Origin of the sequence: Polaromonas sp. CG_9.5, from assembly GCF_035984465.1 — a bacterium.
In the GTDB taxonomy this organism is placed as follows: Bacteria; Pseudomonadota; Gammaproteobacteria; order Burkholderiales; family Burkholderiaceae_C; genus Polaromonas.
The window spans coordinates 57,389-276,453 of the sequence record NZ_JAXCHR010000002.1; the positions used below are offsets into that span (position 1 = coordinate 57,389).

Here is a 219,065-nt window from a genome sequence, read left to right on the forward strand (position 1 = left end):
TGGAGATCAGCTCGCGCAGGAAAATTTCAGGGTTGGAGTACAGCGAATGCGTGACCAGCTTGAGCAGTTGGGCGACTTCGGCTTGAAAGGGACGGGTTTGTTTTTGCATGGGTTTGGGTCAGTCAAGATGAGTAAAAGACAGCGCAACAGATGCGCCCGCAACCGGCTATTTTCAACCCTGTGCCAGCCAGTGGATCTGCTGGCGAGTCAGCCAACTTGTTTTTTATGCGAAACATGCCGCTTGCGCAATGCCAGCGGGCGCATTCAGCTATTTTTTTAGTAGCATCTTTGGCGAACCTTCACACCAGCGGGCATGCCTCAAGCCAGCATTCGGTGCTGCCGTGGCCGACTGGTGATGCAAGCGCGCAGACGCCGTCGCTGCCCTGCTTGACAAGTTGCGCCCGTCTGCCTGCGTTACCCAGCTGCAGAAAACAGGCAGGCTCCAGCGTGGTGGTTGCCCGCCGTTTCACAGGCTTTTTCAGACGGGTATTTACCCGATGGGTGTTTACCCGAGACCGTATGGCATCCAAGCGCCGAGCTCTTGATTTTTTGGAAATGATGGCGGTTAATAAGGTGCCATGCTGTGTGGCTTCATGCATTGACAAAACTATTTAAGGAGGAGACTTCATGAAAGTTGCGAAACTGTTGCTTGCGCTGGCGGCGGGTGGACTGGGGCTGGGGGCTGCGGCCCAGGCGCCCAAGGACAACATGTCCAACCTCAAGCAAATGAAGGTGTCGGGCACCGACCTGACGATTCCGCCGGTGCCGCAGGAGGGCAAAAACGCCGATGCGATTCGCAACAACCTCAAGCGTGTCAAGCTGCCGCCGGGCTTCAAGATCGAGCTGTTTGCGGTAGTGCCTGACGCCCGTCACATGGCCGTGGCCCCATCGACCAACATGGTGTTTGTCGGCACCCGCAAGACCACCGTGTGGGCCGTGACCGACCGCAACAGCGACGGCGTGGCCGACGAGGTCAAGGCGTTTGCGCCATCGCTGAACTTCAAGGTGCCCAACGGCGTCTGCTGGACCAAAGATGGCGTTCTGGTCGTGGTCGAACACAACCGCGTGCTCAGCTTTCCGGCGGCCGAGTTTTTCTATGAAGGCCCGGATGTGGCCGTGGGCGAGATCGTGCCGCAGGGCCAGCTGATTCCGGTCGAGGAAGAGTCGTACAACCACGGGGCGCGCGTTTGCCGGGTGGCCGACGACGGCAAGCTCTACATCGCCGTGGGCCAGCCGCACAATGTGCCGCCCGCCGCCAAGGTGGACCTGTACAGCCAGTTGGGCATTGGCGGCATCATGCGCATGAAGATGGACGGCAGCCAGCGCGAGGTATTTGCCCGGGGCGTGCGCAATTCGGTCGGCATGGACTTCAACCCCAAGGACAAGACGCTGTGGTTCACCGACAACCAGACCGACGGCCTGGGCGATGAGATTCCGCCGGGCGAGCTGAACCACGTGACCGCCGCCGGCCAGCATTTTGGCTACCCTTACTGGAACGGTCATTACAAGGTGGCTGGCTCGCCTGCCGCGCTTGACCTGAAGGACATGAAGGAGCCCGCCAATGCGGTGTATCCGCAGGTCGAGTTTCCAGCGCATCAGGCGCAGCTCGGCATGACCTTCTACAGCGGCAAGCAGTTCCCGGCCAAGTACCAGGGCGGCATGTTCGTGGCGGCGCACGGTTCCTGGAACCGCAGCAAGGCCACCGGCGCGCTGATCAACTTCATTCCGCTCAACGCCAACGGCAGCGCCGGCAAGTCCGAGGTGTTTGCCGACGGTTGGCTCGACAGTGAAACCGGCATCTACCGGGGCCGGCCCGTGGATGTGGCACCCATGAAGGATGGCTCGCTGCTGATCTCGGACGACTATGCCGGCGCGATTTACCGCGTCAGCTACAGCAATTGAGCCGGCTGCGAACACAGCCAGCCGACACCGGCCATCCCCTGACAGACCGCGAAGGATTGAAACCATGCGATTGTTGACAACCCTGTGCTTCGTGGTGATGGCCGGCGCGTTCGCCCTGCCGGCGGCGGCTGACATCGCCGCCGGCAAGGCCAAGGCCAATGCCGTCTGCGCGGTCTGCCACGGCGCGCAAGGCATCGCCACCCTGCCCAATGCGCCCAATCTGGCAGGCCAGCCGCAAATTTACCTGGTCGAGCAACTCAAAAACTACCGCAGCGGCAAGCGCACGCACGAGGTGATGGCCGTGATTGCCAAACCACTGAGCGATCAGGAAATCGATGACCTGTCGGCTTGGTATGCCTCACTGCGCATGGAACTGAGCGCAGGCCAATAGCCGGCTCGAACTGCTCACTGGGCGGTGGCTGCCTGCCTTAAAACTGCTCATGCGGCATCAAATAGCGCCACTGGCCGATGGGCAGGTGGCCCAGGTTGACGTGGCCAATGCGCACGCGTTTGAGACCGGTCACGAACAGCCCGACCTGCTCGCACATGCGTCGGATCTGGCGCTTTTTGCCTTGGCGCAGCACAAAGCGCAGTTGCTCGGGGTTTTGCCAATCGACCTGCGCGGTCAGCAATTCCTGGCCGTCCAGGCTCAGGCCGTGGCGCAGCAAAGCGAGTTTTTCAGGCGGAAACACCGACTGCACATTGAGCGTTTCGGGGCCGTAGCTGACGCGCACCAGGTATTCTTTTTCAATCCCTGAGTCTTCGCCAATGATCTGGCGCGCCACGCGGCCGTCTTGTGTCAGCACCAACAGACCAATCGAGTCGATGTCGAGCCGGCCCGCCGGGGCCAGGCCGCGCAGTTGCTCAAAGCCCCAGCGCATGCGGCTGTTGCATTCGCGCCAGCGGTTTTGCGGCTGCACCAGCGCCACGGCGGGCTCGTGGCCGTCTTCGGCCTGGCCGCTGACGTAGCCGACGGGCTTGTTGATCAGGATGGTGACCTGCTGGCGCTGCTGCTGCTCGGCTTCGCGGGCCACGTCGATGCGCGCGTTGGCAGCCACGGGCTGGCCCATCACGGCGGGCGCGCCATTGACGCGCACCCAGCCCTGGGCAATCCAGGCATCGGCCTCGCGGCGCGAGCACAGGCCGAGGTCGGCCATGCGTTTGTTCAGGCGGATGGTCGGCGCGGGCGCGCCGTCAGCGGCGGGCGTGGCGCGAATACGCACCGCACCGGAGGCAGGAGGTTTGGGGGGAGTGTGTTCAGACATGGGCGGGGCTATTTTAGGACGCGGCGGCATTCAGCGGCGTGGAATAGCGGGCGCGGAGCGGCTTTGACGCTGCAGGGCGGAACACTATTTGCTCTTTAATTCATAGCTGCCAGCGCACGTCCAGTATGCACAAGCAGCCTTTTTGGCTTGAAAAATCAAAAAATGCGACGTTTTAAGGCGCGACCAGCCGGTAGCCGACGGCGGTTTCGGTCAGCAGGTGCTGCGGCTGGGCCGGGTCGCGCTCCAGCTTTTGCCGCAGGTGGCCCATGTAGATGCGCAAATAGTGGCTTTGCCCGGCGTGCGACGGCCCCCACACTTCGCGCAGCAACTGGCGGTGCGTCAGCACGCGGCCCACGTGGGTAATCAGCACCGTGAGCAGCCGGTACTCAATCGGGGTGAGGTGAACTTCGACCCCATTGCGGCGTACCAGCCGCGCCTGCCGGTCAACCACCACGTCGCCAAAGCTGAACAACGGGTCTTCTGCGTTGCCGTCCGGATGGGCCGAGCGCGGCCGGCGCAGGTTGGCGCGCACGCGGGCCAGCAACTCGCCCACGCCAAACGGCTTGGTCAGGTAGTCGTCGGCCCCGGCGTCCAGCGCGGCGATTTTGTCGGCCTCGTGGGCTCTGGCCGACAGCACCACGATGGGCACCGCCGACCAGCTGCGCACGTCGCGAATCACCTGCAGGCCGTCGGCGTCGGGCAGCCCCAGGTCAAGCACCAGCAAATCGGGCTTGCGGGTGCCGGCTTCGCTCAGGCCGCGACGGGCGGTGTCGGCTTCAAACACCTGCCAGCCTTCGGCTTCGAGTGCGGCGCGCACAAAGCGGCGAATTTGCGGCTCGTCTTCAATCACGACAGCGACAGGGTTGGATTGGGACATGGTTTCCAGACTCAAGGGAAGCAACAGGGTTCAGGCCGTCTCTGGCAACTCCTGCGGCGGCGTACGGCGCGGCAGGCTCAGGGTGAATTCTGCCCCACCGCCGGGCGCATTGCCCGCGCTGATCTGGCCCCGGTGCGCATCAACCACTGCCTTGCAAATCGCCAGCCCCAGGCCGACACCCGGCGTGGACGACTCGGCGGCGCCGCGTGTGAACTTGTCAAACAGCGTGTGTTCACGGCCCGCCAGCGCCAGCGGCAGGCCCGGCCCGTGGTCGCGCACGCTCAGCATCAGGCGCTGCGCGGTGACGTGGGCGCTGACCTCAATCGGTGCGTCAGCCGGGCCGCCGTATTTGGCCGCATTTTCCAGCAGGTTGACCAGCACGCGCTCCATCAGCACGGCGTCAAACTCCACCAGCGGCAGATCGGCGGGCAAGGCGGTTTTTACCGGTTTTCCGGCCAGCGCGTGCTGCGCCTGGCGAATCGCCGAGCCGACAATTTCCTCGACCGACTGCCACTCGCTTTTGAGGTTGACCGCGCCGCTTTGCAGCCGCGCCATGTCCAGCAGGTTGTTGACCAGCGCACTGAGCTGGCGCGCTTCGCTGCAAATGGCGCGCACGGATTGGGCTTGTGCGTCGCTCAGCGGCGGGCTGCTGCGCTCAAGCGTGTCGGCCAGCCCGATCAGCGCCGTCAGCGGGGTGCGCACATCGTGCGAAATGGCCGCCAGCAGCATGTTGCGCAGCTTTTCAGACTCGATCTGCACCACGGCCTGCTGCGCGACTTCGACGTAATGCACACGCTCCAGCGCAATGGCGATTTGCCGGGCCAGCGTGTCGAGCTGCTGCTGTTGCTCAGGAATCAGCAGCCAGTGCGGCTGGGCCGGCTTGAGGGCCAGCACGCCGCGCACCCGCATCGGCGCTTTGAGCGGCACGTAATGCCACGGCTGGGCCGACAGCGTGGCAGTCGCCAACCCGGCCGCCTGTTCGTTGCGAAACGCCCAGTCAGCGACGTTGGCATCGAAGTCCGGCAAGGCGGTGTGGGCGGGCACGACCAGCTGGTCACTGCCGTCGGTCATCAGCACGCACGCCTGGCCGCCAAAGTTGCGCTGCACCGCCGCCTCGCCCAGTTCGGCCACTTGCGAGCTTTGCAGCGCAGCAGACAGGTCGCGCGTCAGCTCGAACAGCGACTGCGCGCGGCGTTCGCGGCTGGACGAAATGCGCGCCTGAAACCGCAGGCCGGCGGTGAGTTGTCCGGTCAGCAAACCGACCACCAGCATGACGACAAAAGTCACCAGGTACTGCACGTCACTGACGGAAAACGACAGCTTCGGCGCGACAAAAAAATAGTCAAACGCCGCCACATTCAAAAAAGCCGCCAGTCCTGCCGGGCCGCGCCCAAACTTGAGCGCCACCAGCACCGTGCCCAGCAAAAACAGCATCACGATGTTGGCCAGATCAAAAAAGCGGATCGTCGGCAACAGCAGCAAAGTAATGCCGACGCTGCCCGCCACCGTCCAGGCGTAGGCGGCCACCCTGCCCGCCCAGGCCCTGGCGTTTGCCGCATCGGGCGTGCGTTGAACGGCCCGCGCCAGCCGCCGCGTGCTGTCGGCCTGGCCAATTTCCACAATGTCCAGCGTGGGGGCCAGCCTGGCGAGCTGGCGCGTCATGGTGCGGCCCGTCCCTAGCGCCAGCCAGCCGGCCTGCTGCGGGCGTCCGACCACCAGCGTGGCGCAATTGAATTGCTGCGCCTGCGCGACCAGTTCGGCGGCGGCGTCGCTGCCGGCCAGCACGGCGGTGGTGGCGCCCATTTCTTCGGCCAGCTTGATGACCGCCAGCGTCTGGTCGCGCCTAGCCGCATTCAGCCGCTGCAGGCGCGGCGTTTCAACATACACCGCATGCCAGCGCACATTGAGCTGGCCGGCCAGACGCGCTGCCATGCGCACGGTTTGCTCGGCCCCTTCGTGCGGCCCGATGCAGGCCAGAATCGCGCCTTCGGTGTTCCAGACCGGCACGATGGACTTTTCGATGCGGTAACTGCGCACGTCGTCTTCCACGTGCTCGGCGGTGCGCCGCAAGGCAATCTCGCGCAGGGCGATCAGGTTGCCCTTGCGAAAAAAGTTCTGCGACGCCCGCTCGGCCTGCTGCGGCAAATACACCTTGCCGGCTTTCAGGCGGCTGAGCAGTTCGTCGGGCGTCACATCGACCAGGATGATTTCCTCGGCCGCGTCAATCACCGTGTCGGGCACGGTTTCCTGCACGCGAATGCCGGTGATGGCACCGATGGTGCCGTTGAGGCTTTCCAGGTGCTGCACATTGACCGCTGACCAGACATCAATGCCCGCGTCCAGCAGCTCCTGCACGTCTTGCCAGCGCTTGGCGTGGCGCGAACCTTCGACGTTGCTGTGCGCCAGTTCATCGACCAGCAGCACGTCCGGCTTGCGCACCAGCGCCGCGTCCAGGTCAAACTCCTTGAGGCTGCGGCCCCGGTAGGGAATATCGCGCAGTGGCAGCTGTTCAAGCCCGGCCAGCAGCTCGGCTGTTTCGCTGCGCCCATGCGTTTCCACCACGCCCAACACCACTTCTCGCCCGGCCTTGTGCGCGCTCTGGGCGGCGCTGAGCATGGCGTAGGTTTTGCCGACACCGGCGCTGGCACCAAAGTAAATGCGCAGCTTGCCGCGACGCGCACGGTTTTCGTCGTCGCGCAGTTGCTCCAGCAACTGGTCGGGGTCGGGGCGATTGTCTAGGCTGGAAACCATGAAGATGAGGCTTGCGGGTTAAAGGGTATGGGCCAAAGCGTAGCCCAAGCGCCCTGACCGGACGCCGGCGTGAGGTTGCACTGCTTGCATCGATTGCATTGCCTGCATCGCGCGGTCAGTCGTTGTGGGGGTCATGCGCTGCCGGCGTGCTGCACGCCACAATCAGCCAGGCGACACCCAGCGGCAGACAAACTGCCAGCAGCGCGCAAAGGGCGCGTAACAGGTCAGAGTCCATCGACCAGCCCATGCCGGCGCAAATGACAGCGCCATGAAATCAACGGCCCCAGCTGCCCGCAGGGCACGCACGCCATGACGCGCTGCATCACCTCGTCGACGCGGTGCGGAGCCAGCCTGATTTCCAGCCGCACACGGTTTTCATCCAGCCCCGGCACACAGCGCAAGATGCCTGCGTCAGGACACTGAATCAGCGCGCGGCGCACCGACAGGGCATCGCGGCTGGGGACAATGACATCCATCACCAGCCATTGCGGCCGGTCAGGGGCTGACGACTTGACAAGATGGAGCCCTGGCGATTCAAGATAAGCGGCATAAGCCATGATGACCTCTTTTAACGAAGCGCCTCCAGCGCCAGATTGAGCCTGAGCACATGAACGCGCGGCTCGCCCAGAAAGCCCATCAGCGGCTTTTCGGTTTGCTGGTCTACCAGCGCTTGCACCGACGCAAGCGCCAGGCGGCGCGCACTGGCGACACGCGCCACCTGATAGCGCGCGGCTGCGGGGCTGATGTGCGGGTCAAGTCCGCTCGAAGACGCGGTGACCAGATCAACCGGAACCGGTGACGTGTTGCCCGGATCGGCAGCGCGCAAGGCAGCGATGCGGGCCTTGACGGCATCCGTCAGCGCCGGGTTCAGCGGCCCCTGGTTGGCACCGCTGGAAGCTGCGGCGTTGTAAGGCATGGGGCCGGTGGCCGAAGGACGGCCCCAGAAATGCTTGGGGTCGGCAAAGTTCTGCCCGATCAGCTCAGAGCCCACCGGCTTGCCGTCCCGCAGGATCAGGCTGCCTGCGGCCTGCGCCGGAAACAGCGCATTGGCCGCGCCCGTCACTACCAGCGGATACGCCACGCCGGTCAGCAGCGTCAGCAGGGCAAACAGCACCAAGGCCGGGCGAAGAATGTTTTTCATGGTTTTATTTCCTTAAACGAGGTGCATGGCGACCAGCAGCAGGTCAATCGCCTTGATGCCGATGAAGGGCACGATCAGGCCGCCCAGGCCGTAAATCAACAGGTTGCGGCGCAGCAAAGCCGCTGCACCCACGGCACGGTATTTCACGCCCTTGAGCGCCAGCGGAATCAAAAACATGATGATCAGCGCGTTGAAGATCACCGCCGACAAAATCGCCGACGACGGGCTACCCAGCTGCATCACGTTGAGCGCGCCCAGCTGCGGGTAAGTCGTCACGAAAATCGCCGGAATGATGGCGAAGTACTTGGCCACGTCGTTGGCAATCGAAAACGTCGTCAGCGAGCCGCGCGTCATCAAGAGCGCCTTGCCGGTTTCGACAATTTCCAGCAGCTTGGTCGGGTTCGAGTCCAGGTCAACCATGTTGCCGGCTTCCTTGGCCGCCTGCGTGCCGCTGTTCATGGCCACCGCCACGTCGGCCTGCGCCAGCGCCGGGGCGTCGTTGGTACCGTCGCCGGTCATCGCCACCAGCCGGCCTTCGGCCTGGTATTGGCGAATCAGCGCGAGCTTTTGTTCCGGCGTGGCTTCGGCCAGGAAGTCATCGACACCGGCCTCTGCCGCAATGGCCGCCGCCGTGAGTTTGTTGTCGCCGGTGATCATCACCGTCTTGATGCCCATGCGGCGCAGCTCGCCGAAACGTTCCTTGATACCGGCCTTGACAATGTCTTTCAGCTCGACGATGCCCAGCACACGGTTGCCGTCGGCCACGGCCAGCGGCGTGCTGCCACGGCGCGCCACCTCGTCGGCGGCGCGCATGACATCAGCCGGCACGCTGCCGCCATGCGCTTCAACGTATTTGCGCACCGCATCCACCGCGCCCTTGCGCAACTGGCGGGTCGTGCCGTCGGCTTTTTGCACATCGACGCCGCTCATGCGGGTCTGGGCGGTGAAAGGCACTTCATGCACGTCGCCCACCAGCGGCTCGGCGTTGCCTGCGCGCTGCGCCAGCGTCACGATGCTGCGGCCTTCGGGGGTTTCATCGGCCATCGAAGCCTGCATGGCACACAGGGCCAGCGTGGCTTCCTGCACGCCCGGTGCCGGCACAAAGCTGGACGCCTGGCGGTTGCCGTGGGTGATGGTGCCGGTCTTGTCGAGCAGCAGCACATCCACATCGCCGGCGGCTTCCACCGCGCGGCCCGAGGTGGCAATCACGTTGGCCTGCATCATGCGGCTCATGCCAGCCACGCCTACGGCCGACAGCAGTCCGCCGATGGTGGTCGGAATCAGGCAGACCAGCAAGGCCACCAGTGCGGTCAGGCTGACCACCGTGCCGGTGCCTGCGGCGGCAACGCTGAAGATCGAGAACGGCAGCAAGGTCACCGTCACCACCAAAAACACAATGGTCAGCGCCACCAGCAAAATGGTCAGCGCAATTTCATTGGGCGTCTTCTGGCGTTTGGCGCCTTCAACCATGCTGATCATGCGGTCCAGGAACGATTCGCCCGGGTTGACGGTGATACGCACCACCAGCCAGTCCGACAGCACGCGCGTGCCGCCGGTGACGGATGAAAAGTCGCCGCCGGATTCACGCACCACAGGCGCAGATTCGCCGGTAATGGCGCTTTCATCGACCGACGCGACGCCTTCAATCACTTCGCCGTCGAGCGGAACCATGTCGTTGGCTTCGACCAGCACCACGTCGCCCTTGCGCAGGTTTTCGGCCTGCTCGGGCAAGAAGGTAGCGCCATGTTTGGGTTCCTTGAGCTTTTTCGCCCAGGTGCTTTTTTTGAGCCCGCGCAGGGACGCCGCCTGCGCCTTGCTGCGGCCTTCAGCCAGGCTTTCGGCAAAGTTGGCGAACAGCACGGTGAACCAGAGCCACACCGACACGGCAAAAATGAAACTGGCTGGCGTGTCGCTGTTGCCCTGCAAGGCTTGAAGGCCCAGCAAGGTCGTCAGGATGCTGCCGATATAGACAACAAACATCACCGGGTTGCGCCACTGCACACGCGGGCTGAGCTTTACAAACGACGACACGATGGCTGGCTTGAGCAGCGCCGGGTCGAGCAGGACAAACGGTTTTTTGACAGTTGTATTCATGGTCTTTTCTCTTTACTTTCCGGCCCAGAGCATCAGGTGCTCGACCAGCGGGCCCAGCGCCAGCGCAGGCACGTAATTGAGCAGGCCGACCATCAGCACGGTGCCCACCAGCAGCAGCACAAACAGCGGCCCGTGCGTCGGCATGGTGCCGGCCGTAACAGGCAGGCGCTGCTTGCGCGCCAGCGCCCCGGCCACGGCCAGCACCGGCACGATCACGCCAAAGCGGCCCAGCCACATCGCTATGCCGAGTGCGGTGTTGTAGAACGGCGTGTTGGCAGACAGTCCGGCAAATGCGCTGCCGTTGTTGTTGGCAGCCGAGGTAAAGGCGTAAAGAATTTCAGAAAAACCGTGCGCGCCGGGGTTGGCCACGCCGAGCTTTCCGGCACCCGTCATCACCGCGATAGCCGTGCCGGCCAGCACCACAATCGGCGTCACCAAAATAGCGATGGAGGTCAGCTTCATCTCATGCGCCTCGATCTTTTTGCCCAGGTATTCAGGCGTGCGGCCAATCATCAGCCCCGCAATGAACACCGCCAAAATGGCAAAAATCAGCATGCCGTACAGGCCGGTGCCCACGCCGCCAAACACCACTTCGCCGAGCTGCATCATCACCATCGGCACCATGCCGCCCAGCGGCGTGTAGGAGTCGTGCATCGAGTTGACGGCACCGCACGAAGCGCCGGTCGTCACCACCGCAAACAAAGTAGAGCCGTTGATGCCAAAGCGCGTTTCCTTGCCTTCCATGTTGCCGCCGGACTGCATCACGCTGGCGGTCTGGTCGACACCCAGCGCTGGCAGCAAGGGGTTGCCGGCTTGTTCGGCTGGCGTAATGGCGATAACGGCTACGACAAACATCACGGTCATGGCAGCCAGCACGGCCCAGCCTTGGCGCTGGTCACCCACCACGCGGCCAAAGGCAAAGCACAGCGCCGCCGGAATCAGGAAAATCGACAGCATCTGCAACAAGTTGGACAGCGCGGTCGGGTTTTCGTAAGGATGGGACGAGTTGGCGTTGAAGAAACCACCGCCGTTGGTGCCCAGCAGCTTGATGGCTTCTTGCGACGCGACCGGGCCCATGGCCAGCGTTTGCGTGCCGGTTTTGGCGTCTTCCATGACGGCGTCGCCTTTGGCGTCCTTCAAGGGCTGCCCGTCCGGGCCATTTTTGGCGACCTGGTAGCTGGTCGTTTCCAGCGTGTTGACATCCTTGTAGGCGTCAAAATTCTGGATCACGCCCTGACCGACAAACAGCAGCGCCACCACCAGCGACAGCGGCACCAGCAGCCACGCCGTAATACGCGTCACATCCACCCAGAAGTTGCCAATCACGCGGGTTGAACGGGCGATAAAGCCGCGAAACAATGCAAACACCACGGCAATGCCGGTTGCGGCCGACAAAAAGTTTTGCACCGCCAGCCCCAGCATCTGCGTGAGGTAGCTCATGCTGGACTCGCCGCCGTAGCCCTGCCAGTTGGTGTTGGTGACAAAACTGATGGCGGTGTTGAACGCCGAGTCCGGCGAAATAGTACCCATGCCGGCCGGGTTCAGCGGCAGCGCAACCTGCAAACGCTGCAGCGCGTAAACCGCCGCCACGCCGATCAGGTTGAAAGCCAGCACCGCCAGTGCGTACTGGCCCCACGGCATCGATTTGTCGGCGGAGGTGCCGGCGAGTTTGTACAGCGGCGCTTCGACTTTGTTCATCCAGGCCGGCAACTGGCCCGAGGCCAGGCGTGACAGCCAGATGCCCAGCGGCCACGAAAGCACCAGCAGCAACCCCAGGAAAAGAGCCAGCAGGCCCGCGCTTGAAGAAGTCATCAAAACTCCTCCGCGCAGATCAGCGCATAGACCAGATAGGCCAGCAGCAAGATGGCGCAAAAGCCGCCAAAACCATAAATCACGGCAAGGCTGATCATGGCCGGCCTCCTACGGGAACTTCGAGCTTTTCAAACCCCCGCACCAACAACACCATCACGCCCCACAGCGCGCCGGCTGCGGCCAAAAATACCATGTCCATACACCACTCCTGATTCAAATGAATGGAGCAAAGTATCCAGAAAGGCGTGTAAAAACAGGGATGAGATTGCGCGAAAGGCTGTAAAAAAAGCGTAAACGCCGCCCTGCGCCAATGATCTTCAAGACGAAGTAATAGCTACTTTTTTAATAGCTGAATGCGCCCGTCCAACGTGCGCTAGCGCATGTTTTTATCATTAAATATACTGGAACGAAGCGCTGCAATGTCGAGCACGCGCAGGCCGCCATATTCGACGCGAATCGTGCCTTGTGCCTCCAGCGTTCGCAGCGCTTCGTTGACGCGCTGGCGCGACAGGCCCACCAGGTAGGCCAGTTCCTGCTGGGTGATGCGCAACACCTCCCCCACGCCCGGGTAGAGCACCGGATTGAACAGCGCGGCCAGGCTGCGCGCCACCCGCAGGTCGGGGTTGTTCATGCGGTCTATCTCGCGCGCGGCAATGAACTGGCCCAGGCGCTCGTTGAGCTGGTTCATCACAAAACGGTTAAAGCCGATGGAGTGGTCGAGCAGCCAGTGAAAACTGTCGATGGGCAAGCCAGCCACCACGCTTTTGCGCAGCGCCTGGATGTTGTAGCGGTAAGGCTCGCGCTTGAGCGCCGTGCCTTCGCCGAACCAGCCGCCGGGCGGCATGCCGGCAAACGTCATGGTGATGCCCTGGGCATTGTCGGAACTCATCTTGAGCAGCCCTTCGACCACGCCAAACCAGTAGGTCACGGGTTTGCCCACACGGCAGACATAGTCGCCCGCCGCCGCGTCGCCCACCTGCAGGCTTGCCACGGCGCGCGCCCGCTCATCGGGAAGCAGCAAGGGCAGCCAGGGAATGCCCCGCGACTCGTCCGGCGTGGGAGTTCTTCGGCGCTGGTGAAGGGTCAGATCAGTTGACATGGCTCTTGATAAAAACACCTCGGCGTCATGCAGGCGTCAAGTTAAACCCTTAAATTGTCGGGCCATTGACAATTTATTGTCAACTGCAAACCTACCATCGTCGCGGCTTCAGTTAACCCTCCCCGCAATCCCACCCGGAACAAGAGCGCATGACCCACTTCCCATCGTCCCTGAACACCGATTCCCGCACCACTGCCTGGGGCGCATTGTCCCGGCGCGGGGTGTTGGGTGCCCTCGCATCCCTGCCCCTGGCCATTCACGTCCCCGTGCGGGCGCAAGACACTGGCGCGCTGAAAATCTTCCAGTCAACCGCGCTGACCGGACCGCTGGCCGACCTGGGCATAGCCGTCAACCAGGGTGCGAAAGTGTACTTTTCGGCGCTCAATGCCAAGGGTGGCGTCAATGGCCGCGCCATTGAACTGAACGCTCTGGACGATGGCTACGACACACAGCGCGCCTTGAGCAATGCCAAGGGTTTTATCGCCGACCGCAACTGCTTTGCGATTTTCAACTGCCTGGGCACTCCCATGGTCGAAGCCATGCTGGCGCCGGTGATGGCGTCGGGCATTCCATTTTTTGCGCCATTTACCGGGGCTTCGTCGGCCCGGCCCAAAAATGCCCGCAATGTGTTCAATATCCGCGCCAGTTATGCCGATGAAACAGAACACCTGGTGCGGCATCTGGCGACCATCGGCATCAAGCGCATTGCCATCGTCCACCAGAACAACGGCTTCGGCAAGGAAGTTGCCAGCGTGGCCCGGCAATTCATGGCCAGCAGCAAATTGACCGAAACCGCCGTCGCCACGGTCGAAAACAACTCGTCAGATGCTGCCGCAGCGGCCACGAAAATTGCGGCCTCCCAGCCTGAAGCCGTGCTGATGGGCCTGGCAGGCCAGCCGACGGTCGAATTTGTCAAGGCCATCCGCAAGGAGCGCAAGGGACTGCCGCTGTATGCCCTGTCGGTCATGGGCGCCGCAGCCACGCTGAAAGCCATGGGCGCTGACGCCACCGGCATCACCGTGTCGCAGGTCATGCCGCTGCCCACCAACAACGTATTGCCGCTGGTGCGTGAATTTCAGCTGGCCTGGAAAGCCGCCGGTCTGACGCAGGAGCCTTCGCACCTGGCACTGGAAGGCTACGTCAATGCCAAGGTGTTTGCCGAAGCGCTGCGCCGGGCTGGCCGCAACCCGACGCAAGCGAGCTTCATCGACAGCGTCTGGGCGATGAAGAATTACGACCTGGGCGGCTACGAGGTCAGTTTTACCGATTCATCCAGAAGTGCCTCGCGCTTCGTGGAACTGAACATGGTTGCGCGTGATGGCCGCTTTATTCGATAAAAGTGGCTAACTCCGGGCTGTCCCCAGTAGGACTTACCCCTAAATTGTCTTTGTAACGACATCTGGGCGTCAAAGGCAGCTCTACTATGGGACACACAACAGCCGCCTTGCCATAAAAAGCGCCCACACGGAGACAAAGACCGGATGCAGACCACGTTCCCCCAATTGCTGCTCAAACATGCTGCCGAGCGCCCTGCCGCGCCGGCCATGCGCGAAAAAGAATATGGCATCTGGCAGGCCCACAGCTGGTCCGCCCTGGCAGCGCTGGTGGAGCAGCTGGCTGCCGGACTGCACCAGGCCGGCCTCAGGCGCGGCGAGCACATGGTGGTGATTGGCGCCAACCGCCCGCGCCTGTATGCCACCATGCTGGCGGTGCAGTCGCTGGGGGCGATTCCGGTGCCGCTGTACCAGGACGCAGTGGGCGCTGAATGCGTCTTTCCGCTGAACAACGCCGAAGTGCGCTTTGCCATGGTCGAAGACCAGGAGCAAGTCGACAAGCTGATCGAAATCCGTGACCGCTGCCCGCAAATCTCGAACATTTATTACGACGACCCGCGCGGCTTGCGCAAGTACAGCGAACCCGGCCTGGAACCGCTTGATGCGCTGATCGAAGCCGGTGAAGCGTTTGCGCGCCAGAACCCGCAGTGGTTTCGCAGCGAAGTCGCCAAACTCCAGACCAGCGACGTGGCCGCCATGTTTTTCACCTCGGGCACCACCGGCAACCCCAAGGGCGTGGTCCACACCCACAGCACGCTGCTCGACCGCGCCACCGCCGGTGCCGAGTTCGACAAGCTGACCAGCGCCGAGGAAGTGCTGGCCTATCTGCCGCCGGCCTGGATTGGCCAGAACATCTTCAGCTACGCCCAGTGGCTGGCCTGCGGCTACGTGGTGAACTGCCCCGAGTCGGCCAGCACCGTGACCATCGACCTGAAGGAAATCGGCCCGACCTATTACTTTGCACCACCGCGTGTGTTTGAAGGCCTGCTGACCAGCGTGATGATCCGCATGGAAGACGCCGGCAGCCTCAAGCGCAAGATGTTTGAAGCCTGCATGAACGTCGCGCGGCGCGTCGGCCCGGCACTGATGAACGACGAATCGGTCGGCGCACTGGATCGGCTGAAATACGCCATCGGCAATGTGCTGGTCTATGGCCCGCTGCGCAACAACCTGGGCTTCAACCGGGTGCGCGTGGCCTACACCGCCGGCGAAGCCATTGGCCCTGACCTGTTCAGCTTTTACCGCTCCATCGGCATCAACCTCAAGCAGCTTTACGGATCAACCGAAACCGCCGTGTTCGTCTGCCTGCAGCCCGACAACCAGGCGCGCGCCGACACCGTGGGCGTGCCGATTCGCGGCGTCGACATCAAGGTGGCCGACAACGGCGAAATCATGGTCAAGTCGGCCGGCCTGCTCAAGGAATACTACAAAAACCCGGCAGCCACCGCTGAGGTGCTGACCGCCGACGGCTGGTACCACACCAGCGACGCCGGCTTTCTGGATGCAAACGGCCACCTGAAAATCATCGACCGCGTCAAGGATGTAGGCCGCATCAAGGGCGGCCCGAACGACGGCGCCATGTTCGCGCCCAAGTACGTCGAGAACAAGCTCAAGTTCTTCCCGTTCATCAAGGAAGTCGTGGCGTTGGGCGATGGCCGCGACCGTGTCTGCGTGATGATCAACATCGACTTCGATGCAGTCGGCAACTGGGCCGAGCGGCGCAACCTGCCCTACGCCGGCTACACCGACCTGGCACAAAAGCCCGAGGTCTACCAGCTGATGCAGGAATGCATTGAAAAGGTCAATGCCGACCTGGCCAGCGACGCGCTGCTGGCCGGCAGCCAGGTCAGCCGTTTCCTGATTCTGCACAAAGAACTCGATGCCGATGACGGCGAACTGACGCGCACCAACAAGGTCAAGCGCGGCTTCATTGCCGACAAATACGGCGTACTGGTCGAGGCGATGTACGCCGGCAAAACCGAGCAGTACATCGAAACCGTCGTCAAGTTCGAGGACGGCCGCACCGGCAGCGTCAGCGCCACGCTCAAGCTCTCGGACGCCAAAACCTTTTCCCCGGTCAAAGCTGCGGCCTGAACACAAAAACCATGACAAAAAAGAAGACCGGCGACGTCATCCTCGACGTCAACAACATCAGCCTGCGGTTTGGCGGCGTCAAAGCACTGACCGACATTTCCTTCAATGTGAAGGAGCATGAGATCCGCTCCATCATCGGCCCCAACGGCGCCGGCAAAAGCTCGATGCTCAACTGCATCAACGGCGTCTACACGCCGCAGGAAGGCTCTATCACCTTTCGGGGCAAGAAGTTTTCACACATGTCCTCGCGCCAGGTGGCCGAAATGGGAGTGGCCCGCACTTTCCAGAACCTGGCGCTGTTCAAGGGAATGAGCGTCATCGACAACATCATGACCGGGCGTAACCTGAAGATCAAAAGCAACATCTTCATGCAGGCGCTGCGCATCGGCCCGGCCGAACGCGAGGAAATCCGCCACCGTGAATATGTCGAAGGCATTATTGATTTCCTGGAAATTCAGGCCTTTCGCAAAACGCCGGTTGGCCAGCTTCCCTACGGCCTGCAAAAGCGCGTCGACCTCGGCCGGGCGCTGGCGATGGAGCCGCAAGTGCTGCTGCTGGACGAGCCGATGGCCGGCATGAACGTCGAGGAAAAGCAGGACATGTGCCGCTTCATCCTGGACGTGAACGAGGAATTCGGCACCACCATCGTGCTGATCGAGCACGACATGGGCGTGGTGATGGACATTTCCGACCGCGTCGTAGTGCTCGACTACGGCAAGAAAATCGGTGACGGCGAGCCTGAAGAAGTCCGCAACAACCCGGACGTGATCAGCGCCTATCTCGGCACCAGCCACTAAGCAGCGGAAGAAAACAAGATGGCATTCTTTTTAGAAACACTGATTGGCGGCCTGATGGCCGGCATGCTGTATTCGCTGGTCGCCCTCGGCTTCGTGCTGATCTACAAGGCGTCGGGCGTGTTCAACTTTGCGCAGGGCGCGATGGTGCTGTTCGCGGCGCTGGCGATGGCGCGCTTTTCGGAGTGGGTTCCGGTCTGGACCGGCATCAACAACCTGTTCGTCGCCAACCTGATCGCGTTTGGAATTGCCGGTGTGCTGATGTTCGTCGTCGCCTGGCTGATCGAGCGTCTGGTGCTGCGCCACTTGGTCAACCAGGAAGGCGCGACGCTGCTGATGGCCACGCTGGGCATTGCGTATTTCCTCGAAGGCCTGGGCCAGACGCTGTTTGGCAGCGACATCTACAAGATCGATATCGGCATGCCCAAAGACCCGATCTTCATGCTGGACTCGGTGTTTCCGGGCGGCATCCTGGTCAACAAGGAAGACGTGATTGCCGCCGCCATCGCGGCCGCGCTGGTCATTTTGCTGAGTATCTTTTTCCAGAAAACCACCACTGGCCGCGCCCTGCGCGCCGTGGCCGATGACCATCAGGCGGCGCAGTCGATCGGCATTCCGCTGAACCGCATCTGGGTCATCGTCTGGTGCGTGGCGGGCCTGGTTGCGCTGGTGTCCGGAATGATCTGGGGCTCCAAGCTGGGTGTGCAGTTTTCCTTGACCACCATCGCCCTGCGCGCCTTGCCGGTCGTGATTCTGGGTGGCCTGACTTCAGTGCCCGGCGCCATCATCGGCGGCCTGATCATCGGCGTGGGCGAGAAGCTGTCCGAGGTTTATCTGGGCCCGTATGTGGGCGGCGGCATTGAAATCTGGTTTGCCTATGTGCTGGCGCTGGTGTTTTTGCTGTTCCGTCCGCAAGGGCTGTTCGGCGAAAAGATCATTGACCGCGTCTAAGCATGAAAGCCCCCACGCTTTTCACTTCGTGTAATGCGCTGCCCCCCGAGGGGGTCGCTGCGCCTGCAGCCCGGCAAAGCCGGTTCTGCGGCCCCGGCTGGTTTAAGAAGGCAGCGGTCAGCTCCGCCCTCCCTGGGCCTGCTTTCTATATTTCACATCGTTAACCGAAGACTCCTATGCTCTACCGCGAAAACGGCCAGTTCAAGACGACTTACCGGGCAGACCAGCAAATCTTCCCGATCACGCAAGACCGCATTGCCATCGGACTGCTGATTGCCTTTGCCTTCATTGGCGTGCCGCTGCTGGCCAGCGACTACCTCTATGCTTCGATTTTCATTCCGCTGGTCATCATGTCGCTGGCGGCCATCGGGGTGAACATCCTGGTCGGTTACTGCGGCCAGATTTCGCTCGGCTCGGGCGCGTTCATGGCGGTCGGGGCTTACGGCGCCTACAACTTTTTTGTCCGCCTTCCAGGTCTGCCGCTGATTCCGGCGCTGATTTTGGGCGGCTTGTGCGCCATGTCGTTCGGCATTCTGTTCGGCCTGCCCAGCCTGCGCGTCAAGGGCCTGTATCTGGCCGTGGCCACGCTGGCCGCACAGTTTTTCAGCGACTGGATGTTTTTGCGCATCAAGTGGCTGACCAATGACTCGGCATCGGGCTCGGTATCGGTCAGCCAGTTGCAGGTGTTTGGCCTGCCGCTGGACAACCCGACCGCCAAATACCTGTTTTGCCTGAGCATTCTGGTCGTCGTCGCCTTGCTGGCCAAAAACCTGGTGCGCGGCGCCATTGGCCGCGAATGGATGGCAATTCGCGACATGGACGTGGCTGCTTCCGTCATCGGCATTCGCCCGATGTACGCCAAGCTCAGCGCCTTTGCGGTCAGCTCCTTCATCATCGGCATGGCCGGCGCGCTCTGGGCCTTCGTGCACCTGGGTTCGTGGGAGCCGGCCGCGTTCTCGGTTGAAATCTCGTTTCGCCTGCTGTTCATGGTGATCATCGGCGGCCTGGGCTCCATCATGGGCGGCTTTTTTGGCGCGGCTTTTATCGTTGTGCTGCCGATTGCGCTGAACCGCTTTTTACCGGCTTTCATGGGGCTCTTTGGCATCGATATTTCAACCGCTGGCGTATCGCATGCCGAGCTGATGATTTTCGGCGGCCTGATTGTCTGGTTCCTGATCGTCGAGCCGCACGGCCTGGCTAGGCTGTGGTCGATGGGCAAACAGAAGATGCGCCTCTGGCCATTTCCCCACTAAAGCATTCCTGCAAGACCTTCGTTTTCTCACCGTGCTTCCCTATTTTTATACCAAGGAGACATCCATGAAGCTTTCCAAACTCGTGATTGCTGCGACCGTGCTCGCCGCTGGGGCGGCATCGCTGTCGACCAGCGCCCTGGCGCAGGACAAAGAGCAGTTTTTCCCGCTGCTGTCTTACCGCACCGGCCCTTACGCGCCCAACGGCACGCCTTGGGCCAACGGCAAGCAGGACTACATCAAGATGGTCAACGCGCGCGACGGCGGCATCAACGGCGTGAAGATCACCTACGAAGAATGCGAAACCGGCTACGCCACCGACCGGGGCGTGGAATGCTATGAGCGCCTGAAAAATCGCCCGGGAGTGGCCCTAATCGACCCGCAGGCCACCGGCATCACCTTTGCGCTGACCGAAAAAGCCCCGGTGGACAAAATTCCGCTGATCACGCTGGGCTACGGCCTGTCGGTGGCGCAAGACGGCATGGCCTTCAAGTGGAACTTCCCGCTGATGGGCAGCTACTGGACCGCCGCCGACATCCTGATCCAGCACATCGGCAAGAGCGCCGGTGGCATGGACAAGCTCAAGGGCAAGAAAATTGCGCTGGTTTACCATGACAGCCCGTTCGGCAAGGAGCCGATTCCGCTGCTGCAGGAACGCGCCAAGATGCACGGTTTTGACTTGCAACTGTTGCCCGTGACGGCGCCCGGCGTCGAGCAAAAAGCCGCCTGGCTGCAGGTGCGTCAGGCCCGCCCTGACTATGTGCTGCTGTGGGGCTGGGGCGTGATGAACTCCACCGCCCTGAAAGAAGCCCAGGCCACCGGCTTCCCGCGCGAGAAACTGTATGGCGTGTGGTGGGCTGGTGCCGAGCCTGATGTGCGCGACGTGGGTGAAGGCGCCAAGGGCTACCAGGCGCTGGCACTCAACGGATCGGGCACCCAGTCCAAGGTCATGCAGGACATCCTGAAACTGGTGCATGACAAAGGCCAGGGCACGGGTCCGAAGGACGAAGTCGGCTCGGTGCTGTACACCCGTGGCGCGATCATCCAGATGCTGAGCATCGAGGCCGTGCGCCGCGCGCAGGAGCGCTTCGGCAAGGGCAAGGTCATGACCGGCGAGCAAGTGCGCTGGGGCCTTGAAAACCTGTCGCTTGACCAGAAAAAACTCGACGCACTGGGCTTCAAGGACGTGATGCGTCCCCTGTCCACCAGTTGCGCCGACCACATGGGCTCGACCTGGGCACGCGTGCAAACCTGGGACGGCAAGAAGTGGAACATGACCTCTGACTGGTACCAGTCAGACGACCAGATCATGAAACCCCTGGTCAAGGCCGGTGCCGACAAGTACCTGGCCGACAAGAAGATGACCCGCCGCACCCCGGCGGACTGCCAGTCTTAAGGGCATGAACCCTTGCGCCGGCCTGAGCGCCGGCGCAAGGAAAAGCAGCTCCTCGCGGGAGCTGCCAGGCGAGAGGTTTGCGCGCCAAGCCTCCCGCCTGGCAAAGACACTGGCACCGACTCCGATTACAGAGAAACCTTATGGAACCCAAAAAAATCGTTCTGAACGTCAACGGCATCGAGGTCATCTATAACCATGTGATTCTTGTCCTGAAGGGCGTTTCGCTGCAGGTGCCTGAAGGCAGCATCGTGGCCATTCTGGGCGGTAACGGCGCCGGCAAGACCACGACGCTGCGCGCCATCTCGAACCTGCTGCAGGGCGAGCGCGGCGCCGTCACCAAGGGCTCGATCGAGCTGCGCGGCGAGCGCATCGAGAACCTCTCGCCGGCCGACCTGGTGCAGCGCGGCGTGGTGCAGGTGATGGAAGGACGGCACTGCTTTGCCCACCTGACCATCGAGGAAAACCTGATGACCGGCGCCTACACCCGCAGCAACAAGGGCGAGATTGCCGCCAACCTGGAAAAGGTCTACAACTACTTTCCGCGCCTGAAAACCCGGCGCACCTCGCAGGCCGCCTACACCTCGGGCGGCGAGCAGCAGATGTGCGCGATTGGCCGCGCCATCATGACCAACCCGAGCATGGTGCTGCTTGACGAGCCGTCGATGGGACTGGCGCCGCAAATCGTTGAAGAAGTGTTCAACATCGTGAAAGACCTGAACACCAAGGAAAAAGTCACCTTCTTGCTGGCCGAGCAGAACACCAACATGGCGCTGAAGTATTCCGACTACGGCTACATCATGGAGTCAGGCCGGGTGGTGATGGACGGCATTGCCAGCGACCTGGCCAACAACGAGGACGTGAAAGAGTTCTACCTCGGCGTTGGCGGCGGTGAACGCAAGAGCTTCAAGGACGCGAAAAGCTACAAGCGTCGCAAGCGCTGGTTGGCTTGATGGCCCCAAGTGGAAGACCCCCACGGTCGCCCACTGCGTGTGGCTTCCTGCCCCCCGAGGGGGCCGCTGCGCCTGCGGTCTGGCGAAGCCAGTCCCGCGGCCCTGGCTGGATGGGGAAAACGGCCTTCAAGCTTGTCGCTTTTCGGACTGCGCTGCCCTCTGTACGCTCCGTTTCGCCTGCGGCCTTGCAAAGCCGATTCGGTGTCTCTGGCTGGCTGAGGGTTGCTGCATGCGCCCATAACTTCAACCCGTATTCCCGCCTGCTTTAACCCTTAACCCAACACCCTTTCATGACATCACTCCACATGGATGCGCTGGAAACCCGCACCCCTGCCGAACGCGAAGCCGCGCTGCTGGCCGCCCTGCCGGTGCAGATCGCCCATGCGCGCAGCGCTTCGCCCGCGTTTGCTGAAATCCTGGCAGGCATTGATCCGGCCACGATCACCAGCCGCGCCGCGCTGGCCACGCTGCCGGTGACGCGCAAGTCCGAGTTGCTCGAACGCCAGCAGGCCCAGCGCGCGCACAACGTGTTTGGCGGCTTCAGCACGATTGGGTTTGGCGCTGCCATGCCGCGCGTCTTTTCCAGCCCCGGCCCGATCTACGAGCCCGAAGGCACGCGGCGCGACTACTGGCGCATGGCCCGTGCCCTGTATGCGGCGGGTTTCAGGCCCGGCGAACTGGTCCACAACTGCTTTTCCTACCATTTCGTGCCGGCCGGCTCCATGATGGAAAGCGGCGCACATGCGCTGGGTTGCACCGTGTTTCCGGGCGGCACCGGCCAGACCGAGCAGCAGGTGCAGGCCATGGCCGAGCTCAAACCCGCAGGTTACATCGGCACGCCAAGCTTCCTGAAAATCATTGTCGAAAAAGCCGCCGACATGAAGGTGGCACTGCCCAGCGTGACCAAGGCGCTGCTGTCGGGCGAAGCGTTTCCGCCTTCATTGCGCGACTGGCTGGCCGAGCGCGGCATTGCCGGCTACCAGTGCTATGCCACCGCTGACCTCGGGCTGATTGCCTATGAAACCGAAGCGCGCGAAGGCCTGGTGCTCGATGAAGGCGTGATCGTCGAGATTGTCCGGCCCGGCACCGGCGACCCGGTGCTCGAGGGCGAAGTCGGCGAGCTGGTCGTGACCACGCTGAACCCCGCCTATCCGCTGATCCGCTTTGGCACCGGCGACCTGTCGGCCGTGCTGCCCGGCCCCTGCCCGACCGGCCGTACCAATACCCGCATCAAGGGCTGGATGGGCCGGGCCGACCAAACCACCAAGGTGCGCGGCATGTTCGTGCATCCGGCGCAAATTGCCGAGATTGCCCGGCGTTTTCCCGAAGTCATCAAGGCCAGGCTGGTCGTCAGCGGCGAGATGGCCAACGACCGCATGACGCTGAAGGTCGAAACCACGTCGGCGCCCGAGGGGCTGGAGCAGCGCATCAGCGAAGCCATCCGCGACGTGACCAAACTGCGCGGCGCGGTCGAGCTGGTCGCCCCGGCAAGCCTGGCCAACGACGGCAAGGTGATCGAGGACGCCCGAAGCTACCAATGACCCGCCGACAAAGGGACTTCCCCTAAGTAGTTCCCGCGTTGTGCACCATAGACCCAGCACTTAGACTAGCGCATTCATTTCAAAGGAACAGTTCATGAAACGCCTGTTAGTTCTTGTCGCCGCTGCTGCCACCCTTTTTTCGGTCAACGCGCAAACCTTTCCCGGCTCCAAGCCCGTCAGCATCGTGGTGCCGTTCGCAGCGGGCGGCCCGACTGACCGCGTGGCGCGCGACCTGGCCGAAGCCCTGCGCAAGTCCATGGGCGGCGGCGCCAATTTCGTCGTTGAAAACGTGAACGGTGCCGGCGGCACCATCGGCGCCAACAAGGTCGCCAAGGCCGCGCCCGATGGCCACACGCTGCTGCTGCACCACATCGGCATGGCCGCCGCGCCCGGCCTGTACCGCAAGCTGCAGTACAAGCCGCTCGAAGACTTCGAATACCTCGGCATGATCAACGAAGTGCCGATGACGCTGATCGGCAAGCCACAACTCGAAGCCAACACCTACCGCGACCTGGAAAACTACATTCGCGCCAATGCCGGCAAGCTCAATATCGCCCACGCCGGGCTGGGATCAGCCTCGCACCTGTGCGGCCTGATGTGGCAAACCGCCATCAACGCCAAGGAGGCCATGACCACGATTCCGTTTGGCGGCACGGCGCCGGCCATGAATGCGCTGGTCGGCGGCCAGGTCGACATGATGTGCGACCAGACCACCAACACCACCGGCCAGATTGAAGCCGGCCGCGTCAAGGCCTATGCGGTCACGACAGCCAAACCCCTGAAAAACAACAAACTGCTCAAGGATTTGCCAACCCTGCAGGAAATGGGCCTGAAAGGCTTTGACCTGACCATCTGGCACGGCCTGTATGCACCCAAGGGCACACCACCGGCGGTGCTGGCCCAGCTCAATACCGCCCTGAAACTGGCCCTCAAAGACCCTGAATTCATCAAGAAGCAAGAAGGCCTGGGCGCTGTCGTGGTGATAGACAAACGTGTCGAGCCTGCCGCGCACAAGGCTTTTGTGGCCGCCGAGATGGCCAAGCTCAAACCCGTGATTGAAGCTGCCGGCAAATTCGCCGACTGATCCACCCCGCATTCTCTAAAAAGTCGTCCGGTGATTGCCAGGCGGCTTTTTTCATGCCCGGATTAACCCTGTTGAAACTGCAGCCGCTCACGGCTATGGTGATAGCCAGAATACCCACGGAGACTATGTTCATGCCTTATTTCAAGCCAAATCGACGCCATGTGCTTGCCTGGTCGGCGGCAGCAGCAGCTACTATTTTCATAGCGAATCCGGTTTTTTCCCAAGGCACATGGCCGACACGTCCGGTCAAGATCGTCGTGCCGTTTGCCCCCGGCGGCACGACCGACATCCTGGCCCGCGCGATGGCCCCCGAATTGTCCAGGGCCTTTGGCCAGCCTTTTGTCGTCGAAAACCGCTCCGGAGCGGGCGGCAACATCGGCGCCGATGTGGTGGCCAAGTCAGCACCCGACGGCTACACCCTGCTGATGGGAACCGTCGGCACGCACGGCATCAACAAGGCGCTCTACAGTAAGCTGGCCTTTGATCCGCAAAAGGACTTTGCGCCCATCACGCTAGTCGCCGGCGTGCCCAATGTGATGGTGGTGAACGCCGAAAAAGCCAAAGCCGCCGGCATCAACAACGTGACCGACTTCATCCGCGCGACCAAGGCCACGCCCGGCAAGTTCAACATGGCGTCCAGCGGCAACGGCACCTCGATCCACATGGCCGGCGAGCTGTTCAAGAGCATGAGCGGCACCCACATGGTGCATTTCCCCTACGGCGGCTCAGGCCCGGCACTGATGGCGATGGTGGGCGGCGACATGGACGTGATGTTTGACAACCTGCCCTCGTCGATGCAGCTGATCAAGTCAGGCAAGCTCAAGGCGCTGGCCGTGACCAGTGCGCAGCGCTCGCCCGCGCTGCCCGACGTGCCGACAATCGAGGAAGCCGGCGGCCCGGCGTTCAAGGGGTTTGAGGCCAGTTCCTGGTTTGGCCTGCTGGCGCCTGCCGGCACGCCGCCTGACATCATCAGCCGCATCCAGCAAGAAGCCGCCAAGTCACTGAACACGCCCGCCATCAAGGAAAAGCTGCTGGCGCAGGGCGCTATTGCGGGCGGCGACACGCCGCAGCAGTTCACCGCCTTCATCAACGCCGAGCACAAGAAATGGGCTCAGATCGTGAAGATTTCGGGCGCCAAGGTCGATTGAAAAAGCGTTTGTGCTAGATGCAAAAAAGCCCCGTTTCCGGGGCTTTTTTGCATCTGGCAGGCAGATAAAGCTCAAACGCCCCAGACCACTTCTTCGCCCTTTTGAAGGTTAAAGCGCAGCATGTCGATAAAGGGTTTGGCGCGCTGGTGCAGGCCGATGCCATCGGGCAACAGGTCGTCCTCTTCGTGATCGTTTGATTCTTCCAGCGCGATGGCCGCTTCAAGCGCCTGAATGGCGGCGGGCATCTGGTCTACCAGCAAGATGCCTTTGAAAGCAGGCGGCTTGCCAATGATCTCCAGGATTTGGCGGCCAACGACCTCGGTCATGATCACATCGCCCATATTTTTTGATTTGAATCTGTACAGCATTGAATGCTCCTCTGGTTAAAACAACGGCTTCATTATCGGCAGCTTTGGTGGCCGGCTGTGTAGGCCAGACGCACTTCCTGCAGCCGCCAGCCCCAGGCCACAAAAATCGGTTCGCCGGGCCCGGCGGCGTCAAGCAAAATAACGCCTATGTTTAATATCGCCACTGTTCAAAAACCCGCCGACCAGTCCCTTCGCCAGGACGGCCTGAGCCTGCTGATGCCTGCCGAATTCACCAGCAGCCTGCAACTTCCAGTCCCCAATTGGACGCAGCAATGGCAGGCGCTGGCCGAGTCCTGGAATCGACTGCCGCCCGACGCCCACCTCAAGGATGGCGGGCGTTACCGCCGTCGCCGCCATGCGTGTTTCATCCAGGACTTGACGGCCAACACACTGACGCAAACCCCGCACCGGGCGCACTGGCAACCCACCAGCTACAACGCGCTGCATGGCGGTTTTGAGCGCTGGTTTGAACCGGTGGAGCCCGCCGTGGCCCAAGCACCGGCCTGGACTGAACTGCTGAGCCAACTGGGCCAGCTGTTTGCCCAGGTCAAGCCGGTGCCGCGCTGGTACATCGAAGCGCACCAGTTCCGCATCGACACCGCTGAAGGCGTGGGCCGGCCGACGCCCGAAGGCGCGCACCGCGATGGCGTGGATTTTGTGGTGGTGTTGCTGGTCGCCCGGCGCGGCGTCAAGGGCGGCGAAACCCGCGTGTTCGATGCGCATGGCCCGAACGGCATGCGCTTTTTGATGCAGGAGCCGCTGACGGCGCTGCTGCTGGACGACGAACGCGTGATTCACGAAACCACGCCCCTGTTTCCGGCCGATGACGAAGCGCCCGACGCTGGCCTGCGCGACACGCTGGTGCTGACCTTCCGGGCCGACGGCTTTCAGGCACCCTGAAAACCCCGCTATCAGCCCGATGCAGCGGGGGCTGAAAATTTATGCGCCCAAGGGAAAATCTGCTTGACGAAAATACTTTAACCCTAAACAATTAAGGCAAGATTAATCTATAGGTTACGCATTCCATGCACATCCTTTGCCTTGGCGGCGGCCCCGCCGGTTTGTATTTCGGCGTTCTGATGAAGCTGCAAAACCCCGCCCATCGCATCACGATCGTCGAGCGTAACCGCCCGTTCGACACCTTTGGCTGGGGCGTGGTGCTGTCGGATCAGACGCTGGGCAACCTGCAGGTGGCCGACCCGGTCAGCGCCCAGCTGATCGGTGACGCGTTCAACCACTGGGACGACGTCGAGATGTTTTTCAAGGGCCGCATTGTGCGCTCGGGCGGCCACGGTTTTTGCGGCATTGGCCGCAAGAGGCTGCTCAACATCCTGCAAGACCGCTGCATTGAACTCGGCGTCGAGTTGGTGTTTGAAACCGACGTGCAGGACGACCAGGCCATTGCCGCGCAATACAACGCCGACCTGGTGATTGCCAGCGACGGCCTGAACAGCCGCATCCGCACCCGTTACGCCGCTACCTATCAGCCTGATGTGGAATTGCGCAATTGCCGCTTTGTCTGGCTCGGCACGCACAAGAAATTTGACGCGTTCACCTTCGCTTTCGAGCAGACCGAACACGGCTGGTTTGCCGCCCATGCCTATCAGTTCGATGCCACTACGTCGACCTTCATCGTCGAAACGCCCGAAGCGGTCTGGAAAGCGCACGGCCTGGACCAGATGAGCCAGCAAGACGGCATTGCGTTTTGCGAACGGCTGTTTGCCAAGTACCTGGACGGCAACCCGCTCATGAACAACGCCACGCATGTACGCGGCTCGGCCATCTGGATCCGCTTTCCGCGCGTGGTCTGCGGTCATTGGGTTCACCATGAAACCATCGAAGGCAAGCGCGTCCCCATCGTGCTGATGGGCGACGCCGCCCACACTGCCCACTTTTCGATTGGCAGCGGCACCAAGCTGGCGCTGGAAGACGCGATTGAGCTGGCGCGCTGCTTTGCAGCCAATCCCGAAACCGATGCGGCGCTGCAGGCGTATGAAGCCGTGCGCTCCGTCGAAGTGCTGAAAATCCAGAACGCGGCGCGCAATTCGACCGAATGGTTTGAGAACGTCAACCGCTACAGCGCCATGGAAGCCGAGCAGTTTTTCTATTCGATGATGACGCGCTCCCAGCGCATCAGCCACGAAAACCTGCGCGTGCGCGATGCCAAATGGTTGCAGGGTTATGAACAATGGTTGGCCAAAAGCACTGAAAAAGCACCGCCACCGCCGATGCTGCTGCCGTTGAAAGTACGCGGCCTGGAACTCAAAAACCGCATCGTCGTCTCGCCGATGGCGATGTACAACGCGGTCGATGGCGTGGCGCAGGATTTCCACTTGGTGCATCTGGGCGCGCGGGCGCTGGGCGGTGCGGCGCTGGTGTTCGTCGAAATGACCTCGCCTGATGCCGAAGGGCGCATCACGCCGGGCTGCACCGGGCTGTGGAACGACACGCAAATGCTGGCGTTCAAGCGGATTGCCGATTTTGTCCACGCCTCGGGCACGAGCGCCAAGCTCGGTTTGCAGCTCGGCCACAGCGGCCCCAAGGGTTCCACGCAAGTCGGCTGGGAATCGCCCGACGAACCGCTGCCCGAGGGCAACTGGCCGCTGCTGGCGGCCAGTGCCGTGGCCTACGGCCCGAGCAATCAAGTGCCGCACGCCATGAAGCGCGCCGACATGGACCGCATCAAGGCCGAGTTTTTGCAGTCCACCCGTTATGCCGTTGAAGCCGGTTTTGACTGGCTGGAACTGCACTGTGCGCACGGCTACTTGCTGTCAAGCTTCATCACGCCACTGACCAACTTGCGCAACGACGAGTACGGCGGTTCTGTTGAAAGCCGCTGCCGCTTCCCGCTTGAAGTGTTCAGCGCCATGCGCGAAGTCTGGCCTGCGCAGTTGCCGATGAGCGTGCGCATTTCGGCACACGACTGGACACCCGACGGCAACACCGCCGACGATGCTGTAGAAATTGCCAAACTGTTCAAGGCCGCCGGCTGCGACGTGATCGACGTGTCGTCGGGCCAGACCACGCGCGACGCCCAGCCGGTCTATGGCCGCATGTACCAGACGCCGTTTGCCGACCGCATCCGCAACGAAGTCGGCATCCAGACGATTGCCGTCGGTGCGATTTCCGAAGCCGATCACGTCAACAGCATCATTGCCGCTGGTCGCGCCGACCTGTGCGCGCTGGCCCGGCCGCACCTGGCCGATCCGGCCTGGACGCTGCATGAAGCCGCCAAACTGCAAAGCCAGCAAGTGAGCTGGCCCCAGCCGTACCTGAGCGGCCGCGACCAGCTCTACCGCGAGCTTTTCAAGCAAAAAGAGCTGGTGGCGCAAGCGCAGCGGGCGCAACCAGCTATCAAATAAGGAGTAAACAGACCGCCTGACTGTCTGCATCAGCCCGGTTTGCACTTATTCAAGACAAAACAGGCGCTGGCGCACAGCAGACGTGCGCTGGCAGCTATTAAAAGCATAGTAATACGGGTACAAGGAACATTCAATGGATATGGAAGCAAGAGGCCACAGCGAGCATCCACAAGCCCTGCGGCTCTGGCTGCGCATGCTGACGCTGACGCAACTGGTCGAAAAGCAGGTGCGCACCGAGTTGCGCGCGCAGTTTGAAACCACCCTGCCCCGCTTCGATCTGATGGCGCAGCTGGAGCGCAACCCCGACGGGCTGAAGATGAACGAGCTGTCGCGCCGCATGATGGTGACCGGCGGCAACGTGACCGGCATCACCGACCAGCTGGTCAACGAAGGGCTGGTCGAGCGGGTTGAAGTTGCAGGCGACCGCCGCGCCTACCGGGTGCGCCTGACGCCCCGTGGCCGCAGCCTGTTTGGCGACATGGCACGCCAGCATGAAAACTGGATCGTGGCCGCATTTGACGGCTTGAGCTCGTCTGAAGTGGACGCCCTGCACCGGCTGCTGGGCAAGGTCAAAGCGCATTACAAAGACACCGCACTGGAAACGACATGAAACATTACATCGGCCCGGCCAACCCCATGCACGCGCAGTTTGACGCGCTGGCTTCTTACCAGGCGCAGCATTTCGCCTATGCGTTTGAGGGCGGCGTCGCTACCCTGACGCTGAACCGCCCTGAGCGTAAAAACCCGCTGACTTTTGCCTCGTACGCCGAATTGCGCGACCTGTTTCGCGCGCTGAATTACGCGACCGACGTGAAAGCCGTGGTGCTGACGGGTTCGGGCGGCAATTTCTGCTCGGGGGGCGACGTGCATGAAATCATCGGCCCGCTGACGCAAATGAGCATGCCCGAGCTGCTGGAATTCACCCGCATGACGGGCGATTTGATCAAGGCGATGCGCGCCTGTCCGCAGCCCATCGTGGCGGCAATTGACGGCATTTGCGCTGGTGCAGGCGCGATGATGGCGCTGGCCGCCGACTTGCGGCTGGGAACGGCGCAGGCCAAAACGGCTTTTCTGTTCACCCGCGTCGGACTGGCCGGTGCCGACATGGGCGCGTGCGCGCTACTGCCGCGCCTGATTGGTCAGGGCCGCGCGTCAGAGTTGTTGTTCACTGGCCGCGCCATGAGCGCCGAAGAAGGCTTGCAGTGGGGATTTTTCAACGCCCTGCATGCGCCCGATGCACTGCTGGACGCCGCCCACAAGCTGGCGCACCAGCTGGCCAGTGGCCCGACCTTTGCCCACGGCATGACCAAAACCATGCTGCACCAGGAATGGGCCATGACGCTGGACCAGGCGATAGAAGCCGAAGCGCAGGCGCAAGCCATCTGCATGCAAACGCAGGACTTCACGCGCGCCTACGAAGCCTTTGCCGCCAAACAAAAGCCCGTGTTTCAGGGCGACTGACCGCTTAACCCCCCGCACAGAAAGCTTACGCATGCAATCAAGCACGACCCATCTGGCACTGCCTTTTTTTGACGACGTTCACCGCGAACTCGGGCCCCGGCTGTCCGAGTGGATTTGCGCCCAGCAGGTAGACGAAAGCGACGACCGAAAAGCCTGCCGGGAATGGGTCAAGCGGTTGGGCGACAGCGGCTGGCTGCGCTACTGCGTGCCTGCCGGCAGCGACGGCGCGCTGGGCGGCGCATTGGACAAGCTCGACTCGCGCGCACTGGTCATCCTGCGCGAAACGCTGGCCTTTCATTCTCCGTTGGCTGATTTTGCGTTTGCCATGCAGGGTTTGGGCAGCGGCGCGATCACGCTGGCTGGCACGCCCGCCCAGCAAGCCGCTTATCTGCCGCAGGTTGCCAGCGGTGAAAAGATAGCCGCGTTTGCGCTCAGCGAAGCCGACGCCGGTTCGGACGCCGGCGCAATGACGACACAAGCCGTGCAAACGGCAGACGGCTGGAGTATCAACGGCAGCAAGACCTGGATCAGCAACGGCGGCATCGCCGATTTCTACGTCACCTTTGTCAAGACCGACCTGGACGCGGGCACGCGCGGCATCACCGCCTTCATCATTGACGCCACGACGCCCGGACTGGACAGCAGCGAGCACATCGCCGTGATGGCACCGCATCCGCTGGCCACGCTGCGCTTTGACGATTGCCAACTCGCCGAAACCGCCCAACTCGGCGCGCTGAACGGCGGCTTCAAGCTGGCGATGCAGACGCTGGATATCTTTCGCGCCTCGGTCGCTGGCGCGGCCCTGGGCATGGCACGGCGCGCACTGCTTGAGGCCGTGCAGCACGCCAAAACCCGCAAGATGTTCGGCCAGACGCTGGGCGACTTTCAGCTGACGCAGGCCAAACTCGGCGAAATGGCGGCGATGGTCGATGCGGCGGCGCTGCTGACCTACCGCGCCGCCTGGCTGCGCGACGAAGGCGAACGCCGAGGCAGCCCGGTGCGGGTGACAGCAGAAGCGGCGATGGCAAAAATGCTAGCGACCGAAAACGCCCAGCGCGTCATCGACATGGCACTGCAGATGCACGGCGGCCTGGGCGTCAAGGTCGGTACCAAGGTCGAAAGCCTGTATCGCGACATCCGCTCGCTGCGCATTTATGAAGGTGCGACCGAAGTGCAACAACTGATCATTGGAAAGGCGGTATTGCAATCATGACCTCTCTTGTCCACACCGCCTCCGCGCAAACCGACCGCTTCGTACAGGAGCGCCTGCCGCCGCTAGAACAATGGCCGACGCTGGACTATTCACGCCTGCCCGAGCTGAACATTGCGGCGCAGGCCAATCTGGTCGAGACGCTGTTCGCACGCGCTTTCAAGGCCGGTCATGCCGACCGGCCGATGCTGCGCTCGGACCGGATCACGCTGACTTACGCCGATGCGCTGGACCGCGTCAACCGCATTGCGCAGGTGTTGACGCAAGACTTCAAGCTGGTGCCGGGTAACCGCGTGCTGCTGCGCGGCGGTAACTCCATCGGCATGGCGCTGGGCTGGCTGGCCGTGGTGCAGGCCGGGCTGGTGGCCGTGGCGACGATGCCGCTGCTGCGCGCCAAGGAACTGGGCGAGATCATTGAAAAAGCCCGGCCCGCGCTGGCGCTGTGCGATGCAACCCTGCTGGAAGAATTGCAGATTGCCCAGTCGCAAAGCGGCACGCTGCAAGCCATCATCCCGTTCAACCTGATGCGCGAGTCCGGCTGCATGGCCGTGCTAGCCGCGCAAAAAGACGGCCATTTCACGCCCTGCCCGGTCGCCGCCGACGACATTGCCATGATGGCCTTCACCTCAGGCACCACCGGCAAACCCAAGTCGGCGGTTCACAGCCACCGCGACGTGCTGGCCGCCTGCGAAGCCTGGCCGCGCCAGGTGCTTCAGGCACGGCCCGACGACATCGTCATGGGCTCGCCGCCGCTGGCTTTCACCTTCGGGCTGGGCGGCATGCTGATCTTTCCGATGTGGGCCGGCGCGTCGGTCTATTACCCGTCGATTGCCTACACCCCCGAGGCGATGGTGCAACTCATCAAGCATGTGGGCGCAACCATCTGTTACACCGCACCGACGTTTTACCGCCAGATGGCCGCTTTTGCCCGGCTGCACAGCGTGCCAGCATTGCGGCTGTGCGTCAGCGCCGGCGAAAGCCTGCCTGACGCCACCCGCCAGCTCTGGAAAAACGCGACTGGCATCGAGATCATTGACGGCATCGGCGCGACCGAGATGTTTCACATCTTCATTTCCTCGACGCCCGACGACGTGCGGCCGGGCGCCATCGGCAAGGTCGTTCCCGGTTACACCGCCAAAGTGGTCGATGACAACGGCGCGGAAGTGCCGCGCGGCAGCATTGGCCGGCTGGCGGTGATCGGCCCGACCGGCTGCCGCTATCTGGATGACGAGCGCCAGCGCAATTACGTGAAGGACGGCTGGAACTATCCCGGCGACGCCTTCATGCAAGACGCGGACGATTACTTTTTCTACCAGGCGCGCGATGACGACATGATCATCACGGCGGGCTACAACGTGGCCGGGCCGGAAGTTGAAGACGCGCTGCTCAAGCACCCGGCGGTGGCCGAATGTGGCGTGGTCGGCATGCCCGATGAAGACCGGGGCATGGTCGTCAAGGCCTTCGTGGTGCTTAAACCCGGCCAGACCGGCGATACGGTCATGATCAAAACCCTCCAAGACCACGTCAAGGCCATGCTCGCGCCCTTCAAGTACCCGCGCCAGATCGAATTTTTGCCCAAACTGCCGCGTACCGAAACCGGCAAGCTGCAGCGTTTCAAGTTACGCAAGCCATGAACTTCACGACGCAAAAGTTGGTGCGCTTTCACCATTGCGACCCGGCGGGCATTGTTTTTTACCCGCAGTTTTATGTGCTGCTGCATGAAGTGCAGGAAGACTTTTTGGCGCACATCGGCCATCCCGAGCATGAAATGATTGCCAGCGGCTACGGCGTCCCCATCGTCGACATGAAAACCGAGTTTCTCGGCATGTGCCGCAACGGCAACCTGCTGGACATCACGCTGTCGCTAACCAAGATCGGCGGCGCCAGTCTGGGCATTTACTATGAAATTCGGGCTTCTGTGCAAGCAGGGAAAGCGCCAGCAGCTATTAAATTAAGAGCGACCGGTGTGGTCGTCTATTCCGAAATCCCGCACGGCAAGCCGGTGCGAATTCCCGACGACCTGCGTTACGCCTTGCAACCTTATCTTCAAAACCTACCGGAAACACCATGATCACCAAACTCCAGCCGCCCGACTGGGCTGAACCTAAAGGCTATGCCAACGGCATCCTGGCGCGTGGCGCCCTGCTTTTCGTCGGCGGCCAGATAGGCTGGAATGCCGCCCAACAGTTCGAAACCGATGATTTCGTCGCCCAGACCCGCCAGACGCTGCAAAATATTGCCGCCATCCTCAAAGCCGGCGGTGCCGGTCCCGAGCACATGGTGCGTATGACGTGGTACGTCGTTGACAGCGTCGAATACAACGCCCGGCTGAAGGAAATCGGCGGCGTGTACCGCGAGGTAATGGGCCGCAACTTCCCGGCCATGACATGCGTTCAAGTGGCGGCGCTGATGGAGTCGCGCGCAAAAATCGAGATTGAGGTGACAGCGGTGTTACCGGACTGAATCGCAGTTGCTCTGACCCGAAAGCGACATTTTCTGCATTAAAAAGGCTGTCAGCACATGCTCTTTATGCGTTGGCAGCCATCAATAAATGATAAAAAAGCGTTGCGATTTCAAAATTATTCAAGAAACTAAGAGGCACACTCTCAACTGCTGAGCAAGTACAGTGAGTATCTCAGCAGCCTTTAATTCCTAACCATCACTCGTTAATAATTGAATTAGCTGATCCAAAATAACCAATTATGCTCAGCATGGAGACTCAAATATAAACAAGATCAGAAACAAAAAATCCCACTTTAAGTGGGATTTTTTGTTTCTGATCTTACAATCTAGATTTTGGTTGCGCGGGCAAGATTTGAACTTACGACCTTTGGGTTATGAGCCCAACGAGCTACCAGGCTGCTCCACCGCGCGGTATGTAATTATTATAGCTTACTTTGAAGTAACTTCGTTTTTAATTTCGTCAGAAACATCTGGACGATCAACCAATTCAACCAAAGCCATAGGCGCATTGTCGCCAACACGGAAACCCATTTTCAAAATACGTGTGTAGCCGCCTGGACGCTCTTTGTAGCGCGGGCCCAGTTCAGCAAACAGCTTGACGACCATATCGCGGTCACGTAGGCGGTCAAATGCCAAACGTTTATTGGCCAGTGTTGGCTCTTTTGCCAAGGTAATCATCGGCTCAACCACGCGGCGAAGCTCTTTTGCTTTTGGCAACGTGGTTTTGATGGCTTCGTGTTGAAGCAAAGAGTTCATCATGTTACGCAACATCGCCAGGCGGTGCGAGCTTGTGCGGTTTAATTTACGTAGTCCGTGTCCGTGTCGCATAGTGCTTCCTTTATTTAATATCGAAGCAGCCGTATTAGGTACTGCCCGTGCACTTCCTCATTCGAAAATGAGAGTTTTTTGAATCAATTAACGCTTGTCGAGGCCCGCAGGAGGCCAGCTTTCAAGACGCATTCCCAATGTCAGGCCACGAGAGGCAAGAACTTCCTTGATCTCATTCAGAGATTTTCGACCCAGATTTGGGGTCTTCAGCAGTTCATTTTCGGTGCGCTGGATCAGATCACCGATGTAGTAGATATTTTCTGCTTTCAGGCAGTTGGCTGAACGAACCGTGAGTTCAAGTTCATCCACAGGACGCAACAGGATGGGATCAAATTGTTGCGAACTGCGCTGCGCAGGTGGATCGAACGCAGCCAATTCGCTACCTTCCAACTGAGCGAATACAGCCAACTGCTCAACCAAAATCTTGGCTGATGCACGAACTGCATCTTCTGCGGTCACTGCACCATTGGTTTCTATTTCCAGAACCAATTTATCCAGATCGGTACGCTGCTCAACACGCGCACTTTCAACGGTATAGCTGACTCGCTTCACCGGAGAAAATGAGGCATCCAATACGATACGGCCAATCGATTTCGGCGACTCATCCCCATAACGGCGAACGTTACCGGGCACGTAACCGCGACCATTTTCAACCTTGATTTGCATATCAATTTTGCCGCCGTGCGACAAATTCATGATCACATGCTCAGGATTGACGATTTCTACATCATGCGGCGTCTGGATATCGGCAGCCGTTACAGGGCCTTCGCCATCCTTGCGCAGGCTTAAGGTCACTTCATCGCGGTTGTGAAGTTTGAAGACCACGCCCTTAAGATTCAACAAAATGTTGACGACGTCTTCCTGAACACCGTCGATCGAAGAGTATTCATGCAAGACACCGGCGATGGTCACTTCTGTCGCGGCGTGACCCACCATGGATGACAGCAGCACACGACGCAGCGCATTGCCCAGCGTATGTCCGTAACCACGCTCAAAAGGTTCCAGTGTCACCTTCGCACGGTTAGTGCCAAGTTGCTCAACATTGATAGTTTTTGGTTTTAACAAATTTGTCTGCATGCAGTCTTCCTCTCAATACCCTCGGCTCGTTACACCGATAAGGCTGGCGAAGCACACCTGACGGCACGGCAAGCGTGTCGCCAGGAACGGAAAATTAACGTGAATACAGCTCGACAATCAACGACTCGTTGACATCGGCGGCAAATTCATCACGATCGGGCACTTTCTTGAATGTACCTTCACCCTTGTCAGCATTGACATCAACCCAAGCGGGCAAACCAACCTGCTTGGCGAGTTCGAGCGCTTCAGCAATACGCGTCTGCTTTTTGGACTTGTCGCGCACGGCAATCACGTCACCGGCCTTGACCATGTACGACGGAATATTGACCGACTGGCCATTGACCGTCATGGCTTTGTGGGAAACCAACTGGCGCGCTTCAGCACGGGTTGAGCCGAAGCCCATTCGGTAAACCACATTGTCCAGACGCGATTCCAGTACTGACAGCAAGTTAGCACCTGTATTGCCACGGCGGCGTTCAGCTTCTTCGAAGTAACGGCGGAACTGCTTTTCGAGGACGCCGTACATTCGCTTAACCTTCTGCTTTTCACGCAGTTGCAGACCGTAGTCGGAAGTACGGGTGCCCGAAGTGCGGCCATGCTGACCGGGCTTGGAGTCAAATTTGGCCTTGTCGCTGATGGAGCGACGGGCGCTCTTCAGGAAAAGGTCAGTGCCTTCGCGGCGGGAAAGTTTGGCCTTGGGGCCGAGGTAACGTGCCACTTGAATATCCTTTTGTCATCTACTGCAATTTCTGCAGGAGCTACAGGCAATAACCTGATAGCGGTGGGCTTGGTGAAAATGCTGACGCCCGACCGTTTGCCAAGCAAGCGGTCGGGCGGAACAACACGAATTAAATGCGGCGGCGCTTTTGTGGACGGCAGCCGTTATGCGGAACAGGTGTCACATCAGCAATCGAATTGATTCGAATGCCAAGCGCACCCAGCGCACGAACAGAAGATTCGCGTCCAGGGCCAGGTCCCTTGATTTCTACATCAAGGTTCTTGATACCTTGTTCGATGGCAGCACGGCCAGCGACTTCCGAAGCAACCTGAGCAGCAAAAGGTGTCGATTTACGCGAACCCTTGAAACCCTGGCCACCCGAAGATGCCCACGACAAGGCGTTACCTTGACGATCGGTAATCGTGATGATGGTGTTGTTGAAAGAAGCGTGGACATGAGCGATGCCATCGGCCACGTTCTTGCGGACTTTCTTGCGAACGCGCTGTGAAGCGCTGTTATTGGGTGATTTTGCCATAACGATCTCTCAATTATTTCTTCAACGACTGGGCGGCCTTGCGCGGACCCTTGCGGGTACGGGCGTTTGTCCGGGTACGCTGGCCACGCATGGGCAAGCCACGACGATGACGGAAACCACGGTAGCAGCCAATATCCATCAGGCGTTTGATGTTCATCGTGGTTTCACGACGCAAATCACCTTCGATGGTGAACTGAGCGATTTGATCCCGAATTTTTTCCAGATCACCGTCAGTCAAGTCTTTGATTTTCTTGGCGTAATCAATCTCGCAAGCTTCGCAAATTTTGCGAGCGCGTGTGCGACCAATGCCAAAGATTGCAGTCAAACCGATTTCGGCGTGTTTCTGCGGCGGAATGTTGATACCAGCGATACGTGCCATGTGCGTCCTCTAAATCTCTTAAAAATCAGCCTTGGCGCTGCTTGTGGCGTGGATCTGTACAGATCACACGGACAACGCCCTTGCGACGGATGACCTTGCAGTTGCGGCAAATTTTCTTGACCGAAGCTGAAACTCTCATTTTCTTCTCCTAAACTTTTACTCTGTGCTTGCTTGGAACGAAACACACTATGTGCTCGCGATAAATCGTCAAGGCCACCTGGGACATTACGTCTTGAAATTAGCCTTTTTCAGCAACGACTCATACTGCTGCGACATCATGTAGTTCTGAACCTGAGCCATGAAATCCATGGTGACCACAACAATAATCATCAACGACGTCCCACCGAAATAAAATGGCACGTTGTACTTCAAAATCAAAAACTCGGGCAGCAAACACACAAATGTGATGTAAACCGCACCCGCCAACGTTAGCCGCACCAATATCTTGTCAATGTACCGAGCAGTCTGGTCACCAGGACGGATACCGGGGATGAAAGCACCGCTCTTCTTCAGGTTGTCTGCAGTCTCACGGCTGTTGAATACCAAGGCCGTGTAAAAGAAACAGAAAAAGATAATTGCACTGGCATACAGCAATACGTAGATAGGTTGGCCTGGGGTCAGTGTGCTGGCAATGTCTTTCAACCAGCGCATGCTTTCGCCGGTACTAAACCAGCCTACTACCGTTGCTGGCAGCAAAATGATTGAAGAAGCAAAAATCGGAGGAATAACACCCGCCATATTTAACTTCAACGGAAGATGCGACGACTGTCCACCATATACCTTGTTGCCAACCTGTCTGCGGGCATAGTTCACAAGAATCTTGCGCTGTCCCCGCTCGACAAACACGACAAAGTAGGTGACTGCCACCACAACTGCCACAATCACTATTGCAATCAGGATGCTCATTGCACCGGTACGCACCAGTTCAAGCAGTCCACCCAACGCACTAGGTAAACCAGCAGCAATACCTGCGAAAATCAGTATCGAAATACCGTTGCCTAAGCCGCGCTCTGTAATTTGCTCACCCAGCCACATCAGAAACATGGTTCCAGCGGTCAAGCTGAACACCGCTGTCATCCGAAACCCGAAACCCGGAGCAAGCACCAAGCCAGGCGAGCTTTCCAAGGCTACTGCAATACCCATCGACTGGAACAGGGCAAGCCCGAGCGTTCCGTAGCGCGTGTATTGCGTAATCTTGCGCCTGCCAGCTTCACCTTCTTTTTTCATCTGCTCGAACGTGGGAACCACATAGGTGAGCAGTTGCATGATGATGGAAGCCGAGATATACGGCATGATGCCTAGGGCAAACACCGTGAATCGTGACAGAGCGCCGCCGGAGAACATATTGAACAAGTTCAATATTCCGCCTTGTTGGCCCTTGAACAGCTCCTTCAATTGACCTGGGTCAATTCCCGGAACCGGAATGTGCGCACCGACACGGTATACGACGAGTGCCAGCAGCAAAAACACAAGCCTGTTGCGCAAGTCGCCGAACTTGCCGGTTTTTGCAATTTGAGCTGAGTTGGTTGCCACTGATTGGTTCCGTCAAGTATTAAGCGATCGAGCCGCCAGCGGCTTCGATAAGGGTCTTGGCACTTACCGAGGCAGAAATGCCCGTGAGCTTGACAGCCAGCGACAGCGAACCGGTATTGATAACCTTGACGTTCTTGGCGATCTGGCCAACGAGACCCGACTGCTTCAACGTCAACAGATCAACTTCGGCCAGGCCGAGTTGCTCCAAGGCCGTGAGGGTGACCTCAGCATTAAATTTCAGCAGATGCGATTTGAAGCCGCGCTTTGGCAAGCGACGCTGCATCGGCATTTGACCGCCTTCAAAGCCAACTTTGTGGTAGCCGCCCGAACGGGACTTTTGTCCCTTGTGGCCACGACCAGCTGTCTTGCCCAAGCCAGAGCCGATGCCGCGACCAACGCGCCGTTTGGCATGCTTGGCGCCTTCGCTAGGCTTGATTGTGTTCAATTCCATGATGAGTCCTTAAGCCATTGGAGAAAGACTTGGCTGCCAGGCAACCAGATATTTCCCGCAAAGCCTCAAATAATTTTGACCAGATAACTGATCTTGTTGATCATGCCGCGCACTGCGGGCGTGTCTTGCAATTCGCTGACGCTGTTGACACCGCGCAGGCCCAGACCGCGCACAGTGGCGCGATGCGATTCCTGGGTGCCAATCGGGCTGCGAACCAGTTTGACTTTTACTTTGGTTTCTTGGGTCATTTCACTGTCCGCCTTAGCCGAAGATTTCTTCGACTGATTTGCCACGCTTGGCCGCGATATCGGAGGCCGTGGTGGAATTTTTCAGTGCGTCCATGGTGGCGCGCACCATGTTGTAAGGATTGCTCGAACCATGGCTTTTGGCCACGATGTCGGTGATACCCATGACTTCAAACACTGCGCGCATTGGGCCGCCGGCGATGATACCGGTACCCTTGGGAGCCGGCGCCATCATGACGTTGGCGGCACCGTGGTGACCAAACACATTGTGGTGCAGCGTGCCGTTTTTCAATGACACTTTGGTCATGTTGCGACGCGCTTCTTCCATTGCTTTTTGCACGGCTGCAGGCACTTCTTTCGACTTGCCCTTACCCATGCCTACGCGACCATCACCGTCACCGACCACAGTGAGTGCGGCAAAACCGAGAATACGGCCACCCTTCACCACTTTGGTCACGCGGTTGATCGCGATCATTTTTTCCTTCAGACCATCGTCTGGAGCGTCGTTTTGCGATTTAGCTTGAAACTTAGCCATACTTGATTCCAGTCTGCTTAGAACTGCAAACCAGCTTCGCGAGCCGCATCAGCCAGCGCTTTGACGCGGCCATGGTACGCAAAACCGGCGCGATCGAACGCCACTTTTTCTACACCTGCTGCTTTTGCCTTTTCGGCAATACGCTTGCCAATGGCTTGCGCAGCAGCAACATTTCCACCCTTGCCAGAGCCGCCAATTTCATTACGCACTTCCACTTCAGCCGTGGAAGCAGACGCCAGAACCTGGGTGCCGTCGCCAGAAATAACACTGGCGTAAATATGCAAATTGGTGCGATTGACGGACAGACGGGCAACGCCTTGATTGGCAATGCGAATACGCGTCTGGCGTGAACGACGAAGGCGCTGCGCTTTTTTGGTCAACATAATGCAGCTCCTTATTTCTTCTTGGTTTCTTTGATCGTGATTTTCTCATCCGAATAGCGGATGCCCTTGCCCTTGTAAGGCTCAGGGGGACGAACTGCGCGCACTTCAGCGGCAATCTGACCTACACGTTGGCGATCTGAACCCTTGATGACCACTTCAGTGGGCGTCGGGGTGGTGACCGTGATGCCAGCAGGCATTGCCATAACCACAGGATGGGAATAGCCCACCGTGAGGTTCAGCTTGTCGCCCTGCGCTTGGGCCTTAAAGCCCACGCCGACCAGGTTCAGCTTTTTCTGGAAACCTGTCGTGACACCGACGACCATGTTGTTCACGAGCTGACGCATCGTGCCGCTCATGGCATTGGCTTCACGGGAATCATTGGCTGGCGCAAAAGTCAACTTGCCGTCTTCACTCTTGACGACGACATGAGCGTTCTGCGTCAGCGCCAGGGTGCCTAGGGCACCTTTGACATTGATTTGGTCTTCTTTGATTGCGATATCCACACCCTGTGGGATGGAAACCGGCATTTTTGCTACACGAGACATTTCAGTTACTCCTCAATGCCGCCGTTAGGCCACGTAGCACAACACTTCGCCACCGGTACCGGTAGCGCGTGCTTTGCGATCAGTCATGACACCCTGGGGCGTCGTGACAATTGCCACACCAAGGCCGTTCATGACCTGGGGAATGGCGCCGTGGCCTTTGTACACACGAAGGCCGGGGCGGCTGACGCGCTCAATGCGCTCAATCACCGGCTTGCCTGCGTAATACTTAAGGGCGATTTCCAGCTGGGGCTTGCCGTCGTTGGCCTTGACGGAGAAGCCATCAATGTAGCCCTCATCCTTCAAAACTTGTGCAATGGCGACTTTGACTTTTGACGAAGGCACCAGCACAACGGCTTTTTCAACCATTTGTGCATTGCGGATGCGTGTCAACATGTCGGCGATAGGATCACTCATACTCATCTGGGGTTCTCCTATTGCTTACCAGCTTGCCTTGGTGATACCAGGGATATCACCAGCAAAAGCCAACTCGCGGATCTTGGCGCGAGCCAAGCCGAATTGACGGAACGTACCACGCGGGCGACCGGTGATGGCGCAGCGGTTGCGCTGACGCGTCGGGTTCGCGTTACGCGGCAACTTTTGCAATTCTTGACGGGCCAGATGGCGCTCGTCGTCGGTGCGCTTGAAATCATTGGCAATTGCCTTGAGTTCAGCATGCTTCTTGGCAAACTTGGCGACGAGCTTGTCGCGCTTCAGTTCACGTTGCAGTAGGGCTTGTTTTGCCATCTTGCGCCTTCAGTTCTTGAACGGAAAACGGAAGGCGGTGAGGAGGGCTTTGCACTCTTCATCGGTCTTGGCCGTTGTGGTGATGCTGATATTGAGTCCGCGCAAGGCGTCAACCTTGTCGTATTCAATTTCAGGAAAAATAATCTGCTCTTTCACGCCGATGTTGTAGTTGCCGCGGCCATCGAAGGCACGGCCAGAAATACCACGGAAGTCACGGACGCGGGGCAGAGCCACGGTCACGAAACGGTCGAGGAATTCATACATCTGCACGCCGCGCAACGTGACCATACAGCCAATTGGCAAGTCTTCGCGGATCTTGAATCCGGCGATAGCTTTCTTGGCCTTGGTCACCACAGGCTTCTGGCCTGCAATTTTGGCCATATCAGACACGGCGTTGTCCATGACCTTCTTGTCGGCAACCGCCTCGCTCACACCCATGTTGAGCGTGATCTTGGTGATGCGCGGCACCTGCATCGGCGTGGTGTAGCCAAATTTTTCAATCAGGGCCGGCGAGATTTTTTCGCGGAATTGATCTTGTAAGCGTGCCATGTTTATGCAGCCTTAATTTCTTCGCCGCTGGACTTGAAGACGCGCGATTTTTTGCCGTCAGCCAACAACTTGATACCAACACGATCCGCCTTGCCCGAAACCGCATTGAAAATAGCGACGTTGGACTGGTGAATCGGCATGCTTTTTTCAACAATGCCACCCGTGGTGCCTTTGAGCGGATTGGGCTTGGTGTGTTTTTTCACCAAGTTGATCCCACCCACCAGCACGTAGCTGTCATCGACGCGCTGTGTGATGGTGCCGCGTTTACCCTTGTCGCGACCGGTGATCACGATGATCTCGTCGCCTTTGCGAATTTTGTTCATTGCCTTTGGTCCTTACAGAACTTCAGGAGCCAGTGACACGATCTTCATGAACTTTTCAGTGCGCAATTCGCGCGTCACTGGTCCAAAGATACGGGTGCCGATAGGCTCCAGCTTGGCATTGAGCAGCACTGCTGCATTGCCGTCGAATTTGACGAGCGAGCCATCACCGCGGCGGATACCCTTGGCGGTGCGAACGACCACAGCACTGTAAACCTCGCCTTTTTTGACGCGGCCACGTGGAGCGGCTTCTTTGATGCTCACCTTGATGACATCACCAACGCTGGCGTACCGGCGCTTGGATCCGCCCAGCACCTTGATGCACATCACGGATTTGGCACCCGTGTTGTCAGCAACATCGAGTTTGGATTGCGTTTGAATCATTTAAATTGGTTCCCAACTTGCACCGGCATTGGCAGCTTGCTTGATGCAAACCACCTGCCAATCAGTCTTGGGCCCGTCGTCCACATTGCAAACCACTTGCAATGCTTCCGCTGGGCAGAAGTTCCTCGCCTATTAGAGCGAAGCCCACGATTATCACCAAAGTAAAAGCCAGTGTCAACTGTGCTTGTAAAAATATTTACAGCAATTGGGCGTGATGCGCAACCAATCTACGCCGTTGATCTCCCGGGTGACAAAACAACCATGCCAGCATCAGGACCAACATGAATAATATTAAGCAAATTAGCTATTTCCGCAATGCCAGCAAGGAAAGACAGCTATTTAAAATATAGCAATGACACACAATAACGCCATTCAAAGTTCAGGGCTTACTGTCGCATTTAACCAACTCCGGAGACCCTCAAACAGCAGGCACCGTCAAATACTGATCGCACAGCGTTAAAAAAGAGGGCAATTGTGCGTCGATTCCATTCTCTTGCTGGAGCAGCGCAGCCACTGCCGGCGCCACAGTGCGCGCCAGTGCCGCATCCAGGAACAGCAGGCGGGAACGCCGTGCCAGCACATCTTCCACAGTCCGGGCGTATTCGTAGCGCGCGGCAAAGCGCACCATGGCTTCACTCAGGCCGCCGCCCAGGTCGTGGTCAGCGCCGCGCATGGTTTGGACCACGCCCGCCTCGCTGCCGTACAGGTGCAGCCCGGGGGCGCTGCTGATCGGGACGCTGGAGGCTTGCGCCCCGACCAGCCTCAGATGGTCGGTCGACAGTCCGGCGCGGGTTGGCAGCAGTCCCGCGGCAAAGCATTTTTCCAGCACATCGCCGGCCATGGCGCGGTAGGTTGTCCATTTGCCGCCAGTGACGGTGACCAGGCCGCTTTTGCTGACCAATACGGTGTGCTCACGCGACAGGGACTTGGTGCGCTCGGCATCGTCATCGGCCGGCTTGACCAGCGGTCGCAGGCCGACCCAGATGCTCTTGATGTCAGACAGGCTTGGCGCGCGGCTCAGGTAACGGGCTGACTCGCGCAGGATGAAGTCGATCTCTTCACGAAACGGCAGGGGTTCGCGCGCCAAGTCGCGGCGCGGTGTGTCAGTGGTGCCCAAGATGGTCTTGCCCAGCCAGGGCACGGCAAACAACACACGGCCATCAGCGGTCTTGGGAATCAACAAAGCGTGGTCGGTCGGAAGGAACTCGCGGTCAACCACAATGTGCACCCCCTGGCTGGGGGCGACTATTGGCTTGGCATCCCGGCCCGTCGCCTGACCATCTTGCAAGCGCAAGCGGTCCACCCATACACCGGTGGCATTGACCACGCAGCCTGCATGCAGTTCATGGACGTGGCCTGTTTCACGGTCTTTCACCCACAAGCCGGTGACCTTGCCGTCTTCGTGGATCAATCGGGTGACGGCGCAGTAGTTGACAAGCAGAGCGCCCTGCCGGGCCGCCGTGCGGGCCAATGCCAGCGCCAGTCGCGCGTCGTCAAACTGGCCGTCCCAATACTGCACGCCGCCCTTCAGCCCTCGGGATTCAAGCGTGGGCAGGCTTTCCAGGGTTTCGCGCCGGTTAAGAAAGGCAGTCGGACCCAGCCCCGCCTTGCCGGCCAGCGCGTCATAGATCTTCAATCCGATGCCGTAGAAGGGCGCTTCCCATACCTTGTAGGAAGGCATCACGAACGGCAGCGGCTGCGCCAGGTGGGGCGCATTGGCCAGCAGCGTGGTGCGCTCCCGCAAGGCTTCGCGCACCAGCGTGATATTGCCCTGCGCCAGATAGCGCACCCCGCCGTGCACCAGCTTGGTAGATCGCGAGGACGTGCCTTTGGCAAAATCATTTGACTCGACGAGCACCACGCTGAAGCCCCTTGCCGCTGCATCCAGCGCCACACCCAACCCGGTTGCGCCACCTCCCACGATGGCGATGTCGTAGTGATGCGGCTTCGCGAGCCGGGACAGAAGCTCCCTCCGTACGGTCGGTAATGGCGGTGTATCAGTTGACATAGTTAAAGACATTCGATTTGAAGTTCAAAGAGCTACCGGCCAGAGGCGCAGACATGCCCTCAGTCGCTGGTGAAAAAGGCCGTGGAAGTCACACTTGCACGGCCTTTTTGCTCAGTTTTTCGCCAAACGGCGTGCTAGCGGACTTTGCCGTTTTTCCAGGCCGTCAACAGGGTGTCGTAGGCGATGGTTTCACCCTTTGGCTTCTCGTTGGCGAGCTTTTTCCAAGGTGCGTTTTTGTCGCTCAGCCATTTATTGGCATCGCTCTTGGGATTTAGCTTGGGTGGGCAGTTTGCCATGCCCGCCCGCTCTAGGCGCGCCATCACGGAATCCATTTCTTCCGCAAGGTTGTCCATCGCCGCTTGTGGGGTTTTTTCACCTGTTACGGCCACAGCCACATTTTTCCACCACAACTGAGCCAGTTTTGGATAGTCAGGAACGTTCGTGCCGGTAGGCGTCCATGCCACGCGGGCCGGGCTGCGGTAGAACTCAACCAGGCCGCCCAATTTCGGCGCCATGTCGGTCATCGCCTGCGACCGGATGTCGGACTCGCGAATTGGTGTCAAGCCGACCACCGTCTTTTTCAACGAGGTTGTCTTTGCGGTCACGAACTGAGCGTACAACCACGCTGCAGCGACTTTGTTGGCGTCATGGTTCTTGAAAAACGTCCAGGAGCCGACGTCCTGGTAGCCGTTTTGCATGCCCTGCTTCCAATAAGGACCATTCGGGCCCGGCGCCATACGCCACTTCGGCGTGCCGTCCGCATTGACCACCGGCAATCCGGGTTTGATCATGTCTGCCGTGAAGGCGGTGTACCAAAAAATCTGCTGGGCGATTTCACCCTGCGCCGGTACCGGACCTGACTCGCCAAAAGTCATGCCCATGGCTTCTTTGGGCGCATATTGCTTCATCCAGTCGACGTACTTGGTCAGTGCAAAGACCGCAGCCGGCGAGTTGGTTGCGCCACCACGCGAGACAGAGGCACCCTGCGGCGTACAGCCGTCGGCCGAAGCGCGGATGCCCCATTCATCGACCGGTTTGCCGTTTGGAATGCCGATGTCAGCAGCACCGGCCATAGACAGCCACGCATCGGTAAAGCGCCAACCCAATGAAGGGTCTTTCTTGCCGTAATCCATATGGCCATAAATGGCTTTTCCACCGATGTTCTTCACGTCGTTGGTGAAGAACGCAGCGATGTCTTCGTAGGCGCTCCAGTTCAACGGCACCCCCAGGTCATAGCCATACTTCGCTTTGAACTTGGCCTTCAACTCGGGTTTTTCAAACAAATCGGCGCGGAACCAGTACAAATTGGCGAACTGCTGATCAGGCAATTGGTATAACTTGCCATCAGGGCCTGTTGTGAAGCTGGTGCCGATGAAATCCTTCAGGTCCAGTCCCGGATTCGTCCACTCTTTGCCGCTGCCCGCCATGTAGTCGGTCAAATTCATGATTTTGCCGTAGCGGTAGTGTGTGCCGATCAAGTCAGAGTCCGTAATCCATCCGTCGTAAATCGATTTGCCCGATTGCATTGAGGTTTGCAGTTTCTCAACCACATCGCCCTCGCCGATCAGGTCATGAGTGACTTTGATACCGGTAATTTCTTCAAACGCCTTTGCGAGTGTTTTTGACTCATATTCATGCGTTGTCAGCGTTTCGGAAACAACAGAAATCTCCTTGATGCCTTTAGCCTGCAACTTTTTAGCAGCCTCAATGAACCACTTCATTTCGGCTGCTTGTTGGGTTTTGGAGAGGGTTGACGGCTGGAATTCACTGTCAATCCATTTTTTGGCCGCCGCTTCGTCAGCCCAACCCGGGCCCGATGCGGCGCATGCCATCGCTACAGCCAACACGGAATATTTCAATTTCATTGCCAGTCTCCTCAGATCAAAGAACCCCTGTTTAGAAGGCAGCAACGGCTCCAGGGGCTAAACAAACCGTCGCTTTACTTGTTGAGGTGCCCAGGGCTACCCCTTGCGCATGATGAGTGCCAGCAGGCCCATTGAAATAACAAAGCTGATCCAAATGGACGGATCAGCCTCCAAGCGCAACCACTCCGCCATCCAGCCGCTCAGACCGACAAAAGCCAGATTGGTATAGGCTGCGGCCAACAAACCGATGAACAAGCGGTCGCCGCGTGTGGTTTGGATGGGCAAAAAGCCCTTGCGCAATATCGTTGGGGATTTAATTTCCCAAACCGTCATGCCCACCAGCATCAGCCCGATGCAGGTAAAAAATACAGCCACTGGTGTGGTCCATGCCATCCATTGGTACATAGAGACCTCCTGTTAGACGCGGCCCATCGCGAAACCCTTCGCGATGTAATTCCGAACAAACCAAATCACAATCGCGCCCGGCACGATGGTGAGAACCCCGGCGGCAGCCAGGGTGGCCCAGTCCATGCCCGACGCCGAAATGGTTCGCGTCATCGTGGCGGCAATGGGTTTTGCATTGACACTGGTCAAGGTGCGCGCCAGCAGCAATTCCACCCAGCTGAACATGAAGCAGAAGAACGCAGCGACGCCCACACCGGCCTTGATCAAAGGCAGAAAAATCTGGACGAAAAAGCGGGGAAAGGAGTAACCGTCGATGTAGGCCGTTTCATCGATTTCTCTTGGAATGCCACTCATGAAGCCCTCAAGAATCCACACAGCCAGAGGCACGTTGAACAACAGGTGCGCCAGCGCGACAGCCAAATGGGTGTCCATCAGACCGACTGAACTGTAGAGTTGGAAAAATGGCAACAAAAACACGGCGGGCGGGGTCATGCGATTGGTCAGCAACCAGAAAAAAACGTGCTTGTCGCCCAGAAAACTGTATCGGGAAAACGCATAGGCCGCAGGCAGCGCCACAGTCAGCGAAATCACCGTGTTGATCGCCACGTAGATCATGCTGTTGATGTACCCCGAGTACCAGGCAGGATCGGTCAGGATGGTTTTGTAGTTATCCCATGTGAAATGACTTGGAAACAGGGAGAAGCCGGCGACGATCTCGTTGTTGGTCTTGAAAGACATGTTGACCATCCAGTAAATGGGCAGCAAGGCAAACACGAGATAGGCGATAAGGAACAACGTCCTTTTCTGAAACTTTGGCTTATTCATGACCGCCTTCCTTTTCCTGGGTGCCAACGCGTTGCATCCAGTTGTACAAAATAAAACACAGCAGCAAGATGATCAGGAAATAGATCAACGAAAAAGCGGCAGCGGGTCCAAGGTCAAACTGACCCACTGCTTTTTGCGTCAAAAATTGCGACAGGAAGGTCGTTGAGTTGCCAGGGCCCCCACCCGTCAGCACAAAGGGCTCGGTGTAGATCATGAAACTGTCCATGAAGCGCAGCAGCACTGCAATCATCAACACACCGCGCATTTTTGGCAGTTGCACATAGCGAAAGACATCCAGCTTGCTTGCACCGTCAATGCTGGCCGCCTGGTAATACGCGTCGGGAATTGAGCGCAAACCCGCATAGCCTAACAAAGCCACCAGCGGCGTCCAATGCCAGACATCCATCAACAGCACCGTGAGCCAGGCATGTGTGGCGTTGCCTGTGTAGCTGTAATCAATCCCCATGCCCTGCAAGGCGGCGCCCATGAGGCCAATATCGGTGCGACCAAAAATCTGCCAAATCGTGCCCACCACATTCCATGGAATCAGCAAGGACAGTGAAACGATGACCAGAACCGCAGAAGACTTCCAGCCCGTGGCAGGCATCGACAAAGCCAGCAAAATGCCCAATGGCAGCTCGACGGCCAAGACCGAGAACGAGTAAATCAACTGCCGCAACAGCGCGCCATGCAACTCTTTATCGCGCATGATCGCGGCAAACCACTCCGTGCCCACAAAAACCCGTCGGTCCAGTGAAATGATGTCTTGCACCGAGTAGTTGACGACGACCATCAACGGCAGGATGGCCGAAAAGGCAACGCAAATCAGGACGGGCAGAACCAGAAACCACGCTTTCTGGTTCACCGGCTTGATGGTGGTGCTCATTGCACAATCTCCTCATTCTTGTAAAAGCAAGTGTGTTCGTCCATCACCTTCAACCAGATGGGTGCCCCAATCGTCAATTGTTCGGTGTCTGACGACAGGCGCGCTTTGACGGTGCGGCCAGCGCAGGTGGCACTCAACATCACGTGTGTTCCGACGTCTTGCACATGGGCCACTTTCATTTCCAGCGCGCCGGGCGCATGAGCAGGGGCCAATGACACGTATTCCGGCCGAATACCGACCTTGATGTCGCCTGCAGGCAAAGTCCGCCCTGGGGGCAATGCCAGCGTTTGATCCGCCAGATCAATGCCATTCGGGCCTGACACACCCGGCAGAAAATTCATGCCTGGTGAGCCAATGAAATGCCCAACAAAGGTGTGACTCGGACGCTCGAACAGGTCAGCCGGCGATCCCACCTGAACCGCTTTGCCTCGCGTCATGACCACCACCTGCTCCGCGAAGGTCAGTGCTTCCACCTGATCGTGCGTGACGTAGATCAACGTCAACTTCAGCTCATGGTGAATTTGCTTGAGTTTGCGACGCAGCTGCCATTTGAGGTGCGGATCAATCACCGTCAGCGGCTCATCGAACAGGACCGCTGATACGTCAGGACGCACCAGTCCGCGTCCCAGCGAAATCTTCTGTTTGGCATCAGCCGACAGGCCGGACGCTCGCTGGTTGAGTTGTCCGCTCATTTCCAGCATTTCTGCAATTTCACCGACGCGCTTGCTGATTTGATCTGTCGGCATTTTGCGGTTGCGCAAAGGAAAAGCCAGGTTCTGTGCGACTGTCATGGTGTCGTAGATCACCGGAAACTGGAACACCTGCGCGATGTTGCGCTGCTGAGGCGTGGCGCTGGTCACATCCCGGCCATCAAAGTTCACCTTTCCCTGGGAAGGGGTGACCAGGCCGGACATGATGTTGAGCAATGTGGTCTTGCCGCACCCTGAAGGACCTAGCAAGGCGTAGGCGCCACCATCCTCAAACGTCATCTTCAACGGCAGCAGCGCGTAATCGCTGTCCTGCTGGGGATCGGGTTTGTAGGCGTGCGCCAGATCGAGTTCTATGCGGGCCATATCAGCGTCCTCCACCGCGCACCGGAGACAGCAGCAGCATCCCCTGGGCGTCAAACACATAGACTTGTGCCGGATTGAAATAAAGGGGCACTTGCGCACCCCAATCGAAATAATGAACCCCCGTGAGCTGCGCCACAAGCTCGCCCACCGATGTTTTCAGATAGACAAAGGTGTCCGAGCCCGATATTTCAGCCAGTTCCACCTTGCCCATGAGTGTGACATCACCTTCTCCCGCCTTTACCCGCAGGGAGCCAGCGCGCATACCAACGGTCAACTGCTGCGATTGGGTTGCCGGCAGGGTCAATTGCATCAGTGGTCCAGCGTCCAGTTGAACGCCGCCAGAGGCCGCTGCCTTGGCGGATATCAAGTTCATGGGGGGATCACTGAAGGCTCGCGCTACGCGAAGTGACTTGGGTTGGTGGAATACCTCTGACGTCGGGCCGTACTGCAACAACTCACCCGCATCCAGAACAGCGGTATAGCCCCCCAGCAACAGCGCTTCGCCCGGCTCGGTGGTGGCATAAATCACAGTAGAGTCGCCTGCCGAGAAAAGGTCTGTCAACTCGTCACGCAACTCCTCTCGCAATTTGTAGTCCAAATTCACCAGGGGCTCATCGAGCAACATCAGCGGCGCGCCCTTTGCCAGCGCACGCGCCAAGGCGACGCGCTGCTGCTGTCCTCCTGACAATTCGGCGGGCAGGCGATCAAGAAACATTTCGATATGGAGTTTTTCGGCCAGCTCTTGGACCCGCTGGTCAATGTTCTTGTCGCCGCGCAGTTTCAGAGGCGAGGCGATGTTGTCGCGCACTTTCATCGACGGGTAATTGATGAACTGCTGGTAGACCATGGCGACATTGCGATCACGCACTGGCACGCCCACCACACTCTTTCCGTCTACCTTCACCTGACCGCTGGAAGGCACATCGAGTCCCGCCATGATGCGCATCAGGCTGGTCTTGCCAGACTGCGTTGCCCCCAGCAACACGGTCACCGCCCCGCTTAAGGGAGCCAGACTCATGTCGTACAACCACGTTTGCGGCCCGACCTTTTTGCTGATGCTCTCAAGAGTCAATTGCATCGCGCCACCTTTACTGAAGAGAATGAAAAATCCGAATTAAATATTCGCTTCAACAAATTATTATTCGTTTTGATTCGTTTTTACTCAGTAATTACCCCATACAAATTCCTTTTGTTTCGTTTTAAAGTGGATTAACTGCTCATGGATCCCTCTTTGACATAAAACACAAGAATGAATCCCAACCCCAGACAACTCAAACTGCTTGCCGTGGTTCAGGCCCACGGCTCTGTCAAGGTGGAATTTTTGGCCGATACCCTGGGCGTGACGCTGCAAACCGTACGCCGCGACATTCAGCGCATGGCTGACGAGGGATTGCTGACGCGTTTTCACGGCGGGGTTCGTGTTCCAAGCTCCACGATTGAGAACATCGCCCATCCACAACGGGAAAGCCTGAACGTGAATGGCAAGAAACGCATTGCCAAAGCGATTGCGTCGGCAGTGCCCAACGACTGCTCGCTGATTTTGAACATTGGCACCACCACGGAAGCCGTGGCGCGTGCCCTTTTGCACCACACCGGGCTGCGGGTGATTACCAACAACCTCAATGTGGCCATCATCCTGAGCGCCAATCCCCAATGCGAAGTCATTGTGGTGGGTGGCGTGGTTAGGGGCCGCGACCAGGGCATCATCGGCGAAGCCGCTGCCGATTTCATTTCCCAGTTCAAGGTCGATATCGCCATCATTGGCATTTCCGGCATTGAAGACGACGGCTCCCTGCGCGATTTTGACTATCGGGAAGTCAAGGTGTCACAAACCATCATCTCCCACGCGCGCGAAGTCTGGCTGGCCGCTGACTTCAGCAAATTCAACCGACCCGCCATGGTTGCCGTCGGGCATTTGTCCCAGATTGACCGGCTGTTCACCGACGCGCTGCCGCCCGATCCCTTTTCCGCCTTGCTGGAGGAGGCGCAGGTGCGTTGCGAATTTGTCACCTCCTGAAAAACATCGCCTTTTTGGCCCATTTACCGATCGATCACCATGACTTACCTACTTGCACTGGACCAGGGCACCTCCAGTTCGCGCAGCATCGTATTTGACGCCGCTGGCCACATCGTGGCCCAGGCCCAACGCGAACTGAACCAGATCTATCCCCAGCCTGGCTGGGTTGAACACGACCCGCAGGAAATCTGGCACACCCAACTGGCCACTGCCCGTGAAGTACTGCTCAAAGCCGGCATCGAAGCGAAAGACGTCCGCGCCATTGGCATCACCAACCAGCGTGAAACCACCGTGGTCTGGAATCGTCGAACCGGGCAGCCCATTCACCATGCCATCGTCTGGCAAGACCGTCGCGCAGAACCCACCTGCATTGCGCTGCGTGAAAGCGGCCTGGCAGAAACCATCCGGCAAAAGACGGGCCTGCTGGTGGATGCCTATTTTTCGGGCACCAAGCTCAAATGGCTGCTGGACAACGTGCGTGGTGCACGGCAACTGGCCGAAAACGGAGAGCTGGCGTTTGGCACGGTGGACAGTTGGTTGATCTGGTGCCTGACCAAGGGCACGGTGCATGCGACTGATGTGAGCAACGCCGCGCGCACCATGCTGTTCAATATCCATAGCAATCAGTGGGATCCGGAGTTGCTCAAAGCCCTGGACATTCCGGCTTCCATGATGCCTGTCGTTCATCCCTCCAGCGCGCACTTTGGCGAGGTCAGCCCTGACCTGTTGGGTGATGCCATTCCCATTGGCGGCGTCGCCGGAGACCAGCAAAGCGCCTCGTTCGGCCAGGCCTGCTTCAAGGCCGGCATGGCCAAGAACACCTACGGCACCGGCTGCTTTTTGCTGATGCACACCGGCACCCAGTTCCAGCTGTCGGACAACGGCCTGCTGACCACCAGCGCAGCGCAAATCAGCACGCAAACCGAATTCGCGATGGAAGGCAGCGTATTTGTCGGTGGCGCAGTGGTGCAATGGCTGCGTGACGGCTTGAACGCCATCAAGAGCAGCGCCGAAGTCGAGGCGTTGGCGCAAAGCGTTCCCGACTCGGGCGGCGTGATGATGGTGCCGGCCTTCACCGGACTGGGCGCGCCCTACTGGAAGCCCGACGCACGCGGCACCATCACCGGCCTGACACGCGGCACCACGGCGGCGCACATTGCCCGCGCCGCGCTGGAGAGCATCGCCTTTCAAAGCGCAGCGCTGCTGCAGGCCATGGGGCGCGATGCGGTCAGCGCCGGAGCAGCGCCGGTGTCTGAATTGCGCGTGGACGGCGGCGCCTGCATCAACGACCTGCTGATGCAGTTCCAGGCCGACCTACTGGGCATTCCGGTGGTGCGCCCCGTCGTGACCGAAACCACGGCCCTGGGCGCCGCCTGGCTGGCAGGGCTGTCCAGCGGCGTTTACAGCAACACCGACGAGCTGGCCAGCCTGTGGCGGGCCGAGCGCACCTTCTGGCCCACGCTCAGCAGCACGCGTGCGGCCGAGCTGATGGGCCAATGGGAGCATGCGGTTCGGCAGACAGTGCTGCAGTAAGGCGACGCTGCACGACAATCAGGAACCCGGCCAGGCCATTCCCTCTCATTTCAAAGCCGCCCTCATTTTTTAGCGAGACCATGCGCATGCAGCCCCACGCCTCCGACAGCAGCACCGACCCCATCGCCTTTATCGGTGGCGGCAACATGGCCAGCGCCATCATCGGCGGCCTGCTCAAACGCGGCCTGGCCACCAGCCAGATCCAGGTGATCGAGCCTTTTGCCGAGCAGCGGGCCAAATTGGTCCAGCAGTTCCAGGTTGAAGCCAGCGAAACCCCTGGCGCATCGCTGAACCGTGCGACGCTGGTCGTCTGGGCCGTCAAGCCGCAAACCTTTCGTGAAGCGGCAGAACAAAGCCGTGCGCATACCGCATCCGCGCTGCACCTGAGCGTGGCCGCCGGCATCCGCTCCGACACCATTGCCAACTGGCTGGGCACCGAGCGCGTGGTGCGCGCCATGCCCAACACGCCGGCGCTGATCGGTCAGGGCATGACCGCCCTTTTCGCCCGCCCCGCCGCCAGCGCTGAAGACCGATTGACTATCGAACACGTGGTGCAAACCACAGGTGCGTTTTTGTGGCTGGACCAGGAAGCGCAGCTCGATGCCGTCACCGCGCTGTCCGGATCCGGCCCGGCCTACGTTTTTTACTTCATCGAAGCGATGATCCAGGCCGGCACCGACATGGGCCTGAGCCGCGAGCAGGCGCACCAGCTGGCGGTCGGCACGTTTGTCGGCGCTTCGGCATTGGCCCGCGAGGCCACCGAGCCGCCTGAGGTGCTGCGCGCCCGCGTGACCTCCAAAGGCGGCACGACCTACGCGGCGCTGAGCGTCATGGAGCAGGACGGCATCAAGGAAAAATTCATGCACGCCATGCAGGCGGCACGGCTGCGCGCTATGGAGATGGGCGATGAATTCGGCGCGGCCTGAAGCAGGCCACGCATGAAAAAAGGCGCTTGCGCAGTCAGTGCGTGTACATACAGCTATATTTTTAATAGCATTTTACGACGCTGACATGCAGCGCCAGGCATCTCAAAAACAATTGCAAAAATCGTAAAAATCCCGTCAACCGGCTTGCGCAAGACTACGTTAAACATTCACGAACGTGCAGCTTTTGTCGCCAGCCTGCCGTAAAGGCGACCCGGCTCTACGAACGTAATGACTTTCCAAATACCTTGGAGTACCCCATGAAAAAATTCCTGTCCATCCTTGCCAGCGCCGCTGTCCTTGCCATGCCTTTGTCGGTGATTTCCACCCCAGCCTCAGCCCAGACGGCTGCAGCGCCTGTCGTTGCGCCTGCTGCCCCCATGGCTGCGCCTGCCGCCAAGGCCAAGCACACCAAGGCGGTGGTCAAACACAAGGCCAAGCACGCCAAGGCTGTGGTCAAACACAAGGCCAAGCACGCCAAGGTCAAGGCAAAAGCCAAAATGGCCCCGAAAGCCGCCTGATCTGCAAAAGTACGCATCGCTGGCTGCACCGGCCAGTTGATGTCTTGCAAAAGCCCGCACTGCGCGGGCTTTTTTACGGGCGAAATTGATGCAACAGGCAGACCAGTCCAGCCCCACAGCCTCAGTGACCCCAGTACGACAGCGCAATGCCGGCAAACACCGTAAACCCGAGCCAGTGGTTCAAGCGAAACGCCTTGAAGCAATCGTCGCGTTCACGCTTGCGGATCAGCCAGCCGTGCCACATGGCTTGTAACAACGCCAGGCCAATCGCTATGCTAAAGATAGCTGACTGCGCATACGTATAAAGCGCAACAGCCCATATTGATATAAAAATCAGATAACTTAGCATGACGCCGGCCACATCAAACCGGCCCAGCGTGATGGCCGAGGTTTTCATACCGATTTTGAGGTCATCGTCCCGATCGACCATGGCGTATTCGGTGTCGTAGGCAATCACCCAGAACAGGTTGCCCAGCAGCAACACCCAGGCCAAAGCCGGCACGCGCGACTGCACGGCGGCAAACGCCATCGGAATGCCGAAGCTGAACGCCACGCCCAGCACCGCCTGCGGCATCGCCACATAGCGCTTGGCATACGGGTAGGCCAGCGTGACGGCCAGCGCGGCGAATGACCACGCAATCGCAGCGGCATTGGTGGTGAGCACCAGGCCAAACGCCAGCAGCGCCAGCACCGCGCCCAGCGCCAGCGCTTCCTTTACAGACAGCGCACCCGTCGTGACTGGCCGCTGCGCCGTGCGCTTGACATGCCGGTCAAACTCGCGGTCAGCCACGTCGTTGATGCAGCAGCCCGCGCTGCGCATCAAAAACGTTCCCAGCGTGAACACAGTGACCAGGTGCCAGCCCGGAAAGCCGTGCGACGCCACCCACAGCGCCGACAGCGTCGGCCACAGCAACAGCAGCCAGCCCGCCGGCCGGTTCCAGCGAATAAGCTGCAAATACAGCGACAGCTTGCCGGGCTTGCCGCCAGCCGTCGCTGGAAAGGAAGCCGACAACTTTTTACTCTTCCAGCAGCGAGCGCAGCATCCACGCGGTTTGCTCATGCACCGTCATGCGCTGGGTCAGCAGGTCGGCGGTCGGCTCGTCGCTGGCCTTGTCGGCCATCGGGAACAACTCGCGCGCGGTGCGGGCCACGGCTTCATGGCCCTGCACCAGAATGCGCACCATTTCCATCGCCTTGGGCTGCGTGACCGGGGCATCGGGCACCGTGGCCAGCTTGCTGAACTGCGCATACGAGCCCGGTGCCGGATGGCCCAGCGAGCGGATACGTTCGGCCACCGGGTCCACCGCATTCCACAGTTCGGTGTACTGCGTCATGAACATGGTGTGCAGCGTGTTGAACATCGGCCCGGTCACGTTCCAGTGGAAATTGTGCGTCGTCAGGTACAGCGTGTAGGTGTCGGCCAGCAAGCGGCTCAGGCCCTGCGCGATGGCGGCGCGGTCTTTGTCGCTGATGCCGATGTTGATCGCCGGCGCGCCTCGAACGGCTGTGCTGGCAATGGTTTTAGCGGGAGATTTGGCCATAATTTTTTCCTTTAAAAATCAATGAAAGACCGATAACCATACGCAATCGACATCAACTTGGCAACAGTCAGTGTCTATGCGCGCAATAGCTTGTGCGCAGGCGCGCCCTTCAAGACAGGCGGATCACGCCCGGCAACTCACACGCATAAATCGCATTGCGCAATGCGGCAATCGCTTCGTAGCGGGTAAAACTGCGGCGCCAGGCCAGCACCACACGCCGCGTCGGTACATGGCCTTCAAACGGCAAATAGCGGATATACGAAGGCTGGTTTGCGGACATGTCCTGGCCGCTGAGCGCCAGCGCTTCCTTGGGTACACCCAGGCGCGGCACCAAGGTGATGCCCATGCCGGCAGCCACCATGTGCTTGATGGTTTCCAGCGACGAGCCTTCAAAGCTCTTGTTGATGCCCTCGGCGCTGCTGGAAAACCGCGCAAATTCCGGGCACACCTCCAGCACATGGTCGCGAAAGCAGTGGCCGGTGCCCAGCAGCAGCAGCGTTTCCTTTTTCAATTCCTCGGCCGTCACGCTGGTGCGCGCCGCCAGCGCATGGCTGCTCGGCACGGCGGCCATGAAAGGCTCGTCGTACAGCGGCGCAATCGCCAGGTTGCTGTCGGGAAACGGCTCGGCCAGAATCGCGCAATCAATCTCGCCAGTGCGCAGTTCTTCCAGCAGCTTGACGGTGAAATTTTCCTGCAACACCAAAGGCATCTGCGGCGTTTTTTCGATGTTCTGGCGCACCAGGTCGGGCAGCAAATAGGGGCCAATGGTGTAGATCACGCCCAGCCGCAGGCTGCCGGCCAGCGGGTCCTTGCCGCGCCGCGCAATCTCGCGGATGCTTTCGGCCTGCTCCAGCACGCTTTGCGCCTGCCGAACGATTTCCTCGCCCAGCGGCGTGATGGTGATTTCGTTGGCATTGCGCTCGAACAGCTTGACCTGGAGTTCTTCTTCCAGCTTCTTGACCGCCACGCTGAGCGTCGGCTGCGAGACATGGCAGGCTTCAGCGCCCCGGCCGAAATGCTTTTCGCGGGCCACGGCCACGATATATTTTAGTTCAGTCAGCGTCATGGGGGGATTGTGCGGGTTTTCGGGCTGGGCCAAGCATATCGATCCGTGATAGTCTTCCCCATGAATTCACAAGCGTCGAAAGAAAAGGGACTGGATTATCTGCTTGGCCTGGATGGCAATATTGAATTTCAAAACGACGAAGGTTACTGGGTCAAGATGGATATTGCCCGTGTCCCCATGACAGCCGAAAGACCGCATGGCATCAAATACAGTTTGACCTTGCATGCGCCAGGCGGTGAACGCCTTATGGGATTTGACAACGCTCACGGCGGAATCAAGCCGGCCGGGTCACGCTTTTTGCATGTCGGCAAACAGTATCCCTACGATCACCGGCACCGCAGCGTCGCAGACAGCGGCGTCGCTTACGAGTTCAACACGGCCTACCAGTTGATCAGTGACTTTTATGCCGAGGTTGATCGGGTTTTGAAAGAGGTATCACCATGAACAAGGTATTGAAAGTGGGTATTGCCACCGTGCAAGAACAGCGGGCACGGTCTTTGGCGATTGCCGCCGGGACGCGCCAGCGCGGCGACGATGAACCGCATGTCTGGTTCCCCTCGGTGGCCGCCATGGCGCGGGTTTTGTCGGACGAAAACATGGCCTTGCTGAAAGCGGTTCGCGAGCAGCGGCCAGACTCCATGGATGCGCTGGCCCAAGTGGTCGGCAAGCACGCCCCCGATGTGTCGCGTTCGCTGCACACGATGGCGGCCTATGGCCTGGTGGAATTTATCAAGAATGGCCGCACCGTTATGCCGCAGGCGACGTTTGAGCATTTGTCGGTGGAGTTTTGCTGAGGGTTGACTTGAGCGGTTGCCGTTCGGTAGAGAAATGACGCAGATGATCAATAAAAAACCAACTTCAGTACATATACGCCGCCACTGTCTTCGCGAACCAATTCCCGAGATTGATCAAGCCGCACTCATGCTGGCAGAGGCTGTTTCAGCACATCAACGTGGCGATGGCATGCGTGCTGAGCACCTAATCCGCTTGGCAAACATGGAGAAAATCAGAGAGTGGTCCAATTCGCTATGGGGCAAAAGCAGCCCATATATCCAGTACCGTGGAACTCCCAGCGCCGAGCCTTATGTATCAAGAAGCGAACGTAAGATTGTTCGCGTGCCGACGTTAGCCCAAAGACGTCAGTTGCACCAAAGAGACGGCTATCACTGCAGATTTTGCGGCATACCCGTCATGCGAAAAGAAGTCCGCCAGTGGTTTGTGTCTGCGTACCCTGACTTGGCGATATGGGGCAGAACACACGATACGCAACATGCAGCCTTTCAAACAATTTGGGCTCAGTACGACCATGTCATACCGCACGCCAGAGGAGGCGATAACGATCTGAGCAATCTCATCGTCACTTGTGCGCCTTGCAACTATGGCCGCATGAGCTATACCCTTGAAGAAGTCAACGTACTGGATCCTCGCACCAGAGAGCCCATTCATTCCGATTGGGATGGCCTTTAGCATGTCTTTCACTCTGGAATAGCAGCCCGTTAATTCTCAGGTAAGCGTCACACCTCAAGCCTTCAAAAACTCAGCCTTGCTGCCCATCCAGCGCAGCACATGCCGCTCAGCCAGCTCGGGATACTGGTTCAGTATCAGCGGCGCCACTTCCCGCGCCCAGGCCAGCAGTGCGGCATCGGTTTCCAGATCGGCAAAGCGCAGCATCGCCGCCCCTGATTGCCGTGCCCCCAAAAATTCACCCGGTCCGCGAATCTCCAGGTCGCGCCGGGCAATTTCAAAGCCATCGTTGGTTTCGACCATTGCTTTGAGCCGCGCCCGCGCCACCTCGCCCAGCCGGGGCGCGTCGCCGGTCGAATACAGCAGCACGCAGGCCGATGCCGCTGCGCCGCGCCCGACCCGGCCGCGCAGCTGGTGCAATTGCGAAAGGCCGAACCGCTCGGCATGCTCGATCACCATCAGCGACGCATTCGGCACATCGACGCCGACTTCAATCACCGTGGTGCTGACCAGCACGGCCATCACGCCGTCAGTAAACAGGCTCATCACGGCCTTTTTCTCGGCCACCGGCATGCGCGAATGCAGCAAGCCGACGCCCACGCCGGGCAATGCTGCGCTCAAGTCTTCATGCGTCTGGGTGGCGTTGACCAGGTCGATGGACTCGCTTTCCTCAATCAGCGGGCAGACCCAGTAAATCTGCCGGCCTTCGGCAATCTGCGCCTGAATGCGCGCGACGACCTCGTCGCGCCGCGCATCGTTGACGACCTTGGTGACGATGGGCGTGCGGCCGGGCGGCAGCTCGTCGAGCGTGGACACGTCCAAGTCGGCGTAGTAGCTCATCGCCAGCGTGCGCGGAATCGGCGTGGCGGTCATCATGAGCAGATGCGGCTCCTGGCCGTCGTCGGTCATCTTGCTGCGCAGCGCCAGCCGCTGAGCGACGCCGAAACGGTGCTGCTCGTCGATGATGGTGAGCGCCAGATTCTTGAATTTCACCTTGTCCTGGATCACGGCGTGCGTGCCAATCACCAGCCCGGCTTCGCCGCTTTCAATCAGCGCCAGCATTTCGCGCCGCATCTTGGGTTTTTGGCTGCCGGTCAGCCAGGCCGTCTTGATGCCCAGCGGTTCCAGCCAGCTCAGCAGCTTGCGAAAATGCTGATCGGCCAGGATTTCGGTCGGCGCCATCAGCGCGCATTGCCAGCCCGCGTCAATGCAGCGGCTTGCTGCCAGCGCCGCCACCACGGTTTTGCCCGCGCCGACATCGCCCTGCAGCAAGCGGTGCATGGGCACGTTTTTGACCAGGTCGGCGTCAATTTCCGTGCCGACGCGCTGCTGGGCCGCAGTCAACTTGAAAGGCAGGCTTTCCAGCAGTTGTGCATGCAGCGAGGGCTGCTGCGCACCCCGCAACACCGACCCCTTCAGCGCCGGCGCACGCATGGCCGCCCGCACGCGCCGGGCCTGCAGCTGCGAGATTTGCTGCGCCAGCAATTCCTCGGCCTTCAGGCGCTGCCAGGCCGGATGGCTGCGGTCTTCCAGCGTTTGCAGCGCCACATCGGGCGTGGGATGGTGCAAAAACTGTAGCGCCTCGCGCAGGCTGGACATGCGCTGCGGCATGTTTTGGCTTAAAAACGGTGCTGGAATGGTCTCACTGAGGTCAGCACGCGCCAGGCCGCTCAGCACCGCCTTGCGCAAATACACCTGCGGCAAGCCGGCGGAAGTCGGATAGACCGGCGTCAAGGCACCGGGCAATTCGCCACCGGCCAGCTTGAAATGCGGATGCATCATCTCGCGGCCCAGAAAGCCGCCGCGCAACTCGCCGCGCACCCGCACCCGCGCGCCGACACTGAGCGTTTTCTGGTGTGATGGGTAGAAGTTGAGAAAGCGCAGCACGCAGGTGTCGCTGCCGTCATCGACCGTGACCAGCAACTGACGCCGTGAGCGAATCGATATTTCGCTGTACACGACCTCGCCTTCAAACTGCACCACTTCGCCATCACGCGCGTTCACCAGCCGCACGATGCGGGTTTCGTCCTCGTAGCGCAGCGGCAGGTGCAGGGCCAGGTCGATGTCGCGGTCAAGCCCGAGCTTGCGCATGGCTTTGGCGGGGACGCTTAAAGGCTTGTTCGGAGGTGGCGCGCTCGGGGTGGTCATGCGCTGATTTTGCCCGCTGTGTGCGGCTGGCGAAATCACTGCGACTGAACCACTCCAGCCGCTGCCCGCGCCACCCATCACGCAGCGTTTCGGGCGCTTTCAGCGGCAGCCTCATAGAACGCGCCAGCCAGCGGCCAGCCGGGCTACGGCTGCAAACCTGAAAAATATCGCCAAGGGCTGCGACAATCCTGAACTTTTACTTCACTTGGTACGGGGCAAGTCCGCCCCTCAAGCCCTATGCCCACGTCTTTATCTGGCGACTCGCGCGCCTTTACCCTGAGCGACTTCGACTTTGAGCTGCCCGAAGCGCTGATTGCCCAACACCCGGCTGCCGAGCGCAGCGCGTCCCGTCTGCTCGATGGCCGGGTCAGTACGCTGGTCGACCGTCGCTTTGCCGACCTGCCCGATTTGCTTGAGCCGGGCGACCTGCTGGTGTTCAATGACACCAAAGTCGTCAAGGCGCGGCTGTTCGGTCAAAAAGCCAGCGGCGGCAAGCTGGATTTGCTGATTGAGCGCGTGTTGTCGCCCCATTCAGACGCCGGCCACGAAGTCGCTGCACACATGAAAGTCAGCAAAAAGCCGCTGCCCGGCGCGGTGCTGCAAATGGACGGCGGCTTTACCGCCACGCTGCTGGGCCGCTGGCCTGAAGCGCACGGCCCGCTCTACCAATTCAGGCTCAGCAGCGACCCGTATGCGCTGATGGCGCAGCACGGCCATGTGCCGCTGCCGCCTTACATCACCCACACCGATTCGGCGGACGACGAACAGCGCTACCAGACGGTCTTCGCCAAAAACCCCGGTGCCGTGGCCGCACCGACCGCCGCGCTGCATTTTGATGAAGCCATTCTGGAGAAACTGGCAGCACGCGGCATTGCGCGCGCCAGCGTCACGCTGCATGTCGGCGCGGGCACGTTCCAGCCGGTCAAGACCGAACAGATTGCCGATCACGTCATGCATTTCGAGCGTTTTGACGTACCGCAAGCCACGCACGAAGCCATTGCCGCCTGCAAGGCCCGTGGCGGGCGCGTAGTGGCGGTGGGCACAACCACCGTGCGGGCGCTGGAGTCAAGCGCCCAATTCGGACCCGGCTGCGATGACACCAACATCTTCATTACGCCGGGCTTTGAGTTCCAGGTGGTCGATTTGCTGCTGACCAACTTCCACCTGCCCAAAAGCACGCTGATGATGCTGGTCAGCGCGTTTTCCGGCTATGAACACATCATGGCGCTCTACCAGCATGCGATTGACCAGCAATACCGCTTTTTCAGCTATGGCGACGCCATGTTGCTCCAGCGCACCGCCACACCGCCCAGCGCATGACCAGCGGATTTTTTGTTCGCCTGCTGCTGGGCATGGCCTGCGGATTCGCAGGGCTGGCGCAGGCAGCGGGCTACAAAACCGGCGGCCTGTGTGAAGGGTTTCCCAAAGTACAGGTCAAAGCGCCTGCAGGGTATTGCACCGGACTGGTGGCCGACGAGCGGCAAGGGCTGAAATTACCGCGCCGCATGCTGGAAGTCGCGCCCGGCCGGTTCTGGCTGGTGGACATGGGCGGCTGGGATGCGGGCCGGGGGCGGCTGCTCGAACTGCACATCGCGCCGGGAGCAGTCACCGTCAAGGTGCTGGCCAGCAAGCTGGACCGCCCGCTGGGCCTGGCCATCGGCCCTGACAAAAAAGTCTATATCGGCGAAGCCACGCGCATCTGGCGCACTGCCGTTGACCGCTTTGCCCCCGAGAACGTGGTCACCGGCTTGCCGGGCGACGGCGCCCATCCGCTCAAGGAGCTGGCTTTTGGCAGCGGGGGCCGGCTGTACATCAATGTGGGCTCCTTTTCGGACAGCTGCCGCAACGAGGCCCAGCAGCAACCCTTTCCCTGCCCCGAAGTGGTCGGGCCGCAGCCCCGCGCTGCGGTTTACGAAGCCGTTCTGGGCGGGCCTGACTGGCAGCTTCAATCGCTCAAGCCGTTTGCCACCGGACTGCGCAACTCGCTGGCGCTGACGGTATACCGACCGCCCGGTCTGCCTGAGGTGGTGCTGCAAGGCGAAAACTCGGTGGACTACCCGCAAGCCAATACGCCGCGCGAAGAATTCAACCGGCTGCAGGCGGGCGGCAACTACGGCTGGCCGTATTGCCTGGAAAACCGCCAGGCCGCACGCGGCTATGAAAAACGCGTTGACTGCCAGCGCACCCGCGCCCCCGCCCTGCTCTGGCCGGCGCACATCGCACCGCTGCAGATGCTGGTGGCCCCCGGCGCTTTGCCACAGCCCTGGGCCGGGCAATTGCTGGTGGCCTGGCACGGCCACCGCGCGGGCGCGCAGCGCGTGATGGCCTTTGCGCTTGACACAACTGGCAAAATCAAGGGCAAAGGTACGCAAATTCTGGGAAACTGGTCGGCCCAACCCGGCATTCGCCCGCAAGGCGCACCCACCGGCTTGACGCTGGACAGCACCGGACGCCTGTTTGTACTGGAAGACCGCAACCACACCCTACTGGTACTGGGCCGCGACAAATGAATGTCGCGCGCCAGTGCCCTACTCCCAACACCGCAAGCGCATGCTAAATTTTGAAGTTCTGAAAACCGATCCGGCCACTGCTGACGAAGGCGGCGCTTACCTCGGCTCGTATGCCCGACGCGGCACCCTGACCCTGAACCACGGCGTGGTGCAGACGCCAATCTTCATGCCCGTCGGCACCTATGGCACCGTCAAGGGCGTCACCCCGCAGTCCCTCCATGACATGCACGCGCAGATCATTCTGGGCAACACCTTTCACCTCTGGATGCGTCCGGGGCTGGACGTGGTGAAGCAGTTTGGCGGCCTGCACAAGTTTGAAAGCTGGCACAAACCCATCCTGACCGACAGCGGCGGTTTCCAGGTCTGGTCACTCGGCGAGATGCGCAAGATTTCAGAAGAAGGCGTGAAGTTTGCGTCGCCCGTCAACGGCGACAAGCTGTTTTTGACACCCGAAATCTCGATGCAGATCCAGACCCTGCTCAACAGCGACATCGTGATGCAGTTCGACGAATGCACGCCCTACGACACTAAGGGCCACATCACCACCGAAAGCGAAGCGCGTTTGTCGATGGAACTGAGCCGGCGTTGGGCCAAGCGCTGCGAGACTGAATTCGACAAGCTGGAGAACCCCAACGCGCTGTTTGGCATCGTGCAGGGCGGCATGTTCGAAAACCTGCGCCAGGAGTCGCTCGATGCGCTGGTCGATATGGATTTCCCCGGTTATGCCGTCGGCGGCGTCAGCGTGGGCGAGCCCAAGGAAGAAATGCTGCGCATCATGGCGCACACGCCGCACCGCCTGCCGGCCGACAAGCCGCGCTATTTGATGGGCGTCGGCACGCCGGAAGACCTGGTTGACGGGGTGGCGGCTGGCGTTGACATGTTCGACTGCGTGATGCCGACCCGCAACGCGCGCAACGGCCACATGTTCACCCGCTTTGGCGACCTGAAAATCCGCAACGCCCGCTACAAAAACGAAGAAGCCCCGGTCGACAGCACCTGCACTTGCTACACCTGCCGCAACTTCTCGCGTGCCTACATGCACCACCTGGACCGCTGCGGCGAAATGCTCGGCCCCATGCTGTCGAGCATCCACAACCTGCATTACTACCTGAACCTGATGCAGGAAGTGCGCGACGCACTGGACGCGGGCCGCTTTGGCGAATTCGTGGTGCAGTTCAAGGCCGACCGGCAGCGCGGGGTCTGACGCGTGAACATTGACCTGCAGCGCTTCATCGACCGCTGGGCCGGCATTCCGCTGTGCGCGGCGGTTTCGGCAGTCGATGCGGTCATGCGCCGCTTGCGTCCGGCAGAGGCCAGCGACAAAGTGCCGCGCGCCATCGTCGTGATTTTGCTGTCCGAAATGGGCAGCCTAGTGCTGGCGAATGACATGTTCGCGCGGCTGAAAGCGCGCTACCCCGACGCACCGCTGCACGCGCTGCTGTTTCGCAAAAACCGTGAAATCCTCGACCTGATGCAGGTCATGGATCCGGCCAACGTGCACACGGTCGATGACCGCTCCTTGACTTCGCTGCTGTCCAGCCTAGCGAAAGCGATTGGCGAATTGCGACGTGCGAATGTCGATGTGGCGATTGACTGCGAACTGTTCTCGCGCATCAGCAGCCTGCTGTCGTATGCCAGCGGCGCGGCGGTGCGGGTGGGGTTTCACCGGCACACGCAAGAAGGCCTGTACCGGGGTTCGCACATCAACCGGCCCGTGCCTTACAACCCGTATCACCACATCAGCGCGCAGTTTTTGACGCTGGCGCGGGCCATTGATTCGACCGCCGTGCCCAAGTCGAAACTGGCCGTCGTGGCCAGCCCCAAGCCGCCGCCGCATGTGCAGCTTGACGGCGCGCTGATCCAGGGCATTCAAACCCGGCTGGTGCAGGATTTCCCGGCCATCGCCGGCAAGCCGCTGGTGCTGGTCTACCCCGGCGGCGGCATCTTGCCGATTCGTGCCTGGCCGCTGGCGTCGTACACCGCGCTGTGCGAAGGTCTGGTCGCCGACGGCTGCGCCGTGGCGGTGATTGGCCTGAAGGACGACCAGGCGCTGGCCCGGCAACTGGTGGCCAATGTGCAGGCGGCGTTCCCGCAAAGCCCGGTGATTGACCTGACGGGCTACACGCGCTCGATTTCCGAACTGCTGGCGCTGTTCCATGTGGCGCGGCTGCTGGTCACCAACGACGGCGGCCCCGGCCAGTTCGCCGCGCTGACGCCCATCTGGACGCTGATGCTGTTTGGCCCCGAAACGCCGGGCCTGTACGCGCCGCTCACGCCCAAATGCCACTCGTTTTACAGCCAGTGGCCGTGCTCGCCCTGCCTGACGGCTTACAACCACCGCACCTCATATTGCGATGGCGACAACCAGTGTCTGAAGGTCATCGCACCTGCCGACGTGCTGGCCAAGGCGCGTGAATGCCTGGCCGCGCCCTGAACACAGCCGCCTGATGTCAACCCTCCGAAATTTTGCCGAGGCCTTGATCAGCCTGCTACCGCCGCGCTTTCAGTCCATGCTGCGCTGGCGCTTCATCAAGTTCGGCCTGGTCGGCGCCAGTGGCACGGTCATCAACATCGTTGTGCTCTACCTGGCGCAAGAGCATCTGCTGAAAAACATTGCCGACTTCCATACGCGGCTGAATTATTCGATTGCACTGGCCATCACCCTGGCGACGATCAGCAATTTCTATTGGAACCGCCGCCTGACGTGGCGCGACCGCACGCGCAGCGCGCCCCAGCCGGCGCTGCGGCTGTTTGCCAAGTATGTGATGGCGGCCGCGCTGTCCATCGTCATCCAGTCGCTGCTGACCAAATGGCTGGCGCTGTACCTGCATTACCTCTTTGCCAACGTGATTGCCATCGTGCTGTCCAGCGTGGTGAATTTTGTTGCCAATGACAAGCTGACCTTTCGCCGCAAGCGCGAGAAAATTCCGGCTGACGGCAACCCGAACCCCGGCGCACCGCCGCCCGCCCATGCCCATGACAAGCCCTGAAAAACCGCCCGCTTCCCGTATTCCCTTTCACCTCGTCTGGGTCGGCCTGGCAATTGCCGTAGCGCTGGCCTATTTGTTTGGCCTGGGCGGCGACCATATTCCGCGCAACGGCGACGAGCTGGTGTATGCCAACATCGCCCGCCTGACCGCCGCCAGCGGCCACTGGCTGCCGCTGCTCAGCGCCTGGGACTTCATGCGCAACACCAAGCCGCCGCTGCTGTTCTGGCAGGCCATCGTGGCCGGCGGCTGGGGCGAGCACTGGACGCTGCTCAACCTGCGCCTGCCCAGCCTGTTCTACACCTGGGGCATTACCCTGATGGTCGGGCTGCTGACGTGGAAGACGGTTCGCGACTCCACCGAAACGCCCTTCACCGACGCCACTACGCCAGCGCAGCGCAGCCGCCACGCCATCACGCTGGGGGCCATTGCGGCGCTGGTTTACCTGTCTTTTTTCACCACCTACCGCTATGGCCGGCCTTTCCTGACCAGCGCGGCTGAAACCTTCTGGCTGTTCGGTGTATTTTTCGCCATCGCCTGGTCGCCGGCCCAACTGCTGGCGTCACGCTGGAAGTTCCCGCTGATCGCCGGCGTGGCGCTGGGTATCGGCTGCCTGTACAAATCATTCGTGATGGTGGTGCCGGTCGGTTTTGGACTGGTGCTGTGCTACCAGACCGTGGGCGCGCACAGGGCACCGTGGAAGCTTTTCCGGCCCGGCATCGTGTCTGACGGCGTCAAGGTCGCCGTCATCTGCGCACTGGGTCTGGCGATTTTTGGCCTGTGGTTTGCCCTCGACCCGCAGCCGGGCGAAGTCTGGCGCGAGTTTGTCGTTGGCGAGAACGCCGGCAAGATGAACTCATCCAAAGGCTACTTCAAGAGCGCTTTTGGCGGCGGCGGGATTGTGGTGATCCTGACCGGCTACTTTTCCAATGCGCTGTTCCTGCTGCCGCTGTCCATCGGCTGCTTTGTGGCCGCCTGGCGTGGCTATCGGCAGCGCCGGGGCACGGCGCAAACCATTAGCGATGCCGAAAAAATCATGTGGCTGTGGTTGCTGGCGCTGGCGCTGGTGTTTATGCTGCCGACCCAGCGCTCAACGCGCTATTTGATTCCGGCCATGCCGGCGCTGGCGGTGCTGATGGCGCTGTACTGGCACCGCATTGGCCGCATCTGGTTCAGCCTGACGCTGGCGGTCTGCATGATCGGTGTGCTGTCGATGGGCCTTATTGGCTACGGCGCAGTGCGGGCAACGCAAGACCCGTGGATTTTGTCGCCGCTGTTCTGGGTGTTCGTGGCGGCCTCAGCCCTGGCCTGCCTGGCTGGCATCTTCAAGAAAAGCTGGACTCGTCCGGTGGCCGCGCTGGCCGGTTTCAGCGTGCTGCTGGCGCTGGCGTGGGTGACGAATCCCTTCAATGGCGAACTGGGACGCTTCAAGCCTGAAACCAACGCGCTGCTTCAAGGCCAGACGGTGCAGGTGCCAAGCAACTTCAACGGCCACTTCGAGCGCTATACCTTCATCATTCCGGGCGCAAAAATCGTCGATTATTTTGCCGCCCAGCCGGTCGATTTTGCCGATGTCGAAGGCCTGTTCAAGACCAGCCGCTATGTGCTGGTGCAGCGGCGCATCGGGCAAAAACCGTGCACCGCCTGCCGCATCATTGACGAGCGCTGGGACTTGCGTTCGCGCCAGGACGAAAACGACGGCTTCATGGCCGCCCTGAAAACGCCTGAAACCTACTGGTACGCCAAGGAATACCTGGTCGAGCCGCTGGCCCCCTGACAGGGTTTGCTGCTCAACACCGCAGGCCGGGCCTCTCCGTTTTTTAACAAGGAACTGAACCCATGCACTACCGCCGTCTCGGAAAAAGCAACCTGAAGGTGTCCGCCCTGTGCCTGGGCACCATGATGTTTGGCAAGCAAACCCCGTCGGCAGAAGCGGCCAATATCGTGGCGTCGGCCAAGGCGCACGGGCTCAATTTCATCGACACGGCCGACGTCTACAACCACGGCCAGTCCGAGCGCGATGTCGGCGAGCTGCTCAAGGGCCAGCGCCATGACTGGGTGCTGGCCAGCAAGCTGGGCAATCCGGTCAGCGATGCGCCGAACGAAAGCCACTATTCGCGCCGCTGGCTGATTCAGCAGACCGACGCCATTTTGGAGCGGCTGCAAACCGACTTTCTCGACATTCTTTACCTGCACCGCGACTACGCCGGCGAAAACCTGGAAGAAGCCGTGCAGGCGCTCGGCGACCTGATCCGTGCGGGCAAGATTCGCAGCTTCGGCCTGTCCAACTTTCGCGGCTGGCGTATCGCCGAAGTGGTGCGTTTGTGCGAAAAAGCCGGCGTGCCGCCGCCCGTGGTTTGCCAGCCGTATTACAACTTGCTCAACCGCGAGCCGGAAATTGAAATCCTGCCGGCTTGCGGCCACTATGGCCTGGGCGTGGTCCCGTACAGTCCGCTGGCGCGTGGCGTACTGACCGGCAAATATCCACCCGGCCAGCCGCCCGCCGAAGGCACCCGGGCCGGCAGCGGCGACAAGCGCATTCTGGAAACCGAATTCCGGGAAGAGTCGCTGGTAATTGCACAGCAGATCAAGGCGCGTTGCGAAGACAAAGGCTGGGTGCCCGGACAGTTTGCCGCCGCCTGGGTGCTGGCCAATCCGCTGGTCAGCGCGGTCATCGTCGGGCCGCGCACGCTCTCGCATCTGGAAGACGTGTATGGCGCGCTGGATTTGGTGCTGGATGCCGAGGACGAAACCTTCATCAACAGCCTGGTGGTGCCCGGCCATTCGTCCACACCGGGTTTCAACGACCCGAGCTATCCGTTTTTTGGCCGCCCGGTCTGAGCCGGCTTTCAAAACAGAACCTCGCAAGGCCCGCCTGATGTGTTCGCCGCAGCAGGATTGACCCCGGAGCGATGGTGTGAGCGGGCTGGTTTTCAACGCTGAGCTCACTATCAAATAAATAGCGCTTTGCGCCCGCCCCCATTGCGCAAGGGGCCTGTTTCATCAACAAACAGGCATCAGCCCTGCTTCTGGAACAGCACCAGCCGGGTCTCGGCCTTCAGGTTGGCCTTGTGCGACACCAGCGTCACTTCGTAGCGCGCGCCCGGCAACGGGAGCTGCGGCGCGATGCTAAAGGAGAAGTCGCCATTGGCGTCGGCCTGGACTTTTTCTGTCAGCACATCCTGGGTCACACCGAACAGGCCCGCCAGCGCCGCCACGGCGGTGACCTGCACGTCCACCACTGCGCCCGGCGCTGTCCGGCCACGCACCAGCGTTGTGCGGCCGTCAACCACGGCGTTGTTGGCATGGCTGGTCACCTGCAGCGGCACCGTCGTTGGTGCGGCGCCCACGGGAATCACCACATCAAAACCCCAGGTCTTGCGCACGGCATTGCCGGCCAGGTCACGGGCGCTGACATCGACGGTATAGCGGCCGGTCTGCATCACCGCCCGGTAAGTAAAAAACTGCGCCGTGATTTCACTGTCGGCCGTCACATTTCGACCCGACAGCAAGATGCGCACGCTCTTCGGGTCAACGCCCACGCCGCCCGCATCGTCAAAGGTTCCCGAGACTGAAATGGCGGTGCGGTCCACGATGGCCTCGCCATCGCGCGGCGAGATATTGCGGATGACCGGCGGCTTGGCATCTGCCGTCAGCGGCTGGCTCAAGGTTGTCTTGACGGACCGGTCGCCGACCCGCAGCGTGGCTACGGCGGGCCGCGACGGCGTCAGGTTGTCGAGCCGGCGCAGCGTGTAGGCGCCTTCGTAAACACCGGGGCGTACTTCCCGCATCGGCACATGCTCCACAACGCCGGGAATGTCGAATTCAGCCGTGCCGCCGGGCATGCCGTTCAGCGAAAACCGCAACTCGGCGCCCGGTTCGATCCTGTCAATCGGCGCTACCGTGAAGCGCTCGATCTTCAACGCAGGCGCCGGCGGCACGGGCGCACCGGCCTGCGCGTTGGCCATGCCGGCGGGGAAGCTGTAATTGGACGCAACTGTGCGGTTACGCACCTTGAGCGTGGCGCGAATCGGGTTGGTCGGCGAGATCCGGTCCTGGCGCCGGATGGTGTAGCGGCCGGTGTATTCGCCGCGTTCTGTTTCCTTCAGCACGATGTTGCGTGGAACGCCGGGAATGCGGAGCTGGGCTTGCCCTCTGGGCGTGCCTTCGACCGTGAATTCCAGTTCGGCACCGGCTCTCAGGCCGTCGTCGGACGTCACCTGGAGCGACCGCAGTTCGGCCGCAGGCTGTGCCATGACCGTGCCGGGCAGGACCAGCATGGCCGATGCAACAGGCATAAGGATGAAGAGTGCAGCCACCTGGTTGCGCAAATAGGCTTTCATGATGGGAACCTTTGTAAATTAGATATCCCAATGTAAGTCTGCTTTATGCAGCCGCTGTAGGTCGTTGGGGCCGCGCCGGGTAGGCGCCAAACGGCAATGGCTGAGGCGCGCCGTTCCCGGTGCGGTAGCGCACTCGCGCGGCCGGCGCAAACCTGCTGGCAAGCCTCAAGGGTCAGGCCGGGGCGGCGACGGTCTCGGGCAGCAGCCTGCGCCGCTCCCCCGTTGCGCCGCAGGCATGGCAGAACTTGGCAAACGCGCTTTTGCGGGTCGTGCAAACGGTGCAGTGGTCAAACAGGCCAATGCCGCAATGCGGGCAAAAGTCGATTTCCGGGTTTTTCAAATCGACCGGGCGTTCGCAGCCGGGGCACACGCCCTTGGACAGCCGCGTCAGCGCGGTGTCGTAGCTCAGCTCTTCGCGGCGCTGCGCGTCGGGCATTTGTTCGGCGATTTTTTGCTTTTCCAGGTAGCGGTTCAGCGCCAGAATCGCCTGCCTGCCGACCAGGGCGGTGACCACGATGCCGACGATATAGCGCACATAGCCGCCGTAGCTTGGCAGGTACGGCACCAGTTCGACGAAAAAGGCGAACAGCGCAAAGAAAATGAAGCCCCAGACAAACGGCCAGTAAGTGCTTTTGCGCTTCTTGGCAAACAACCATCCGGCCACCACCAACAGGGGCAGCGTCAGCGCCAGCCGGTACAAAAACACCCGCAGTTCGACGCGGCGGTATTCGGCATCGAGCAATTGCTGCGCAGATTGCTCCATTTCAGCCAGCTTGCGCCGTTCGCGCTGGGTGCTTTGGCGCGCATCGAGGGCGGCTTGCTGCTGCGCTTCAATCGCCACGCCGGCGGCGCGTTCCTTGGCTTTCAGGCCGTCCAGTGCGCGGGTGCGTGCGACCAGTTCCGGGTCTTGCTCTGACAGTTGCGTGGCGCGGCGGGTGGCCAGCCAATTGGTGAAGGTCTCGCGGGCGGCAGCGGAATCGGATTGGGCGGCGCTGCGCTTGAGCTGCGCTTGTTCCAGCGCCGCATCGGCGTCTTCCTCGGCGCGTTCGGTGGTTTTGATGCTGATGCGCAGTGCCTCGGCAGCAGCGTTGTCCATGAAATCTTCGACCGTCTGCTGCTTTTCCACCTGCGGCAAGTCGCCGACCAGCGTGCCGCCCAGACCAATCAAAAAGCTGGCGAACACCAGCGCCACCCCCCACAGGCCGCGCTGCATCCATTTTTCAGTCAATCGCAAACTTTTGCTCATGGGGAACTCCGTGTGTGGCCAAAAATAAATCCAGCCCTGTCATTTCGAGAAAAATAGGATCAAACAGGCCGCTTGCGCAGGTCACGCTTGCGCAAGCAGCTATTGATTCAATAGCGCATTCAAACACACAATGGCGCGTCACCGCACCTGCTGCTGTATCAAAACCTGCATCCTGCCGTCAGCGCAAGCAGGCGGCGACGCGGCCATCCTTCACGGCCCGACGCTTTCAATTTCATAATCCACTCCTTGAACCGAACCCGACCCACGCCACGCCATGCCCGAACCCAAACCCGATGCCCGACGCGCCTACGCCAGCGCGCCCGTCAACCAGCGTACCGCGCCCAGGCAAGCGGACAAGCCGGTGCCGGTGCATGCGTCGCTCAAGGCACGGGCGCAAAAAGCCCGGCAGCGCCAGTTGCTCGGCCCGTCGGTCAGCGACCTGCTGGCGCGCGGCACCTCTGGCGTCGCGCCGGCGCAGGCCAAGCTCCACCCGGGCGTGATTGCCGCCACGGTGTGCAGCGTAGCCGCCGCCTGCGCGCTGATTTTGCTGCGCTCCGGCACCGGACTGGCCTTGGCGACCGCGCTGGCGGCGTTGGGCGGCGCTGGCTGGCTGTGGCAGCACCGCAGCCAGCGTGCCGCCCACGAAACGATGCTGCCATCCGCCGGCCCGTCGCCGTTCGAGCCCGAAGCGCTGCGCCGCATTGACGACGCCTTTGATGCCACCGCCGCCGCCGTGCCCGAGTCGGCGCTGGCGGCGCTGGTGTCGCTCAAGGCGGCTGCCGTGCAAGTGGCGCTGGCGCTCGATGGTGCGCCGCTCGATGGCGAGTTCACGCTGGACGACCGGCTGTACGTGATCGAATCCCTGCGACGCTACATTCCCGACACGCTCAGCGCCTACCTGCAGGTGCCCGCAGCGCAGCGCACGCTGCCGGGGGCTGGCGAAACCCCGTCGGCTAACGACCTGCTGCAAAGCCAGCTGGCGCTGCTGCAGTCGGGGCTGGAACAGCGCGCACAGCGCTTGAGCGCCAGCGCGGTCGAAGCGATGCGGCGTCAGCAGCGTTTTTTGCAAGCCAAGGCAACGCGCCGCTAAATTCGGGTTCAACGCCTGCTCAGACTGGCCGCGTCTCAATGGCGGTTTCGCTGCTGCGCGCCATCAGGTCGGCCTCGTAACGGTCGCGGATCATCTTGGCCAGCGTGAAGGTGCTGCTGATCAAGAACAGCCAGGACACCACCACATAGCCCTTTTGCCAGTCGCCGATGCTCATGCGCCACAGGCCCCAGCCCGTCAGGCACACCGCCGCCGCAAAGGCAATCCAGACGGTGATGATCCAGCCGTTGGTGTCGACCCGCCCGTCGCGGTTGTCGCGCACCGTCTTGGCGGCTGCAAACGAGGCGAACAGGCAAAAGAAAAACCCGATGGCCAGAAAAGCCCGGTCCAGCTCCTGACTGGGCAGCTGCATCACGCCGCCGCCACTGGCAAGCACGGCCAGAATGAACGAAGCCCAGACCTGCATGCGCCAGCCGCTGGTGTCGCGCTGCATTACGTAGTGAGTTGCCATTTTCAAAGTCTCCTTGTGTTAAAAAAATACCCGCTCACAAAGCCACTGGCCCGCTGAGGCTGTGCCGCGTCACTTCGCGCGCTTTTTGCTGGCGCACCCGGTCGATGTACTGGTCAGCCCGCGCCAATTGCGCTTGCAAGATGGTGTTGTTCTGCCCCATCACCTCGACCATCTTGCTGCGAAACGTGTCCATCGCGTCCATCGCCTTGAAGGTCTGGTCAAACATTTCCTTCATTTTCTCGATACCGATCAGCGGGTTGCTGGCGAACTGGGTGGTTTTCTCGACATGCGTGTTGAGCTGGCGGCCCGTCTCGGCAATCAGGTTTTCAATCGTGCTGTTCACGCCGGTCAGCATCTCCATCACCTTGACCTGGTTGCCGGTGGCGCGTGCCACGGTTTGCGCCACGGCCAGCGCGCTCATGCCGGTGGTGGCCACGCGTGAGCAGCCGTTCATCATCTCGCGGCCGGTTTTTTTCAGCACATCGAGCGCCAGGTAGCCGTTGGTGCAGACCGATTGCTGCGTCAGGATGTCCAGCAGATTCTGGCGCACATAAAACAGCACTTCCTGCTCCAGCGCCCGGGCGCGCTCGGGGTCGGTGGCCTTGAGCCCTTCGACGCGCGTGGCCAGTTGGCGATCCAGGCTTTGGGCAAACAGCGCCGCCGCCGCCGCCAGCTTTTGCATGCCGTCCCACATTTTTCCGCGCGTCGCTTCAATCTCGACCCCATCGCGCTGCATGTCGTCTCTGGCGGCGTACAGCTTTTGCATGCTTTTTTGCATCTGCTCGCCGGCATTTTGAAACTTGCGAAAGTAGCCCTGCAGCCGGTTGCCAAACGGAATGATGCCGAGCAGCTTTTGCGGCTGCAGCAAGTCGCCGTCCTTGCCGGGGTTGAGCGCGTCCAGATGGCCGCGCATTTCCTGCACCGCCTTGAAGGCCGAACTGTCTTCCAGACCCACAAAATTGCGCTGCATGAACCGCCCCTGCATCAAGCTGGCAGCCAGCGAGATTTCTTCGCGGCCCAGCGCAAAAGCACTGTCCAGCTTGGCCTTGAAGGCATCGCCTTGCAGGTCTTCGGACAGCAGGCCGTCCATGAAACGCTGCACCTGGTCTTCGACGGCGGCTTGGGTGGCGGCCGGCAGCGGCACCGCCGTGCGGGCCACATCGTCACTGAGCGGGCGCAGCACTTCGGGCGGCGTCAGCGCAAAGCTGTCAGGCGGCGTCAGCGTCGTGCGGCTTGTGTCATTGGTCGGTGCGGACATGGCGGCTCCTGGGAAGGGTGGATGAATGATACGAGTTGTAATCAAGTCAAGTGAATGCAGGCGTCAGGCACGAATCGGCAGGCTGGCTTTCGCCAAAGCGCTGACAAATGGGGCTGTAGACGGTAATTGAGTGCCAAACAGGCCGCTGGCGCACGTTCTGCCTGCGCAGTCAGCTATCAAAAAATGAGTAGTCAAGGTTTTCAAGATTTTTCTCCGTGGCAACGTTTCGGCTGAAACTGATCCGAATGTGCCCCAGTGGCGCAGAAACCTGGCCCGATAAGGCTGGAGTTTCATGGAAAGCCGCTAAAAGTACCGAAAAACGATACCCTCAAGCCTTCATCAGCGCTTCCACGCGCGTCTGCAATACCGCAGGGCTGACCTCGGCGCTCGACAGGGCGGTGCCAGCGTTCAGCCCCACGCGGCTGAACATGCCGCGCCGGAAAGGCCGCACCATCGCCACGTTCTTGCCATCGACGCGTTCAACCCGGCTGAAGAACGAGCCCCACAAATTGGTCAGCGCCATCGGAATCACCGGCACTTGCAGGCCGTCGCGCTGCGCGTTGTCGAGGATTTTCATGATGCCGCCCTTGAAGGTCTGGACTTCGCCGTTCTGGGTGATACCGCCCTCAGGGAAAATAGCCAGCAAATCGCCATCGCGCAACACTTGGGCGGCGGCTTCAAAAGCCGCTTCGTAGGCCGCCGGGTCTTCGGCGCGCGGTGCCACCGGAATCGCCTTGGCGAGCCGGAACAGCCAGCCCAGCACCGGCATCTTGAAAATCCGGTGATCCATCAAAAAGTAAATGGGCCGCGAGCTGGCCGCCATCAGCAGCACCGGGTCAATGAAGCTGACGTGGTTGCAGGTCAGCACCGCCGCGCCCTGCGCCGGAATGTTCTCGTCGCCCGTGACCCTGAAGCGGTAAATGCAGCGCGACAGCATCAGCGCCACGAAGCGCAGCAAATACTCGGGCACCAGCATGAAGATATAAAACGCCACCACCGCATTGGCCAGCCCGACCAGCAGGAAAATCTGCGGAATGCTGAACTCGGCTTTCAGCAGCGCGCCAGCCAGGATGGCGCTGACGATCATGAACAGCGCATTCAAAATGTTGTTGGCGGCAATGATGCGGGCGCGGTGCGTGGGCTGGCTACGCAGCTGGATCAAGGCATACATCGGCACGCTGTACAAACCGGCAAACAGGCTGAGCAGCGCCAGGTCAATCATCACGCGCCAGTGCGCCGGCTGGGCCATGAAAACACCCACGCTCATGAGGTCAGCCGGCGGCAAGCCGCGCGCGGCAAAGTACAAGTCCACCGCAAACACGCTCATGCCAATCGCGCCCAGCGGCACCAGGCCAATCTCGACATGGCGCCGGCTCAGCACCTCGCACAGCAGCGAGCCGGTGGCAATGCCGATGGAAAACACCACCAGCAGCAACGAAGCGACATGCTCGTCGCCATGGAGCACTTCCTTGGCAAAGCTCGGGAACTGGCTCAAAAACACCGCACCAAAAAACCACATCCAGCTGATGCCCAGCATGGAGCGAAACACCACGATGTTGCCGTGCGCCAGTTTCAGGTTGCGCCAGGTTTCCGTGACCGGGTTCCAGTTGATTTGCAAGTCCGGGTCGGTCGCCGGTGCTTGCGGAATGAACTGCGCTACAGCCCGGCCCACCAGTGCCAGCGCCACGCACGCCAGCGCGACGTAATGCGGCCCCACAGCGGGCACGGCGACCATCAGGCCGCCGACGATGTTGCCCAGCAAGATGGCGACAAACGTGCCCATCTCGACCATGCCGTTGCCGCCGGTCAACTCACGCTCGCTTAGCGCCTGCGGCAAATAAGCAAACTTGACCGGGCCGAACAGCGTTGAATGCAGCCCCATCAAAAACGTGCAGCCCAGCAACACCGGCACCTGGACATTGATGTTGCCGCTGGTAAAGCCCACGGCGGCAATCAGCATGATCACCACTTCGAGGTTCTTGACGAAGCGGATCATCCGGGTTTTTTCAAACTTGTCGGTGAGCTGCCCGCTGGTGGCTGAAAACAGCAGAAAGGGCAGGATAAACAGCGCGCCAATCACCAGTCCGGCCAGCGAAGGCGGCAGCCAGCTGACGCTGAGCTGGTAGGTGACCATCACGGTGAAGGCGAACTTGAACAGGTTGTCGTTCGCCGCACCGGCAAACTGCGTCCAGAAAAAAGGCGCAAAGCGGCGCTGCCCGAGCAGGGCGAACTGGTTGGGATGCGCAGACGCGGGCGGCGGGGACATCTCAACGCTCATTTAGGGCTCCTGGGGGGTGTTAGCGGCGCGCGGGGACAGGGCGGCGGGCGCGGGCTTTCAAAGCTGATGCGGATTCTGCCCTGAATTTTCGGCCGCTCTGGCGCTGCCCCGCACAGTCGCGCCATTTCAAACGCCGGGTATTGATAATCGATACCCATGAGCACCACCGCCGACCTTGTCACCCTGTTGAAGCAGGAGCTGAAAACAGCCCGCATGACGTATGCCGACCTGGCCGTGGCCCTGGGTATGGCCGAGTCAAGCGTCAAACGCATGCTGACCAAGGGCGACATGCCGCTGTCGCGCATTGACGCGATTTGCCGCGCGCTGAAAATGGACTTTGCCGAGTTGGCCCGGCGCGTCGCCGACGCGCAGCCGCTGCTGGCCCAACTGACCGAAGCGCAGGAAAAAGCCGTAGTGGCCGACAAAAAACTCATGCTGGCCGCCATCTGCGTGCTGTCGCAGTGGACGCTGGAGCAAATCACCGGCAGCTACCGCTTGAGCGAAGCCGAATGCATCGGCTACCTGGTGCAGCTGGACCGCATCGGCATCATCGAGCTCAAGCCGCTGAACCGCTACCGGCTCAAGCTGGCCAAGACGTTTCGCTGGCGCGCGCACGGCCCGGTGATGGATTACTTTCGTGAAAACGCCCTGCTCGACTATTTTTCAGGCGGATTCGACGGCGCGGGCGAAGGCCTGCTGCTGGTCCACGGCGCGATCAGCCGCAGCCTGGCACCGTCTTTCATGGAACGCATGCAGCGCGTGGCACAAGACTTTGCCCAGCAGCACCAGGCCGACCAGAAGCTGGCCAACAAAGACCGCGAAGGCTACACCTTGCTGCTGGCGATGCGAGGCTGGGAGTTTGAGGCGTTTGCGGCCTTGCGGCGCTGAGCTATTGCACAGCCCGTGTTGCAGCTCATCAATCCAGCGCCGTGAACACCGTCAACACGCCGGTATAGCCATAGAGCTGGTTGCGGGCGATCTCGCCGCCGGCAAAAAAACCGACCAGCGGTACGTCGCCCAAGGCGCGCCGGATGATCTGCATTTCTGCGCTGGGCGCGCCAAAATGCGGCCCGCCGCGTCCGGAACAGCTGACGTAAACGGCGCCGGCAATGCGCCGTGCCGGGTGCGGCGCGGACTGTTCCTCGGGCAGGTTCAGGGCGCTGGCCACTTCCAGCGTGAGCGATTCGGGCTCCAGCTCTTCGCGGATTTCGGCGCAAATGCGCACCAGGTCGGCGCGCGCGGCTTCGGCGTTGCGTTCGCAAAAAGCCAGCTTCATGCCGACGCTGGGCACTTCGGCAATCGCGATGCCCTGGCGCGCAGGGTCCAGCCCGATCAGGTGGCGCACCCGGACTTCGCCGCCGAACTGGCCCGCACGCCGTATGGGCCGGTCATTGAGCGCGTCGTCCTCGGGGCTCAGCCCGACCAGCGTGGCGCGTACTTTGGCCAGCGCCTCGCGCGGTTGCTCCAGCGACACGCCCAGGTCGGCCAGCATCACCTTCAGCGCTGGCTGGCCATTGAGTTCGGTGACGACATTGGCGTCGCAGGCGGTGATTTCATAGGCCTTTGAAACCGGCCTGCAACCCTGCGTGACGCGCGACATCAGGCCCATGCTGCCGGTGGCGTCGCGCGCAAACGCCACGCCGCTCAGGCCGCCGCTGAAGACGCCGCAAGCCGCGCCCTGCCCCTTCAAGTTGCCGTGGCCGCTGAGCGAAAACTGCACGGTTTTGCGCCGGCTCGACGCCAGGCCGCCAAAGACATAGCCGCTGTCGGTGCGCGCGGCCATTTCGCTGATCAGCTCGGCCACGTCAGGGGTTGAGGCATCGGCATGAACGAGTGCGGTATGCGCCTTGAACACACCGCTGCGGGCCGGCGGCAACGGCGAAACACCAGAAAACACGCGGTAATGGTCATGCGGCAGTTCGCACAGCATGACGGCCAGCGCCGGCTCGTCAAAATATTCAACGTTGTTGGAGGCGATGCCCACGCCGACCGTGCCGCTCCAGTCGGTGATGAAGGGCAATTCGGCGCTCAGGTGGTCTAGGATTTCCTGGGCGTCGTCGGCATAGTGGTCGGTGATGTAGAGGAGCGCCAGCGTCGGCGCGCCGGCATACGCTGGCAAGGCCAGGTAGCCGCGCAGCTGCGCCAGCACCAGGCCAGCGGCCATCTGCCATTGCGGATGGGTGGCGTGGCCGTAGGGGAAAAGTTTCATAAAGAATGCCGGTGAGTCATGAACCCGACAAGGCTAAACGATTGGTTTGGCGCGGGGGTAAGCCCCGGCTTGATCGCGCAGCTCAGCGTGTGGTTTTTCGGGCCGCAGCTTTGGGCTTGGCAGCGGCCTTGGGCGCTGACTTGACAGCGGCTTTTTTGGCCGCAGGCGCTTTGGGCGCAGCCCGCGATGACGGTTTGGCGGCTTCAGGCTTGGCCCAGCTGCTGGCTGCGCGGGCGCCGTCGGTCATGGTTTTGGTGGCGCTTTCAGCCATGCCTTTGGCCATGTCGGTGACGGTTTTCACGGCGTCCTTGGCCATGTCGCTGGCGACGTTCTTGGTGGCGTCCAGCGCGCTGGTCTTGGCCACTTCCTTCATGGCTTCGGCGGCAATGGTCTGGAACTGCTGGGTCAGCGCGCCCCACCACTGCATCGGGTCAGCCAGGCCGGTGGCGGCGGGCGCTTCATCGGCATCGGCATCGGCCTTGGCAGGAGCAGGTTCAGGGGCGGCTTTGGCTTTTTCGGCCTGGAAAGTTGATGCGGGAATTTCGAGACCGGCAAAAGTCTTGGCCTGGTCGGCGAACTGCTGCATGCCGGCCATGCTGTCGCCGATCTTGAGCTTGAAGGCATTGGCGACATCGCCCATGTTGAAGTTCATGCCCTTGAGCGTGGCGAGCGTCATTTTCTGCACTTCCAGCGCCTGGATGGTGGCCTTGAGCGCGGCGGCGTTCTGGTCGAGCCAGAACTGCACGGCCTTCAATTCCTGTACCCGCTTGTCGAGTTCTTCGACGTTGAGCGTGGGCGCAATCCAGTTGGCCAGGTTGGGCAACTGCGGAATGGCTTGCGCGGTGCTGCCAGCCTGCTTGGTCAGGTTTTGCAAAAAGTCAAAGCCGGGCACCAATTTGCCAAAGTCGGGGAAGGACGGAATGTTCGGATTGCTCATGGGGTTTGTCTCCTGGCGGGTTGTGCAATATTGCATCGGGCGGAACGGGCTTTGGCAGCCGTTTGCCGGTGGCACAAAAGGCGCGAAAGCCCCCTGCGCACGGTTTCAATTGTGCAGTGTGACCGCAGCGCGTCAACTGGTTTTTTTGCCGGCAACCTGGCTTGTGTGTCCGAGCCGATGCGTCAGGCAGGCCAGCACCCGGTTTTTAACGTCAAACAAGGCTCAAGCGCTTGCTGTCACTTCGCAACCAGCTACTATTTAAATAGCAATTAGTTCAATTCTGTCCACAAAGAAAAGCAGGCGGTTGACGCACTGGCGCTAGTTGCAGGCACACCCGCGAGGCCGCGCACACGGTGTGCCGGGGCTGATAAGCTGGCGGCATGAAAAGCTTGTTTCACTTTGCCTTTAACGTGACCGACCTCGACCAGGCGCGCCGCTTTTATGCCGGCGTGCTGGGCTGCACCGAAGGCCGCAGCACCGACAGCTGGGTTGATTTTGATTTTTTCGGCCATCAGCTGTCGCTGCATCTGGGCACGCCGTTCAAGACCGAAGCGACCGGCCATGTCGGCAGCCAGTTGGTGCCCATGCCGCACTTTGGACTGGTGCTGGAACTGCCCGACTGGCAGGCGATGGCGGCGCGCCTGCAGGCAGCCGACACGCGTTTTGTGCTGGCGCCGCAAGTGCGCTTTGAAGGCCTGCCGGGCGAGCAGTGGACGATGTTTTTTTACGATCCGTTCGGCAATCCGATTGAAATCAAGGGCTTGCGCTCGTTTGAAACGCTCTACGCGGCTTGACAGGCACGCAGTGTCTATTCCGGCGAAGCGATTTTCTGGTCAATAGCGCCAAACACCGACTGCCCGTTTTTCCCCTTGGCTTCGACGCACAAGCTGTCGCCAAACTTCATGAAACGCGTGCTGGCCTTGCCGTTGTCCAGGGTTTCGACGGCGCGCTTTTCAGCAATCGAGTTGTAGCCACGGCTCCAGTCGGCGTTGCTGACTGCGCCCGAACCGACGATGCTGCCGGCGCCCAGTGGCCGGTTTTTGCACAGCTGCGCCAGCAGCTGTCCAAAATGAAACGTCATGTCGCTGCCAGCATCGCACAGGCCGACCTTGCGGCCGTTCCAGCTGGTGTGCAGGGTCAAGTCAAGCCGGCCTTCGCGCCAGGCCCCGCCGGTTTCGTCAAGCGTGACCGCCACCGGGCTGAAGGCGGCCAGGGGCCGGCTCTGCAGACAACCTGCGCCTCTGGCCAGTTCATCAGGCATCAGCTGGCGGAGCACCACCTGGTTGGCCAGCATCAACAGCCGGATGCCGTCAAGCGCGGCTTCGGGCTTGGTGCCCATCGGCAGGTCGCCGGTGATGACGGCGATCTGGGCTTCAAAGTCGGTGCCGAAGGCTTCGCTGGCGACTTCCACCTCGTCGCACGGGCCGAGCAGATGGCCGCCGGCGCTTTGGTGCATCAGCGGCTCGGCATAAAAATTCCTGGGCAATTTGGCTTCAGCGGCCTGGTTCAGGCGCTCTAGGTGGCTGATGAATGCGCCGCCGCTGGCCCACTGGTAGGCGCGTGGCAGCGGGGCCATGCAGCGCGCCGGCTCAAAGGGAAAAGCATGGCGCGCCTTGCCGCTGTTGAGCTGCTCGGACAGGTCGGCCAGTTGCGGCGACATGAAGCGCCAGTCGTCCAGCACCTGCTGCAGTGTGTTGGCAATGCCCGTCGCATAATGAGCGCTCGAAAGATCGCGCGACACCACCAGCAGCTGGCCGTCGCGCGAGGCGTCTTTGTAAGTGGCAAGTTTCATCAAAATCCTGGGTAAATGGCCGGGCCAGGCGTGCAACGCTCCACGCGCCGGGTGACAGGCACAGATTGTGCCGTGGCGCGCAGCGTCAATCGACCGGGCGTCCGGGCGGTTGCGGCCAGCGGGCCAGGTGTTTAGCTTTCATGAAAACCAACGTCCTCATCAACACTCCAGCCCTCCCCGTCCCGCCAGCGCCAGCGTCCCGCATGCGTCAGTTCACGCCGGACTGAGCCCGGATGCCGTTACCTGTCTTAAATTCTTCCGCCATGCCACGCGCTGCGCCGCCCTGGCGCATTTTGGCCGTGCTGGCGCTGGGGGTGCTGGGGGTGCATGCCGTGCTGCTGCAAACGCAACCGGCCCACATCGGCCCGCAGACCGCGCCGGTTTCACCACGCGTTGCGGCGTTTGAGACGCGCAGCATTGCCGTGCCGCCGATGACGACGCCACCAGAAACCGCTGCGCCGCCTGCCGCGCCCACGCCACGCGCTGCGCCGACCCGAAAAAAGCCTGTTTTCAAGAAAAAAGTGGCTCCTGTGCAGGCTGCACGGGCGCAACCAGCTATTGAATCCATAGCAGAAGCCGTGCCGGAAAATCGTACTGACGAAGCGCCAGCCGCCGCGCCAGACTCGTCCTCAGACCTGGACAGCGCACCAGCCACGCCCGCCGGCGACCCCGAAACCCCCGCCGTTTCAGAAGCAGAACCACCGGCCAATCCCGCCGCCAGTACCGTAGTCGCCGCCACCGCCCCGGCCAGCGCTGCGGCTGCCCCGCCGCCCGGCGCCAGCCAAACGCCCGTCACGGCCATGGCGTTGCCCGCCAGCGTCCAGCTCGACTACAAGATGACCGGCAGCGCCAAGGGGCTGACCTATCACGCCAATGGCGAGCTGGCCTGGCAAAACACCGGCAGCGTCTACAACGCCAGCATGACGGTCAAGGCGCTGTTCATCGGTTCACGCACCCTGAGCAGCACCGGCCAGGTCAGCGACCAGGGCCTGGCGCCCAGCCGGTTTACCGACAAGTCACGCACCGAAGTGGCGGCCCATTTCGAGCCTGACAAGGGCCAGATCAGCTTCAGCGCCAACACGCCTACCTTGCCGTGGACGCAGGGCGCGCAAGACCGGGTGAGCGTGTTCATGCAGCTGGGCGGCATGCTGGCGGGCAACCCGGCGGCATTTCCCGTGGGCAGCCAGATTTCGCTGCGCACGGTCGGGCCGCGCGATGCTGACACCTGGATGTTTCTGGTGGAAGCCGAAGAGCGCCTGAGCCTGCCGTTTGGCGAGCTGGCGACGCTGAAGCTTTCGCGCAAGCCCCGGCATGAATACGACCAGAAGCTTGAAATCTGGTATGCCCCGGCGCTGGGATATTTGCCGGTGCGCAACAAAATCACTCAGGCCAATGGCGATTTTGTGGACCAGGAACTGAAAACGCTGACCCGGCCCTGAACGCCGCCCGCCGTGGCGGCTGCAGGCTTGCCCGCTCTTGAAGTTGACGCCATCGTGGCCATCTACCCTGTCAAAGGACACATCCATGCAACTGCTTTACGACTCGGAATCTTTTGTGGTGGTGCAGATTCACGCGAATGCACCTGAAGAATCCGCCCCGGTGCCGGCCATTCCCCAACTGGCCCGCAACGGCTTTGAAATTGTCGACAAACGCTCGGGCAAAGAGGTGTATCTGGATGGCTCGTGGGCAGAAATGTTCCAGCTGCGCCTGAGCGCCTGGGCCAAAGACACGCCGACGCAAGAGGAAGTTGAAGACACGCTGGAGAGCTACAGCGGCCTGGCCACAACGCCGATTTCGCTGCACTGAGCAAGGCGCGCTTCTGTGCGCCAACGGGACTTGACGGGCAGCCGCAGGCGTTGCCGCTAAAAAGTCTGAAAACGGCCCGCCGCAGGGCAGGCTTTACTTTAGTATCCAGCCATGCTGTTCATTTCCCGCCCCCCTCTTTCCTTCCGTTTGGCCTTGCTTGTGACGGCCTTTTCTGCGCTGATGACAGCGGGTTGCGCGGGCCGGCCCCAGCTGCCCATCCTTGAGCAAACTGGCAGCCGCGCATCCGTCCAGACCACGACCCGGCTCGAAGCGCTGCTGCCCGCCGATGTGTTGCTGGTGGGCGAACAACATGACGCCGCCGCGCACCAGGAAATCGAGCAACAAATCGTCTCCAGCCTGGCCAACCAGGGCTTGCTGGCGGCCGTGGCGCTGGAAATGGCAGAAGTCGGCGTCAGCACCGCCAAGCTCCAGCCCAACGCGACCGAAGTGCAGACCCGCAACGCCTTGAAATGGGACAACAAAGCCTGGCCCTGGAAGGCTTACGGGCCGGCCGTGATGACGGCAGTGCGCGCCGGCGTGCCGGTGCTGGGTGCCAACCTGCCGCGCGAGCAGATGCCGGCCAGCATGAGCGACGCCAAGCTTGACGGGAAACTTCCCGGCCCGGCGCTGAAGGCGCAGCAGCAAGGCATCCGCATCGGCCACTGCAACTTGCTGCCCGAAAGCCAGATCACGCCGATGACACGCATCCAGATCGCCAAGGACATCACGATGGCCGACACCCTTCACCAGTTGCTGCTGCCCGGTAAAACCGTGGTGCTGCTGACCGGCAACGGCCATGCCGACCGCACGCTGGGCGTGCCGCAACACCTGCGGGCCGACGTGAAGGCCAAATCCCTGCAACTGCGCGCTGGCGATGGTGCGACCACCGACAGGCCTGACGCTTTTGACGGCGTCTGGCCGACCCCGGCCTTGCCGGACAAAGACTACTGCGCGGGGCTGAAAGCGGAGTTGCTGCCCGCCGCCAAATAAGCCGGCGGGCAGCGCGCCCGCTCAGGCGTGCTTGCGAATCGCGTCAGCGACTACGTTGACGATGCGGTCGATGTGTTCTTTTTCCACGATAAACGGCGGGCAAACCACCACGTTCTCGCCGGCAGGCCGCACCATGACGCCGTTGTGGAAGCATTCCATGAAGATGTCGTAGGCGCGCTTGCCCGGCGCGCCCGCCACCGACGCCAGCTCGACCGCTCCGGCCAGCCCCAGCGTGCGGATGCCGATGACGTTGGGCAGCCCCTTCAGGCCGCTGTGCATCGCATCGCCCAGCACCTTGCCCATTTGCCCGGCGCGCTCGAACAGGTTTTCCTGCTGGAACAATTCCAGCGTGGCAATGGCCGCAGCGCAGGACACCGGGTGGCCTGAATAGGTGTAGCCGTGGAAAAACTCCACTGCGTACTCGGGGCTGTTGGCGCTGCCCTTCATCATGGCGTCGTAAATGCGGTCGGTGCAGATCACGCCGCCCAGCGGAATCACGCCGTTGGTCACGCCTTTGGCAAAGTTCAGCATGTCCGGCACGACGCCGTAGTAATCGGCACCAAAATTGCAACCCAGGCGGCCAAAGCCTGTAATCACTTCGTCAAAAATCAGCAAGATACCGTGCTTGTCGCAAATCTCGCGCAGCCGCTTCAGGTAGCCCTTGGGCGGCAGATACCAGCCGGCGCTGCCGGATATCGGCTCAACGATCACGGCGGCCACGTTGCTCGGGTCATGCAACGGCAAGATGCGGTTTTCCAGCTCCAGCAGCAGGTCTTCAGTCCACTCAGGCTCGACGCCGTTAATGTAGGCATGGTTGACCGGGTCATGGATGAAGCGCAGGTGGTCCACGCGCGGCAGCAGGGCCGCGCCGTACACCTTGCGGTTGGCCGGAATGCCGCCCACGCTCATGCCGCCAAAGCCCACGCCGTGGTAACCCCTCTCGCGGCCAATGAACACATTGCGGTGGCCTTCGCCGCGCGCCCGGTGGTAGGCCAGCGCCACTTTCAGCGAGGTGTCGGCGGCTTCCGAGCCGGAGTTGCAAAACAGCACCTTGTTCAGGTCGCCCGGTGCCATGTCGGCGATCATTTCGGCGGCCTTGAAGGCCTGGTCGTTACTGGCCTGGAAAGTGGTGGCGTAGTCCAGCGTGTCGAGCTGCTTTTTGATGGCTTCGTTGATGGGTTTGCGGTTATGGCCGGCGGTGACGCACCACAGGCTGGAAATACCGTCAATCACCTGCCGGCCATCATGCGTTGTGAAATGCATGCCGTCGGCAGCGACGAAGATGCGCGGGTCTTTCATGAAGCTGCGGTTGGGCGTGAACGGCAGCCACTGGTGGTCCATGTTGAAGTTCTGATAAGCCATGTCGGTCTCCTGAATGCAAAAAGGTGAAGCGGGCGAATGCAAGACGAATCTGCATTCTGGCACCCCAGGCGCCGGGCGCGGCAACAAGCCCGCCAAAAGCCCAACCGCCGCGCGCCACCTGCGACAATTCACCCCCTATGAATCACGCTTATGTTCTGACCCTCTCTTGCCCCGACCGCCGGGGCATCGTGCATGCCGTATCGGGCTTTCTGTTCGAGCATGGCGGCAATATTGAAGAAGCTGCGCAATACAACGACCAGGGCACGGGCCTGTTTTTCATGCGCGTGCAGTTTGCCTGCGACACGCTGACGCACGCAGAGCTGTCAAGCCGTCTGGCCACGTTTGCCGAGACGTTCCAGATGAACTGGAAACTGCACGATAGCAGCCAGCCGATGCGCACGGTGATTCTGGTCAGCAAGGAAGGCCACTGCCTGAACGACCTGCTGTTTCGCTGGAAGTCGGGCCTGCTGCCAGTCGACGTGCGCGCCATCATTTCCAACCACCGCGAGTTTTACCAGCTGGCGGCGAGCTACAACATCCCGTTTCATCACCTGCCCGTCACCACCGCCACCAAGGCGCAGGTCGAGGCCAAACAGCTGGAAATCATCGAATCTGAAGGGGCCGAGCTGGTCGTGCTGGCGCGCTATATGCAGATTTTGTCGAACGACCTGTGCAAGCAGCTGGCGGGCCGGGCCATCAATATCCACCACTCTTTCCTGCCGAGTTTCAAGGGGGCAAAACCCTACTACCAGGCGCACGACCGGGGCGTCAAACTGATCGGCGCCACCGCGCATTACGTGACGGCTGACCTGGACGAAGGCCCGATCATCGAACAAGACGTGGCGCGCGCCGACCACGGCAAGACGGTGGAAGACCTGACGGCGATGGGCCGCGACACCGAAAGCCAGGTGCTGGCACGCGCCGTCAAATGGCACAGCGAACACCGGGTGGTGCTGAACGGCCACAAAACCGTGATTTTCAAATAGGCGCACCGCATGGCAACTGCTGAAACTCCTTCCACCCAGACCGGCGTGCCGCCCTTTGTGCGCGGCCCTGTGCCGATGGAGGCCTACGCAGTGCCCAGCGCAGCCGCCAAGCGCATTCCGCCCATCCAGTGCCTGCTGACGTTTGAAGCGCTGGCGCGGCTGCGCAGCGTTACGTTGTCAGCGGAAGAGTTGTGCGTCACGCCCAGCGCGGTCAGCCACCGCGTCAAGCAGCTGGAGCAGATCATCGGCACCAAGCTGTTTGGCCGGGCCGATTTTTCATTGACGACCGAAGGCAGCGAATACCTGGCGCATGTGCGCGAAGGCCTGGCCACGCTGCAAAAGTTTCCGGGCACTGCCGGCCAGAGCGCCACGCCGGGCAAGCGCAAGCTGCGCCTAGCGGTCACGCCGACCTTTGCACGCTCGATTTTGATTCCGCGCCTGCGCCAGTTCACCGAAGCCTATCCCGAGATTGACCTGACGCTGCAGGTGTCGATTCCGCTGCTCGACGTGGTGGCTGAAGATTCGGACTTGATCGTGCGTTTTGGCACCGGGCGCTATGCCGACCTGGAGCATGTCTGCCTGCTTGATGACGAAGTGACGCCGCTGGCTTCGCCGACCTTTTTACGGGAACACGGGCCGTTTGACACGGCCGAAGACCTGCTCGGCGAAAACCTGCTGCGCTCGCCGCTGGAGCCGTGGCGCACCTGGTTTGCCGCCAACAAGCTGGACTGGCCCGAGCCGGTCGAAGGTTCGCAGTTCAACGACGTGGGCCTGATGTGCGACTGCGCGGCCGCCGGCATGGGCATTGCGCTGGTGCGCCTCAAACTCGGCGCGCCGTGGCTGGAAAACGGCTCTTTGGTGCGGCTGGACACCAACGAAGTTTTCAGCCGCAAGGTGCCCAGCCCGCATGCGCACTATTTGTGCTGGCGCACCGGCACGATGGATCGCTGGGAATGCGCAGCATTTGCCGACTGGCTGCGCAAAAGCCTGGTCTAGCGCCTGATGGGCCCGCTACCGCGACGCGGGCGGCCTGCAAAGCGTCTCGGGAACGCTTTTATGCATCAAATAAACCTCTTGTGCAATATGGTCGAGCGCAAGCAGCTATTAATAAAATAGCAAGTTGATTTCTGGCAATGCCGGTCAATACGCCGCCAATTTCCGCTCCAGCCCCACGCCGCATTTCACGCCGGCCTTTAAAAATCTTCACTCCGGCGCGGGCGGCTTGGACTAAAGTCTGGTTTCACTGATGGAACACGACCATGAACGCACCCGCCTCTTCCCAGCATCTCTCTTCGCTTGAACGCACTGAGCGCCAAAGGCAAGTCGTGCGCGCCCTGGAGGCCGTGCTGCCTGGCCACGCATTGCTCTGGAACAGCGAAGACACCACGCCCTACGAATGCGACGGGCTGACGGCTTACCGCGAGCGGCCGCTGGTGGTCGTCCTGCCCGAAACCTATGCCGAGGTGCAGGCAGTGCTCAAGGCCTGCCATGCGCTTGATGTGCCAGTGGTGGCGCGCGGCGCGGGCACCGGGCTGTCGGGCGGCGCGATGCCGCACCGGCTGGGTGTGACGCTGTCGCTGGCCAAGTTCAACAAGATTTTAAAAGTCGATGCGACGAGCCGCACGGCGCTGGTGCAAGGCGGGGTGCGCAACCTGGCAATTTCCGAGGCCGCCGCGCCGTACGGCCTGTATTACGCACCCGACCCGTCCAGCCAGATCGCCTGCACCATCGGCGGCAACGTGGCCGAGAACTCGGGCGGCGTACATTGCCTGAAATACGGCCTGACAGTACACAACGTGCTGAAGGTCAAAGGCTTCACCATTGAAGGCGACGAGGTCGAATTCGGCAGCGATGCGCTGGACACGCCCGGTTACGACCTGCTGGCGATCGTCATCGGCAGTGAAGGCATGCTGGCCGTGACCACCGAAGTCACCGTCAAGCTGATTCCCAAGCCGCAACTGGCGCGCTGCATCATGGCCAGCTTCGACGACCTACGCAAGGCCGGCGACGCGGTGGCCGGCGTGATTGCCGCCGGCATCATTCCGGCCGGGCTGGAAATGATGGACAAACCCATGACAGCTGCGGTCGAGGACTTTGTGCATGCCGGCTACGACCTGAACGCCGCCGCCATCCTGCTGTGCGAAAGCGACGGCACGCCGGAAGAAGTCGAGGAAGAAATCGGCCGCATGAGCGCGGTCTTGGCGCGCTACGGCGCCACGGCCATCACCGTCAGCCAGAACGAAGCCGAGCGGCTGCGCTTCTGGAGCGGCCGCAAGAATGCCTTTCCGGCGTCGGGCCGCATCAGCCCCGACTACATGTGCATGGACTCGACGATTCCGCGCAAACGACTGGCCGACATTTTGCTGGCGATTGCCGGGATGGAAATCAAGTACGGCCTGCGCTGCGCCAACGTGTTCCATGCGGGCGACGGCAACCTGCATCCGCTGATCATGTTTGACGCCAACGACGCCGACCAGTTGCACCGCTGCGAATTGTTCGGTGCCGACATCCTGGAAACCAGCGTGGCGATGGGCGGCACGGTGACGGGCGAACACGGCGTGGGCGTGGAAAAGCTCAACTCGATGTGCGTGCAGTTCTCCGCCGAAGAAAACGAGCAGATGTTTGGCGTCAAGCGGGCGTTTGACCCGAAAGGCCTGCTCAATCCGGGCAAGGTGATCCCGACGCTGAACCGCTGCGCGGAGTACGGAAAAATGCTGGTGCGCGGTGGCAAAATCTCGCATCCTGATTTGCCGCGTTTTTGAAACCTGCTGCGCCGTTGACCCGGAAAAAATGCAGTCAGCCATCACCTCCCTGCGTCATGCCAGCGAAGAGCCTGCCCTCGACCTGATCGGGGGCGGGTGTCCAGACTTGCTAGAACTTTTCAGTCCGTGTTGCTGGATTCCCGCCTTCGCGGGAATGACGAACGTGAATTTAATATTTACCAAGGAATCGGTGCGATGAATGCCTTGCGCGGAATGGCGTGGCTGCTTGTCTTTCAGTCGGCGGGTGAATTGATGGCGCGCGGGCTGGGTTTGCCGTTGCCCGGCCCGGTCATTGGCATGGTGCTGCTGCTGTTGGCGCTGCGCTGGCCTGCGGTGCAAACGCCAGTGTCGCAGTGCGCTGATTTTTTGCTGTCGCACCTTTCGCTGCTGTTTGTGCCGGTGGGCGTGGGCGTGATGACGCATCTTTCGCTCGTCAGCCAGTACGGCGTTCGCATGCTGGCCGTGGTGGTGCTGTCTACCCTGGCCGGATTGGCGGTCACGGCGCTGAGTCTTCATCTGCTGAGGGACAAAAACCTGGTTCAAGCGCCGCCCCATATGCAGGGAAAAGATGCCGATGTCTGATTTTGTCCAACTCTGGGTCTACCTTTCGGCAACGCCGCTGTTTGGCCTGACGGCGACGCTGGTGGTGTATGTGCTGGCGCATGCGGCCTACCTGCGGGCCGGCCATGCGCCGTGGGCCAATCCGGTGCTGTGGTCGGTCATTACGCTGGCCTGTGCGCTGCTGGCCACCGGCGTGCCCTACCCGACTTATTTTGCCGGCGCGCAGTTCATTCATTTCCTGCTCGGCCCGGCGGTGGTGGCGCTGGGCTGGCCGCTGTGGCTGCGCCGCGCCGAATTGCGCCAGCGCTGGGGCCGGCTGCTGATAGCGGCCCTCGCCGGCGGCAGCGTAGCGGCAGGCTCGTCGCTGCTGCTGGGCAAGTGGTTCGGCCTGCCGCCGGAGCTGATTCTTTCGCTGGTGCCCAAATCAGTCACCGCCCCGGTGGCGATGGGCATTGCCGAGCAGATCGGCGGCATTCCGGCGCTGGCAGCCGTGTTTGCGGTGATTACCGGGCTGGTCGGCGCGCTCTGTGGCAAGTACCTGTTTGCGCTCTTGCGCATCCCCAAAGATACGCAAGGCTGGGCAGCGCGCGGGTTTGCGCTGGGAACGGCATCGCACGGCATTGGTGCCGCCCGCGCCATGCAGGTGAATGCGGACGCCGGCGCGTATGCCGGACTGGCGCTGGGCCTGCAGGTGGTGCTGGCGTCGCTGCTGATTCCGCTGGTTTACCGGCTGTTTTAAGCACGGCTCAATGGCCCGATGCGCTTGCCATGAATGAAGCCGCGCAACACACAACGCCTGCGTGGATTCTTCTTGATCACAATGCTATTTAATTAATAGCTTTCAGCACACGCCGGATATGCGCAAAAGCCTGTTTTAGTGCATAACCTGGCGCGCTTTGCGCAGGGAGGGCCGGTATCATGCGTGCAGGCCATTTCCGTGCCTGTTCTTCACGCTGCTGCTCCATGAAAAAATCGCCGGGTTTTACTGTTCACGATATTGCCCGGCTGGCCGGGGTGTCGGCCATGACCGTCTCGCGCACGCTCAACCACCCGGAAAAAGTCTCGCCCGAAGCACTGGCCAAAGTGCGCGAAGTCATCGCCCGCACCGGCTTTGTGCCCAACGGCATGGCGCGCGGCCTGCGCTCGTCCAAAGCCAAGCTGGTGGCGGCGGTGCTGCCCACGCTGGTCGGCCCGGTGTTTCAGGAAACCGTGCGCGCCTTGAGTCAGGCGCTGGAAGAACGCGGCTACCAGCTGATGATTGGCCAAAGCGGCTACGACACCTCGCGCGAAGACGCCCTGCTTGACGCCATCATCCGGCGCCGGCCCGACGGCATCGTGCTGACCGGCATCATGCATTCGCCCGAGGGCCGGCGGCAACTGCTGGCGTCAAGCATTCCGGTGGTCGAGACCTGGGACTTGACGCCCACGCCGATTGACATGCTGGTCGGTTTTTCGCATGAGCGGATCGGCCAGTCCGTCTGCCACTACCTGTACAGCCGGGGCTACCGGCATCCGGTGCTGCTCAGCGCCAACGACGACCGGGCGCGCCGCCGCATTGAAGGTTTCCAACGCATGAGCCGCACGCTGGGCCAGGAGCCAGCGCCGACACACCTGGTCGAGGCACCGACCACCCTGAACTCGGGCCGCACCGGGCTGGCGGCCATCCTGAGCGCGTATCCGCAAACCGATGCGGTGTTCTGCAGCTCTGACCTGCAAGCGCTGGGCGTGCTGATTGAGGCGCAGGCGCGCGGCATCACGGTGCCGGGGCAGTTGGGCGTGGTGGGGCTGGGTGACCTGGAGCTGGCCGCCAGCCTGGAGCCGGCGCTGACCACGGTGCGCATCGACGGCACGCGCATCGGCCGCACCGCTGCGCAGTACATCGTCGATCGCACCGAAGGCCGCAGCGTGAAGGAGCCGATTCTCGATATCGGCTTTGAAATCATCGAGCGCGCCAGCGCCTGAAAATCCGCAGGCGCGCTGGGCTGCCTCAAGCAAGGTCAGTCCCTCGGGGGACAGCGCAGCACACGCAGTGGCCAGCGTGGGGGCGCAACGACCTACCGGCCGCCAAAAATCGCCGTTCCCACCCGCACCATCGTGCTGCCGGCACGAATGGCGGCCTCCAGGTCTGCCGTCATGCCCAGCGACAGCGTGTCCATCGGCACGGCCAACTCACCCGAAGCGTTTATCTGATCAAACAAGGCTCTTGCGCACGTGTGCAGGGCGCAAGCAGCTACAAAATCAATAGCAGGCTCCGGGATCGCCATCAGGCCGCGCAGCACAAGGCGCGGCAAGCGGGCGACTTCTGCGGCCAGCGCCAGCGCATCGCCGGGTGCGACGCCGGACTTGTTGACGCCGCCGTCGATATTGACCTGCAGGCACACTTGCAATGGCGCCAGCGCCGGCGGGCGTTGCTCGCTCAGGCGCTGGGCAATTTTCAGGCGGTCCACCGATTGCGCCCAGTCGAAATGCTCAGCCACCAGCCGCGTCTTGTTGCTCTGGATGGGGCCGATGCAGTGCCATTCCAGCGTCCCGGTCGCGACACCGGTGCGCGGGGTTTCATCAGCCTGCCAGCGGCGCAAGGCGTCGATTTTTTCGACGCCCTCGGCAATGTAGTTTTCGCCGAAAGCACGCTGCCCGGCCTGGACGGCGTCGATCACCGCATCGGCCCCAAAGGTTTTGGAAACTGCCAGCAAGCGCACGCTTGAGGGGTCGCGCCCGGCGGCCAGACTGGCGGCGTTAATGCGGTCATGGACAAGGCGGAGATGATGCGAAATCGTGGTCATAATCCGACTGTAAGCTCAGATTCAATTTGCAAGGAATGCCCGCAATGGATATTACGCAACTGCTGGCGTTTAGCGTCAAAAGCAAGGCATCGGACTTGCATTTATCGGCAGGGTTGCCGCCCATGATCCGGGTTCACGGCGACGTGCGGCGCATCAACATTGACCCGCTGGACCACAAGCAGGTTCATGCCATGGTGTACGACATCATGAATGACACCCAGCGCAAGCACTATGAAGAGTTTCTGGAGGTCGATTTCTCCTTCGAGATTGACGGCTTGGCGCGCTTTCGCGTCAACGCCTTCAACCACAACCGGGGCGCCGGCGCGGTGCTGCGAACCATTCCCTCGAAAATCCTGACGCTGGAGCAGCTGGGCGCACCGAAGATTTTTGGCGAACTGGCCATGAAGCCGCGCGGCATGGTGCTGGTGACCGGCCCGACCGGTTCGGGCAAATCAACCACGCTGGCCGCTATGGTCAATTACCTGAACGAAAACGAATACGGCCACATCCTGACGGTCGAAGACCCGATCGAGTTTGTCCACGAGTCCAAGAAATGCCTGATCAACCAGCGCGAAGTCGGCCCGCACACGCTGAGCTTTGCCGCCGCGCTGAAATCGGCGCTGCGCGAAGACCCGGATGCGATTCTGGTGGGCGAAATGCGTGACTTAGAGACCATTCGCCTGGCCATGACGGCGGCTGAAACCGGCCACCTGGTGTTTGGCACGCTGCACACGTCCAGCGCGGCCAAGACGATTGACCGGATCATTGACGTGTTTCCAGCCGAAGAAAAGGAAATGATCCGCTCGATGCTGTCCGAATCGCTACAGGCGGTGATCTCGCAAACGCTGTGCAAGACCAAGGACGGCCAGGGCCGGGTGGCGGCGCATGAAATCATGCTGGGCACGAGCGCCATCCGCAACCTGATCCGCGAGGCCAAGGTGGCGCAGATGTATTCATCGATCCAGACCGGCAACAGCGTAGGCATGCAGACGCTCGATCAAAACCTGACCGATTTGGTCAAGCGCAACCTTATTTCGCCCGCAGAAGCGCGCGGCAAAGCCAAGATTCCCGACAACTTCCCCGGCTAAAAACCCCCAGCGCACAAGCAGGAACGAAAACCATGAAGGGCTTGACCGGGTTTCTCAAGCAGTCCACGCCGACTGCCGCAGACACGCACAGCCCCGACACGTTCCGTTTTTTTGAGCGTGTTTGTTGGACAGGGCCTGGCGGGCCCGCAAGCTCTCACGGCGCTTGCGCGTCGTGAGCAAGAGACTCAGTGACAACCAGTCCGGTACGGCAGCCGGACTGACAACAGACAGGACATCTCATGGAACGCGATCAGGCCAGTAAATTCATCAACGATCTGCTCCGGCTGATGATCAGCCGTGGCGGCAGCGACCTGTTCATCACCGGCGATTTTCCGCCGGCCATCAAGGTCGACGGCAAGCTGACCAAGGTGTCTTCGCAGCCGCTCAATGCCAACCACACGCTGACGCTGGCGCGCGCCATCATGAACGACAAGCAGGCGGCCGAGTTCGAGCGCACCAAGGAATGCAATTTCGCCATCTCGCCACCCAGCATCGGGCGCTTTCGCGTCAATGCCTTCATGCAGCAGGGCAAGGTCGGCATGGTGATGCGGGTTATTCCGGCGGTACTGCCCACGCTGGACGGCCTGGGCATGCCGCAGGTCATGAAAGACGTGGTGCTGTCCAAACGCGGCCTGGTCATTTTGGTCGGCTCCACCGGGTCAGGCAAATCAACCACCATGGCCGCCATGCTGGACTGGCGCAACGAACAATCGTTTGGCCACATCATCACGGTCGAAGACCCGGTAGAGTTTGTGCATGCCCACAAGAACTGCGTCGTCACCCAACGCGAAGTCGGCCTGGACACCGACAGCTGGGAAGCAGCCCTGAAAAACTCTTTGCGCCAAGCGCCCGATGTGATTTTGATGGGCGAAATCCGCGACCGCGACACCATGGAGCATGCACTGGCTTTTGCCGAAACCGGCCACCTGTGCCTGGCGACGCTGCATGCCAGCAGCGCCAATCAGGCGCTGGACCGGATCATCAACTTTTTCCCGGAAGAGCGCCGGACGCAGCTTTTGATGGATTTGTCGCTCAACCTCAAAGCGGTGGTCTCGCAGCGACTCGTTCCCAAGCAAGACAGCAAAGGCCGCTTTGCAGCGGTCGAGATCATGCTCAACTCGCCCCTGATTTCAGACCTGATCTTCAAGGGCGATGTCAGCGAGATCAAGGAGATCATGAAGAAAAGCCGCAACATGGGCATGCAGACTTTCGACCAGGCGCTGTTTGATGCCTTTGAAGGCAACCATATCCTCTACGAAGACGCCTTGCGCAACGCCGACTCTGTCAACGACTTGCGGCTGCAGATCAAGCTTTACTCACAGCGCGCCAAATCCACCGACCTGTCGGCAGGCACCGAACACTTTTCCATCGTGTAACGCCGTGGTGAACGCCAGCAGCCCGGCGCGCTTGCGTTCAGTTCATTGAACCCCTTTTGTGCATCCGATCACCATGCCCAGCACCCAACCCAAAACCTACGAATCTTCAACCCCTGTCCCGGTGGCCTTTCTGGGTCTTGGCGTCATGGGGGCACCGATGGCCGGCCACTTGGCGCTGGCGGGGCATCAGGTTACGGTCTACAACCGCAGCCAAGCCAAAGCTCACAGCTGGAAAGCCGAATTCAAGGGCGCGTGGGCCGCCACGCCGCGCGAAGCCGCCGCCCAGGCCGACATCGTTTTTTGCTGTGTCGGCAACGACGATGATCTGCGCTCGGTCACGCTGGGAGCAAACGGCGCATTTGCAGGCATGAAGCCGGGTGCGGTTTTTGTCGATCACACCACCGCCTCGGCCAACGTCGCCAGAGAACTCTACGCCGCAGCAAAAAGCCTGGGCCTGCAGTTCATCGATGCGCCGGTGTCGGGCGGCCAGGCTGGTGCGCAAAACGGTGCGCTCACAGTCATGTGCGGCGGCGAAGCGGCGGCGTTCGAGCGCATCAAGCCGGTCGGCATGGCGTTTTCAAAAGCCTTCACGCTGATGGGCGAAGCCGGTGCCGGCCAGATCACCAAGATGGTCAACCAGATCTGCATCGCTGGCCTGGTCCAGGGTTTGAGCGAAGCGGTCGCCTTTGGGCAAAAGGCCGGACTGGACATGAACCAGGTGCTTGAGGTGATCGGCAAAGGCGCAGCGCAAAGCTGGCAACTGGACAACCGGGGCAAAACCATGGTCGCCAACCAGTTTGATTTTGGCTTTGCCGTTGACTGGATGCGCAAGGACTTGGGGCTGGTACTGGACGAAGCCAGGCGCAATGGCGCGCGTTTGCCCGTGACGGCGCTGGTAGACCAGTTTTACGGCGATGTGCAAGCGATGGGCGGGCAGCGCTGGGATACGTCCAGCTTGGTCAAGCGCTTGACATAAGCAGCGCCCGCCTAAAGCAACGGGCCTGTTCAGGCCTGTTGCCAAAAATCTGCCCCAAATTCAGATACCCACAGGTTTGTCGGCAGCCTGTTGCTTAACTCCCTCAGGCACGGTGTTCAGGCGATTGAGTTCCTGCTCGCTGATGAGCTCGAAAATCCGGACGACCTTTTGTACGCCCGGCGTTGCACGCGCCACTTCTGTGGCCCGGTCAGCCTCGCGCTGGGTGACACGCCCCATCAGATAGGTCGTGCTTCGCTCGGTGACCACCTTGAAGGCATTGGACTGCAAGTCTCCGGCGTTCAGCAGCATGGCCTTGATGCGGCCGGTGAGCAGCGCATCGGCAGACCGGTCCATCAATGACGGCGTGTCGATCACGGACAGTTCATTGACCACCGATGCTACGTTGTTTATCTGCTTGACGACTTGCTCAACCGCCTGCTGGTCTTTCAGGTTGGGCACTTCGCCAGTCAACAGCACCTGGCGGTTATAGCTGGTGACGCTGACCCGGACGCGCGTGCCGAAATTGGAGCGGATCTGGTTCGCTGCGCGCAACTCGATGCCCTCGTCGTCAAGCTGGGCGCCCGAGGTTCGGCGGTCAACCGCCAACAAGGAACCGCCCACCATGGCGCCTCCGACAATCAGCGGGCCCACGCAGGCGGTCAGCGCCCCCGAGAGCAACACCGCTGCACCGACCGTGCAGGCCAATCGTTTCAATACACCATGGTTCATACCGAAGACTCCTGATCGCCAAGTAACTGGGTATCCACGCCGTCGCAAATGCAGTGAATCACGAGTGAATGCACTTCCTGGATTCGGGCGGTACGTTCATGCGGCACACAAATATGCACATCGGTTTCGCGCAGGGCTTGCTGGATCTTGCCGCCGCCCCGGCCGGTCAGCGCGACGACGGTCATGTCGCGCTCATGCGCCGCTTCAATGGCAGCCAGCACATTGACCGAATTGCCACTGGTGCTCAGCGCCAGCAACACGTCGCCGGCAACGCCCAGCGCACGCACCTGCTTGGAGAAGATCACGCTGAAATCGTAATCGTTGGCAATCGCCGTGATGATGGAGCTGTCCGTCGTCAATGCGATGGCACCGAGTTCAGGCCGCTCGCGTTCGTAGCGGCCGACAAACTCAGCCGCGAAGTGCTGGGCATCGGCCGCCGAGCCGCCATTGCCGCAGGCCAGCACCTTGTTGCCACTGGTGACGCTGGCCAAAATGGCATGCACTGCTGCAGCGATGGGTTTGGAAAGGACTTGCGCCGACTGGTATTTCAGGTCGGCGCTGTCGATAAATTGCTGTTCGATTCGTTGTTCAAGCATGGGCTTGATGATAGCGGGTCACCGCGCGCCACTGTACGGCTGAACCGCTTGAGTGAGGTGGCCGGAAAACCTGGTTACAAATTTGCCGCCTGAAGCACCGGACTTTTAAGGCTGGCCGTGGCTCAAGAGGCATCAAACGCTGCTGTCAGCCATTCGATGCTGGCCGGCGGCTGACTGCCTTCAGACAGCGCACCATTGACCAGCACCACATCAAAACGGCAAGGCGGCAAGCTGGAAAAGCGCATCAGGTAATGGCGAGCGGCAAAAATGATGCGCCGCTGCTTGGCACTGCTGATGCTGGCCCCCGCGCCGCCATGCGACGCCTTTGTCCGCTGACGCACTTCAACAAATACGAGCGTGCCGTCGGGCGTGCGCATGATGAGGTCAATCTCGCCGCCGCCGCGTCCGGGCGTCCGATAATTGGACTCCACCCATCGCAGGCCGGCGCGAACCAAATGGGCCCGTGCGGCCGACTCGGCAGCATCACCTTGCGACTTGGTGGTAACCTTCTTCGGCCATGTTGTCGCGCTGCCTGCAACACTTTTCGGCGGCACCGCCACCGCCTGTTTTCTGGAAAACCACATTGAACGCTTCTTTCGAATTGGCACTTGACACCGCACGCGCCGCAGCCGGCATGCAGCATTATCCGGAAGCCACGCTGTACGTCGTGGCCACCCCCATTGGTAACCTGGCCGACATCACCCTGCGCGCCCTGCACGTACTGCAACTGGTGCATGCCATCGCCTGCGAAGACAAGCGCCACACCCAGCCGCTGCTGCGCCAGTATGGCATTGACAAACCCTTGCTGGCCGTCCACCAGCACAACGAAGCCGAAGCCGCCGCAGGCGTCGTGGAGCGCTTGCAGCGCGGCGAGCGCGTGGCCTATGTCAGCGACGCCGGAACCCCCGCCGTCAGCGACCCCGGCGCGCGCCTGGTGGCAGCCGTGCGGGCCGCCGGTTTCAAGGTCATGCCCTTGCCCGGTGCCAGCAGCGTGACCGCCGTCCTCAGCGCCGCCGGCGTGACCCGCGCTGAAGGCAGCGACGGCAATGGCAGCAGTTTTGTGTTTGCCGGTTTTTTACCCAGCAAGGCTGGCGAGCGCGACCAGGCGATTGCCTTGCTGCAAGCCGACCCCCGGGCCACGGTGATTCTGGAAGCGCCGCACCGCATCGAGGCACTGGCCCGCGCGCTGGCCGTATTGCAGGGCCGGCTCATCACCGTCGGGCGCGAGCTGACCAAGCAGTTCGAGGAAATTGCCACCCTGCCCGCGCAGGATTTCGCAGACTGGCTCGAAGCCGGCCCGCAGCGCACGCGGGGTGAATTTGCCTTGGTGCTGCACGCATCGGCCCCGCATGAAGGCCCCGACGACAGCCTGCGGGTGCTCAAACTGCTGCTCGCCGAATTGCCGCTGAAAACCGCCGTGAAGCTGGCTGCCGACATTACTGGTGCGGCGCGCAACGAGCTGTACGAAAGCGCATTGAGACTCAAAACAGAATGAACCCGAACGCTGACCAACTCTGGCGCGGCCCCCGCTGGGCATTGGCCGCCCTGCTGGCCGTGCTTGGCATGCTGGGGCCGTTTTCCATCGACACCTACATTCCGGCTTTTTCGGGCATGGCCCGGTCACTGGGCGCCAGCCCGGTGGAAATGCAGCAAACCCTGTCGGCCTACCTGTTCGGCTTCGCTTTCATGAACCTGTTTCATGGCGCGCTGGCGGACAGTTTTGGCCGGCGGCCGGTGGTGCTGTGGGGCATTGCCATGTTCACGCTGGCGTCGGCTGGCTGCGCGCTGTCGCAAAACGTGGAGGAGCTGGTGTTTTTCAGGGCCATGCAGGGCCTGTCCACCGGGGCGGGCATTGTCGTGTCGCGCGCAGTGATACGCGACATGTTTCCACCGGCGCAGGCACAGCAGGTGATGAGCCAGGTGACGATTTATTTTGGCGTCGCGCCCGCGCTGGCGCCCATCGTCGGCGGCTGGTTGTTTGTGCATCTGGGCTGGCACAGCATTTTCTGGTTTCTGACCGGGGTCGGCATCGTGCTCTGGGTGACCAACTACAGGTTTTTGCCTGAAACCCTGGAGCCTGAAGCCCGCCAGCCTTTCAAGGTGCGCCACCTGATGCAGGGCTACTGGCAACTGGGTTCGAGCCTGCGCTTTTTGCTGCTGGCGCTGGCCAGCGGCGTTCCCTTCAATGGCATGTTTTTGTATGTGCTCGCAGCGCCGGCTTTTCTGGGTGACCACCTGGCGTTGCAGCCCACGCAGTTTTTCTGGTTTTTCATGCTGACCATCTCCGGCATCATGTCCGGCGCTTGGTTGAGCGGCCGCCTGGCCGGAAAAATCCCGCCCAAAAAACAAATTCGGCACGGGTTCGCCATCATGCTGACAGCGGCCGTGTTCAACCTGGTAGCCAATCTGTTTTTTACCGCGCATGTGTCGTGGGCGCTGTTTCCGATTGCAATCTTTGCCTTTGGCTGGGCGCTGATGGTGCCGGTCGTTACGCTGCTGGTGCTTGACCTGTACCCTGAGCGGCGCGGCATGGCGTCATCGCTGCAGGCCTTCATCGGCTCCACGGCCAATGGGCTGGTGGCCGGGGTGATCGCGCCGCTGGTGATGCATTCCACGCCCGCGCTGGCCGCCGTGTCGCTGGGCATGCTGTGCATTGGCCTGGTCGCCTGGGTGTATCTGCACCACCGCTGGCCGGAAATTGGCCGCGCAGTGCAATAAAGCCCCCCCTGCAATCAGTCCCTGTTGAACAGCCTCATGGGTATTTCCATGCCCTGCCCGGTGCGCTGAACCCGGTTGTCGGCGTCCAGATAGACCCAGTAATACATGTCCTGCAAAGCATCGCGCCAGCGATAGGTCATGATGTCGCCAGACCAGGAAGCCACGCGGTCTATGGTTGCGGGCCGGCCAAACTCGCGTTCCACGTCCTCGCGCGTCCACTTGCCCGGCTCGATTTTTGAAAATTCCTTGAGCGTCATGACCTGCCGCACCGAAACCACCCTGCCGGCAGCGTCCAGATCGACCATCACCACGCTCTGTCCGGCCGGCTGGGCGGAGTATTGCAGCCGCGTGCCCGCGCTGACGGCCACCACCCGCGTCGGTGTGCCGTAACTGGCCATCACTTCATCTTGCGACATGCCCGGCGTCACCGGCGTGAAAGCACAGCCCGCCAGCAGCAGCGCAGCCACAGTCAGGCTAAAAAATGTTTTGCCGAGTTTCATGAATCACTCCTGATTGCGGGGCATTGTTCGAGCAGCGCGCATTGAAAATGTTCAGCTGCGGCGAACTCTGGCAACGCCCGTCAAACCGCATGACCGTGTCTTTTCAAGCGTGAAAAATGCGCTCTAGCGCCGACTTTAAATCCTGGCGGCAAAGTGCGTACCCCCCGGTTACAGCCTATTGACAGGCCGACCGATTGCAGCCTCAATAGGCAAGGAATAAAGGCTTGATTCCCGACCCATATTCCAGTTTTTCCAGTGCCCAAAACAGGGTCAAGCGCGGCCATCCTTCCTCTCATGACAACGCCAGGAGACTCATCACATGACCCCTTTTTCGCCTGACATGCTGGCGCTGCAACGCCTGTACCACTGGGAGAGAACAACGCCCGGCCAGATCACCCTGACGCAGCCTATGGGCAGCAGTGTGATTCATGAATTCACCTGGCGCGAGGTCGCTGACCAGGTGCGCCGCATGGCCGCTTACCTGCAGTCGCAAGGGTGGCCGCCCGGCTCGAACGTGGCCATCCTGTCGAAGAACTGCGCCTGGTGGCTGATGAGCGATCTGGCGATCTGGATGGCCGGGCATGTCTCGGTGCCGCTTTACCCCACGCTGGCGCCCGACACCATCACCCACATCCTCAAACACAGCGAAGCCAAAGCCTGCTTTGTCGGCAAGCTCGATGCCTGGGAAAACATGAAACCCGGCATCCCCGCCGGTCTGCCCTGCATCAGCTACCCGCTGTCTCCGCCCGATGTCATCAAAAGCTGCGAAGGCTGGGACGCCCTTTGCGCCCGCCAGTCGCCCCTGCAGGGCGAGGTGCATCGCGGCGCGCAAGAGCTGGCAACACTGATTTACACCTCGGGCACCACGGGCCAGCCCAAGGGCGTGATGCAAAGCTTTGGCAGTTTTGCGTGGGCACTTGAAGCCGGCATCACACGCATCACCATGACGTCCGAAGACCGCATGCTGTCTTACCTGCCGCTGGCCCACGTCGTCGAGCGCGTACTGGTCGAGCATGGCTGGCTGCGCACCGGCATGCACCTGTACTTTGCCGATTCGATTGACACTTTTTCAGCCGATTTGCAGCGCGCGCGCCCGACGATCTTTTTCTCGGTGCCCCGACTCTGGGTCAAGTTCCAGCAGGGTGTTCACCACAAGATGCCGCCGGCCAAGCTCCAGTTTCTGCTGTCAATTCCCGTTATTGGCGGCCTGGTGCGGCGCAAGATTCTCAAGGCGATGGGGCTGGACCAGTGCCGCATTGCAGCGGGCGGCGCAGCGCCCATGCCGATGGCGCTGCTGAACTGGTATCGCAAGCTCGGCCTGCCCATCAACGAAGGGTACGGCCTGACGGAAAACCTTGCGGTTTCACACCTGACGATACCGGGCATCAATCAGCAAGGCTCGGTGGGGCCGGCTTACAAAGGCGTGGAAGACCGCATTGACCCGGAAACCGGCGAAATCCACATGCGCAGCCCGGCCCTGATGATGGGCTACTACAAAGACCCGGTGCAAAGCCGTGCCGCCTTGACCGATGACGGCTGGCTGCGCACCGGCGACAAAGGCAAGATCGATGCACAGGGCAATCTGCATATCACCGGGCGTGTCAAGGACTTGTTCAAGACCAGCAAGGGCAAGTACGTAGCACCCGCGCCGATTGAAGACAAGCTGGTGATGCACGAAGCCGTCGAGGCCTGCGTGGTGACCGGTGCCAACCTGGGCCAGCCGCTGGGCATTGTGATGCTGAACGAGCCAGCCGTAGCCCGTATACGGGATGCGGCCGCACGCGCGGAGCTGGAAACATCGCTGGCCGCACACCTGCAAAGCGTTAATGCCACGCTGGACCCGCATGAGCAGCTGAAATGCCTGGTGGTGGTGACCACGGCCTGGACGGTAGACAATGACATCATCACGCCCACCTTCAAGGTCAAGCGCAACCGCATTGAGGACATTTATTCCGCCAACTACGAACGCTGGGAGGCGTCTGGCAAGAAGGTGATCTGGCAAACCGACTGAGCACGGGTGCTGCAGACGACCAGAGCGCATGCGTTCTGAGCCGAAAACCACTGTTTTTTCATTAAAAAGACCGATTGCGCACGCTGTGTATGCACAATCAGCTATTAATACAGTAGCGAAAAATCCCTGTTTACTCGTATTTTTTGCTTGCCCGTCAAACGGCTGGCGTTCTAGACAATCAGTTCAGGCAGGATTTCGCGCACCCGGTGATCGACGTAGTAGCCGCCGTATTCGGTGTACCTCAGCAGTGTGCGGCCACACCGGTTGCAGGCGTAGGCATCGCACCGGTTACACGGAAAAAATTCCACCGCCACCGGCGCATCGGGCGAGCCGTAGCGCGTACCGTTCGGATGAAATTCCTCCAGCGTCGGCTCGTCAATCGCAGGATCACGCAGGGTGCCGACAGGCCGGAGCAGCTCGCCCGGCCAGCGGTCTTCGGTAAAGCTTTCCCAGCTGCGGCAGCCGCCCAGCGCGCAGGCGCAGGGACTGGTCACACTGTCCACACAGGCTTGTCTTAGCGCCTTGGCATCAAGCAATTGAGTCATGCGTAACGCACCGTATTGCCTGGGTCAGTCCACCGTGGCGCCGGACGCTTTCACCACGGCCGACCATTTTTTGGTGTCTGCCGCGATGAAATTCTTGAACTGCACCGTCGACATGTCCATCGGTTCTGCACCCAGGGCAAACAGGCGCGCCTTGACATCCGTGGACGCCAGAATGATGCGAATTTCCTTGTTCATGCGCTCGGCAATTTCAGTAGGGACACCGGCCGGGCCGAGCACGCCGTACCAAGGCTGTGCATCAAAGCCTTTCAGCCCCAGTTCCGAGACGGTCGGAATGTCGGGAAACGCCGCCGAGCGCTTGGCGCTGGTCACGGCCAGCACCTTGAGCTTGCCGGCCTTGACCTGCGGCATGATGGGCACCGGGTTCTCGAACGTCATGGGCACCTGACCCCCGACCAGGTCGTTCATGGCCGGCCCCGAGCCTTTGTAGGGAATGTGCTGGATCTTGACGCCGGCCTGCACGTTGAACATTTCACCAATGATGTGCTGCGGCGTGCCCGAGCCGGCAGACGCAAAGGCCAGATCGCCGGTCTTTGCCTTGGCAATGATGTCCTTGACGCTGGTCAGCCCGGACTTGGGATTGACGGCAATCACGAAAGCCGCATTGGCAATCGGCGCGACCGCCGTGAAGTCGGTGTTGGGCTGGTAAGGCAGTTTCGGGTAAAGCGAAGGCGCAATCACCAGCGGGCCACTGGAGGCGACCAAAAACGTATAGCCGTCGGGCTTGGCCTTGGCCACATAGTCGGTGCCAATATTGCCGCCTGCGCCGCCCTTGTTTTCGACGATGACGGTCTGGCCCAGAACGCCCTGCAGCTTCGATGCGAGCAAGCGCGCCAGCAAGTCGGTCGTGCCGCCAGGTGCATAAGGCGACACCAGCGTGATGGGCTTGGCCGGCCAGGCGGCCTGGGCCGCCGCAAACAATGGCAAAACCGACAGGGCAACCAGTGCCGGAATAGTGCGAAGGAAATGTCGCTTCATGATGGAAACCTCGTGAGTTTGAAAGAATGAACAAAAGCCCTGAGCCTGACGGGAAAGATGATGAACCTCCCTTTGGCTAAACCGGCCCCGGACAGGGCGGCGCGGCAAGCATAACCGCGCCTGGAAATCCGCATGATGGCGCTGCGGCTATTCCCCTTTAAGAATCAATTTCACGAACCCCGCAGTGCGCGGACGCCGGATTGCCACAGTGTCGGGGCGTGCATGCCTGCAACTGCCAATTTCAAGACAAATAGGCCGCTCGCGCACACCCTGCATGCGATATTAGCTCCTTTTTTAATAGCATTCAGACAGTAGCCGCAAGCCATTTTTATTCACGCAGTTTGCGATATGTCACCGGGATTGCGCGCACGAACTGGCGAGAGTCAGCGCTTGGCAGTAAACTGTTTATGCCTATATTGGCTTGAAAGTCAGGACATGGCCAGGTCTTGATGTGGCGCTCCGTTTTCAGGGACGCCATGACTTGTCGATACGACCATTTACTTGCTGTCGTATCTGGCCAGGTCCCGTTTTAATAAAAGAGAACCCACATGAAATCGAACCGCAGAACCTTTGTCATTCAGTCCGTCATGAGCGCGGGTATTCTGGCTACGACGCGTCTGGCGCAAGCGCAGGCTCCAGCACCGCTAGTGCAGGAAACCGATCCACAAGCCGTTGCACTGGGCTACAAAAACGACGCCACCAAGGCCGACAAGGTCAAGTACCCCAAGTACGCGGCAGGCCAGCATTGCGCCAATTGCGCGCTTTACCAAGGCAAGGCGACTGACGCTGCTGCCGGCTGCCCGCTGTTTGCCGGCAAGCAAGTGGCGGCCAAAGCCTGGTGCAGCGCCTGGGCAAAAAAGGCGTAATGCCATTCGCGGCCTGACAGCAGTCGGGCCGCCTGCCAAACCCTGCAGCCCAATGGACGCGAGTCCAAGGCTGCAGCTCAGCAGAACATCAAGGCCATCAGCGCAGCATCCTCACCCAGGTTGAGCAGCGCATATCCCGCCAGCCTGAAAGCCCAATAAGCGGCTGAATCAGTCAAGGAATAAAAAGTCATCTCAGACCAAATCGCGTGTTGTGGTTTTGCCCGTTCGTGCCAATTTTCGGCGGCAGCCTACTTGAAACCCGGTATCTGCAACCCATTCAGACTCAAACGGCCCGCAAGGCAACATTCAACTGGTCAACCATTTCGGCCCAGTCGGCATCTTCAAGCAGTTCTTCCCTCAGGAAAGCAGCTTGGGCCGCACTCCAGAAAGGCGCATCGGCCAGCGCAATCCCGTCAGCCAGGGGTCTGTGCGCCTCAAGAAACTGCACGATCGCCTGATCGTCTGAAGCCAGCCCCAGTTGTGCAAACAGTTCGCTGAAATGGTGAATAGGTTGGTCCACGATGGCTCTCCGGTTGATTTCAATTGATGCAGCGCCCACGGCTTCAGCGAGGCTTAGCCTGCCAGCCCGACATAGACATTTTGCACATCGTCATGCGCATCGATGGCGGCCAGAAAGGCTTCGACTTCTTCCAGATCGGCAGCGCTCAGGCTGGCCGGATTGACCGGATTCTTCGGCTTGTAGCCCAGCTTGGCAGACAACACATTGAAGCCGTAGGCCGGCAGAGCGCGGCTGACCAGGTCCAGATCGGCGTGCTCAGTCAGGAACAGGCTGGTGCCCTCTTCCTCGCCGGGCTCGAGGTCTTGCGCACCGGCCTCAATGGCGGCCAGTTCCGGGTCAGCATCCGGCGTCAGCGGCGCGGCCTCGATCATGCCCACATGGTCAAAATCCCAGGCCACCGAACCCGAGCTGCCGAGTTGGCCCTTGCGGAACAGCACCCGCATTTCAGGCGCGGTGCGCTTGACGTTGTCGGTCAGGCATTCGACCATCAACGGCACTTGGTGCGGCGCGAACCCCTCATAGATGACATGCTCGAAATGAACGTGCTCATCAGTCAGGCCGGCGCCCTTCTTGAGCGCCCGGTCCAGCGTGTCCTTGGGCATTGAAGCCTTGCGGGCTTGCTCAACCACCAGTCGCAAGCGCGGGTTCATGGCAGGATCAGCGCCATTGCGCGCAGCCACCATGATTTCCTTCACCAGCTTGCCGAATACACGGCCCCTGGCATTGGCTGCCAGATCTTTGCCTTTAGCTTTCCATTGCGCGCCCATGAAGGATGCTCCTTGATTTTTGCGCGTGAATGCGCTTTGATGTGACCGAAATTATGGGGGAGAGTGCGGACTAGCAAGAAGCTCGGCGCACGATCCATCGAAGGGAAGTTTATACACCCGGCCAATTGGTGGCTGAGCAATATTCATGCAGGCTGGCGAGCAAACGCTTGAGCAGTAGCTGTGATTAACGAGGAGGCGGGTCGCTGGCAGGTAGCAGGTGGCACGGTTGGCGCAGGCGGTTCAACTTTTGTCACACTGGAAAGCTCAACGCATGCAGACAGGGCAGCGTCCGTTCGGCACCAACAACAACGCCAACCAGCGAGGTTGGCGTGATGACAAAAAACACAAGGGTTTCAGTGTGTCGTGAATGGTGCGGCTGGCGGGGATCGAACCCACGACCCTTGGCTTCGGAGGCCAATACTCTATCCACTGAGCTACAGCCGCAACGCTGAAAATCATTTGCGCCAAAGTAAGAGGGTGCGAACTTCAGGCTTTTTGATCTTTGCGCAGTGATGACCACTGCACACAGCGCATGATTCTATCAGCCGTCCCTGCCTTCCAGAATTTTCGTACCCGCCGCTATAATGCGCCGATGCTGTAGCAGCCCGCAACAGTCCCCGATTTTTTGTTTTTTTGAGGACGCCATGAGCGCTAACGATCACACCACAGCCCACGAAGAAGCCCACACCGGCCCGATCAAATCTCCCCAGCAACTGCTGGCGGCTGTTTTTTTCTCATTCGTGGTTCCAATTTTCGCCATTATTGGCCTGGTTTATTACGTCACCTCGGCCAATAAACCGCTGGCGGGCGCTGATGACGCTGACCGGGCAGTGGCCCATCGGATCCAGAAAGTCGGCATGGTTGAAATCCGTGACGCCAACCGCCCTCTGCGCGCTGGCGAAGAAGTCTACAAAGGCCAGTGCATTGCCTGCCACGGAACAGGCGCAGCTGGAGCCCCCAAATTCGGCGATGCCGCTGCCTGGGCGCCTCGCATTGCGACCGGCTATGAAGCTTTGCTCAATTCAGCACTCAAAGGCAAGGGTGCCATGGCTGCGCAGGGCGGCGGCGATTTTCAGGATATCGAGATTGGCCGTGCGGTGGTCTACATGACGGCGGCCGCTGGCGGCAAATTTGCAGAACCTGCAGCACCAGCAGGCGCCGCACCTGCGGCAGACGCGGCGGCTGCTCCAGCTGCTGCACCCGCTTCGGCCGCTGCACCGGTTGCTGCCGCTGCCCCGGCAGAAACACCTGCCGCACCTGCTGCACCGGCCCCAACCACGCAGGTTGCCGCCGCAGACTCGGGCGCGGGTGAAGCCCTTTACAAACAAGCTTGCGTTGCCTGCCATGCTGCAGGCGTGGCCGGTGCACCCAAGTTTGGCGACAAGGCAGCGTGGGCGCCCCGTATCCAGACCGGTCTCGACGCGCTGACCGCCAGCGCCATTAAAGGCAAAGGCGCCATGCCACCCAAAGGCGGTTCTGCCGCCTCTGATGCAGACATCCATTCAGCCGTTGTCTACATGGTGAACGCTGCCAAATAAGGCACAAAAGCCCTCAAGACAAAAAGCCGATCACTGACCGGCTTTTTTAATGGCTAAATTGCTTTTTTGAATAGAAATAAGCCGATGCGCAAGTAAGGCGTGCGCAGTCAGCTATGTTTTTTGTAGCAAGCTTGGACTGCGCACATAGACAAATCGACCCGGCAGTTGAGCAGCCTGCAGCGTTTGCGGCACCCACAAGCCCTGTTCAATGGCATCCGCCGCATGCGTCATGTCTTGCGTGTGGACCAAGCCAAAACCCAGATCGGTTTCGAGGTAAAGCCGGCCCTGTTCGTCCAGCAGGCAGCGCTGGACGCGTGCCGTCTGGCCGGTATGCGCTGTCACGCCAAAACCGGGCGCTGGATCGACGCGCCAGATAAACGGCGTGGCTTCGAGCTCAACATACACGCGCTGGGGACCATTCTGGAAAAACCACTGGCCGCTGGCATCGCTCTCGTAATTGCGCTGAATGAAATCAATCAGCTTGTCGTGCAGCAGCAGCGATCCCTTGCTGGGCGCTTGGCCGTCGTCGCCCTCTGCACGCGCGAAAGGCCCGGCGGCTTGCGCCTGGTCGTCGCGCATGTACCAGTTTCCGCGTGCATCCAGACCGAGCCAGCCGTAGCAGTCGGGAACGTTGGGCCACTTAGCAATCGCTTGTCGAACAATGTCATCCATCTGCCTATTTTGCGCTGCTTTGAGCCGCCCTGTGGTTTGTAGGTGCGTTGGCTCAAAGCTGTGCGGCCAGGAAGCTGCAAACTGCCTCCGGCATGGCGCGCACATGCGCCGGGAAGCTTGATGAAGGAAAGCCGACGTGGCCGCCCTGCGCCGGCTGCCACAAGGTGACTTGAGGGCTGACATCGGCAGGCCGGGGCAGGCTTGTGTCCGGAATGAAGGGGTCATTCAAGGCATTCAGCGCCAGCGCAGGCACGCCAATCTGGCTCATATAAGGCTTGGCCGAGGCGCGCGACCAATAATCATCCACGCCTTTGAAGCCGTGCACCGGGCCGGTAAAGATATTGTCAAATTCATAAAGATCGCGCGCCGCCAGCAGCGCGTCGCGGTCGAACAGGCCGGGGTGCTGGGCCAGCTTTTGCAGCGCCTTGGGCCGCATGGACTTGAGAAACATGCGGGTGTACACCTGCCGGTTAAAGCCCTGGCCAATCGCCCGGCCACTGGCCGCCAGATCCAGCGGTGCGCAAACCGATGCCACAGCCGCGACCACCTGCCCGGCCTGCACGCCCATTTCGCCCGCCCAGCGCATCAGGGCGTTGCCGCCCAAAGAAACACCCACGGCCATGACCGGCCCGTTGTGCTGGGCAGCAAAGCGCCTGAGCAACCAGTCGATTTCAGCAAAATCACCGGAATGATAGGCACGCGGTGCCAGATTGAGTTCGCCCGAGCAACCGCGAAAGTGCGGCACGGCGCAAGCCCAGCCCCGGCGACTGGCAACGCTGGCAAAGGCTTGGGCATAGTGGCTGGCCGATGAGCCTTCAAGCCCATGAAAAACCACCAACAGCGGCTGTTTGGACGCAATTGGCGGCAGTCCCTGCTGCGGGGGCGTCTCCTCGAGCCAGTCCACATCCACAAAATCGCTGTCAGGCGTTGTCCACCGCTCGCGGCGAAACACGGGCGCCTGACCGATGAAGCGACGGGCACGCAAAGCGGCCCAGATCGTCTGCGTATTGCCATCAGGCAGCCACCAGGGCGCTCCGTAATTCATAGCTGCCAACGCCCGTCATTAATGCACAAAGGGCATTTTTTACACTTGCTGCAACGCATGCAAGGAGCGGGGTTTGACAAGGGGTGCTTTGGGGTGTCGCATGGGGCCAATCGGGGTCAGTCGGGAAAAGACATTGAATAAAGATGCTGCGGGCTGTTTTTTTGGAGGATGTTCAGCACTGTGCTTGCACTCAGGCACGCCCGCATAGCTTCAATTATGGTAGTGTTGCGGCTTGAATTTTGGAGGCTTTTACATGTCATTTCGTCTATTAAGTTTATCTTTCGTCGCCTTGCTCAGCTTGCTGCTGTCGGGCTGTGGTTACAACCAGTTCCAGACCCTGGACGAGCAAACCAAATCCGCCTGGGCTGAAGTGCTGAACCAATACCAGCGCCGTGCCGACCTGGTGCCCAACATCGTGGCCACGGTCAAGGGCGAAGCGGCTTTCGAGCAAGACACGCTGACCAAGGTAATTGAGGCGCGCGCCAAGGCCACTTCGATTCAGGTCACGCCTGAAACGCTGAACGATCCGGCCGCCTTCAGCAAGTTTCAGGCAGCGCAGGGCGAGCTGGGCAGTGCCCTGAGCCGCCTGATGGTGGTCAGCGAACGTTATCCCGATCTGAAAGCGAACAAAGGCTTCAGCGATCTGCGGGTGCAGCTCGAAGGCACTGAAAACCGCATCACCGTGGCACGCAACCGCTACATCCAGACGGTGCAGGAATACAACGTGCTGGCACGCAGCTTCCCGAACAACCTGACTGCGATGATTTTTGGCTACAAGGTCAAGCCCAGCTTTGCAGTCGCCAACGAAGCCCAGATTTCGACCCCGCCGGTGGTTGATTTCAACAAGAAATAAGCGGCTCGATGCAAATCCCGCTTCGCCTCCTGTTATCTGCGCTGTTTGGCAAACTGGCGCCGTCGCCCGGCCGGCTGGTTTCGGGCCTGCTGCTGACGCTCTGCCTGTCATTCGCCAGCTTTACGGCCTGGGCGCAAGGCGTTCAACCCGTCCCTACCCTGACGGCGCATGTCATGGACAGTACGGGCACCCTCAGCGCCGCGCAACGCGAAGCGCTGGAGGCCAAGCTGACCGCTTTTGAAAAGGCGCGCGGCGCGCAGGTGGTGGTGCTGATGGTGTCCACCACCCAGCCCGAAGACATTGCGGCCTATGCCCAGCGGATCGGCGACAGCTGGAAAATCGGGCGTAAAAGCATTGGCGACGGCTTGCTGCTGGTGGTGGCCAAAAATGACCGCACCGTGCGCATCGAAACGACCAAGACGCTCGAAGGCCCCATTCCCGACTTGATGGCCAGCAGAATCATCGAAAACGCCATCACGCCACGGTTCAAACAGGGCGATTTTGCCGGTGGACTGAATGCTGGCACCGACCAGATCATTGCGCTCATCAGCGGCGAAAACTTGCCCACACCTCCCCAAGGCAGCGCCAATACCCGCAATCTAAACGGCGGCTTTGACTGGACCACGCTGGCCGTATTCCTGTTTGTTGCAGTGCCCATCGGTGGCCGTGTGCTGTCGAGTGTGCTGGGGCGCAAGCTGGGTTCGGTTGCTACGGGCGGTGCAGTGGGTGTGCTGGCGTGGCTTTTCAGCAGCAGCCTGGTGATTGGCGCCATTGCAGCTTTGGCAGGCATGGTGTTCGCGCTGATGAGCGGCTTGGCCGGCATGACGCGTGGCGGCGGCTCTTCGGGCTGGAGTGGCGGTGGCGGCTTTGGCGGTGGCGGTTTCGGGGGTGGCAGAGGCGGTGGTGGCGGTGGTTTTAGCAGTGGCGGCGGCGGAAATTTCGGCGGCGGCGGCGCGTCAGGTAGTTGGTAAGCACGATGAGCAAATTCGCCCTTTTGCTTAAACACCTGTGGCTGGACGAAGCCGACACCCGGCGCGCCATCCCGCCCGACATGGTGCAGCGGCTGGCCGAACGGGTCGCAGCCAGCGAACAGCGTCACACGGGGCAAATCCGGATCTGCGTCGAGTCTTCATTGCCTGCCAGTTACCTGTGGCGGCTGGACCGTGACACCACGCTGGGCGAGCTGATCCGGCAACGCGCTCTGACAATGTTTGGCAAACTGCGCGTCTGGGACACCGAGCACAACAACGGCGTGCTGATTTATGTGTTGCTGGCAGAGCATGCGATTGAAATCATCGCTGACAGGGGCTTGATGCACCCTGTTGAAGCTACGCATTGGCAGTCTGTCGTAGCCAATATGAGCGGTGCCTTCCAGGAAAATCGCTATGAAGACGGGCTGACGCAGGCGCTGGAAGAAACTTCGGGCGTGCTGGTGGCACATTTTCCGCGTATCGATGCGTCATCGCCTTATCCCAACGAACTGCCTGACACGCCGCTGCTGCAGTGACGCAAGACGGCGGCCTGTGCTGACCGCTACTATTTTTATAGCTGATAGCGCATATTGGACAAGCGCCTGAGCCATTTTTCGTATATAAACTCAGAAAAATTTCTGAACTCTATCGAGTTTTTTCAAATTTACTCAGCATTCAGGGATTTGGTCATGCAGGCATGAAAAAGCCCCTGGCTTGCGGCAGGGGCTGGATGCAGATTCCTTTGACAGAACGCTGCAGTTACAGACCGAAGTCTGCGTTGTATTGAGCTTATTTTTTCTGGCGGTATTTGCGCAACGCGGCAATCTGGGCAGCCATGACGGCGAGCTCTGACTGGGCCATTGCGATATCAATATCGGTTTTCGCGTTCTTCAGCGCTTCTTCAGCCAGGGCCTTGGACGCCGTTGCTTTGGCTTCGTCCAGATCCTTGCCGCGAATGGCCGTGTCGCTCAAAACGGTCACGCAGTTGGGCTGCACTTCCAGCAGGCCACCGGCGACAAACACAAACTCTTCCGTGCCGTCCGCTTTTTCAATGCGCACGGTGCCCGGACGAATGCGGGTAATCAGGGGGGTGTGGCGCGGGTAGATGCCCAGTTCGCCCACTTCGCCTGGCAAAGCCACAAATCGGGCTTCACCGGAGAAGATGGACTCTTCTGCGCTGACGACATCGACGTGCATGGTATTCATACGTACTCCAATTTAAAAGGTGTGGGCAAAGTTGGCCTTTGCAGTGATCCGCTGAAAGCCGTGAGGCCACACCGCAGATCAGACAAAGGCCGGCTTTACTACATCTTTTTGGCTTTTTCGAAGGCTTCGTCGATGGTGCCGACCATGTAGAAGGCCTGCTCTGGCAAATGGTCGCACTCGCCAGCCACAATCATCTTGAAGCCGCGAATGGTTTCGGCCAGGCTGACGTACTTGCCGGGCGAGCCGGTGAACACTTCAGCGACGTGGAACGGCTGTGACAGGAAACGCTGGATTTTCCGGGCACGGGCCACGGCCAGCTTGTCTTCTGGTGCCAATTCGTCCATGCCCAGAATCGCGATAATGTCGCGCAATTCCTTGTAACGCTGCAACGTGCCCTGCACCGCACGGGCGGTTGCATAGTGGTCTTCACCCACGACATTAGGGTCAAGCTGGCGGCTGGTCGAGTCCAGCGGATCGACCGCCGGATAGATACCCAGCGAAGCGATGTCACGCGACAGCACCACGGTGGAATCCAGGTGAGCAAAGGTGGTGGCAGGCGATGGATCGGTCAAGTCATCGGCAGGCACGTAAACGGCCTGGATGGAAGTGATGGAACCGACCTTGGTCGAGGTAATACGCTCTTGCAGGCGACCCATTTCTTCGGCCAGCGTTGGCTGGTAGCCCACGGCGGAAGGCATACGGCCCAGCAGGGCGGACACTTCGGTGCCGGCCAGGGTGTAACGGTAGATGTTGTCCACGAAGAACAGCACGTCGCGGCCTTCGTCACGGAAGGACTCGGCAATCGTCAGGCCGGTCAGCGCCACGCGCAAACGGTTGCCTGGGGGCTCGTTCATCTGGCCATAGACCATCGCGACTTTGGAGTCTTCGAGCTTCTCAAGGTTCACGACGCCGGAATCGGCCATCTCGTGGTAGAAGTCGTTGCCTTCGCGGGTACGCTCGCCCACACCGGCAAACACGGACAAACCCGAGTGCGCCTTGGCGATGTTGTTGATCAACTCCATCATGTTCACGGTCTTACCGACACCGGCACCGCCGAACAGACCCACTTTGCCGCCTTTGGCGAACGGGCAAATCAGGTCAATCACCTTGATGCCGGTTTCGAGCAGTTCTTGCGAAGGGCTCAATTCGTCATAGGCCGGGGCCTTGCGGTGGATGGAAGCGGTGAGTTCCTGGCTGACCGGGCCACGCTCGTCAATCGGCGCGCCCAGCACGTCCATGATGCGGCCCAGCGTGGCTTTGCCGACGGGAACCGTGATCGGGGAACCGGTGTTGTACACCATGTTGCCGCGACGCAGGCCGTCAGACGTACCCAGCGCAATCGTGCGCACAATGCCGTCACCCATCTGCTGCTGGACTTCCAGCGTCAGTGCGGAGCCTTCCATCTTGAGGGCGTCATAAATTTTCGGCATCTGGTTACGTGCAAACTCCACGTCCACCACCGCGCCAATACACTGAACAATCTTGCCCTGAACGCCTGTGTTCACTTGTAGATTCTCTTGAGCCATGACCGAATCCTTTTCGTTCTTTAAATCTTGCAAATCGCAGCTTAAACCGCTGCAGCACCGGCAACGATTTCCGAAAGTTCTTTCGTGATCGCCGCTTGACGCGTTTTGTTGTAAATCAGTTTCAACTCGCCAATCACGCTACCGGCGTTGTCGGTGGCAGACTTCATGGCCACCATGCGGGCCGAATGCTCGGAAGCCATGTTTTCGGCCACTGCCTGGAAAACCAGCGCCTCAACGTAGCGAACCAGCAACTCATCAATCACGGTTTGCGCATCCGGCTCATAGAGATAGTCCCAGCTGTGCTGGTCTTTGTCCGCCTGCATGCGCTCTGCGCTCAGGGGCAGCAACTGCTCAACGACCGATTCCTGCTTCATCGTGTTGACAAAGCGGGTGTAGCAAAGGTAAACCGCCTTGATCTTGCCTTCGCTGTACGCATCGAGCAGCACCTTGACGGGGCCGATCAGCTTGTCCAGATGCGGTTTGTCGCCCAGCTGCGTGGCATGCGCCACGACCTTGACGCCGATGCGGTTCAGGAAACCCAAACCCTTGTTGCCAATGGCAACGGCCTGGGCATCTTCGCCTGCAGCCTGCAATTCCTTGAGCTTCGCTGTCAGAATACGCAACACGTTGGTATTCAAACCGCCGCACAAACCCTTGTCGGTTGTGACCACGATAAACCCGGTCGTTTTAGCCTCGTTGGGCGCCATGAACGGATGGGTGTATTCGGGGTTAGCCTGACTCAGGTGGACGGCAATGTTACGAATCTTGTCGCTGTAAGGACGGGCTGCGCGCATCCGTTCCTGCGCCTTGCGCATTTTGGAGGCCGCCACCATTTCCATGGCTTTGGTGATCTTGCGGGTGTTTTCCACCGACTTGATCTTGCCGCGTATTTCCTTGCCTGCTGCCATTATTGGACCCCCACGCTTTTCATTTCATGTAATGCGCTGCCCCCAGAAGGGGCCGCTGCGCCTGCGATCCGGCAGAGCCGGTTCCGCGGCCCCTGCTTTAAAAGGCGGCCCGTACTGGTGTTCACTGCGCTCATAGGTCGATTGCTATTGCTCAGGCAAACGTTTTCTTGAACGCAGTCACAGCAGTCGTCAACTCGGCCTCGGCATCCTTGTCCATGGCTTTGTTGGCTTCGAGCTTGGCCATCAGGGCCGCATTCTTGTCCTTGAGCCATGCATGCAGGCCGCTTTCAAAAGCCAGTACCTTCTTGACTTCGATGTCGTCCATAAAGCCCTTGTTCACAGCGAACAGCGTAGCGCCCATGTTGGAAATCGACAACGGTGAGTACTGCGCCTGCTTGAGCAGCTCGGTCACGCGGGCACCACGGTCCAGCTGCTTGCGGGTCGCTTCGTCCAGATCGGAAGCAAACTGCGCAAACGCAGCCAATTCACGGTACTGGGCCAAGTCGGTACGAATACCACCGGACAGGTTCTTGATCAGCTTGGTCTGGGCAGCACCACCGACGCGCGACACCGAGATACCGGCGTTGATGGCGGGGCGGATACCGGCATTGAACAGGCTGGTTTCCAAAAAGATCTGGCCATCGGTAATCGAAATCACGTTGGTTGGGACGAAAGCAGACACGTCACCGGCTTGCGTTTCAATGATTGGCAACGCAGTCAGTGAGCCGGTCTTGCCAGTCACTGCACCTTTGGTGAAATCAGAAACATACTTCTCGTTCACGCGGGCGGCACGCTCCAGCAGACGGCTGTGGAGATAGAACACGTCGCCAGGATAGGCTTCGCGACCTGGTGGACGACGCAGCAACAAGGAAACCTGGCGATAAGCCACGGCCTGCTTGGACAAGTCGTCATACACAATCAGCGCGTCTTCACCGCGATCGCGGAAGTATTCGCCCATAGTGCAACCCGAGTAGGCGCTGACGTACTGCATGGCAGCCGATTCAGAAGCCGACGCAGCCACCACAATGGTGTACTCCATGGCGCCGGCTTGCTCCAGCGAGCGCACCACGTTCTTGATGGAAGAGGCCTTTTGGCCAATTGCCACGTACACGCACGAAACGCCTTGGCCCTTTTGGGCAATGATGGCGTCAATGGCAACGGCAGTTTTGCCGGTCTGGCGGTCACCAATGATCAGCTCGCGCTGGCCACGACCGACCGGAACCATCGAGTCAATCGACTTGATGCCGGTTTGCAAAGGCTGATCGACCGATTTACGGGCGATCACGCCAGGCGCAACCTTTTCAATCACGTCGGTCATCTTGGCGTTGATCGGGCCTTTGCCGTCAATCGGCTGACCCAGCGCATTGACCACGCGGCCAAGCAGCTCAGGGCCCACCGGCACTTCCAGAATACGACCCGTGCATTTGACGGTATCGCCTTCAGCAATGTGTTCGTACTCGCCCAGAATCACGGAGCCGACCGAGTCGCGCTCCAGGTTCAGTGCCAGACCAAAAGTTGGCGTGCCATCCGCCGTGGCGGGGAATTCAAGCATCTCGCCCTGCATCACATCGGACAGGCCGTGGATGCGGACAATACCGTCGGCCACCGACACCACGGTGCCTTGGTTACGGATGTCGCTGCTTGCGGCGAGGCCTTCGATACGGCTCTTGATCAGTTCAGAAATTTCTGCGGGATTGAGTTGCATGACTCTTTCCTTCTTTCTATGTTATTGGCTAAAAACCCGGGACGATGCGAGAACTTCGCGTCAGTTCAGGAAATCAGCGCCACTTTCATTTGCTCTAAACGGGCTTTCACCGAAGTGTCCAGCACCTCGTCACCCACGACCGCGCGAATTCCACCAATCAGCGACGGATCAAGTTCGACCTTGACATCGAGCTTGCGCCCAAAACGCTGTTCCAGCGCCGCTGCGACTTCACGCAAGGCTTGCTCGTCCATCGGAAAAGCGCTGAAGACGACCGCATCGGTCGTACCGCCCGCAGCGTTCTTGAGCGAACGAAACTGGCTGGCAATCTCTGGCAGCGCAGACAGACGACCGTTCTCAATCACGATGCGCAGGAAATTCCTGGCCGCCTCGGGCAAAGGACCGTTGTCTTTGCTGGCCACATCGGCCATCACGTCAAACACCTGAGCCACGTCGACCTTCGGACTGTCGGCAAACTGGAGCAGCTGGGCATTTTCAGCCACGGCTGCCAGCCGGTCCAGCCAGACGGCTGTGGCGGACAGATCGGAGCCCTGCGCCTTGAACAGCGCATCTGCGTAAGGGCGGGCAATGGTTGCAAGTTCAGCCATAGTTTTTCTGCCTTGCTTCGCTTTACAGCTCGGTTTTCAGGCGGCTCAGCAAATCGGCATGAACCCCGGCATTGACTTCCTTGCGGAGAATCTGCTCGGCGCCCTTGACAGCCAGCAAGGCGACCTGCTCGCGCAGTGCCTCTCTGGCCTTGACCGTTTGTTGACCGGCTTCAGCCTGGGCTGCAGCAATGATCTTGTTGGCTTCTTCGACGGCACGGGCCTTGGCTTCTTCAATGATGCCCTGGCCCCGGCGGTCTGCATCGGCCAGACGGGTAGCGGTCTCGGTGCGCGAGGTTGCCAATTCGGCCTCAACACGCTTGTTGGCGGTGGAGAGTTCGGATTTGGCTTTGTCAGCGGCAGCAAGACCGTCAGCGATTTTCTGTGCCCGCTCGTCCAGCGCTTTTGTGATTGGTGGCCACACGAACTTCATCGTGAACCAGACCAGGATCGCAAAAACGACAGCCTGCAGGAACAGGGTGGAGTTAATGTTCACGGCTTATTCCTTATAGAACCTACCAGGGTTTGCCGAAAAATTAACGCAGCACAAACGGGTTGGCAAAGGCGAACAGCAGGGCGATAGCAACACCAATCAGGAAAGCAGCGTCAATCAGACCGGCCAAAATGAACATTTTGGTTTGCAGGTCGTTCATGAGTTCAGGCTGGCGAGCCGAGGCTTCCAGAAACTTGCCACCCATCAGGGCGATACCGATAGAAGCGCCGATAGCGCCGAGACCAACGATCAAACCGCAAGCCAAAGCGACGAGTCCGAGAATGTTTTCCATGAATTGCTCCTAGAGATGAGGGAAAAGTAAAAAAAGAAAGAAACCAACTAACAAAAAAGCTCAGTGTGAATCGTGGGCCTGTCCCACGTAAATCAACGTCAACATCATGAAGATGAAGGCTTGCAGCGTGATCACCAGGATGTGGAAGATGCTCCACACGGTTCCGGCAACGACATGCCCAAATCCCAGCCAGAACATCCCCGTGAGCGGGTTGAACTGCCAGGCCCACACGCCACCCATCAGGGCGATCAGCATGAAGACGAGTTCGCCGGCAAACATGTTGCCGAACAACCGCATGCCGTGCGAGACGGTCTTGGCGGTAAATTCAATCATTTGCATCAGAAAGTTGATCGGATACAAAAACCAGTGGTCGCCAAACGGCGCAGCAATGAGTTCGTGCGACCAGCCGCCGATGCCCTTGATCTTGATGTTGTACACCAGACAGACCAGCAATACGCTGACGGACAAGCCGAGGGTGGTGGACAGGTCGGCCGTGGGCACGACACGCATATAGGCATGCTCAGGATCATGGCCCGCAGCACCATAAAGCATGGCCCAGATTCGGGGAATCGCATCAACCGGCAGCATGTCCATGGCGTTCATCAGGAAAATCCAGACGAACACGGTAAGCGCCAGCGGCGACACCAGCTTGCGGCTCTTGGGATTGTGAATCACGCCCTTGGCCTGGCTGTCGACCATTTCCGACAGAATTTCAACCGCTGCCTGGAAGCGGCCAGGAACGCCTGAAGTGGCTTTGCGGGCTGCGCGCCACAGGAAAAAGCAGCCGATGACGCCCAGCAAGACCGAATAAATCAGCGAGTCAAGGTTGAACAGGCTGAAATCGACAATGCTGCTTTGCTTGACGCTTTCCAATGAGAAATTTGTCTGCAGATGCTGCAGGTGGTGCTGGATGTACTCTCCAGACGTCGGGGCATGTATTCCAGCGTTTTCAGCAGCAGACATAAGTCACCAATTCGTCAGTTCTTCAAAAATTTTATTGATCGAGTCTTGCGCGCCGAGCGAAGCCACATGGCCACCCAGTACACCTTCATCGTCACCACGAAACCTGCCAGCAAGGCCAGCCAATTCAACCCCTCAACCAGCCTTGGCGCAGCGAAGAGCATCGCCACTGTCAAGGCAATCTTGACCATTTCCCAGACAAAAAATCCAACCAGCGCCGCATTTCCATGCGTTGCCGATTTCTGCCGGGACAGTCCCCGCGCAAACAATGCAGCAGGAAGCACCACCGCCAGCGCACCATAAGCAGCAGACCAGCCCATCAGCGGCTGACCCGTCAAAATCCAAGCCAACAAAGCCACCAAACTGCCAACACCAACCTGCCCTGCCAAAACAGCCCATAAAGAAATCGGCGGATTTAACGCCCGAATCTTTTGTGCTTCTTCGCGTGTCAGGGGCTTGAACTCTTCGTCTTGCGCCTCAGTTGTTAGCTCTTCACTGTCTGACTCAACTGCTTGCACACTATTTTTATGCGCAAGGCTCTCAGGGTATTTAGCCGCTGCATCTGCCATTGTGTGCCTCGCAAATTACATGAAGGTTACGGTGCCCAACTTCAGCAAAGCCTCTGATTATACGTAGAAACCCCCGCGGCTTTGCTGTCTTGGCGCGCGCCGCCTGAATTAGCGCCCATTCATCACAGTGCGGCGCCAGGGCTGGGTACATGGCCCACAATGGCGGCTTTGACAACCCGCTGCCCTGTCGGCAAGCGACTGAGCGCATCAAGACCGATCCGCTTCGCGCGCCATTTTAATGAAAGCCTGCTGATGCCCGTCCTGATGAAATTTCTGCACGTTCTTGCCGCAATTGGCTGGCTTGGAGGGATCAGTTTCATGCTGTTTGCGCTGCGTCCTGCCGCCGCCGAAACTCTGCAGCCCCCGCAACGCCTGCCCCTGATTACCCAGACCATGCAGCGTTTCTTTGCGCTGACATGGGCATTTATCGCTATTTTGTTGCTGAGCGGCCTGGCCATGCTGCTCGCCGTCGGAATGAAAAATGCGCCTGCCGGCTGGCATGCCATGCTGGGTATTGGCCTGGTGATGTTCGCGCTGTTTGGCCACTTATATTTTGGTCCGTTCCGCCGCCTGAAACAGGCCGTCAGCGCGTCGAACTGGCCCGAAGGCGGGCGACGCGTCGGGCAGATTGCGACGCTTGCCATGGTCAATGGGGTACTGGGCGTACTGGCCATTGCAGCCGTATTCTTCATGGTTTGACGGTGTTGCGCATATGCAACAAGTGTTTTCATATCTGGTTTCAAAAGCCTTGAATCGCCTTCAACATGAGCCCCGATAAAGCCTTTGCCGTGCCGCTTAAAAGCAGCAAGTGGACGAGCCTGGTGAGCCGCCTCAGCAGAACCCTGCCCTCGCGCGAATCCCTGGCCGCCCACCCTTGGCTCAAACCGGTTGCGCACCGGCTGCTGGACCGCCAGTTGTGGCGGCTGCAGCATGAGGCCGTGGCGCGCGGCGTTGCCATCGGGATTTTCTGGGCTTTTGCGATTCCATTGGCGCAATTTGCGGTCGCCACGGCCAATTGCGTCTGGTGGCGCGCCAATATTCCGGTGGCCGCCGGCATGACGCTGGCAACCAACCCGTTCACCATCGGTTTCTGGCTCTGGCTGGCTTACCAGCTGGGCAGCCTGGTGCTTGATGCACCGCCGCCCGATGCACTGGCTGAAGGGGCCGGCGTCATGGCCTGGCTGACTTCCTTTGGCGCACCGACGCTGCTGGGCATGGGTATTTTTGCGCTGGCCGGCGCGCTTATTGGCTACCTGAGCGTCAAACTCGTCTGGCGTCTGCGCATCGGGCTCAAGCGTCGGCGTCGGCAGAAAACCATCCGCACCGGCGCCATGCCAGGCACCGACTGAACCAGCACGCCATTTATTAATGGCTTTCACCTTCCTCAACGTCCACCTCAAACCATGCCCATGACAACGCCCGCCGCCAACGCCTTGCCCGATACGCCCTGCTACCTCAACGGCGACTTCAGCACACTGCGCAACGCCAAAGTCAGCGTGCTCGATCGCGGCTTCATCTTTGGCGATGGCGTCTATGAAGTGGTGCCCGTCTACGCTGGCAAGCTGTTCCGCTTTGAGCAGCACATGGCGCGCCTGAGCCGCAGCCTGGCCGAATTGCGCATCACCAACCCATTAACGTCTGGCCAATGGCGTGAGATTGCTCTTAAATTAATAGCTGACTACGCCGATGCAACGGGCACAAAGACCGAAAACGGCACGCATTTGATCTATATCCAGGTCACTCGCGGCGTCGCCATGCGCGACCACCCGATGCTGCCCGGCCTCACGCCCACCGTGTTCATCATGGTCAACCCGATGAAACTGCCCAGCGAAGCGCAGCGCACGCAAGGCGTGGCCTGCGTCAGCGCCGGCGATTTCCGCTGGGAAAAAGCCCACATCAAGAGCACCAGCCTGCTGGGTGCGGTGTTCTCGCGCCAGATCAGCGTTGACGCCGGCGCGCTGGAAACCGTGATGTTCCGGGGCGACCACCTGAGCGAAGCGGCCGCCAGCAACGTCTGGGTGGTCAAGGGCGGCAAGGTGATGGGTCCGCCCAAAGACCATCTGGTGCTCGAAGGCATTCGCTACGGCTTGATCGAGGAAATTTGCCGCGCAGCCGGTATTGATTTCGAGTTGCGCCCCATCAGCCGCGCCGAGGTGCTGGCCGCCGACGAGTTGCTGCTGTCGTCGGCCACCAAGGAAATTTTGCCCATCACCCTGCTCGACGGCCAGCCGGTCGGCCAGGGCACGCCCGGCCCGATCTATGCAAAACTGTACGCCGCCTACCAGCAAGCCAAACAGGAGCCTTCGCCATGAGCACTGACAACGACACCCGCCCCACGCCTGACAACACGCCGGCAACGCCGCCAGAGGCCGAAGCCCGCAAAGACTCGCTGATCGAATACCCATCGCTGTTTCCGATCAAGGTCATGGGCCTCAAGGCCGACGGCTACGTGCAGGCCATCACGCATATTGCGCACCAGTTCGACCCGGCGTTTGACGCCTCGACCATCGAACTGCGCGAAAGCAAGGGCGGCAAATACCTGGGCGTGACCATCACCGTCACGGCCACCAGCCGGGAGCAACTCGACGAGCTGTACCGCACGCTGTCCACGCACCCGATGGTCAAAGTGGTGCTGTAAACCGTTCAGAGCGCCGCCTGACGGGGCCGGGTGCGCGTTACGCTATGGGGTTGCTTTTGGCGTCAACCTCTTTTTCTATCTGCATGAACGACTTTCCCGACCCTCTCCGGCGTTATGCGCTGCTGCAGCAAAGCCCGGCGAGCCATTTTTGTGGCTTGTCGAGCGTCACAAATTGCCGGAGCGCCTGACCGATGCCCACCCTTGACTGGCTCAACCGCGCCCAGGCGTTCACCACTGCGGCCCGCGTGCCCTACCGGCTGCTGGAAGAAGTGTCGATTCACAGCGCCGGCGCGCCGGATGAAACCGCCCCGGCAACCGCTCTGCCCGCGCAGGCCGACCTGCTTCAGCCGCAGGACAAAGCACCTGACCGATTGAGCCCCACCAGCGGCAACCTGCTGATCCAGGGCGACAACCTCGAAGCCCTCAAGGCGCTGCTGCCGTTTTACCGGGGGCAGGTCAAATGCATCTTCATCGACCCGCCCTACAACACCCAAAGCGCCTTCGAGCATTACGACGACAACCTCGAACATGCGCAGTGGCTGAGCATGATGCTGCCGCGCCTGCAACTGCTGCGCGAGCTGCTGAGCGAAGACGGCTCGATCTGGGTGACGATTGACGACAACGAGGGGCATTACCTCAAGGTGCTGATGGATGAGGTGTTTGGGCGGGGGAATTTTCTTACCACCTTCATTTGGCAAAAAAGCTACGGAGGTGGGGCAAAGGCACGCTACTTCGTGGGCTTGCACGAGTACATCCATTGCTACGCAAAGAATATGAGTCAACTACCGGACTTCTTTTGGCCGCCCGATGAAGGAGTTCTCAAGTACTACAAGTTGCAGGATTCCAAGGTTGCAATGCGGGGGCCTTACCGCTTACAGCCGCTCGCAACTACAAGCAACGATGAGCGCCCAAATTTGCGTTATGCACTCCCAAGCCCGGACGGAAACGAAGTATGGCCAACGAAACAGTGGCAATGGTCGAAAGAGCGCGCTTTAATAGCCTTAAAAAATGATGAGCTTGTTTTCACGAAGTCCAAGGGCGGCTACACCGTCAACTACAAGCAGTACTTGAAAGACGCCGACGGCGAAGAGCGTCGCGCCAAACCAAAATCTATTATTGAGGGTCGATACACCCAGCACGGCACCTACGAAAGCGTCGAGCTGTTTGGTCAAGAGCAAAAGTTTGCCTTCCCAAAGCCTGAGGGAGTCATAGAGCGGATTCTTGAAGCTGCTACCAACCCAAACGACCTCATCCTCGACAGCTTCCTCGGCTCGGGCACCACGGCCGCCGTCGCGCACAAGATGGGCCGGCGCTGGATCGGCATCGAGATGGGCGAGCACGCCGCCACGCACTGCCTGCCGCGCCTGCAAAAAGTCATCAACGGCGAGCAAGGCGGCATCAGCAAGGCCGTCAACTGGCAGGGCGGCGGCGGTTTTCGCTTCATGACGCTGGGCGCGCCGATTTTTGACGAACACGGCCGCATTCACCCCGATGTGCGTTTTGCCACGCTGGCCGCCTTCATCTGGCAACAGGAAACCGGCAGCGCCTGGCACGCAGACGCCGCCCAAGCCGGCACGCCCTACCTGGGAACGCACTATCAATTAGATAGCTTCTTGCGCACGCCGGATGTGCGCGAAAGCCCGATTTCATGCCTAAAAGTGCCCAAGTTCGCCTGCTACCTGCTGTTCAACGGCATCCTGGGCGACAAGCGCCCGGCCAGCGGCAACGTGCTGACACGCGATGTGCTCGACGCCCTGCTCGCCCTGCACGCCCAAACGCCCGACCCCGCCGCGCCGCTGCTGGTGTTCGGCGAAGCCTGCCGCCTCGGGCCGGAGCGGCTGAAGCAGGCCAACGTGACCTTCCGGCACATTCCGTATGACGTGAAGGCGCGGTAGCCATGAACGGCATGACGGCGAAAGAACTGCAAGCCTGGCTGCGCACACAGTTCCCGAAAGAAAACGAGCGCCACGAGTGGAAGGAATGGCGCAGCCTGAAGCAGAACATTTCGGGCCGAAAAGGCGAAGACCTGGTGTCTTATGTGGCGGCGCTGGCCAATATGGACGGCGGCTGCGTGGTGATTGGGGCGCAGGACAGGACGCTGGAAGTCACGGGCATTCAGGACTTTGCCGACTACACGGCAGAAAACGTGGTGCACCGCATTCTGGGCAAGACGCCTGGCCTGCCATCCATGAGACTGCGCATTGAGGAATTGGAGGCCAGCGACACCGGCGCCATTGTCTGGCTGGTTCAGGTGCCGCGCCACGCCCCCAGGCAACCGGTGCTGGCGCATGACAAGGCCTGGCAGCGCGACGGCGACAGTTTGACCGAACTCCGCGAAGATCGGCTCAAAGCCATTCTGACCGAAGTGATTGCAGGACAAGACTGGAGCGCCAGAGTGTCCTCACGCGCTTCCCTGACCGATTTGGACCCTGTTGCCATCGCCAAGGCGCGCGAAAAGTTTTCGGCCAAGCATCAGCAGGAACGTTGGGCGCCTGACATTGCTCGCTGGAGCACGGCCGAATTCCTGAATCGCGCCAAGATCACGCTGCATGGCGAGATGACTTACACGGCCTTGCTATTGCTGGGATTGCCTGAAAGCGTGGCACTGCTCACCCCAAGCGTTGCCGAGATCACTTGGAAGGTGCCTTCTGAGCGTATTGCCAAACATTTCGGCCCACCCTTTGTACTAACGACTACGGAGGTAGGGCAACACATCCGTAACCCAAATATCAAGCTGTTCCCAGACACGGAGTTGCTGGCGATCGAGTTGCCGCGCTACGACAACCAAGTCGTCCTTGAAGGCTTGCACAACTGCCTGGCGCATCAAGACTACGAACAGGCCGCACGCATCGTGGTGCTGGAGACGCCGGGACGGCTGCAACTGACCAGCCGGGGCGGCTTTGTGGATGGCAACCCCGAAGACTATTTCACCGGCAACCGCACACCCAGCGTGTACCGCAACCCGTGGCTGGCGCAAGCCATGAACAACATCGGCATGATCGACAAGGGTGGCTACGGCATCCGTGACATGGTGGCCAGCCAGCGTAAACGCTACCTGCCGTTGCCCGATTACGAAGGCTCTACACCGATAGAAACGATATTCAACATCTATGGCCAGGCAATTGACGAGAACTACAGCAAGCTCTTGATTGAGCGGTCTGACTTGCCGCTGGAGCAGGTAATCTGGCTGGATCGGGTGCAGAAGAAACACCGCATTGGCAATGACCAAGCTGCCATTTTGCGCAGTGCGAAGCTGATTGAAGGCCGAAAGCCCAACTTTTTTGTGACAGCCCATGTTGCGGATGCCACCAACACGCGGCCTGAATACACCCGCAACAAAGGCTTGAACGATCACTACTACAAGACCCTCATCCTGCAGCACATCAAGCAGTTCAAATCGGTCTCCGTACTAGAGGTCAGATCGCTGCTGCTCGACAAACTGCCCGATTCTCTGACCCCGATTCAAAAGCAGGCCAAGGTTAAAAACCTGCTGACGGCGCTGCGCATGAGCGGGCTGGAGGGCCAAAAAATCGTGGCTACCCATCAGGGCAAGGGCGGTCGATGGACGCTTTTGAAGCCATGAGTTTTCGGTTAATCAGCGTTAACTTGTTTAGGTTTAGCTAAACAATTAACCAATTGAAAAAAATTTAACTATACAAATCAATGAGTTGTATTGGATAGTTAGCTAAAAATTAACCCAATCAATCCCAATCGAATCCACTACTTAACCCAATGACCACCCTCTCCCTCAAGTCCTACCAGCAAGCCGCCCTTGACGCGCTGACGGCCTTTGCCCGTGCGGCCCAGCGCAAAGGCCCGGCGCTGGCGTTTCGGGAGTTGGCCGGCCGCAGCTACAACGCCGACGCCTTCGGCGACGTGCCCTGCGTTTGCCTGCGCATTCCCACCGGCGGCGGCAAGACGCTGCTGGCGGCGCACGCCGTGGCGACGCTGGCGCGAGAGTGGCAGGCGACGGATGCGCCGGTCGCGCTGTGGCTGGTGCCCAGCGACACGATTCGCAGCCAGACCCTGCGCGCGCTGCAAACTGCCGGCCATCCCTACCACGACGCGCTGGAAGCGCAGTACGGCGCTGGCGTGCACGTCTGCGTGCTCGACGACCTGGCCGCGATTACGCCCGATGACTGGGGCCGAAAGGCCATTGTGGTGGTCGCCACCATCCAGAGCTTTCGCATTGACGACACCGGCCAGCGTAATGTCTACAGCTTTTCAGAAGCTTTCGAGCGGCATTTCTCGGGCTGCGACGAACAACGGCTGCGCGTGCTGCACGACCTGCCCGATGCGGTGGTCACCCCCGCCGATGTAGCCGCTGACCGCTCGGGTGTGCTGCAGGGCCGCGAAGGCCAGCCGCGCTGGAGCCTGGCCAACTGGCTGGCACTGCATTCGCCGCTCTTGATCGTCGATGAGGCGCACAACACCAAGACCGACAAAAGCTTTACCGCCCTGAAGCGCCTGAACCCCAGCGCGATTCTGGAACTGACGGCCACGCCGATTCCTGCCAAGACCAACGTGCTGTACCACGTCAGCGCGCAGGAGCTGGCGGCGGAAAGCATGATCAAGCTGCCAATTGCGTTGGCCGAGCATCCGCAGGGCTGGCAACAGGCGGTGTTTGCCGCCGTGCAAAACCAGCGCGGGCTCGAAGGCGAAGCGCTGAAGGATGAAGCCGCCGGGTTTGGCTATGTGCGGCCCATCGTGCTGTTTCAGGCGCAAAACGAGAACGCCGAAGTGCCGCCTGAAACCTTGCGCAGCTATCTGCAAGACGAGCTGCACATTCCCAAAGCGCAGATCAAGGTGGCGACTGGCGACACGCGTGAACTCGAAGGACTGGACCTGGCGTCCCGCAGCTGCCCGGTGCGCTTCATCATCACCGTGCAGGCGTTGCGCGAAGGCTGGGACTGCCCGTTTGCCTATGTGCTGTGTTCGCTGCAAAAGCTGTCGAGCGCGACGGCAGTCGAGCAGTTGCTGGGCCGGGTGCTGCGCATGCCGTACGCCAGCCCGCGTGGGCGCGATGCGCTCAATCGCGCCTACGCGCATGTCTGCGAAGCCAAGTTTTCCAGCGCCGCCAGCGAACTGGCCGACCGATTGATCAACCACATGGGGTTTGAGGCGCTGGACGTGGCGTCGATGGTGGTGCAGCAGTCGTTGCTGCCACTTTTTGAATCAAATCAGCCTCTCGCGCAGGTTGCACCTGCGCCAGTAGCTACTGATTTCGTAGCAAACACACCGTCTGCGGAATTGCTGGCGGCGGTGGGTGTCGAAGTGGCGCAGATGGGCGGCGAGGAAAAGCTGGTCGTCACCGGCCACATCAGCCCCGAAGTCGAGGCGCTGCTGGTCGGCCAGGTGCGCGGTGCAAAAAAGCAGGACGCGGTGCGCGGCAAGGTGGCGCAGCACAACGCGCTGGTCGCCGCCCAGAGCGCGCCGGCCTCGCGCGGCGAACACTTCGCGCCGATTCCGACGCTGGCTTACCGCAGCACGCCGCAAGGCCAGCTGTTTCCGCTGGAGCGCGAAGCGGTTCTGGAGGCGGTGGAGCTTGATTTGCTGACGCCTGACGCGGTGCAGTTGCCGGGTTTCCAGATTGTCGAACAGTCCAACGGCTTCGAGATTTATTTGAAAGACGCGCACATCAAGCTGCGCGCCGCCGATGCCAGCCAGATTGCCATGGATTACGGCTCCACCACGATCACCGCCGAAGACCTGGTGCGCTGGCTCGACCAGTCGCTTTTCCAGAAACTGCCTGACCTGACGCAAGGCCAGCGCAGCAGTTATTTTTCGGCGGTGGTCAGCCATTTGCTGCATGAACGCGGGCTGTCGCTGGTGGCGCTGGCCAAGGCACGCTTCAAGCTAGCGCAGGACATTGAAGCGCGCATTGGCGACTTGAAGGACAAGGCGGCACGCGCCAGCTTTCGGCAACTCGTGCTGGAAGAAGCCTGGACGATTGAGCCCGACTGGACGCGGCCGCTGGTATTTGAAGCCCACCGTTATCCGGTGCCCGCAGGGTCGCGTTACGGCGGGCGGTACGAGTTCCGCAAGCACTTCTACCCGGTGCTGGCCGATCTGAAAGACGGCGGGGAAGAGTTTTCATGCGCGCAGTTGCTGGACCAGCACGCCAACGTCAAACACTGGGTGCGCAATCTGGTGACCGCGCCTTGTGGTTTTGCGCTACCCACGTCGCGTGGCCGGTTTTTTCCAGACTTTGTCGCGCAATTAAAGGACGGGCGCGTGGCGGTGGTTGAATACAAAGGCGCGCATCTGCTGAACGACCCGTATGAAATTGAAAAACGGCAGGTTGGCACTTTGTGGGCGCGCAAAAGCCAGTCGCGCTGCCTGTTCGGGCAAATCGCCTTGCAGCAAGGCGGCCTGGGCATGGCCGGGCAACTCGACGCCTTGCTGAACTGAAAGCTTAGACAACCATGCAAACACGACAACTCGGCCGGGTCGATTACCTGCCCACCTACCAGGCGATGCAGGACTTCACCGCTGCACGCGATGAAAACACACCGGATGCGCTATGGATTTGCGAGCACGCTGCGGTTTATACACAAGGGCTGGCGGGAAAAATCGAGCATATTTTGAACCCCGGCAGCATTCCGGTGGTGCAAAGCAACCGGGGCGGCCAGGTGACGTTTCACGGACCTGGCCAGGTGGTGGTGTATCCGCTGATCGACCTGAAACGCGCCGGTTACTTCGTCAAGGAATATGTTTACCGCATCGAGGAATCGGTGATCCGCACGCTGGCGCATTTTGGCGTGACCGGCCACCGTGTGGGCGGCTCGCCCGGCATTTACGTGCGCCTGGACGACCCGTTTTCACATGCTGCGCTGACCGGCCCGGTGCATCCGGCTGACCCGTTTCGCGGCCTTGGCAAAATCGCCGCACTGGGCATCAAGGTCAGCCGGCATTGCACTTATCACGGGGTGGCGCTGAATGTGGCGATGGACCTGGAACCCTTCTCGCGCATCAACCCTTGCGGTTACGCAAACCTGCAAACCACAGACCTTTCTACAATCGGCGTTTCGGCCAGCTGGCAGGATGCCGCCGAGGTGCTGGGCCGAAAGCTTGGCCAGCACCTCGCGCCCTGAACCCTGTCAAAACACCCAACACACCATGACCACCCCTGAATCCATTCTTACCGTTAGCGCCAATCCTGTTGTCCGTGAAGTTCAAAGCCTGGAGGACTACAACCCGCTGGCCAAGCAAAAGGCGGCGGCCAAGCTGTCGCGCATTCCGGTCAAGGTCGAACGCGGCGAAGTGCTGAAAAAACCCGACTGGATTCGCGTCAAGGCCGGCAGCCCGACCACACGTTTTTACGAGATCAAACAGATCCTGCGCGAGAACAAGCTCAACACGGTGTGCGAGGAAGCCAGCTGCCCGAACATTGGCGAATGCTTCGGCAAGGGCACGGCAACGTTCATGATCATGGGCGACAAATGCACCCGCCGTTGCCCGTTTTGCGATGTCGGCCACGGCCGGCCCGACCCGCTGGACAAGGACGAGCCACTGAACCTGGCGCGCACGGTGGCCGCGTTGAAACTGAAATACGTCGTCATCACCAGCGTGGATCGCGACGACCTGCGCGACGGCGGCAGCGGCCATTTTGTCGAATGCATCCAGCGTATCCGCGAACTGTCACCCATGACGCAAATCGAGGTGCTGGTGCCCGACTTCAGGGGCCGCGACGACCGCGCGCTGGAAATCCTGAAAGCCTCGCCGCCCGACGTGATGAACCACAACCTGGAAACCGCGCCGCGCCTGTACAAGGAAGCGCGTCCGGGTTCCGACTACCAGTTCTCGCTGAACCTGCTGAAAAAATTCAAGGCGCTGCACCCGGACGTGCCGACCAAGAGCGGCATCATGGTCGGCCTGGGCGAGACCGACGAGGAAATCCTGCAGGTCATGCAGGACATGCGCGACCACGGCATCAACATGCTGACCATCGGCCAGTACCTGGCGCCTTCCATGTCGCACCTGCCGGTGCGCCGTTATGTGCATCCGGACACCTTCAAGATGTTCGAGAAAAAGGCCTACGAGATGGGGTTCAGCCACGCCGCTGTCGGCGCGATGGTGCGTTCAAGCTACCACGCCGACGAACAGGCACATGCAGCCGGCGTGGCGGACAAGCCAGCGCATTAACAAGCCTGCGGCTTTTCAATACCGGTAGGGATTGTTCGGACGCCGGTCGTCCCGGTTGCGCACGCCGTCGCCGTCACGGTCACCCCCGCCCCGGTTCTGGTAGCCGCCATGGCGGCCCTGCGGCGGCCCATTGTCATAAGGGACTGGATAGGCGACACAACCGGTCAGGCTGGTCAGCACCAGCACGATCGCTGCAAGTATTTTCATGGGTTTCTCCTGGTCATCCACAAGGTCGCCTGCGACAGGATGCTGTTGCCGGCAGCGCCGCAAGCGCTTGTGCCGGTTGATTTGAGTCCCGGCACATGCCTGTGAGGTGTCTGCGACATGCCTGAAGCGTGAAGCTGGCGACGACATGTAACATCTTGAGTTGCGACCCCGGCCATGTTGGCAAGTGATTGTCATGCCGAAAATAAGGCGAGTGGCCCTGCGCCGGCCTTCAAAACGCACCTATGCTTACGGCCCATGCCTGCCAACTTCTATGCCCTGGGCGCCATTGCGCTGTGGATCAGCCTGGCCACCCTCGGGGTGTCGCTCAGGCATATTCCGCCTTTCTTGCTGACCGGCATTTCGCTGCTGATAGGCAGCCTGCTGGCGCTGCCTTTTGTAATTAAAGACCAGCGGCTGTGGCGGATTCCGCTCAAAACTCTGGCGCTGGGGGTTTATGGCCTGTTTGGCTACCACTTCCTGCTGTTCATCGCGCTGCGTTATGCGCCGCCGGTAGAGGCAAACCTGGTCAATTACCTGTGGCCGCTGCTGATGGTGGTGCTGGCACCGCTGCTGCTGGTCGGCATCAAACTGCGCGCCGTGCAGGTGGTTGCGGCCCTGCTGGGGTTTGGCGGCGCGGCGATTGCCATTTTGGGCGCTGCTGGAGCAGGCAATGGCGCGGCGGGCGGTGGCGGCTGGTCGTGGGGGTTTATTCCGGCGCTGGCGTCGGCGTTCATCTGGGCCAGTTATTCGCTGCTGACGCAGCGCGTTAAAGCATTTCCGACGGCGGCCATCGGGCTGTTTGGACTGGTTTCGGGGTTGCTGTCGCTGCTGTGCCACTGGGCGCTGGAGCCGCAGGCTGTGCTGTCGGGGCGCGACTGGCTGCTGCTGGCAGTGATGGGGCTGGGGCCGCTGGGCGCGGCTTTTTTTCTGTGGGACAAAGCGCTCAAACTCGGCGATGCACGGCAGATCGGCATCCTGAGCTACCTCACGCCACTGGGCTCGACGGCGCTGTTGATGACGGTCAGCGGCCGCCCGCTGAGCTGGAGCATCGGGCTGGCAGCAGTGATGATCATGGGCGCGGCGTTGCTGGGCACGCGAAGCCGGTAACGGGCCGCTTTTGACGGGCGCTTGCTTTTAAGCAGGCTGCCGATTTGTCCGGGCGACGATGGCTTTTGCAACCTGCCAGCGCCAAGAATGCTGGCCAACCGTGTAACGCTGGCGTGCCAAACAGGTCTGAAGCCCGGTTTAATTGCCTTTCAGGCCTGTAGCGCTTGCCCCGTATGCGCAAGCCGCTCTATTTTTCATAGCAAAAACAGCAGCAGCCGATGCGTCCGCTGCTATGGGCCTACAGCATCTCACCCGGATTTTCGCTTTGCAGCACCTCTTGCGCCCACAGCTTGAGCTTGGCCGTGTCAGCGCGCAAAATTTGCTGCTTGACCGCCAGGATTTGTGACGGATGCATCGAAAAACTGCGCAGCCCCAGCCCCAGCAGCAGCCGTGTCATGGTCACGTCACCGGCCATTTCACCGCACACACTGATGCTTTTTCCTTGCGCGTTGCACTCGGCAATCGTGTCGGCAATCAGGCGCAGCACCGCCGGATGGCAAGGGTCGTAGAGGTGCGCGACCAACTCATCGGCCCGGTCAATGGCCAGCGTGTACTGGATCAGGTCGTTGGTGCCAATCGACAAGAAATCGAAATATTTCAGAAACAGCGGCACCGTGAGCGCCGCCGCCGGAATCTCGATCATCGCGCCCAGCCGCACCGGGCCGTAGGCCACGCCACGCGCATCGAGTTGTGCCCTGGCCTGGTTGATCAGCTCAATCGTCTGGCGGATTTCATGGCCATGCGCCAACATGGGCACCAGCAGGTTGACCTGGCCGTGCGCGGCGGCCCGCAAAATAGCGCGCAGTTGCGTCAGGAACATCGGCGGGTCGGCCAGGCTCCAGCGGATGGCGCGCAGCCCGAGCGCCGGATTCAGGTTTGTATCAAAGGCCTTGCCCACGGGCCGGTCAAGCGGCTTGTCCGCTCCAATGTCCACGGTGCGGATGGTGACCGGCAGGCCCTGCATGCCGTCAATCGCCTTGCGGTAGGCCAGGTACTGCTCGTCCTCGTTGGGCAGCTTGCTGCCCCGGCCCATGAACAGAAATTCAGTGCGGAAAAGCCCCACGCCCACCGCGCTGGCCTCGACCGCGCCCAGCGTGTCGTCGGGCATTTCGATGTTGGCCAGCAAGTCGATGCGCTGCCCGTCCAGCGTCACCGCCGGCGTGTGCTTGAGCCGGTTCAGGCGCTGGCGCTCCAGTTCGCCCTGGCGCTGCCTGAAGCCGTATTCGGCCAGGATGATGGGCGACGGGTCGACGATGAGCACGCCGGCATCGCCGTCAATGATGACCCAGTCGTCTTGCTTGATCAGCTGGCTGGCACTGCGCGCGCCGACCACCGCCGGAATGTCCAGGCTGCGCGCCACGATGGCCGTGTGCGAGGTTTTGCCGCCCACGTCGGTGGCAAAGCCGGTGAACAGGCTTTGCTTGAACTGCAGCATGTCGGCGGGCGAAATATCATGGGCAATCAAGACCAGCGGCACATCGAGCGTGTCGTCAAGCAACAGGTCTTGCTGCGACTGCTTGCGGCTGCTGCCAGCGCGCACCGCGCACTGCGAGGCCGACTGCATCGGCGACGCAGCGCCCTTCATGTGGCGCAAGATGCGCTCAACCACTTGCTCCAGGTCGGCCTTGCGCTCGCGCAGGTACTGGTCTTCCATCTCGTCAAACTGGCGCGCAATGATTTCGTACTGCGTCGTCAGCGCCCATTCGGCGTTGTAATGGCGCTCGGTGATCCAGTGCTTGACGCCGCTGATCAGCACCTCGTCTTGCAGCAGCATCAGGTGAACATCAAGCAGGGCGGAGATTTCATGCGGCGCATCGGTCGGCAAGTCTTGCTGCAGCCGCACGATTTCTTCCACCACGGCATTGCGCGAGGTGCGCATACGGGTGATTTCGGCACCGGTTTTTTCAGCTTCGATGAAGTAATGGTCGACATCGGCGCGGCTGGACGCCACCAGCACGGCACGGCCAATGGCCACACCGCGCGAAACCGCCAGGCCATGGACGGAAAAAGTCAACTTACTCTCCTTCGCCGAATTTATCCGCGACCAGCGCCAGCAAGGCGTCCATGGCGACTTGCTCGTTCGGGCCGTCGGTTTCGATTTCAACCGAACTGCCGATGCCGGCGGCCAGCATCATCACGCCCATGATGCTTTTGGCATTGACACGGCGCTCGCCCTTACTCATCCAGACCTCACAGGGAAAACTGCCGGCGAGCTTGGTGAATTTGGCGGAGGCTCTGGCATGCAGGCCCAGCTTATTGCTGATGGTCGTTCGGGTCTTGATCATTTTTGATTGAAGTTTGGTTTTGTGGTGCGGTGACGGCCACTTGCATCACGCCCTGGCTGGCGCCTGCCAGCGCACGAACCACCAGCGTATCGAGCGTTTCGTTGCGGTAACAGACAGCACGCAGCAGCATCGGCAGGTTCATGCCGGTGACCAGTTTGGTGGTGGTGCCATCGACCAGTTTTTGCGCCACATTGCAGGGCGTAGCGCCAAAAATATCGGTCAGCACCAGCGTGCAGGGCGTGCCCAGTTGCTTGAGCAGGACGCGTGCTTCGGCCAGTGTTTCCTCGGGCGGCTGGTCGGGCTGTACATCAAACGCCACCACGCTTAGGGCGTTGTCCGGAAACACATGTTGGACGCAGCACAAAAAGGCAGAAGCCAGCGGTGCGTGGGCGATGATGAGAATGCCGTTCATTGCGGTGAATTATCGGCTTTCAGGGCCACGAAACCGGCATACGCGGCCATACCGCAACACAAAAACACGCCCATCGCGGCCTGAAAGCTGACTACCGGCGACAGGCCAAGCGCCGCAAATCCGTCAATCAGCAGCCCCAGACTCCATTGCGCGAAAAATACGCCGGCAAAAATGACCAGGTTGTAGGCCGACAGCGCCCGCCCGGCCAGAGCGGCCCGAAACGACATGCCGACCGCCGGCTGGGCCAGCCCCATGACGCTCGATGTCACGCAAAACAGCGCCCAACCGGCAGCGCCGGTCGACGCACCGCCCAGAATATTGAAGGCCAGCACCGCCAGACTGAGCGGCACACCCCAGGCAATCAGCCGCGTTGCATGCCAGCCGTGGCGGGCCAGCCACGGGTTGACCATGCCCCAGCTCCAGAAAGTCACCAGCATGCAGGCGTTGATCCAGAACAGGCCCGTGGCCGACTCCAGCGGCGTATAGCCGGCAACCCGGATCATCCACGGGCCGGCCCACAGCGTCTGCATTGCCACCATGCCGCCGTAGTTGAAAAACGCCAGGGGCGCCATTTTGCGAAAGTAGCGGCTGCGCCAGATCGGTGCATAACCGGCTTCTTCAGCGGCGACAGCTACGTCAGGCGCAGACAAAGCGGGAGAAATAGGGGGCGACACACGCCAGCGCGGCACGATCACGGCAATGGCCGCCATCGACAGCAAAATCAGCCCGGCCAACAGCCAGAACAGCGGCCGCCAGCCCATCAGCGGCATCAGCCACTGCACCGGCAAGGTTGAGGCCAGCATGCCCAGCGAGCCGGTCATCAGCATCCAGGAATTGGCGCGTAGCAACGTAGCCGGGTCAAACCAGCGGCGGTAACCCGTCAGCGCCGCCATCAGGCACGCGCCCACGCCCATGCCGACCAGCACCCGCGCCGCCAGCAACGCCGCAAAACTGTTGGCCACAGAAAAAGCCAGGCAGCCGAGCACCGCCAGACTCAAAAACCCGAGGATCACCTGCTTCGGACCATGCCGGTCCAGCCAGGTGCCCAGCGGCAGCTGAACGGCGGCAAAGCCCAGAAAATAACCGCCCGCCAGCAGCCCCAGGCTTTGGGCCTGCAGCGCGAACTCCTGCGTCAGCACGGGTGCCAGCGTGGCCGTGATGGCGCGCAGCAGCGCCGAGCAAAAATAGGCGGCGGCAAAGGCCAGGAACACAAAAACCGTGTCCTTGCCGTTGAGCCGGTCCGGGTGCAATGGGTTGTTTAGCGGCGTCACCGGAAACCGCCCCGGTTTGCGCAGGGCGTGTTCATTCAAGTTTCAGACTGGAGAAAAAGGTTTCCGCCACATCGGGCGCGATTTTTGGCGCATACAGCACCACCTGAAATACCTGCGAACCCTGCGCAAAGTACGCCGCCTGCCCGCTCACGGCAGTCCCGTCGGCGCGCTGGCCCTGTGCCTGCACCCTCACTATCGGTACAGCGGCCGAGGCACCGATGATTTTTTGCGCAATCAACTGGCGGGTGTCCGGCGCGGCTTTCATGTTGGCCAAGGTCAGTTCTTGCCACAGCGCCAGCACCGATGCGGCCTGCGCGGCATCGCCAACGTCCGCCACGGCCACGGCAAAGGTCGCGCCGCCCGCATCGCAGCCCAGCATCGACAGCGTGGTGGACTGCCCGCCCAGCGGCACGACTTTTTCGGCCTTATCGGGCTTGCACGGCAGCAGCACCTGCAGGCGAGTGTTTTCAGGGCGCACTTCGCGCCAGTTGAAGGCGGGGCTGCAAGCAGCAAGTGCCAGGCATGCGGCCAGCGCGGCGGCGAAAAAAACAGGGAATCGGGACATCGGTGCGCGACAGCTTTAAGAAAACGTGAGGGAGGTGAGAAATGAGGGACAGCCTCGCACTTTACAGGCAATCGGCGCCGCACCCGGGCGCTGGACAAGAGACTGGCAGGCGCGCGCGTTCATTCCTTGTCAAGCGCGGCAGTGGCCTGCCGAGCAAAACTGCCAACCACACGCCCTCCTGTAACGCCTGCGCATCTGCATGATCGCCCCGTGCGTTCCCTGTGCAGGCAGAATAAGGCCATGAACTCTCTTCAAGGCATCCGCATTCTCGACTTGTCCCGCGTGCTCGCGGGCCCGTGGTGTACCCAGACGCTGGCCGACCTGGGGGCTGACGTGATCAAGATCGAGCGCCCCGGCAGCGGCGACGACACCCGCACCTGGGGGCCGCCGTTCCTCACAAACGACGACGGCACGGAAACCCACGAGGCCGCCTATTACCTGGGTGCCAACCGCAACAAGCGCTCGGTGACCTGCGACATTGCCCAGCCTGCGGGCCAGGCCTTGATCCGCGAATTGGTCACGCACTGCGACGTGTTTGTCGAGAACTTCAAGGTCGGCGACATGGCGCGCTACGGGCTGGATTACGCGTCGCTGAAAAGCCTGAATCCGCGTCTGGTCTATTGCTCGGTCACCGGCTTCGGCCAGAACGGCCCGTATGCCGATCGCGCCGGCTACGACTACGCCATTCAGGGCATGGGCGGGCTGATGAGCGTGACCGGCGAGCGCGATGACTTGGGCGGTGGCCCGCAAAAAGTCGGTGTCGCCGTGGCCGACCTGATGACCGGCATGTACGCCACCGTGGGCATTCTGGCGGCGCTGCGCCACGCTGAAAAAACCGGCGAAGGCCAGCAAGTCGACATGGCGCTGCTCGACACGCAGGTCGCCATGCTGGCCAACTTGGGCGCGAATTACCTGGTCAGCGGCAAGGTGCCGCAGCGCGTCGGCAATGCGCATCAGAACATCGTGCCTTACCAGGTGTTCGAGGTCGCGCCCGCGCTGGATGGCAGCAAGGACCATCTGATCCTGGCCGTGGGCAACGACTCGCAGTACGTGAAATTCTGCAAGGTGGCCAACATTCCGGAGCTCGGCGTGAACCCGCTGTTCGCCAAGAACCGCGACCGCGTGTTGAACCGCGCCCAGCTGGTGCCGATTCTTGAAACCGTGATGAAACTGCGCAGCAAGGCCGACTGGCTGGCCGCGCTGGAAGCCGCCAAAGTGCCGTGCGGCGCGATCAACAACCTGGCCGAAGTGTTCGTTGACCCGCAAATCGAAGCGCGCGGTATGGTCACACACTGGCAGCACCCTTTCAAAAGCGACCTGCCGCTGGTGGCCAGCCCGATCAAGCTCAGCGCCACGCCGGTGCGCGGGCCGGGCCAAGGTGGTCTGCCGCCGCCGCTGCTGGGCCAGCACACCGACGAAGTGCTGCGCGAGGTGCTGAACTACAGCGAGGCGCAGCTGCTTGCGCTGAAAACCGGCCACGTGATCTGATCGCCAATTGGGTTTTGTGCAGGGCGCTTGGCTGCCAAACTCAAATCATTAAGCTCAAGACTGGCCACGACGCGATGGTCAACGCACCTGGAACGCTGGCGCAGATGCTTCTGGAATGCACCGGCTGATTTCATCGCATCTGGGCAAATTACTCTTTTTTTGATAGCTGCTTGCGCACGCCAGTCGTGCGCAAGAGGCCGATTTGATTAATAATCACCCGCTTTCAAGGCGTCTGCATCACCTGCAGGCCCGCTTCGCTGAAGCGGCGTCGTTACCGCATGAAAAAAGCCCTGTGACGCCAAAGCGCCACAGGGCTTTTTGTTCAGGAAATCCCGAACTTAGAAGCGCCAGCCCAGGCCCACGCCCACCAGCAGCGGATCGGCCTTGAAGTCGCCAATTTTGTTGCCGCCCAGCGATACGTCGGTGCGGATGTAGACCTTCTTCATGTCCAGATTGAGATACAGGCCTTTGCTCAGTGCAATGTCCACGCCGACTTGCAGCGCAGGGCCCCAGCTGTTGCGGTCAATGTCAGCACCGGGAACTTTCAGGTTCACCGAACTGAAACGGGTGTAGTTGACACCGGCTCCCACGTAAGGCTTGAAGCCATTCATGGGAAAGTGGTACTGCGCCAGCAAGACGGGCGGCAGGTGTTTGAAGGTGCCGATGTCCGTGCCGTTTGCATACAAAGTGTGCTTTTGCGGAACCGTCAGGACCAGCTCAACCGCCACGTTGGGGTTGAAGAAGTAGCTCACGTCCACTTCTGGCATCCACTTGTTGTTCATCGACAGATTCAGGGCCGGTGTGGTGCCGCCACCGTTGTCGCTCTGCAGATGCACGGCGCGCGCGCGCACCATCCACGAGCCTTCTGGGGTTTGCTGCGCGAAAGCGGCACCCGACAACAGGGTGGACAAAATAGCAGCGGCGACGAGTTGTTTTTTCATGATGAGCGGCGAATCAGATCAGGGAACATTCCCTGATTTGTATTGGATGTGTTCGCCGCCAAAAGCAATCTGATGTGGCGCAAACCCTCGGCATTCCCGCTGTTGCGTCACTGGATGCTTGCGCCAGATCAAATAGCCCTGTTTTTATCAGGGTCAAATCGTTGCCAACACGCAACAATTTGACCGCTCCCTCAGACCGCCGCCAGCGCCTGCTCCAGGTCAGCCAGCAAGTCGTCAATGTGCTCGATGCCCACCGACAGCCGCACCATGTCCACACTCACGCCGGCTTTGGCCAGCTCAGCCGCGTTCAACTGGCGGTGCGTGGTGGACGCCGGATGACAAGCCAGCGACTTGGCGTCGCCGATATTGACCAGCCGGGTGAACAATTGCAGCGCGTCCTGGAAACGGCCGCCTGCAGCCATGGCATCGGCCTCTGACTTGACGCCGAAGCTGATGATGCCCGAGGCCTTGCCGCCCATGTATTTCTGCGCCAGCGCATGGTCGCGGTGTTCGGGCAAGCCGGCGTAATTGACCCAGGCCACCTTCGCATGGTTCTTGAGGAAATAGGCGATGGTCAGCGCGTTGTCGCAGATGCGGTCCATGCGCAGCGCCAGCGTTTCGATGCCTTGCAAAATCTGGAAGGCGGCCATCGGGCTGAGCGCCGCGCCCATGTTGCGCAGCGGCACGACGCGCGCGCGGCCAATGTAGGCGGCGGCGCCCAGCGCTTCGGTGTAGACCACGCCGTGGTAGCTCACGTCGGGCTCGCTCAAACGCTTGAAACGCGCTTTGTGCTCGGCCCACGGGAATTTGCCGCTGTCAACAATCACGCCGCCCAGCGTGGTGCCGTGGCCGGCCAGGTACTTGGTCATCGCATGCACGACGATGTCAGCGCCGTGCTCGAACGGGCGGCACAGGTAGGGGCTGGACACGGTGCTGTCGACAATCAGCGGCACGCCGGCAGCGTGCGCCACGTCAGCCAGCGCGGCAATGTCGGTCACGTTGCCCAGCGGATTGCCGATGGATTCGCAAAACACGGCTTTGGTGCGCGCATCGATCAGCGGCGCAAACGAGGCCGGGTCGCGCGGGTCGGCGAAACGCACCTCGATGCCTTGTTGCGGAAAGGTGTGGGCAAACAGGTTATAGGTGCCGCCGTAGAGCGCCGACGAAGCAATGATGTTGTCGCCTGCCTCGGCAATGGTCTGGATGGCCGCCGTAATCGCCGCCATGCCCGAGGCCACGACCAGCGCGCCAATACCGCCTTCGAGCGCCGCCATGCGCGCTTCCAGCACGGCATTGGTCGGATTCATGATGCGGCTGTAGATGTTGCCGGCCACCTTCAGGTCGAACAGGTCCGCGCCGTGCTGCGTGTCGTCAAAGGCGTAAGCCACGGTCTGGTAGATGGGCACGGCAACGGCTTTGGTGGTCGGGTCGGGCGTGTAGCCGCCGTGAACGGCGATAGTTTCGATTTTCATGAGCTTCCTGTGAAAAAACATCAAGGCTAACAGGCTGGCAGGGCGCGCGTCCCATCAACCCAGGTTGCCCGATGAGGCAGTCCATTTATTGCGTTCATCGAACTGGAGGCACTGGCCAAAAGGCTTTCAATAGCTATAGTTTTAATAGCTGTTCACGCACGCCAGACATGCACAACAGGCCTGTTTGATCAAATTTCAGGCCCAAGCGCCTTATTTCAGCGCCCCGAATACCTTTTGCAGAATCGCGCTGCCGATGCCGACCGGGTCTTGTCGGTAAAAAAGGCCGTTACCGAGGTGTCACTGCTCGTCAGGCTATTTTTGGCATCGTTGGCGTTCATTGAGCGCACGGCGCTAACCCGCAAATCCTTGGCCATCGGTACGGCGGCTTCGGCGGCGCGGTTGATGGCCGTCGCCAGCTCGTCAATGCGCTGGCCCTGTTCAAAGTTTTTCAGCAGTTTCGCGGCGATCTTTCAGATAGCCGGGCAAAGGAATGCGAACTTTCGGAGTGCCGGGGAATCCATCTGTTTTGCCCAGCAGCGCAGCAGTTTCCAAAACGCCTTTCTTGAGTGCAGTTTTCAAGCCGTTGCTGGCGTTGGCAGGGCTCAGATTGCCCGGCGACACCGCATGGGCTTGGTGACAGATGGCAAAAATCAGCAGACCCAGCGCGCTGCTACCCGCCTGGTTAAAATTTCGACGTTGCATGATGAGGTCTTCTTGATGAAAAAAATTTCCCCTGTAGCCGTATGCCGCATGGCGCTGGCGGGCGCACTGGTGCTCGGAGGCGCCGCATTCCTGTCCGGCTGCAGCGGCGCGCAGACCGCACCCGAGTCGACTTTTGTACTGCTCAACGGCAGCAAAACCACTACGGCAGACCTGAAAGGCAAAGTCACCCTGGTCAACTTCTGGGCCACCAGTTGCGTGACCTGCGTGGCCGAAATGCCAAAGATCATCTCGACCTACAACAAGTATCAGGCGCAAGGGTACGACACGCTGGCCGTCGCCATGAGCTACGACCCACCCAGCTATGTCGTCAATTACGCCCAAACGCGCCAATTGCCCTTCAAGGTCGCGATCGACAACACCGGCGTCAATGCCAAGGCCTGGGGCGACGTGCAACTCACGCCGACTACTTTCCTGGTCAACAAGCGCGGCCAGATCGTCAAGCAGTTCGTCGGCGAACCTGATTTTGCGGCGCTGCACCAGTTGATAGAAAAGCTGCTGGCCGAAACCTGAAGCGGTAAACACCGCAGTCATGCATGCGTAAAAAAGGCTGGCTCCTTTGCAGGAGCCAGCCTTTTTTATGGCCTTTTGAAGCCCAGACAGGCCAGCCAATGCGTTACGCACTGCGCATAACCGCGAAGGTGTCGGCTTTTGCCCCATTCAAGCAGGAAACACGGGACTGGCTTCGCCAGACCGCAGGCGCAGTGGCTCCCTTGTGGCGGCAGAAAGTTACGCGAAGCGAACGACCGCCGAGACTACATCACTTGTTGCGAAAAGCGTCATGGCAAGCTTTGCAGGTTTCTGCCGTTGCCGCAAACGAAGTTTTCAGCGCATCAAGGTTGCCGGTTTTGCTGGCCGCTGCCAGTTTGGTGGACTCGGCAATCAGCTTGTCGCTGGCACCCTTGAACTTGGCTTGTTCCGTCCAGACTTCAGACATGGCCTTGCTGCGGGGATCCTTGTCGGTGCCGGGACCAAAACCGGCCCATGGCAGTTTGGCCATTACCGCGACCAGTTCGGCATTCTCGGCTGCCACTTTGGCATCAAACGGCACTTTGCCATTGGCCATTGCGCCGAGCCGGCCAAAATGCGTGCCCATCACGGACAACGCGCTTTGGCGGTATTTGACAGCGTCTTCAGGTTTGGCAAACTGCGCCGAGGCGGGGGCGACAAAGGCAAGCAGCGTGGCCGCAGCCGCCATACAGGCAAAAGTTTTCATGAAGTTCCTTGCGTTTTTATAAGTCAAAATTGACGGGCATGACAGGCTGGAGTTTAGCGAGTGCCGCTGGGTTCCCCAGGAACTTAAACGCTACGGGAAAGCACCAACGCTGCGGCGCTGAAGTGCCCTGCTTTTCAGTTCTTCCGCCCTCCAAAACAACAACAAGGCTCCGTATGTACACCAACAAAAACCTGATACGGGTACGCGTCTGGGACTTGCCGACGCGAATTTTCCACTGGCTGCTGGTTGTGGGCGTCCTGGGTCTGGGCGTCACCGGAATGCTGGGCGGCAACCTCATGGTGTGGCACTTCCGCATTGCGTATGCGGTGCTGGCATTGCTGCTGTCCCGCCTGATTTGGGGCGTTGTGGGCGGGCGGTGGTCGCGCTTTGGCGCTTTTATCTATTCGCCGCAAAGTGTCATCAACTACCTCAAGGGCAAAGGCAAGCCTGCACACAGTGTGGGCCACAGTCCCGTCGGTGCCGGGTCGGTGTTTGCCATGCTCGGCGTTTTGCTGCTGCAGGTCGCCAGTGGGCTGGTCAGTGACGATGAAATCGCCTTTGCCGGGCCGCTGACCCGTTTTTTCTCGAACGCCACGGTCAGCCTGGCCACCAACTACCACGCCAATATCGGAAAATGGCTGCTGCTGGCGCTGGTGGTGCTGCACATCGCCGCCATCATTTTTTACCTGCGGCGCAAGCACAATCTGGTCAGCGCGATGCTGCATGGCGACAAGGAACTGGTGCTGCCAGCGCCCCCTTCACGTGATGACACCGTGTCCCGGATGGCGGCGCTGCTGATATTCCTGCTGTGCACGGCGGTGGCTTATTGGGTGTCGACACTGGAGTCCGCAGGGTTCTGAAACGCTGACCAGTGGGCATTTGACGTTAAACTGGCCGTTGATTTTTACCATCCACGCCGTGTCCCGCCCCACCATCCAGCTCATCACCCCCGACTCGCCTGCGCATCTGGAGGCCATACGCCAGATTTTTAACGAGTATGCCGAGCAGTTGGGCATTGACCTGTGCTTCCAGAACTTCGAGGCTGAACTGACCGATTTGCCGGGCGAATACGGCTCGCCCACGGGCACATTGCTGCTGGCTCTGGTCGATGGCGAAGTGGCCGGTTGCTGCGGCTTGCGGGCGCTGGATAAAGTGGACTACCCCAATGCCGCCGAAATGAAGCGGCTCTATGTACGCAAGGCATTCCGACGCTTTGGGCTGGGCCGGCAGTTGGCGGAAGCCACACTCGATGCGGCGCGCGTTGCGGGCTACCACTGTGTGTTGCTGGATACGCTGGACGACATGGAGTCGGCACGGGCTTTGTATGTGGAATTGGGTTTCAGAGAAATTCCGCCCTACTATCACAACCCCATTCCCGGCGCGCACTATCTGAAAGCTGATCTTTAGCGCGATCTGGGTTTTTCAGCAATAAGTAGCCGTAGCGCAATCACGACCAGCGCTTCAAGCTATGTATTTAATAGCGAATTGTCCAAAAAAAAGCCGCTACGCTTACGAGTGGCGGCTTGGCAACAAGCAGGGGCTTGTCAAGCCTTGGTTTGTTCCAGCAGCGTATTGGCATCGCTGACTTCAAACTTGCCGGGGCCTTCAATATTCAGGCTGACGACCTTGCCGTCTTTCACCAGCATCGAGTAACGGTTGCTGCGCAGGCCCAAGCCTTTGCCGTTCAGGTCGAGCGTCAGGCCGGTGGCTTGTGCGAAGGCCGCGTCGCCGTCGGCCAGCATGCGTACCTTGCCGTCGGTTTTTTGATCACGTGCCCAGGCACCCATCACAAAGGCATCGTTCACGCTCAGGCACCAGATTTCATCGACGCCAGCGGCTTTCAGCTCGGCGAACTTCTCGACATAACCGGGGACATGCTGGGCTGAGCAGGTGGGCGTAAAAGCGCCGGGCACGGCAAACAGGCCAATGGTTTTACCCGCGCTGGCTTGGGCTACATCGACCGCATTAGGGCCCATGCTGCAGCCGTTACCTTCAACTTCGACATATTCCATCAGTTTGACTGCGGGAAGGGTATCGCCTACTTTGATCATGTGTACTCCGGGTTTGATAGTTTGAGAGCAACGAAAAATCACGCTGCGGGCCGCATTTTGGCGCATTGAAAGAGTCATGCGGCAGGCACGGTCTTTTTAGGCCGTTCGCCTGAACATAAACAGCAAGCAGCAACAAAAAAGGCTCACAAAGTGAGCCTTTTTTGAAGGTGAGGCGTCAAAGTCTTGTGGACTTAAACAATCGCAGCCTTTTGTACCAAACGGGTCACAACCCAGTTCTTGGTCTTGGAGATAGGACGGCTTTCGGTGATCTCAATCATGTCACCCATCTTGTACTCACCCTTTTCGTCATGGGCATGGTACTTGCTGGACAAAGACACAATCTTGCCGTACAGCTCGTGCTTGACGCGGCGTTCGACCAAAACCGTGACGGTTTTGGCACGCTTGTCGCTGACCACCTTGCCAACCAAGGTGCGCTTGAGGGATTTTTTAGGTTCCGTCATTATTTGGCTCCTTGCTTGACGATGGTTTCGGCCAGGATAGTCTTGGCGCGAGCGATACCACGACGCGTGGAGCGCAGCGTAGCGGTGTTGGTCAGTTGCTGAGTGGCTTTTTGCATACGCAGGCCAAAGTGGGCTTTTTGCAGCGCTTTGACTTCGTTCTTCAGGCCGTCAACGTCTTTTTGGCGCAGTTCAGTCGTATTCATTTCTTCATTCTCCTGATTACTGGCCGATCATGCGGCTGACGAACGTGGTGCGCAGCGGCAGCTTGGCAGATGCCAGGCGGAATGCTTCGCGAGCCAGTTCTTCAGACACGCCGACAATTTCGAAAACGATCTTGCCGGGCTGGATTTCAGCCACGTAGTACTCTGGATTACCTTTACCGTTACCCATACGCACTTCAGCAGGCTTTTGGGAAATCGGCTTGTCCGGAAAGACGCGGATCCAGATACGGCCACCACGTTTGACGTGACGGGAAATCGCACGGCGTGCGGCTTCAAGTTGGCGAGCGGTCAGGCGACCACGGTCAGTGCACTTCAGACCGAAGTCACCGAACGCAACCGAGTTACCCCGGGTTGCGATACCGGTGTTACGGCCTTTTTGCTCTTTGCGGTATTTTCTGCGAGCGGGTTGCAGCATGTGTATTCTCCGTTATTAGACCGATTACTCGGTCTTGGCACCGTCAGCTGCTGCAGCTGGCGCGGCTTTGCGGACGCGCTTAACGGTGTTGTTCGGGGCTTCGGCGCCAGACGCCTCGGCGGGTTTGTCGCTGCCGTCAGCCGGTGCGGCGTTGCCACCCAGAGCAGCGCGCGGTGCGCGTGGAGCACCGCGAGGCGCACCACGATCAGGACGATCGCCTGGACGTGCATCACGACGCGGGCCACGGGGCTTGCGCTCTTCGTCGGCAACTTCCACCATGCGAGCGCCGGTTCCGTCGGTACCGCTGCGTCCCAAGGTATCACCCTTGTAGACCCAAACCTTGACACCAATGATGCCGTAGGTAGTCTGTGCTTCGGACGTGCCGTAGTCGATATCGGCGCGCAGGGTGTGAAGTGGCACGCGACCTTCGCGATACCACTCACAACGAGCGATTTCGATACCGTTCAAGCGGCCAGACGACATGATCTTGATGCCCAGGGCACCCAGACGCATGGCGTTTTGCATGGCGCGCTTCATGGCACGGCGGAACATGATGCGTTTTTCAAGCTGCTGGGTGATGCTGTCAGCGATCAGCTTGGCATCAATTTCAGGCTTGCGAACTTCTTCGATGTTCACGGCGACCGGCACGCCCAGCTGGCGGCTCAGTTCTTTTTTCAGCGCTTCGATGTCTTCGCCTTTTTTGCCGATCACGACGCCCGGACGCGCCGAGAAAATCGTGATGCGGGCATTCTTGGCAGGACGCTCGATCAGAACGCGCGAAACCGCAGCATTCTTGAGCTTCTTCTTCAGGTACTCACGCACCTTGATGTCTTCGGCCAGCATACCGGCGAAGTCACGGTTATTGGCGTACCAGCGGCTGGCCCAGTTGCGGCTGATTGACAGCCGAAAACCGGTTGGGTTGATTTTTTGTCCCATGTCTGCCCTTAGTTACCAACGACCACGTACACATGGCACGTAGGCTTGCTGATGCTGTTGCCGCGGCCTTTTGCACGCGCAGAAAAACGCTTGAGTGTGGCACCTTGCTCGACATAGATGGTTTTCACCCTCAACTCGTCGATATCGGCACCATCGTTGTGTTCAGCGTTGGCGATGGCGGACTCAACCACCTTCTTGATGATTCCAGCAGCTTTTTTCTGCGTGAAATTCAGGATGTTGAGCGCTTGATCCACTTTCTTGCCGCGGATCAGGTCAGCGACCAGACGGCCTTTGTCGACCGACAGACGAACGCCCCGGAGGGTTGCACGTGTTTCCATGGTCTATTCCTTACTTTCTCACAACTTTTTTGTCAGCCGGGTGACCTTTGAAAGTCCGGGTGAGTGCGAACTCGCCCAGCTTGTGGCCAACCATTTGATCGGTGATGTAGACGGGGACGTGCTGCTTGCCGTTGTGGACGGCGATGGTCAGGCCGATGAACTCGGGCAGGATCATGGAGCGGCGCGACCAGGTCTTGATCGGCTTTTTGTCTTTGTTGGTAACGGCTTTATCAGCCTTTGCTACCAAATGGTGGTCGACAAATGGACCTTTTTTGAGTGAACGTGTCATTTCCTGCCCTTACTTCTTGCGACGCGAAACAATCATCACTTGCGTGCGCTTGTTGTTGCGGGTGCGGTAGCCCTTGGTCAGGTTACCCCATGGATCGACAGGATGGCGACCTTCGCCGGTCTTGCCTTCGCCGCCACCGTGTGGGTGATCGACCGGGTTCATGACCACACCGCGAACGGTTGGGCGAATACCCATCCAACGCTTCACACCAGCTTTGCCGAGACGGCGCAGGCTGTGTTCTTCGTTGGCAACTTCACCGAGGGTGGCACGGCATTCGATGTGAATCTTGCGAACTTCACCGGAGCGCATACGCACCTGAGCGTAGGTACCTTCACGGGCCAGCAGCGTCGCGGATGTACCGGCGGAGCGGGCGATTTGCGCACCCTTGCCGATTTGCATCTCGATGCAGTGGATCGTGGAGCCCACGGGAATGTTGCGGATCGGCAGCGTGTTTCCGACGCGAATCGGTGCTTCCGAACCGCTCAAGATGGTGGCGCCGACTTCAAGGCCACGAGGAGCAATGATATAAGCGCGCTCGCCGTCGGCGTAGCAGATCAGGGCAATATGGGCCGTGCGGTTAGGGTCGTACTCAATACGCTCGACCTTGGCCGGAATGGCATCCTTGTTGCGCTTGAAGTCAACCACGCGGTAATGGTGCTTATGACCACCGCCCTTATGGCGAACCGTGATGTGCCCGTTGTTGTTACGACCGGCGTGCTGGAACTGAGGTTCGAGCAACGGCGCGTAAGGCTCACCCTTGTGCAGGTGATCCCGGGAAATCTTCACCATGCCGCGCATACCCGGCGAGGTGGGTTTCATTTTAATGACAGCCATTACGCAGACTCCCCACCGAGGTTCAGCTCTTGACCGGCTTGCAACGTCACATAGGCTTTGCGCAGGTTGTCCCGGCGGCCTACAGACTTGCCAAAGCGCTTGGTCTTGCCTTTGATGTTCAGTACGGCCACAGCCTTGACATCTACCTTGAACATCAATTCCACAGCGGCCTTGATTTCATATTTGGTAGCGTCCTGCAAGACCTTGAAGGTGACCGAATTGGATTTTTCCGCAATCATCGTAGCTTTTTCAGACACGATGGGAGCGACCAAAACCTGCATCAGGCGGCCTTCGTTGTATTTGGTTTGGGCGTTCACGGCACTCATGCAAACATCTCCTTGAGTTGGTCCATGGCGGCCTTGGTCACGAGCACCTTTTTGTAGTGCACCAGCGACAGCGGGTCGGCATAGCGGGGCTCAACAACCAGGATATTGACCAGGTTGCGCGATGCCAAGTACAGGTTTTCGTCGACCTGATCAGCAATCACCAGCACCGAATTGAGATTCATAGCCTTGAACTTGTCAGCCAGGACTTTGGTCTTGGGTGAGTCCACGGTCAGCGAATCAACCACAGCCAGGCGGCCTTCGCGCGCCAGCTGGGAAAAGATCGAAGCCATACCGGCGCGATACATTTTCTTGTTGATCTTGTGCGTGAAGTTTTCATCAGGCATGTTCGGGAAAATACGACCGCCGCCGCGCCACAGCGGGGAAGAAGTCATACCTGCACGTGCGCGACCGGTACCTTTTTGTTTAAAAGGTTTCTTGGTCGAGTGACGGACTTGCTCACGGTCCTTCTGGGCACGGGTACCCTGGCGGGCGTTGGCCTGGAAGGCCACGATCACCTGATGAATCAGGCTTTCGTTGTATTCGCGACCAAATACGGTATCGGACACGTCCACTTTGGACGATGACAGACCCTGGTCATTCAGGAGTTCGACCTGCATCAGTTCGCTCCTTTAGCAGCATTTGTGGGCTTGACTTTGATCGCGGCACGAACCGTGACAAAACCGCCTTTGGAACCAGGCACAGCGCCACGAATCATCAGCAGTTGCCTAGCTTCGTCAATGCGCACGATATCGAGGTTTTGTGTGGTGATGGTGCAGTCACCCATGTGGCCCGTCATGCGTTTACCAGGAAACACGCGACCGGGATCCTGCGCCATACCGATGGAGCCGGGAACGTTGTGCGAACGGCTGTTACCGTGCGACGCGCGCTGCGACTTCATGTTGTGACGCTTGATGGTGCCGGCAAAGCCTTTACCAATGGAAGTACCCTGCACGTCCACCAGTTGGCCCACAGCAAAAATATCGGCAGCAGGTACAACTGTACCGGCAGCGTATTTTCCTGCGACGTCAGCCGTCACGCGGAATTCTTTCAGGATTTCACCCGCTTCAACGCCTGCTTTCGCAAGGTGGCCGGCGGCCGGCTTGGTCACGCGCGATGCTTTGCGCGAACCGAATGCCACTTGGAGGGCATCGTAGCCGTCATTTGCTTCGGTTTTAACCTGGGTCACGCGGTTGTTGGATACGTCCACCACCGTGACAGGAACTGTGTCCCCATCATCAGTGAACAGACGCATCATGCCAACCTTGCGGCCCAGCAACCCGAGGGAGTTGCTCAGACTCATGATGTGTTCTTTCGTAACTTCCACCGTTGCCACTTCAATTGGTAGCAAGCGTTTTGATGTGAAAGACTGTTAATAAAACTGCCCGAACTTCATATGATTTCTCATGCCAATTTCAGGACAGCCCAAAAGTATAGCGCAGACTGCCATAAATGGCAAATCTGCGCTAAATAGAAGAAATTAAAACGGTCTGGTGCGGGGTTTTCACCCCCCTGCCGATCGTCTTATTTTTAACTTACTGCAGCTTGATTTCCACGTCCACGCCAGCAGGCAGATCGAGCTTCATCAACGCATCAACGGTCTTGTCCGTTGGGTCAACGATGTCCATCAGACGCTGGTGCGTACGGATTTCCAGCTGGTCGCGGCTCGTTTTGTTGACGTGGGGCGAACGCAGGATGTCGAAACGCTTCATGCGGGTTGGCAATGGCACGGGGCCCTTGACAATCGCGCCGGTGCGCTTGGCGGTGTCGACAATCTCGGCGGCTGACTGGTCAATCAGTTTGTAGTCAAACGCTTTGAGACGGATACGGATTTTTTGCTTGGTGGCCATGGTAATTCCTTGGGTTTATGAAGAATTACGCGAGGATCTTGGCCACAACGCCAGCGCCCACGGTACGGCCACCTTCGCGAATGGCGAAGCGCAGGCCTTCTTCCATGGCGATCGGGTTGATCAGCTTGACGGTGATCGACACGTTGTCGCCTGGCATGACCATTTCCTTGCCTTCTGGCAACTCAATCGCACCGGTCACGTCCGTCGTGCGGAAGTAGAACTGGGGACGGTAGTTGTTGAAGAAAGGGGTGTGGCGTCCGCCCTCATCCTTGGACAAAACGTAGATCTCGCCGGTGAAGTGCGTGTGTGGCTTGATGGTGCCGGGCTTGCACAGCACTTGGCCGCGCTGGACGTCTTCACGCTTGGTGCCGCGCAGCAAGATGCCGACGTTGTCGCCAGCCTGGCCCTGATCGAGCAGCTTGCGGAACATTTCCACGCCGGTGCAGATGGTCTTTTGCGTGTCAGCAATACCGACGATCTCGATTTCTTCGCCGACCTTGACAATACCGCGCTCGATACGACCGGTCACGACGGTGCCACGGCCGGAGATCGAGAACACGTCTTCCACGGGCATCAGGAAAGCGCCGTCAATAGCGCGCTCTGGCAGGGGAATGTAGTTGTCGAGGGCATCGGCCAGCTTCATGATGGCTTCTTCGCCCAGCGGGCCCTTGTCGCCTTCGAGGGCGAGCTTGGCAGAGCCGTGGATGATCGGGGTGTCGTCACCCGGGAAATCGTACTTGTCGAGCAGCTCGCGCACTTCCATCTCGACGAGTTCGAGCAGCTCGGCATCATCGACCATATCGCACTTGTTCAGAAACACGATGATGTAAGGCACGCCGACCTGGCGGGCCAGCAAGATGTGCTCTCTAGTCTGGGGCATCGGGCCGTCGGCAGCCGAGCAGACCAAAATGGCGCCGTCCATCTGGGCCGCACCGGTGATCATGTTCTTCACATAGTCGGCGTGGCCCGGGCAGTCGACGTGCGCATAGTGGCGCGCAGCCGTCTCGTACTCGACGTGGGCGGTGTTGATGGTGATGCCGCGCGCTTTTTCTTCGGGCGCCGCGTCAATTTGATCGTAGGCCTTGGCTTCGCCGCCGAACTTGGCTGCCAGCACGGTCGCAATTGCTGCCGTCAGCGTGGTCTTGCCATGGTCGACGTGGCCGATCGTGCCGACGTTGACGTGCGGCTTGGTCCGCGAAAATTTCTCTTTTGCCATTTCCAACTCCAAATATAAAGAACTTGCCCGTGTACGGTTTAACGTCTGCACTGTGTTGCTGGTTCCATCGCCACGGGCAGCGGGGGGCACACAGTCGCAGACAAGAAAATTTGACGCCAGCGCTTTTTAGCGCAGGCGTCTGCTTGGACTTACTTGGCGCGCGCAGCCATGATGGCTTCGGACACATTGCGAGGTGCTTCGGTGTAGTGCTTGAACTCCATCGAGTAGGTCGCACGGCCTTGCGTTGCAGAGCGCAGCGTGGTCGAGTAGCCAAACATTTCGGAGAGCGGCACTTCTGCCTTGATGACCTTTCCGCCACCGAGCATGTCTTCCATGCCTTGCACCATGCCGCGGCGTGAGGCCAGATCGCCCATCACGTTGCCGGCGTAGTCTTCAGGCGTCTCGACCTCGACGGCCATCATCGGCTCAAGAATGACCGGGCTGGCCTTGCGGCAGCCTTCCTTGAAGCCAAAAATGGCGGCCATCTTGAACGCGAGTTCGTTCGAGTCCACATCATGGTAAGAACCAAAATGCAGCGTGACCTTGACGTCCACCACCGGATAACCGGCCAACACGCCCGAGGTCACCGCTTCGTTGATGCCCTTTTCCACTGCAGGAATGTACTCGCGCGGCACCACGCCGCCCTTGATGGCGTCGATGAATTCAATGCCCTTGCCGGGTTCATTCGGCTCAATCTTCAGCACCACGTGGCCGTATTGACCCTTACCGCCGGACTGACGCACGAACTTGCCTTCGGCATCTTCGATGGTCTTGCGAATGGTTTCGCGGTAAGCCACTTGCGGTTTGCCGACGTTAGCTTCAACGCCGAATTCGCGCTTCATGCGGTCAACGATGATTTCCAAATGCAACTCGCCCATGCCGGCGATGATGGTCTGGCCCGACTCTTCGTCGGTCTTGACGCGAAACGATGGATCTTCTGCGGCCAGACGCTGCAAGGCAATACCCATTTTTTCCTGGTCGACCTTGGTTTTTGGCTCGACGGCCTGGGCAATCACCGGCTCAGGAAAGACCATGCGTTCAAGCATGATGATGGCATCCGGATCGCACAGCGTCTCGCCGGTGGTCACGTCTTTCAGGCCCACGCAAGCGGCGATGTCGCCGGCAACGATTTCACTGACTTCCTGACGTTCGTTGGCGTGCATTTGCACAATACGGCCAATGCGCTCTTTCTTTCCCTTGATGGGGTTGTAAACGGTGTCGCCCTTTTTCAGCACGCCGGAATAGACACGGACAAAGGTCAACTGACCGACGAACGGGTCGGTCATCAGCTTGAAAGCCAGCGCCGAGAATTTCTCTGAATCATCAGCCTTGCGGGTGACAGGCGCTTCATCGTCATCGGTGCCTTTGACGGGCGGGATGTCAATGGGTGAAGGCATAAAGTCAATCACCGCGTCCAGCATGCGCTGCACGCCCTTGTTCTTGAAGGCAGAACCGCAGTACATCGGCTGGATTTCGCTGGCAATGGTGCGCGTACGGATGCCGAACTTGATCTCTTCCTGGGACAAGTCACCTTCTTCAAGGTACTTGTTCATGAGTTCTTCGTTGGCTTCGGCAGCAGCCTCGACCATCTTTTCGCGCCATTCCTTGGCCAACTCCAGCAGCTCGGCTGGAATTTCTTTGTATTCAAACTTCATGCCTTGCGAAGCTTCGTCCCAGATGATGGCTTTCATCATGATCAGGTCTACGACGCCGGTGAAGTTTTCTTCCGCGCCGATAGGGATCACCATGGGCACAGGGTTGGCTTTCAGGCGCAGCTTCATGCCTTCGACAACTTTGAAGAAGTTCGCACCCGTGCGGTCCATCTTGTTGACGAAAGCCAGGCGTGGCACTTTGTACTTGTTGGCCTGGCGCCAGACGGTTTCGGACTGGGGCTGAACACCGCCGACAGCGCAATAAACCATGCAGGCACCGTCCAGCACACGCATCGAGCGCTCAACTTCAATCGTGAAGTCAACGTGACCCGGGGTGTCGATGATGTTGATTCGGTGTTCTGGGAAGGATGCGTCCATGCCTTTCCAGAAGCAGGTGGTTGCAGCCGAAGTGATCGTGATGCCACGCTCTTGCTCCTGCTCCATCCAGTCCATGGTGGCCGCGCCATCATGGACTTCACCAATCTTGTGGCTCACGCCGGTGTAAAAAAGAATTCGCTCGGTGGTGGTGGTCTTGCCGGCGTCGATGTGCGCGGAAATACCAATGTTGCGGTAGTTTTTAATGGGGGTAGCGCGGGACATAAATAACTTTCAGTTCGGTGTTGCGAACAAAGACTCGTTGCCAAGATATTTCTCTTGTTTTTCTACGCGTCTGCCGGCCGGGCGCTTTTGGCACCGAGCCGGCAGAAGTTGGGGTTGAACCGCCAGGATTCAAGGATTTTGGTTCCTTGAAGATCCGATCAGCAACCCGTCAAATCAACACGCAGTCAACACTGCAATCGATTGAATTAGAAGCGGAAGTGGCTGAACGCCTTGTTGGCTTCGGCCATGCGGTGAACTTCGTCACGCTTTTTCATGGCGCCGCCACGGCCTTCGGTGGCCTCCATCAATTCATTGGCCAGGCGCAATGACATTGATTTTTCGCCACGCTTCTTGGCGGCTTCCTTCAACCAGCGCATGGCCAGCGCCATACGACGGACAGGACGCACTTCAACCGGCACCTGGTAGTTTGCACCACCGACGCGGCGGGACTTCACTTCAACCATCGGCTTGATGTTGCCAATGGCCATGTGGAAAGCTTCCAGCGGGTCTTTGCCAGGGTTCTTTTTCTCGATTTGCTCCAGGGCGCCATAAATGATGCGCTCTGCGACGGCTTTCTTGCCGCCTTGCATGATCACGTTCATGAATTTGGCAAGATCGACATCGCCAAATTTTGGATCAGGAAGAATTTCACGTTTAGGGACTTCGCGACGACGTGGCATTTTTTCACCTCTTTGCTTCAGTTGGCGCTGCTTTTGGCAACACCGCGAGAGTTATCACAACCCCCACTTACTCGACCGGCACAAACAACTTGCGCTTGGGTCACTTCGCTCAAAACATCTGCCAGGATGAGTCAAGCACCTGTTTTTTGAAAATAGCCATGCAAATTCATGACGCATCTTCTGGCGCGAACCGCAAAGTTCGAACCGGCTGGCTTATTTGGCCTTTGGACGCTTTGCGCCGTACTTGGAACGCGACTGCTTGCGGTCTTTCACGCCTTGCAAATCGAGCGAACCACGAACGATGTGGTAACGCACACCGGGCAAGTCCTTGACACGACCGCCACGAACCAGCACGACACTGTGTTCCTGCAGGTTGTGGCCTTCGCCGCCGATGTAGGAAATGATTTCAAATCCGTTGGTCAGGCGCACTTTGGCAACCTTGCGCAAAGCGGAGTTTGGCTTTTTAGGCGTCGTGGTGTAGACACGGGTGCAAACACCGCGGCGCTGTGGAGAATTTTCCATCGCGGGGCTCTTTGACTTGATCTTTTCGACCTCGCGCCCCTGACGAACTAATTGATTGATGGTTGGCATTGAAAAACGTCCCTAAACGTTTGGAAAACGAAATAAATATACAAAAATCTTCCCCGCACCAAAAGCGGAAAAGCTTTCTAGTATATGCGGTATAGAAAAAAGCCTCAAGCTTTGCCCCTGCCAAAGGCCGGATCAGGCCCGCAGAAACGCCTGCCACAAGCCTCCACCGCGTGCGCTGAAGGCGCGTTCAAACACTGTTTAAACGCTTGTCGGCTGTAAAAAGCCAAGGCTAAATTACTTGATCCAGAGCCGGATCGAGTCCCAGGCGCGGCCCATAATGCCAGCCTCTTCCACGGCTTCCAGTGCGAACAGCGGCACTTCCGTAATCGGCGTCGGGTTGTCGCCCAGCATGACCTTCAGGCTGCCCAGAGACTGGCCCTTGACGAAGGGCGCGACCAGCGGATCAGGCCGGGCCACCTGGGTTTTGACTTTCGCCGCACTGCCCGCCGGCACAGAGACCACGATGGCCTCGGGACGACCGAGCTTGACCACCGCAGACTTGCCCTTCCAGACCGAAGGTGTCGCGACCGCCTGGCCGGCGTCGAACAGCTTGACCGCCTCGTACGCGGTGTAGCCCCAGTTCAGGAGTTTTTGCGTCTCATTGGCGCGGGCGCTGTCGCTGGAAGTGCCCAACACGATGGCCACCAGACGCCGGCTGCCGGGGGCGCCCGCAGCGCCCAGATTGGGAAAGTCGCGCTTGGCGGTGGCAATCATGCAGTAGCCGGCGGCATTGGTGTGGCCAGTTTTCAGGCCATCGACGGTCGGATCGCGAAACAGCAGCGTGTTGCGGTTGGTGTCGTTGGTGGCGGGGGTGCCGGGGTAGCGGTATTTCTTGATGGCCGAGTAGCCCATGTAATCAGGGAAATCGGTCATCAGGCGGGTCGACAGGATGCTCAGGTCGCGCGCGGTGGTGGTGTGGCCCGGCTCGGTCAGGCCTTCCGGGTTTTTGTAGGTGGTCGATTTCATGCCCAGTGCCTTGGCTTGCTGGTTCATGAGTTCCACGAAATGCTCGGCCGTGCCGCCCACGCCTTCGGCCAGTGCCATGGTGGCATCGTTGCCGGACTGCACGATCATGCCCTTGATCAGGTCCTCGACCGGCACCTGCATTTTGGGGTCGATGAACATGCGCGAACCGGGCATTTTCCAGGCGCGCGGGCTGACCCCGAAGGTCTGGGTCAGGGTTATTTTCTTGGACTTGAGCGCGTCAAACACCAGGTATTCGGTCATCAGCTTGGTCAGCGAAGCGGGCTCTAACGGCGAATCGATGTCTTTGGCGGCCAGTATCTGGTTGGCCGTGACATCCAGCAGCAAATAAGAACGCGCTGCAATTTCAGGCTCTTGCGGCGTCTGGGCATGCGCTGCGGGCAGCGCTACGGAAACAAGCAGGACGAAAGTGGCGGTGAGGCCGCGCAGACCAACGGGGGCCTTGAGGAAGCATTGCATGTCAAAGAGCCGGTGAGGGAGAAGAAAGAAGCGAAGCGTGACCCCGCAATGAATGACGAAAGATGAAAAAGATTCAAACCGCAGGCGAAGCCAGGTGGCGGATCACCAGGTTTTTAAGCAAGGGCAATTGTCCATGAAAGAAATGTCCCGCTCCCGGCACAACCGTAACAGGGAGTGCCTGCGGACGCGCCCAGTCCATGACATCAGGCAGCAGCACGGTATCGTCCTGCTCGCCATGAACCACCAGTGTTTTGGTGTGCGCGGCCGCATCGACCGGCGCAGCAGGCGCGCGGCTGACGCTGGTGCCAATCAAAACCAGCTTTTCAATGCTGCGCTGGGCATGCAGGCGCTCAAACGCATGCGTGGTGACAAACGCACCGAACGAAAAACCAGCCAATGCCAGCGCAGCCTGGCCTTCACCGGCAGGCGCCACGTGCTGCACCACCGCCAAAAAGTCGTCCAGTTCGCCGCGTCCCTCGTCATGGCTGCCGGCGCTGCCGCCGACGCCGCGAAAGTTGAAACGCACGGCCGTCCAGCCCGACTGCACGAAAGCCCGCGCCAGCGTCTGCACCACCTTGTTGTCCAGCGTGCCGCCAAACAGCGGGTGCGGATGGGCGATGACGGCAAAGCCACGGGATGGGCCCGCCGGCAGGTCGATGGCAATTTCCAGCGCGCCGGCCGGGCCTGCCATGCTGGACTTGTGGGTTTTGGAGTTCATGAGAAATACTTTCCACCAGATAAATTACTATAAAAAATATAGCAGCTTTCGCCCGTCCTTATTGCGCAAGAGGCCTGAATCATTCAATTTTTCGGAATTTGGCCGCTGGCAGCACGCCCGCCAGGGCGGCACAGGCCGCCGCTTTGCCAACCGACGGGTTTAACGGCCCAGATGGGGCGGCGTCAGCAGGCGCTCGACCACTTGGCCATTTTTCAGGTGCGACTCGACAATCTCGTCAATGTCGCTGCTGTCCACATAGCTGTACCAGACCGCTTCCGGATACACCACCGCCACCGGCCCGCCCGCGCAGCGGTCCAGGCAACCGGCCTTGTTGACACGCACCTTGCCCGGCCCGGACAGCCCGGCCGCCTTGACTTGCGACTTGCAGCGGTCAAACGCCTGCTGCGCGCCCTGGTCGGCGCAACACGCCTCGCCGCCGCTGCGCTGGTTCAGGCAAAAGAAAATATGGCGCTCAAAGTACAAATCCTGTGAAGGATTCACCACGGACTCAGGCGCTGTATTCAGGGAAATAGGTGCAGTCATGGACGAATTTTACTTTTCGCGGGCGGTGCGGCCTCCTGGCCCGAGATGCGCACCATCACATAGACCAATGCGGCATAGGGCCAGAACCAGCCCAGCCACTGCACCAGCCCGTAAAAATGAATAAAGCGGCCCTGCTCCCAGATTTGCAGCGTCTGGGCAAAATAAGGATCAGCGGGCGCTTGATTCAGCAGCGCCAGATGGATGCTCAGCGCCAGCAGCGTCGTGGCGGCAGCGGCGCGGCGCGGCAATGCGAGCAGCAGCACGGCCAGCACCGCTGCCAGGCCGACGCCGACCTGAACCGGCACATCCAGCCACGCCCACGCATGGTCGGGCCCATAACTGAGGGCGGCCGACAACGCCGACATGCTTAATCCCACCACCAGCACCACGGTGGAAAATGCGGCGCGCTGCCACAGCGTGCGAATCACGCAATAACCGAGCATGCAGGGAATCAAGATGCCCAGCGCCACGCACAGCACCTCGGCCAGCGGCACCAGCGGCTGCAGCTCAACCTCGCGCATTGGCATCCATTCCAGGAAAGGCGTGTTGACCAGCGCATCGGCCAGCGCAGACTCCAGCCGCTCAAACACCTGGCCCAGACCCATCGGTACGGCAGCCGGAAACAGCAAGGCGATGGGCCAGAGCAGCAGCAGCACCAGCGCGCCGCGTGCGTCGGGCGCAAACCAGCGCGCCCGCACGCGGCTCCAGCGGTCAAGCAAGCCGGATCGTTCCAGCACCCAGGCGCAACACGCACCCAGCCAGGCCCCCAGCGTGTTGAGCAACAAATCGACATTGGAAGGAACGCGCGACGGCAAATAGTTTTGCAGCGACTCCATCGTCAGCGACAGCAGCGCCGCGCCGATCACCGCCAGGCTGATGGCCCACGGTGCCAGAGAAACGCGCTGGCTGCGCAGCGCCGACACGGCCAGCAAAAACCCCAGCGGCGCGTACCCCAGCATGTTGATGCCGACATCAAAACCGGTCCAGTATTTGGGCCAGGGCGCTGTCAGGAAATGCAGCGGCGAGATGCCCTGGTTGCGCCACTCCGAAAAGGGATAAAGACTGGCGTAGACCACCAGGCAAACCAGCACCAGCGCCAGCGGCCAGGCCGTGGTTTTTTGTGCCGCTGCGCTGCCTGCAGTGCGCCGCTCCTCTGGCACCTCAGCCCCGTCTTGCAGCGGACTCTGTGCGGTCTCCGCTGAAGCCGGCGGCGCGGGGTCTGCGGGTATTGAAGGGTTTTTCACGCGGGGGCGGCGAGCTTGTGCGACTGGAGCGGCTAGAACGGCTTGACGACCACCAGGATCACCACCACCAGCATCAGGATCACCGGCACTTCATTGAACCAGCGAAACCAGACATGGCCGCGCGTAATGTGGTTTTGTTCAAACTTGGCCAGCATGCGGCTGCAGGCATGGTGGTAGCCAATCACCAGCACCACCATCGCCAGCTTGGCATGCATCCAGCCATTGCCCGGCCCCCGGCCGATGCCATATCCCAGATACAGCCACAAACCGGTCGCCACCGCCGGCACCGCCAGCAGCGTGGTGAAGCGCAGCAGCTTGCGGGCCATCAGCAGCAAGCGCGCGCGCTCGGCCACGCTGTCGGGCGGCACCATCGCCAGATTGACAAAAATACGCGGCAGGTAAAACAGGCCAGCGAACCAGCTGGCAATGAAAACGATGTGAAAGGATTTGACCCAGAGCATCGCGCTAGTTTAGCCCGCGCGATTTCACGGGCTTGCCCACCCGATGCGAGCCGCCAAAGCCGGCTTGGCCCCGCCGCGTGCCTGCCCGCAAGGGCCAAAAAAAATCCCGGAGGGCTTGAAGGCCAACCGGGACAAATACCTTTTTGCTGTCACACACAAAGGCCCCGCTCAGGGAGTAAAAGCGGGATGCAATGGCCATTGCTGGCGACCACATGATTTAATTCTAACCAGCGGGCTAACGCCCCCGTCCCGAACCACCCTTACAAAAGTAAGGGGCTGTAACGACAGCGCCAGCCTTGTTGCCGCCTGGGCTGTTTCCAAATAAAGCAGGCTCTGGCTGAAAGCTTTGGCACAATTTGCCCATGACCTTTCACGCCTCCAACTTCGCTTCTTTCCCGATGGGTCGCCCCCGTCGTCTGCGCCGTGACAGCTTCACGCGCGACCTGGTGCGCGAAAACGCGCTGACGGCCAACGACCTGATCTATCCGGTGTTCGTGCTGGCCGGCCAGCAGCGGCGCGAGCCGGTGGGTTCGATGCCGGGTGTCGAGCGCCTGAGTCTGGACTTGCTGCTGCCGGTGGCCGAAGAATGCGTCAAGCTGGGCATTCCAGTGATGGCGCTGTTCCCGGTGATCGACGCTTCGCTGAAAACCGAAAATGGTGAAGAAGCGCTGAACCCCGAAGGCCTGGTGCCGCACGTGGTGCGCGAACTCAAACGCCGCTTTCCCGAACTCGGCATCATGACCGACGTGGCGCTCGACCCCTTCACCAGCCACGGCCAGGACGGCGTGCTGGACGAAAACGGCTATATCCTGAACGATGAAACCCTTGAAATCCTGGTGCAGCAGGCGCTGACGCAGGCCGAAGCCGGCGTTGACATCGTCGCGCCCAGCGACATGATGGACGGCCGCATCGGTGCCATTCGCGATGCACTGGAAAGCCAAAACCTGATCCACACCCGCATCATGGCCTACAGCGCCAAGTACGCCAGTGCGTTTTACGGCCCGTTCCGCGACGCCGTCGGCTCCGCCGGCAACCTCGGCAAGGCCGACAAGAAAACCTACCAGATGGATCCGGGCAACAGCAACGAGGCGCTGCGCGAAGTGGCGATGGACATTGCCGAAGGCGCGGACATGGTGATGGTCAAGCCCGGCATGCCGTACCTGGACGTGGTGCGCCGCGTGAAAGACGAATTTCAGGTTCCCACTTTCGCCTATCAGGTCAGCGGCGAATACGCCATGCTCAAAGCCGCCGCGCTGAACGGCTGGCTGGACCATGACGCGGTCATGATGGAAAGCCTGCTGGCCTTCAAACGCGCCGGTGCCGACGGCGTGCTGACCTATTTCGCGCTGGAAGCCGCCCGCAAACTGCGCCAGGGCTGAAACACCGCTCTCGGCCTTTGGCAATTTGCTATCAAACCTATAGCTGCTTGCGCACGCTGGACATGCGCAAGCAGCCGATTTGATGCTTAAACCAGAGGTTTGCGCGTTTTTAAACAGCCCACCCGGCTTCAAGACCTTCCCTTTCGGGGGACAGCCTTTATTGCGAAGCGCGCAAAGCGCTTCCGAATTTCGCTCAGGCGCTGCCTGGGCGTGGATTGAAACATGCGCGTATTCACCCTTATTCCCGGCAGCGAAGGCGTCACAGAAACCGACACATTGCCCACCGAACTGCCAGCGCAGGGCTTCATCTGGATTGCCTGCGCGCGGCGCGAGTTCGAGGTCATGCTCGCGCCCATCCAGGCCACGCTGCAACAGCTGTGCGGCACGCAGCTGGTCGACTTGCACATCTCAGACTTGCTGAACAACCAGCTGCCTTCGCACTACGACTACACCGCGCAGTACGACACGCTGGTGTTTCGCCGACTGGCCGCCGGCCAGCTTGAGACCGACCTGGCGAATCCGGGCGAGCCGCTGCACCAGCCCACCAAGCGCAGCGGCCCGCCGGTGCTCAAGCGCATCGACACCAGCCCGGTCGGCTTTGCCGTGTTTGACCGCGTGCTGCTGACGGTGCATCCGGCCAGCTGCACGGTGCGCGACGCCTATGCACTCAAGCTGCTCAATGCCACCTCCACCGAGTCGCGGGCCAACGGCGTGAAACTGCCACCCAACCCGGCCGACCTGATGCTGCGCATCGTCAACCTGATGGTCGATGGCTACCTGGCGCTGCGCCGCGAACTGACGCGCCAGATGGACCACTGGCAGTCCGAGCTGCTCAAGCCCGGCACCCGCTTTACCAACTGGAGTTCCGTGCTGGACGCCCGGCTGGCGCTGCACCTGCTCGACGAGATTTGCGAAGACCAGCGCGCCGCCTTGCAAGACTGGATTGATTCGGTTGAAACCTGGCCCGATGCCGACACGCCCGCCACACAGCGCGAGCGCGAGCTGCTCAAGGTGCGTTCGCGCGACGTGCTGGAGCACATCGAGCGCGTCGTCCATCATGTTCGGCGCATGGAGCAAAGCGCCGAAACGGCGGTACAGATGCATTTTTCGGCGCAGAGCAACCGCACCAACGACATCATGCGCACCCTCACGGCGCTGACGGCGGTGTTTTTGCCGCTGAACCTGATCACCGGATTTTTCGGCATGAACTTCGAGTTTTTGCCCGCCATCCACAGCTCGGCCGGTTTCTGGTGGACGTTTGGCCTGATGGTGCTGCTGGTCGTGGTCGTCGTGTCGGTGTTCTGGCGCAAGCGCTACCTGGCCCGCACCAGCCGCTGACACCTGCCGTGATGAAGCTTGCCGGCCATGCAAGCCAGCCTTTTTCCTGACGAACCAGCATCCGCGCCTGCCGCGCTTTCGCCGCAAGGCAGCAGCATCAAAGTCAGCTGCGCGGGCTGGAGCCTGCCGCGCGCGCTGTGGCCGGAATTTCCCGCCGCCGGCACGCACTTGCAGCGCTACGCTGCCCGCTTTAATGCGGTAGAGATCAATTCGTCGTTTTACCGCCCCCACCAAACCGCCACCTATGCGCGCTGGGCGGCCACTGTGCCGGCGCACTTCCGGTTTTCAGTCAAGCTGCCCAAGACCATCACGCACCAGCAACGCCTGGCTGGTGGTGTAGGGCTGCTCGACGACTTTTTGGCACAGACCGACGGGCTGGGTGAAAAACTGGGCTGCCTGCTGGTGCAACTGCCGCCCAGCCTGGGGTTTGATGCCGCCACGGCAGAAGAATTTTTACGCGACCTGCGCCAGCGCCACGCCGGCCCGGTGGCGCTGGAGCCCCGCCACGCCAGCTGGTTTACAGCGCCGGTCGATGCCTTGCTTGACGCCTGGCAAATCGCCCGCGTGCTGGCCGATCCGGTGGTGCATGAAGCGGGTAAAAAGCCGGGCGGTGTCAACAGCCTGGTGTATGTGCGGCTGCACGGCTCGCCGCGCATGTATTACTCGGCCTATGAACAGGGCGGGCTGGATGCGCTGACGCTGCGGCTTGAGCGCATGGCGGCAACCGGCGCAAGCGTCTGGTGCGTGTTTGACAACACCGCCGAGGGCGCTGCCATTGAAAACGCGCTCTACACCGTGCACGCGCTGGACGGGCGATAAGCCGGGGCAGCGGTTGGCTCAAGGCCAGCAGAAAAGTCCTGCGAAGCCGCCGCCAGCCTGCGCGTTTGGCGGCACGGACTTTTCAAGTCAGGGCTTGGTTCAGCTGTGGTCGTAAGGAACGTTCACGCCGTTCTTTGACTGCATGCGCAGTTCAGACTGCACTTCAGCACGGCTCTTGCCTGCGCCGTCGTTCATAGCAGCGAAAGGGTAGCTGTGGTCATTGGCCTGGGTAAACGCCATGCCGTTTTGCTTTGCCTGGGCCAGTTCGGACTGGACTTGGGCGCGTGTCACGGTGCTTGAGGTGGCGCTCATTTCGGGATACACATGGTCAGTGCTTTGCGCGAAAGCGTTGCCGGCCATTGCCGAAGCCAGGGCGATCACGGTAGAAGCGAGGAGTTTGGTGGTGCTGTTCATGATGTTATTTCTTTCAGATTAAGTGAATAGTTCTATGGAATCGGGAACCCTTTTCGGCGCTGGACACTCAGTCGAGTCCAACTGTGCAAAAAATACGATTCACAGGGTTTACAACCTTGCGTTTGTTGTGATTAGCAGGTGCGCATTTAGTTGCGCTTTTAAATACACTGAAGCAGAACCACTCTGTTTCTGACATGGAAACAATGGACACCCTCAAACTCATCAGCACCTTCCGCGAAGTGGCCGCCCGTGGCGGTTTTTCGCGCGCCGCCGTCACGCTGGAGGTGTCCAAGGCCAATGTCAGCAAGTACGTGTCTGAACTGGAAAGACAGCTCGGCACGCGTTTGCTCAACCGCAGCACGCGCACCATCAGCCTGACCGATGCCGGCATCTTGCTGCTTGAACGCAGCGCACCGTTGCTCGAAATGATGGCCCTGACCCGCAACGACTTGCTGCACCGTTCCCAAGAGCCCAGCGGACGCCTGCGCCTGACCGCGCCGCACGGCCTGGGCAATGTGGAGCTGTCCGTTTTGCTGGCCGATTTCATGCTGCTTTATCCGGAAGTGCAGATCAGCCTGGACTTGAGCAACAGCGTGCGGGACATCGTCGAAGAAGGCATGGATCTGGCGCTGCGTATCGGTGCCACCCCCGACCCCAATCTCATCGTGCGCAAGCTGCGGCCCGTTCACATGGTGATTTGCGCCGCTCCGGCGTATTGGGAAAAGCACGGCAGGCCCGAACATCCCGATGAACTGGCCGGGCACGATGCGCTGACGCTGTCGCTTGCCGGCATGCAGCCGAGCTGGTCATTCCAGGTGGACGGCAAACCGCACAGCGTCGCCTTGCGCAGCCGCATGGATGCGACCGATTCCGCCACACTGGTGCAGCTGGCGTTGCAAGGCCTGGGCGTGGCCCGCCTGCCCTGCCTGCAGGTGAAAAAACTGCTGGAAGACGGCAGCTTGCAGCATGTGCTGCCAGAGTTCAGCCTGGAGCCGGCCTGGCTCTACGCCGCGTATGCGCAGCGCCGCCAGAACAGCGCCGCACTCAAGGCGCTGCTGGCGTTCCTGGAAGCGCGCTGGCGGGTGGACTGAACCTGTTGGCCGTTTTTGCGGGCGCAGCCAGCGCCGCCATACGCCCACACCGGCGACGCCACTGACAAGCCGTCAGTCGCCACTCACCCTCAGGCCAGATGCTCAGCCAGAAAAGCCAGTGACCGCGCGCGTGCCAATTTCGCCGCCGCTTCGTCGTATGAGCCGCGCTGGTCGCAGTTAAAGCCGTGGTCTGCCGCATACACATGCACCGTTACTTCAGGGTGCGCCTGCTTGAACGCTTCAATGCCGTCCATCGGAATCCAGTGGTCGCGGTCGCCAAAATGCGCCATCACCGGGCACTGGGGCTGGCGGGCGACTTCCGTTTTGTTGGTCATGCCGCCGCCATAGTACGGAACCGCCGCTGACAGGCCTTTGAGCAGGCAGGCCGACCGCCAGGCCAGCAGCCCGCCCCAGCAAAAGCCGATGATGCCGACCTTGCCGCCGCCCAATTGGGCCGCATGGTCAATGGCGGCCTGGATGTCCTGCAGCACGCCGGGTTCGGGCAAGGCTTCCACGGCGGTTTTCAATGCCATGCCAGCGCCCATGTCGGCTTCGGTGTAGCCCAGTTCCACGCCGGTCTTGACGCGGTCAAACGTGGCCGGCGCGACCGCCAGATAGCCCTCGGCAGCAAAGCGGTCGGCCACCGAACGGATGTGCGAATTGACGCCGAAAATTTCCTGCAGCACGACGATGGCCGCGCGCGGCGTGCCTTCAGGCTTGGCCACATAGGCAGAAAACTTGAAACCGTCGGCAGCGGTGAGCGTGGTGAATTGACTCATGGGTGTTCCTTAATGTTGACGAAAAAATTCGGGTATCAGGAATTAACGCCTGCTGCTAAAAGTCTGCTGATACGGTCCAGTGCCATATCAACGCTTAATTTATTTTTCGCGACCAACAACAGAATTCGTTGTGACGTCTCATCGGGTAAGGCCCCTTTTTTTACGGCTTCAGCAAGCTTCAGTTCGAGTTGTTGGAGCAGGTATTTTTGTACTGCTTGTGGCTTGGTGGCGGTGTCGATTTCTAAGACTTTGCGTTTGATGGAAGTTGTCAGATTTGCACGAACTTCATCTTGACGCGCGCCTGAGCGGATCATCTTTGCAATACCGAAAGCCGCCATTCCACCTACTGCTGCAGCTCCAATGATCCAGCCTACCGGAGTAGCTGCGACGAATACACCGCCTAACGCACCGGCAAGAGTCGTGGAGCTCAGCAAAGTGGTTGCACCTGCCGCGCTTGCAATAGTCCCTGCAGCGGCGGCACCCGCCGCCGCACCCCCAGCCGAACCCAACAGCTCACCAGACCGCCCCACCGCATCCTTGCCTTCAAGTTTGTCCAGCGCCTTCATGTATTGGGCTTTTTCAAAGCGTCTGGAATAGCGCATGTCTTCAGGCGACTTCATGGCATCAAACTTAAACGGTGGCGTTGCCATGTCGATCAACATTCAAGTATTGGGAAACGCCCATAAGAATTGCTCTGAACAATTCAAAAAATTTCTCTGCCAACACCCTCATTGCCGTGAAAGGGGAACCCGTGTGAATGCCTTTTTCAGTCGCAACGCAAGTCCCCGCGCCATAGAGTCCACCCAACAACATCGACAACGGCGCAAGCAAGGGTCCGATGAAAGGAATTCCCAAGACTAAAGCCCCGACAGCCGCGCCTATCGCGAAACCGACCATCAAATTAAGGTTGGCCTTCAGAAATTCAAAGATTTTCTGAACGATGATTTTTCCAATCGCGACGATTTCACCGCCAATCACTTTGGTTTGGCCCCACAAGTCTTTTAATCGGGTCAGCACCTCGACGGGCAACCCCAAGCCAACGCCTTCGACAAAAAAATCTTCAAATTTTTCGTCTGAAGTTTCCGCGTTTAAAAGCGTCAACTCCATCAAAGCTTGGGGTGGCGTAAATTTCATTTTTTCCTTCGGGGTACAACAAAAATGTCAAGAATATAAATGCAATAAAACCTGCAAGCTTAAACAAGCTTTGCAGGTTTTGGTCAGAAACAATTACCGTTTCCAGTGCTTGTTAAAAATCAATTTTTCATCATAGAACTCAAACGCCGCTCGACAAAGTCAAGCCGGTCCTGGCCCCAGAACAATTCGCCGTCCACGGCATACGTGGGCGCGCCAAACACGCCGGCGTCGATGGCTTGCGCGGTATGGGCTTCGTAGCGCTCTTGCACTGCCTGGCTGTACGACTGCTCCAGCCGCGCGGCGTCTAGAGCGCATTCGGCCAGCAGTTCGGCCAGCACCTTTTCATTGGCAATGTGCCGCTCTTGCGCCCAGACGGCGGTAAAAATCGCGCCGCTGATCTTCATGGCCGCCTCCACGCCGTCGTGCAAGTCCACGGCAATGATGAGGCGCGAGGCGTCATCGCCAGAAACCGGAAAAAATTTCGGCTTGACGTTGATCGGCAGGTGCAAAAAGTCGGCATGCCGCTGCAGCTCAATCAGCCGGTACGCCTGGCGCTGCGGCGCGCGCTGGCCCAGTGGCAGCCCGCCCGAAACCGGAAAAACCTTGCCGCCCAGGTCGATCGGCAACACACGCACCGCCGCGCCTGCTGCGCCCGCGATTTGTGCAAAACGCGCATGGCCCAGATAAGCCCAGGGGCTTTGCGGGGTGAAGTAATAGTCCACAGGGATGCTCAAAGGGGTGTCTCCAGTTGAAATAAATCATTACAGTCGGTGATTTCGCGCGAACCCGTTTGTACTCGGGATTGCCATTTTTTGCAGGAGAACACTTTGTCCGGACTTGTATTGATTACGGGTGCTTCGCGCGGCATCGGCGCCGCGACGGCCCTTCTGGCGGCGCGCCAAGGCTATGCGGTGGCCGTTAATTACGCCACCAACTCGCTGGCGGCCGACGAAGTGGTGCGGCAAATCCGCCAGTCCGGCGGCCAGGCGATGGCGGTGCAGGCTGACGTGGCCATCGAAGCGCAGGTAGTGGCGATGTTTGCAAAAATCGACGCCAAATTCGGCCCGTTAACCGCGCTGGTCAACAACGCCGGCGTGGTGGACCAGACCACGCGAGTGGACGCCATCACGCAGGCCCGGCTGCAGCGCATGTTTGCCGTAAATGTGTTCGGCACGTTTACCTGCGCCCGCGAAGCCGTCAGGCGCATGAGCACGCGCTATGGCGGAAGCGGCGGTGCCATCGTCAATGTGTCCAGCGTCGCCGCCCGGCTCGGCTCGCCCGGCCAGTATGTCGATTACGCGGCGGCCAAGGGCGCAATTGACACCTTCACCGTCGGCCTAGCCAAAGAAGTGGCCGCCGAAGGCATTCGCGTCAATGCGGTGCGGCCGGGCATTATTGAAACCGAGATTCACGCCTCGGGCGGCTTGCCGCACCGCGCCCGCGACATGACGCCGCACGTGCCGATGCAGCGCGCCGGCACTGCGCACGAAGTGGCTGAATCCATCGTCTGGCTGCTGGGCGCGTCGTCCAGTTACACCACGGGCGCATTGCTCGACGTGACGGGTGGCCGCTGATGGACTTCAAACCCCTGGTGACGCTGCTGGCCATCGTCAACCCGCTGGCCATCGTGCCGTTTTTCATTCACTACACGCAGGGCTTTTCCAAGCCCCAGCGGCGGCGCACGGTCATCGTCGCCTCGTTCAGCGCGTTTGTGGTGATTGCCATCAGCGCTTTGCTGGGCTTGCAGATCCTGGAATTTTTCGGCATTTCGCTGGCCAGCTTTCAGGTCGGCGGCGGGCTGCTGCTGCTGATCAGCGCCATGAACATGCTCAACGCCCAGCCGGCAGAAGCCAAGCCGCAGACCAACGAGTTTGAAGACGGCGCTGAAAAAGCCGCGATGGGCGCCAGCATTGCCGTGGTACCGCTGACGATTCCGCTGCTGACCGGCCCGGCCACCATGTCCACCGTGGTGATTTATGCCGAAAAAGCCAAGACGTTTTTCCAACTCAGCACGCTGGTGGTTTACGGGCTGGTGATTGGCCTGGCGACGGCGGTTTGCTTTTCGCTGGCCGAGCCAATTTCACGCGTGCTGGGCAAGACCGGCATCAATGTCATGACGCGGCTGATGGGGCTGATTTTGGCCGCGCTGGCCGTCGAAGTGATGGCCGACGGCCTGGGCAAGCTGTTCCCCATCCTGCGGCATTGAGGCCGTGCGGTTTTTTGAGCCGCGCCTTTTCCCTTCACCCGAATTCAGAAAGCCCGCGCCATGCCTTTATCTTCTGTGCAGCCTGCCATTGACGCCCTGGTGCAAGCTTGGTGCGACCACCGCACCACCGATGCCGCGCCGTTTGCACCGGCCATCGCCAGCGCCGCGCAGGCCTACGCCGTGCAGCAAGGCGTGGCAGAGCGGCTGGCGTGGTTTACACCCGGCGCGCCGCCCTACTGGAAAACCGGCGGCCCGTCGCGGCAAGCCGTGCAAACCCATGCCCGGCTGCCCGAGCGCGGCATCTGGCACAGCCCGGCTAGCACCGACTGGCCTTTTGCCATGCGCGGCATTGAAGCTGAAATTGCCCTGCGCCTGGCCGTGCCGGTTGATGCAGCACTGGCCGCCGGGCTTGACCGCGACAGCGCCTCCCAGCTGGTCGATGCCATGACCGTGGCCATCGAAGTGGTGGATTCGCGCTGGACGCAGGGCGGGCAAGCGCCTGATCTGCTCAAGCTGGCCGACCTGCAGTCGCACGGCGCGCTGGTGCTGGGCGACTGGCTGCCGTTTGACGCTGAGCACGACTGGGCCACCCAGCGTTGCCGCGTCGAAATTTCAGGCGCACCAGCGCAGACATTTGCCGGCACGCATTCGCTGGGCGACCCGGCCTGGGTGCTGGCGGCGTGGTTGCGCCACGCGACGCAAGGCGGACAGGTGCTGCCCGCTGGCAGCGTCGTGACCACCGGCACGTGGTGCGGCGTGCTGCAGGCCAAAGCCGGCGATACGGTCGTGGCCACGTTTGACGGCATCGGCAGCGCGCGCATTGCGTTTTCAGCCTGACCCCCAGCCTGGCCCCACACCGCAAACAAAAACCAGCCCCGGCGGCCAGCCGATGCCCAGCGCCCGCGACCGCTTCGCCGGGCTGCGCGGGCGCGCTAGGCGCTGACTTGCGTCTTGAGAAACCGCACGGCAATACGCACGCCCTCGCCCGGCGCTGAGTGCATGGTCATGGTGCCGCTCAGGCTTTCAACCCTGAAGCGCATGCCTGCCAGACCGTGCTGGCCGGGCTCCAAAGTGGCCAGGTCGAAGCCGTTCCCGTTGTCCTGGATGTCGAGCAAGACTTCTGCCGGGGTTTCACGCAGTTCGATGCTGATGTGACTGGCTTCTGCGTATTTGCCAATATTCGTGAGCGCCTCCTGAACGATGCGGTACACGCCCAGCTCGGCGTCGGGGCTCAGGTGAACCTCGGCAATCGCCGTCGTGATCGGAAAACCCAGGCTGCGGCCCGTCTCCGAGCACAGCGAATCGAGCGCAATCGTCAAGCCCAGCACACTCAAGGTCGAGGGCCGCAGGTCTTCCACAATCCTGCGTTTCAGCGCAATGCCGGCGCTCAAGTGACTGCCGACTTGCTCTATGCGTTCGAGCATGTCCGCATCGCCCGCCAACTTGATGCGCATGCGGGCCAGCGTGAGCTTGGCAGCCGTCAGCAGGCCCCCCAGCTCGTCGTGCAGCTCTCGGGCAAGGTGGGATTTTTCGTCTTCTCGCACGGTTTGCAAGTAGCCTGCCAGCGTGCGCAGTTCAGACGTTTTCTGCGCCACCACCGTTTCCAGCAGCTGCTGGCGGCTGTGCGTTTCCCGGTCAAGCTGCTTGAGCCGGCCCCAGTACCAATACAGGCCTACCGCAATCACCAACGACAGCAGCAACACAGCGGCCCGGTTAAAGAGCAGGGCGTCGAAGATGGTCTGGCGCGCGTCAGCCTGAAGCTTGGCCGCTTCGGCGAACTTGGCATCGAAATGCGCACGCATGCTGGCCATGCGACGCTTGCCTTCGCCACTGCGCAGCAAGGCCAATGCGCCCTCCTCATCACCGCCCTTGGCCAGCGCCACGGTGTGCCCTATCTCGCCAAACTTCAGCATGGCCATGTCATATATCTGCTGCGAGTCCTGCGGCCCGGTCGGGCCGATCAGCGCGATGAAGTCGAAGACCTTTTTGTTGCCGCGCAGCTCGCGTTCAGCCTGCTCCAGCGGCGCCAGGTACAAAGCGCTGCCCGTGAGCAGGTAGCCCAGGCGCGCAGCTTCGGCGTCGCTCAGCAGTTGCAGGATGCGGGCGCTGCCGACACGCGCATCCGTCAAGGCAATGCCAGAACGCAGAGTGCCGACGGTGCGCTGGTAGGCAAACTCCCCGACCGCCGCCAGCACCAGCGCCGACCCGATCAAAATCCCCACGGTGTAACGCAGACGCAGTAACTTTTCGAATCTTTTTTTCATGGCATCGTCGCTTGCGCTGGTGAAGGGAGGGGCTGGAACCGTTAGTTTCAAAACACCTTCGGCTGCAAGCACTTTAACGTTTCCGCCCGCCAAAAAACCAGCCCCACGCGCCGCTGCCACTTTCTTTTGGCGGCCATGCAACGCTTTTGTCAGGCACCGACCCCGGTGCTTGCCGTTACACCGCAGCCCGCTCGCGGTTCAGCGCCAGCAGGCGTTTGAGGATTTCTTCGTCCGGCATGTCGGCGTCATGGTCGGCCCAGCCGTAAGCGGCGGCGACGGCGGCGTCGAGGGTTTTGTGCGCAGCGTCCAGCCAGGCCGGGCGCTGGTTGTAGAGCTTGGTCAACGTGCGCGCGGCCAGCTCTTTTTCATGGCCGTTTTTGGCCACGATGCGGTCGGGGTACGGACTTGTGTCCATTCCCAACGGAACCACCTCAGGCAGCCGCTGCGTCCACTCGGGCGGATTGAGCCAGTTGTCGCGCAGGTCGTTCAGGCGCTTGGCGGCGATGGCGATGCGCGCAGCGTGGTCACGAATTGCTATGCTTTGAATAGCGGGTTTCGCCCGTCCCTTGTGCGCCTGCGGCTTGTTTGGCACTGAAATATCAGCGGGGATGAGCGCGCCGCCCTCCAACGCCTCGGTGCGCTGGTGCGCGGTGTCAGCGGGCGTGAGGCCTTGGGGGAAGGGGAACGGTTCAAAAACGGCCAAGGAGTTATATCGCGGGTCATTGCCTTTTCCCATCCGTCCACCGCGCGCCAACGCCCAAACGCCATGAAAGCGGCAAGACAACAGCCCAAAAGTCACATCATCTGATCGTGGAATCACGATCAGGCTGTGCTCCGGTGCCACGCTTACTGGGAAAAACACAAACACACGGTACTTTGCCGTTTCAACAGTAGCGATGTAACGGGTGAGGCCGGCTAGCTTTTCGCGAAGCTCTGGCCTTGGCCGGCCATGACGCCACCAGTTCTTCACGCGCTGCGCTTCTCGGTTACTTGCTCTGACAGGCTTGATGTGCTGAATCGCATACTCAAACGGTTTCTCGAATTGAGCAGCATCGTTTTCCAACATTCGAGCACCGAAATCAATCGTCCAGTTCCCCGCCCAGCGTCGCGTAATGTCTGAGCCGTTGTAAATGGGTCTGAGCACTTGACTATTCGGCAGCCCATGCACATTGGGCTGGCGCAACCAATCCGCCGCCGTTTGCGCAGGCACTTTGAATGGGCCTGCCAGACACAAACCGAAATAAGAGGCGTCGGCGTTTTCCAGCAATGGTCGAGCCGTCGTCAAGTCAACCTCAAATGCGCCGATGGCTTGGGCCTTGAGGTCAGGAAACAGCTGTTGTACGTCCGTGCCGTCAAGCCGGGCAGTTTGTGAGGCATTCCCAAAACACACAAGAGACACTCTTACCGCTGCGCCTTGGTTGACCCAAGGCATGTCTGCCCAAGCTTCGTAAATACGCGTGGTCAGTTGGATACGCTCCATTACTGGCCTGTTGCCGCGCTGGCGAATGGAATTGGTGGAAACAAGCCCCGCAGCTTCAAGCCTTGCGTTCTCAATCTGCGCTCTGGCTTTTTCAAACCAGAACATGACCAGATCAGCACCGCCCGGAACCCTGTCCTTGTAGACCTGTCGCAACGTATCGGTGTAGGCGTCGCCCAGTTCCGATCGCATCATTTTGTCGCCCAAAAACGGTGGATTCCCAATCACCACATTCGCCTGCGGCCACGCGGCTTCTGCCGCCGCAGCGCGCGCGGGGTCAAACGCCAGCAGCGCATCGCGGCACTCGATATGGTCGAGGGGTTCGAGCACCGGGTTGGTCTTGAACTCGTAGCCGTGCAGCAGCCGCCATTGCAACTCGCCAATCCACACCGTCACGCGCGCCAGTTCGGCGGCGTATTCATTCAGCTCGATGCCGAGCATGTTGTGCGGGCCGGTGACCAGATCGGCTTCGCGCTCCAGCCCCAGCGTGGCGGCTTCGATGTGGCTTTGGTGCTCAATGTCTTTGAGCGTTTTCAGGCCGAGAAACAAGAAATTGCCACTGCCGCAGGCCGGATCGAGCACGCGGTAGTTTTTCAGCAAATCGAGCCAGCCGATGAACTTGACCTGCGCGGCTTTGTAGTGTTTGTCGCCTTTTTTGGTGCTTTTGGCCAGCAGCGCTTGCAGCACGGGCACCAGCTGCTGCCAAATTTGTAGCAACGGGCGTGCCAACACCGGCTGGGTGATGCGCCCGATGGTGGCCGGGTCGGTGTAGTGCGCGCCCAACTGGCTGCGCTTGCTCGGGTCGAGCCCGCGCTCGAACAGCGTGCCAAAAATCGACACGTCAATGGCGCTCCAGTTCAGGCTGGCGGCGTTGCGCAGCTCGGTCATTTCCATGACGCTGAGCGCGGGAATGCTGATTTTCTGGAACAGCCCGCCGTTGAACCACGGAATGTCGTCGTTGCCGTACAGCCCGCCGTCGCGCATGACGGTGAACAAATTGCGCAGCCCGCCGGTCAGCTTGTCGCTGGTGAGCTTGCGGTTGTTGACCAGGCCTTCAAACATGCGGCCGGGCAGCAGGCCCACGTCTTCGGCAAAAAAGCAGAACAGGCACTGCGTCAAAAAGTGCGCGACTTCGTCGGCGTGGGTTTGCGCGGCTTGCGGATTGGCGACGGGGTCGGGGCCGCGTTTGCGCAGGCCTTCGGCCAGCGTGGCAAAGCTGCGCGCGGCCAGCTCGGTGATGTCGCGGCTGGTTTTTTGGGGCCGAAAGCTCTCGGGCGCGGTCCAGATGCGGCGCAGCAGCGCCAGTTTGTCGGGCTGGGCCAGCTCGTGGAGCAAAACGCTGTGGGTTTCGGTCGGGTGGCCGGTGAACTGGGTGTGGATGCGGATGGTCAATCGGTCGCAGACCACCAGAATCGGCGGGTTGCTCAGGGCCAGGCTATAGCTGAGCAACTGCCGGAGCGCAGCGTCGAGGTTTTTGCCGGGCGCCTTGTTTTCCCAGGCAAACGCGCCGCGCCGGAACACGTCGGCATAGCCGGTGCGCCCGCCAATAACGCTGTTTTTTTCTTCAAACAAATAGCCCGCTTCGCTGCCGGGCTTGGGCACGCCGAGCAATTCGCAGAGGTCAATGAAATGGCTTTGCGCGCCCTGCTCTTCGTTCAGGCCGTAAGCCGGGCCGCCGGGGCCCCATTTTTCGATGAAAGTTTGCGGTTTGACTACTCCCCGGTCTGAAGTCCGGGGGTTCTGACTCCCGGTGTTCATGCTGGGGTTCCTTCTGCAAGACGCGCTAGTCCGCGCGCAGCAATGTTCCTTGCGGCGTTCACGTCGCGGTCGTGCACCGCTCCACAGCTGCAAGTCCATTGCCTTATTCCAAGCCCGCTTAAGCCTCTCGGCCCCTCGATGCTTGCGCATTGAGAACACGTCTGGGTTGAATAGCTTTCATTGACTTCCTCGAAAACGATACCGGCCTGATGGCTCTTGTATTCCAACATCGTTTTCAACATTGACCAGCCCGCATCCAGCGTTGACTTGGCCATCCGGGTTTTGACCAGCTTGGCGCTGGCCACGTCGCCCACGAAAATGGCGGCGTTTTGTTGCACCAAGGCGGTGCTGAACTTGTGCAGCGCGTCCTTGCGCTGATTTCCTGTCTTGGCGTGGATGGCACGGACGCGCCGCTTTTTGCCGGCGCGCTGCGCCACGGCAAGCGCTTTCTCATTGGCCCGGTACCAGCGACCCTCAAGCTTTTCGCCGGCGGAGGTGGTGGCGCACTCTTTCAAGCCCAGGTCGATGCCGACGCTGGCGGTTCCAGCGGACGGCTTGGCTTGGAGCTCGACCGCCACATTGAAATACCAGCGCCCGCGTGCATCCTGCGAGAACGAGCCGGCGCGCAATTCAAACTGCGACAAGCCGTAGCTATCCCACAGGCTGAACTTCTTGCCGGCAAACCCGATTTGCCCCGCCTTGCATTTCGCGTGGCCGCCCTTGAACGGAATCCAGCCCAGCGAGCGCTTGGACGACTTGGGGTTGCTGACGCGCCAGTTGAGCCGGGCTTTCTTGAACTGCTTGCGCCGCGTGGCGTACTCTACGCAGACCAATTGGACTGTGCCGCTGTCCACGTTGACGCCTTCGCACTTGCTGAAACCAGCGGTGAGCTTTTGCAGGTCGTAGCCTGAAAGCCATTTGTTGCGCTCCCGGATGGCGCGCATGCTGGTTTCGTTGCAAAAGTTGAACACCTGATTGACCTCGCGCGCCATCGCAACAAGCACTTTGGAATGCTTGTCCTTGATGCGAAGTTTGAAGGTTTTAAGTGTTTTCACAGATATTATTGAATCACAAAATAAAGGAATTTTCAAGTTATTTTGCATCACAGATAATTGCCACATGGAACCCCTTAAAAAACAGATCGGCAGGCCGTTGAAATTCCCCGGCGAGAATTTGGAGCAGCGCTCTATACGCCTGACGGCTGGGCAGTGGGCAAAAGTTGATGCGGCCGGCCTTGCCGCGCTTCGCAAGCTGATTGATCGCTGGCGCCCAAAGTAGCCAGGCAGACCGTGCCGGTCTGACCGCCCAGACCCCGCCGTGAACGCAGAGGCTTGTCGCTTAAAACTGGTCATGGCGCTTGTGGTGGTGAAAAGTTGGCCGGGCAAACGCCGCAGGGCCGGGCGGGCACGGGTTGAGCGTAGCCACTGAGCTTACCCGCCGCCCTTGAGTCCGGGCCTGCATGACGCTTGCGCTTTGGCACAAAGGCGGGGCTGGCAGCGGGCCGGCGCGGGGTTATTGCCCAAAATTCGCCGTCAAGGAGAATTTTTACGCCAGCCGCCTTGCGAAGTCAGAAAAAGCAAGCCGAATGCGTCCAGCCAGCAATATCAAGGTCACTACGCAGGTATCCACCGTTCCTGTCATTCCCGCGAAGGCGGGAATCCAGGGGTCTTCATCACACGTTTGTGGTGTCCAACTGGATTCCCGCCTTCGCGGGAATGACGGAGTACCTGGAGCGCTGAGTAGTTACACATTAAGCACTTTTAAAGGCTGTAGCGCTTACTGCGCTTACGCAAGCAGCTATTGTTTTTACAGTCTTTCGCGCGCCTGAATCAACGCGCGGGCAACTGCTGCATCCACTGGTCGATGGCTTCGATGGCGGCGTCGGTCGCCTCTGACAGGGCGCGCACGCCGCCTGCGGAATTGGCGCTGGCGGCGGGCCGCTGAATGGCAAAGCTGCGCTGCGCGACCAGCTTTTCACCCTGGGGCGTGATGTCTACCAGCGTCGCATGCAGGCGGATCAGCCCGACGCTGGTGTCAGGCGCGCTGAACAGCTGGCTGAACTCTTCAAGCTCGACGCGCAGCATCGGCAAGTTGGCGTTTTGGCTGCGGTTCAGCGCGATGCCTTCACGCGCTGTCAGCACCACGCGGCGCTGCCCCAAAAGCTCGCGCATGCGCTTGTTGACCAGCTGGGCGGGCGGCATGCTCCAGCGGGCTTGCGAATAAGGGCGCAATTCTTGCGCATCGGTATAGGCCAGGCGATACAGCACGGCCTGGTTTTCAATCGCGCCGCCGGCGGTCGAAATGTCGGCTATCGCCATCGGCGGCAAGGTGTGCGCCGCTGGCGTTGACGCTGCCGCGCTCTGGGTGGACAGGCCCGGGCCAAAGTCGTACATGCTGGGGCGGACCGGTTTGTCGATGGCCGAGCAGCCGGCCATCAGCGTGGCCACGGTTATCAAGCCAAAAGCAGTGCTTGCGCAAGACTGGCGGGCGCTGACAGCTATTGATTCAATAGCATTTTTTACCGGGTTCAAGGGGCTCATTTTTTGTCTCCATTGGCAGAAAATCCGGGTTCGCCGGGGCCGGGCTGGCGCGGGCCGTTGCCAAAGATAAGCGACTGCGGGTTGTCATCGACGCCGCTCACGGTGCGCCGCAACTGGCGCATGGTGCGTGAGGTTTCGTCGGCCACTTCGCTGAGCTTGGGCAAGGTAGCGGCGCTGAAGGTTTCAACACTGGCCGCCAGGGCCGTGCCGCCTTGCGTCAGCTTGTCCAGCGCGCCGCCCTTGGCGTTCAGGCGTTCGGCGGTGGCGGCCACCTGGGTGCTGGCGTTTTTCACCGCCAGCAAGGTGGCGGTGGAGTCGCGCGTCAGGGCTGGCAAAGCGGCCACGGTGGGCTCCATTCCTTTGGCGACGCGGTTGATGCTGCCGGCGGCTTCTGCCAGTTGCGTGACGGCAGTGTTGACGGCCTTCTGGTTTTCGTCAGACAGCACCTGGTTGAGCCGAGCGGTGGCCTGTTCAGCCTGCACAAAAATGGTCTGGCTTTGCTTGAGCAATTTGTCGAGCGTGCTGGGCTGAAGCGGAATGCGCGGCGGGTCGTCGTCGTTGGGCGTCAGGCGCTGGGTGGATTCGCCGTTGTCGTCGAGCTGGATAAAGCCCAGGCCGGTCACGCCTTGCGAGGCGACGGCGGCAAAGGTGGACTGGGTGACGGGCGCGGCGCGGTCGATGGACACCACAATCAGCACATTGCCTTTGACTTTTTGATCAAACCCGATGCTTTCGACCTTGCCGACCGGAATGCCGCGAAAGCGCACGGCGGCTTGCGGCTGCAGGCCGGAGATGGTTTGGCTGGTGCTCATTTCGTACAGGTGGCGCTGAACGTTGTCGCGCGTCAGCCAGATGGCCAGCAGCGCCAGCAGGGCGGTGACAACCACCACAAACACGCCGGCAATCAGCGCATGGGCTTTGTTTTCCATGATGAAAACCTTTCTATGGTTTGGGCGGCTCGGTCAGCAGCGTCATGGCCCGCTGACCGCGTCCGCCCAGGAAAAATTCACGAATAAAGGGGTGCTCGAAGGCCACCACCTTTTGCGGTACGTCATTGATGATGACTTTTTGCGCCGCCAGCACGGCAATGCGGGTGCTGAGCTCAAAGATCGTATCCAGATCGTGCGTCACCATCACCACCGTCAGCCCCATGCCCTTGTGCAGCGAGAGCAGCAACTCACAAAAGCTGTCAGAGCTGCCGGGGTCAAGCCCGGCGGTGGGTTCGTCCAGCAGCAGCAGCGGCGGGTCCATGATGAGGGCACGCGCCAGCGCCACACGCTTGATCATGCCGCCCGACAGGTCGCTGGGCATTTTGTCGGCGGCGTCGGCGGGCAAGCCAACCATTTGCAGCTTGACCAGGGCGGCTTCGCGGATCAGCGCACTGGGCAAGAAATTCAACTCACGCAGGGGAAACGCGATGTTTTCCAGCACGGTGAAGGCTGAAAACAGCGCGCCTTGCTGAAACAGCATGCCGACCCGGCTGGCTGCGCCGCGTTTGCCCAGTTCTGCGGCGGGTTTGCCGAGCACGGTGATCTCGCCCTGCGTGGGCGTTTCAAGCCCCAGAATCTGGCGCAGCAGCACGGTTTTGCCGGTGCCCGAGCCGCCTACCAGCGACATGATTTCGCCGCGCTCGACCGTCAGGTCAAGGTCTTTATGCACCACCGCCTTTTTGTCACCGTTCTCAAAAACGGTCCACAGCTTGCGGATTTCAACGACGGGTTCGGTCATTTTTCAACCTCCTCTGGCCGTACCAGCACCGGCCGCGGAACTGGCTTTGCCAGGCCGCAGGCGGGACGGCCCCCTCGGGGGGCAGCGAACCACGCGAAGCGGGAAGCGTGGGGGCTATGCACTTAGATACCCACACTTCTAAACAGCACGGCAAACAGGGCATCGACCAGGATGACGACGGTGATGGACGTCACCACCGACGCGGTGGTGCCCTGCCCCAGGCTTTCGGTATTGGGCTTGACGCGCAGACCATAGTGGCAGCCGACCAGCGCAATCAGCAGGCCAAACACCACCGACTTGGCACTGGCCAGCCCGAGGTTGGACACCTTGACGGCGGCGGGCAGCGCATTCATGAAATACGCAAACGTCACGTCCATCGACACATAAGCCGCCAGCATGCCGCCCAGCAAAGCGGCCATCGTGGTCCAGACGCTAATCAGCGGCATCACCAGCGCCAGCGCCAGCGCGCGCGGCATGACCAGCCGAAAGCCCCGGGCAATGCCCATGACGCGCATCGCGTCCAGCTCTTCGGTCACGCGCATCACGCCAATTTGCGCGGTGATGGCCGAGCCGCTGCGCCCGGCAATCAAAATGGCGGCCAGTACCGGGCCAAGTTCACGAATCAGCGAAATACCCAAAATGTTGACGATGAAGGCGTCAGCGCCAAACTGCCGCAACTGCTGCGAAATCAGGTACGCCAGCACGACGCCAATCAAAAACCCCACCAGTGCGGTGATGGGCAAGGCGGTCGCGCCAAAATGAAACAGATGGCCCGACAGGTCGCGCCACGGCCCCTGCTGCGGACGCTTGACAAGCCGGCCCAGGTCCAGCAGCAACTGGCCCAGCAGGCGCAGCAAGCCCTTGGTATGGTCGAACAGGCTGAGCAAATGGCTGCCCAGCACGCGCACCGGCTCAAACCACGAGGCCTTGGGCGCGGGAGCCAGCTTGACGGTGAATTTTTCAACCGCCTCCAGCATCTCCCGCTGTTCAGGCGTAGTCTGCAGCGCAGCTGGCCATTGATGATCCCACTGCTGCCACAACACCTGCGCGCCCAGGTAGTCGAGCTTTTCAATCTCGTCCAGACGCCAATGGCCGGCGACAGCACCAGCCGCCTTGCCGGTCTTGCCTGCCGCAGCACCGCCGCCCAGCCCCTTGAATTGCGCCGTCAGCGCCGCCCAGACGGGTGGCACCGTGAGGTTGGCCGCCGTCCACGCACCCAGCAGGCGCACGACGGGGCCGTCAGGGGCGTCCTGAATGTCAAGTCGTGGCGGTGAATCTTCCTGAAGCATGAATGAGGCGGGTTGAAGAGCGACTGCCGGGCAGGCGCGTGAAGGAACAAAAAAGTGATGGTAATGCCTGGAGCACCCCGTATTTGCAGTAGTGATGATATGGCGTCATGGTCCTACAGCGCCAAGGGCCTGACCGGCGCGCCCGACGGGGCCAGGCGGACGGCTGGGCGAAAAGGGTGATTGAACGGGTGAGTGAACGGGTATCTACCGGGTGCTGGCGCGCCGGTTTTTGCCACAATGCAAGCGCAGAAACCCCCAAGATCCATCACATGCAAGACCCGACTCAAAACTTCGACTACATCATCATCGGTGCCGGCACGGCCGGCTGCCTGCTGGCCAACCGCCTGAGCGCCGACGCCTCCAAACGCGTGCTGCTGATCGAGGCTGGCCGCAAGGACGACTACCACTGGATTCATATTCCGGTCGGTTATTTGTACTGTATCGGCAACCCGCGCACCGACTGGCTGTTCAACACCGAACCGGACGCCGGCCTGAATGGCCGCGCGCTGCGCTACCCGCGCGGCAAGACGCTGGGCGGCTCATCCAGCATCAACGGCATGATCTACATGCGCGGCCAGGCGCGCGACTACGACCAGTGGGCGCAACTGACGGGCGACAGCGACTGGAAGTGGGACAACGCCCTGCCCCACTTCAAGCTGCACGAAGACCACCACAAGGGCGCGGACGCCTTTCACGGCGCGCGCGGCGTGGCACCGGCGCTGATGCAGGACAAAACCAATCCGTACCAGCAAGTCCTGCGCCACCGAAATGCGGGCGGCGAATGGCGCGTTGAAAAGCAGCGCCTGCGCTGGGACATTCTGGATGCGTTTGCCGAAGCCGCCAGCCAGGCCGGCATTGCACACACGCCGGACTTCAACCGGGGCAGCAATGAAGGCGTGGGTTATTTTGAAGTCAACCAGAAAAGCGGCTGGCGCTGGAACACGGCCAAGGCGTTTTTGCGGCCCACTTGTCTGGGGCGGCCAAATTTTGAGCTCTGGACTAGCGCGCAGGTCTGCAAACTGGTGATCGCCCCCCAGGCCGACGGCAGCCAGCGCTGCACGGGGGCGGAGGTGTGGAACGGCCAGGAGCGCGTGACGGCGCTGGCCACGCGCGACTCGGGGCACATGGGCGAAGTGATCTTGTGCGCCGGCAGCATCGGCTCGCCGCAGATATTGCAGCTCTCGGGCATTGGGCCGGCGGCCTTGCTGCAGCAGCATGGCATTCCCGTGGTGCAAGACCTGCCCGGCGTGGGCGCCAATTTGCAAGACCATCTGCAAATTCGCTCGGTCTACAAGATCAAGGGGGACAAGGACAGCAAGCGCTGGGGGCTGTCGCTCAACACGATGGCCAATTCGATGTGGGGCAAGGCGCGCATCGGGCTGGAATACGCGCTGCGCCAGACCGGCCCGATGAGCATGGCACCGTCGCAACTGGGCGCTTTCACACGCAGCTCGCCCGACCAGCCCTGGCCCAATATCCAGTACCACGTCCAGCCGCTGTCGCTGGAGGCCTTTGGCGAGCCGCTGCACGCGTTCAACGCGTTTACCGCCAGCGTGTGCAACCTGAATCCGACCAGTCGCGGCAGCGTGCGCATCAAGTCGGGTCAGTTTGGCGACGCCCCGGCCATTTCGCCCAACTACCTGAGCACGCCAGAAGACCGGCAGGTGGCGGCCGACTCGCTGCGCGTGACGCGCAAGATCGTCAGCCAGAGCGCGCTGGCCCGCTTTCAGCCCGAAGAGTTCAAGCCGGGCGTGCAGTTCCAGACCGATGAAGACCTGGCGCGGCTGGCCGGTGACATTGCCACCACGATTTTTCACCCGGTCGGCACAACCAAAATGGGCCGAAGCGATGACCCGATGGCGGTGGTTGATTCGCACCTGCGGGTGCGCGGCATTCGCGGCTTGCGCGTGGTCGATGCCGGCGTGATGCCGCTCATCACCAGCGGCAACACCAACTCGCCAACGCTGATGATTGCCGAAAAAGCGGCGCAGTGGATACGGGACGGCATTTGACGCAGCCACGCAGCGCGCCTTTCAGGGAAACCCCGCAGGCGGGATATCCCTGATGCATTTTGGCGGTGCGCGGACTATATTCAAGTTCTTGCTGACGGGCCTAGCTGCCCGCAACGCGGGGAGTCGAGGAGACAAGAGAAAAATAAAACAAAGAACAGTCCGTCACCAGGATGTTCAAGAAAAAGCGCTGGCAACCCCAGCGCTTTTTTTTGCCCGCAAGCGGCAATTTATGGATGAAAATCGGCTCTTGTGCATGCTCCACCTGCGCTACCAGCTATAAATTGCATAGCAATCAAAGTGCGCATCCAGTGCGACAATTGCCGTCATGGAATTGCTGCTTGTCTCTTTGGCTTCGCTGCTGGCCGGTTTTGTAGACGCCATCGTCGGCGGTGGCGGGCTGATTCTGGTGCCCGCCTTGTTCACTGTTTTCCCGACCACGCCGCCGGCGACGCTGTTTGGCATCAACAAGGGCGCGTCGATCTGGGGCACGGCAGTCGCCACCACCCAATATGCCCGCCGGGTCGATTTACGCTGGTCGGCCTTGCTGCCAGCGGCGACGGCGGGGTTTTTCGGCTCACTGGGCGGCGCGTGGCTGGTCACGCTGATCGACCCCGGCTTTTTGCGCAAGGCGCTGCCTTTCGTGCTGCTGGCGGTGCTGGCTTACACGCTGGTGAAAAAAGACCTGGGCCGGCACCATACGCCGCGCTTCAGTGGCCGCAGTGAAACCATCATTGCCTGCTGCATCGGCCTGGTGCTGGGGTTTTACGACGGATTTTTTGGCCCCGGCACGGGCAGCTTTCTGGTGTTCCTGTTTGTGCGCTGGCTGGGCTACGACTTTTTGAATGCCTCGGCGTCAGCCAAGCTGCTGAACACCGCGACCAATCTGGCGGCGCTCGGCCTGTTTGCGTACAAGGGCCATGTCTGGTGGCATTTCGCCCTGACGATGGCGGTGGCCAACGTGGTCGGCAGCCTGCTGGGCACGCGCCTGGCGCTCAAGCACGGCGCGGGTTTTGTACGGCTGGTGTTTATTGCCGTGGTCAGCGTCCTGATCCTGAAAACCGGCTTTGACGCTTTTCTGAAGTAGCCCCAACCGCCGTAACGCGGCGCTCATCGGGCCGGGTGTCAGCCGTCGGGCTGGCTGGCCGCTTTAGCGGTCACTGCCGATTTGGCTTTGCGACTGGCTTTTCGGCTGGCTTGGCGGTGGGCTTTACAGCTGGCTTGGCGGTCGGTTTCACGACTGGCTTTTCGGTTGGCTTTGCGACTGGCTTGACGGTCAACTTTTCGACTGGTTTTGCAGTTGGCTTTGTGGCTGGCTTAGCCGCCGGCTTTGTGGCTGGCTTAGCCGCCGGCTTTTCGGCTGGCTTAGCGGCCGGCTTTGCAGGTGGCTTTTCAGCCAACTTGGCGATCGGCTTTGCAACTGACTTTTCAGCTAACTTGGCGATCGGGTTTACAACTGGCTTGGCGATTGGATTTTCGGGCTTTACCGGTTTGGCCTCGCTGGGCGCGGGACTGCTTGCCTCAACGTCTGCCTTGGGCTTGACCTGCCCGATCGCCAGCACGCTGTCTGCCAGCAACGCATTCATGTCGCTTGCCAACCGGGGCGTGCCCATGGGCGTACTGGCAGTGCCCGCCTGCACGGCCAGCAGGTCGGCTTCGCTGGGGTACTGGCCCCTCAGCGCATAGTCGAACACGCGGCGCGCAATCGGTGCGGCCGCGCCGGCACCCCAGCCGGCATTTTCGACAATCACGGCCAGCGCAATTTTCGGGTTGTCAGCCGGGGCAAAGGCGATGTAGAGCGCGTGGTCAAGCTGGTGCTCTTCCATCCGGGCTTTGTTGTATTTGTCTTTTGCGCCGATTGATACGGCCTGCGCGGTGCCGGTTTTTCCGCCGCTTGTATAGCCTGCACCGGCAAATACCCGGGTGGCCGTGCCGCCTTGCGTCACGCTCACCAGCGCCTTGCGCACAACGGCCACGTTCTCCGGCTTGTAGCCCAGGTCTACGGGCGGATCGGGCGCAAGCGGGTGCATTTCGCCGGTTACCGTATCGCGCGTGCCCAACACCAGCCGGGGCTTGTGCTGGATGCCGTTGTTGACCAGCGTTGCCGTAGCATGCGCCAGCTGCAAGATGGTGAAACTGTTGTAGCCCTGGCCAATGCCCAGCGAGATGGTTTCGCCGGCAAACCATTTTTGCTGTTCGCGCTTTTTGAAGTAACTGCTTTTCCAGGCCTGGTTGGGCAGCACGCCGCGCACCTCGCCGTTGATGTCAATGCCGGTAATTTGTCCAAAACCCAGCGGCGCCATGAAGTCGTGCATGGCCTCGACCCCCATTTCGTTGGCCAGCGAGTAAAAGTACACGTTGCTCGATTCGGCAATGGCGCGGTGCATGTCCATGATGCCGCCGCGCTCGCCGGCCGGGCTGCCGAACTTGCGGCCGCCAAAAGAGTAGGTCAGCGTGTCGTTGATGAGCGTTTTGGGCGAACGCGTGCCCGTTTGCAGCGCCGCCAGCGCCATGAACGGCTTGTAGGTCGAACCCGGCGGGTAGGTGCCGCGCAAGGCCCGGTTCAGCAGCGGCTTGTCGATGGACTCATTGAGCGCATCCCAGCTTTCCTGGTCGATGCCATCGACGAACAAATTGGGGTCAAACGACGGCTTGCTGACAAAAGCCAGCACGTCGCCGTTTTGCGGATTGATGGCCACCAGCGCGCCGCGCCGCGTGCCAAACATGTCCTCGACCAGTTTTTGCAGGCCGATGTCCAGCGACAGCATGACCATGTTGCCGGGCGTGGCCGGACTGCTGGACAGCCGGCGCGTGGCGCGCCCGCCGGCTGACGTTTCGAGCTGCTCGACGCCGGTGATGCCGTGCAGTTGCTGCTCGAAACTCTGCTCGACCCCGAGCTTGCCGATGTAGTCGGTGCCCCGGTAGTTGCCTTCTTCTTCGCGGTCTTCAATCGCCTCTTTTTCAGCCGGGTTGATGCGGCCGATGTAGCCCACCACGTGGCTGCCCAGCTCGCCATAGGGGTAATTGCGAAACAGCCGGGCCTTGATGTCGACGCCCGGAAAACCAAAGCGCCGCGCAGAAAATCGCGCCACTTCCTCATCCGTCAGGCGGGTGCGCAGCGGGATGGATTCAAAGCTTTTCGACTCCTCGCGCAGTCGCTTGAAACGCCGTTTGTCCCTGGGCTGGATTTCGACCAGTTTTTCCAGCTCGGCAATGGTTTCTTCGAGGTTTTCGACCTTGGACGGGGTAATTTCCAGCGTGTAGGCCGAGTAGTTGGACGCCAGCACAATGCCGTTGCGGTCCAGAATCAAGCCCCGGTTGGGCACGATGGGCACCACCGCCGTGCGGTTGCTTTCAGCTTGCGCACTCAGGTCGGCATGGCGGTAAACCTGCAAATAAACCAGGCGCGACGCCACCAGCGAAAAAGCCAGAAACACCCCCAGACCCGCCACCAGCACACGCGTGCGAAAGCGCGACAAGTCCGCTTCAACGTTTCTCAGTTCATTCATGGCCGTAGGACGCGTGACACGGGGAAAAGTGCCGGCGATTGCGCAGACCAGTCAGCAACGCGCTGGTTGCGCGGCAAGCCGGGCTGCACGGAAAGCGTGAAGAGCCCGCCCGGCCTTGACCCGCAGGAGCCGCTGAACCAGCTTTGCCAGGCCGCAGGCGCAGCAGACCTGTCGGGGGGCAGTGAACCCCGCGCAGTGGGGAGTGTGGCGGCCATCACTACAAAGACCGGTTCTCGCCCCAGGACGGCGCGCGCAGCTGCGGCCCCAGCAGCAGCACACTGGCGAGCGGCCACACGAAAGCCTCGGCCAGCGGGGCCGCCAGCACGATCCAGCCCGGAAAAATCCCGCCCCCCAGCAACCCGAGAATGAGCTGGGCGCCGTGCGCTGCGGCAAACAGCGGCAGCAACTGCAAGGCCTGCAGCGGTACCTTGAACCACAGCAGGCGACGATAAATCAGGGTGGCAAGAAAGCTCAACGTCGTATACGAAAACGCATGCTGGCCCAGCAGCGATGTCTGCTGCACATCCATCACCAGCCCAAACATGAAGGCGATGCCAATGCCGATTCGCAGCGGCTGATGCACGATCCAGAACACCAGCACCACCGCCAGCAAGTCAGGCATCCACGGCACTCGCCCCAGCGGCAGCATGTTAAGCAGCAACGCAAAAGTCAAGCTGGCCCAGATGAACAGCGGGTTGGCGGGCGACAGCAACTGCTGGCCGGAACGCATGTTCATTGGCCGTACCCTTTTCTGGCCGGCGCGGCCGGTGCAGCCGCCTCGGGACGCAGTGCCAGATCAGACGTGATCGGCTCGACCACGATGACATGCCGCGCGCCCGTGGTCAGCGCCTGCGGCACGCAATAGATTTTGGAAAACGCCGATTCGGCCCGGTGCTCGATGCGGCTGATGCGGGCAACCGGCAGGCCAGGCGGATAAATGCCGTCAATGCCGCTGGTGGTCAGCAAGTCGCCTTCCTTCACATCGGCATTGCTGCTCATGAAGCGCAATTCCATCCCGTCGCCACCCGCCAGCGGGTCGCCATAGGCGACGCTGCGAACGCCGGTGCGCGCATTGAGCACCGGAATGGCCAGGTCCGGATCGACCACCAGCGTCACCTCGCTGACCAGCGGAAGCACCCGCGTGACCTGCCCGAGTACGCCGAACTCGTCCAGCACGGGCGAGCCCAGGGTGAGCTTTTGGGCTTGACCCTTGTCGATGATGACCTTGCGGGTATACGGGTCAGCGGCGTCATACAGCACTTCAGCCGCCACCACCGCAATAGCAAGCTGTTCGCGCAAGCCGAGCAACTTGCGCAGCCGGTTGTTTTCCTGCATCAGCGTTTCCACCTGGCCGACGCGCAGCGACTGCAGGGCGAGCTTTTTACGCGCTGCTGCGCTTTCGGACTGGGCCTGTGTCAGGTCGCTCAAATAGGCACTGCTGTGCTTCAGGGCGTCAACCGGCTGCACGACCAGCCACTGCACCGGAAACAACGCCGTGGCAATAGCATCGCGGATCGGCTGGGTGAGATGAAAGCGCGCATCGGCCACCATCAAAAGCAGCGACAGCACGCCAAAAAATACGAGCTTGGACAGGGGCGACGGCCCTGGGTTGAAAGAAGACGGCAGGGAGCCGTCGAGATTGCCTAAGTCCATGGTGCGTTCTCAAGCGTGTCCGGTTGCCTGCGTCAGGCTTGCAGCGTGGCAGCCATGCCTGCGGGACAGCATCATGGAAAAGGCTTATTCCGTCGTGAAGATCGAACCCAGACGATCCATGCGCTCCAGCGCAATACCGCAGCCACGCACCACGCAGGTCAGCGGGTCTTCGGCCACCAGCACCGGCAGGCCGGTTTCTTCGGACAGCAGGCGGTCCAGATCGCGCAGCAAAGCGCCGCCGCCGGTCAGCATCATGCCCCTGTCAGAAATGTCGGCACCCAGCTCGGGCGGCATCTGCTCCAAGGCATTCTTGACGGCTGAGACGATCTGGTTGAGCGGGTCGGTCAGGGCTTCGAGGATTTCGTTGCTGGAGATGGTGAAGCTGCGCGGCACGCCTTGGGACAGGTTGCGACCCTTGACTTCCATTTCGCGCACTTCGGCGCCGGGAAAGGCCGAACCGATGGTCTTTTTGATGATTTCCGCCGTCGGCTCGCCAATCAGCATGCCGTAGTTGCGGCGGATGTAGTTGATGATGGCGTCGTCAAAACGGTCACCGCCCACGCGGACCGAGCCTTTATAGACCATGCCGCCCAGCGAAATCACGCCCACTTCGGTCGTGCCGCCGCCAATGTCAACCACCATCGAACCCGATGCTTCGCTGACCGGCAGGCCAGCGCCCAGCGCAGCGGCCATCGGTTCTTCAATCAGGTAGACGGCCGATGCACCAGCGGCTTCGGCCGCGTCCTTGATGGCGCGGCGCTCGACCTGGGTCGAGCCGCAGGGCACGCAAATAATGATGCGCGGGCTGGGCGTGAACAGGCGGCGCGGATGCACCATCTTGATGAACTGCTTGATCATCTGCTCGGTGATGACGAAGTCGGCAATCACGCCGTCTTTCATCGGGCGGATGGCTTCGATGTTGCCGGGCACCTTGCCCAGCATGGCCTTGGCTTCGCGGCCCACGGCCTGGATCACTTTTTTCCCGTGCGGACCGCCTTCGTGGCGAATGGCAACGACCGACGGCTCATCCAGCACAATACCCTTGTCACGCGCAAAAATCAGCGTGTTGGCGGTTCCGAGATCGATCGCCAGGTCGGTGGAAAAGTACCGACGGAATGCTTCAAACATGTTCAGAAATCCGGTTGGGGGCATGGGCAAACTTCGTTGCCGCATCGCGTTTTATGATTGATCAGGAGGGCTGAAAAAGGACGATTGGGGTCAGGCTTGCAAACCTGCTTGCGGCACGTAAAAACCGCCTAAAGAATGTATCCAGCCTTGATTTCACGCCAAAGGCGGGATAATAACGCATCCCTTTGGATCAAGCATGGCAAAATGCCCGATTTTTTACGGCGTCGCATCGTTCAAAGTGCCGTTTTCAGGCCCGCGCCACGGCTCTTTTCGACCCTTTCACCGCACCCCTTTCAGACCCCTTTATGGCATTGACATTCAAAGACATCGAACGCGTCGCCAATCTGGCGCGGCTCGAACTCAGGCCCGACGAAACCGAGCAAACCCTGAGTCAGCTCAACGGCTTTTTCGCGCTGGTCGCGCAAATGGAGGCGGTCAACACCGACGGCGTCGAGCCGCTGGCGCACCCAGCGGCGTTGCTTGGCGAAGTCGCCCTGCGGCTGCGCGAGGATATCGCCAGCGAACCCAACCAGCGCGAAGCCAGCCAGGCCAGCGCCCCAGCCGTCGAGCGCGGCCTGTTTCTTGTGCCGAAAGTGATCGAATGAGCACCCTTTCCTCCAGCCCCCTGAATCTTGACCTGCACGACCTGGACATTGCCCAACTCGCCGCCCGACTGGCCGCAGGCAGCGTCTCCAGCGTTGAAGTCACCCAGCATTTCCTGACCCGCATTGAACAGCAAACCGGCCTGGGCGCGTTCCTGTCCACCGATACTGCCGCGTCGCTGGCGCAAGCCCGTGCCGCCGACGCACGGCTGGCCGCCGGCGAACGGACGCCGCTGCTGGGCGTGCCACTGGCGCACAAGGACGTGTTTGTCACCCGCGACTTCCCGACCACCGCCGGCTCGAAGATGCTGGAGCACTACCGCAGCCCGTTTGATGCGACCGTGGTCGCCAAACTGGCCAGCGCCGGCATGGTGACGCTGGGCAAACTCAACTGCGACGAGTTCGCCATGGGCTCGGGCAACGAAAACAGCGCCTACAAACCAGCCCAAAATCCGTGGGATCTGAGTCGCGTTCCAGGCGGCTCGTCGGGCGGCTCGGCGGCCGCCGTGGCAGCGCGCCTGGTGCCCGCTGCCACCGGCACCGACACCGGCGGCTCGATTCGCCAGCCCGCGTCGCTGACCGGCATCACCGGCATCAAGCCGACCTATGGCCGCTGCTCGCGTTACGGCATGGTGGCGTTTGCCTCCAGCCTCGACCAGGCCGGCCCGATGGCGCGCAGTGCCCTCGACTGCGCGCTGCTGCTGTCCGCGATGGCCGGCCCCGACCTGGACCGCGATTCCACCTCGCTGGACATGCCCGCCGTTGACTACGCTACTGATTTAATAGCTGCCAGCGCACGTGGCACCTGCGCAGAGCCGCTAAAAGGCTTAAGAATTGGCCTACCGACCCAGTTTTTCGGTGCCGGCTGCGCGCCCGACGTGCTGGCCGCCGTGCGCACCGCCTTGGCTGAGTTTGAAAAGCTCGGTGCCACGCTGGTCGATGTCAGCCTGCCGCTGACCGAGTTGTCGATTCCGGTCTATTACGTCATTGCCCCGGCCGAAGCCAGCAGCAACCTGAGCCGTTTTGACGGCGTGCGCTACGGCCACCGAGCAGCCCAGTATGGCGACCTGACCGACATGTACAAAAAGTCACGCTCAGAAGGCTTTGGCGACGAAGCCACGCGCCGCATCATGATTGGCACCTACGTGCTGAGCCACGGTTACTACGACGCCTACTATTTGAAGGCGCAAAAAATCCGCCGCCTGATCGCGCAGGACTTCCAGACTGCCTTTGCGCAATGCGACGTGATTGCCGGGCCGGTGTCGCCCACCGTCGCCTGGAAAATCGGCGAAAAGTCTGCCGACCCGGTGGCGAACTACCTGGCCGACATCTACACGCTGTCGTCGAGTCTGGCGGGTTTGCCCGGCATGAGCGTGCCCGCCGGCTTCGGCGCGGGCGGCATGCCGGTCGGCCTGCAGCTGATTGGCAACTATTTCAAGGAAGCGCAGCTGCTGGGCGCGGCCCACCAGTTCCAGCTGGCGACCGACTGGCACCAACGAACCCCCGGAGTGTCGGCATGAGCAACAACACAAAATCCCTCTTGGTGCAGGGCTACGAAGTCGTCATCGGCTTTGAAACCCACACCCAGCTGACCACGCAATCCAAACTGTTCAGCCGCGCCCCGACCGGCTTTGGGGCCGAGCCGAACACGCTGGCGTCTGCCGTCGATTTCGCCCTGCCCGGCGCGCTGCCGGTGATGAACAAGGGCGCGGTGCAGCGCGCCATTGAGTTCGGCTTGGCGGTGAACGCGCACATTGCCGAAAGCAGCGTGTTTGCGCGCAAGAACTACTTCTACCCCGACCTGCCCAAGGGCTACCAGATCAGCCAGTTCGAGATTCCGGTCGTGCAAGGCGGCGTGGTCGAGTTTTTCCTGGAGGGCGAAAAGAAATCCGTGCGGCTGGTGCGCGCGCACCTTGAAGAAGACGCAGGCAAGTCGCTGCACGAAGACTTCATCGGCCAAAGCGGCATCGACCTGAACCGCGCCGGCACGCCGCTGCTGGAAATCGTCACCGAACCCGACATGCGCTCGACCGCCGAGGCCGTGGCCTATGCAAAAGAGTTGCACAAGATCGTGACGTGGATCGGCATTTGCGACGGCAACATGCAGGAAGGCAGTTTCCGCTGCGACGCCAACGTGTCGGTGCGCAAGCCCGGCGAACCACTGGGCACGCGCCGCGAGATCAAAAACCTGAACAGCTTCAAGTTCATGCAGCAGGCAATGGACTATGAAGTGCGCTGGCAGATCGAGCAGATCGAGGACGGCCACGCCATCCAGCAGGCCACCGTGCTGTTTGACCCTGACACGGGCGAGACGCGTTCCATGCGCAGCAAGGAAGACGCCGCCGATTACCGCTATTTTCCAGACCCGGATTTGCCGCCGCTGGTGATTGGGCGCGAATGGGTGGAGAAAACCCGCTCGGAGATGAGCGAGTTGCCGCGGGTGATGGCGGCGCGCTTTGTGACTGACTATGGTTTGAGCGATTACGACGCGGGCCAGCTCACGCAGAGCAAGGCGACGGCGGCGTATTTTGAGGCGGTGGCGGATGCCAGCCAGCAGCCCAAGCTGGCCAGCAACTGGGTGATGGGCGAGTTGTCGCGACGCCTGAATGCGGAAGAAAAGTCGATTGAGGCATCCAGCGTCAGCGCCGCCCAACTGGCCGCCTTGATTGGCCGCATCGCCGACGGCACGATCTCCAACAACGCCGCCCGGCAGGTGTTTGACGCGCTGTGGAGCGGCGAGGGCCAGGACGTTGACGCGCTGATCGACGCCAAAGGCCTCAAGCAGATGAGCGACACCGGCGAACTCGAAACCATCATCGACGGCGTGCTGGCAGCCAATGCCAAGAACGTCGAAGAAGTGCGCGCCGGCAATGCCAAGGCGTTCAACGCGCTGGTTGGTCAGGCCATGAAAGCCACCAAAGGCAAGGCGAATCCGGCGCAGGTGAATGAGCTGCTGAAGAAAAAGCTGGGGTGATTTTCCGGGGCTAGTCTAGTTTTCAGACTCGGCCTGCATGCTCAAGTCGCCGAATAGCTACAAAAAACATAGCTGTCAGCGCACGTCCTGATTGCGCAAGAGGCCGATTTATCCAATAAATCGGCCTTTTTCAGGTCTGCAGCGCAGTAAAACGGACGGGTGTGCCAATGTGATTCGTTGAAACCCTTAAAGAGCGCACAGCCCGTTCACAAAACAGCGTTCTTGTCCCGCCCCAGACAGTTCCCGAAAATCAGCTTTTGCCGGCTTTAAGGCTGCTGGTGGTCGGGTTCACGGGCGGCGTCATCTGCGCCCACAACTGTTTGAGCTTGGCCAGTTCTTCATCAAATCGCTGGTTGACGCGCTTTTTCTCCATTTCCTGATCCAGGATGAATCTTTGCTGCACGGCGATGCTGCTGTCGTTTTCTTCAAGCTTGCGCTTGAGCGATGCCGGCGCTTTGGACGGGTCTTTGACGTAAAACTCGAATTCCCCTGCGATGGCTTTGCGCTGGTCGGCCAGTTCGCCCCTTCGTTTGATCGACGCCTTGATGACTTCGTCAATCTGCACCAGCGCGGCTGCGCGTTCCTGGTCGTGCAACGCGCGCGTCGGATAGCGCTGCAGCAAGACCTTGTCGCGGCGCTTGTCTTCGTTTTCGCGTGCGCGAATTTCGGCGGCCTGCTTTTCTTTTTCTTCGACTGCGGTCTGCTCGTGCATCGTGAGCGTTGGGCCCACCTGGCGTTTGACCAAGCCAGAGCGTGACAACTCGCGCTGTGTGCGGTCAGTGCATTCCGCAATCGGCCGGTCTGCCGTGATGGTGCGGCCTTTGCCGTCCACGCAGGAGTAGATGTCCTGGGCCGTGGCGATGCCGCCCAGGCATGCCAGGCCTGCCAGAGCCAAGGAGAGCAAAGTGTGCAAGCGCAATTTGATGTCTTCAGTTGACGCCGTAGCGTTCACGGTATGCCAGAACAGCCTGGTAATGGTCTTTGAGCAACTGCGCACCGGATGAGGCTTCGGCGTCCGGCGCGCTGCTGCTGTTAAGGGCGAGATATTGCAGCAAGTCGCTCAAGCGCGCAATGGCGCAGACCTGCAGACCGAGCTGCTGCGTGACATATTGCACGGCGCTGTGGTCAACATCGCGCCCGTTTTCTGTGGCTTTTTCCTGACGATCCAGCGCAATTGCCACCGCGTGCGGCGTGGCACCAGCGGCCTGAATCAAGGCAATCGACTCGCGCACGGCGGTGCCGGCAGACATCACGTCATCAACAATCAGCACCCGGCCCTTGAGCGGCGCGCCGACCAGCGAGCCGCCTTCGCCATGCGCCTTGGCTTCCTTTCGGTTGTAGGCAAACGGCAGGTTGCGCCCCAGTCGTGCCAGTTCGATGGCGACGGCAGCGGCCAGCGGAATGCCCTTGTAGGCGGGGCCAAAAATCATGTCAAAGGCCAAGCCGGTGCGCTGCTCTTCGGCCAGCAGGTGGCGCGCATAAAATTGCGCCAGCCGGCCCAGCTTGGCGCCATCGTCAAACAGGCCAGCATTGAAAAAATACGGGCTCATGCGCCCGGCCTTGGTCTTGAATTGACCAAACCGCAACACACCCGCTTCGACGGCAAACTGCACAAATTCCTGCGCCAGACGCTCGCCAGTTGCGGGCGCCGGTGTTGTGGCCTGATCCTGATTACCTGTTTGCCCTGTCGTGCTCATTGAAAGTCCCATGTTCAAATTAACCAGTCTTAACCTCAATGGCATCCGTTCCGCCACCAGCAAAGGCCTGCAGGAATGGGTTGCCCAGTCGATGCCGGATTGTATTTGCGTCCAGGAACTCAAGGCGCAGGCCGCCGACGTAAAAGGCCGGTTTGAAGAAATTGCCGGCCACAAAGGCTACTTTCACTTTGCCGAAAAAAAGGGGTATTCCGGCGTCGGCATCTACACCCGCCACGAACCCAGCGACGTGATCGTGGGCAGCGGCTCAACCGAATTCGATGCCGAAGGGCGTTATGTCGAGCTGCGCTTTGACAGCCCGGCCCGCCAGCACAGCCCGAAGCTGTCGATCATCAGCTGCTATTTCCCCAGCGGCTCGTCAGGCGAAGAGCGCCAGGCCGCCAAGTTCCGGTTTCTGGCCGAGCTGTACCCGCGCCTGCTGGCCCTGAAGCAGTGCGGCGGCGACAACCGCGAGTTCATCCTGTGCGGCGACATCAACATCGCGCACCAGGAAATCGACCTGAAAAACTTCAAGGGCAACAAGAACAACAGCGGATTTTTGCCCGAAGAGCGCGCATGGATGACCGAGTTGCTGCGGCAAGAAATGACCCCCACGCTCCCCACTGCGCGGGGTTCGCTGCCCCCCGAGGGGGCCGCTGCGCCTGCGGCCCGGCAAAGCCGGTTCCGTGGCCCTGGCCTGGAAGGAGCGGACGCGACGCTTGCTACTTCGCCGACTGCGGCCGTTTCAGCACCGGGCGGCGGCATGGTCGATGTGTACCGCCAACTGCATCCCGAGACAACGGGCGACGCCTACACTTGGTGGAGCAACCGGGGCCAGGCCTATGCCAACAATGTCGGCTGGCGGCTGGACTACCATTTGGCTACACCCCCCATAGCTACCCGCGCCCGCAGCGCCAGCATTTACAAAGAGCAGCGTTTCTCGGATCACGCGCCAATCACTATCGACTACGACCTAAACCTTTGATCAAAAGCGAATTTTTTCTGACGTCTGTGGAATAAGTGGAAGGGCCCGATCGTCTACCTTCATGTCACCACCGACATATTCAAGGAAACGCCGTGAAAACCTCTCTGATATCGACCCTGATTCTTTCCCTTGCCGCGATGGCTTCTGGCGCTGCCATGGCTGCGCCACCCGTCAAAACCGCAGGCGGCATGCTGGTCAACAGCGCAGGGATGACGCTGTACACCTTCGACAAGGATGCTGCTGGGAAGAGCGCGTGCAATGGTCCATGTGCTGAACTGTGGCCGCCCGTTGTGGCTGAAGCCAACGCCAAGCCCGAGGGCGACATGACCATCATCACCCGGGATGACGGTGCAAAACAGTGGGCCTACAAAGGCAAGCCGGTGTATCAATACAAACCCGACATGAAGGCGGGCGATGCCACGGGCGACAACTTCAAGAACGTCTGGCACATCATCAAGTCCTGACCGCGATTGACGGCTCACCTTCCTTCGCCACTCCATGCATGACCAGGACGCGGCGTCCATCGTCGCCTGCATTCCCAACCTGCGTCGCTATGCCCGCGGGTTGGTAGCCGATGCGACTTTGGCCGACGATCTTGTGCAGGACACCCTGGAGCGGGCGTGGGGCCGATTTTCGCTGTGGCACCGACGGGGAGACATTCGCGCCTGGATGTTTAGCATCATGCACAACCACTTCATCGACTCAGTACGCAGCGCAAAGCGGCGGCAGGAGGACGCCGTCGGGAATGATCTGCCTGAGCATCCGCAAAGAGCCTGTCATGCAGATGGCCTGGAGGTTCGCGATCTGGAAAGCGCTTTGCAGCGCCTCCCTGCAGAACAACGCGAAGTGCTCTTGCTGATAGGGGTTGAGGAGATGAGCTATGCCGAGGCGGCCACAGTGACCGGGGTACCCATCGGCACGATCATGTCCAGGCTTGCGCGAGGCCGTGAGAAGTTGCGCCAAGAACTGCAAGGGCGCGAGCCGCTGGGCCAAGCGGTTGCGCCACTGCGCAGGATCAAATGACATGACATTATTTCGTCCCACCTCCCTTCCCGGAAACGGCTCCACGCCCGTGACCGAAGCTGATCTGCACGCCTACGCCGACGGCCTGTTGCCGCCTACCCGGCACGTGGAAGTCGACGCGTTCCTGAACCTGCACCCGTCGGAGCGCCAACGGGTAGACGACTGGCTCGCGCAGAATCGAGCGCTCAAGCAGTGGCTCGACCCGGTCCTCAGCGAGCCACTGCCGCTGCGACTGCCACTGGAACCCGCAACGGCAGCTTCCTGGCGTGATTGGCCTTGGCGCTCCTTGGCAGCGGGCGTTGCCATCGCGGTCATTAGCACGAGTTCGGCCTGGTGGGCGCGCGGCGCCTACGATGGCAACATGCAGCGAAGCGCCATCCTGGCCACTGCTACTCAGGCCGGAGCGCTCCAGGGTTTTGCACACCGCGCGGCGATAGCCCACGTGGTCTACAGCCCTGATGTACGTCGACCCGTCGAGGTTAAAGCTGACGATGAGCAGGCGCTTGTTACCTGGCTCACCAAGCGCATGGGTGCAGAAGTTCGGCCACCTGATCTGCAGGCGCTGGGCTACAGCCTGGTGGGTGGCAGACTGCTCCCTGGTGACAAAGGCCCGGTCGCCCAATTCATGTTTGAGCGGGCCCAAGGCGAGCGTCTTACGCTGTACGTCACCCGCGAAGATGCGGGTCGTGAGACCGCTTTCAAGTTCGGCCAGGACGGGCCCATCAACGTTTTCTACTGGGTGGACAAGGATTTCGGCTACGCCCTCTCATCAAACGCCAGCCGCTCGGAGATGCTGCGGGTGGCCGAGGCTGTTTACCGGCAGCTCGAAAGCAAGAAGTAGCGCCCGGCTACCACTGCCCAAATACCCGCACAGGTGGTCAAGGCGTCTGTCAAAGATCGGTGGGAAAGGTGTAAGCAGCCAGAACGGCTGCTGGTTGCCCTACCACCAAAGCAATCTGGTCGTGCGCCCGTAGCGGCAAGGCACGTACATCGGCAAACTGCATTTTTCCGTTGACTTAGATCCGGACCGGTCCCTTGAGGCCAGCGACGTTGCCAGCCGTCAGCGGTTGGCCCCACACGTCGAAGAAATTACCCAAGGTATAGACCCGATCGTTAGGCGATTCAACATGGAGAATACCGCTCGCATCGTGGGTGTGCAACCAATAGTAGCCCTGGCCCCCACCGACGAATCCATTCGCGATGCGCAGCGGCGGTAGGATGCCGATTCCCCGAGGTACCGCGATCTGCTCACCCTTGTAGTAGATGGCCAGATGCGCATGGACGTGCGTTTTGAGCATTTCCTGGCTTGAGCCTTCAATGCCGTCGACCGTCTGCCCGTGGCCTCCACGCGCCGTGTTGCCATCCGCAAAGACGGCTTTGCCCAGTTGGCCGCCCTGCTTGAGCAGCGTCGCAACTTGCGAAGGAAGGCCGGACGGGGTCTCATCGGCGCCAGCTGCTGCAACAGTGACGTAGGTCACCAGGGTGGCCGAAAGCGCCAGCGCGCGAAAAATAGGGGTAGTCATAAAGCAAAAATTAAAAGTAAGAGCAAGCCAGTCGAAACAGCTGGATTCGTATCGGGCCAAACGAAAGCTGTCGCGTCAGGAGTCAGGTAGCAAGTGGGGCCAGTTGACCGTCATGCTGCGTTCTGGCTCCAGGCACTGCACCAGTCCGTTGCCGTAACCTGCTTGCCGGAAAAAATAAGGGTGACTTACTGCTTGAGCACGAAAGCAGCGAGTGCCTTCAACTCTTCAGGCTTCAAGGCAGCGAACGGCGGCATGGCTGCGCTGCCCCATTTGCCAGTGCTGCCTGCACGAATGCTGGCCTCCAGCGTTGCTTGCGCCTGGGAATCTGACTTGTACTTCAAGGCGATGTCGTGGTAAGCAGGGCCCACGATTTTTTGGGTTAGTCCGTGGCAACTCAGGCATGCATTGTTGTTGAGTAGTGCCTGAACATCAACCTTGGCAGCGCTTGCCGGTGCCACGGACGTCTGTGCAGGCAAGCTCGGGGATGAAACAGCATTTGACGTCGCGATGATGGCCGGATCGCTGGCCTTCGCCGATCCGTAGGCGACCGCCAGATAGGCGCCTAGCTGCTTGACCTCGACGTCGCTGATTGGTGCGCCGTAGGTGCGTTGCATCTTGGCCATTTCTGCCGTCCATTGCGTCTGGTTCATTCCCGGTGGCTGATAGGCGATGTAGTCGGCCGAATGGCAGATAGCGCATTTCTGCGCAGCGATGGCGAAGCCAGGTAGCGGTGAGGAGCGCAACTTCACCGCTTCGGCTGGCAACTGAATCTCACGCGGAGCTGCAATGGCGCTCATGACGCCAAAGCTGGTGAAGATCAAGGCCGCGAAGGCGGGTGCGGCGAGGTGGGCGATACGTTTCATGGCAAGCACCTCAGGCAATGGTGACGGGAGTCGACTCGACCACGTGACGGCGATAGCCACCCGGGTTCCAGTCGGCAATAGCGGGCTGGACTTCGCCTTTGTGGTTGGTGGCGCGCACCATCAGCACCGCCTTGCCCCGGCGTTCAAACCGGACCGGCAAGCGCCATTCGCGAAAAGAGAAGCGGCCCAGGTCGTGGCCCAGCGCAGCAGTTTTCCAGCGACGTCCGCCGTCGACAGACACCTCCACGGTCTTGATGCCGGCACCGTCATCGAACGCGATGCCTTTGAGCTCCACGCTGCGTCCGGCAGGTAACTGGCCGCCCGCCGCCACGCTGGTGATAAAGCTGCGTACCGGCAGGGTCGAAATCGGTCGCGTCTTGGCCACCGCCGAACCCGGCACCACACACTGGCAGTCGTTGTCGGGCACGCGATAGGCGGTCGTCATGAACAAGGCATCATGTCCGTCGAATACATGATCGATCACCTCTATTTCCGAGAGATGCTTGACCCAGTACGTGCCGAAGTAGCCCGGCACGATGAGCTTGACCGGGTAGCCGTTGAGGAACGGCAGGTCTTTTCCGTTCATGCTCCACGCCAGCATCGGCTCGTCCTGCAACGCGTGCTCGATGTCCAGCGCCTTGCGAAAGTCGGAGGTTACCGGAAGCACCGGCGTATCGAGGCCATTGAACGTGACCTGCCGGGCCCCGGCAGCCACGCCCGCTTTCTCGAGTATCTTGCGCAACGGCACACCAACCCACCGCGCATTACCCATCGCACCATTGGCAAGCTGTGCACCGAACACGCGCGGTGACGAGTACCCGCGACTGTTTCCGGAGCACTGGTTGACAGCAACGACTTCCACAGGCGCGGCCAATGCCTTCAGGTCTGCCAACGAGAGGTTCAGTGGCGTGTTGACTTTTCCCTTGACGGTGAGCCGGTACGTGGCAGGGTCGACCGCCAGCGGGATATTGGCCAGGTGATAGCGCACAAAAAAGGCATCGTTGGCTGTGATGGGGCCTTCATTGAAGACCGAGAACGGCGTCTCCAGATGCGGTGGCCGGGTGGTCACGCGTATCAACGGACGCTTCTGCGGGTAGGTCACCAGCGGGCGCGGGCCGTCTGCGAAGGTCACGCCCTCACCGGTATCGCGGGCGGTCGCCAGCACGCTGAGTGGCGACGCACCCAGAGCCAGAAGACCGGCACCCTGGACGAATCTTCGACGGGACGACGCGCTCTGAGAGTCTTGGTGCGCAGCAGGTGTGGTATCGCGGTTTGATCTCATGTTATGTCTCCATCTATTAGAAAAATATAGTGAAGATTCAAGGCGCCGTCCATCCCCATTTGACGAAAATTGCTTGTCCTGCCGGAGACTTCAGGTAGTCCACAAACGCCTTCGCATGCGGTTCTGCGCCGCCGCGACGCGTGATGACGACACCCACATCGCGGTAGATACGAAAAGGCTCGTCCATCGGCACGAGTTGCGCCAAGTCCGGGTTGGACACCTGCCAGATGTTCCAGATCAGCCAAGCGTCGATCTCCGGCTGCTGGGTCCACTGCTTGCGGGCTTCAGCACTGTTGGCGGCTTCGGGCAGCAACAGGTTCTTGCGGAACGCGCGGACCAGGCCGATATCGCCCGTCCTGCCAGCAATATCCTCCCAGAGGCCGGTTTGCCCAGCACCGGCCACTGCCAGCACCTTGATGCCAGGCTTCAGCAAATCGCGAAAGCCCTGGATGTGCTGCGGATTTCCGGGACGTACCAGGATCGCTACAGGCCGCAGGTACAGTGGCTCGGCCGCCGCCAAATCGAACGTACCGGGCAGGGCTTTGGCGAAATCGCTCATCATATTTTCAGCGCCGCTGAACACCACGTCGGCGTCTTGCTTCGCCTGGGCCGACCACTGACCGGTAGGCCCGGCGGTCACGTTGACATCAACTCCGTGAAGAAGGCCGAAGCTCTTGGCCGCCTCTTTCATCGCGGGCGCCGGACCGCCCGGACCATAGACATTGAGCGTAGCGGCGAATCCGGGCGCTGCGGCTGCAAGGGAAAGAGTCAGCAACGCCAGTGTGCGGCGCGCAAAAAGAGAGATCGCAAAGTTCATGTCGTACTCATTTCGTTGATGGAATCGCCGACGCGGCGACGGTTATTTCAGGGAAAGAAACGTTGCCAATCGTAGGCGCAGCTCGGGCTTTTTTGAATGATTCATCGTGGTAGACGCTGGCAACACGCCGAATATTCCGATGCAGGCTCATCCAAGCAGATAAGTAATGCCTGCATTGATGGCGAAGCCGCCGCATACCAGCCAAACGAACAGCACGGCGGCCAGTGCAAGGGGTTTCATGCCGGCTTTGCGGATGGCTGATACATGGGTGGTCAGGCCGAGCCCGGCCATGGCCATGGCGAGCAAGACGGTATCGGCGTCCGTCACGTGGCGGACTACGGCAGCGGGTAGCAAGGCCAGTGAATTGAGACCTGCGACCGCCACGAACCCCAACGCGAACCAGGGAATCACAATGCCGGCTTTCTTGCCGTCGGCCAGTGCGCTGGCTTTGTGTTCTGGCGTTCGTGACAGATAGGCCGAAAGGATAATGAGGAACGGGGCGAGCATCATCACCCGCACCATCTTGGCGATGACGGCGGTGTTGGCCGCCTGCTCGCTGATGACGCGCCCTGCGGCCACCACCTGGGCGACCTCATGTATGGTCGAACCTGCAAACACACCGTAGGCTGAGGGCGACAAATCAATCAGGTGGTACTGCGCGTTGAGGTGGTAGAGCACGGGATAGAGAAAAATTGCCGTCGTGCCGAAAACCACCACCGTTGCCACCGCCACCATGACCTGCTCGGCACGACCTCGCACCACGGGCTCTGCTGCCATCACAGCGGCTGCACCACAGATGGAACTGCCAGCGCCGATCAGCATGGCGGTCTTGCTGTCCAGGCCAAACACTTTGGTGCCGAGAAAGCAGGCAAGCCCGAAGGTGCTGCACAGCACCGTGGCGTCAATCGCCACGCCAGCCCAGCCTACATTGCCGATGTCCTGGAAAGTCAAGCGCAGGCCGTACAGGATGATGCCCAGTCGCAGCAGGTTGGCCTTGGAAAACGTCACGCCGTCACCGGCGACTGCGCCCATGCGCGCATAGACGGTATTGCCAACCACCATGCCCAGCACAATGGCCAAGGTCAGTGCGCTGATGCCGTTGGCTTGCAGCCAGCCTATGTTTCCCATCTGGATCGACACCAGCGCGATGGCACCCGTCAGCGCGAGGCCTGGCAGCAGCTTGCGCAAACGCGCAACTGTAGGAGTTCCCCCCTTTGCCGTGGTGGCAGGTAGGGGGTTCAGATGTGCAGCAGCGGTGTTCATCGCGTTCTCCCTGGCGTTGTTATTTGAAGGCATGAACGTATTTTGAGCCGAAGCAGTCTATCTGACAAACGGGTAATTCAGCTAACATCTACCTTTAAAACAGATAACAGGACACCTGTATGCGTCTGACCTTGCGTCAATTGCTCATTTTTACGGCGGTCGCCGACACCGGCAGTACCACTGCTGCGGGGGTAAGCGTCTCGCTGTCCCAGTCAGCCACCAGCGGCGCACTGAACGAATTGGAAAGCCTGCTCGGCACGCAACTGTTTGACCGCATCGGCAAGCGGTTGCTGCTCAACGACAACGGTCGCGCATTGCTGCCCCAAGCCCGAGCCTTACTGGACGGTGTGCAGGAGATCGAAAACCACTTCGGGCTTGGCGGCAGCGGCGCCACAACTGCGCCTATGGCGACCCGCCTTCGCGTGGGTGCCAGCACGACCATTGGCAATTACTTGCTGCCGGCACTGGTGGCCAGCTACTTGAAGGCATGGCCTGGCACGGCAGTCGATGTGGTGATTGGGAACACGCGCGACGTGGCCGAATCGGTGGCCCGTCTCGAAGTCGACATGGGGCTGATTGAGGGGCCTTGCCGCGAAGCAGAGGTTCGCGCAGAAGCCTGGCTGGAAGACGAGCTGGTCATCGTGGCCGCGCCCACGCATGCACTGGCACAGGGCGCTGCGGAGGCTCGCGTACCCCTGAAATCTCTGCGCGAAACACGGTGGCTACTAAGAGAGCCGGGCTCGGGCACACGTGAAGCGGTGGAGCATGCCTTGCTGCCGCACCTGCACCACATGAACGACGCCATGCAGCTTGGCAGTACAGAAGCCATCAAACAGGCGGCGGCAGAAGGACTCGGGCTGGCGTGTTTGTCGTTGTGCGCGGTGCAGGACTTGTTGACGCTGTCCCGACTGGTCGTGTTGCGAACCACCCTGCCCCGACTGACGCGCCGCTTCTATCTGGTTCATCACCGCCAGAAGCGTTTGTCCGGCAATCTCCAACGCTTCGTGGCGCACTGCGAGCAAATGGAGCTGGAATGACCATAAGTGCCAACGAATCACGCGCCGAGTTAGCCTGAGCTGAACATGCGCATGGGGCCAATCTGCGCTTTTCCCGCTGGAGAAGACGCCTCAGCCTCGCAGCGAAACTATCGGCATTACAGATTTTTTTCCGCATGGACTATCACCGGGCGACACTGGCTATGGCCGCCCGTACCCGCGCCCGCGCCCGCGCCGCTGCCATTGACAAAGAACCGCGCTTCAACGAGCACGCCGCTTTGACGGTGGACTCCGACTTTCAGATTTGAGCCGGAAGCGCCAAGCAGGAAGGCTGTGACGAACAAGCATTGGCCTTTACGCGGCATGGCTCACTGGCAGCTTTATCAGTCGCAATTCGAGACAGGTCAAGCAGGCACGCCGCAAACAGCGTGAGCTGTCAGCCTGTGCATTTGGTGCGAAAAATCACTTCTCCACTGGAAATTTACACCACCCGGATTTCTTCACGCTCCGGTGCAGTCCTGCTTTTGGCTGCCACTGCCACTACTACTGCCAGCGAACTGTCGTGGTAGATATGATTGAAATTGATGGGCAACAACAAACTACTTTTAAGGGTGCCGCTGCTTTCAATCCGGTACTGAGGCCTGGGCATGATGGGCTCCGTGTCGAAAATTGCCTCCTCCTTCAACCGTCCAGTCGACAGCCGGCGTCAGCCCTGCCGGCAAAGTCAAAATAACGTCCAAGTCTTGCGCTTTTTCGATTGGAATTTGTGGTGTAGCGGTTACGAAGCCGTATCGTAAGCACTATGTTTTTCAGGGAAAAGTCTCCACTCGTAATTTTCAGAGGTTGGGTTGCGGGAACAGGCCTGCGGCTTCAGCGGGATACACACTGACCAGCGGACATGAATTCAGGCCATGACCACGGCGCACCCAGCGAAACACAACGCTTAACGTCGCATGTCACCCATGCAGCGCCCTGACCGGCTTGCCCAGAGGCAAGGTAAGACAAAATCCATCTGCCAAAGTGACTGTCGCGGACGGTATGAAAGGGTGACGCAAGCCGCCACATGTTGCGGGCTTTTTGAACACTTGCAAAGGAAAACGATGCACATTTTGTGGACTTATGTGCGGCCGCACCGCGCGCTTGCCGCGCTGGCGCTGCTGCTGGCGGCCATCAGCCAGGTGCTGGCGCTGGTCGATCCCATCATCTTTGGCCGGATCATCGACGACTACGCCATCGGGGGTGCCGGCAAGACCGAAGCCGAACTGGTGTCGGGCGTGCTGTCGCTGTTGGGGCTGGCAGTCGGCGTCGCCGTGCTGTCGCGGCTGGCCAAGACATTGCAGGACTATGCAACGCGGCTGCTGGTGCAGAAGTTCGGCACGCAAATCTTCAACGACGGGCTGCGCCAGGTGCTGCGCCTGAAATACCAGGAATTCGAGGATTTGCGCAGTGGCGAAACACTGGCGCTGCTGCAAAAAGTGCGTGCCGACAGCGAGCGCTTTATCAACGCCTTCATCAACACGCTGTTCGCCGCCGTCGTCGGCATTGCGTTCCTGACCTGGTATTCGGTGACCAAGCACTGGCTGCTGGTGCCGGTGTTTTTGATCGGCGTGCTGCTAATGGGCGGGCTGACCGGGCTGCTGAGCCGCGAGATCAAGACCCAGCAACGCTCCATCGTGCGCGAGACCAACCGCAACTCGGGCTTTATCACCGAGTCGCTGCGCAACATTGAACTGATCAAGAGCCTGGGCCTGACCTTTCCCGAAATCCGGCGGCTGCAGGCGCAGACGATGAAAATATTCGCGCTGGAGATGAAAAAAGTCAGGCGCATCCGGCTGCTGTCCTTTTTGCAGGGCAGCACGCTGAGCCTGCTCAAGCTGGCGATTTTGTTTGCCTTGCTGTGGCTGATTTTTCGTGATGTGCTGAGCACCGGCGAGCTGATCGCCATGCAGTTCATCTCGGTGGCGATTTTTGCGCCCTTGCAGGAACTGGGCAACGTAATCGTCGCCTACCGGGAAGTCGATGCGTCGCTGCTGAACTTTGATGCGCTGATGAAAAAGCCGGTCGAGCGGCGACCCGAGTTGCCAGTGAAGATCGGGCCGGTCACGTCAGTGCACTTTACCGATGTCAGCTTTCGCCACAAGGGCGCTGCCGACAACGCGCTGGAGTCGCTGTCGTTTTCAGCCGGCCTGGGCGACACCATTGCCTTTGTCGGCCCGTCGGGCTCGGGCAAGTCCACGCTGGTCAAGTTATTGGTCGGCCTGTACACGCCGGCCAGCGGCCAGGTGTTCTACAACGGCATCACCACCCGCGACCTGCGCTACAACGAGGTGCGGCGGCAAATCGGCTTTGTGACGCAGGAAACGCATCTGTTCGCCGGCACACTGCGCGAGAACCTGCAGTTCGTCAAACCCGACGCGACCGACGACGAAATCATTGCCGCCATGGAAAAGGCCTCGTGTGCCTACCTGCTGGCCAAATCGCCCGAGGGACTGGACCTGGTCATCGGCGAGATGGGCATGAAGCTCTCGGGCGGCGAAAAGCAGCGGCTGTCGATTGCCCGCGCCTTGATCCGCCATCCGCGCCTGTTGATTTTTGACGAGGCCACGTCGGCGCTGGACTCGATCACCGAGGAGCAAATCACCCGCACCGTGCGCCAGCTGTCGGCGAGCAGCAGCCGCATCACGCTGTTGATTGCGCACCGGCTGTCGACCATCATGCATGCCAACACCATTTTTGTGCTGGAAAAAGGCAGCATCGTGGAAAGCGGCAGCCATGCCGAACTGCTGGAAGCTAAAGGGCTGTACTACGCGATGTGGCGCCAGCAGATTGGTGAGCGGCCGAGCCGGCATGTCCCGGAATCGATGGAGGATTAAAGCGGGTTGGTTTGGGCCTGCAAACCACGGTTTATGCATCAAACATGCCGCTTGCGCATAACTGGCGGGCGCTAGCAGCTATTGATTCAGTAGCAAAATCTGTCAGGCGCCTTTCACGCCATCAGGGGAATGCCGCGCTACGGCTGCGCCATGCGCACCCGGCGCGCGGCTTCTTCGGCGCTGGCGTCGTCAATCTCGCGCAGCACGCCGCCCAGGTCCACCGGCCCGGTCTTGCGCTTGAAATGGCCGGTCAATACCGTGTCGGGGTAGAGCACGCCGCGCTGGTACAAATCCCACATCTCGTTGCCGTAGTCGATCTTCAGCAAATCGGGCGCGAAACGGCCAAAGAAATTGCGCAGATTCGCCACGTCGCGCAGCAGCATGCGGTTGGCGTGGTTGTTGCCGGCGGCGTCTACTGCTTGCGGCAGGTCGATGATGACCGGGCCGTCTTCGGCCAGCAAAATATTGAACTCGGACAGGTCGCCGTGGACGACGCCAGCGCACAGCATGCGGATGACTTCAATAATCAAACTGGCATGGTGGCGGCGCGCGTCTTCGGGCGTGAAATCAACGTCGTTCAGGCGCGGCGCGGCGTCACCGTTGGCGTCGGTCACCAGTTCCATCAGCAACACGCCGTCGCAAAAGTTGTACGGCTGGGGCACGCGCACGCCGGCGTCGGCCAGCTTGTACAGCGCATCGACCTCGGCGCTTTGCCAGGCGGCTTCGCTGGCCTGGCGGCCAAACTTCGTGCCCTTGGCCATCGCGCGGGCTTGGCGGCTGTTCTTGACCTTGCGGTTTTCGGTGTAGTCAACCGCCTGGCGAAAGCTGCGCTGGTCGGCTTCCTTGTAGATTTTGGCGCAGCGGGTGTCATCGCCGCAGCGAACCACATAGACCATCGCTTCCTTGCCGCTCATGAGCTGGCGGACGACGGTATCGATCAGGCCCTCTTCAACGAGGGATTGGAGTCTTGGAGGTGCTTTCATCAGTTGACTTCCCGAGAAACCCCGGCCTTCAGGCCGGGGAGGTAGAGGGCGGCAGCGAAGCTGTCGAAAGGATTGTTGAATTTACACATTTTGTATAAAGTAGGTGAGTGGAAATCAAGCGCGCTTACCGATTCCGGTTTTACCCAACGCCCGAGCAGGAAGTGATGCTGGCCCGGACGTTTGGCTGTGCGCGCTTTGCCTACAACCACATGCTTCGGCTGCGCACCGATGCGTGGTTCAAGGAACAGAAAAAGGTCGGTTACCACGAAACCTCCGCTGCGCTGACGGCTTTAAAAAAGCAGCCCGAGTTTGCGTGGCTGAACGAAGTCAGTTCGGTGCCGGTGCAGCAGGCGCTGCGCCACCTGCAGACGGCTTTCGGAAATTTTTTTGCCAAGCGCGCCCAGTACCCGACGTTCAAATCAAAGCACGACCGGCAGGCCGCCGAATACACCAGTAGCGCCTTCAAGTGGGACGGCAAGACTTTGAAGCTGGCCAAGATGGATGCACCGCTGGCTATTCGTTGGTCACGCACTCTGCCCAAAGCGGCCAAGCTGACCACGGCCACGGTGTCCAAAGATGCAGCAGGCCGGTATTTTGTCTCGCTGCTGTGCAATGACACGGTAGAGGTCAAGCCCGCCGTAGTCGGAAAAATCGGCATCGATCTGGGGTTGACCCATTTCGCCATTTTCTCGACCGGCGAGAAGGTGGCCGCACCCAACACGTTTCGCAAGAACGAAGCCCAACTCGTCAAGCTCCAGCGCCGCTTGGCGAAAAAACAAAAAGGATCAAAAAACCGCATCAAGGCGGCATGCAAAGTCGCCAGACTGCACGCTAAAACGGCAGACGCCCGCAAGGATTTTCTGCACAAACTCTCAACCCGGCTGGTCAACGAAAACCAAGTGATCGCCGTCGAAAGCCTTGCCGTCGCCAACATGAAAAAGAACCACTGCTTGGCCAAATCCATCTCAGATGCGGGCTGGGCGGAGTTTGTGCGGCAGTTAGCGTACAAATCACGCTGGTACGGGCGAGAGCTGGTGGGCATTGACCGCTGGTATCCGTCGAGCAAGCGCTGCTCAGACTGCGGATATACCACCGTCAACATGCCATTGAAGGTGCGCGAATGGACCTGCCCGGAATGTGGATCAACCCACGACCGGGACATCAACGCAGCGCGTAATATTTTGGCCGCCGGACTGGCGGTGTCAGCCCTTGGAGAGTCTGTAAATCCTGTCGGCATTTAGGTGCTTTCGGGTTGGATTCGGTGAATTGGGAATCCCCTTCCTTTAGGGAGGGGAGCAGTCAAGCCTGCCATTGTGCCCGGCAAAAATTCCAGGCAGCCGCACTGAAAAACCACACTAGACGACTGGTCTAATTTAGCCGGTAGACTCCAGCCCATGAGCAACGAGCACACGGATGTCAAGCAGCACATCCTCGACACGGGACGCAGCATTATTTTGGGCAAGGGGTTCTCGGCGGTCGGACTGAACGAAATCCTGGCCACGGCCCGGGTGCCCAAGGGCTCGTTCTACCATTACTTCAAATCCAAGGAAGCCTTTGGCGAAGCGCTGGTCGACAGCTATATGCGGGACTACCTTATCCACGTTGAACAGCTGCTCCAGCCCGACGGAACGCCGGCCGCAGAGCGCCTGCTGCGCTACTGGCAAAGCTGGACGCGCACCGGCGACGGCCAGACCACCGAATGCAACTGCCTGGTCGTGAAGCTGAGCGGCGAGGTGTCGGACATGTCCGAAGCCATGCGCGTGGCCTTGCTGCGCGGCACCAACCAGATTATTGAACGGCTGGGCCAGTGCATTGCAGAAGGCTTGGCGGACAGTTCGCTGTCCAGTGACTTTGATGCCCACCAGACGGCGCTGTCGCTGTACGAGTTGTGGCTGGGTGCGGCCCTGCTGACCAAAGTACGGCGCGAACGCAGCGCGATGGACGCCGCCATGACCGCCACGTTGGGCTTGCTGAAACTGCCACGGCAGAGCGCCGCCTGAGTTTTTTTACCCACCATCCGGCCCGCACGGCGCCCGCCCTGCGTGCCATTTTTTTTCACAACTATTAGCCGACTGGTCTAATTCAGGAGATACGCATGCAGAGTTTTGAGTTTTACAACCCCACCCAAATCGTTTTCGGACCTGACAAGGTCGCCGAGCTGGCCAACCTGGTGCCCGCCAGCGCCAAAGTGCTGATTCTGTACGGCGGCGCCAGTGCCGAGAAGACCGGCACGCTGGCCGAAGTCAGGGCCGCGCTGGGTGAGCGCGTGGTGCAGGAGTTTGGCGGCATCGAACCGAATCCAACCTACGAAACGCTGATGAAAGCGGTCGAGCAGGTCAAGCATGAAAAGATCGACTTTTTGCTGGCCGTTGGCGGCGGCTCGGTGATTGACGGCACCAAGTTTGTCGCAGCAGCCGCTTGCTTTGACGGCGATGCGTGGGACATCTTGCTTAAGCACGGTAGCAACGTGACCCGCACCCTGCCCTTTGGCACGGTGCTGACCTTGCCCGCCACGGGGTCGGAAATGAACAACGGCGCGGTCGTGACCCGCAAGGCCACGCACACCAAGCTGGCTTTCTCGAGCCGCCACGTGTTTCCGGTGTTCTCGGTGCTCGACCCAACCAAGACCTTCACGCTGCCCACCAAGCAGATCGCCAACGGCATCGTCGATGCATTTGTCCACACCGTCGAGCAGTACATGACCTACCCGGTGCAGGGCCTGGCGCAAGACCGCTTTGCCGAAGGCCTGCTGCAAACGCTGATTGAAATTGCCCCCAAGGCGCTGGCGGAACCGGAAGACTACGACACGCGCGCCAATTTGATGTGGACCGCTACGCTGGCGCTTAATGGGCTGATCGGTGCCGGTGTGCCGCAGGACTGGGCCACGCACATGATCGGCCACGAACTGACGGCGCTGTATGGCATCGACCATGCGCGCACGCTGGCCATCGTGCTGCCTTCGCTGCTCAATGTGCAGCGCAAGACCAAACGCGCCAAGCTGCTGCAATACGCCGAGCGCGTCTGGCACATCACCAGCGGCACCGACGACGAGCGGATTGACGCGGCCATCGCCCGCACCCGCGCGTTTTTTGAAAGCGTGGGCATCAGCACCCGCCTGTCGGGCTACGACCTCGGCAGCGAAGCGGTCGATGCGGTGGTCAAGCAACTTGAAAGCCACGGCATGACCAGCCTGGGCGAACACAAGGACATCACGCCGCAAGTCAGCCGGACGATTCTGGAAGCGGCGCTGTAAGGCGCTGGCGTTCCTGCGGTCACTGCGAACGTCTGAAACCCGCAGCCCGGACTGTTGTACCAGCACTCTTGGCAAAAACAGCCTCATTTTTATTCCTTAACCCAGAAAATCCCAATGCTGAAAAAACTCCTCGCCCCCCTGAAGATGGGCAACACCACGCTGCCCAACCGCGTCGTCATGGCGCCGCTGACCCGCTCGCGGGCCGGCCAGCCGGGCGACATCCCTACTGCCCTCAATACCGAGTACTACACCCAGCGCGCCAGTGCCGGCCTGATCGTCACCGAAGCCACCCAGGTGTCGCGCCAAGGCCAGGGTTACGCCCTGACGCCCGGCATTTACACCGATGCCCAGGAAGCCGGCTGGACCGACGTAGTGAAAGCCGTGCATGCCAATTACGGCCATATTTCGCTGCAGCTCTGGCACGTGGGCCGCGTCTCGCATTCGCTGCTGCAGGAAAACGGTGCGGCCCCGGTCGCGCCGTCAGCGCTGATTGCCGAAGGCGCACAGTGCTTCGTGATCCAGCCCGATGGCAAGCAAGAAAACGTGCCGACCGAAATGCCGCGCGCGCTGGCAACTGAAGAGCTGCCCGGCATCGTCGCGCAATACCGCCAGGCGGCAGAGCGCGGCCAGCGGGCCGGCTTTGACTTTCTGGAAGTGCATGCGGCCAATGGCTATCTGCTGCAGCAGTTCTTGTCGACCAACAGCAACCAGCGTACCGACGCCTACGGCGGCAGCCTGGAAAACCGCGCCCGCCTGACGCTCGAAGTGCTTGATGCGGTGATTGAAGTCATCGGCGCCAAGCAGGTCGGCGTGCGCATGTCGCCGCATTTCGTGGCGCAAGGCATCAACGACGCCGAGGCCGAAGCCAGCGCGCTGTACCTGGCCAACGCCTTCAGCGAACGCGGCATTGCTTATTTGCACATTGCCGAACCCGACTGGGCCGGTGGCCCCGAACTGAGCGACGCCTTCCGCGCGCAGCTTCGCGCGGCCTTCAACGGCGCGCTGATTTTCTGCGGCGGCTACACCGCAGCCGATGCCGAAGCGCTGATTGAGCAAGGCACGGCTGACGCCGTCGCCTTTGGCCGGCCCTTTATTGCCAACCCTGATCTGGTTGCGCGTTTCCGCCAGGGCGCGGCACTCAACAAACCCGACCGCACGACGTTCTACGGCGGCGGCGCACACGGTTACACCGATTACCCGACGCTGGACTTGCCGCAGGCGTAAAACACGCGCGCCGCAAGCTGCTATTAAATAAATAGCTGCTTGTGCCCGTGGTACTTGCGCAAAAGCAATTTTTCATTGATAAACAGTTGCCGTTCAGCCATTTTGACCTCACCCACTGCCCGTTCCTGCCCCGGCTGAGCCAGGAAACGGCGCAAAAAAGGACATGACATGAAAATTCTGATGGTTCTCACCTCGCACGACCAGCTCGGCAACACCGGCAAGAAAACCGGCTTCTGGCTGGAAGAATTTGCCGCGCCTTATTACGCCTTCAAGGATGCGGGCGCCGACGTGACGCTGGTGTCGCCCAAAGGCGGCCAGCCGCCGCTCGACCCGAAAAGCGATGAGCCGGACGCACAAACCGATTCCACGCGCCGCTTCAAGGCCGACGCCGCTGCGCAGGCCGCACTGGCCCACACCGGCAAGCTGTCGGAAGTGTCAGGCGATGGCTTTGACGCGCTGTTTTACCCCGGCGGCCACGGCCCGCTGTGGGATTTGGCCGAAGACGCCGATTCGATCAAATTGATCGAATCCATGGCCGCTGCCGGCAAAACGGTGTCTGCCGTTTGCCATGCGCCCGGCGTGCTGCGCCATGTGAAAGCCGCCGACGGCTCACCGCTGGTCAAGGGCAAGAAAGTCACCGGCTTTACCAACACCGAAGAAGCCGGCGTGCAACTGACCGACATCGTGCCTTTCCTGGTTGAAGATATGCTGGTGAAAAACGGCGGTCACTACAGCAAGGGCGCGGACTGGCAGTCGTATGTCGTCACCGACGGCAAGCTGATCACCGGCCAGAACCCGGCCTCGTCAGAAGCGGCAGCGCTGGCCGTGGTGCGCCAGCTCAAGGGCGAATAAGTCACGCAATACCCTACGGGCGCGCAGCTTGACCGCCGATGGTCAGGCATGCCGCCCACGGCTTTAATAGTCTGTCTGTCAACCGATCAAAAAGGAAACCATGGCCTACCAAAGTACCAATCCCTACAACGGAAAAGTCCTGCAGAAATTTGACGAAATCAACGATGCCGCGCTGGAAGAAAAACTCAGCCAAGCGTCTAGTTGTTTTGAAAACGAATGGCGCGCCAAAAGCTTTGCCGAGCGCTCGGCCGTGCTGGCTCGCGCCGCCGCCATCCTGCGCGAGCGCCCGCAAGAGTTTGCCGAGCTGATCACGCTGGAAATGGGCAAGCTGCTGCCGCAAAGCCTGGGCGAGGTTGCTTTGAGCGCGGCCATTCTTGATTACTACGCCGAGCATGCCGAGGCCTTTTTGGCGCCTGAAAAAATCGCCACGCCCAAGGGCGAAGCGATGGTCGAAAGCAGCCCCATCGGCGTGCTGTTTGGCGTCGAGCCGTGGAACTACCCGTACTACCAGATCGCCCGCTTTGCCGCGCCCAACCTGATGGCCGGCAACGTGGTGATGATCAAGCACGCGTCGAGCGTGCCGCAGTGCGCGCTGGCCTGGGAGCGGCTGATGCTTGAAGCCGGTGCACCCGCTGGCGCTTACACCAACCTGTTCATCTCCAAGGACCAGGTGGCGCAGGTGATTGACGACGTGCGTATTCGCGCCGTGGCGCTGACCGGCAGCGAAGCCGCCGGTGCCGTGGTGGCCGCACGAGCCGGACAAAACCTGAAGAAAACGACGATGGAACTTGGCGGCAGCGACGCCTTCATCGTGCTGGACGACGCCGACCTCGACAAGGCCGTCAAGCATGCCGTCAGCGGCCGCATGAGCAATTCAGGCCAGGCCTGCACCGCGTCCAAGCGTTTCATCGTGGTCGAATCAATGGCGGACGGTTTCCTGAAGAAATTCCAGGCGGCGCTGGAAAACTTCAAGCCCGGCGACCCGATGGACAAGCAGACCACGCTGGCACCGCTGTCCTCTAGCGAAGCCCTGAAGAACCTGATCGGCCAGGTGGACGAGGCAGTCGCTGGCGGCGCACGCGTGCTGATGGGCGGCAAACGCATTGAAGGCCATGAAGGCGCTTTCATGCAGCCGACCGTGCTGGCCGACATCGACAAAGGCAACCCGGCGTACATGCAGGAGTTCTTTGGCCCGGTGGCGCTGTTCTTCCGCGTCGCCGACGAAGATGCGGCTGTGGCGCTGGCCAATGATTCACCGTTTGGCCTAGGCGGCTCGGTGTTTACGCAGGACATTGAGCGCGGCAAGCGCGTGGCGCGGCGCATCGACACCGGCATGGTGTTCATCAACTCGGGCGCTGCATCGTCGCCGGAACTGCCGTTTGGCGGCGTGAAGAATTCAGGCTATGGCCGCGAGCTGTCAGGCGCGGGCATCCAGGAATTCGTGAACAAAAAACTGATCCGGGTCAGTTGAGTTTGAGCGGCTGCTGACGCGGCCAGTCAGCGGTTTCAGCCGTTGCGGGCCACGAAAGCCCGCTTCAAAATCGCTATCAACTGCGTAGCAATAAAACCCCGTGTGGCATGCGCCACGCGGGGTTTTTACTTGTTTTCCGGAAAAAGAAGAGGCCAGCAACGCGCATCACCGCCGAGCAAATCCAGATTGTCCAGCTGCGGCTTGTCGCAGGGCGCGGCATCGAACACATGGGCCACGGTGGCAGCCGCCGGAGAAAAATAGGCCATCACTTCGCATTGCAAGCGCCCCTCGGATTCGTAGCGGGTGAACACCGCCATGTCCAGCGGCTCACCGGCCAGCACGAAAAGCGGGCCAAACGTGTCTTTCACCTGATCCATGACGCTGTAAGCCCAGACACCGTCACCCAGATTTTTTGAATACCACGAAACACTCATTTTGACGGCTCCTGCAAACAGCATGAGAACACCACGCAACCACCGGCACGCTGCGCCCTGCCCAACGCAGTGGGACTGGCGCTGCGATTTTTGTTCATGGCTGGATTAGACACCCCGCCGCAGTGCATGCAGCTGGCAGGGATTGAATCCGGACAAGCGCCAGTGCGCTGCAAAACGCCGTACAGCTTTTCCTGCGCTGTTCGTCAATATGAACGTGGCGCGTCAGTTTTACGCGCGTGGCGGTTGGCGCCGAGCGCTGAAAGCCGCATGAATTGCGATTGGGGCAGTGGCGTCAATGGCCGCGTGGCATTTTGGCGCGTCAGATTGCCCATTGGTGCGCCCGGGGGCTTATACCGCAATGTCGGTTACCCCTGCCTGCCCTTCAAACCGTTTGGTTTCCTACACTTGGCCGCTCGCAAGCATCCATTCACCCCAAGAAAGACAGCCCCATGCCGCTTCATTCCGACAATCACCCATCCGCCAACCTGGCTCCCCACGAACTGGCCGCGATGCGCATGGCGATTGCCGCCTCCCGCGAGGCGCTTGACGCCGGCAACCAGCCTTATGGCGCGACGCTGGTGTCAGCCAGTGGCGAGGTTTTGCAGGTGGCGGGCAACACGCAAGTGACCAGCGGCGACGGCATGGCGCACGCCGAAGTCGTTGCGGTGCGCGAGGTCACGGCGCGCCTGGGCGCGGATGCCGTCAAGGGCAGCACGGTCTACGCCAGCGGCGAGCCGTGCGCCATGTGTACCGGCGTGATGTTCTGGGCTGGCGTGCAGCGCGTGGTGTATGGCGCGACCAATCCGCAAATGTCGGCCCTGTTTGGTGGCGAGTCGCTGCCGATCCGCTGCGTTGAAGTGGTGGCGGGTGCCTCGCCTGCGATGCAGGTCGATGGCCCGGTGCTGGGAGACGAAGCCATGGCGGTGCTGCACGAAGCCGCAGCGCGCCGCAGCCGCTGAACGTCCTACTTGCTCCCCTGAATCCTGAGCGCCGGCAACGGCTTTAATCGCTGCCAGCGCCTTCGCTCGACATCGGGCGATTGGCAGCGGGAAGCGCCTTGGCCACATCGCTGGCCGCATCCGACAGCAGCTTACGAAACCAGCGGTGTGCCGCCGCATGGTGCGAGCGCTCGTGCCAGAGCTGGTAAAAGCGCATGCGCGGAAAGTCAAATGGCGGGCTTGAAACCGTCAGCGGCATGCTGCGCGCAAAGTGTTCGGCAAAGTGGCGTCCGGTGGTGAACACCAGGTCGGTGTTCACCAGCAAGTGCGGCGCCAGCTCAAAGTAAGGCACTGTCACGCGGGCATCGCGCGCCACGCGCTGGTTGGCCAGATAGGTGTCCACCACGCCCCGCTGAGATTGCGAATACGGCAGCGGCACCAGGTGACGCGCTGCCAGATATTGTTCGCGCGTCATGCCGCCGGCACGCGGGTCGTTGCGGTTCATCAGGCAGACGACGTCGTCTTCCAGCAGCACCGACAGGTGCAGCTGCTGCGGCGGTTGCGGCCAGTTGCCAATCACCACATCAAGCTCGCCCGTGGCCAGTGCGCTTTCATAGTCAAACACCGCGCCCAGCGGCTGCACCACCAGCCGGGCACGGGGCGCTGCCCGGCAAAAGCGTTCTACCGCCCCGGCCAGAAAGGTGGTCACGATGAAATCGGGCGAGCCCAGGCGAAAGGTCTGCAGGCTGGAGGCTGGATCGAACGCTTCGGCACCGGTCAGCATCGCGTCAATCTCGCCCAGCGCGCGCCGCGCCTGCTCGCGCAGCACCAAGGCGCGGTCGGTGGGCGCCATGCCGCCTTTTTCGCGCACCAGAAGCGGGTCGCCAAAGACCTCGCGCAAGCGCTTCAGGGCACTGCTGATGGCGGGCTGCGACTGGTTAAGGCGGATGGCGGTGCGCGAGACGTTGCGCTCGGTTACCAGCGTCACCAGCACGCGCAGCAGGTAGCTGTCCACCGGGTCGGCAAGGCGGCTCATGGCGCGGTGGCAGTAGTCATCAAGGCATGTTATTCGATTCTGCTATGACATTCATAACAACAGGGGTGCGCATTATTGAAGGCTTGTTCTTAGACTGGGGCCACCTGTCGCAACGCGCTGTGCCCCCAGGCGCCGATGCGACAGATGCAGGCTTTTCAAGCCTGGCTTAACCACTATTACACGGAGACAAGCATGAGCACTGCAACCATTGCCCTGCCCGCCGACCAAGCCCCCGCAAAGACGGAACTGGACGGCATTTACAAGAAAATTTTTATGCGGTTGATTCCGTTTTTGATGATGCTGTGGATTCTGGCCTGGCTGGACCGCGTCAACATCGGCTTCGTCAAGCTGACGATGCTGGACGACCTGAAATGGAGCGAAGCCATCTACGGGCTGGGTGCCGGCATCTTTTTTCTGGGCTACTTTTTCTTTGAAGTGCCCAGCAACCTGCTGCTGCAAAAAATCGGCGCCAAAAAAACCATCATGCGCATCACGATTGGCTGGGGCCTGACCAGCATCGCCATGATGTTTGTCAAAACGTCAGGCATGTTTTATTTCCTGCGCTTTTTGCTGGGCGTGTTTGAGGCCGGCTTCTACCCCGGCATCATCTTGTACCTGACCTTCTGGTTCCCCAACGACCGCCGCGCCAAGGCGTTTGGCATGTTCATGTCAGCCTCGGCTTTCGCCGGTGTGATTGGCGGGCCGCTGGCAGGCACCATCATGACGCAGCTGAACGGCGTCAACGGCTGGGCTGGCTGGCAGTGGGTGTTCCTGATCGAAGGCATTCCTTCGGTGCTGGCCGGCATCGCCACTTATTTCTACCTGACCGACAAACCCGAGCAGGCCCATTGGCTGACCGAGCGCGAACGCAAGCTGGTGCACGCCGATCTGGAGCGCGACTCGGCCGCAATGGGCCACCGCGAGCACAGCCTGCTGGCTTCGCTGAAGGACGGAAAAATCTGGCTGATGATTGCGATTTATTTCTGCATCATCGCCGCCAACTCGTCGCTGACGTTTTACGGCCCGACGCTGGTCAAGGAAGTCGGCTTCACCAGCCCGATGGCGGTCGGCTGGATCATGGCTGCCGCCTACCTGTGCGGCGCGGCCGGCATGATTTTCAACGGCATCCATTCCGACAAACACCAGGAATCGCGCTACCACTGTGGCCTGGCCGCCGCCCTGGGTTCAGTCTCGCTGCTGGTGATTGCCTTGCTGCTCAAAACCAGCCCCTTGCTGACCCTGGTGATGCTGGCACTGGCCATCGTCGGCACCATGAGCGCCATTCCGGTGTTCTGGCAGATGCCCAACCGGTTCCTGTCGGGTGCTGCGGCCGCTGGCGGCGTGGCGCTGATCAACTCGGTCGCCAACCTGGCCGGTTTTGGCGCACCGTGGATGCTGGGCGTCATCAAGACCTCGACGGGCCAACTGACCACCGGCCTGTACGTGGTGGCGGCGTTCGAGATCTGCGCGACGATTTTGATTCTGATGTTCGTTCCGCGCATTCAAAAAACCGTGGCGGCCACCAAAGCCACTTTTCATTGAATCCCCCTGACAAGACTGGATGACCCGACATGACTGACACCACACAGGCGCTCGACCTCGACGCCGTCAACACCCTGCAGCAAGACGACTTTGTGGCCGCATTCGGCAGCACCTTCGAGCATTCGCCCTGGGTGGCCCAAGGGGCGTGGGCGGCAAGGCCGTTTGCGACTATTGATGATTTGCATGGCGCCATGATCGGCGTGGTGCGCACAGCGCCGCGCGACACGCAAATCGCTTTTTTGTGCGGCCACCCTGAACTGGCCGGCAAAGAGGCCGAGGCCGGCACGATGACCACCGAGTCGGTGGGCGAGCAGGCCAGCGCCGGCCTCAATGCGCTGAGCAAGAACGAGGTTGGCGAGCTGCGCCAGCTCAACCAGCGTTACCTCGACCGCCACAGTTTCCCGTTCATCATTGCCGTGCGGCGCTACAGCAAGAACGAGATTTTTGACCAGCTGCGCACCCGCATCGAAAGAGACAGCGACACTGAACTGAGTGAAGCCCTGTCGCAGATCGGCACCATCACGCGCCTGCGCGTGCAAGCCAAGCTGGCGGCCTGAAAGCCCAGGCGTCTGCGCCTGTATCAGCAAAGTCTGAAAAGGCCGCTTGACTTCAGCCTTGAAGGTGGAGGGCTGGGGCAAAGCATTTGACTGACCCGCAAAGAAGGCAAGACATCAAGCATTCTTTGCTACTTTATTAATAGCTGGAGGCGCTTGTGCAGACTGCACAAGCGCCTCTTTTCATGGATAAATCAGCGGTTTTCCGGCCAGAACGCATGCAGCCCGGCAGCCTGCAGATTAGGGCCATCTTCAGGCGGCAACGCCGCTCAGGTCGTCGGATCGGCAGCCCGCCCCAACGCCGCCACCAGATTGGACTGGGTGATGATGCCAACCAATTTTTTTTCTTCGTCAAGGATCGGAATGTGGTGGTGACCGGTCGTGCCAAACAGCGGCACCAGGTCCACCAGATGCTGCTGCATGCCGGCGACTTGCACGTTGCGCATCATGACGTGCTCCACGACCTCGGGTTTTTTTGAGTAAATGCGGCGCGTGGCGTTGATGAGCTTTTTCAGCTTGCCGTCAAAACCTTCGTACACATCCAGATCGGCTGCGCGCAAAAAATCGGCCAGCGTGATGATGCCGACCACCCGCATATCGCTGTCCACCACGGGCAGCGCCCTGATGCGGTGCGTGCGCAGCAGCGCCCAGGCGTCGCGCAAAGGCGTCTGCAGCGTCACGGTAATCAGCTTGCGCGTAAGCGTCCGCCCAGTACCCGTATTGAAATTCAAGACTCAGTCTGGTGGAGCCACTGGTTGATTTCGGCCACGTCGAATGCGGCAGGGTCAAAC

The 219,065-nt window shown here is 60.5% G+C and carries 228 protein-coding genes and 2 tRNA genes (1 of these 230 cut by a window edge); 100 read left to right on the forward strand and 130 right to left on the reverse strand.

Going from position 1 to position 219,065, the window contains the following annotated elements:
* Positions 1 to 109, reverse strand: partial view of a molecular chaperone HtpG gene (gene htpG, locus RCH06_RS01720; RefSeq protein WP_327079715.1) — the beginning only. 1,781 nt of this gene lie to the left of the window's left edge; 109 of the gene's 1,890 nt are visible here — the first part of the coding sequence; its start codon is at positions 107 to 109; the stop codon falls past the left edge of the window.
* Positions 110 to 627: 518 nt separating this feature from the next.
* Between htpG and RCH06_RS01725 the strand changes: the two genes are divergently transcribed.
* Positions 628 to 1,902, forward strand: coding sequence for a PQQ-dependent sugar dehydrogenase (locus tag RCH06_RS01725; RefSeq protein ID WP_327079716.1), 1,275 nt, complete (start codon positions 628 to 630; stop codon positions 1,900 to 1,902).
* A 64-nt stretch (positions 1,903 to 1,966) separates the two neighbouring features.
* Positions 1,967 to 2,293 (forward strand): c-type cytochrome, encoded by a 327-nt coding sequence (locus RCH06_RS01730; protein ID WP_327079717.1) that lies wholly within the window; start codon positions 1,967 to 1,969, stop codon positions 2,291 to 2,293.
* A 37-nt stretch (positions 2,294 to 2,330) separates the two neighbouring features.
* Here the strand turns inward: RCH06_RS01730 and RCH06_RS01735 are convergent, their stop codons facing one another.
* The 9 genes from RCH06_RS01735 to RCH06_RS01775 form a co-directional block, all read right to left on the reverse strand.
* A complete protein-coding gene (locus RCH06_RS01735) occupies positions 2,331 to 3,167 on the reverse strand; it encodes a pseudouridine synthase (RefSeq protein WP_327079718.1) in 837 nt (278 codons plus the stop codon).
* Between the two features lie 172 nt (positions 3,168 to 3,339).
* On the reverse strand, positions 3,340 to 4,044 hold the full coding sequence (gene kdpE / locus RCH06_RS01740) for a two-component system response regulator KdpE (protein ID WP_327079719.1): 705 nt from the start codon (positions 4,042 to 4,044) through the stop codon (positions 3,340 to 3,342).
* A gap of 30 nt (positions 4,045 to 4,074) precedes the next feature.
* Positions 4,075 to 6,795 carry a DUF4118 domain-containing protein gene (locus RCH06_RS01745; RefSeq protein ID WP_327079720.1) on the reverse strand — a complete coding sequence of 907 codons (2,721 nt, stop codon included), beginning with the start codon at positions 6,793 to 6,795 and terminating at the stop codon, positions 4,075 to 4,077.
* A 224-nt stretch (positions 6,796 to 7,019) separates the two neighbouring features.
* Complete coding sequence (locus tag RCH06_RS01750; RefSeq protein WP_327079721.1) at positions 7,020 to 7,352, reverse strand: hypothetical protein; 333 nt, start codon at positions 7,350 to 7,352, stop codon at positions 7,020 to 7,022.
* Between the two features lie 11 nt (positions 7,353 to 7,363).
* Entirely contained in the window at positions 7,364 to 7,936 is a 573-nt protein-coding gene (gene kdpC, locus RCH06_RS01755) for a potassium-transporting ATPase subunit KdpC (RefSeq protein ID WP_327079722.1), read from the reverse strand.
* Between the two features lie 12 nt (positions 7,937 to 7,948).
* Positions 7,949 to 10,030 carry a potassium-transporting ATPase subunit KdpB gene (gene kdpB / locus RCH06_RS01760; protein ID WP_327079723.1) on the reverse strand — a complete coding sequence of 694 codons (2,082 nt, stop codon included), beginning with the start codon at positions 10,028 to 10,030 and terminating at the stop codon, positions 7,949 to 7,951.
* Between the two features lie 12 nt (positions 10,031 to 10,042).
* Positions 10,043 to 11,842 carry a potassium-transporting ATPase subunit KdpA gene (kdpA, locus tag RCH06_RS01765; protein ID WP_327079724.1) on the reverse strand — a complete coding sequence of 600 codons (1,800 nt, stop codon included), beginning with the start codon at positions 11,840 to 11,842 and terminating at the stop codon, positions 10,043 to 10,045.
* A complete protein-coding gene (locus RCH06_RS01770) occupies positions 11,842 to 11,940 on the reverse strand; it encodes a potassium-transporting ATPase subunit F (protein WP_327079725.1) in 99 nt (32 codons plus the stop codon). Before RCH06_RS01770 ends, kdpA begins: the two co-directional genes overlap by 1 nt.
* 275 nt (positions 11,941 to 12,215) lie before the next feature.
* Positions 12,216 to 12,941 carry a Crp/Fnr family transcriptional regulator gene (locus tag RCH06_RS01775; protein ID WP_327079726.1) on the reverse strand — a complete coding sequence of 242 codons (726 nt, stop codon included), beginning with the start codon at positions 12,939 to 12,941 and terminating at the stop codon, positions 12,216 to 12,218.
* A 149-nt stretch (positions 12,942 to 13,090) separates the two neighbouring features.
* Between RCH06_RS01775 and RCH06_RS01780 the strand changes: the two genes are divergently transcribed.
* The 10 genes from RCH06_RS01780 to RCH06_RS01825 all read left to right on the forward strand — a co-directional run bounded on the left by RCH06_RS01780 (position 13,091) and on the right by RCH06_RS01825 (position 25,483).
* Complete coding sequence (locus tag RCH06_RS01780; protein ID WP_327079727.1) at positions 13,091 to 14,278, forward strand: ABC transporter substrate-binding protein; 1,188 nt, start codon at positions 13,091 to 13,093, stop codon at positions 14,276 to 14,278.
* Positions 14,279 to 14,422: 144 nt separating this feature from the next.
* On the forward strand, positions 14,423 to 16,369 hold the full coding sequence (locus RCH06_RS01785; RefSeq protein WP_327079728.1) for an AMP-dependent synthetase/ligase: 1,947 nt from the start codon (positions 14,423 to 14,425) through the stop codon (positions 16,367 to 16,369).
* A gap of 11 nt (positions 16,370 to 16,380) precedes the next feature.
* Entirely contained in the window at positions 16,381 to 17,166 is a 786-nt protein-coding gene (locus tag RCH06_RS01790) for an ABC transporter ATP-binding protein (protein ID WP_327079729.1), read from the forward strand.
* Between the two features lie 18 nt (positions 17,167 to 17,184).
* Positions 17,185 to 18,114: a branched-chain amino acid ABC transporter permease gene (locus tag RCH06_RS01795; RefSeq protein WP_327079730.1), complete on the forward strand. Its 930-nt coding sequence runs from the start codon at positions 17,185 to 17,187 to the stop codon at positions 18,112 to 18,114.
* A gap of 176 nt (positions 18,115 to 18,290) precedes the next feature.
* On the forward strand, positions 18,291 to 19,367 hold the full coding sequence (locus RCH06_RS01800) for a branched-chain amino acid ABC transporter permease (RefSeq protein WP_327079731.1): 1,077 nt from the start codon (positions 18,291 to 18,293) through the stop codon (positions 19,365 to 19,367).
* A gap of 64 nt (positions 19,368 to 19,431) precedes the next feature.
* Entirely contained in the window at positions 19,432 to 20,760 is a 1,329-nt protein-coding gene (locus tag RCH06_RS01805; RefSeq protein WP_327079732.1) for an ABC transporter substrate-binding protein, read from the forward strand.
* A 140-nt stretch (positions 20,761 to 20,900) separates the two neighbouring features.
* Positions 20,901 to 21,710: an ABC transporter ATP-binding protein gene (locus tag RCH06_RS01810; protein ID WP_327079733.1), complete on the forward strand. Its 810-nt coding sequence runs from the start codon at positions 20,901 to 20,903 to the stop codon at positions 21,708 to 21,710.
* A gap of 290 nt (positions 21,711 to 22,000) precedes the next feature.
* Positions 22,001 to 23,251: a phenylacetate--CoA ligase family protein gene (locus RCH06_RS01815; RefSeq protein WP_327079734.1), complete on the forward strand. Its 1,251-nt coding sequence runs from the start codon at positions 22,001 to 22,003 to the stop codon at positions 23,249 to 23,251.
* Positions 23,252 to 23,345: 94 nt separating this feature from the next.
* On the forward strand, positions 23,346 to 24,335 hold the full coding sequence (locus RCH06_RS01820) for a tripartite tricarboxylate transporter substrate-binding protein (protein ID WP_327079735.1): 990 nt from the start codon (positions 23,346 to 23,348) through the stop codon (positions 24,333 to 24,335).
* 131 nt (positions 24,336 to 24,466) lie between these two features.
* On the forward strand, positions 24,467 to 25,483 hold the full coding sequence (locus RCH06_RS01825) for a tripartite tricarboxylate transporter substrate binding protein (RefSeq protein WP_327079736.1): 1,017 nt from the start codon (positions 24,467 to 24,469) through the stop codon (positions 25,481 to 25,483).
* A gap of 71 nt (positions 25,484 to 25,554) precedes the next feature.
* On the opposite strand, the gene RCH06_RS01830 is transcribed toward RCH06_RS01825, so the two are convergent.
* Positions 25,555 to 25,851 carry a DUF1840 domain-containing protein gene (locus RCH06_RS01830; RefSeq protein WP_327079737.1) on the reverse strand — a complete coding sequence of 99 codons (297 nt, stop codon included), beginning with the start codon at positions 25,849 to 25,851 and terminating at the stop codon, positions 25,555 to 25,557.
* 147 nt (positions 25,852 to 25,998) lie between these two features.
* Between RCH06_RS01830 and RCH06_RS01835 the strand changes: the two genes are divergently transcribed.
* The 8 genes from RCH06_RS01835 to RCH06_RS01870 all read left to right on the forward strand — a co-directional run bounded on the left by RCH06_RS01835 (position 25,999) and on the right by RCH06_RS01870 (position 34,347).
* Positions 25,999 to 26,751: a 2OG-Fe dioxygenase family protein gene (locus RCH06_RS01835; RefSeq protein WP_327079738.1), complete on the forward strand. Its 753-nt coding sequence runs from the start codon at positions 25,999 to 26,001 to the stop codon at positions 26,749 to 26,751.
* A gap of 125 nt (positions 26,752 to 26,876) precedes the next feature.
* Positions 26,877 to 29,213: a bifunctional salicylyl-CoA 5-hydroxylase/oxidoreductase gene (locus tag RCH06_RS01840; RefSeq protein ID WP_327079739.1), complete on the forward strand. Its 2,337-nt coding sequence runs from the start codon at positions 26,877 to 26,879 to the stop codon at positions 29,211 to 29,213.
* A gap of 133 nt (positions 29,214 to 29,346) precedes the next feature.
* Entirely contained in the window at positions 29,347 to 29,823 is a 477-nt protein-coding gene (locus RCH06_RS01845) for a MarR family winged helix-turn-helix transcriptional regulator (RefSeq protein ID WP_327079740.1), read from the forward strand.
* Positions 29,820 to 30,674: an enoyl-CoA hydratase family protein gene (locus tag RCH06_RS01850; protein ID WP_327079741.1), complete on the forward strand. Its 855-nt coding sequence runs from the start codon at positions 29,820 to 29,822 to the stop codon at positions 30,672 to 30,674. Before RCH06_RS01845 ends, RCH06_RS01850 begins: the two co-directional genes overlap by 4 nt.
* 31 nt (positions 30,675 to 30,705) lie before the next feature.
* Positions 30,706 to 31,887, forward strand: coding sequence for an acyl-CoA dehydrogenase family protein (locus tag RCH06_RS01855; protein ID WP_327079742.1), 1,182 nt, complete (start codon positions 30,706 to 30,708; stop codon positions 31,885 to 31,887).
* Positions 31,884 to 33,518 (forward strand): AMP-binding protein, encoded by a 1,635-nt coding sequence (locus tag RCH06_RS01860; RefSeq protein WP_327079743.1) that lies wholly within the window; start codon positions 31,884 to 31,886, stop codon positions 33,516 to 33,518. The genes RCH06_RS01855 and RCH06_RS01860 overlap by 4 nt, the downstream gene beginning before the upstream one ends.
* A complete protein-coding gene (locus RCH06_RS01865; RefSeq protein ID WP_327079744.1) occupies positions 33,515 to 33,955 on the forward strand; it encodes an acyl-CoA thioesterase in 441 nt (146 codons plus the stop codon). Before RCH06_RS01860 ends, RCH06_RS01865 begins: the two co-directional genes overlap by 4 nt.
* Positions 33,952 to 34,347: a RidA family protein gene (locus RCH06_RS01870; protein WP_327079745.1), complete on the forward strand. Its 396-nt coding sequence runs from the start codon at positions 33,952 to 33,954 to the stop codon at positions 34,345 to 34,347. The genes RCH06_RS01865 and RCH06_RS01870 overlap by 4 nt, the downstream gene beginning before the upstream one ends.
* A gap of 334 nt (positions 34,348 to 34,681) precedes the next feature.
* Here RCH06_RS01870 and RCH06_RS01875 read toward each other — a convergent pair.
* From RCH06_RS01875 to RCH06_RS01995, 25 genes are all read right to left on the reverse strand, one after another.
* Positions 34,682 to 34,758, reverse strand: a tRNA-Met gene (locus RCH06_RS01875).
* Positions 34,759 to 34,776: 18 nt separating this feature from the next.
* Positions 34,777 to 35,175, reverse strand: coding sequence for a 50S ribosomal protein L17 (gene rplQ, locus RCH06_RS01880; RefSeq protein WP_327079746.1), 399 nt, complete (start codon positions 35,173 to 35,175; stop codon positions 34,777 to 34,779).
* 87 nt (positions 35,176 to 35,262) lie between these two features.
* On the reverse strand, positions 35,263 to 36,252 hold the full coding sequence (locus RCH06_RS01885) for a DNA-directed RNA polymerase subunit alpha (RefSeq protein ID WP_327079747.1): 990 nt from the start codon (positions 36,250 to 36,252) through the stop codon (positions 35,263 to 35,265).
* 94 nt (positions 36,253 to 36,346) lie between these two features.
* Positions 36,347 to 36,970, reverse strand: coding sequence for a 30S ribosomal protein S4 (gene rpsD / locus RCH06_RS01890; RefSeq protein WP_327079748.1), 624 nt, complete (start codon positions 36,968 to 36,970; stop codon positions 36,347 to 36,349).
* A gap of 130 nt (positions 36,971 to 37,100) precedes the next feature.
* Positions 37,101 to 37,505: a 30S ribosomal protein S11 gene (rpsK, locus tag RCH06_RS01895; RefSeq protein WP_036806693.1), complete on the reverse strand. Its 405-nt coding sequence runs from the start codon at positions 37,503 to 37,505 to the stop codon at positions 37,101 to 37,103.
* A gap of 13 nt (positions 37,506 to 37,518) precedes the next feature.
* The gene (gene rpsM / locus RCH06_RS01900; protein WP_327079749.1) at positions 37,519 to 37,884 is read right to left on the reverse strand and encodes a 30S ribosomal protein S13; all 366 of its coding nucleotides are present in this window, start codon (positions 37,882 to 37,884) and stop codon (positions 37,519 to 37,521) included.
* Between the two features lie 25 nt (positions 37,885 to 37,909).
* Positions 37,910 to 38,023: a 50S ribosomal protein L36 gene (gene rpmJ / locus RCH06_RS01905; protein ID WP_028820150.1), complete on the reverse strand. Its 114-nt coding sequence runs from the start codon at positions 38,021 to 38,023 to the stop codon at positions 37,910 to 37,912.
* Between the two features lie 86 nt (positions 38,024 to 38,109).
* A complete protein-coding gene (gene secY / locus RCH06_RS01910) occupies positions 38,110 to 39,417 on the reverse strand; it encodes a preprotein translocase subunit SecY (RefSeq protein ID WP_327079750.1) in 1,308 nt (435 codons plus the stop codon).
* A 19-nt stretch (positions 39,418 to 39,436) separates the two neighbouring features.
* Positions 39,437 to 39,868 carry a 50S ribosomal protein L15 gene (gene rplO / locus RCH06_RS01915; protein WP_327079751.1) on the reverse strand — a complete coding sequence of 144 codons (432 nt, stop codon included), beginning with the start codon at positions 39,866 to 39,868 and terminating at the stop codon, positions 39,437 to 39,439.
* A gap of 65 nt (positions 39,869 to 39,933) precedes the next feature.
* Entirely contained in the window at positions 39,934 to 40,116 is a 183-nt protein-coding gene (rpmD, locus tag RCH06_RS01920) for a 50S ribosomal protein L30 (protein WP_029526393.1), read from the reverse strand.
* Positions 40,117 to 40,129: 13 nt separating this feature from the next.
* Positions 40,130 to 40,648, reverse strand: coding sequence for a 30S ribosomal protein S5 (rpsE, locus tag RCH06_RS01925; RefSeq protein ID WP_011799766.1), 519 nt, complete (start codon positions 40,646 to 40,648; stop codon positions 40,130 to 40,132).
* 17 nt (positions 40,649 to 40,665) lie between these two features.
* A complete protein-coding gene (rplR, locus tag RCH06_RS01930; protein ID WP_327079752.1) occupies positions 40,666 to 41,031 on the reverse strand; it encodes a 50S ribosomal protein L18 in 366 nt (121 codons plus the stop codon).
* Between the two features lie 11 nt (positions 41,032 to 41,042).
* On the reverse strand, positions 41,043 to 41,576 hold the full coding sequence (rplF, locus tag RCH06_RS01935; protein WP_327079753.1) for a 50S ribosomal protein L6: 534 nt from the start codon (positions 41,574 to 41,576) through the stop codon (positions 41,043 to 41,045).
* A 24-nt stretch (positions 41,577 to 41,600) separates the two neighbouring features.
* Positions 41,601 to 41,996, reverse strand: coding sequence for a 30S ribosomal protein S8 (gene rpsH / locus RCH06_RS01940; protein WP_293638085.1), 396 nt, complete (start codon positions 41,994 to 41,996; stop codon positions 41,601 to 41,603).
* A gap of 18 nt (positions 41,997 to 42,014) precedes the next feature.
* A complete protein-coding gene (rpsN, locus tag RCH06_RS01945) occupies positions 42,015 to 42,320 on the reverse strand; it encodes a 30S ribosomal protein S14 (RefSeq protein WP_036806703.1) in 306 nt (101 codons plus the stop codon).
* Between the two features lie 9 nt (positions 42,321 to 42,329).
* Positions 42,330 to 42,869, reverse strand: coding sequence for a 50S ribosomal protein L5 (gene rplE / locus RCH06_RS01950; protein ID WP_327079754.1), 540 nt, complete (start codon positions 42,867 to 42,869; stop codon positions 42,330 to 42,332).
* A gap of 2 nt (positions 42,870 to 42,871) precedes the next feature.
* Positions 42,872 to 43,192 (reverse strand): 50S ribosomal protein L24, encoded by a 321-nt coding sequence (gene rplX / locus RCH06_RS01955; protein WP_327079755.1) that lies wholly within the window; start codon positions 43,190 to 43,192, stop codon positions 42,872 to 42,874.
* Between the two features lie 12 nt (positions 43,193 to 43,204).
* Positions 43,205 to 43,573 carry a 50S ribosomal protein L14 gene (gene rplN, locus RCH06_RS01960; RefSeq protein ID WP_007869247.1) on the reverse strand — a complete coding sequence of 123 codons (369 nt, stop codon included), beginning with the start codon at positions 43,571 to 43,573 and terminating at the stop codon, positions 43,205 to 43,207.
* A gap of 418 nt (positions 43,574 to 43,991) precedes the next feature.
* Positions 43,992 to 45,581 (reverse strand): glycerol-3-phosphate dehydrogenase/oxidase, encoded by a 1,590-nt coding sequence (locus RCH06_RS01965; RefSeq protein ID WP_327079756.1) that lies wholly within the window; start codon positions 45,579 to 45,581, stop codon positions 43,992 to 43,994.
* Between the two features lie 134 nt (positions 45,582 to 45,715).
* Positions 45,716 to 47,446, reverse strand: coding sequence for an ABC transporter substrate-binding protein (locus RCH06_RS01970; protein WP_327079757.1), 1,731 nt, complete (start codon positions 47,444 to 47,446; stop codon positions 45,716 to 45,718).
* 96 nt (positions 47,447 to 47,542) lie between these two features.
* Positions 47,543 to 47,851, reverse strand: a complete 309-nt coding sequence (locus RCH06_RS01975) for a DUF2160 domain-containing protein (RefSeq protein WP_196870346.1) — start codon at positions 47,849 to 47,851, stop codon at positions 47,543 to 47,545.
* A 12-nt stretch (positions 47,852 to 47,863) separates the two neighbouring features.
* Complete coding sequence (locus RCH06_RS01980; RefSeq protein WP_036806714.1) at positions 47,864 to 48,676, reverse strand: carbohydrate ABC transporter permease; 813 nt, start codon at positions 48,674 to 48,676, stop codon at positions 47,864 to 47,866.
* Entirely contained in the window at positions 48,669 to 49,562 is an 894-nt protein-coding gene (locus RCH06_RS01985) for a carbohydrate ABC transporter permease (protein WP_036806716.1), read from the reverse strand. Before RCH06_RS01985 ends, RCH06_RS01980 begins: the two co-directional genes overlap by 8 nt.
* Positions 49,559 to 50,635, reverse strand: coding sequence for an ABC transporter ATP-binding protein (locus RCH06_RS01990; protein ID WP_327079917.1), 1,077 nt, complete (start codon positions 50,633 to 50,635; stop codon positions 49,559 to 49,561). Before RCH06_RS01990 ends, RCH06_RS01985 begins: the two co-directional genes overlap by 4 nt.
* A 1-nt stretch (position 50,636) precedes the next feature.
* Entirely contained in the window at positions 50,637 to 51,713 is a 1,077-nt protein-coding gene (locus RCH06_RS01995; RefSeq protein ID WP_327079758.1) for an ABC transporter ATP-binding protein, read from the reverse strand.
* Positions 51,714 to 51,884: 171 nt separating this feature from the next.
* On the opposite strand from RCH06_RS01995, the gene RCH06_RS02000 reads away from it, so the two are divergent.
* The 4 genes from RCH06_RS02000 (at position 51,885) to RCH06_RS02015 (ending at position 55,629) form a co-directional block, all read left to right on the forward strand.
* On the forward strand, positions 51,885 to 52,652 hold the full coding sequence (locus tag RCH06_RS02000; protein WP_327079759.1) for a DeoR/GlpR family DNA-binding transcription regulator: 768 nt from the start codon (positions 51,885 to 51,887) through the stop codon (positions 52,650 to 52,652).
* Between the two features lie 39 nt (positions 52,653 to 52,691).
* Positions 52,692 to 54,185 (forward strand): glycerol kinase GlpK, encoded by a 1,494-nt coding sequence (glpK, locus tag RCH06_RS02005; protein ID WP_327079760.1) that lies wholly within the window; start codon positions 52,692 to 52,694, stop codon positions 54,183 to 54,185.
* Between the two features lie 86 nt (positions 54,186 to 54,271).
* Positions 54,272 to 55,111 (forward strand): pyrroline-5-carboxylate reductase, encoded by an 840-nt coding sequence (proC, locus tag RCH06_RS02010; protein ID WP_327079761.1) that lies wholly within the window; start codon positions 54,272 to 54,274, stop codon positions 55,109 to 55,111.
* A gap of 257 nt (positions 55,112 to 55,368) precedes the next feature.
* Positions 55,369 to 55,629 (forward strand): hypothetical protein, encoded by a 261-nt coding sequence (locus RCH06_RS02015; protein WP_327079762.1) that lies wholly within the window; start codon positions 55,369 to 55,371, stop codon positions 55,627 to 55,629.
* A 121-nt stretch (positions 55,630 to 55,750) separates the two neighbouring features.
* On the opposite strand, the gene ubiA is transcribed toward RCH06_RS02015, so the two are convergent.
* The 3 genes from ubiA to RCH06_RS02030 form a co-directional block, all read right to left on the reverse strand.
* Positions 55,751 to 56,641, reverse strand: coding sequence for a 4-hydroxybenzoate octaprenyltransferase (ubiA, locus tag RCH06_RS02020; protein WP_327079763.1), 891 nt, complete (start codon positions 56,639 to 56,641; stop codon positions 55,751 to 55,753).
* A 4-nt stretch (positions 56,642 to 56,645) separates the two neighbouring features.
* Complete coding sequence (locus tag RCH06_RS02025; RefSeq protein ID WP_327079764.1) at positions 56,646 to 57,170, reverse strand: Dps family protein; 525 nt, start codon at positions 57,168 to 57,170, stop codon at positions 56,646 to 56,648.
* Positions 57,171 to 57,279: 109 nt separating this feature from the next.
* Positions 57,280 to 58,236, reverse strand: a complete 957-nt coding sequence (locus RCH06_RS02030) for a LysR substrate-binding domain-containing protein (protein ID WP_327079765.1) — start codon at positions 58,234 to 58,236, stop codon at positions 57,280 to 57,282.
* Positions 58,237 to 58,296: 60 nt separating this feature from the next.
* Between RCH06_RS02030 and RCH06_RS02035 the strand changes: the two genes are divergently transcribed.
* Genes RCH06_RS02035 through RCH06_RS02045 form a run of 3 tightly spaced genes read left to right on the forward strand, consistent with a single transcriptional unit; the run spans position 58,297 to position 59,703 of the window.
* Positions 58,297 to 58,680 (forward strand): toxin-antitoxin system TumE family protein, encoded by a 384-nt coding sequence (locus RCH06_RS02035; RefSeq protein ID WP_327079766.1) that lies wholly within the window; start codon positions 58,297 to 58,299, stop codon positions 58,678 to 58,680.
* The gene (locus tag RCH06_RS02040; protein WP_327079767.1) at positions 58,677 to 59,030 is read left to right on the forward strand and encodes an HVO_A0114 family putative DNA-binding protein; all 354 of its coding nucleotides are present in this window, start codon (positions 58,677 to 58,679) and stop codon (positions 59,028 to 59,030) included. The genes RCH06_RS02035 and RCH06_RS02040 overlap by 4 nt, the downstream gene beginning before the upstream one ends.
* A 43-nt stretch (positions 59,031 to 59,073) precedes the next feature.
* On the forward strand, positions 59,074 to 59,703 hold the full coding sequence (locus tag RCH06_RS02045) for an HNH endonuclease (protein ID WP_327079768.1): 630 nt from the start codon (positions 59,074 to 59,076) through the stop codon (positions 59,701 to 59,703).
* Between the two features lie 54 nt (positions 59,704 to 59,757).
* Here the strand turns inward: RCH06_RS02045 and recG are convergent, their stop codons facing one another.
* Entirely contained in the window at positions 59,758 to 61,848 is a 2,091-nt protein-coding gene (gene recG, locus RCH06_RS02050) for an ATP-dependent DNA helicase RecG (RefSeq protein ID WP_327079769.1), read from the reverse strand.
* A gap of 237 nt (positions 61,849 to 62,085) precedes the next feature.
* Between recG and queA the strand changes: the two genes are divergently transcribed.
* From queA to RCH06_RS02085, 7 genes are all read left to right on the forward strand, one after another.
* Positions 62,086 to 63,168, forward strand: coding sequence for a tRNA preQ1(34) S-adenosylmethionine ribosyltransferase-isomerase QueA (queA, locus tag RCH06_RS02055; RefSeq protein ID WP_327079770.1), 1,083 nt, complete (start codon positions 62,086 to 62,088; stop codon positions 63,166 to 63,168).
* Positions 63,165 to 64,358, forward strand: coding sequence for a PQQ-dependent sugar dehydrogenase (locus RCH06_RS02060; protein WP_327079771.1), 1,194 nt, complete (start codon positions 63,165 to 63,167; stop codon positions 64,356 to 64,358). The genes queA and RCH06_RS02060 overlap by 4 nt, the downstream gene beginning before the upstream one ends.
* Positions 64,359 to 64,398: 40 nt before the next feature.
* Positions 64,399 to 65,562, forward strand: a complete 1,164-nt coding sequence (gene tgt / locus RCH06_RS02065) for a tRNA guanosine(34) transglycosylase Tgt (RefSeq protein ID WP_327079772.1) — start codon at positions 64,399 to 64,401, stop codon at positions 65,560 to 65,562.
* 3 nt (positions 65,563 to 65,565) lie between these two features.
* Positions 65,566 to 66,792 (forward strand): glycosyltransferase family 9 protein, encoded by a 1,227-nt coding sequence (locus RCH06_RS02070; RefSeq protein WP_327079773.1) that lies wholly within the window; start codon positions 65,566 to 65,568, stop codon positions 66,790 to 66,792.
* Between the two features lie 13 nt (positions 66,793 to 66,805).
* Complete coding sequence (locus RCH06_RS02075) at positions 66,806 to 67,348, forward strand: GtrA family protein (protein ID WP_327079774.1); 543 nt, start codon at positions 66,806 to 66,808, stop codon at positions 67,346 to 67,348.
* Positions 67,329 to 69,122: an ArnT family glycosyltransferase gene (locus RCH06_RS02080; protein WP_327079775.1), complete on the forward strand. Its 1,794-nt coding sequence runs from the start codon at positions 67,329 to 67,331 to the stop codon at positions 69,120 to 69,122. Before RCH06_RS02075 ends, RCH06_RS02080 begins: the two co-directional genes overlap by 20 nt.
* A 62-nt stretch (positions 69,123 to 69,184) precedes the next feature.
* Positions 69,185 to 70,186, forward strand: a complete 1,002-nt coding sequence (locus tag RCH06_RS02085; protein WP_327079776.1) for an aldo/keto reductase — start codon at positions 69,185 to 69,187, stop codon at positions 70,184 to 70,186.
* 176 nt (positions 70,187 to 70,362) lie between these two features.
* Here RCH06_RS02085 and RCH06_RS02090 read toward each other — a convergent pair whose 3' ends face one another.
* Together RCH06_RS02090 and RCH06_RS02095 are read right to left on the reverse strand one after the other, a co-directional pair.
* Complete coding sequence (locus RCH06_RS02090; RefSeq protein WP_327079777.1) at positions 70,363 to 71,688, reverse strand: hypothetical protein; 1,326 nt, start codon at positions 71,686 to 71,688, stop codon at positions 70,363 to 70,365.
* Positions 71,689 to 71,860: 172 nt separating this feature from the next.
* Positions 71,861 to 72,934, reverse strand: a complete 1,074-nt coding sequence (locus RCH06_RS02095; protein WP_327079778.1) for a zinc ribbon domain-containing protein — start codon at positions 72,932 to 72,934, stop codon at positions 71,861 to 71,863.
* Positions 72,935 to 73,208: 274 nt separating this feature from the next.
* On the opposite strand from RCH06_RS02095, the gene RCH06_RS02100 reads away from it, so the two are divergent.
* Positions 73,209 to 74,024, forward strand: coding sequence for a hypothetical protein (locus RCH06_RS02100; RefSeq protein ID WP_327079779.1), 816 nt, complete (start codon positions 73,209 to 73,211; stop codon positions 74,022 to 74,024).
* 19 nt (positions 74,025 to 74,043) lie between these two features.
* Here RCH06_RS02100 and RCH06_RS02105 read toward each other — a convergent pair whose 3' ends face one another.
* The 3 genes from RCH06_RS02105 to RCH06_RS02115 form a co-directional block, all read right to left on the reverse strand.
* On the reverse strand, positions 74,044 to 74,493 hold the full coding sequence (locus tag RCH06_RS02105) for a YiaA/YiaB family inner membrane protein (protein ID WP_327079780.1): 450 nt from the start codon (positions 74,491 to 74,493) through the stop codon (positions 74,044 to 74,046).
* Between the two features lie 34 nt (positions 74,494 to 74,527).
* On the reverse strand, positions 74,528 to 75,751 hold the full coding sequence (locus tag RCH06_RS02110; protein WP_327079781.1) for a toxic anion resistance protein: 1,224 nt from the start codon (positions 75,749 to 75,751) through the stop codon (positions 74,528 to 74,530).
* 328 nt (positions 75,752 to 76,079) lie between these two features.
* Positions 76,080 to 78,029, reverse strand: coding sequence for an MFS transporter (locus tag RCH06_RS02115; protein ID WP_327079782.1), 1,950 nt, complete (start codon positions 78,027 to 78,029; stop codon positions 76,080 to 76,082).
* Between the two features lie 156 nt (positions 78,030 to 78,185).
* On the opposite strand from RCH06_RS02115, the gene RCH06_RS02120 reads away from it, so the two are divergent.
* Positions 78,186 to 78,917 (forward strand): helix-turn-helix domain-containing protein, encoded by a 732-nt coding sequence (locus RCH06_RS02120; RefSeq protein WP_327079783.1) that lies wholly within the window; start codon positions 78,186 to 78,188, stop codon positions 78,915 to 78,917.
* A gap of 28 nt (positions 78,918 to 78,945) precedes the next feature.
* Here the strand turns inward: RCH06_RS02120 and RCH06_RS02125 are convergent, their stop codons facing one another.
* Complete coding sequence (locus RCH06_RS02125) at positions 78,946 to 80,238, reverse strand: FIST signal transduction protein (protein ID WP_327079784.1); 1,293 nt, start codon at positions 80,236 to 80,238, stop codon at positions 78,946 to 78,948.
* 82 nt (positions 80,239 to 80,320) lie between these two features.
* A complete protein-coding gene (locus RCH06_RS02130) occupies positions 80,321 to 81,175 on the reverse strand; it encodes a PhaM family polyhydroxyalkanoate granule multifunctional regulatory protein (RefSeq protein WP_327079785.1) in 855 nt (284 codons plus the stop codon).
* A gap of 380 nt (positions 81,176 to 81,555) precedes the next feature.
* Here RCH06_RS02130 and RCH06_RS02135 point away from each other — a divergent pair, with 380 nt between their 5' ends.
* Positions 81,556 to 81,969 carry a VOC family protein gene (locus RCH06_RS02135; RefSeq protein ID WP_327079786.1) on the forward strand — a complete coding sequence of 138 codons (414 nt, stop codon included), beginning with the start codon at positions 81,556 to 81,558 and terminating at the stop codon, positions 81,967 to 81,969.
* Between the two features lie 14 nt (positions 81,970 to 81,983).
* Here the strand turns inward: RCH06_RS02135 and RCH06_RS02140 are convergent, their stop codons facing one another.
* The gene (locus tag RCH06_RS02140; protein WP_327079787.1) at positions 81,984 to 82,967 is read right to left on the reverse strand and encodes a fumarylacetoacetate hydrolase family protein; all 984 of its coding nucleotides are present in this window, start codon (positions 82,965 to 82,967) and stop codon (positions 81,984 to 81,986) included.
* A gap of 263 nt (positions 82,968 to 83,230) precedes the next feature.
* Between RCH06_RS02140 and RCH06_RS02145 the strand changes: the two genes are divergently transcribed.
* The 3 genes from RCH06_RS02145 (at position 83,231) to RCH06_RS02155 (ending at position 85,763) form a co-directional block, all read left to right on the forward strand.
* On the forward strand, positions 83,231 to 84,406 hold the full coding sequence (locus tag RCH06_RS02145; RefSeq protein WP_327079788.1) for a DUF3108 domain-containing protein: 1,176 nt from the start codon (positions 83,231 to 83,233) through the stop codon (positions 84,404 to 84,406).
* A gap of 85 nt (positions 84,407 to 84,491) precedes the next feature.
* Positions 84,492 to 84,773 carry a BTH_I0359 family protein gene (locus RCH06_RS02150; protein WP_327079789.1) on the forward strand — a complete coding sequence of 94 codons (282 nt, stop codon included), beginning with the start codon at positions 84,492 to 84,494 and terminating at the stop codon, positions 84,771 to 84,773.
* 111 nt (positions 84,774 to 84,884) lie between these two features.
* Entirely contained in the window at positions 84,885 to 85,763 is an 879-nt protein-coding gene (locus RCH06_RS02155; protein WP_327079790.1) for a ChaN family lipoprotein, read from the forward strand.
* A gap of 21 nt (positions 85,764 to 85,784) precedes the next feature.
* Here RCH06_RS02155 and RCH06_RS02160 read toward each other — a convergent pair whose 3' ends face one another.
* Entirely contained in the window at positions 85,785 to 87,125 is a 1,341-nt protein-coding gene (locus tag RCH06_RS02160; RefSeq protein ID WP_327079791.1) for an aspartate aminotransferase family protein, read from the reverse strand.
* Between the two features lie 137 nt (positions 87,126 to 87,262).
* Here RCH06_RS02160 and purU point away from each other — a divergent pair, with 137 nt between their 5' ends.
* From purU to RCH06_RS02190, 6 genes are all read left to right on the forward strand, one after another.
* Entirely contained in the window at positions 87,263 to 88,111 is an 849-nt protein-coding gene (gene purU, locus RCH06_RS02165) for a formyltetrahydrofolate deformylase (RefSeq protein ID WP_327079792.1), read from the forward strand.
* A gap of 75 nt (positions 88,112 to 88,186) precedes the next feature.
* A complete protein-coding gene (locus RCH06_RS02170) occupies positions 88,187 to 89,107 on the forward strand; it encodes a LysR substrate-binding domain-containing protein (RefSeq protein WP_327079918.1) in 921 nt (306 codons plus the stop codon).
* A 263-nt stretch (positions 89,108 to 89,370) separates the two neighbouring features.
* Positions 89,371 to 90,873, forward strand: coding sequence for an FAD-linked oxidase C-terminal domain-containing protein (locus RCH06_RS02175; protein ID WP_327079793.1), 1,503 nt, complete (start codon positions 89,371 to 89,373; stop codon positions 90,871 to 90,873).
* Between the two features lie 195 nt (positions 90,874 to 91,068).
* Positions 91,069 to 91,455: a CidA/LrgA family protein gene (locus RCH06_RS02180; protein ID WP_327079794.1), complete on the forward strand. Its 387-nt coding sequence runs from the start codon at positions 91,069 to 91,071 to the stop codon at positions 91,453 to 91,455.
* Positions 91,448 to 92,173: an LrgB family protein gene (locus RCH06_RS02185; RefSeq protein ID WP_327079795.1), complete on the forward strand. Its 726-nt coding sequence runs from the start codon at positions 91,448 to 91,450 to the stop codon at positions 92,171 to 92,173. The genes RCH06_RS02180 and RCH06_RS02185 overlap by 8 nt, the downstream gene beginning before the upstream one ends.
* Positions 92,174 to 92,397: 224 nt before the next feature.
* On the forward strand, positions 92,398 to 93,396 hold the full coding sequence (locus tag RCH06_RS02190; protein WP_327079796.1) for a LacI family DNA-binding transcriptional regulator: 999 nt from the start codon (positions 92,398 to 92,400) through the stop codon (positions 93,394 to 93,396).
* A 92-nt stretch (positions 93,397 to 93,488) separates the two neighbouring features.
* Here RCH06_RS02190 and RCH06_RS02195 read toward each other — a convergent pair whose 3' ends face one another.
* On the reverse strand, positions 93,489 to 94,217 hold the full coding sequence (locus tag RCH06_RS02195) for a YggS family pyridoxal phosphate-dependent enzyme (RefSeq protein ID WP_327079797.1): 729 nt from the start codon (positions 94,215 to 94,217) through the stop codon (positions 93,489 to 93,491).
* Positions 94,218 to 94,261: 44 nt separating this feature from the next.
* Between RCH06_RS02195 and RCH06_RS02200 the strand changes: the two genes are divergently transcribed.
* From RCH06_RS02200 to RCH06_RS02210, 3 genes are all read left to right on the forward strand, one after another.
* A complete protein-coding gene (locus tag RCH06_RS02200) occupies positions 94,262 to 95,305 on the forward strand; it encodes a type IV pilus twitching motility protein PilT (RefSeq protein ID WP_327079798.1) in 1,044 nt (347 codons plus the stop codon).
* A 239-nt stretch (positions 95,306 to 95,544) separates the two neighbouring features.
* Entirely contained in the window at positions 95,545 to 96,681 is a 1,137-nt protein-coding gene (locus tag RCH06_RS02205) for a PilT/PilU family type 4a pilus ATPase (RefSeq protein WP_327079799.1), read from the forward strand.
* 73 nt (positions 96,682 to 96,754) lie between these two features.
* Positions 96,755 to 97,657 (forward strand): NAD(P)-dependent oxidoreductase, encoded by a 903-nt coding sequence (locus RCH06_RS02210; protein WP_327079800.1) that lies wholly within the window; start codon positions 96,755 to 96,757, stop codon positions 97,655 to 97,657.
* Positions 97,658 to 97,717: 60 nt separating this feature from the next.
* Here RCH06_RS02210 and RCH06_RS02215 read toward each other — a convergent pair whose 3' ends face one another.
* From RCH06_RS02215 to RCH06_RS02225, 3 genes are all read right to left on the reverse strand, one after another.
* Positions 97,718 to 98,386 (reverse strand): BON domain-containing protein, encoded by a 669-nt coding sequence (locus tag RCH06_RS02215; RefSeq protein ID WP_327079801.1) that lies wholly within the window; start codon positions 98,384 to 98,386, stop codon positions 97,718 to 97,720.
* Positions 98,383 to 98,982 carry a phosphoheptose isomerase gene (locus RCH06_RS02220; RefSeq protein ID WP_327079802.1) on the reverse strand — a complete coding sequence of 200 codons (600 nt, stop codon included), beginning with the start codon at positions 98,980 to 98,982 and terminating at the stop codon, positions 98,383 to 98,385. The genes RCH06_RS02215 and RCH06_RS02220 overlap by 4 nt, the downstream gene beginning before the upstream one ends.
* A 122-nt stretch (positions 98,983 to 99,104) precedes the next feature.
* Entirely contained in the window at positions 99,105 to 99,542 is a 438-nt protein-coding gene (locus RCH06_RS02225; protein WP_442799579.1) for a YraN family protein, read from the reverse strand.
* 74 nt (positions 99,543 to 99,616) lie between these two features.
* On the opposite strand from RCH06_RS02225, the gene rsmI reads away from it, so the two are divergent.
* The gene (rsmI, locus tag RCH06_RS02230) at positions 99,617 to 100,477 is read left to right on the forward strand and encodes a 16S rRNA (cytidine(1402)-2'-O)-methyltransferase (RefSeq protein ID WP_327079919.1); all 861 of its coding nucleotides are present in this window, start codon (positions 99,617 to 99,619) and stop codon (positions 100,475 to 100,477) included.
* A complete protein-coding gene (locus RCH06_RS02235; protein ID WP_327079804.1) occupies positions 100,474 to 101,700 on the forward strand; it encodes a multidrug effflux MFS transporter in 1,227 nt (408 codons plus the stop codon). The genes rsmI and RCH06_RS02235 overlap by 4 nt, the downstream gene beginning before the upstream one ends.
* 14 nt (positions 101,701 to 101,714) lie before the next feature.
* Here the strand turns inward: RCH06_RS02235 and RCH06_RS02240 are convergent, their stop codons facing one another.
* Positions 101,715 to 102,200: a hypothetical protein gene (locus RCH06_RS02240; RefSeq protein WP_327079805.1), complete on the reverse strand. Its 486-nt coding sequence runs from the start codon at positions 102,198 to 102,200 to the stop codon at positions 101,715 to 101,717.
* 319 nt (positions 102,201 to 102,519) lie between these two features.
* Between RCH06_RS02240 and RCH06_RS02245 the strand changes: the two genes are divergently transcribed.
* Positions 102,520 to 104,211 carry an AMP-binding protein gene (locus tag RCH06_RS02245; RefSeq protein WP_327079806.1) on the forward strand — a complete coding sequence of 564 codons (1,692 nt, stop codon included), beginning with the start codon at positions 102,520 to 102,522 and terminating at the stop codon, positions 104,209 to 104,211.
* 170 nt (positions 104,212 to 104,381) lie between these two features.
* On the opposite strand, the gene RCH06_RS02250 is transcribed toward RCH06_RS02245, so the two are convergent.
* Positions 104,382 to 104,756: a hypothetical protein gene (locus RCH06_RS02250; protein WP_327079807.1), complete on the reverse strand. Its 375-nt coding sequence runs from the start codon at positions 104,754 to 104,756 to the stop codon at positions 104,382 to 104,384.
* Positions 104,757 to 104,780: 24 nt separating this feature from the next.
* Complete coding sequence (locus RCH06_RS02255) at positions 104,781 to 105,752, reverse strand: Bug family tripartite tricarboxylate transporter substrate binding protein (protein WP_327079808.1); 972 nt, start codon at positions 105,750 to 105,752, stop codon at positions 104,781 to 104,783.
* Between the two features lie 548 nt (positions 105,753 to 106,300).
* Between RCH06_RS02255 and RCH06_RS02260 the strand changes: the two genes are divergently transcribed.
* Complete coding sequence (locus RCH06_RS02260) at positions 106,301 to 106,618, forward strand: high-potential iron-sulfur protein (protein ID WP_327079809.1); 318 nt, start codon at positions 106,301 to 106,303, stop codon at positions 106,616 to 106,618.
* 283 nt (positions 106,619 to 106,901) lie between these two features.
* On the opposite strand, the gene RCH06_RS02265 is transcribed toward RCH06_RS02260, so the two are convergent.
* The 3 genes from RCH06_RS02265 to RCH06_RS02275 form a co-directional block, all read right to left on the reverse strand.
* A complete protein-coding gene (locus RCH06_RS02265; protein ID WP_327079810.1) occupies positions 106,902 to 107,138 on the reverse strand; it encodes a DUF2789 domain-containing protein in 237 nt (78 codons plus the stop codon).
* A gap of 53 nt (positions 107,139 to 107,191) precedes the next feature.
* On the reverse strand, positions 107,192 to 107,905 hold the full coding sequence (locus RCH06_RS02270; protein ID WP_327079811.1) for a YebC/PmpR family DNA-binding transcriptional regulator: 714 nt from the start codon (positions 107,903 to 107,905) through the stop codon (positions 107,192 to 107,194).
* Between the two features lie 368 nt (positions 107,906 to 108,273).
* Positions 108,274 to 108,349 (reverse strand) — tRNA-Arg (locus tag RCH06_RS02275).
* Positions 108,350 to 108,549: 200 nt separating this feature from the next.
* On the opposite strand from RCH06_RS02275, the gene RCH06_RS02280 reads away from it, so the two are divergent.
* The gene (locus tag RCH06_RS02280) at positions 108,550 to 109,443 is read left to right on the forward strand and encodes a c-type cytochrome (RefSeq protein WP_327079812.1); all 894 of its coding nucleotides are present in this window, start codon (positions 108,550 to 108,552) and stop codon (positions 109,441 to 109,443) included.
* A gap of 111 nt (positions 109,444 to 109,554) precedes the next feature.
* Here RCH06_RS02280 and RCH06_RS02285 read toward each other — a convergent pair whose 3' ends face one another.
* Together RCH06_RS02285 and RCH06_RS02290 are read right to left on the reverse strand one after the other, a co-directional pair.
* Entirely contained in the window at positions 109,555 to 110,115 is a 561-nt protein-coding gene (locus tag RCH06_RS02285) for a DUF2946 family protein (protein ID WP_327079813.1), read from the reverse strand.
* 52 nt (positions 110,116 to 110,167) lie between these two features.
* Positions 110,168 to 111,160 (reverse strand): YheT family hydrolase, encoded by a 993-nt coding sequence (locus tag RCH06_RS02290; protein ID WP_327079814.1) that lies wholly within the window; start codon positions 111,158 to 111,160, stop codon positions 110,168 to 110,170.
* Positions 111,161 to 111,413: 253 nt separating this feature from the next.
* Between RCH06_RS02290 and RCH06_RS02295 the strand changes: the two genes are divergently transcribed.
* From RCH06_RS02295 to RCH06_RS02305, 3 genes are read left to right on the forward strand one after another with little or no spacing between them, the layout of a single operon-like run.
* Positions 111,414 to 112,013: a LemA family protein gene (locus RCH06_RS02295; RefSeq protein WP_327079815.1), complete on the forward strand. Its 600-nt coding sequence runs from the start codon at positions 111,414 to 111,416 to the stop codon at positions 112,011 to 112,013.
* A gap of 8 nt (positions 112,014 to 112,021) precedes the next feature.
* Positions 112,022 to 112,984 (forward strand): TPM domain-containing protein, encoded by a 963-nt coding sequence (locus RCH06_RS02300; RefSeq protein WP_327079816.1) that lies wholly within the window; start codon positions 112,022 to 112,024, stop codon positions 112,982 to 112,984.
* A 5-nt stretch (positions 112,985 to 112,989) separates the two neighbouring features.
* Complete coding sequence (locus RCH06_RS02305) at positions 112,990 to 113,520, forward strand: TPM domain-containing protein (protein ID WP_327079817.1); 531 nt, start codon at positions 112,990 to 112,992, stop codon at positions 113,518 to 113,520.
* Between the two features lie 253 nt (positions 113,521 to 113,773).
* On the opposite strand, the gene RCH06_RS02310 is transcribed toward RCH06_RS02305, so the two are convergent.
* From RCH06_RS02310 to RCH06_RS02350, 9 genes are all read right to left on the reverse strand, one after another.
* A complete protein-coding gene (locus RCH06_RS02310) occupies positions 113,774 to 114,190 on the reverse strand; it encodes a F0F1 ATP synthase subunit epsilon (RefSeq protein ID WP_327079818.1) in 417 nt (138 codons plus the stop codon).
* A gap of 98 nt (positions 114,191 to 114,288) precedes the next feature.
* A complete protein-coding gene (gene atpD, locus RCH06_RS02315; RefSeq protein WP_327079819.1) occupies positions 114,289 to 115,716 on the reverse strand; it encodes a F0F1 ATP synthase subunit beta in 1,428 nt (475 codons plus the stop codon).
* A 41-nt stretch (positions 115,717 to 115,757) separates the two neighbouring features.
* The gene (gene atpG, locus RCH06_RS02320) at positions 115,758 to 116,624 is read right to left on the reverse strand and encodes a F0F1 ATP synthase subunit gamma (protein WP_327079820.1); all 867 of its coding nucleotides are present in this window, start codon (positions 116,622 to 116,624) and stop codon (positions 115,758 to 115,760) included.
* 151 nt (positions 116,625 to 116,775) lie between these two features.
* Complete coding sequence (atpA, locus tag RCH06_RS02325) at positions 116,776 to 118,329, reverse strand: F0F1 ATP synthase subunit alpha (RefSeq protein ID WP_327079821.1); 1,554 nt, start codon at positions 118,327 to 118,329, stop codon at positions 116,776 to 116,778.
* Between the two features lie 65 nt (positions 118,330 to 118,394).
* Positions 118,395 to 118,934, reverse strand: coding sequence for a F0F1 ATP synthase subunit delta (locus RCH06_RS02330; protein WP_327079822.1), 540 nt, complete (start codon positions 118,932 to 118,934; stop codon positions 118,395 to 118,397).
* A 22-nt stretch (positions 118,935 to 118,956) separates the two neighbouring features.
* Positions 118,957 to 119,427 carry a F0F1 ATP synthase subunit B gene (locus tag RCH06_RS02335; protein WP_327079823.1) on the reverse strand — a complete coding sequence of 157 codons (471 nt, stop codon included), beginning with the start codon at positions 119,425 to 119,427 and terminating at the stop codon, positions 118,957 to 118,959.
* 40 nt (positions 119,428 to 119,467) lie between these two features.
* Positions 119,468 to 119,716: a F0F1 ATP synthase subunit C gene (gene atpE / locus RCH06_RS02340; RefSeq protein WP_011799683.1), complete on the reverse strand. Its 249-nt coding sequence runs from the start codon at positions 119,714 to 119,716 to the stop codon at positions 119,468 to 119,470.
* Positions 119,717 to 119,776: 60 nt separating this feature from the next.
* Positions 119,777 to 120,679 carry a F0F1 ATP synthase subunit A gene (gene atpB, locus RCH06_RS02345; protein ID WP_327079824.1) on the reverse strand — a complete coding sequence of 301 codons (903 nt, stop codon included), beginning with the start codon at positions 120,677 to 120,679 and terminating at the stop codon, positions 119,777 to 119,779.
* 14 nt (positions 120,680 to 120,693) lie between these two features.
* Positions 120,694 to 121,245: an ATP synthase subunit I gene (locus RCH06_RS02350; RefSeq protein WP_327079825.1), complete on the reverse strand. Its 552-nt coding sequence runs from the start codon at positions 121,243 to 121,245 to the stop codon at positions 120,694 to 120,696.
* Positions 121,246 to 121,404: 159 nt separating this feature from the next.
* On the opposite strand from RCH06_RS02350, the gene RCH06_RS02355 reads away from it, so the two are divergent.
* The 9 genes from RCH06_RS02355 (at position 121,405) to lipA (ending at position 132,028) form a co-directional block, all read left to right on the forward strand.
* Positions 121,405 to 121,944: a DUF4149 domain-containing protein gene (locus RCH06_RS02355; protein WP_327079826.1), complete on the forward strand. Its 540-nt coding sequence runs from the start codon at positions 121,405 to 121,407 to the stop codon at positions 121,942 to 121,944.
* A 65-nt stretch (positions 121,945 to 122,009) separates the two neighbouring features.
* Entirely contained in the window at positions 122,010 to 122,594 is a 585-nt protein-coding gene (locus RCH06_RS02360; protein WP_327079827.1) for a DUF2062 domain-containing protein, read from the forward strand.
* 54 nt (positions 122,595 to 122,648) lie between these two features.
* Entirely contained in the window at positions 122,649 to 123,557 is a 909-nt protein-coding gene (locus RCH06_RS02365; protein ID WP_442799577.1) for a D-amino acid aminotransferase, read from the forward strand.
* Positions 123,554 to 123,883: a YbeD family protein gene (locus RCH06_RS02370; RefSeq protein ID WP_327079828.1), complete on the forward strand. Its 330-nt coding sequence runs from the start codon at positions 123,554 to 123,556 to the stop codon at positions 123,881 to 123,883. Before RCH06_RS02365 ends, RCH06_RS02370 begins: the two co-directional genes overlap by 4 nt.
* A gap of 191 nt (positions 123,884 to 124,074) precedes the next feature.
* Positions 124,075 to 125,778, forward strand: coding sequence for a site-specific DNA-methyltransferase (locus RCH06_RS02375; protein ID WP_327079829.1), 1,704 nt, complete (start codon positions 124,075 to 124,077; stop codon positions 125,776 to 125,778).
* Between the two features lie 2 nt (positions 125,779 to 125,780).
* The gene (locus tag RCH06_RS02380) at positions 125,781 to 127,466 is read left to right on the forward strand and encodes an ATP-binding protein (RefSeq protein WP_327079830.1); all 1,686 of its coding nucleotides are present in this window, start codon (positions 125,781 to 125,783) and stop codon (positions 127,464 to 127,466) included.
* A 149-nt stretch (positions 127,467 to 127,615) separates the two neighbouring features.
* Positions 127,616 to 130,294: a DEAD/DEAH box helicase gene (locus RCH06_RS02385; protein ID WP_327079831.1), complete on the forward strand. Its 2,679-nt coding sequence runs from the start codon at positions 127,616 to 127,618 to the stop codon at positions 130,292 to 130,294.
* 14 nt (positions 130,295 to 130,308) lie between these two features.
* Positions 130,309 to 130,977, forward strand: a complete 669-nt coding sequence (gene lipB, locus RCH06_RS02390) for a lipoyl(octanoyl) transferase LipB (RefSeq protein WP_327079832.1) — start codon at positions 130,309 to 130,311, stop codon at positions 130,975 to 130,977.
* Between the two features lie 25 nt (positions 130,978 to 131,002).
* On the forward strand, positions 131,003 to 132,028 hold the full coding sequence (lipA, locus tag RCH06_RS02395; RefSeq protein WP_327079833.1) for a lipoyl synthase: 1,026 nt from the start codon (positions 131,003 to 131,005) through the stop codon (positions 132,026 to 132,028).
* A 15-nt stretch (positions 132,029 to 132,043) separates the two neighbouring features.
* Here lipA and RCH06_RS02400 read toward each other — a convergent pair whose 3' ends face one another.
* On the reverse strand, positions 132,044 to 132,235 hold the full coding sequence (locus RCH06_RS02400; protein ID WP_327079834.1) for a hypothetical protein: 192 nt from the start codon (positions 132,233 to 132,235) through the stop codon (positions 132,044 to 132,046).
* Positions 132,236 to 132,490: 255 nt separating this feature from the next.
* Here RCH06_RS02400 and RCH06_RS02405 point away from each other — a divergent pair, with 255 nt between their 5' ends.
* A complete protein-coding gene (locus RCH06_RS02405; RefSeq protein ID WP_327079835.1) occupies positions 132,491 to 133,342 on the forward strand; it encodes a DMT family transporter in 852 nt (283 codons plus the stop codon).
* Between the two features lie 238 nt (positions 133,343 to 133,580).
* On the opposite strand, the gene ptsP is transcribed toward RCH06_RS02405, so the two are convergent.
* Genes ptsP through RCH06_RS02430 form a run of 5 tightly spaced genes read right to left on the reverse strand, consistent with a single transcriptional unit; the run spans position 133,581 to position 137,875 of the window.
* Positions 133,581 to 135,356 carry a phosphoenolpyruvate--protein phosphotransferase gene (gene ptsP, locus RCH06_RS02410; protein WP_327079836.1) on the reverse strand — a complete coding sequence of 592 codons (1,776 nt, stop codon included), beginning with the start codon at positions 135,354 to 135,356 and terminating at the stop codon, positions 133,581 to 133,583.
* A gap of 1 nt (position 135,357) precedes the next feature.
* The gene (locus RCH06_RS02415) at positions 135,358 to 135,627 is read right to left on the reverse strand and encodes an HPr family phosphocarrier protein (RefSeq protein ID WP_327079837.1); all 270 of its coding nucleotides are present in this window, start codon (positions 135,625 to 135,627) and stop codon (positions 135,358 to 135,360) included.
* Positions 135,596 to 136,039 carry a PTS sugar transporter subunit IIA gene (locus RCH06_RS02420; RefSeq protein WP_327079838.1) on the reverse strand — a complete coding sequence of 148 codons (444 nt, stop codon included), beginning with the start codon at positions 136,037 to 136,039 and terminating at the stop codon, positions 135,596 to 135,598. Before RCH06_RS02420 ends, RCH06_RS02415 begins: the two co-directional genes overlap by 32 nt.
* Entirely contained in the window at positions 136,036 to 137,310 is a 1,275-nt protein-coding gene (locus RCH06_RS02425) for an MFS transporter (protein WP_442799580.1), read from the reverse strand. The genes RCH06_RS02420 and RCH06_RS02425 overlap by 4 nt, the downstream gene beginning before the upstream one ends.
* Positions 137,311 to 137,341: 31 nt before the next feature.
* Positions 137,342 to 137,875: a hypothetical protein gene (locus tag RCH06_RS02430; protein WP_327079839.1), complete on the reverse strand. Its 534-nt coding sequence runs from the start codon at positions 137,873 to 137,875 to the stop codon at positions 137,342 to 137,344.
* A 240-nt stretch (positions 137,876 to 138,115) separates the two neighbouring features.
* Between RCH06_RS02430 and RCH06_RS02435 the strand changes: the two genes are divergently transcribed.
* Positions 138,116 to 139,363 carry a CaiB/BaiF CoA transferase family protein gene (locus RCH06_RS02435; RefSeq protein ID WP_327079840.1) on the forward strand — a complete coding sequence of 416 codons (1,248 nt, stop codon included), beginning with the start codon at positions 138,116 to 138,118 and terminating at the stop codon, positions 139,361 to 139,363.
* Positions 139,364 to 139,701: 338 nt separating this feature from the next.
* On the opposite strand, the gene RCH06_RS02440 is transcribed toward RCH06_RS02435, so the two are convergent.
* The 4 genes from RCH06_RS02440 to RCH06_RS02455 all read right to left on the reverse strand — a co-directional run bounded on the left by RCH06_RS02440 (position 139,702) and on the right by RCH06_RS02455 (position 142,478).
* A complete protein-coding gene (locus RCH06_RS02440; protein ID WP_327079841.1) occupies positions 139,702 to 140,304 on the reverse strand; it encodes an OmpW/AlkL family protein in 603 nt (200 codons plus the stop codon).
* Between the two features lie 191 nt (positions 140,305 to 140,495).
* Positions 140,496 to 141,776: an O-acetylhomoserine aminocarboxypropyltransferase/cysteine synthase family protein gene (locus tag RCH06_RS02445; protein WP_327079842.1), complete on the reverse strand. Its 1,281-nt coding sequence runs from the start codon at positions 141,774 to 141,776 to the stop codon at positions 140,496 to 140,498.
* Between the two features lie 215 nt (positions 141,777 to 141,991).
* On the reverse strand, positions 141,992 to 142,243 hold the full coding sequence (locus tag RCH06_RS02450; protein ID WP_327079922.1) for a DUF4197 family protein: 252 nt from the start codon (positions 142,241 to 142,243) through the stop codon (positions 141,992 to 141,994).
* On the reverse strand, positions 142,215 to 142,478 hold the full coding sequence (locus RCH06_RS02455; protein WP_327079843.1) for a DUF4197 family protein: 264 nt from the start codon (positions 142,476 to 142,478) through the stop codon (positions 142,215 to 142,217). The genes RCH06_RS02450 and RCH06_RS02455 overlap by 29 nt, the downstream gene beginning before the upstream one ends.
* A 15-nt stretch (positions 142,479 to 142,493) precedes the next feature.
* Here RCH06_RS02455 and RCH06_RS02460 point away from each other — a divergent pair, with 15 nt between their 5' ends.
* Positions 142,494 to 143,009 carry a TlpA family protein disulfide reductase gene (locus RCH06_RS02460; RefSeq protein WP_327079844.1) on the forward strand — a complete coding sequence of 172 codons (516 nt, stop codon included), beginning with the start codon at positions 142,494 to 142,496 and terminating at the stop codon, positions 143,007 to 143,009.
* A gap of 247 nt (positions 143,010 to 143,256) precedes the next feature.
* Here RCH06_RS02460 and RCH06_RS02465 read toward each other — a convergent pair whose 3' ends face one another.
* On the reverse strand, positions 143,257 to 143,712 hold the full coding sequence (locus RCH06_RS02465; RefSeq protein WP_327079845.1) for a c-type cytochrome: 456 nt from the start codon (positions 143,710 to 143,712) through the stop codon (positions 143,257 to 143,259).
* Between the two features lie 173 nt (positions 143,713 to 143,885).
* Here RCH06_RS02465 and RCH06_RS02470 point away from each other — a divergent pair, with 173 nt between their 5' ends.
* Together RCH06_RS02470 and RCH06_RS02475 are read left to right on the forward strand one after the other, a co-directional pair.
* Entirely contained in the window at positions 143,886 to 144,572 is a 687-nt protein-coding gene (locus tag RCH06_RS02470) for a cytochrome b/b6 domain-containing protein (protein ID WP_327079846.1), read from the forward strand.
* Between the two features lie 58 nt (positions 144,573 to 144,630).
* The gene (locus tag RCH06_RS02475) at positions 144,631 to 145,119 is read left to right on the forward strand and encodes a GNAT family N-acetyltransferase (protein ID WP_327079847.1); all 489 of its coding nucleotides are present in this window, start codon (positions 144,631 to 144,633) and stop codon (positions 145,117 to 145,119) included.
* Between the two features lie 137 nt (positions 145,120 to 145,256).
* On the opposite strand, the gene RCH06_RS02480 is transcribed toward RCH06_RS02475, so the two are convergent.
* The 21 genes from RCH06_RS02480 to RCH06_RS02580 all read right to left on the reverse strand — a co-directional run bounded on the left by RCH06_RS02480 (position 145,257) and on the right by RCH06_RS02580 (position 160,578).
* Positions 145,257 to 145,763: a peroxiredoxin gene (locus RCH06_RS02480; protein WP_327079848.1), complete on the reverse strand. Its 507-nt coding sequence runs from the start codon at positions 145,761 to 145,763 to the stop codon at positions 145,257 to 145,259.
* 191 nt (positions 145,764 to 145,954) lie between these two features.
* Entirely contained in the window at positions 145,955 to 146,224 is a 270-nt protein-coding gene (gene rpsQ / locus RCH06_RS02485) for a 30S ribosomal protein S17 (protein WP_327079849.1), read from the reverse strand.
* Complete coding sequence (gene rpmC, locus RCH06_RS02490; RefSeq protein ID WP_327079850.1) at positions 146,224 to 146,427, reverse strand: 50S ribosomal protein L29; 204 nt, start codon at positions 146,425 to 146,427, stop codon at positions 146,224 to 146,226. Before rpmC ends, rpsQ begins: the two co-directional genes overlap by 1 nt.
* A 16-nt stretch (positions 146,428 to 146,443) precedes the next feature.
* Positions 146,444 to 146,860, reverse strand: coding sequence for a 50S ribosomal protein L16 (gene rplP / locus RCH06_RS02495; protein ID WP_293465404.1), 417 nt, complete (start codon positions 146,858 to 146,860; stop codon positions 146,444 to 146,446).
* Between the two features lie 24 nt (positions 146,861 to 146,884).
* Positions 146,885 to 147,796: a 30S ribosomal protein S3 gene (rpsC, locus tag RCH06_RS02500; RefSeq protein ID WP_327079851.1), complete on the reverse strand. Its 912-nt coding sequence runs from the start codon at positions 147,794 to 147,796 to the stop codon at positions 146,885 to 146,887.
* Positions 147,797 to 147,804: 8 nt separating this feature from the next.
* Positions 147,805 to 148,134 (reverse strand): 50S ribosomal protein L22, encoded by a 330-nt coding sequence (gene rplV / locus RCH06_RS02505; protein WP_011799641.1) that lies wholly within the window; start codon positions 148,132 to 148,134, stop codon positions 147,805 to 147,807.
* A 10-nt stretch (positions 148,135 to 148,144) separates the two neighbouring features.
* Positions 148,145 to 148,423: a 30S ribosomal protein S19 gene (gene rpsS, locus RCH06_RS02510; RefSeq protein ID WP_007866503.1), complete on the reverse strand. Its 279-nt coding sequence runs from the start codon at positions 148,421 to 148,423 to the stop codon at positions 148,145 to 148,147.
* Positions 148,424 to 148,432: 9 nt separating this feature from the next.
* Positions 148,433 to 149,257 carry a 50S ribosomal protein L2 gene (rplB, locus tag RCH06_RS02515; protein ID WP_327079852.1) on the reverse strand — a complete coding sequence of 275 codons (825 nt, stop codon included), beginning with the start codon at positions 149,255 to 149,257 and terminating at the stop codon, positions 148,433 to 148,435.
* A complete protein-coding gene (gene rplW, locus RCH06_RS02520; protein ID WP_327079853.1) occupies positions 149,257 to 149,583 on the reverse strand; it encodes a 50S ribosomal protein L23 in 327 nt (108 codons plus the stop codon). Before rplW ends, rplB begins: the two co-directional genes overlap by 1 nt.
* Positions 149,580 to 150,200: a 50S ribosomal protein L4 gene (gene rplD / locus RCH06_RS02525; RefSeq protein WP_011799638.1), complete on the reverse strand. Its 621-nt coding sequence runs from the start codon at positions 150,198 to 150,200 to the stop codon at positions 149,580 to 149,582. Before rplD ends, rplW begins: the two co-directional genes overlap by 4 nt.
* Positions 150,200 to 150,883, reverse strand: a complete 684-nt coding sequence (rplC, locus tag RCH06_RS02530) for a 50S ribosomal protein L3 (RefSeq protein ID WP_327079854.1) — start codon at positions 150,881 to 150,883, stop codon at positions 150,200 to 150,202. Before rplC ends, rplD begins: the two co-directional genes overlap by 1 nt.
* A 232-nt stretch (positions 150,884 to 151,115) precedes the next feature.
* Positions 151,116 to 151,430, reverse strand: a complete 315-nt coding sequence (rpsJ, locus tag RCH06_RS02535) for a 30S ribosomal protein S10 (protein WP_007838118.1) — start codon at positions 151,428 to 151,430, stop codon at positions 151,116 to 151,118.
* A gap of 25 nt (positions 151,431 to 151,455) precedes the next feature.
* Complete coding sequence (gene tuf, locus RCH06_RS02540; RefSeq protein ID WP_327079855.1) at positions 151,456 to 152,646, reverse strand: elongation factor Tu; 1,191 nt, start codon at positions 152,644 to 152,646, stop codon at positions 151,456 to 151,458.
* Between the two features lie 149 nt (positions 152,647 to 152,795).
* Positions 152,796 to 154,898 (reverse strand): elongation factor G, encoded by a 2,103-nt coding sequence (fusA, locus tag RCH06_RS02545; RefSeq protein WP_327079856.1) that lies wholly within the window; start codon positions 154,896 to 154,898, stop codon positions 152,796 to 152,798.
* 206 nt (positions 154,899 to 155,104) lie between these two features.
* Positions 155,105 to 155,578: a 30S ribosomal protein S7 gene (gene rpsG, locus RCH06_RS02550; RefSeq protein ID WP_011799634.1), complete on the reverse strand. Its 474-nt coding sequence runs from the start codon at positions 155,576 to 155,578 to the stop codon at positions 155,105 to 155,107.
* Between the two features lie 213 nt (positions 155,579 to 155,791).
* Positions 155,792 to 156,169, reverse strand: coding sequence for a 30S ribosomal protein S12 (rpsL, locus tag RCH06_RS02555; RefSeq protein WP_011799633.1), 378 nt, complete (start codon positions 156,167 to 156,169; stop codon positions 155,792 to 155,794).
* A gap of 234 nt (positions 156,170 to 156,403) precedes the next feature.
* Positions 156,404 to 157,612 (reverse strand): D-alanyl-D-alanine carboxypeptidase family protein, encoded by a 1,209-nt coding sequence (locus RCH06_RS02560; RefSeq protein WP_327079857.1) that lies wholly within the window; start codon positions 157,610 to 157,612, stop codon positions 156,404 to 156,406.
* Between the two features lie 73 nt (positions 157,613 to 157,685).
* Positions 157,686 to 158,330 (reverse strand): alpha/beta hydrolase, encoded by a 645-nt coding sequence (locus RCH06_RS02565; protein WP_327079858.1) that lies wholly within the window; start codon positions 158,328 to 158,330, stop codon positions 157,686 to 157,688.
* Positions 158,331 to 158,489: 159 nt separating this feature from the next.
* The gene (locus RCH06_RS02570; RefSeq protein ID WP_327079859.1) at positions 158,490 to 158,873 is read right to left on the reverse strand and encodes a (2Fe-2S) ferredoxin domain-containing protein; all 384 of its coding nucleotides are present in this window, start codon (positions 158,871 to 158,873) and stop codon (positions 158,490 to 158,492) included.
* The gene (locus tag RCH06_RS02575) at positions 158,870 to 160,033 is read right to left on the reverse strand and encodes a VanZ family protein (RefSeq protein ID WP_327079923.1); all 1,164 of its coding nucleotides are present in this window, start codon (positions 160,031 to 160,033) and stop codon (positions 158,870 to 158,872) included. The genes RCH06_RS02570 and RCH06_RS02575 overlap by 4 nt, the downstream gene beginning before the upstream one ends.
* A gap of 116 nt (positions 160,034 to 160,149) precedes the next feature.
* Positions 160,150 to 160,578 carry a CopD family protein gene (locus tag RCH06_RS02580; RefSeq protein WP_327079860.1) on the reverse strand — a complete coding sequence of 143 codons (429 nt, stop codon included), beginning with the start codon at positions 160,576 to 160,578 and terminating at the stop codon, positions 160,150 to 160,152.
* A 362-nt stretch (positions 160,579 to 160,940) separates the two neighbouring features.
* Between RCH06_RS02580 and hemB the strand changes: the two genes are divergently transcribed.
* The 3 genes from hemB (at position 160,941) to RCH06_RS02595 (ending at position 164,114) form a co-directional block, all read left to right on the forward strand.
* Positions 160,941 to 161,957, forward strand: coding sequence for a porphobilinogen synthase (gene hemB / locus RCH06_RS02585; protein ID WP_327079861.1), 1,017 nt, complete (start codon positions 160,941 to 160,943; stop codon positions 161,955 to 161,957).
* Positions 161,958 to 162,179: 222 nt separating this feature from the next.
* Positions 162,180 to 163,295, forward strand: a complete 1,116-nt coding sequence (locus RCH06_RS02590) for a magnesium transporter CorA family protein (RefSeq protein WP_327079862.1) — start codon at positions 162,180 to 162,182, stop codon at positions 163,293 to 163,295.
* A 27-nt stretch (positions 163,296 to 163,322) separates the two neighbouring features.
* On the forward strand, positions 163,323 to 164,114 hold the full coding sequence (locus RCH06_RS02595) for a DUF72 domain-containing protein (protein ID WP_327079863.1): 792 nt from the start codon (positions 163,323 to 163,325) through the stop codon (positions 164,112 to 164,114).
* A gap of 99 nt (positions 164,115 to 164,213) precedes the next feature.
* On the opposite strand, the gene RCH06_RS02600 is transcribed toward RCH06_RS02595, so the two are convergent.
* Positions 164,214 to 164,528: a DUF4148 domain-containing protein gene (locus RCH06_RS02600; RefSeq protein ID WP_327079864.1), complete on the reverse strand. Its 315-nt coding sequence runs from the start codon at positions 164,526 to 164,528 to the stop codon at positions 164,214 to 164,216.
* A gap of 194 nt (positions 164,529 to 164,722) precedes the next feature.
* Here RCH06_RS02600 and RCH06_RS02605 point away from each other — a divergent pair, with 194 nt between their 5' ends.
* A complete protein-coding gene (locus tag RCH06_RS02605; RefSeq protein WP_327079865.1) occupies positions 164,723 to 165,619 on the forward strand; it encodes a LysR family transcriptional regulator in 897 nt (298 codons plus the stop codon).
* An 89-nt stretch (positions 165,620 to 165,708) separates the two neighbouring features.
* On the opposite strand, the gene RCH06_RS02610 is transcribed toward RCH06_RS02605, so the two are convergent.
* From RCH06_RS02610 to RCH06_RS02625, 4 genes are all read right to left on the reverse strand, one after another.
* Positions 165,709 to 166,398, reverse strand: a complete 690-nt coding sequence (locus RCH06_RS02610) for a dienelactone hydrolase family protein (protein ID WP_327079866.1) — start codon at positions 166,396 to 166,398, stop codon at positions 165,709 to 165,711.
* 35 nt (positions 166,399 to 166,433) lie between these two features.
* Positions 166,434 to 167,060 (reverse strand): hypothetical protein, encoded by a 627-nt coding sequence (locus RCH06_RS02615; protein ID WP_327079867.1) that lies wholly within the window; start codon positions 167,058 to 167,060, stop codon positions 166,434 to 166,436.
* On the reverse strand, positions 167,029 to 167,532 hold the full coding sequence (locus RCH06_RS02620) for a hypothetical protein (protein ID WP_327079868.1): 504 nt from the start codon (positions 167,530 to 167,532) through the stop codon (positions 167,029 to 167,031). Before RCH06_RS02620 ends, RCH06_RS02615 begins: the two co-directional genes overlap by 32 nt.
* 119 nt (positions 167,533 to 167,651) lie before the next feature.
* On the reverse strand, positions 167,652 to 168,266 hold the full coding sequence (locus RCH06_RS02625) for a 2-hydroxychromene-2-carboxylate isomerase (protein WP_327079869.1): 615 nt from the start codon (positions 168,264 to 168,266) through the stop codon (positions 167,652 to 167,654).
* Between the two features lie 93 nt (positions 168,267 to 168,359).
* On the opposite strand from RCH06_RS02625, the gene RCH06_RS02630 reads away from it, so the two are divergent.
* Genes RCH06_RS02630 through RCH06_RS02640 form a run of 3 tightly spaced genes read left to right on the forward strand, consistent with a single transcriptional unit; the run spans position 168,360 to position 170,575 of the window.
* On the forward strand, positions 168,360 to 169,106 hold the full coding sequence (locus tag RCH06_RS02630) for an SDR family oxidoreductase (protein ID WP_327079870.1): 747 nt from the start codon (positions 168,360 to 168,362) through the stop codon (positions 169,104 to 169,106).
* Positions 169,106 to 169,738, forward strand: a complete 633-nt coding sequence (locus RCH06_RS02635; RefSeq protein WP_327079871.1) for a MarC family protein — start codon at positions 169,106 to 169,108, stop codon at positions 169,736 to 169,738. The genes RCH06_RS02630 and RCH06_RS02635 overlap by 1 nt, the downstream gene beginning before the upstream one ends.
* Before the next feature lie 60 nt (positions 169,739 to 169,798).
* Positions 169,799 to 170,575, forward strand: coding sequence for a fumarylacetoacetate hydrolase family protein (locus RCH06_RS02640; protein ID WP_327079872.1), 777 nt, complete (start codon positions 169,799 to 169,801; stop codon positions 170,573 to 170,575).
* A 95-nt stretch (positions 170,576 to 170,670) separates the two neighbouring features.
* On the opposite strand, the gene RCH06_RS02645 is transcribed toward RCH06_RS02640, so the two are convergent.
* The 3 genes from RCH06_RS02645 to RCH06_RS02655 form a co-directional block, all read right to left on the reverse strand.
* Positions 170,671 to 172,002 carry a sensor histidine kinase gene (locus tag RCH06_RS02645; protein ID WP_327079873.1) on the reverse strand — a complete coding sequence of 444 codons (1,332 nt, stop codon included), beginning with the start codon at positions 172,000 to 172,002 and terminating at the stop codon, positions 170,671 to 170,673.
* Positions 172,003 to 172,177: 175 nt separating this feature from the next.
* Positions 172,178 to 175,237, reverse strand: coding sequence for a class I SAM-dependent DNA methyltransferase (locus RCH06_RS02650; protein ID WP_327079874.1), 3,060 nt, complete (start codon positions 175,235 to 175,237; stop codon positions 172,178 to 172,180).
* On the reverse strand, positions 175,234 to 176,292 hold the full coding sequence (locus RCH06_RS02655; protein ID WP_327079875.1) for an RNA-guided endonuclease InsQ/TnpB family protein: 1,059 nt from the start codon (positions 176,290 to 176,292) through the stop codon (positions 175,234 to 175,236). Before RCH06_RS02655 ends, RCH06_RS02650 begins: the two co-directional genes overlap by 4 nt.
* Before the next feature lie 64 nt (positions 176,293 to 176,356).
* Between RCH06_RS02655 and RCH06_RS02660 the strand changes: the two genes are divergently transcribed.
* Positions 176,357 to 176,515 carry a hypothetical protein gene (locus RCH06_RS02660; protein ID WP_327079876.1) on the forward strand — a complete coding sequence of 53 codons (159 nt, stop codon included), beginning with the start codon at positions 176,357 to 176,359 and terminating at the stop codon, positions 176,513 to 176,515.
* A 551-nt stretch (positions 176,516 to 177,066) separates the two neighbouring features.
* Here RCH06_RS02660 and RCH06_RS02665 read toward each other — a convergent pair.
* The 4 genes from RCH06_RS02665 to RCH06_RS02680 all read right to left on the reverse strand — a co-directional run bounded on the left by RCH06_RS02665 (position 177,067) and on the right by RCH06_RS02680 (position 180,794).
* Complete coding sequence (locus RCH06_RS02665; RefSeq protein WP_327079877.1) at positions 177,067 to 177,777, reverse strand: ABC-type transport auxiliary lipoprotein family protein; 711 nt, start codon at positions 177,775 to 177,777, stop codon at positions 177,067 to 177,069.
* Positions 177,774 to 178,706 (reverse strand): MlaD family protein, encoded by a 933-nt coding sequence (locus tag RCH06_RS02670; protein WP_327079878.1) that lies wholly within the window; start codon positions 178,704 to 178,706, stop codon positions 177,774 to 177,776. The genes RCH06_RS02665 and RCH06_RS02670 overlap by 4 nt, the downstream gene beginning before the upstream one ends.
* Before the next feature lie 13 nt (positions 178,707 to 178,719).
* Positions 178,720 to 179,505, reverse strand: a complete 786-nt coding sequence (locus RCH06_RS02675) for an ABC transporter ATP-binding protein (protein ID WP_327079879.1) — start codon at positions 179,503 to 179,505, stop codon at positions 178,720 to 178,722.
* A 122-nt stretch (positions 179,506 to 179,627) separates the two neighbouring features.
* Positions 179,628 to 180,794, reverse strand: coding sequence for an MlaE family ABC transporter permease (locus RCH06_RS02680; protein ID WP_327079880.1), 1,167 nt, complete (start codon positions 180,792 to 180,794; stop codon positions 179,628 to 179,630).
* 269 nt (positions 180,795 to 181,063) lie between these two features.
* On the opposite strand from RCH06_RS02680, the gene RCH06_RS02685 reads away from it, so the two are divergent.
* Together RCH06_RS02685 and RCH06_RS02690 are read left to right on the forward strand one after the other, a co-directional pair.
* Positions 181,064 to 182,806, forward strand: a complete 1,743-nt coding sequence (locus RCH06_RS02685; protein ID WP_327079881.1) for a GMC family oxidoreductase — start codon at positions 181,064 to 181,066, stop codon at positions 182,804 to 182,806.
* Between the two features lie 325 nt (positions 182,807 to 183,131).
* Positions 183,132 to 183,890, forward strand: coding sequence for a sulfite exporter TauE/SafE family protein (locus RCH06_RS02690; protein ID WP_327079882.1), 759 nt, complete (start codon positions 183,132 to 183,134; stop codon positions 183,888 to 183,890).
* Between the two features lie 70 nt (positions 183,891 to 183,960).
* Here the strand turns inward: RCH06_RS02690 and mrdA are convergent, their stop codons facing one another.
* From mrdA to RCH06_RS02710, 4 genes are all read right to left on the reverse strand, one after another.
* Entirely contained in the window at positions 183,961 to 186,312 is a 2,352-nt protein-coding gene (gene mrdA, locus RCH06_RS02695) for a penicillin-binding protein 2 (protein ID WP_327079883.1), read from the reverse strand.
* A gap of 217 nt (positions 186,313 to 186,529) precedes the next feature.
* Positions 186,530 to 187,048 (reverse strand): rod shape-determining protein MreD, encoded by a 519-nt coding sequence (mreD, locus tag RCH06_RS02700; protein WP_327079884.1) that lies wholly within the window; start codon positions 187,046 to 187,048, stop codon positions 186,530 to 186,532.
* On the reverse strand, positions 187,045 to 187,965 hold the full coding sequence (mreC, locus tag RCH06_RS02705) for a rod shape-determining protein MreC (RefSeq protein WP_327079885.1): 921 nt from the start codon (positions 187,963 to 187,965) through the stop codon (positions 187,045 to 187,047). Before mreC ends, mreD begins: the two co-directional genes overlap by 4 nt.
* A gap of 84 nt (positions 187,966 to 188,049) precedes the next feature.
* The gene (locus tag RCH06_RS02710; RefSeq protein ID WP_327079886.1) at positions 188,050 to 189,093 is read right to left on the reverse strand and encodes a rod shape-determining protein; all 1,044 of its coding nucleotides are present in this window, start codon (positions 189,091 to 189,093) and stop codon (positions 188,050 to 188,052) included.
* Positions 189,094 to 189,398: 305 nt separating this feature from the next.
* Here RCH06_RS02710 and gatC point away from each other — a divergent pair, with 305 nt between their 5' ends.
* The 3 genes from gatC to gatB are packed head-to-tail and all read left to right on the forward strand — an operon-like array spanning position 189,399 to position 192,669.
* A complete protein-coding gene (gene gatC / locus RCH06_RS02715) occupies positions 189,399 to 189,698 on the forward strand; it encodes an Asp-tRNA(Asn)/Glu-tRNA(Gln) amidotransferase subunit GatC (protein ID WP_327079887.1) in 300 nt (99 codons plus the stop codon).
* Positions 189,695 to 191,215 (forward strand): Asp-tRNA(Asn)/Glu-tRNA(Gln) amidotransferase subunit GatA, encoded by a 1,521-nt coding sequence (gatA, locus tag RCH06_RS02720; RefSeq protein WP_327079888.1) that lies wholly within the window; start codon positions 189,695 to 189,697, stop codon positions 191,213 to 191,215. The genes gatC and gatA overlap by 4 nt, the downstream gene beginning before the upstream one ends.
* Positions 191,212 to 192,669 carry an Asp-tRNA(Asn)/Glu-tRNA(Gln) amidotransferase subunit GatB gene (gene gatB / locus RCH06_RS02725; protein ID WP_327079889.1) on the forward strand — a complete coding sequence of 486 codons (1,458 nt, stop codon included), beginning with the start codon at positions 191,212 to 191,214 and terminating at the stop codon, positions 192,667 to 192,669. Before gatA ends, gatB begins: the two co-directional genes overlap by 4 nt.
* A 250-nt stretch (positions 192,670 to 192,919) precedes the next feature.
* Here gatB and RCH06_RS02730 read toward each other — a convergent pair whose 3' ends face one another.
* Positions 192,920 to 193,588, reverse strand: coding sequence for a DUF4124 domain-containing protein (locus RCH06_RS02730; protein WP_327079890.1), 669 nt, complete (start codon positions 193,586 to 193,588; stop codon positions 192,920 to 192,922).
* Between the two features lie 10 nt (positions 193,589 to 193,598).
* Positions 193,599 to 194,366, reverse strand: coding sequence for an orotate phosphoribosyltransferase (pyrE, locus tag RCH06_RS02735; protein WP_327079924.1), 768 nt, complete (start codon positions 194,364 to 194,366; stop codon positions 193,599 to 193,601).
* 10 nt (positions 194,367 to 194,376) lie between these two features.
* Here pyrE and RCH06_RS02740 point away from each other — a divergent pair, with 10 nt between their 5' ends.
* The 4 genes from RCH06_RS02740 (at position 194,377) to RCH06_RS02755 (ending at position 197,212) form a co-directional block, all read left to right on the forward strand.
* Entirely contained in the window at positions 194,377 to 195,348 is a 972-nt protein-coding gene (locus RCH06_RS02740; RefSeq protein WP_327079891.1) for an exodeoxyribonuclease III, read from the forward strand.
* A gap of 137 nt (positions 195,349 to 195,485) precedes the next feature.
* Complete coding sequence (locus RCH06_RS02745; RefSeq protein ID WP_442799581.1) at positions 195,486 to 195,812, forward strand: COG4315 family predicted lipoprotein; 327 nt, start codon at positions 195,486 to 195,488, stop codon at positions 195,810 to 195,812.
* Between the two features lie 34 nt (positions 195,813 to 195,846).
* Positions 195,847 to 196,371, forward strand: a complete 525-nt coding sequence (locus RCH06_RS02750; protein WP_327079893.1) for an RNA polymerase sigma factor — start codon at positions 195,847 to 195,849, stop codon at positions 196,369 to 196,371.
* A gap of 1 nt (position 196,372) precedes the next feature.
* Entirely contained in the window at positions 196,373 to 197,212 is an 840-nt protein-coding gene (locus RCH06_RS02755) for an anti-sigma factor family protein (RefSeq protein WP_327079894.1), read from the forward strand.
* Between the two features lie 175 nt (positions 197,213 to 197,387).
* Here RCH06_RS02755 and RCH06_RS02760 read toward each other — a convergent pair whose 3' ends face one another.
* The 5 genes from RCH06_RS02760 to RCH06_RS02780 form a co-directional block, all read right to left on the reverse strand.
* On the reverse strand, positions 197,388 to 197,894 hold the full coding sequence (locus tag RCH06_RS02760; protein ID WP_327079895.1) for a hypothetical protein: 507 nt from the start codon (positions 197,892 to 197,894) through the stop codon (positions 197,388 to 197,390).
* Positions 197,895 to 198,079: 185 nt separating this feature from the next.
* Positions 198,080 to 198,757: a SorB family sulfite dehydrogenase c-type cytochrome subunit gene (gene sorB / locus RCH06_RS02765; protein WP_327079896.1), complete on the reverse strand. Its 678-nt coding sequence runs from the start codon at positions 198,755 to 198,757 to the stop codon at positions 198,080 to 198,082.
* A gap of 10 nt (positions 198,758 to 198,767) precedes the next feature.
* Positions 198,768 to 200,039 carry a SorA family sulfite dehydrogenase catalytic subunit gene (sorA, locus tag RCH06_RS02770; protein ID WP_327079897.1) on the reverse strand — a complete coding sequence of 424 codons (1,272 nt, stop codon included), beginning with the start codon at positions 200,037 to 200,039 and terminating at the stop codon, positions 198,768 to 198,770.
* A gap of 37 nt (positions 200,040 to 200,076) precedes the next feature.
* Positions 200,077 to 200,856, reverse strand: coding sequence for a substrate-binding domain-containing protein (locus tag RCH06_RS02775; RefSeq protein ID WP_327079898.1), 780 nt, complete (start codon positions 200,854 to 200,856; stop codon positions 200,077 to 200,079).
* 147 nt (positions 200,857 to 201,003) lie between these two features.
* Positions 201,004 to 202,119: a YeiH family protein gene (locus RCH06_RS02780; protein ID WP_327079899.1), complete on the reverse strand. Its 1,116-nt coding sequence runs from the start codon at positions 202,117 to 202,119 to the stop codon at positions 201,004 to 201,006.
* Positions 202,120 to 202,238: 119 nt separating this feature from the next.
* Here RCH06_RS02780 and RCH06_RS02785 point away from each other — a divergent pair, with 119 nt between their 5' ends.
* Entirely contained in the window at positions 202,239 to 203,156 is a 918-nt protein-coding gene (locus tag RCH06_RS02785; RefSeq protein WP_327079900.1) for a LysR family transcriptional regulator, read from the forward strand.
* A gap of 134 nt (positions 203,157 to 203,290) precedes the next feature.
* On the forward strand, positions 203,291 to 203,422 hold the full coding sequence (locus RCH06_RS02790; RefSeq protein ID WP_327079901.1) for a hypothetical protein: 132 nt from the start codon (positions 203,291 to 203,293) through the stop codon (positions 203,420 to 203,422).
* A gap of 173 nt (positions 203,423 to 203,595) precedes the next feature.
* Here RCH06_RS02790 and RCH06_RS02795 read toward each other — a convergent pair whose 3' ends face one another.
* Positions 203,596 to 203,763, reverse strand: a complete 168-nt coding sequence (locus RCH06_RS02795) for a hypothetical protein (RefSeq protein ID WP_327079902.1) — start codon at positions 203,761 to 203,763, stop codon at positions 203,596 to 203,598.
* 451 nt (positions 203,764 to 204,214) lie between these two features.
* On the opposite strand from RCH06_RS02795, the gene RCH06_RS02800 reads away from it, so the two are divergent.
* On the forward strand, positions 204,215 to 205,987 hold the full coding sequence (locus tag RCH06_RS02800; RefSeq protein ID WP_327079903.1) for an ABC transporter ATP-binding protein: 1,773 nt from the start codon (positions 204,215 to 204,217) through the stop codon (positions 205,985 to 205,987).
* A 137-nt stretch (positions 205,988 to 206,124) separates the two neighbouring features.
* Here RCH06_RS02800 and RCH06_RS02805 read toward each other — a convergent pair whose 3' ends face one another.
* Complete coding sequence (locus tag RCH06_RS02805) at positions 206,125 to 206,970, reverse strand: PA4780 family RIO1-like protein kinase (RefSeq protein ID WP_327079904.1); 846 nt, start codon at positions 206,968 to 206,970, stop codon at positions 206,125 to 206,127.
* Between the two features lie 107 nt (positions 206,971 to 207,077).
* Here RCH06_RS02805 and RCH06_RS02810 point away from each other — a divergent pair, with 107 nt between their 5' ends.
* The 6 genes from RCH06_RS02810 to RCH06_RS02835 all read left to right on the forward strand — a co-directional run bounded on the left by RCH06_RS02810 (position 207,078) and on the right by RCH06_RS02835 (position 213,770).
* Positions 207,078 to 208,211 (forward strand): RNA-guided endonuclease InsQ/TnpB family protein, encoded by a 1,134-nt coding sequence (locus RCH06_RS02810; RefSeq protein WP_327079905.1) that lies wholly within the window; start codon positions 207,078 to 207,080, stop codon positions 208,209 to 208,211.
* 153 nt (positions 208,212 to 208,364) lie between these two features.
* On the forward strand, positions 208,365 to 208,970 hold the full coding sequence (locus RCH06_RS02815) for a TetR/AcrR family transcriptional regulator (protein WP_327079906.1): 606 nt from the start codon (positions 208,365 to 208,367) through the stop codon (positions 208,968 to 208,970).
* A gap of 95 nt (positions 208,971 to 209,065) precedes the next feature.
* Positions 209,066 to 210,223 (forward strand): iron-containing alcohol dehydrogenase, encoded by a 1,158-nt coding sequence (locus RCH06_RS02820; protein WP_327079907.1) that lies wholly within the window; start codon positions 209,066 to 209,068, stop codon positions 210,221 to 210,223.
* Positions 210,224 to 210,337: 114 nt separating this feature from the next.
* The gene (locus tag RCH06_RS02825) at positions 210,338 to 211,447 is read left to right on the forward strand and encodes an alkene reductase (protein ID WP_327079908.1); all 1,110 of its coding nucleotides are present in this window, start codon (positions 210,338 to 210,340) and stop codon (positions 211,445 to 211,447) included.
* A gap of 168 nt (positions 211,448 to 211,615) precedes the next feature.
* A complete protein-coding gene (locus RCH06_RS02830) occupies positions 211,616 to 212,299 on the forward strand; it encodes a type 1 glutamine amidotransferase domain-containing protein (RefSeq protein ID WP_327079909.1) in 684 nt (227 codons plus the stop codon).
* A 100-nt stretch (positions 212,300 to 212,399) separates the two neighbouring features.
* Positions 212,400 to 213,770: an NAD-dependent succinate-semialdehyde dehydrogenase gene (locus tag RCH06_RS02835; RefSeq protein WP_327079910.1), complete on the forward strand. Its 1,371-nt coding sequence runs from the start codon at positions 212,400 to 212,402 to the stop codon at positions 213,768 to 213,770.
* Between the two features lie 125 nt (positions 213,771 to 213,895).
* Here the strand turns inward: RCH06_RS02835 and RCH06_RS02840 are convergent, their stop codons facing one another.
* Positions 213,896 to 214,204 (reverse strand): hypothetical protein, encoded by a 309-nt coding sequence (locus RCH06_RS02840; RefSeq protein WP_327079911.1) that lies wholly within the window; start codon positions 214,202 to 214,204, stop codon positions 213,896 to 213,898.
* Positions 214,205 to 214,653: 449 nt separating this feature from the next.
* Between RCH06_RS02840 and RCH06_RS02845 the strand changes: the two genes are divergently transcribed.
* Positions 214,654 to 215,163 (forward strand): nucleoside deaminase, encoded by a 510-nt coding sequence (locus tag RCH06_RS02845; RefSeq protein ID WP_327079912.1) that lies wholly within the window; start codon positions 214,654 to 214,656, stop codon positions 215,161 to 215,163.
* A 43-nt stretch (positions 215,164 to 215,206) separates the two neighbouring features.
* On the opposite strand, the gene RCH06_RS02850 is transcribed toward RCH06_RS02845, so the two are convergent.
* Positions 215,207 to 216,178 (reverse strand): LysR family transcriptional regulator, encoded by a 972-nt coding sequence (locus tag RCH06_RS02850; RefSeq protein WP_327079913.1) that lies wholly within the window; start codon positions 216,176 to 216,178, stop codon positions 215,207 to 215,209.
* Positions 216,179 to 216,370: 192 nt separating this feature from the next.
* Between RCH06_RS02850 and RCH06_RS02855 the strand changes: the two genes are divergently transcribed.
* Together RCH06_RS02855 and uraD are read left to right on the forward strand one after the other, a co-directional pair.
* On the forward strand, positions 216,371 to 217,720 hold the full coding sequence (locus RCH06_RS02855; RefSeq protein WP_327079914.1) for an MFS transporter: 1,350 nt from the start codon (positions 216,371 to 216,373) through the stop codon (positions 217,718 to 217,720).
* Between the two features lie 29 nt (positions 217,721 to 217,749).
* Positions 217,750 to 218,277 (forward strand): 2-oxo-4-hydroxy-4-carboxy-5-ureidoimidazoline decarboxylase, encoded by a 528-nt coding sequence (uraD, locus tag RCH06_RS02860; protein ID WP_327079915.1) that lies wholly within the window; start codon positions 217,750 to 217,752, stop codon positions 218,275 to 218,277.
* Positions 218,278 to 218,543: 266 nt separating this feature from the next.
* Here uraD and RCH06_RS02865 read toward each other — a convergent pair whose 3' ends face one another.
* Positions 218,544 to 219,005 (reverse strand): CBS domain-containing protein, encoded by a 462-nt coding sequence (locus RCH06_RS02865; RefSeq protein WP_327079916.1) that lies wholly within the window; start codon positions 219,003 to 219,005, stop codon positions 218,544 to 218,546.
* Positions 219,006 to 219,065: the final 60 nt, after the last annotated feature.

What these genes read in the sequence shown, in the direction of transcription:
- RCH06_RS01730 (WP_327079717.1), top strand. Translation starts at nt 1,967, where the DNA reads ATGCGATTGTTGACAACCCTGTGCTTCGTGGTGATGGCCGGCGCGTTC.
- RCH06_RS02040 (WP_327079767.1), top strand. Translation starts at nt 58,677, where the DNA reads ATGAACAAGGTATTGAAAGTGGGTATTGCCACCGTGCAAGAACAGCGG.
- pyrE (WP_327079924.1), bottom strand. Translation starts at nt 194,366, where the DNA reads ATGAGCACGACAGGGCAAACAGGTAATCAGGATCAGGCCACAACACCG.
- RCH06_RS02845 (WP_327079912.1), top strand. Translation starts at nt 214,654, where the DNA reads ATGCCGCTTCATTCCGACAATCACCCATCCGCCAACCTGGCTCCCCAC.
- uraD (WP_327079915.1), top strand. Translation starts at nt 217,750, where the DNA reads ATGACTGACACCACACAGGCGCTCGACCTCGACGCCGTCAACACCCTG.
- RCH06_RS01830 (WP_327079737.1), bottom strand. Translation starts at nt 25,851, where the DNA reads ATGCTGTACAGATTCAAATCAAAAAATATGGGCGATGTGATCATGACC.
- RCH06_RS01855 (WP_327079742.1), top strand. Translation starts at nt 30,706, where the DNA reads ATGCAATCAAGCACGACCCATCTGGCACTGCCTTTTTTTGACGACGTT.
- RCH06_RS02785 (WP_327079900.1), top strand. Translation starts at nt 202,239, where the DNA reads ATGCGTCTGACCTTGCGTCAATTGCTCATTTTTACGGCGGTCGCCGAC.
- RCH06_RS02855 (WP_327079914.1), top strand. Translation starts at nt 216,371, where the DNA reads ATGAGCACTGCAACCATTGCCCTGCCCGCCGACCAAGCCCCCGCAAAG.
- RCH06_RS01865 (WP_327079744.1), top strand. Translation starts at nt 33,515, where the DNA reads ATGAACTTCACGACGCAAAAGTTGGTGCGCTTTCACCATTGCGACCCG.
- RCH06_RS01805 (WP_327079732.1), top strand. Translation starts at nt 19,432, where the DNA reads ATGAAGCTTTCCAAACTCGTGATTGCTGCGACCGTGCTCGCCGCTGGG.
- RCH06_RS02280 (WP_327079812.1), top strand. Translation starts at nt 108,550, where the DNA reads ATGAGCGCTAACGATCACACCACAGCCCACGAAGAAGCCCACACCGGC.
- RCH06_RS02260 (WP_327079809.1), top strand. Translation starts at nt 106,301, where the DNA reads ATGAAATCGAACCGCAGAACCTTTGTCATTCAGTCCGTCATGAGCGCG.
- RCH06_RS02145 (WP_327079788.1), top strand. Translation starts at nt 83,231, where the DNA reads ATGCCACGCGCTGCGCCGCCCTGGCGCATTTTGGCCGTGCTGGCGCTG.
- RCH06_RS01835 (WP_327079738.1), top strand. Translation starts at nt 25,999, where the DNA reads ATGTTTAATATCGCCACTGTTCAAAAACCCGCCGACCAGTCCCTTCGC.
- rpsH (WP_293638085.1), bottom strand. Translation starts at nt 41,996, where the DNA reads ATGAGTATGAGTGATCCTATCGCCGACATGTTGACACGCATCCGCAAT.
- mreC (WP_327079885.1), bottom strand. Translation starts at nt 187,965, where the DNA reads ATGGACTTAGGCAATCTCGACGGCTCCCTGCCGTCTTCTTTCAACCCA.
- RCH06_RS02205 (WP_327079799.1), top strand. Translation starts at nt 95,545, where the DNA reads ATGGAACGCGATCAGGCCAGTAAATTCATCAACGATCTGCTCCGGCTG.
- RCH06_RS01860 (WP_327079743.1), top strand. Translation starts at nt 31,884, where the DNA reads ATGACCTCTCTTGTCCACACCGCCTCCGCGCAAACCGACCGCTTCGTA.
- rpsJ (WP_007838118.1), bottom strand. Translation starts at nt 151,430, where the DNA reads ATGGCCACCAAGCAAAAAATCCGTATCCGTCTCAAAGCGTTTGACTAC.
- RCH06_RS02130 (WP_327079785.1), bottom strand. Translation starts at nt 81,175, where the DNA reads ATGAGCAATCCGAACATTCCGTCCTTCCCCGACTTTGGCAAATTGGTG.
- RCH06_RS02185 (WP_327079795.1), top strand. Translation starts at nt 91,448, where the DNA reads ATGTCTGATTTTGTCCAACTCTGGGTCTACCTTTCGGCAACGCCGCTG.
- RCH06_RS02680 (WP_327079880.1), bottom strand. Translation starts at nt 180,794, where the DNA reads ATGCTTCAGGAAGATTCACCGCCACGACTTGACATTCAGGACGCCCCT.
- RCH06_RS02710 (WP_327079886.1), bottom strand. Translation starts at nt 189,093, where the DNA reads ATGTTTGAAGCATTCCGTCGGTACTTTTCCACCGACCTGGCGATCGAT.
- RCH06_RS02570 (WP_327079859.1), bottom strand. Translation starts at nt 158,873, where the DNA reads ATGACTGCACCTATTTCCCTGAATACAGCGCCTGAGTCCGTGGTGAAT.
- RCH06_RS02610 (WP_327079866.1), bottom strand. Translation starts at nt 166,398, where the DNA reads ATGAGTCAATTCACCACGCTCACCGCTGCCGACGGTTTCAAGTTTTCT.
- RCH06_RS02085 (WP_327079776.1), top strand. Translation starts at nt 69,185, where the DNA reads ATGCACTACCGCCGTCTCGGAAAAAGCAACCTGAAGGTGTCCGCCCTG.
- RCH06_RS02195 (WP_327079797.1), bottom strand. Translation starts at nt 94,217, where the DNA reads ATGACCACGATTTCGCATCATCTCCGCCTTGTCCATGACCGCATTAAC.
- glpK (WP_327079760.1), top strand. Translation starts at nt 52,692, where the DNA reads ATGACTTACCTACTTGCACTGGACCAGGGCACCTCCAGTTCGCGCAGC.
- RCH06_RS02360 (WP_327079827.1), top strand. Translation starts at nt 122,010, where the DNA reads ATGAGCCCCGATAAAGCCTTTGCCGTGCCGCTTAAAAGCAGCAAGTGG.
- RCH06_RS02045 (WP_327079768.1), top strand. Translation starts at nt 59,074, where the DNA reads ATGATCAATAAAAAACCAACTTCAGTACATATACGCCGCCACTGTCTT.
- RCH06_RS01745 (WP_327079720.1), bottom strand. Translation starts at nt 6,795, where the DNA reads ATGGTTTCCAGCCTAGACAATCGCCCCGACCCCGACCAGTTGCTGGAG.
- lipB (WP_327079832.1), top strand. Translation starts at nt 130,309, where the DNA reads ATGCAAACACGACAACTCGGCCGGGTCGATTACCTGCCCACCTACCAG.
- kdpE (WP_327079719.1), bottom strand. Translation starts at nt 4,044, where the DNA reads ATGTCCCAATCCAACCCTGTCGCTGTCGTGATTGAAGACGAGCCGCAA.
- RCH06_RS02140 (WP_327079787.1), bottom strand. Translation starts at nt 82,967, where the DNA reads ATGAAACTTGCCACTTACAAAGACGCCTCGCGCGACGGCCAGCTGCTG.
- RCH06_RS02215 (WP_327079801.1), bottom strand. Translation starts at nt 98,386, where the DNA reads ATGAACCATGGTGTATTGAAACGATTGGCCTGCACGGTCGGTGCAGCG.
- rpmJ (WP_028820150.1), bottom strand. Translation starts at nt 38,023, where the DNA reads ATGAGAGTTTCAGCTTCGGTCAAGAAAATTTGCCGCAACTGCAAGGTC.
- RCH06_RS02160 (WP_327079791.1), bottom strand. Translation starts at nt 87,125, where the DNA reads ATGGCTTATCAGAACTTCAACATGGACCACCAGTGGCTGCCGTTCACG.
- RCH06_RS02100 (WP_327079779.1), top strand. Translation starts at nt 73,209, where the DNA reads ATGCCCGAACCCAAACCCGATGCCCGACGCGCCTACGCCAGCGCGCCC.
- RCH06_RS02740 (WP_327079891.1), top strand. Translation starts at nt 194,377, where the DNA reads ATGTTCAAATTAACCAGTCTTAACCTCAATGGCATCCGTTCCGCCACC.
- RCH06_RS02105 (WP_327079780.1), bottom strand. Translation starts at nt 74,493, where the DNA reads ATGGCAACTCACTACGTAATGCAGCGCGACACCAGCGGCTGGCGCATG.
- RCH06_RS02620 (WP_327079868.1), bottom strand. Translation starts at nt 167,532, where the DNA reads ATGAAATTTACGCCACCCCAAGCTTTGATGGAGTTGACGCTTTTAAAC.
- rplB (WP_327079852.1), bottom strand. Translation starts at nt 149,257, where the DNA reads ATGGCTGTCATTAAAATGAAACCCACCTCGCCGGGTATGCGCGGCATG.
- RCH06_RS02300 (WP_327079816.1), top strand. Translation starts at nt 112,022, where the DNA reads ATGCAAATCCCGCTTCGCCTCCTGTTATCTGCGCTGTTTGGCAAACTG.
- RCH06_RS02745 (WP_442799581.1), top strand. Translation starts at nt 195,486, where the DNA reads ATGGCTTCTGGCGCTGCCATGGCTGCGCCACCCGTCAAAACCGCAGGC.
- atpG (WP_327079820.1), bottom strand. Translation starts at nt 116,624, where the DNA reads ATGGCAGCAGGCAAGGAAATACGCGGCAAGATCAAGTCGGTGGAAAAC.
- RCH06_RS02645 (WP_327079873.1), bottom strand. Translation starts at nt 172,002, where the DNA reads ATGAAAAAAAGATTCGAAAAGTTACTGCGTCTGCGTTACACCGTGGGG.
- RCH06_RS02470 (WP_327079846.1), top strand. Translation starts at nt 143,886, where the DNA reads ATGTACACCAACAAAAACCTGATACGGGTACGCGTCTGGGACTTGCCG.
- RCH06_RS01970 (WP_327079757.1), bottom strand. Translation starts at nt 47,446, where the DNA reads ATGAAATTGAAATATTCCGTGTTGGCTGTAGCGATGGCATGCGCCGCA.
- RCH06_RS02660 (WP_327079876.1), top strand. Translation starts at nt 176,357, where the DNA reads ATGGAACCCCTTAAAAAACAGATCGGCAGGCCGTTGAAATTCCCCGGC.
- RCH06_RS02110 (WP_327079781.1), bottom strand. Translation starts at nt 75,751, where the DNA reads ATGTCCGCACCGACCAATGACACAAGCCGCACGACGCTGACGCCGCCT.
- RCH06_RS02200 (WP_327079798.1), top strand. Translation starts at nt 94,262, where the DNA reads ATGGATATTACGCAACTGCTGGCGTTTAGCGTCAAAAGCAAGGCATCG.
- rplR (WP_327079752.1), bottom strand. Translation starts at nt 41,031, where the DNA reads ATGTTGACCAAAAAAGCGCAGCGCCTTCGTCGTTCACGCCAGACGCGT.
- tgt (WP_327079772.1), top strand. Translation starts at nt 64,399, where the DNA reads ATGCTAAATTTTGAAGTTCTGAAAACCGATCCGGCCACTGCTGACGAA.
- fusA (WP_327079856.1), bottom strand. Translation starts at nt 154,898, where the DNA reads ATGTCCCGCGCTACCCCCATTAAAAACTACCGCAACATTGGTATTTCC.
- atpE (WP_011799683.1), bottom strand. Translation starts at nt 119,716, where the DNA reads ATGGAAAACATTCTCGGACTCGTCGCTTTGGCTTGCGGTTTGATCGTT.
- RCH06_RS01790 (WP_327079729.1), top strand. Translation starts at nt 16,381, where the DNA reads ATGACAAAAAAGAAGACCGGCGACGTCATCCTCGACGTCAACAACATC.
- RCH06_RS02560 (WP_327079857.1), bottom strand. Translation starts at nt 157,612, where the DNA reads ATGCAATGCTTCCTCAAGGCCCCCGTTGGTCTGCGCGGCCTCACCGCC.
- RCH06_RS02835 (WP_327079910.1), top strand. Translation starts at nt 212,400, where the DNA reads ATGGCCTACCAAAGTACCAATCCCTACAACGGAAAAGTCCTGCAGAAA.
- RCH06_RS02330 (WP_327079822.1), bottom strand. Translation starts at nt 118,934, where the DNA reads ATGGCTGAACTTGCAACCATTGCCCGCCCTTACGCAGATGCGCTGTTC.
- sorB (WP_327079896.1), bottom strand. Translation starts at nt 198,757, where the DNA reads ATGAAACGTATCGCCCACCTCGCCGCACCCGCCTTCGCGGCCTTGATC.
- RCH06_RS02235 (WP_327079804.1), top strand. Translation starts at nt 100,474, where the DNA reads ATGAACCCGAACGCTGACCAACTCTGGCGCGGCCCCCGCTGGGCATTG.
- rpsS (WP_007866503.1), bottom strand. Translation starts at nt 148,423, where the DNA reads ATGACACGTTCACTCAAAAAAGGTCCATTTGTCGACCACCATTTGGTA.
- RCH06_RS02435 (WP_327079840.1), top strand. Translation starts at nt 138,116, where the DNA reads ATGAACTCTCTTCAAGGCATCCGCATTCTCGACTTGTCCCGCGTGCTC.
- rplD (WP_011799638.1), bottom strand. Translation starts at nt 150,200, where the DNA reads ATGCAGGTCGAACTCCTGAATGACCAGGGTCTGTCATCGTCCAAAGTG.
- RCH06_RS02595 (WP_327079863.1), top strand. Translation starts at nt 163,323, where the DNA reads ATGCAAGCCAGCCTTTTTCCTGACGAACCAGCATCCGCGCCTGCCGCG.
- RCH06_RS02670 (WP_327079878.1), bottom strand. Translation starts at nt 178,706, where the DNA reads ATGGAAAACAAAGCCCATGCGCTGATTGCCGGCGTGTTTGTGGTGGTT.
- RCH06_RS01795 (WP_327079730.1), top strand. Translation starts at nt 17,185, where the DNA reads ATGGCATTCTTTTTAGAAACACTGATTGGCGGCCTGATGGCCGGCATG.
- mreD (WP_327079884.1), bottom strand. Translation starts at nt 187,048, where the DNA reads ATGAACATGCGTTCCGGCCAGCAGTTGCTGTCGCCCGCCAACCCGCTG.
- RCH06_RS02075 (WP_327079774.1), top strand. Translation starts at nt 66,806, where the DNA reads ATGTCAACCCTCCGAAATTTTGCCGAGGCCTTGATCAGCCTGCTACCG.
- RCH06_RS02090 (WP_327079777.1), bottom strand. Translation starts at nt 71,688, where the DNA reads ATGAAAGCCTATTTGCGCAACCAGGTGGCTGCACTCTTCATCCTTATG.
- RCH06_RS02760 (WP_327079895.1), bottom strand. Translation starts at nt 197,894, where the DNA reads ATGACTACCCCTATTTTTCGCGCGCTGGCGCTTTCGGCCACCCTGGTG.
- atpD (WP_327079819.1), bottom strand. Translation starts at nt 115,716, where the DNA reads ATGGCTCAAGAGAATCTACAAGTGAACACAGGCGTTCAGGGCAAGATT.
- purU (WP_327079792.1), top strand. Translation starts at nt 87,263, where the DNA reads ATGAATCACGCTTATGTTCTGACCCTCTCTTGCCCCGACCGCCGGGGC.
- rpsC (WP_327079851.1), bottom strand. Translation starts at nt 147,796, where the DNA reads ATGGGACAAAAAATCAACCCAACCGGTTTTCGGCTGTCAATCAGCCGC.
- RCH06_RS02285 (WP_327079813.1), bottom strand. Translation starts at nt 110,115, where the DNA reads ATGGATGACATTGTTCGACAAGCGATTGCTAAGTGGCCCAACGTTCCC.
- RCH06_RS02030 (WP_327079765.1), bottom strand. Translation starts at nt 58,236, where the DNA reads ATGACGCTGACTGAACTAAAATATATCGTGGCCGTGGCCCGCGAAAAG.
- RCH06_RS02590 (WP_327079862.1), top strand. Translation starts at nt 162,180, where the DNA reads ATGCGCGTATTCACCCTTATTCCCGGCAGCGAAGGCGTCACAGAAACC.
- RCH06_RS02405 (WP_327079835.1), top strand. Translation starts at nt 132,491, where the DNA reads ATGCCTGCCAACTTCTATGCCCTGGGCGCCATTGCGCTGTGGATCAGC.
- RCH06_RS02150 (WP_327079789.1), top strand. Translation starts at nt 84,492, where the DNA reads ATGCAACTGCTTTACGACTCGGAATCTTTTGTGGTGGTGCAGATTCAC.
- RCH06_RS01820 (WP_327079735.1), top strand. Translation starts at nt 23,346, where the DNA reads ATGAAACGCCTGTTAGTTCTTGTCGCCGCTGCTGCCACCCTTTTTTCG.
- RCH06_RS02250 (WP_327079807.1), bottom strand. Translation starts at nt 104,756, where the DNA reads ATGACTCAATTGCTTGATGCCAAGGCGCTAAGACAAGCCTGTGTGGAC.
- RCH06_RS02455 (WP_327079843.1), bottom strand. Translation starts at nt 142,478, where the DNA reads ATGCAACGTCGAAATTTTAACCAGGCGGGTAGCAGCGCGCTGGGTCTG.
- RCH06_RS02755 (WP_327079894.1), top strand. Translation starts at nt 196,373, where the DNA reads ATGACATTATTTCGTCCCACCTCCCTTCCCGGAAACGGCTCCACGCCC.
- RCH06_RS02690 (WP_327079882.1), top strand. Translation starts at nt 183,132, where the DNA reads ATGGAATTGCTGCTTGTCTCTTTGGCTTCGCTGCTGGCCGGTTTTGTA.
- RCH06_RS01815 (WP_327079734.1), top strand. Translation starts at nt 22,001, where the DNA reads ATGACATCACTCCACATGGATGCGCTGGAAACCCGCACCCCTGCCGAA.
- RCH06_RS02440 (WP_327079841.1), bottom strand. Translation starts at nt 140,304, where the DNA reads ATGAAAAAACAACTCGTCGCCGCTGCTATTTTGTCCACCCTGTTGTCG.
- RCH06_RS01990 (WP_327079917.1), bottom strand. Translation starts at nt 50,635, where the DNA reads ATGGCCCGCATAGAACTCGATCTGGCGCACGCCTACAAACCCGATCCC.
- RCH06_RS02650 (WP_327079874.1), bottom strand. Translation starts at nt 175,237, where the DNA reads ATGAACACCGGGAGTCAGAACCCCCGGACTTCAGACCGGGGAGTAGTC.
- RCH06_RS02825 (WP_327079908.1), top strand. Translation starts at nt 210,338, where the DNA reads ATGCTGAAAAAACTCCTCGCCCCCCTGAAGATGGGCAACACCACGCTG.
- mrdA (WP_327079883.1), bottom strand. Translation starts at nt 186,312, where the DNA reads ATGAATGAACTGAGAAACGTTGAAGCGGACTTGTCGCGCTTTCGCACG.
- RCH06_RS01965 (WP_327079756.1), bottom strand. Translation starts at nt 45,581, where the DNA reads ATGTCAACTGATACACCGCCATTACCGACCGTACGGAGGGAGCTTCTG.
- RCH06_RS02175 (WP_327079793.1), top strand. Translation starts at nt 89,371, where the DNA reads ATGAACGCACCCGCCTCTTCCCAGCATCTCTCTTCGCTTGAACGCACT.
- RCH06_RS02025 (WP_327079764.1), bottom strand. Translation starts at nt 57,170, where the DNA reads ATGGCCAAATCTCCCGCTAAAACCATTGCCAGCACAGCCGTTCGAGGC.
- RCH06_RS02180 (WP_327079794.1), top strand. Translation starts at nt 91,069, where the DNA reads ATGAATGCCTTGCGCGGAATGGCGTGGCTGCTTGTCTTTCAGTCGGCG.
- RCH06_RS02310 (WP_327079818.1), bottom strand. Translation starts at nt 114,190, where the DNA reads ATGAATACCATGCACGTCGATGTCGTCAGCGCAGAAGAGTCCATCTTC.
- rplE (WP_327079754.1), bottom strand. Translation starts at nt 42,869, where the DNA reads ATGGCACGCTTACAAGATCAATTCCGCGAAAAAATCTCGCCGGCCCTG.
- RCH06_RS02210 (WP_327079800.1), top strand. Translation starts at nt 96,755, where the DNA reads ATGCCCAGCACCCAACCCAAAACCTACGAATCTTCAACCCCTGTCCCG.
- RCH06_RS02155 (WP_327079790.1), top strand. Translation starts at nt 84,885, where the DNA reads ATGCTGTTCATTTCCCGCCCCCCTCTTTCCTTCCGTTTGGCCTTGCTT.
- rplV (WP_011799641.1), bottom strand. Translation starts at nt 148,134, where the DNA reads ATGGAAACACGTGCAACCCTCCGGGGCGTTCGTCTGTCGGTCGACAAA.
- gatB (WP_327079889.1), top strand. Translation starts at nt 191,212, where the DNA reads ATGAGCAACAACACAAAATCCCTCTTGGTGCAGGGCTACGAAGTCGTC.
- recG (WP_327079769.1), bottom strand. Translation starts at nt 61,848, where the DNA reads ATGACCACCCCGAGCGCGCCACCTCCGAACAAGCCTTTAAGCGTCCCC.
- atpB (WP_327079824.1), bottom strand. Translation starts at nt 120,679, where the DNA reads ATGTCTGCTGCTGAAAACGCTGGAATACATGCCCCGACGTCTGGAGAG.
- RCH06_RS02565 (WP_327079858.1), bottom strand. Translation starts at nt 158,330, where the DNA reads ATGAACTCCAAAACCCACAAGTCCAGCATGGCAGGCCCGGCCGGCGCG.
- RCH06_RS01750 (WP_327079721.1), bottom strand. Translation starts at nt 7,352, where the DNA reads ATGGCTTATGCCGCTTATCTTGAATCGCCAGGGCTCCATCTTGTCAAG.
- tuf (WP_327079855.1), bottom strand. Translation starts at nt 152,646, where the DNA reads ATGGCAAAAGAGAAATTTTCGCGGACCAAGCCGCACGTCAACGTCGGC.
- rplP (WP_293465404.1), bottom strand. Translation starts at nt 146,860, where the DNA reads ATGCTGCAACCCGCTCGCAGAAAATACCGCAAAGAGCAAAAAGGCCGT.
- gatA (WP_327079888.1), top strand. Translation starts at nt 189,695, where the DNA reads ATGAGCACCCTTTCCTCCAGCCCCCTGAATCTTGACCTGCACGACCTG.
- sorA (WP_327079897.1), bottom strand. Translation starts at nt 200,039, where the DNA reads ATGAGATCAAACCGCGATACCACACCTGCTGCGCACCAAGACTCTCAG.
- RCH06_RS01810 (WP_327079733.1), top strand. Translation starts at nt 20,901, where the DNA reads ATGGAACCCAAAAAAATCGTTCTGAACGTCAACGGCATCGAGGTCATC.
- rplQ (WP_327079746.1), bottom strand. Translation starts at nt 35,175, where the DNA reads ATGCGACACGGACACGGACTACGTAAATTAAACCGCACAAGCTCGCAC.
- RCH06_RS02015 (WP_327079762.1), top strand. Translation starts at nt 55,369, where the DNA reads ATGAAAAAATTCCTGTCCATCCTTGCCAGCGCCGCTGTCCTTGCCATG.
- RCH06_RS02295 (WP_327079815.1), top strand. Translation starts at nt 111,414, where the DNA reads ATGTCATTTCGTCTATTAAGTTTATCTTTCGTCGCCTTGCTCAGCTTG.
- RCH06_RS01985 (WP_036806716.1), bottom strand. Translation starts at nt 49,562, where the DNA reads ATGAGCACCACCATCAAGCCGGTGAACCAGAAAGCGTGGTTTCTGGTT.
- RCH06_RS02635 (WP_327079871.1), top strand. Translation starts at nt 169,106, where the DNA reads ATGGACTTCAAACCCCTGGTGACGCTGCTGGCCATCGTCAACCCGCTG.
- rplW (WP_327079853.1), bottom strand. Translation starts at nt 149,583, where the DNA reads ATGAGTGCCGTGAACGCCCAAACCAAATACAACGAAGGCCGCCTGATG.
- RCH06_RS02060 (WP_327079771.1), top strand. Translation starts at nt 63,165, where the DNA reads ATGACCAGCGGATTTTTTGTTCGCCTGCTGCTGGGCATGGCCTGCGGA.
- RCH06_RS02840 (WP_327079911.1), bottom strand. Translation starts at nt 214,204, where the DNA reads ATGAGTGTTTCGTGGTATTCAAAAAATCTGGGTGACGGTGTCTGGGCT.
- rpsQ (WP_327079849.1), bottom strand. Translation starts at nt 146,224, where the DNA reads ATGACGGAACCTAAAAAATCCCTCAAGCGCACCTTGGTTGGCAAGGTG.
- RCH06_RS02465 (WP_327079845.1), bottom strand. Translation starts at nt 143,712, where the DNA reads ATGAAAACTTTTGCCTGTATGGCGGCTGCGGCCACGCTGCTTGCCTTT.
- RCH06_RS02420 (WP_327079838.1), bottom strand. Translation starts at nt 136,039, where the DNA reads ATGAACGGCATTCTCATCATCGCCCACGCACCGCTGGCTTCTGCCTTT.
- kdpB (WP_327079723.1), bottom strand. Translation starts at nt 10,030, where the DNA reads ATGAATACAACTGTCAAAAAACCGTTTGTCCTGCTCGACCCGGCGCTG.
- RCH06_RS02430 (WP_327079839.1), bottom strand. Translation starts at nt 137,875, where the DNA reads ATGTCCCGATTCCCTGTTTTTTTCGCCGCCGCGCTGGCCGCATGCCTG.
- atpA (WP_327079821.1), bottom strand. Translation starts at nt 118,329, where the DNA reads ATGCAACTCAATCCCGCAGAAATTTCTGAACTGATCAAGAGCCGTATC.
- kdpC (WP_327079722.1), bottom strand. Translation starts at nt 7,936, where the DNA reads ATGAAAAACATTCTTCGCCCGGCCTTGGTGCTGTTTGCCCTGCTGACG.
- RCH06_RS02795 (WP_327079902.1), bottom strand. Translation starts at nt 203,763, where the DNA reads ATGCCCAGGCCTCAGTACCGGATTGAAAGCAGCGGCACCCTTAAAAGT.
- RCH06_RS02000 (WP_327079759.1), top strand. Translation starts at nt 51,885, where the DNA reads ATGAATCCCAACCCCAGACAACTCAAACTGCTTGCCGTGGTTCAGGCC.
- RCH06_RS02480 (WP_327079848.1), bottom strand. Translation starts at nt 145,763, where the DNA reads ATGATCAAAGTAGGCGATACCCTTCCCGCAGTCAAACTGATGGAATAT.
- RCH06_RS02600 (WP_327079864.1), bottom strand. Translation starts at nt 164,528, where the DNA reads ATGAACAGCACCACCAAACTCCTCGCTTCTACCGTGATCGCCCTGGCT.
- queA (WP_327079770.1), top strand. Translation starts at nt 62,086, where the DNA reads ATGCCCACGTCTTTATCTGGCGACTCGCGCGCCTTTACCCTGAGCGAC.
- hemB (WP_327079861.1), top strand. Translation starts at nt 160,941, where the DNA reads ATGACCTTTCACGCCTCCAACTTCGCTTCTTTCCCGATGGGTCGCCCC.
- RCH06_RS02685 (WP_327079881.1), top strand. Translation starts at nt 181,064, where the DNA reads ATGCAAGACCCGACTCAAAACTTCGACTACATCATCATCGGTGCCGGC.
- rplO (WP_327079751.1), bottom strand. Translation starts at nt 39,868, where the DNA reads ATGGAATTGAACACAATCAAGCCTAGCGAAGGCGCCAAGCATGCCAAA.
- RCH06_RS02245 (WP_327079806.1), top strand. Translation starts at nt 102,520, where the DNA reads ATGACCCCTTTTTCGCCTGACATGCTGGCGCTGCAACGCCTGTACCAC.
- RCH06_RS01825 (WP_327079736.1), top strand. Translation starts at nt 24,467, where the DNA reads ATGCCTTATTTCAAGCCAAATCGACGCCATGTGCTTGCCTGGTCGGCG.
- RCH06_RS02605 (WP_327079865.1), top strand. Translation starts at nt 164,723, where the DNA reads ATGGAAACAATGGACACCCTCAAACTCATCAGCACCTTCCGCGAAGTG.
- rplC (WP_327079854.1), bottom strand. Translation starts at nt 150,883, where the DNA reads ATGAGTCTGAGCAACTCCCTCGGGTTGCTGGGCCGCAAGGTTGGCATG.
- rplX (WP_327079755.1), bottom strand. Translation starts at nt 43,192, where the DNA reads ATGAACAAAATTCGCAAAGGCGACGAGATCATCGTGATCACCGGTCGC.
- RCH06_RS01735 (WP_327079718.1), bottom strand. Translation starts at nt 3,167, where the DNA reads ATGTCTGAACACACTCCCCCCAAACCTCCTGCCTCCGGTGCGGTGCGT.
- RCH06_RS02305 (WP_327079817.1), top strand. Translation starts at nt 112,990, where the DNA reads ATGAGCAAATTCGCCCTTTTGCTTAAACACCTGTGGCTGGACGAAGCC.
- RCH06_RS02135 (WP_327079786.1), top strand. Translation starts at nt 81,556, where the DNA reads ATGAAAAGCTTGTTTCACTTTGCCTTTAACGTGACCGACCTCGACCAG.
- RCH06_RS01850 (WP_327079741.1), top strand. Translation starts at nt 29,820, where the DNA reads ATGAAACATTACATCGGCCCGGCCAACCCCATGCACGCGCAGTTTGAC.
- RCH06_RS01725 (WP_327079716.1), top strand. Translation starts at nt 628, where the DNA reads ATGAAAGTTGCGAAACTGTTGCTTGCGCTGGCGGCGGGTGGACTGGGG.
- RCH06_RS02355 (WP_327079826.1), top strand. Translation starts at nt 121,405, where the DNA reads ATGGCGGCTTTGACAACCCGCTGCCCTGTCGGCAAGCGACTGAGCGCA.
- RCH06_RS02820 (WP_327079907.1), top strand. Translation starts at nt 209,066, where the DNA reads ATGCAGAGTTTTGAGTTTTACAACCCCACCCAAATCGTTTTCGGACCT.
- RCH06_RS02240 (WP_327079805.1), bottom strand. Translation starts at nt 102,200, where the DNA reads ATGAAACTCGGCAAAACATTTTTTAGCCTGACTGTGGCTGCGCTGCTG.
- RCH06_RS01785 (WP_327079728.1), top strand. Translation starts at nt 14,423, where the DNA reads ATGCAGACCACGTTCCCCCAATTGCTGCTCAAACATGCTGCCGAGCGC.
- RCH06_RS02400 (WP_327079834.1), bottom strand. Translation starts at nt 132,235, where the DNA reads ATGAAAATACTTGCAGCGATCGTGCTGGTGCTGACCAGCCTGACCGGT.
- RCH06_RS02800 (WP_327079903.1), top strand. Translation starts at nt 204,215, where the DNA reads ATGCACATTTTGTGGACTTATGTGCGGCCGCACCGCGCGCTTGCCGCG.
- RCH06_RS02270 (WP_327079811.1), bottom strand. Translation starts at nt 107,905, where the DNA reads ATGGGCGCGCAATGGAAAGCTAAAGGCAAAGATCTGGCAGCCAATGCC.
- RCH06_RS02775 (WP_327079898.1), bottom strand. Translation starts at nt 200,856, where the DNA reads ATGAACTTTGCGATCTCTCTTTTTGCGCGCCGCACACTGGCGTTGCTG.
- RCH06_RS02665 (WP_327079877.1), bottom strand. Translation starts at nt 177,777, where the DNA reads ATGAGCCCCTTGAACCCGGTAAAAAATGCTATTGAATCAATAGCTGTC.
- RCH06_RS02375 (WP_327079829.1), top strand. Translation starts at nt 124,075, where the DNA reads ATGCCCACCCTTGACTGGCTCAACCGCGCCCAGGCGTTCACCACTGCG.
- RCH06_RS02080 (WP_327079775.1), top strand. Translation starts at nt 67,329, where the DNA reads ATGCCCATGACAAGCCCTGAAAAACCGCCCGCTTCCCGTATTCCCTTT.
- RCH06_RS02850 (WP_327079913.1), bottom strand. Translation starts at nt 216,178, where the DNA reads ATGAGCCGCCTTGCCGACCCGGTGGACAGCTACCTGCTGCGCGTGCTG.
- RCH06_RS02365 (WP_442799577.1), top strand. Translation starts at nt 122,649, where the DNA reads ATGCCCATGACAACGCCCGCCGCCAACGCCTTGCCCGATACGCCCTGC.
- RCH06_RS02780 (WP_327079899.1), bottom strand. Translation starts at nt 202,119, where the DNA reads ATGAACACCGCTGCTGCACATCTGAACCCCCTACCTGCCACCACGGCA.
- RCH06_RS02190 (WP_327079796.1), top strand. Translation starts at nt 92,398, where the DNA reads ATGAAAAAATCGCCGGGTTTTACTGTTCACGATATTGCCCGGCTGGCC.
- RCH06_RS02790 (WP_327079901.1), top strand. Translation starts at nt 203,291, where the DNA reads ATGGACTATCACCGGGCGACACTGGCTATGGCCGCCCGTACCCGCGCC.
- RCH06_RS01995 (WP_327079758.1), bottom strand. Translation starts at nt 51,713, where the DNA reads ATGCAATTGACTCTTGAGAGCATCAGCAAAAAGGTCGGGCCGCAAACG.
- RCH06_RS01975 (WP_196870346.1), bottom strand. Translation starts at nt 47,851, where the DNA reads ATGTACCAATGGATGGCATGGACCACACCAGTGGCTGTATTTTTTACC.
- RCH06_RS02035 (WP_327079766.1), top strand. Translation starts at nt 58,297, where the DNA reads ATGAATTCACAAGCGTCGAAAGAAAAGGGACTGGATTATCTGCTTGGC.
- RCH06_RS01770 (WP_327079725.1), bottom strand. Translation starts at nt 11,940, where the DNA reads ATGATCAGCCTTGCCGTGATTTATGGTTTTGGCGGCTTTTGCGCCATC.
- RCH06_RS02415 (WP_327079837.1), bottom strand. Translation starts at nt 135,627, where the DNA reads ATGATCAAGACCCGAACGACCATCAGCAATAAGCTGGGCCTGCATGCC.
- RCH06_RS02385 (WP_327079831.1), top strand. Translation starts at nt 127,616, where the DNA reads ATGACCACCCTCTCCCTCAAGTCCTACCAGCAAGCCGCCCTTGACGCG.
- RCH06_RS02370 (WP_327079828.1), top strand. Translation starts at nt 123,554, where the DNA reads ATGAGCACTGACAACGACACCCGCCCCACGCCTGACAACACGCCGGCA.
- rpmD (WP_029526393.1), bottom strand. Translation starts at nt 40,116, where the DNA reads ATGACCCAAGAAACCAAAGTAAAAGTCAAACTGGTTCGCAGCCCGATT.
- rplN (WP_007869247.1), bottom strand. Translation starts at nt 43,573, where the DNA reads ATGATTCAAACGCAATCCAAACTCGATGTTGCTGACAACACGGGTGCC.
- RCH06_RS01885 (WP_327079747.1), bottom strand. Translation starts at nt 36,252, where the DNA reads ATGCAGACAAATTTGTTAAAACCAAAAACTATCAATGTTGAGCAACTT.
- RCH06_RS01775 (WP_327079726.1), bottom strand. Translation starts at nt 12,941, where the DNA reads ATGTCAACTGATCTGACCCTTCACCAGCGCCGAAGAACTCCCACGCCG.
- RCH06_RS02095 (WP_327079778.1), bottom strand. Translation starts at nt 72,934, where the DNA reads ATGAGCAAAAGTTTGCGATTGACTGAAAAATGGATGCAGCGCGGCCTG.
- RCH06_RS02675 (WP_327079879.1), bottom strand. Translation starts at nt 179,505, where the DNA reads ATGACCGAACCCGTCGTTGAAATCCGCAAGCTGTGGACCGTTTTTGAG.
- rsmI (WP_327079919.1), top strand. Translation starts at nt 99,617, where the DNA reads ATGCAGCATTATCCGGAAGCCACGCTGTACGTCGTGGCCACCCCCATT.
- RCH06_RS02350 (WP_327079825.1), bottom strand. Translation starts at nt 121,245, where the DNA reads ATGGCAGATGCAGCGGCTAAATACCCTGAGAGCCTTGCGCATAAAAAT.
- RCH06_RS02220 (WP_327079802.1), bottom strand. Translation starts at nt 98,982, where the DNA reads ATGCTTGAACAACGAATCGAACAGCAATTTATCGACAGCGCCGACCTG.
- RCH06_RS02380 (WP_327079830.1), top strand. Translation starts at nt 125,781, where the DNA reads ATGAACGGCATGACGGCGAAAGAACTGCAAGCCTGGCTGCGCACACAG.
- RCH06_RS02125 (WP_327079784.1), bottom strand. Translation starts at nt 80,238, where the DNA reads ATGAAACTTTTCCCCTACGGCCACGCCACCCATCCGCAATGGCAGATG.
- RCH06_RS01840 (WP_327079739.1), top strand. Translation starts at nt 26,877, where the DNA reads ATGCACATCCTTTGCCTTGGCGGCGGCCCCGCCGGTTTGTATTTCGGC.
- RCH06_RS02580 (WP_327079860.1), bottom strand. Translation starts at nt 160,578, where the DNA reads ATGCTCTGGGTCAAATCCTTTCACATCGTTTTCATTGCCAGCTGGTTC.
- RCH06_RS02805 (WP_327079904.1), bottom strand. Translation starts at nt 206,970, where the DNA reads ATGAAAGCACCTCCAAGACTCCAATCCCTCGTTGAAGAGGGCCTGATC.
- rpsM (WP_327079749.1), bottom strand. Translation starts at nt 37,884, where the DNA reads ATGGCACGTATCGCTGGTATCAACATTCCGCCGCAGAAACACGCCGAA.
- RCH06_RS01980 (WP_036806714.1), bottom strand. Translation starts at nt 48,676, where the DNA reads ATGAATAAGCCAAAGTTTCAGAAAAGGACGTTGTTCCTTATCGCCTAT.
- gatC (WP_327079887.1), top strand. Translation starts at nt 189,399, where the DNA reads ATGGCATTGACATTCAAAGACATCGAACGCGTCGCCAATCTGGCGCGG.
- rpsE (WP_011799766.1), bottom strand. Translation starts at nt 40,648, where the DNA reads ATGGCTAAGTTTCAAGCTAAATCGCAAAACGACGCTCCAGACGATGGT.
- lipA (WP_327079833.1), top strand. Translation starts at nt 131,003, where the DNA reads ATGACCACCCCTGAATCCATTCTTACCGTTAGCGCCAATCCTGTTGTC.
- RCH06_RS02290 (WP_327079814.1), bottom strand. Translation starts at nt 111,160, where the DNA reads ATGAATTACGGAGCGCCCTGGTGGCTGCCTGATGGCAATACGCAGACG.
- RCH06_RS01845 (WP_327079740.1), top strand. Translation starts at nt 29,347, where the DNA reads ATGGATATGGAAGCAAGAGGCCACAGCGAGCATCCACAAGCCCTGCGG.
- RCH06_RS02460 (WP_327079844.1), top strand. Translation starts at nt 142,494, where the DNA reads ATGAAAAAAATTTCCCCTGTAGCCGTATGCCGCATGGCGCTGGCGGGC.
- RCH06_RS01800 (WP_327079731.1), top strand. Translation starts at nt 18,291, where the DNA reads ATGCTCTACCGCGAAAACGGCCAGTTCAAGACGACTTACCGGGCAGAC.
- rplF (WP_327079753.1), bottom strand. Translation starts at nt 41,576, where the DNA reads ATGTCTCGTGTAGCAAAAATGCCGGTTTCCATCCCACAGGGTGTGGAT.
- rpsK (WP_036806693.1), bottom strand. Translation starts at nt 37,505, where the DNA reads ATGGCAAAATCACCCAATAACAGCGCTTCACAGCGCGTTCGCAAGAAA.
- kdpA (WP_327079724.1), bottom strand. Translation starts at nt 11,842, where the DNA reads ATGACTTCTTCAAGCGCGGGCCTGCTGGCTCTTTTCCTGGGGTTGCTG.
- RCH06_RS02815 (WP_327079906.1), top strand. Translation starts at nt 208,365, where the DNA reads ATGAGCAACGAGCACACGGATGTCAAGCAGCACATCCTCGACACGGGA.
- RCH06_RS02750 (WP_327079893.1), top strand. Translation starts at nt 195,847, where the DNA reads ATGCATGACCAGGACGCGGCGTCCATCGTCGCCTGCATTCCCAACCTG.
- RCH06_RS02445 (WP_327079842.1), bottom strand. Translation starts at nt 141,776, where the DNA reads ATGAAAATCGAAACTATCGCCGTTCACGGCGGCTACACGCCCGACCCG.
- RCH06_RS02170 (WP_327079918.1), top strand. Translation starts at nt 88,187, where the DNA reads ATGGAGGCCTACGCAGTGCCCAGCGCAGCCGCCAAGCGCATTCCGCCC.
- rpmC (WP_327079850.1), bottom strand. Translation starts at nt 146,427, where the DNA reads ATGAATACGACTGAACTGCGCCAAAAAGACGTTGACGGCCTGAAGAAC.
- RCH06_RS02615 (WP_327079867.1), bottom strand. Translation starts at nt 167,060, where the DNA reads ATGTTGATCGACATGGCAACGCCACCGTTTAAGTTTGATGCCATGAAG.
- RCH06_RS02115 (WP_327079782.1), bottom strand. Translation starts at nt 78,029, where the DNA reads ATGAGCGTTGAGATGTCCCCGCCGCCCGCGTCTGCGCATCCCAACCAG.
- rpsN (WP_036806703.1), bottom strand. Translation starts at nt 42,320, where the DNA reads ATGGCAAAACAAGCCCTACTGCAACGTGAACTGAAGCGCGACAAGCTC.
- RCH06_RS01780 (WP_327079727.1), top strand. Translation starts at nt 13,091, where the DNA reads ATGACCCACTTCCCATCGTCCCTGAACACCGATTCCCGCACCACTGCC.
- RCH06_RS02830 (WP_327079909.1), top strand. Translation starts at nt 211,616, where the DNA reads ATGAAAATTCTGATGGTTCTCACCTCGCACGACCAGCTCGGCAACACC.
- RCH06_RS01870 (WP_327079745.1), top strand. Translation starts at nt 33,952, where the DNA reads ATGATCACCAAACTCCAGCCGCCCGACTGGGCTGAACCTAAAGGCTAT.
- rpsG (WP_011799634.1), bottom strand. Translation starts at nt 155,578, where the DNA reads ATGCCACGTCGTCGCGAAGTCCCTAAACGTGAAATTCTTCCTGATCCA.
- RCH06_RS02120 (WP_327079783.1), top strand. Translation starts at nt 78,186, where the DNA reads ATGAGCACCACCGCCGACCTTGTCACCCTGTTGAAGCAGGAGCTGAAA.
- RCH06_RS02640 (WP_327079872.1), top strand. Translation starts at nt 169,799, where the DNA reads ATGCCTTTATCTTCTGTGCAGCCTGCCATTGACGCCCTGGTGCAAGCT.
- proC (WP_327079761.1), top strand. Translation starts at nt 54,272, where the DNA reads ATGCAGCCCCACGCCTCCGACAGCAGCACCGACCCCATCGCCTTTATC.
- rpsL (WP_011799633.1), bottom strand. Translation starts at nt 156,169, where the DNA reads ATGCCAACCATCAATCAATTAGTTCGTCAGGGGCGCGAGGTCGAAAAG.
- RCH06_RS02255 (WP_327079808.1), bottom strand. Translation starts at nt 105,752, where the DNA reads ATGAAGCGACATTTCCTTCGCACTATTCCGGCACTGGTTGCCCTGTCG.